This window comes from Citrobacter sp. UYEF32, assembly GCF_040546205.1.
Classification (GTDB): Bacteria; Pseudomonadota; Gammaproteobacteria; order Enterobacterales; family Enterobacteriaceae; genus Phytobacter; species Phytobacter diazotrophicus.
The window spans coordinates 343,888-569,146 of sequence record NZ_JBEPNI010000002.1 but is presented as its reverse complement, the minus strand read 5'-3'; the positions used below and the strand labels follow the sequence as shown (position 1 = coordinate 569,146).

The 225,259-nt window shown below is 49.8% G+C and carries 241 protein-coding genes, 3 pseudogenes and 1 riboswitch (2 of these 245 running past the window's edge); of the genes and pseudogenes, 62 read left to right on the top strand and 182 right to left on the bottom strand.

Going from position 1 to position 225,259, the window contains the following annotated elements; genetic code table 11:
* Positions 1 to 1,690 carry the 5' portion of a DNA repair helicase YoaA gene (gene yoaA, locus ABIB59_RS07100; RefSeq protein ID WP_039079522.1) on the bottom strand. 221 nt of this gene lie to the left of the window's left edge, so the window shows 1,690 of its 1,911 coding nt (coding positions 1-1,690); the start codon lies at positions 1,688 to 1,690; the stop codon falls past the left edge of the window.
* Between the two features lie 110 nt (positions 1,691 to 1,800).
* On the opposite strand from yoaA, the gene ABIB59_RS07095 reads away from it, so the two are divergent.
* Positions 1,801 to 2,145, top strand: a complete 345-nt coding sequence (locus tag ABIB59_RS07095) for a RidA family protein (protein ID WP_039079523.1) — start codon at positions 1,801 to 1,803, stop codon at positions 2,143 to 2,145.
* A gap of 35 nt (positions 2,146 to 2,180) precedes the next feature.
* On the opposite strand, the gene ABIB59_RS07090 is transcribed toward ABIB59_RS07095, so the two are convergent.
* Complete coding sequence (locus ABIB59_RS07090) at positions 2,181 to 3,221, bottom strand: DUF7716 domain-containing protein (RefSeq protein WP_354034692.1); 1,041 nt, start codon at positions 3,219 to 3,221, stop codon at positions 2,181 to 2,183.
* Between the two features lie 34 nt (positions 3,222 to 3,255).
* On the bottom strand, positions 3,256 to 3,441 hold the full coding sequence (locus ABIB59_RS07085) for a YoaH family protein (protein ID WP_039079524.1): 186 nt from the start codon (positions 3,439 to 3,441) through the stop codon (positions 3,256 to 3,258).
* A gap of 83 nt (positions 3,442 to 3,524) precedes the next feature.
* Here ABIB59_RS07085 and pabB point away from each other — a divergent pair, with 83 nt between their 5' ends.
* The 4 genes from pabB (at position 3,525) to pdeD (ending at position 8,742) form a co-directional block, all read left to right on the top strand.
* Positions 3,525 to 4,886: an aminodeoxychorismate synthase component 1 gene (gene pabB / locus ABIB59_RS07080; RefSeq protein ID WP_354034690.1), complete on the top strand. Its 1,362-nt coding sequence runs from the start codon at positions 3,525 to 3,527 to the stop codon at positions 4,884 to 4,886.
* 3 nt (positions 4,887 to 4,889) lie between these two features.
* Positions 4,890 to 5,468 (top strand): CoA pyrophosphatase, encoded by a 579-nt coding sequence (locus ABIB59_RS07075; RefSeq protein WP_039079526.1) that lies wholly within the window; start codon positions 4,890 to 4,892, stop codon positions 5,466 to 5,468.
* A 183-nt stretch (positions 5,469 to 5,651) separates the two neighbouring features.
* Entirely contained in the window at positions 5,652 to 7,016 is a 1,365-nt protein-coding gene (sdaA, locus tag ABIB59_RS07070; protein WP_354034688.1) for an L-serine ammonia-lyase, read from the top strand.
* Positions 7,017 to 7,149: 133 nt separating this feature from the next.
* Positions 7,150 to 8,742, top strand: coding sequence for a cyclic di-3',5'-guanosine monophosphate phosphodiesterase PdeD (gene pdeD / locus ABIB59_RS07065; RefSeq protein WP_079496710.1), 1,593 nt, complete (start codon positions 7,150 to 7,152; stop codon positions 8,740 to 8,742).
* 5 nt (positions 8,743 to 8,747) lie between these two features.
* Here pdeD and yoaE read toward each other — a convergent pair whose 3' ends face one another.
* The gene (yoaE, locus tag ABIB59_RS07060) at positions 8,748 to 10,307 is read right to left on the bottom strand and encodes a CNNM family cation transport protein YoaE (protein ID WP_354034685.1); all 1,560 of its coding nucleotides are present in this window, start codon (positions 10,305 to 10,307) and stop codon (positions 8,748 to 8,750) included.
* Between the two features lie 442 nt (positions 10,308 to 10,749).
* On the opposite strand from yoaE, the gene manX reads away from it, so the two are divergent.
* The 5 genes from manX to mntP all read left to right on the top strand — a co-directional run bounded on the left by manX (position 10,750) and on the right by mntP (position 14,895).
* Positions 10,750 to 11,709: a PTS mannose transporter subunit IIAB gene (gene manX, locus ABIB59_RS07055; protein ID WP_039079530.1), complete on the top strand. Its 960-nt coding sequence runs from the start codon at positions 10,750 to 10,752 to the stop codon at positions 11,707 to 11,709.
* A gap of 60 nt (positions 11,710 to 11,769) precedes the next feature.
* Positions 11,770 to 12,570: a PTS mannose transporter subunit IIC gene (gene manY, locus ABIB59_RS07050; RefSeq protein WP_039079531.1), complete on the top strand. Its 801-nt coding sequence runs from the start codon at positions 11,770 to 11,772 to the stop codon at positions 12,568 to 12,570.
* Between the two features lie 12 nt (positions 12,571 to 12,582).
* Positions 12,583 to 13,437: a PTS mannose transporter subunit IID gene (locus ABIB59_RS07045; RefSeq protein ID WP_039079532.1), complete on the top strand. Its 855-nt coding sequence runs from the start codon at positions 12,583 to 12,585 to the stop codon at positions 13,435 to 13,437.
* A 54-nt stretch (positions 13,438 to 13,491) separates the two neighbouring features.
* Complete coding sequence (locus ABIB59_RS07040) at positions 13,492 to 13,950, top strand: DUF986 family protein (protein WP_039079533.1); 459 nt, start codon at positions 13,492 to 13,494, stop codon at positions 13,948 to 13,950.
* A 196-nt stretch (positions 13,951 to 14,146) separates the two neighbouring features.
* Positions 14,147 to 14,322, top strand: a riboswitch (yybP-ykoY riboswitch).
* A 6-nt stretch (positions 14,323 to 14,328) separates the two neighbouring features.
* A complete protein-coding gene (mntP, locus tag ABIB59_RS07035; RefSeq protein ID WP_071195209.1) occupies positions 14,329 to 14,895 on the top strand; it encodes a manganese efflux pump MntP in 567 nt (188 codons plus the stop codon).
* Here the strand turns inward: mntP and rlmA are convergent.
* From rlmA to mgrB, 6 genes and pseudogenes are all read right to left on the bottom strand, one after another.
* Positions 14,892 to 15,707: a 23S rRNA (guanine(745)-N(1))-methyltransferase gene (gene rlmA / locus ABIB59_RS07030; protein ID WP_039079535.1), complete on the bottom strand. Its 816-nt coding sequence runs from the start codon at positions 15,705 to 15,707 to the stop codon at positions 14,892 to 14,894. The genes mntP and rlmA overlap by 4 nt on opposite strands.
* 152 nt (positions 15,708 to 15,859) lie before the next feature.
* Positions 15,860 to 16,069, bottom strand: coding sequence for a transcription antiterminator/RNA stability regulator CspE (gene cspE, locus ABIB59_RS07025; protein ID WP_001062678.1), 210 nt, complete (start codon positions 16,067 to 16,069; stop codon positions 15,860 to 15,862).
* Between the two features lie 12 nt (positions 16,070 to 16,081).
* A pseudogene (locus ABIB59_RS07020) lies at positions 16,082 to 16,226 on the bottom strand (DUF2627 domain-containing protein).
* A 506-nt stretch (positions 16,227 to 16,732) separates the two neighbouring features.
* Entirely contained in the window at positions 16,733 to 17,734 is a 1,002-nt protein-coding gene (locus tag ABIB59_RS07015; protein WP_354034666.1) for an MBL fold metallo-hydrolase, read from the bottom strand.
* Between the two features lie 21 nt (positions 17,735 to 17,755).
* A complete protein-coding gene (locus ABIB59_RS07010; protein ID WP_039079537.1) occupies positions 17,756 to 18,046 on the bottom strand; it encodes a YebO family protein in 291 nt (96 codons plus the stop codon).
* A gap of 74 nt (positions 18,047 to 18,120) precedes the next feature.
* Positions 18,121 to 18,264, bottom strand: a complete 144-nt coding sequence (mgrB, locus tag ABIB59_RS07005) for a PhoP/PhoQ regulatory lipoprotein MgrB (protein WP_072039749.1) — start codon at positions 18,262 to 18,264, stop codon at positions 18,121 to 18,123.
* A 158-nt stretch (positions 18,265 to 18,422) separates the two neighbouring features.
* Between mgrB and ABIB59_RS07000 the strand changes: the two genes are divergently transcribed.
* Positions 18,423 to 18,662: a YobH family protein gene (locus ABIB59_RS07000; RefSeq protein ID WP_354034663.1), complete on the top strand. Its 240-nt coding sequence runs from the start codon at positions 18,423 to 18,425 to the stop codon at positions 18,660 to 18,662.
* Between the two features lie 33 nt (positions 18,663 to 18,695).
* Here the strand turns inward: ABIB59_RS07000 and kdgR are convergent, their stop codons facing one another.
* A complete protein-coding gene (gene kdgR / locus ABIB59_RS06995; RefSeq protein ID WP_039079539.1) occupies positions 18,696 to 19,487 on the bottom strand; it encodes a DNA-binding transcriptional regulator KdgR in 792 nt (263 codons plus the stop codon).
* 177 nt (positions 19,488 to 19,664) lie between these two features.
* Here kdgR and ABIB59_RS06990 point away from each other — a divergent pair, with 177 nt between their 5' ends.
* A complete protein-coding gene (locus tag ABIB59_RS06990; protein ID WP_354034661.1) occupies positions 19,665 to 21,035 on the top strand; it encodes an MFS transporter in 1,371 nt (456 codons plus the stop codon).
* Between the two features lie 45 nt (positions 21,036 to 21,080).
* On the opposite strand, the gene htpX is transcribed toward ABIB59_RS06990, so the two are convergent.
* The 4 genes from htpX to msrC form a co-directional block, all read right to left on the bottom strand.
* Positions 21,081 to 21,962, bottom strand: coding sequence for a protease HtpX (gene htpX, locus ABIB59_RS06985; protein ID WP_039079541.1), 882 nt, complete (start codon positions 21,960 to 21,962; stop codon positions 21,081 to 21,083).
* Between the two features lie 193 nt (positions 21,963 to 22,155).
* Entirely contained in the window at positions 22,156 to 24,204 is a 2,049-nt protein-coding gene (gene prc / locus ABIB59_RS06980) for a carboxy terminal-processing peptidase (RefSeq protein ID WP_039078755.1), read from the bottom strand.
* A 19-nt stretch (positions 24,205 to 24,223) separates the two neighbouring features.
* Positions 24,224 to 24,910 carry an RNA chaperone ProQ gene (proQ, locus tag ABIB59_RS06975; RefSeq protein WP_039078754.1) on the bottom strand — a complete coding sequence of 229 codons (687 nt, stop codon included), beginning with the start codon at positions 24,908 to 24,910 and terminating at the stop codon, positions 24,224 to 24,226.
* A gap of 97 nt (positions 24,911 to 25,007) precedes the next feature.
* Entirely contained in the window at positions 25,008 to 25,505 is a 498-nt protein-coding gene (gene msrC, locus ABIB59_RS06970; RefSeq protein WP_039078753.1) for a free L-methionine (R)-S-oxide reductase MsrC, read from the bottom strand.
* A gap of 133 nt (positions 25,506 to 25,638) precedes the next feature.
* Here msrC and yebS point away from each other — a divergent pair, with 133 nt between their 5' ends.
* The 5 genes from yebS (at position 25,639) to ABIB59_RS06945 (ending at position 31,692) form a co-directional block, all read left to right on the top strand.
* Entirely contained in the window at positions 25,639 to 26,922 is a 1,284-nt protein-coding gene (gene yebS / locus ABIB59_RS06965) for a membrane integrity lipid transport subunit YebS (protein WP_039078784.1), read from the top strand.
* On the top strand, positions 26,891 to 29,524 hold the full coding sequence (locus tag ABIB59_RS06960) for a PqiB family protein (protein WP_169039581.1): 2,634 nt from the start codon (positions 26,891 to 26,893) through the stop codon (positions 29,522 to 29,524). Before yebS ends, ABIB59_RS06960 begins: the two co-directional genes overlap by 32 nt.
* 78 nt (positions 29,525 to 29,602) lie before the next feature.
* The gene (gene rsmF, locus ABIB59_RS06955) at positions 29,603 to 31,042 is read left to right on the top strand and encodes a 16S rRNA (cytosine(1407)-C(5))-methyltransferase RsmF (protein WP_354034657.1); all 1,440 of its coding nucleotides are present in this window, start codon (positions 29,603 to 29,605) and stop codon (positions 31,040 to 31,042) included.
* A 114-nt stretch (positions 31,043 to 31,156) separates the two neighbouring features.
* The gene (locus ABIB59_RS06950) at positions 31,157 to 31,396 is read left to right on the top strand and encodes a YebV family protein (RefSeq protein WP_039078750.1); all 240 of its coding nucleotides are present in this window, start codon (positions 31,157 to 31,159) and stop codon (positions 31,394 to 31,396) included.
* A 104-nt stretch (positions 31,397 to 31,500) separates the two neighbouring features.
* Positions 31,501 to 31,692, top strand: coding sequence for a YdfD/YebW family protein (locus ABIB59_RS06945; RefSeq protein ID WP_039078749.1), 192 nt, complete (start codon positions 31,501 to 31,503; stop codon positions 31,690 to 31,692).
* Here the strand turns inward: ABIB59_RS06945 and pphA are convergent, their stop codons facing one another.
* The gene (pphA, locus tag ABIB59_RS06940; protein ID WP_079496720.1) at positions 31,693 to 32,337 is read right to left on the bottom strand and encodes a protein-serine/threonine phosphatase; all 645 of its coding nucleotides are present in this window, start codon (positions 32,335 to 32,337) and stop codon (positions 31,693 to 31,695) included.
* 171 nt (positions 32,338 to 32,508) lie between these two features.
* Between pphA and ABIB59_RS06935 the strand changes: the two genes are divergently transcribed.
* Positions 32,509 to 33,453, top strand: coding sequence for a VirK/YbjX family protein (locus tag ABIB59_RS06935; RefSeq protein ID WP_354034654.1), 945 nt, complete (start codon positions 32,509 to 32,511; stop codon positions 33,451 to 33,453).
* A 605-nt stretch (positions 33,454 to 34,058) separates the two neighbouring features.
* Here the strand turns inward: ABIB59_RS06935 and ABIB59_RS06930 are convergent.
* The gene (locus tag ABIB59_RS06930) at positions 34,059 to 34,277 is read right to left on the bottom strand and encodes a hypothetical protein (protein ID WP_039078747.1); all 219 of its coding nucleotides are present in this window, start codon (positions 34,275 to 34,277) and stop codon (positions 34,059 to 34,061) included.
* Between the two features lie 1,370 nt (positions 34,278 to 35,647).
* On the opposite strand from ABIB59_RS06930, the gene ABIB59_RS06925 reads away from it, so the two are divergent.
* Complete coding sequence (locus ABIB59_RS06925) at positions 35,648 to 36,319, top strand: SOS response-associated peptidase (RefSeq protein ID WP_354034652.1); 672 nt, start codon at positions 35,648 to 35,650, stop codon at positions 36,317 to 36,319.
* A 91-nt stretch (positions 36,320 to 36,410) separates the two neighbouring features.
* On the opposite strand, the gene arsC is transcribed toward ABIB59_RS06925, so the two are convergent.
* From arsC to ABIB59_RS06910, 3 genes are read right to left on the bottom strand one after another with little or no spacing between them, the layout of a single operon-like run.
* Positions 36,411 to 36,836: a glutaredoxin-dependent arsenate reductase gene (gene arsC / locus ABIB59_RS06920; protein ID WP_354034650.1), complete on the bottom strand. Its 426-nt coding sequence runs from the start codon at positions 36,834 to 36,836 to the stop codon at positions 36,411 to 36,413.
* A gap of 12 nt (positions 36,837 to 36,848) precedes the next feature.
* Positions 36,849 to 38,138 (bottom strand): arsenic transporter, encoded by a 1,290-nt coding sequence (locus tag ABIB59_RS06915; protein WP_354034648.1) that lies wholly within the window; start codon positions 38,136 to 38,138, stop codon positions 36,849 to 36,851.
* A gap of 44 nt (positions 38,139 to 38,182) precedes the next feature.
* The gene (locus ABIB59_RS06910; protein ID WP_165158596.1) at positions 38,183 to 38,503 is read right to left on the bottom strand and encodes a transcriptional regulator; all 321 of its coding nucleotides are present in this window, start codon (positions 38,501 to 38,503) and stop codon (positions 38,183 to 38,185) included.
* A gap of 85 nt (positions 38,504 to 38,588) precedes the next feature.
* On the opposite strand from ABIB59_RS06910, the gene arsH reads away from it, so the two are divergent.
* Entirely contained in the window at positions 38,589 to 39,287 is a 699-nt protein-coding gene (arsH, locus tag ABIB59_RS06905) for an arsenical resistance protein ArsH (RefSeq protein WP_165158595.1), read from the top strand.
* Positions 39,288 to 39,413: 126 nt separating this feature from the next.
* Here the strand turns inward: arsH and ABIB59_RS06900 are convergent, their stop codons facing one another.
* From ABIB59_RS06900 to ABIB59_RS06760, 29 genes are all read right to left on the bottom strand, one after another.
* Positions 39,414 to 40,679 (bottom strand): Y-family DNA polymerase, encoded by a 1,266-nt coding sequence (locus tag ABIB59_RS06900; protein ID WP_354034646.1) that lies wholly within the window; start codon positions 40,677 to 40,679, stop codon positions 39,414 to 39,416.
* A gap of 2 nt (positions 40,680 to 40,681) precedes the next feature.
* On the bottom strand, positions 40,682 to 41,104 hold the full coding sequence (locus tag ABIB59_RS06895; protein ID WP_354034644.1) for a translesion error-prone DNA polymerase V autoproteolytic subunit: 423 nt from the start codon (positions 41,102 to 41,104) through the stop codon (positions 40,682 to 40,684).
* A 159-nt stretch (positions 41,105 to 41,263) separates the two neighbouring features.
* Positions 41,264 to 42,439 (bottom strand): tail fiber domain-containing protein, encoded by a 1,176-nt coding sequence (locus ABIB59_RS06890; protein WP_354034642.1) that lies wholly within the window; start codon positions 42,437 to 42,439, stop codon positions 41,264 to 41,266.
* Positions 42,440 to 42,481: 42 nt separating this feature from the next.
* Positions 42,482 to 46,630 carry a TipJ family phage tail tip protein gene (locus tag ABIB59_RS06885; protein WP_502910486.1) on the bottom strand — a complete coding sequence of 1,383 codons (4,149 nt, stop codon included), beginning with the start codon at positions 46,628 to 46,630 and terminating at the stop codon, positions 42,482 to 42,484.
* Between the two features lie 52 nt (positions 46,631 to 46,682).
* Complete coding sequence (locus tag ABIB59_RS06880; protein WP_334634249.1) at positions 46,683 to 47,309, bottom strand: tail assembly protein; 627 nt, start codon at positions 47,307 to 47,309, stop codon at positions 46,683 to 46,685.
* Entirely contained in the window at positions 47,303 to 48,019 is a 717-nt protein-coding gene (locus tag ABIB59_RS06875) for a C40 family peptidase (RefSeq protein ID WP_354034640.1), read from the bottom strand. Before ABIB59_RS06875 ends, ABIB59_RS06880 begins: the two co-directional genes overlap by 7 nt.
* Before the next feature lies 1 nt (position 48,020).
* A complete protein-coding gene (locus tag ABIB59_RS06870; RefSeq protein ID WP_354034638.1) occupies positions 48,021 to 48,758 on the bottom strand; it encodes a phage minor tail protein L in 738 nt (245 codons plus the stop codon).
* Positions 48,759 to 48,799: 41 nt separating this feature from the next.
* A complete protein-coding gene (locus ABIB59_RS06865; RefSeq protein WP_354034636.1) occupies positions 48,800 to 49,141 on the bottom strand; it encodes a phage tail protein in 342 nt (113 codons plus the stop codon).
* Between the two features lie 31 nt (positions 49,142 to 49,172).
* Entirely contained in the window at positions 49,173 to 52,466 is a 3,294-nt protein-coding gene (locus tag ABIB59_RS06860) for a phage tail tape measure protein (RefSeq protein WP_354034634.1), read from the bottom strand.
* A 41-nt stretch (positions 52,467 to 52,507) separates the two neighbouring features.
* Positions 52,508 to 52,849 carry a hypothetical protein gene (locus ABIB59_RS06855; protein WP_354034632.1) on the bottom strand — a complete coding sequence of 114 codons (342 nt, stop codon included), beginning with the start codon at positions 52,847 to 52,849 and terminating at the stop codon, positions 52,508 to 52,510.
* Positions 52,850 to 52,909: 60 nt separating this feature from the next.
* Complete coding sequence (locus ABIB59_RS06850) at positions 52,910 to 53,164, bottom strand: phage tail assembly protein T (RefSeq protein WP_354034630.1); 255 nt, start codon at positions 53,162 to 53,164, stop codon at positions 52,910 to 52,912.
* Between the two features lie 23 nt (positions 53,165 to 53,187).
* A complete protein-coding gene (locus tag ABIB59_RS06845) occupies positions 53,188 to 53,580 on the bottom strand; it encodes a phage tail assembly chaperone (RefSeq protein WP_354034628.1) in 393 nt (130 codons plus the stop codon).
* A 51-nt stretch (positions 53,581 to 53,631) separates the two neighbouring features.
* Positions 53,632 to 54,102, bottom strand: coding sequence for a phage tail tube protein (locus ABIB59_RS06840; protein WP_107224829.1), 471 nt, complete (start codon positions 54,100 to 54,102; stop codon positions 53,632 to 53,634).
* Between the two features lie 59 nt (positions 54,103 to 54,161).
* Positions 54,162 to 54,509: a tail completion protein gp17 gene (gene gp17 / locus ABIB59_RS06835; protein ID WP_354034626.1), complete on the bottom strand. Its 348-nt coding sequence runs from the start codon at positions 54,507 to 54,509 to the stop codon at positions 54,162 to 54,164.
* The gene (locus ABIB59_RS06830; RefSeq protein WP_354034624.1) at positions 54,506 to 54,952 is read right to left on the bottom strand and encodes an HK97-gp10 family putative phage morphogenesis protein; all 447 of its coding nucleotides are present in this window, start codon (positions 54,950 to 54,952) and stop codon (positions 54,506 to 54,508) included. The genes gp17 and ABIB59_RS06830 overlap by 4 nt, the downstream gene beginning before the upstream one ends.
* A complete protein-coding gene (locus ABIB59_RS06825) occupies positions 54,949 to 55,287 on the bottom strand; it encodes a phage head closure protein (protein WP_354034954.1) in 339 nt (112 codons plus the stop codon). Before ABIB59_RS06825 ends, ABIB59_RS06830 begins: the two co-directional genes overlap by 4 nt.
* A 13-nt stretch (positions 55,288 to 55,300) precedes the next feature.
* On the bottom strand, positions 55,301 to 55,627 hold the full coding sequence (locus ABIB59_RS06820; protein ID WP_085005741.1) for a head-tail connector protein: 327 nt from the start codon (positions 55,625 to 55,627) through the stop codon (positions 55,301 to 55,303).
* Positions 55,624 to 56,841, bottom strand: a complete 1,218-nt coding sequence (locus ABIB59_RS06815) for a phage gp6-like head-tail connector protein (RefSeq protein WP_354034622.1) — start codon at positions 56,839 to 56,841, stop codon at positions 55,624 to 55,626. The genes ABIB59_RS06820 and ABIB59_RS06815 overlap by 4 nt, the downstream gene beginning before the upstream one ends.
* Positions 56,838 to 58,187: a phage portal protein gene (locus ABIB59_RS06810; protein ID WP_354034620.1), complete on the bottom strand. Its 1,350-nt coding sequence runs from the start codon at positions 58,185 to 58,187 to the stop codon at positions 56,838 to 56,840. Before ABIB59_RS06810 ends, ABIB59_RS06815 begins: the two co-directional genes overlap by 4 nt.
* Positions 58,187 to 58,354: a hypothetical protein gene (locus ABIB59_RS06805; protein ID WP_354034618.1), complete on the bottom strand. Its 168-nt coding sequence runs from the start codon at positions 58,352 to 58,354 to the stop codon at positions 58,187 to 58,189. The genes ABIB59_RS06810 and ABIB59_RS06805 overlap by 1 nt, the downstream gene beginning before the upstream one ends.
* A gap of 38 nt (positions 58,355 to 58,392) precedes the next feature.
* The gene (locus ABIB59_RS06800) at positions 58,393 to 60,333 is read right to left on the bottom strand and encodes a phage major capsid protein (protein WP_354034616.1); all 1,941 of its coding nucleotides are present in this window, start codon (positions 60,331 to 60,333) and stop codon (positions 58,393 to 58,395) included.
* A 58-nt stretch (positions 60,334 to 60,391) separates the two neighbouring features.
* Positions 60,392 to 62,050 (bottom strand): terminase large subunit, encoded by a 1,659-nt coding sequence (locus ABIB59_RS06795; protein ID WP_354034614.1) that lies wholly within the window; start codon positions 62,048 to 62,050, stop codon positions 60,392 to 60,394.
* A gap of 3 nt (positions 62,051 to 62,053) precedes the next feature.
* Entirely contained in the window at positions 62,054 to 62,566 is a 513-nt protein-coding gene (locus ABIB59_RS06790; protein WP_354034612.1) for a terminase small subunit, read from the bottom strand.
* Between the two features lie 150 nt (positions 62,567 to 62,716).
* Positions 62,717 to 63,085, bottom strand: coding sequence for an HNH endonuclease (locus tag ABIB59_RS06785; RefSeq protein WP_354034610.1), 369 nt, complete (start codon positions 63,083 to 63,085; stop codon positions 62,717 to 62,719).
* On the bottom strand, positions 63,078 to 63,671 hold the full coding sequence (locus ABIB59_RS06780) for a hypothetical protein (protein WP_354034608.1): 594 nt from the start codon (positions 63,669 to 63,671) through the stop codon (positions 63,078 to 63,080). Before ABIB59_RS06780 ends, ABIB59_RS06785 begins: the two co-directional genes overlap by 8 nt.
* Positions 63,653 to 65,110 (bottom strand): glycosyltransferase family 2 protein, encoded by a 1,458-nt coding sequence (locus tag ABIB59_RS06775; protein ID WP_354034606.1) that lies wholly within the window; start codon positions 65,108 to 65,110, stop codon positions 63,653 to 63,655. Before ABIB59_RS06775 ends, ABIB59_RS06780 begins: the two co-directional genes overlap by 19 nt.
* A gap of 2 nt (positions 65,111 to 65,112) precedes the next feature.
* Entirely contained in the window at positions 65,113 to 65,580 is a 468-nt protein-coding gene (locus ABIB59_RS06770) for a hypothetical protein (RefSeq protein WP_354034604.1), read from the bottom strand.
* Positions 65,581 to 65,733: 153 nt separating this feature from the next.
* A complete protein-coding gene (locus ABIB59_RS06765) occupies positions 65,734 to 66,591 on the bottom strand; it encodes a DUF6236 family protein (RefSeq protein WP_354034602.1) in 858 nt (285 codons plus the stop codon).
* A gap of 98 nt (positions 66,592 to 66,689) precedes the next feature.
* On the bottom strand, positions 66,690 to 66,974 hold the full coding sequence (locus ABIB59_RS06760) for an Acb2/Tad1 domain-containing protein (RefSeq protein WP_354034600.1): 285 nt from the start codon (positions 66,972 to 66,974) through the stop codon (positions 66,690 to 66,692).
* Positions 66,975 to 67,103: 129 nt separating this feature from the next.
* Here ABIB59_RS06760 and ABIB59_RS06755 point away from each other — a divergent pair, with 129 nt between their 5' ends.
* Positions 67,104 to 67,352, top strand: coding sequence for a hypothetical protein (locus tag ABIB59_RS06755; RefSeq protein ID WP_354034598.1), 249 nt, complete (start codon positions 67,104 to 67,106; stop codon positions 67,350 to 67,352).
* A 46-nt stretch (positions 67,353 to 67,398) separates the two neighbouring features.
* Here ABIB59_RS06755 and ABIB59_RS06750 read toward each other — a convergent pair whose 3' ends face one another.
* Entirely contained in the window at positions 67,399 to 67,551 is a 153-nt protein-coding gene (locus tag ABIB59_RS06750) for a hypothetical protein (RefSeq protein WP_354034596.1), read from the bottom strand.
* A 309-nt stretch (positions 67,552 to 67,860) separates the two neighbouring features.
* Positions 67,861 to 67,979, bottom strand: a pseudogene (locus ABIB59_RS06745) (lysis system i-spanin subunit Rz); the annotation flags it as partial.
* Between the two features lie 107 nt (positions 67,980 to 68,086).
* Here ABIB59_RS06745 and ABIB59_RS06740 point away from each other — a divergent pair.
* Positions 68,087 to 68,452: a hypothetical protein gene (locus ABIB59_RS06740; RefSeq protein WP_354034594.1), complete on the top strand. Its 366-nt coding sequence runs from the start codon at positions 68,087 to 68,089 to the stop codon at positions 68,450 to 68,452.
* Between the two features lie 119 nt (positions 68,453 to 68,571).
* Here the strand turns inward: ABIB59_RS06740 and ABIB59_RS06735 are convergent.
* From ABIB59_RS06735 to ABIB59_RS06705, 7 genes and pseudogenes are all read right to left on the bottom strand, one after another.
* Positions 68,572 to 68,789 (bottom strand): annotated as a pseudogene (locus ABIB59_RS06735) (hypothetical protein).
* A gap of 62 nt (positions 68,790 to 68,851) precedes the next feature.
* Positions 68,852 to 69,094, bottom strand: a complete 243-nt coding sequence (locus ABIB59_RS06730; RefSeq protein WP_354034592.1) for a hypothetical protein — start codon at positions 69,092 to 69,094, stop codon at positions 68,852 to 68,854.
* 281 nt (positions 69,095 to 69,375) lie between these two features.
* A complete protein-coding gene (locus ABIB59_RS06725) occupies positions 69,376 to 69,549 on the bottom strand; it encodes a GnsA/GnsB family addiction module toxin (protein ID WP_079496527.1) in 174 nt (57 codons plus the stop codon).
* Positions 69,550 to 69,635: 86 nt separating this feature from the next.
* Complete coding sequence (locus ABIB59_RS06720) at positions 69,636 to 69,863, bottom strand: hypothetical protein (protein ID WP_335255110.1); 228 nt, start codon at positions 69,861 to 69,863, stop codon at positions 69,636 to 69,638.
* 700 nt (positions 69,864 to 70,563) lie between these two features.
* Entirely contained in the window at positions 70,564 to 71,094 is a 531-nt protein-coding gene (locus ABIB59_RS06715; protein ID WP_354034590.1) for a hypothetical protein, read from the bottom strand.
* A complete protein-coding gene (locus tag ABIB59_RS06710; protein WP_354034589.1) occupies positions 71,094 to 71,606 on the bottom strand; it encodes a lysozyme in 513 nt (170 codons plus the stop codon). The genes ABIB59_RS06715 and ABIB59_RS06710 overlap by 1 nt, the downstream gene beginning before the upstream one ends.
* On the bottom strand, positions 71,606 to 71,821 hold the full coding sequence (locus ABIB59_RS06705; protein ID WP_047369739.1) for a class II holin family protein: 216 nt from the start codon (positions 71,819 to 71,821) through the stop codon (positions 71,606 to 71,608). Before ABIB59_RS06705 ends, ABIB59_RS06710 begins: the two co-directional genes overlap by 1 nt.
* A gap of 251 nt (positions 71,822 to 72,072) precedes the next feature.
* Here ABIB59_RS06705 and ABIB59_RS06700 point away from each other — a divergent pair, with 251 nt between their 5' ends.
* Positions 72,073 to 74,028, top strand: coding sequence for an AAA family ATPase (locus ABIB59_RS06700; RefSeq protein WP_354034588.1), 1,956 nt, complete (start codon positions 72,073 to 72,075; stop codon positions 74,026 to 74,028).
* 46 nt (positions 74,029 to 74,074) lie between these two features.
* Here the strand turns inward: ABIB59_RS06700 and ABIB59_RS06695 are convergent, their stop codons facing one another.
* Genes ABIB59_RS06695 through ABIB59_RS06680 form a run of 4 tightly spaced genes read right to left on the bottom strand, consistent with a single transcriptional unit; the run spans position 74,075 to position 76,037 of the window.
* On the bottom strand, positions 74,075 to 74,440 hold the full coding sequence (locus ABIB59_RS06695; protein WP_354034586.1) for an antiterminator Q family protein: 366 nt from the start codon (positions 74,438 to 74,440) through the stop codon (positions 74,075 to 74,077).
* Between the two features lie 15 nt (positions 74,441 to 74,455).
* Positions 74,456 to 75,481 (bottom strand): DUF968 domain-containing protein, encoded by a 1,026-nt coding sequence (locus ABIB59_RS06690; RefSeq protein ID WP_354034584.1) that lies wholly within the window; start codon positions 75,479 to 75,481, stop codon positions 74,456 to 74,458.
* Positions 75,466 to 75,834, bottom strand: a complete 369-nt coding sequence (locus ABIB59_RS06685; RefSeq protein ID WP_354034582.1) for a RusA family crossover junction endodeoxyribonuclease — start codon at positions 75,832 to 75,834, stop codon at positions 75,466 to 75,468. The genes ABIB59_RS06690 and ABIB59_RS06685 overlap by 16 nt, the downstream gene beginning before the upstream one ends.
* Positions 75,835 to 75,836: 2 nt before the next feature.
* Positions 75,837 to 76,037: a hypothetical protein gene (locus ABIB59_RS06680; RefSeq protein WP_354034580.1), complete on the bottom strand. Its 201-nt coding sequence runs from the start codon at positions 76,035 to 76,037 to the stop codon at positions 75,837 to 75,839.
* A gap of 87 nt (positions 76,038 to 76,124) precedes the next feature.
* Between ABIB59_RS06680 and ABIB59_RS06675 the strand changes: the two genes are divergently transcribed.
* Positions 76,125 to 76,412 (top strand): hypothetical protein, encoded by a 288-nt coding sequence (locus ABIB59_RS06675; protein ID WP_354034578.1) that lies wholly within the window; start codon positions 76,125 to 76,127, stop codon positions 76,410 to 76,412.
* 362 nt (positions 76,413 to 76,774) lie between these two features.
* Here the strand turns inward: ABIB59_RS06675 and ABIB59_RS06670 are convergent, their stop codons facing one another.
* The 13 genes from ABIB59_RS06670 to ABIB59_RS06610 form a co-directional block, all read right to left on the bottom strand.
* Positions 76,775 to 77,173, bottom strand: a complete 399-nt coding sequence (locus ABIB59_RS06670; protein WP_354034576.1) for a hypothetical protein — start codon at positions 77,171 to 77,173, stop codon at positions 76,775 to 76,777.
* A 253-nt stretch (positions 77,174 to 77,426) separates the two neighbouring features.
* A complete protein-coding gene (locus tag ABIB59_RS06665; protein ID WP_354034574.1) occupies positions 77,427 to 78,296 on the bottom strand; it encodes an LAPAL motif-containing putative phage structural protein in 870 nt (289 codons plus the stop codon).
* Between the two features lie 141 nt (positions 78,297 to 78,437).
* Positions 78,438 to 80,441, bottom strand: coding sequence for a DNA cytosine methyltransferase (locus tag ABIB59_RS06660; RefSeq protein WP_502910493.1), 2,004 nt, complete (start codon positions 80,439 to 80,441; stop codon positions 78,438 to 78,440).
* Between the two features lie 62 nt (positions 80,442 to 80,503).
* A complete protein-coding gene (locus tag ABIB59_RS06655) occupies positions 80,504 to 80,764 on the bottom strand; it encodes a hypothetical protein (protein WP_354034570.1) in 261 nt (86 codons plus the stop codon).
* On the bottom strand, positions 80,761 to 81,495 hold the full coding sequence (locus ABIB59_RS06650) for a DNA-methyltransferase (protein ID WP_354034569.1): 735 nt from the start codon (positions 81,493 to 81,495) through the stop codon (positions 80,761 to 80,763). The genes ABIB59_RS06655 and ABIB59_RS06650 overlap by 4 nt, the downstream gene beginning before the upstream one ends.
* Positions 81,496 to 81,534: 39 nt before the next feature.
* Positions 81,535 to 81,879, bottom strand: a complete 345-nt coding sequence (locus ABIB59_RS06645; RefSeq protein WP_354034567.1) for a hypothetical protein — start codon at positions 81,877 to 81,879, stop codon at positions 81,535 to 81,537.
* Positions 81,876 to 82,376, bottom strand: coding sequence for a hypothetical protein (locus ABIB59_RS06640; protein ID WP_354034565.1), 501 nt, complete (start codon positions 82,374 to 82,376; stop codon positions 81,876 to 81,878). The genes ABIB59_RS06645 and ABIB59_RS06640 overlap by 4 nt, the downstream gene beginning before the upstream one ends.
* A complete protein-coding gene (locus ABIB59_RS06635) occupies positions 82,373 to 82,684 on the bottom strand; it encodes a hypothetical protein (protein ID WP_354034563.1) in 312 nt (103 codons plus the stop codon). Before ABIB59_RS06635 ends, ABIB59_RS06640 begins: the two co-directional genes overlap by 4 nt.
* Complete coding sequence (locus tag ABIB59_RS06630) at positions 82,678 to 83,118, bottom strand: hypothetical protein (RefSeq protein ID WP_354034561.1); 441 nt, start codon at positions 83,116 to 83,118, stop codon at positions 82,678 to 82,680. The genes ABIB59_RS06635 and ABIB59_RS06630 overlap by 7 nt, the downstream gene beginning before the upstream one ends.
* A gap of 19 nt (positions 83,119 to 83,137) precedes the next feature.
* The gene (locus ABIB59_RS06625; protein ID WP_107222984.1) at positions 83,138 to 83,878 is read right to left on the bottom strand and encodes an ATP-binding protein; all 741 of its coding nucleotides are present in this window, start codon (positions 83,876 to 83,878) and stop codon (positions 83,138 to 83,140) included.
* A 2-nt stretch (positions 83,879 to 83,880) separates the two neighbouring features.
* Complete coding sequence (locus ABIB59_RS06620) at positions 83,881 to 84,933, bottom strand: DUF1376 domain-containing protein (RefSeq protein ID WP_354034559.1); 1,053 nt, start codon at positions 84,931 to 84,933, stop codon at positions 83,881 to 83,883.
* Positions 84,934 to 84,987: 54 nt separating this feature from the next.
* Positions 84,988 to 85,542 carry a toxin YdaT family protein gene (locus ABIB59_RS06615; protein WP_354034557.1) on the bottom strand — a complete coding sequence of 185 codons (555 nt, stop codon included), beginning with the start codon at positions 85,540 to 85,542 and terminating at the stop codon, positions 84,988 to 84,990.
* Positions 85,543 to 85,544: 2 nt separating this feature from the next.
* Entirely contained in the window at positions 85,545 to 85,772 is a 228-nt protein-coding gene (locus tag ABIB59_RS06610; protein ID WP_132438921.1) for a transcriptional regulator, read from the bottom strand.
* 97 nt (positions 85,773 to 85,869) lie between these two features.
* Here ABIB59_RS06610 and ABIB59_RS06605 point away from each other — a divergent pair, with 97 nt between their 5' ends.
* From ABIB59_RS06605 to ABIB59_RS06570, 8 genes are all read left to right on the top strand, one after another.
* Complete coding sequence (locus tag ABIB59_RS06605; RefSeq protein ID WP_132438922.1) at positions 85,870 to 86,253, top strand: helix-turn-helix domain-containing protein; 384 nt, start codon at positions 85,870 to 85,872, stop codon at positions 86,251 to 86,253.
* 335 nt (positions 86,254 to 86,588) lie between these two features.
* Entirely contained in the window at positions 86,589 to 86,711 is a 123-nt protein-coding gene (locus ABIB59_RS06600; RefSeq protein WP_283775916.1) for a hypothetical protein, read from the top strand.
* Positions 86,708 to 86,893: a DUF1482 family protein gene (locus ABIB59_RS06595; protein WP_249569368.1), complete on the top strand. Its 186-nt coding sequence runs from the start codon at positions 86,708 to 86,710 to the stop codon at positions 86,891 to 86,893. Before ABIB59_RS06600 ends, ABIB59_RS06595 begins: the two co-directional genes overlap by 4 nt.
* Positions 86,894 to 87,061: 168 nt before the next feature.
* Complete coding sequence (locus tag ABIB59_RS06590; protein WP_237151414.1) at positions 87,062 to 87,397, top strand: hypothetical protein; 336 nt, start codon at positions 87,062 to 87,064, stop codon at positions 87,395 to 87,397.
* A 15-nt stretch (positions 87,398 to 87,412) separates the two neighbouring features.
* Positions 87,413 to 87,751, top strand: a complete 339-nt coding sequence (locus ABIB59_RS06585) for an RrF2 family transcriptional regulator (RefSeq protein ID WP_354034554.1) — start codon at positions 87,413 to 87,415, stop codon at positions 87,749 to 87,751.
* Between the two features lie 138 nt (positions 87,752 to 87,889).
* A complete protein-coding gene (locus ABIB59_RS06580) occupies positions 87,890 to 90,394 on the top strand; it encodes a 3'-5' exonuclease (protein WP_354034552.1) in 2,505 nt (834 codons plus the stop codon).
* A 64-nt stretch (positions 90,395 to 90,458) separates the two neighbouring features.
* Positions 90,459 to 90,731, top strand: coding sequence for an excisionase (locus tag ABIB59_RS06575; protein ID WP_107222989.1), 273 nt, complete (start codon positions 90,459 to 90,461; stop codon positions 90,729 to 90,731).
* Positions 90,706 to 91,812: a tyrosine-type recombinase/integrase gene (locus tag ABIB59_RS06570; RefSeq protein ID WP_354034550.1), complete on the top strand. Its 1,107-nt coding sequence runs from the start codon at positions 90,706 to 90,708 to the stop codon at positions 91,810 to 91,812. Before ABIB59_RS06575 ends, ABIB59_RS06570 begins: the two co-directional genes overlap by 26 nt.
* 345 nt (positions 91,813 to 92,157) lie before the next feature.
* On the opposite strand, the gene ABIB59_RS06565 is transcribed toward ABIB59_RS06570, so the two are convergent.
* From ABIB59_RS06565 to yobA, 3 genes are read right to left on the bottom strand one after another with little or no spacing between them, the layout of a single operon-like run.
* Positions 92,158 to 92,499 (bottom strand): YebY family protein, encoded by a 342-nt coding sequence (locus tag ABIB59_RS06565; RefSeq protein WP_107222991.1) that lies wholly within the window; start codon positions 92,497 to 92,499, stop codon positions 92,158 to 92,160.
* 14 nt (positions 92,500 to 92,513) lie between these two features.
* On the bottom strand, positions 92,514 to 93,383 hold the full coding sequence (gene copD, locus ABIB59_RS06560) for a copper homeostasis membrane protein CopD (protein WP_079496722.1): 870 nt from the start codon (positions 93,381 to 93,383) through the stop codon (positions 92,514 to 92,516).
* 1 nt (position 93,384) lies between these two features.
* A complete protein-coding gene (gene yobA, locus ABIB59_RS06555; protein WP_108701598.1) occupies positions 93,385 to 93,759 on the bottom strand; it encodes a CopC domain-containing protein YobA in 375 nt (124 codons plus the stop codon).
* A gap of 137 nt (positions 93,760 to 93,896) precedes the next feature.
* On the opposite strand from yobA, the gene ABIB59_RS06550 reads away from it, so the two are divergent.
* Together ABIB59_RS06550 and exoX are read left to right on the top strand one after the other, a co-directional pair.
* A complete protein-coding gene (locus ABIB59_RS06550; RefSeq protein WP_039078743.1) occupies positions 93,897 to 94,127 on the top strand; it encodes a DNA polymerase III subunit theta in 231 nt (76 codons plus the stop codon).
* Positions 94,124 to 94,801 (top strand): exodeoxyribonuclease X, encoded by a 678-nt coding sequence (exoX, locus tag ABIB59_RS06545; RefSeq protein ID WP_296439058.1) that lies wholly within the window; start codon positions 94,124 to 94,126, stop codon positions 94,799 to 94,801. The genes ABIB59_RS06550 and exoX overlap by 4 nt, the downstream gene beginning before the upstream one ends.
* Here the strand turns inward: exoX and ptrB are convergent.
* The 4 genes from ptrB to ABIB59_RS06525 form a co-directional block, all read right to left on the bottom strand.
* On the bottom strand, positions 94,798 to 96,858 hold the full coding sequence (gene ptrB / locus ABIB59_RS06540) for an oligopeptidase B (protein ID WP_107222992.1): 2,061 nt from the start codon (positions 96,856 to 96,858) through the stop codon (positions 94,798 to 94,800). The genes exoX and ptrB overlap by 4 nt on opposite strands.
* A gap of 78 nt (positions 96,859 to 96,936) precedes the next feature.
* On the bottom strand, positions 96,937 to 97,596 hold the full coding sequence (locus tag ABIB59_RS06535; RefSeq protein ID WP_079496723.1) for a tellurite resistance TerB family protein: 660 nt from the start codon (positions 97,594 to 97,596) through the stop codon (positions 96,937 to 96,939).
* Between the two features lie 96 nt (positions 97,597 to 97,692).
* Entirely contained in the window at positions 97,693 to 98,040 is a 348-nt protein-coding gene (yebF, locus tag ABIB59_RS06530) for a protein YebF (protein ID WP_079496724.1), read from the bottom strand.
* A 65-nt stretch (positions 98,041 to 98,105) separates the two neighbouring features.
* Positions 98,106 to 98,447, bottom strand: a complete 342-nt coding sequence (locus tag ABIB59_RS06525) for a YebG family protein (RefSeq protein ID WP_039078738.1) — start codon at positions 98,445 to 98,447, stop codon at positions 98,106 to 98,108.
* 133 nt (positions 98,448 to 98,580) lie between these two features.
* Between ABIB59_RS06525 and purT the strand changes: the two genes are divergently transcribed.
* Positions 98,581 to 99,759, top strand: coding sequence for a formate-dependent phosphoribosylglycinamide formyltransferase (gene purT, locus ABIB59_RS06520; RefSeq protein WP_354034546.1), 1,179 nt, complete (start codon positions 98,581 to 98,583; stop codon positions 99,757 to 99,759).
* 48 nt (positions 99,760 to 99,807) lie between these two features.
* Here purT and ABIB59_RS06515 read toward each other — a convergent pair whose 3' ends face one another.
* The 5 genes from ABIB59_RS06515 to zwf all read right to left on the bottom strand — a co-directional run bounded on the left by ABIB59_RS06515 (position 99,808) and on the right by zwf (position 106,079).
* Positions 99,808 to 100,950: a fimbrial protein gene (locus ABIB59_RS06515; protein ID WP_079496725.1), complete on the bottom strand. Its 1,143-nt coding sequence runs from the start codon at positions 100,948 to 100,950 to the stop codon at positions 99,808 to 99,810.
* A 15-nt stretch (positions 100,951 to 100,965) separates the two neighbouring features.
* Positions 100,966 to 101,652, bottom strand: coding sequence for a fimbrial biogenesis chaperone (locus tag ABIB59_RS06510; RefSeq protein WP_052249235.1), 687 nt, complete (start codon positions 101,650 to 101,652; stop codon positions 100,966 to 100,968).
* A 229-nt stretch (positions 101,653 to 101,881) separates the two neighbouring features.
* On the bottom strand, positions 101,882 to 102,520 hold the full coding sequence (gene kdgA, locus ABIB59_RS06505; RefSeq protein WP_039078734.1) for a bifunctional 4-hydroxy-2-oxoglutarate aldolase/2-dehydro-3-deoxy-phosphogluconate aldolase: 639 nt from the start codon (positions 102,518 to 102,520) through the stop codon (positions 101,882 to 101,884).
* A 39-nt stretch (positions 102,521 to 102,559) separates the two neighbouring features.
* Positions 102,560 to 104,371 carry a phosphogluconate dehydratase gene (gene edd, locus ABIB59_RS06500; protein ID WP_039078733.1) on the bottom strand — a complete coding sequence of 604 codons (1,812 nt, stop codon included), beginning with the start codon at positions 104,369 to 104,371 and terminating at the stop codon, positions 102,560 to 102,562.
* Positions 104,372 to 104,603: 232 nt separating this feature from the next.
* Positions 104,604 to 106,079, bottom strand: a complete 1,476-nt coding sequence (zwf, locus tag ABIB59_RS06495; protein ID WP_039078732.1) for a glucose-6-phosphate dehydrogenase — start codon at positions 106,077 to 106,079, stop codon at positions 104,604 to 104,606.
* Positions 106,080 to 106,424: 345 nt separating this feature from the next.
* Between zwf and ABIB59_RS06490 the strand changes: the two genes are divergently transcribed.
* Both ABIB59_RS06490 and pyk read left to right on the top strand, forming a co-directional pair.
* The gene (locus tag ABIB59_RS06490; RefSeq protein ID WP_039078781.1) at positions 106,425 to 107,294 is read left to right on the top strand and encodes a MurR/RpiR family transcriptional regulator; all 870 of its coding nucleotides are present in this window, start codon (positions 106,425 to 106,427) and stop codon (positions 107,292 to 107,294) included.
* A 121-nt stretch (positions 107,295 to 107,415) separates the two neighbouring features.
* Positions 107,416 to 108,858 (top strand): pyruvate kinase, encoded by a 1,443-nt coding sequence (gene pyk / locus ABIB59_RS06485; RefSeq protein WP_039078731.1) that lies wholly within the window; start codon positions 107,416 to 107,418, stop codon positions 108,856 to 108,858.
* A 41-nt stretch (positions 108,859 to 108,899) separates the two neighbouring features.
* On the opposite strand, the gene lpxM is transcribed toward pyk, so the two are convergent.
* The 3 genes from lpxM to znuA form a co-directional block, all read right to left on the bottom strand.
* Positions 108,900 to 109,871, bottom strand: a complete 972-nt coding sequence (gene lpxM, locus ABIB59_RS06480) for a lauroyl-Kdo(2)-lipid IV(A) myristoyltransferase (RefSeq protein WP_354034543.1) — start codon at positions 109,869 to 109,871, stop codon at positions 108,900 to 108,902.
* Between the two features lie 118 nt (positions 109,872 to 109,989).
* Positions 109,990 to 111,318, bottom strand: coding sequence for a murein DD-endopeptidase MepM (gene mepM / locus ABIB59_RS06475; protein WP_039078729.1), 1,329 nt, complete (start codon positions 111,316 to 111,318; stop codon positions 109,990 to 109,992).
* Between the two features lie 15 nt (positions 111,319 to 111,333).
* Positions 111,334 to 112,278: a zinc ABC transporter substrate-binding protein ZnuA gene (gene znuA / locus ABIB59_RS06470; protein ID WP_354034541.1), complete on the bottom strand. Its 945-nt coding sequence runs from the start codon at positions 112,276 to 112,278 to the stop codon at positions 111,334 to 111,336.
* 78 nt (positions 112,279 to 112,356) lie between these two features.
* On the opposite strand from znuA, the gene znuC reads away from it, so the two are divergent.
* On the top strand, positions 112,357 to 113,112 hold the full coding sequence (gene znuC, locus ABIB59_RS06465) for a zinc ABC transporter ATP-binding protein ZnuC (RefSeq protein WP_354034539.1): 756 nt from the start codon (positions 112,357 to 112,359) through the stop codon (positions 113,110 to 113,112).
* Positions 113,109 to 113,894, top strand: coding sequence for a zinc ABC transporter permease subunit ZnuB (gene znuB / locus ABIB59_RS06460; RefSeq protein WP_039078726.1), 786 nt, complete (start codon positions 113,109 to 113,111; stop codon positions 113,892 to 113,894). Before znuC ends, znuB begins: the two co-directional genes overlap by 4 nt.
* Positions 113,895 to 113,972: 78 nt before the next feature.
* On the opposite strand, the gene ruvB is transcribed toward znuB, so the two are convergent.
* The 3 genes from ruvB to ABIB59_RS06445 form a co-directional block, all read right to left on the bottom strand.
* Entirely contained in the window at positions 113,973 to 114,986 is a 1,014-nt protein-coding gene (ruvB, locus tag ABIB59_RS06455) for a Holliday junction branch migration DNA helicase RuvB (RefSeq protein WP_039078725.1), read from the bottom strand.
* An 8-nt stretch (positions 114,987 to 114,994) separates the two neighbouring features.
* A complete protein-coding gene (gene ruvA / locus ABIB59_RS06450; RefSeq protein ID WP_354034537.1) occupies positions 114,995 to 115,606 on the bottom strand; it encodes a Holliday junction branch migration protein RuvA in 612 nt (203 codons plus the stop codon).
* A gap of 109 nt (positions 115,607 to 115,715) precedes the next feature.
* Complete coding sequence (locus ABIB59_RS06445; RefSeq protein WP_354034535.1) at positions 115,716 to 116,585, bottom strand: SDR family oxidoreductase; 870 nt, start codon at positions 116,583 to 116,585, stop codon at positions 115,716 to 115,718.
* A gap of 487 nt (positions 116,586 to 117,072) precedes the next feature.
* On the opposite strand from ABIB59_RS06445, the gene ABIB59_RS06440 reads away from it, so the two are divergent.
* A complete protein-coding gene (locus tag ABIB59_RS06440) occupies positions 117,073 to 117,549 on the top strand; it encodes a hypothetical protein (RefSeq protein ID WP_354034533.1) in 477 nt (158 codons plus the stop codon).
* 8 nt (positions 117,550 to 117,557) lie between these two features.
* Here ABIB59_RS06440 and ABIB59_RS06435 read toward each other — a convergent pair whose 3' ends face one another.
* From ABIB59_RS06435 to ABIB59_RS06420, 4 genes are read right to left on the bottom strand one after another with little or no spacing between them, the layout of a single operon-like run.
* Positions 117,558 to 117,851 carry a hypothetical protein gene (locus ABIB59_RS06435; protein ID WP_354034532.1) on the bottom strand — a complete coding sequence of 98 codons (294 nt, stop codon included), beginning with the start codon at positions 117,849 to 117,851 and terminating at the stop codon, positions 117,558 to 117,560.
* Complete coding sequence (locus ABIB59_RS06430) at positions 117,848 to 118,159, bottom strand: hypothetical protein (RefSeq protein ID WP_354034530.1); 312 nt, start codon at positions 118,157 to 118,159, stop codon at positions 117,848 to 117,850. Before ABIB59_RS06430 ends, ABIB59_RS06435 begins: the two co-directional genes overlap by 4 nt.
* The gene (locus ABIB59_RS06425) at positions 118,156 to 118,725 is read right to left on the bottom strand and encodes a hypothetical protein (protein WP_354034528.1); all 570 of its coding nucleotides are present in this window, start codon (positions 118,723 to 118,725) and stop codon (positions 118,156 to 118,158) included. Before ABIB59_RS06425 ends, ABIB59_RS06430 begins: the two co-directional genes overlap by 4 nt.
* Positions 118,726 to 118,734: 9 nt before the next feature.
* Positions 118,735 to 119,163 carry a GIY-YIG nuclease family protein gene (locus ABIB59_RS06420; protein ID WP_354034526.1) on the bottom strand — a complete coding sequence of 143 codons (429 nt, stop codon included), beginning with the start codon at positions 119,161 to 119,163 and terminating at the stop codon, positions 118,735 to 118,737.
* Positions 119,164 to 119,199: 36 nt separating this feature from the next.
* Between ABIB59_RS06420 and ABIB59_RS06415 the strand changes: the two genes are divergently transcribed.
* Complete coding sequence (locus ABIB59_RS06415) at positions 119,200 to 119,646, top strand: glycoside hydrolase family protein (RefSeq protein ID WP_354034524.1); 447 nt, start codon at positions 119,200 to 119,202, stop codon at positions 119,644 to 119,646.
* A gap of 10 nt (positions 119,647 to 119,656) precedes the next feature.
* On the opposite strand, the gene ABIB59_RS06410 is transcribed toward ABIB59_RS06415, so the two are convergent.
* Genes ABIB59_RS06410 through ABIB59_RS06325 form a run of 19 tightly spaced genes read right to left on the bottom strand, consistent with a single transcriptional unit; the run spans position 119,657 to position 138,719 of the window.
* On the bottom strand, positions 119,657 to 119,929 hold the full coding sequence (locus tag ABIB59_RS06410) for a hypothetical protein (protein WP_354034522.1): 273 nt from the start codon (positions 119,927 to 119,929) through the stop codon (positions 119,657 to 119,659).
* A gap of 38 nt (positions 119,930 to 119,967) precedes the next feature.
* Positions 119,968 to 120,618, bottom strand: coding sequence for a DUF8377 family phage-derived protein (locus tag ABIB59_RS06405; RefSeq protein ID WP_354034520.1), 651 nt, complete (start codon positions 120,616 to 120,618; stop codon positions 119,968 to 119,970).
* 6 nt (positions 120,619 to 120,624) lie between these two features.
* A complete protein-coding gene (locus tag ABIB59_RS06400; protein ID WP_354034518.1) occupies positions 120,625 to 120,921 on the bottom strand; it encodes a hypothetical protein in 297 nt (98 codons plus the stop codon).
* 12 nt (positions 120,922 to 120,933) lie between these two features.
* Entirely contained in the window at positions 120,934 to 124,137 is a 3,204-nt protein-coding gene (locus ABIB59_RS06395; RefSeq protein WP_354034516.1) for a phage tail tip fiber protein, read from the bottom strand.
* Positions 124,130 to 124,525: a DUF6950 family protein gene (locus tag ABIB59_RS06390; RefSeq protein WP_354034514.1), complete on the bottom strand. Its 396-nt coding sequence runs from the start codon at positions 124,523 to 124,525 to the stop codon at positions 124,130 to 124,132. Before ABIB59_RS06390 ends, ABIB59_RS06395 begins: the two co-directional genes overlap by 8 nt.
* Positions 124,525 to 125,148 (bottom strand): DUF2163 domain-containing protein, encoded by a 624-nt coding sequence (locus ABIB59_RS06385; protein ID WP_354034512.1) that lies wholly within the window; start codon positions 125,146 to 125,148, stop codon positions 124,525 to 124,527. Before ABIB59_RS06385 ends, ABIB59_RS06390 begins: the two co-directional genes overlap by 1 nt.
* Positions 125,148 to 125,705, bottom strand: a complete 558-nt coding sequence (locus ABIB59_RS06380; protein ID WP_354034510.1) for a hypothetical protein — start codon at positions 125,703 to 125,705, stop codon at positions 125,148 to 125,150. The genes ABIB59_RS06385 and ABIB59_RS06380 overlap by 1 nt, the downstream gene beginning before the upstream one ends.
* 32 nt (positions 125,706 to 125,737) lie before the next feature.
* The gene (locus ABIB59_RS06375) at positions 125,738 to 128,170 is read right to left on the bottom strand and encodes a hypothetical protein (RefSeq protein WP_354034508.1); all 2,433 of its coding nucleotides are present in this window, start codon (positions 128,168 to 128,170) and stop codon (positions 125,738 to 125,740) included.
* Positions 128,160 to 128,519: a hypothetical protein gene (locus tag ABIB59_RS06370; RefSeq protein WP_354034506.1), complete on the bottom strand. Its 360-nt coding sequence runs from the start codon at positions 128,517 to 128,519 to the stop codon at positions 128,160 to 128,162. The genes ABIB59_RS06375 and ABIB59_RS06370 overlap by 11 nt, the downstream gene beginning before the upstream one ends.
* Before the next feature lie 32 nt (positions 128,520 to 128,551).
* On the bottom strand, positions 128,552 to 128,851 hold the full coding sequence (locus tag ABIB59_RS06365) for a hypothetical protein (RefSeq protein ID WP_354034504.1): 300 nt from the start codon (positions 128,849 to 128,851) through the stop codon (positions 128,552 to 128,554).
* A gap of 59 nt (positions 128,852 to 128,910) precedes the next feature.
* Positions 128,911 to 129,366, bottom strand: coding sequence for a phage tail tube protein (locus tag ABIB59_RS06360; RefSeq protein ID WP_354034502.1), 456 nt, complete (start codon positions 129,364 to 129,366; stop codon positions 128,911 to 128,913).
* Positions 129,367 to 129,405: 39 nt separating this feature from the next.
* Positions 129,406 to 131,964 carry a tail fiber domain-containing protein gene (locus tag ABIB59_RS06355; protein ID WP_354034500.1) on the bottom strand — a complete coding sequence of 853 codons (2,559 nt, stop codon included), beginning with the start codon at positions 131,962 to 131,964 and terminating at the stop codon, positions 129,406 to 129,408.
* A gap of 12 nt (positions 131,965 to 131,976) precedes the next feature.
* Positions 131,977 to 132,372 (bottom strand): hypothetical protein, encoded by a 396-nt coding sequence (locus ABIB59_RS06350; RefSeq protein WP_354034498.1) that lies wholly within the window; start codon positions 132,370 to 132,372, stop codon positions 131,977 to 131,979.
* Entirely contained in the window at positions 132,372 to 132,692 is a 321-nt protein-coding gene (locus ABIB59_RS26340; protein WP_502910484.1) for a head-tail joining protein, read from the bottom strand. The genes ABIB59_RS06350 and ABIB59_RS26340 overlap by 1 nt, the downstream gene beginning before the upstream one ends.
* Positions 132,693 to 132,695: 3 nt before the next feature.
* Positions 132,696 to 134,462, bottom strand: coding sequence for a phage major capsid protein (locus ABIB59_RS06345; RefSeq protein WP_354034496.1), 1,767 nt, complete (start codon positions 134,460 to 134,462; stop codon positions 132,696 to 132,698).
* Positions 134,416 to 135,978 (bottom strand): phage portal protein, encoded by a 1,563-nt coding sequence (locus tag ABIB59_RS06340; protein WP_354034494.1) that lies wholly within the window; start codon positions 135,976 to 135,978, stop codon positions 134,416 to 134,418. The genes ABIB59_RS06345 and ABIB59_RS06340 overlap by 47 nt, the downstream gene beginning before the upstream one ends.
* A complete protein-coding gene (locus ABIB59_RS06335) occupies positions 135,935 to 136,402 on the bottom strand; it encodes a hypothetical protein (RefSeq protein WP_354034492.1) in 468 nt (155 codons plus the stop codon). Before ABIB59_RS06335 ends, ABIB59_RS06340 begins: the two co-directional genes overlap by 44 nt.
* The gene (locus ABIB59_RS06330; protein WP_354034490.1) at positions 136,403 to 138,265 is read right to left on the bottom strand and encodes a terminase gpA endonuclease subunit; all 1,863 of its coding nucleotides are present in this window, start codon (positions 138,263 to 138,265) and stop codon (positions 136,403 to 136,405) included.
* Positions 138,204 to 138,719, bottom strand: a complete 516-nt coding sequence (locus tag ABIB59_RS06325; protein WP_354034488.1) for a DUF1441 family protein — start codon at positions 138,717 to 138,719, stop codon at positions 138,204 to 138,206. The genes ABIB59_RS06330 and ABIB59_RS06325 overlap by 62 nt, the downstream gene beginning before the upstream one ends.
* 74 nt (positions 138,720 to 138,793) lie before the next feature.
* Here ABIB59_RS06325 and ABIB59_RS06320 point away from each other — a divergent pair, with 74 nt between their 5' ends.
* Positions 138,794 to 139,354 carry a hypothetical protein gene (locus ABIB59_RS06320; protein WP_354034486.1) on the top strand — a complete coding sequence of 187 codons (561 nt, stop codon included), beginning with the start codon at positions 138,794 to 138,796 and terminating at the stop codon, positions 139,352 to 139,354.
* Between the two features lie 224 nt (positions 139,355 to 139,578).
* Positions 139,579 to 139,938 (top strand): hypothetical protein, encoded by a 360-nt coding sequence (locus ABIB59_RS06315; protein WP_354034484.1) that lies wholly within the window; start codon positions 139,579 to 139,581, stop codon positions 139,936 to 139,938.
* 451 nt (positions 139,939 to 140,389) lie between these two features.
* On the opposite strand, the gene ABIB59_RS06310 is transcribed toward ABIB59_RS06315, so the two are convergent.
* Together ABIB59_RS06310 and ABIB59_RS06305 are read right to left on the bottom strand one after the other, a co-directional pair.
* Positions 140,390 to 140,716: a DUF1493 family protein gene (locus tag ABIB59_RS06310; RefSeq protein ID WP_354034482.1), complete on the bottom strand. Its 327-nt coding sequence runs from the start codon at positions 140,714 to 140,716 to the stop codon at positions 140,390 to 140,392.
* Complete coding sequence (locus ABIB59_RS06305) at positions 140,710 to 141,174, bottom strand: STM2901 family protein (protein ID WP_354034480.1); 465 nt, start codon at positions 141,172 to 141,174, stop codon at positions 140,710 to 140,712. Before ABIB59_RS06305 ends, ABIB59_RS06310 begins: the two co-directional genes overlap by 7 nt.
* 145 nt (positions 141,175 to 141,319) lie before the next feature.
* On the opposite strand from ABIB59_RS06305, the gene ABIB59_RS06300 reads away from it, so the two are divergent.
* The 3 genes from ABIB59_RS06300 to ABIB59_RS06290 all read left to right on the top strand — a co-directional run bounded on the left by ABIB59_RS06300 (position 141,320) and on the right by ABIB59_RS06290 (position 143,943).
* Positions 141,320 to 141,934 (top strand): hypothetical protein, encoded by a 615-nt coding sequence (locus ABIB59_RS06300; RefSeq protein WP_354034478.1) that lies wholly within the window; start codon positions 141,320 to 141,322, stop codon positions 141,932 to 141,934.
* A gap of 40 nt (positions 141,935 to 141,974) precedes the next feature.
* On the top strand, positions 141,975 to 142,601 hold the full coding sequence (locus ABIB59_RS06295; protein ID WP_354034476.1) for a hypothetical protein: 627 nt from the start codon (positions 141,975 to 141,977) through the stop codon (positions 142,599 to 142,601).
* A gap of 361 nt (positions 142,602 to 142,962) precedes the next feature.
* Complete coding sequence (locus ABIB59_RS06290) at positions 142,963 to 143,943, top strand: GTPase family protein (protein ID WP_132438959.1); 981 nt, start codon at positions 142,963 to 142,965, stop codon at positions 143,941 to 143,943.
* Between the two features lie 418 nt (positions 143,944 to 144,361).
* On the opposite strand, the gene ABIB59_RS06285 is transcribed toward ABIB59_RS06290, so the two are convergent.
* From ABIB59_RS06285 to ABIB59_RS06250, 8 genes are all read right to left on the bottom strand, one after another.
* Positions 144,362 to 144,778 (bottom strand): hypothetical protein, encoded by a 417-nt coding sequence (locus ABIB59_RS06285; protein WP_132438960.1) that lies wholly within the window; start codon positions 144,776 to 144,778, stop codon positions 144,362 to 144,364.
* The gene (locus ABIB59_RS06280) at positions 144,762 to 145,496 is read right to left on the bottom strand and encodes an HNH endonuclease (protein WP_354034473.1); all 735 of its coding nucleotides are present in this window, start codon (positions 145,494 to 145,496) and stop codon (positions 144,762 to 144,764) included. Before ABIB59_RS06280 ends, ABIB59_RS06285 begins: the two co-directional genes overlap by 17 nt.
* 569 nt (positions 145,497 to 146,065) lie before the next feature.
* Positions 146,066 to 147,454 (bottom strand): hypothetical protein, encoded by a 1,389-nt coding sequence (locus ABIB59_RS06275; protein ID WP_354034471.1) that lies wholly within the window; start codon positions 147,452 to 147,454, stop codon positions 146,066 to 146,068.
* Positions 147,455 to 147,505: 51 nt separating this feature from the next.
* Positions 147,506 to 148,006 carry a hypothetical protein gene (locus ABIB59_RS06270; RefSeq protein WP_354034469.1) on the bottom strand — a complete coding sequence of 167 codons (501 nt, stop codon included), beginning with the start codon at positions 148,004 to 148,006 and terminating at the stop codon, positions 147,506 to 147,508.
* Positions 148,007 to 148,053: 47 nt separating this feature from the next.
* The gene (locus ABIB59_RS06265; RefSeq protein ID WP_354034467.1) at positions 148,054 to 148,206 is read right to left on the bottom strand and encodes a hypothetical protein; all 153 of its coding nucleotides are present in this window, start codon (positions 148,204 to 148,206) and stop codon (positions 148,054 to 148,056) included.
* 454 nt (positions 148,207 to 148,660) lie between these two features.
* Positions 148,661 to 148,870, bottom strand: coding sequence for a hypothetical protein (locus tag ABIB59_RS06260; protein WP_354034465.1), 210 nt, complete (start codon positions 148,868 to 148,870; stop codon positions 148,661 to 148,663).
* A 73-nt stretch (positions 148,871 to 148,943) separates the two neighbouring features.
* Complete coding sequence (locus ABIB59_RS06255) at positions 148,944 to 149,462, bottom strand: hypothetical protein (protein ID WP_354034463.1); 519 nt, start codon at positions 149,460 to 149,462, stop codon at positions 148,944 to 148,946.
* A 616-nt stretch (positions 149,463 to 150,078) separates the two neighbouring features.
* Entirely contained in the window at positions 150,079 to 151,740 is a 1,662-nt protein-coding gene (locus tag ABIB59_RS06250) for a recombinase family protein (RefSeq protein WP_354034461.1), read from the bottom strand.
* A gap of 67 nt (positions 151,741 to 151,807) precedes the next feature.
* On the opposite strand from ABIB59_RS06250, the gene ABIB59_RS06245 reads away from it, so the two are divergent.
* Entirely contained in the window at positions 151,808 to 152,650 is an 843-nt protein-coding gene (locus ABIB59_RS06245) for a helix-turn-helix transcriptional regulator (RefSeq protein ID WP_354034459.1), read from the top strand.
* Here ABIB59_RS06245 and ruvC read toward each other — a convergent pair.
* From ruvC to aspS, 4 genes are read right to left on the bottom strand one after another with little or no spacing between them, the layout of a single operon-like run.
* Positions 152,622 to 153,143, bottom strand: a complete 522-nt coding sequence (ruvC, locus tag ABIB59_RS06240; RefSeq protein ID WP_039078721.1) for a crossover junction endodeoxyribonuclease RuvC — start codon at positions 153,141 to 153,143, stop codon at positions 152,622 to 152,624. The genes ABIB59_RS06245 and ruvC overlap by 29 nt on opposite strands.
* A gap of 34 nt (positions 153,144 to 153,177) precedes the next feature.
* Entirely contained in the window at positions 153,178 to 153,918 is a 741-nt protein-coding gene (locus ABIB59_RS06235) for a YebC/PmpR family DNA-binding transcriptional regulator (protein WP_047370910.1), read from the bottom strand.
* Positions 153,919 to 153,944: 26 nt separating this feature from the next.
* Positions 153,945 to 154,388 (bottom strand): dihydroneopterin triphosphate diphosphatase, encoded by a 444-nt coding sequence (gene nudB / locus ABIB59_RS06230; protein ID WP_039078719.1) that lies wholly within the window; start codon positions 154,386 to 154,388, stop codon positions 153,945 to 153,947.
* Position 154,389: 1 nt separating this feature from the next.
* Positions 154,390 to 156,174, bottom strand: a complete 1,785-nt coding sequence (aspS, locus tag ABIB59_RS06225) for an aspartate--tRNA ligase (RefSeq protein ID WP_125124968.1) — start codon at positions 156,172 to 156,174, stop codon at positions 154,390 to 154,392.
* A gap of 268 nt (positions 156,175 to 156,442) precedes the next feature.
* On the opposite strand from aspS, the gene ABIB59_RS06220 reads away from it, so the two are divergent.
* The 5 genes from ABIB59_RS06220 to cmoB are packed head-to-tail and all read left to right on the top strand — an operon-like array spanning position 156,443 to position 160,019.
* Positions 156,443 to 157,009 carry a hydrolase gene (locus ABIB59_RS06220; protein ID WP_039078717.1) on the top strand — a complete coding sequence of 189 codons (567 nt, stop codon included), beginning with the start codon at positions 156,443 to 156,445 and terminating at the stop codon, positions 157,007 to 157,009.
* Positions 157,006 to 157,824: a DUF72 domain-containing protein gene (locus ABIB59_RS06215; protein ID WP_039078716.1), complete on the top strand. Its 819-nt coding sequence runs from the start codon at positions 157,006 to 157,008 to the stop codon at positions 157,822 to 157,824. Before ABIB59_RS06220 ends, ABIB59_RS06215 begins: the two co-directional genes overlap by 4 nt.
* A 48-nt stretch (positions 157,825 to 157,872) precedes the next feature.
* Positions 157,873 to 158,268 carry an MAPEG family protein gene (locus tag ABIB59_RS06210; RefSeq protein ID WP_039078715.1) on the top strand — a complete coding sequence of 132 codons (396 nt, stop codon included), beginning with the start codon at positions 157,873 to 157,875 and terminating at the stop codon, positions 158,266 to 158,268.
* Between the two features lie 39 nt (positions 158,269 to 158,307).
* Complete coding sequence (gene cmoA / locus ABIB59_RS06205; protein WP_165158860.1) at positions 158,308 to 159,051, top strand: carboxy-S-adenosyl-L-methionine synthase CmoA; 744 nt, start codon at positions 158,308 to 158,310, stop codon at positions 159,049 to 159,051.
* Entirely contained in the window at positions 159,048 to 160,019 is a 972-nt protein-coding gene (cmoB, locus tag ABIB59_RS06200; RefSeq protein ID WP_071194611.1) for a tRNA 5-methoxyuridine(34)/uridine 5-oxyacetic acid(34) synthase CmoB, read from the top strand. Before cmoA ends, cmoB begins: the two co-directional genes overlap by 4 nt.
* Positions 160,020 to 160,244: 225 nt before the next feature.
* On the opposite strand, the gene cutC is transcribed toward cmoB, so the two are convergent.
* The 12 genes from cutC to ABIB59_RS06140 all read right to left on the bottom strand — a co-directional run bounded on the left by cutC (position 160,245) and on the right by ABIB59_RS06140 (position 169,535).
* Entirely contained in the window at positions 160,245 to 160,988 is a 744-nt protein-coding gene (gene cutC, locus ABIB59_RS06195) for a copper homeostasis protein CutC (RefSeq protein WP_039078712.1), read from the bottom strand.
* Positions 160,989 to 161,070: 82 nt separating this feature from the next.
* The gene (locus ABIB59_RS06190) at positions 161,071 to 161,631 is read right to left on the bottom strand and encodes a VOC family protein (protein ID WP_039078711.1); all 561 of its coding nucleotides are present in this window, start codon (positions 161,629 to 161,631) and stop codon (positions 161,071 to 161,073) included.
* A gap of 109 nt (positions 161,632 to 161,740) precedes the next feature.
* On the bottom strand, positions 161,741 to 162,700 hold the full coding sequence (locus ABIB59_RS06185; protein ID WP_039078710.1) for a YbgA family protein: 960 nt from the start codon (positions 162,698 to 162,700) through the stop codon (positions 161,741 to 161,743).
* Positions 162,701 to 162,712: 12 nt separating this feature from the next.
* Entirely contained in the window at positions 162,713 to 163,243 is a 531-nt protein-coding gene (locus tag ABIB59_RS06180; RefSeq protein ID WP_071194613.1) for a DUF3833 domain-containing protein, read from the bottom strand.
* On the bottom strand, positions 163,240 to 163,758 hold the full coding sequence (locus ABIB59_RS06175; RefSeq protein ID WP_110294997.1) for a hypothetical protein: 519 nt from the start codon (positions 163,756 to 163,758) through the stop codon (positions 163,240 to 163,242). Before ABIB59_RS06175 ends, ABIB59_RS06180 begins: the two co-directional genes overlap by 4 nt.
* Before the next feature lie 5 nt (positions 163,759 to 163,763).
* Complete coding sequence (locus tag ABIB59_RS06170) at positions 163,764 to 164,249, bottom strand: DUF2878 domain-containing protein (protein WP_354034454.1); 486 nt, start codon at positions 164,247 to 164,249, stop codon at positions 163,764 to 163,766.
* Positions 164,246 to 165,466 carry an SAM-dependent methyltransferase gene (locus ABIB59_RS06165; RefSeq protein WP_071194615.1) on the bottom strand — a complete coding sequence of 407 codons (1,221 nt, stop codon included), beginning with the start codon at positions 165,464 to 165,466 and terminating at the stop codon, positions 164,246 to 164,248. The genes ABIB59_RS06170 and ABIB59_RS06165 overlap by 4 nt, the downstream gene beginning before the upstream one ends.
* Positions 165,463 to 166,185 carry a DUF1365 domain-containing protein gene (locus ABIB59_RS06160; protein WP_354034452.1) on the bottom strand — a complete coding sequence of 241 codons (723 nt, stop codon included), beginning with the start codon at positions 166,183 to 166,185 and terminating at the stop codon, positions 165,463 to 165,465. Before ABIB59_RS06160 ends, ABIB59_RS06165 begins: the two co-directional genes overlap by 4 nt.
* Position 166,186: 1 nt before the next feature.
* Positions 166,187 to 167,446, bottom strand: coding sequence for an NAD(P)/FAD-dependent oxidoreductase (locus ABIB59_RS06155; RefSeq protein WP_222555801.1), 1,260 nt, complete (start codon positions 167,444 to 167,446; stop codon positions 166,187 to 166,189).
* Positions 167,443 to 168,162 (bottom strand): SDR family NAD(P)-dependent oxidoreductase, encoded by a 720-nt coding sequence (locus tag ABIB59_RS06150; RefSeq protein ID WP_354034450.1) that lies wholly within the window; start codon positions 168,160 to 168,162, stop codon positions 167,443 to 167,445. The genes ABIB59_RS06155 and ABIB59_RS06150 overlap by 4 nt, the downstream gene beginning before the upstream one ends.
* A complete protein-coding gene (locus ABIB59_RS06145) occupies positions 168,159 to 168,593 on the bottom strand; it encodes a nuclear transport factor 2 family protein (protein ID WP_354034448.1) in 435 nt (144 codons plus the stop codon). The genes ABIB59_RS06150 and ABIB59_RS06145 overlap by 4 nt, the downstream gene beginning before the upstream one ends.
* A gap of 213 nt (positions 168,594 to 168,806) precedes the next feature.
* The gene (locus tag ABIB59_RS06140) at positions 168,807 to 169,535 is read right to left on the bottom strand and encodes a MerR family transcriptional regulator (protein ID WP_039078702.1); all 729 of its coding nucleotides are present in this window, start codon (positions 169,533 to 169,535) and stop codon (positions 168,807 to 168,809) included.
* A 289-nt stretch (positions 169,536 to 169,824) separates the two neighbouring features.
* Between ABIB59_RS06140 and argS the strand changes: the two genes are divergently transcribed.
* On the top strand, positions 169,825 to 171,558 hold the full coding sequence (gene argS, locus ABIB59_RS06135) for an arginine--tRNA ligase (protein ID WP_039078701.1): 1,734 nt from the start codon (positions 169,825 to 169,827) through the stop codon (positions 171,556 to 171,558).
* 433 nt (positions 171,559 to 171,991) lie between these two features.
* On the opposite strand, the gene bglB is transcribed toward argS, so the two are convergent.
* From bglB to flhB, 5 genes are all read right to left on the bottom strand, one after another.
* On the bottom strand, positions 171,992 to 173,131 hold the full coding sequence (bglB, locus tag ABIB59_RS06130; protein WP_079496736.1) for a beta-galactosidase BglB: 1,140 nt from the start codon (positions 173,129 to 173,131) through the stop codon (positions 171,992 to 171,994).
* A 10-nt stretch (positions 173,132 to 173,141) separates the two neighbouring features.
* Positions 173,142 to 174,719: an MFS transporter gene (locus tag ABIB59_RS06125; protein WP_071194621.1), complete on the bottom strand. Its 1,578-nt coding sequence runs from the start codon at positions 174,717 to 174,719 to the stop codon at positions 173,142 to 173,144.
* Positions 174,720 to 174,993: 274 nt separating this feature from the next.
* Positions 174,994 to 175,389, bottom strand: coding sequence for a flagellar protein FlhE (gene flhE / locus ABIB59_RS06120; protein WP_039078698.1), 396 nt, complete (start codon positions 175,387 to 175,389; stop codon positions 174,994 to 174,996).
* The gene (gene flhA, locus ABIB59_RS06115) at positions 175,389 to 177,467 is read right to left on the bottom strand and encodes a flagellar biosynthesis protein FlhA (protein WP_039078697.1); all 2,079 of its coding nucleotides are present in this window, start codon (positions 177,465 to 177,467) and stop codon (positions 175,389 to 175,391) included. Before flhA ends, flhE begins: the two co-directional genes overlap by 1 nt.
* Complete coding sequence (flhB, locus tag ABIB59_RS06110) at positions 177,460 to 178,608, bottom strand: flagellar biosynthesis protein FlhB (RefSeq protein ID WP_039078696.1); 1,149 nt, start codon at positions 178,606 to 178,608, stop codon at positions 177,460 to 177,462. Before flhB ends, flhA begins: the two co-directional genes overlap by 8 nt.
* Positions 178,609 to 178,831: 223 nt before the next feature.
* Here flhB and ABIB59_RS06105 point away from each other — a divergent pair, with 223 nt between their 5' ends.
* A complete protein-coding gene (locus ABIB59_RS06105) occupies positions 178,832 to 179,482 on the top strand; it encodes a type II CAAX endopeptidase family protein (RefSeq protein ID WP_039078695.1) in 651 nt (216 codons plus the stop codon).
* Between the two features lie 56 nt (positions 179,483 to 179,538).
* Here ABIB59_RS06105 and cheZ read toward each other — a convergent pair whose 3' ends face one another.
* The 18 genes from cheZ to flhD all read right to left on the bottom strand — a co-directional run bounded on the left by cheZ (position 179,539) and on the right by flhD (position 198,308).
* Positions 179,539 to 180,183, bottom strand: a complete 645-nt coding sequence (gene cheZ / locus ABIB59_RS06100) for a protein phosphatase CheZ (RefSeq protein WP_039078694.1) — start codon at positions 180,181 to 180,183, stop codon at positions 179,539 to 179,541.
* A gap of 10 nt (positions 180,184 to 180,193) precedes the next feature.
* A complete protein-coding gene (cheY, locus tag ABIB59_RS06095) occupies positions 180,194 to 180,583 on the bottom strand; it encodes a chemotaxis response regulator CheY (protein WP_039078693.1) in 390 nt (129 codons plus the stop codon).
* A 16-nt stretch (positions 180,584 to 180,599) separates the two neighbouring features.
* Entirely contained in the window at positions 180,600 to 181,652 is a 1,053-nt protein-coding gene (locus ABIB59_RS06090; protein ID WP_039078692.1) for a protein-glutamate methylesterase/protein-glutamine glutaminase, read from the bottom strand.
* Positions 181,649 to 182,518: a protein-glutamate O-methyltransferase CheR gene (gene cheR, locus ABIB59_RS06085; protein ID WP_039078691.1), complete on the bottom strand. Its 870-nt coding sequence runs from the start codon at positions 182,516 to 182,518 to the stop codon at positions 181,649 to 181,651. The genes ABIB59_RS06090 and cheR overlap by 4 nt, the downstream gene beginning before the upstream one ends.
* 19 nt (positions 182,519 to 182,537) lie before the next feature.
* The gene (tap, locus tag ABIB59_RS06080) at positions 182,538 to 184,136 is read right to left on the bottom strand and encodes a methyl-accepting chemotaxis protein IV (RefSeq protein ID WP_039078690.1); all 1,599 of its coding nucleotides are present in this window, start codon (positions 184,134 to 184,136) and stop codon (positions 182,538 to 182,540) included.
* A gap of 42 nt (positions 184,137 to 184,178) precedes the next feature.
* Positions 184,179 to 185,843: a methyl-accepting chemotaxis protein II gene (gene tar, locus ABIB59_RS06075; RefSeq protein ID WP_354034443.1), complete on the bottom strand. Its 1,665-nt coding sequence runs from the start codon at positions 185,841 to 185,843 to the stop codon at positions 184,179 to 184,181.
* Between the two features lie 140 nt (positions 185,844 to 185,983).
* Positions 185,984 to 186,961, bottom strand: coding sequence for a Csu type fimbrial protein (locus ABIB59_RS06070; protein ID WP_079496739.1), 978 nt, complete (start codon positions 186,959 to 186,961; stop codon positions 185,984 to 185,986).
* Positions 186,961 to 189,357 carry a fimbria/pilus outer membrane usher protein gene (locus ABIB59_RS06065; RefSeq protein WP_354034441.1) on the bottom strand — a complete coding sequence of 799 codons (2,397 nt, stop codon included), beginning with the start codon at positions 189,355 to 189,357 and terminating at the stop codon, positions 186,961 to 186,963. The genes ABIB59_RS06070 and ABIB59_RS06065 overlap by 1 nt, the downstream gene beginning before the upstream one ends.
* Positions 189,336 to 190,091, bottom strand: a complete 756-nt coding sequence (locus tag ABIB59_RS06060) for a fimbrial biogenesis chaperone (RefSeq protein WP_335257307.1) — start codon at positions 190,089 to 190,091, stop codon at positions 189,336 to 189,338. Before ABIB59_RS06060 ends, ABIB59_RS06065 begins: the two co-directional genes overlap by 22 nt.
* Positions 190,092 to 190,104: 13 nt before the next feature.
* Entirely contained in the window at positions 190,105 to 190,587 is a 483-nt protein-coding gene (locus ABIB59_RS06055) for a Csu type fimbrial protein (RefSeq protein ID WP_354034952.1), read from the bottom strand.
* Positions 190,588 to 190,675: 88 nt separating this feature from the next.
* The gene (locus tag ABIB59_RS06050; RefSeq protein WP_039078684.1) at positions 190,676 to 191,248 is read right to left on the bottom strand and encodes a spore coat protein U domain-containing protein; all 573 of its coding nucleotides are present in this window, start codon (positions 191,246 to 191,248) and stop codon (positions 190,676 to 190,678) included.
* A 456-nt stretch (positions 191,249 to 191,704) separates the two neighbouring features.
* A complete protein-coding gene (locus ABIB59_RS06045) occupies positions 191,705 to 192,271 on the bottom strand; it encodes a Csu type fimbrial protein (RefSeq protein ID WP_354034438.1) in 567 nt (188 codons plus the stop codon).
* 534 nt (positions 192,272 to 192,805) lie between these two features.
* Entirely contained in the window at positions 192,806 to 193,309 is a 504-nt protein-coding gene (gene cheW / locus ABIB59_RS06040) for a chemotaxis protein CheW (protein WP_039078682.1), read from the bottom strand.
* 23 nt (positions 193,310 to 193,332) lie between these two features.
* Complete coding sequence (gene cheA / locus ABIB59_RS06035; RefSeq protein WP_071194628.1) at positions 193,333 to 195,408, bottom strand: chemotaxis protein CheA; 2,076 nt, start codon at positions 195,406 to 195,408, stop codon at positions 193,333 to 193,335.
* 4 nt (positions 195,409 to 195,412) lie between these two features.
* A complete protein-coding gene (gene motB, locus ABIB59_RS06030; protein WP_039078680.1) occupies positions 195,413 to 196,366 on the bottom strand; it encodes a flagellar motor protein MotB in 954 nt (317 codons plus the stop codon).
* Entirely contained in the window at positions 196,363 to 197,250 is an 888-nt protein-coding gene (motA, locus tag ABIB59_RS06025; protein ID WP_039078679.1) for a flagellar motor stator protein MotA, read from the bottom strand. Before motA ends, motB begins: the two co-directional genes overlap by 4 nt.
* Positions 197,251 to 197,376: 126 nt before the next feature.
* Entirely contained in the window at positions 197,377 to 197,955 is a 579-nt protein-coding gene (flhC, locus tag ABIB59_RS06020; RefSeq protein ID WP_039078678.1) for a flagellar transcriptional regulator FlhC, read from the bottom strand.
* 2 nt (positions 197,956 to 197,957) lie between these two features.
* A complete protein-coding gene (gene flhD / locus ABIB59_RS06015) occupies positions 197,958 to 198,308 on the bottom strand; it encodes a flagellar transcriptional regulator FlhD (protein ID WP_039078677.1) in 351 nt (116 codons plus the stop codon).
* 779 nt (positions 198,309 to 199,087) lie between these two features.
* Here flhD and uspC point away from each other — a divergent pair.
* On the top strand, positions 199,088 to 199,513 hold the full coding sequence (gene uspC, locus ABIB59_RS06010) for a universal stress protein UspC (protein WP_169039603.1): 426 nt from the start codon (positions 199,088 to 199,090) through the stop codon (positions 199,511 to 199,513).
* A gap of 29 nt (positions 199,514 to 199,542) precedes the next feature.
* On the opposite strand, the gene otsA is transcribed toward uspC, so the two are convergent.
* The 6 genes from otsA to ABIB59_RS05980 all read right to left on the bottom strand — a co-directional run bounded on the left by otsA (position 199,543) and on the right by ABIB59_RS05980 (position 206,387).
* Positions 199,543 to 200,967 carry an alpha,alpha-trehalose-phosphate synthase gene (otsA, locus tag ABIB59_RS06005; protein ID WP_071194629.1) on the bottom strand — a complete coding sequence of 475 codons (1,425 nt, stop codon included), beginning with the start codon at positions 200,965 to 200,967 and terminating at the stop codon, positions 199,543 to 199,545.
* Positions 200,942 to 201,748 (bottom strand): trehalose-phosphatase, encoded by an 807-nt coding sequence (otsB, locus tag ABIB59_RS06000; RefSeq protein WP_107223009.1) that lies wholly within the window; start codon positions 201,746 to 201,748, stop codon positions 200,942 to 200,944. The genes otsA and otsB overlap by 26 nt, the downstream gene beginning before the upstream one ends.
* Positions 201,749 to 201,936: 188 nt before the next feature.
* Positions 201,937 to 202,923, bottom strand: a complete 987-nt coding sequence (araH, locus tag ABIB59_RS05995) for an L-arabinose ABC transporter permease AraH (protein WP_039078673.1) — start codon at positions 202,921 to 202,923, stop codon at positions 201,937 to 201,939.
* Between the two features lie 14 nt (positions 202,924 to 202,937).
* Complete coding sequence (araG, locus tag ABIB59_RS05990; protein WP_039078672.1) at positions 202,938 to 204,452, bottom strand: L-arabinose ABC transporter ATP-binding protein AraG; 1,515 nt, start codon at positions 204,450 to 204,452, stop codon at positions 202,938 to 202,940.
* Between the two features lie 70 nt (positions 204,453 to 204,522).
* On the bottom strand, positions 204,523 to 205,512 hold the full coding sequence (locus ABIB59_RS05985) for an arabinose ABC transporter substrate-binding protein (RefSeq protein ID WP_039078671.1): 990 nt from the start codon (positions 205,510 to 205,512) through the stop codon (positions 204,523 to 204,525).
* A 317-nt stretch (positions 205,513 to 205,829) separates the two neighbouring features.
* Entirely contained in the window at positions 205,830 to 206,387 is a 558-nt protein-coding gene (locus tag ABIB59_RS05980; protein ID WP_354034433.1) for a DJ-1/PfpI family protein, read from the bottom strand.
* A 392-nt stretch (positions 206,388 to 206,779) separates the two neighbouring features.
* Between ABIB59_RS05980 and ABIB59_RS05975 the strand changes: the two genes are divergently transcribed.
* The gene (locus tag ABIB59_RS05975) at positions 206,780 to 207,226 is read left to right on the top strand and encodes a ferritin-like domain-containing protein (protein WP_125124983.1); all 447 of its coding nucleotides are present in this window, start codon (positions 206,780 to 206,782) and stop codon (positions 207,224 to 207,226) included.
* Positions 207,227 to 207,439: 213 nt separating this feature from the next.
* Positions 207,440 to 208,783 carry an anaerobic C4-dicarboxylate transporter gene (locus tag ABIB59_RS05970; RefSeq protein ID WP_039078669.1) on the top strand — a complete coding sequence of 448 codons (1,344 nt, stop codon included), beginning with the start codon at positions 207,440 to 207,442 and terminating at the stop codon, positions 208,781 to 208,783.
* Positions 208,784 to 208,874: 91 nt separating this feature from the next.
* Here the strand turns inward: ABIB59_RS05970 and azuC are convergent, their stop codons facing one another.
* On the bottom strand, positions 208,875 to 208,958 hold the full coding sequence (gene azuC / locus ABIB59_RS05965; RefSeq protein WP_088218881.1) for a stress response protein AzuC: 84 nt from the start codon (positions 208,956 to 208,958) through the stop codon (positions 208,875 to 208,877).
* Positions 208,959 to 209,224: 266 nt separating this feature from the next.
* Complete coding sequence (locus ABIB59_RS05960) at positions 209,225 to 209,863, bottom strand: RpiB/LacA/LacB family sugar-phosphate isomerase (protein ID WP_039078668.1); 639 nt, start codon at positions 209,861 to 209,863, stop codon at positions 209,225 to 209,227.
* A gap of 244 nt (positions 209,864 to 210,107) precedes the next feature.
* Between ABIB59_RS05960 and yecR the strand changes: the two genes are divergently transcribed.
* Both yecR and ftnA read left to right on the top strand, forming a co-directional pair.
* Positions 210,108 to 210,446, top strand: coding sequence for a YecR family lipoprotein (yecR, locus tag ABIB59_RS05955; protein WP_039078778.1), 339 nt, complete (start codon positions 210,108 to 210,110; stop codon positions 210,444 to 210,446).
* A 208-nt stretch (positions 210,447 to 210,654) separates the two neighbouring features.
* Positions 210,655 to 211,152 (top strand): non-heme ferritin, encoded by a 498-nt coding sequence (gene ftnA / locus ABIB59_RS05950; RefSeq protein ID WP_039078667.1) that lies wholly within the window; start codon positions 210,655 to 210,657, stop codon positions 211,150 to 211,152.
* Positions 211,153 to 211,191: 39 nt separating this feature from the next.
* Here the strand turns inward: ftnA and ABIB59_RS05945 are convergent, their stop codons facing one another.
* A complete protein-coding gene (locus ABIB59_RS05945) occupies positions 211,192 to 211,431 on the bottom strand; it encodes a YecH family metal-binding protein (protein ID WP_071194635.1) in 240 nt (79 codons plus the stop codon).
* Between the two features lie 240 nt (positions 211,432 to 211,671).
* Here ABIB59_RS05945 and tyrP point away from each other — a divergent pair, with 240 nt between their 5' ends.
* Entirely contained in the window at positions 211,672 to 212,883 is a 1,212-nt protein-coding gene (gene tyrP / locus ABIB59_RS05940; protein ID WP_071194636.1) for a tyrosine transporter TyrP, read from the top strand.
* Between the two features lie 30 nt (positions 212,884 to 212,913).
* Here the strand turns inward: tyrP and ABIB59_RS05935 are convergent, their stop codons facing one another.
* The 6 genes from ABIB59_RS05935 to efeU form a co-directional block, all read right to left on the bottom strand.
* Complete coding sequence (locus ABIB59_RS05935; protein ID WP_039078664.1) at positions 212,914 to 213,582, bottom strand: YecA/YgfB family protein; 669 nt, start codon at positions 213,580 to 213,582, stop codon at positions 212,914 to 212,916.
* 135 nt (positions 213,583 to 213,717) lie between these two features.
* Positions 213,718 to 214,998, bottom strand: coding sequence for a hypothetical protein (locus tag ABIB59_RS05930; protein WP_071194638.1), 1,281 nt, complete (start codon positions 214,996 to 214,998; stop codon positions 213,718 to 213,720).
* 279 nt (positions 214,999 to 215,277) lie between these two features.
* Complete coding sequence (phoH, locus tag ABIB59_RS05925) at positions 215,278 to 216,066, bottom strand: phosphate starvation-inducible protein PhoH (RefSeq protein ID WP_039078777.1); 789 nt, start codon at positions 216,064 to 216,066, stop codon at positions 215,278 to 215,280.
* Positions 216,067 to 216,608: 542 nt separating this feature from the next.
* Positions 216,609 to 217,892, bottom strand: a complete 1,284-nt coding sequence (gene efeB / locus ABIB59_RS05920) for an iron uptake transporter deferrochelatase/peroxidase subunit (RefSeq protein WP_354034429.1) — start codon at positions 217,890 to 217,892, stop codon at positions 216,609 to 216,611.
* Positions 217,893 to 217,897: 5 nt separating this feature from the next.
* Positions 217,898 to 219,025, bottom strand: a complete 1,128-nt coding sequence (gene efeO, locus ABIB59_RS05915) for an iron uptake system protein EfeO (RefSeq protein ID WP_039078661.1) — start codon at positions 219,023 to 219,025, stop codon at positions 217,898 to 217,900.
* A gap of 53 nt (positions 219,026 to 219,078) precedes the next feature.
* On the bottom strand, positions 219,079 to 219,912 hold the full coding sequence (gene efeU, locus ABIB59_RS05910) for an iron uptake transporter permease EfeU (RefSeq protein WP_354034427.1): 834 nt from the start codon (positions 219,910 to 219,912) through the stop codon (positions 219,079 to 219,081).
* Positions 219,913 to 220,189: 277 nt separating this feature from the next.
* On the opposite strand from efeU, the gene ABIB59_RS05905 reads away from it, so the two are divergent.
* Positions 220,190 to 221,374 carry a NupC/NupG family nucleoside CNT transporter gene (locus tag ABIB59_RS05905; protein ID WP_354034949.1) on the top strand — a complete coding sequence of 395 codons (1,185 nt, stop codon included), beginning with the start codon at positions 220,190 to 220,192 and terminating at the stop codon, positions 221,372 to 221,374.
* A 36-nt stretch (positions 221,375 to 221,410) separates the two neighbouring features.
* On the opposite strand, the gene ABIB59_RS05900 is transcribed toward ABIB59_RS05905, so the two are convergent.
* Entirely contained in the window at positions 221,411 to 221,842 is a 432-nt protein-coding gene (locus ABIB59_RS05900) for a DUF3574 domain-containing protein (protein WP_079496751.1), read from the bottom strand.
* A 94-nt stretch (positions 221,843 to 221,936) separates the two neighbouring features.
* Entirely contained in the window at positions 221,937 to 223,445 is a 1,509-nt protein-coding gene (gene putP, locus ABIB59_RS05895) for a sodium/proline symporter PutP (RefSeq protein WP_039078658.1), read from the bottom strand.
* A gap of 388 nt (positions 223,446 to 223,833) precedes the next feature.
* Here putP and putA point away from each other — a divergent pair, with 388 nt between their 5' ends.
* On the top strand, positions 223,834 to 225,259 hold the beginning of the coding sequence (putA, locus tag ABIB59_RS05890) for a trifunctional transcriptional regulator/proline dehydrogenase/L-glutamate gamma-semialdehyde dehydrogenase (RefSeq protein WP_039078657.1). 2,537 nt of this gene lie beyond the right edge of the window; only the first 1,426 of its 3,963 coding nucleotides appear in the window; it begins with the start codon at positions 223,834 to 223,836; its stop codon lies off the right edge, out of view.

Genomic DNA, 225,259 nt, shown 5'->3' with positions numbered 1-225,259 from the left:
GATCGCCACCGCGCAGGCGGCAATCTTCCATCCGGGCTTTGAGCAGCGGATCGTCCGGCGAGGTAAACGGCAGTTTGTCGATAATGACCAGCGACAGCGTGTCGCCACGCACATCCACCCCTTCCCAGAAACTGCTGGTCGCCACCAGCAAGGCATTTCCCGCGGTGATGAATTGCTGCAACAACTGCCCTTTGCTGGTCTCTCCCTGCAGCAAAACGGGCAACGTCATGGTGGCGCGGAACTGCTCAGCGAGATCACGCATCATGGCGTGGGAAGTACAGAGCATAAAGCAGCGACCATTGTTCGCTTCAATGATCGGTTTGAGCATTGCCGCCAGTTGGCGGGCCGCTCCTGGCTGATTCGCCTGCGGCAGGTTTCGTGGCACACAAAGCAGTGTCTGGCGGGCGTAATCGAACGGGCTTGGCAACAGCAGCGTTTGCGCTTCTTCGATGCCGAGCCGCGCAGTAAAGTGGTGCAGATCATCGTTCACCGAGAGCGTTGCCGAGGTAAAAATCCAGCTACCGCTTTTCTGCGCCATCACCTCTTTGAATTTGTCCGCCACGGTGAGCGGCGTCAGCGCCAGGGTAAAATGGCGCGAGGTGCACTCATACCAGTAACTAAAACCGGGCTGATTGATCTCTTTCAGCCGTTTGAGCCGTGCGCGGTACAACGTTGCGCGCTCAAACGCCGCGTCGAGGAGGGCCGAACGTCCAAGCGACAGTTTTGCCACGTCATAACAGAGTTCCAGCGCGTCATCGAGTAGCAGCAACGCCCGCTGGATATGGGCATCGGCCAGCAGTTCTCGCAGGTTGCCGCGATACCCCGGTTCACCCAATTGCAGGCGAAAATCCTGTGCGCTCTGCGCCAGCCTGTCGGCGCATTTTTGCAACTGCTGGGTATCACGTAACTCGGTGCGGTAGGCAATGGTGAAATCTTTGGCTAAATCCAGTAACTGGCGGCTGGAGATAGACTGGCCGAAATACTGGCTGGCGATATCCGGAAGCTGATGCGCTTCATCGAAGATCATCACTTCGGCTTGCGGGATAAGCTCGCCAAAACCGCTCTCTTTCACCACCATGTCTGCCAGGAACAGGTGATGGTTGACCACCACCACATCGGCATCCATCGCTTTTTTGCGCGCTTTTACCACGAAGCAGTCTTTGTACATCGGACAGTCGCTGCCCAGACAGTTGTCATTGGTGCTGGTCACCAGCGGCCAGACGGCAGAATCTTCCGCCACGCTGACACAGGTGCTGATGTCGCCATCTTTGGTCTGATTTGACCAGGAGCGTAATAAAATGACGTCACTGAGGGTTTGCACCGGCAGATCGCCCCCCGCCAGCGCCTGCTGTTCCAGTCGCTCAATGCAGAGGTAGTTTGAACGTCCTTTAAGCAACGCGGTATGGCCGGTGAATTTGAGCGCGTTTGCCACCGTCGGTAAATCACGGCTGTAAAGCTGATCCTGTAGGGCTTTCGATCCCGTTGAGATGATCACTTTTTTGCCGGCGCGCAACGCCGGAGCCAGATAGGCATAAGTTTTCCCGGTCCCGGTGCCCGCCTCTACCACCAGCGGCTGTGTGCGGGCAATTGCGTCACTGACGGCATGGGCCATCTGACGTTGTGGTTCACGGGGTTTAAAACCCGGTATCGCTTTGGCCAACTGACCGTCTGTTGCAAAATCGTCCGTCACACTGCCCCCACACTGGATAAATCGCCAGCGATTATGTCAGGGCATTGGGTTTTGCGCCAGTCTGTGGCAGTCTTGCCCGCAATCATAAGGAAAACCATGAGGAATAAAATATGACCATTACCCGCATTGATGCCGACGCCCGCTGGTCAGACGCGGTTATCCATAACCAGACGCTCTACTACACGGGTGTGCCGGAAAACCTTGATGCCGACGCCTTTGAACAAACCGCCAACACCCTGGCGCAGATTGACGCCGTGCTGGCCAGGCAGGGCAGCGATAAGACGCGCATTCTGGATGCGACAATCTTTCTGGTGGATAAAAGTGATTTCGCGGCGATGAACAAAGCCTGGGACGCGTGGGTTGTCGCCGGTCATGCGCCTGTACGCTGCACCGTTCAGGCCGGGTTGATGAACCCGAAGTACAAAGTCGAAATTAAAATTGTTGCCGCCGTCTGACAGGACGCAATCCGGCGCGCATCCCGCGCCGGAATTTATTCCATATCCAAAAAGTCGTCGTACTCCAGGTAATAGTTGAGTGCGCGGATAATTTCACTGTCGCGGGCGTCAGGCTTTTGCTGGATCGCCAGTTCCACAACGGACTGAAAATGTTCGCCCATACAGGCAAAGTGGTGGTATCGCCCCGTTGCTGCCGCGGCTTCGGCGTCATCGCTGGCAACCACATAAAGCGCATCGCCCGCCTGAAAAGCCCCGTCGTGTGTTGAATACACATCATAGTAGAGCGATTTACCCTGCCCGGCCTTCACGCAGGCAATCAGCGCGTCGATGCCAAGCGCCATATTTAACCGCAGAGTTTCCAGCACCGGGCCCGCAGGCGCAAAGGTAACGCGTGCGCCAGTGGCCTGTAACTCGCGCTCCAGTGGGCGCAAGCGCAGGCGAAAATCCTCACCCACACAAATCGGCGGGCTGGCGACAAAACTCAGCGCATCAGCCAGCGGTAAATTCAGCGCTTTTCTGAGGACCTGAACCACTTTGAGTTTCTGCGGGCCAATATCGGTAATGAGCAGACGCCCCGCCTGCCAGTCCTGCGGATCTACGTCAGGGACGTTATCGTCGTCGCCATCGCCTGCCTGGCGCGCTTCCCGAAGCTCAAGCCAGAATGGACTGTCCGCTTCGGTATGCGCGTCAAGTAACGCCAGCGTGGTCGCCTCATCGGCATGGCATAGTTGACGTAAAAGGAACTGAAAGGCGTGCAAACCGGGTGCGATGCGTTCTGCCTGCCAGCGACCCGCGCCGTGTGCGGCATAATAGACCGGGTAGCCGTCTGCCGCTTCGTTCAAATCGATAAAGAACGGATCGTCCAGGCCATTAAGGGCTATCAAATACCAGCCGGGTTGCCACATCCCGGCGGTGTCAGCCACCAGGCTTTCCCCGGTGACGCCGTGCCAGCGAAAACCGCAATGCCACGCGTGCCATTGCTCTGGCTGTGGGTAGTGAAAAGGAAGCGTGAGATCGCCGGGGATAACGGCCTCGGTGATAAACGCAAGGATCGCATCCGGTACTGTCTCAGGCATCACGTTTTCCATTCACCGCCTCCGCACTCAGGGTTTACTCGTCTTCATCTTCGTCTTCAAAGCGCGCCACAATACGTTCGCCTTTATGGGTGGCGCGTAATTCATCCGCCACCTGCGAGATGGCCTGACCGCTGCTCATGCCCTGTGACATTAATTCCTGAATACGCTCGACGGCTTTTTGCTGCTGTTCGTGGCTGAGGGAAGGTAAACCTGCAAACATCGTGAACTCCTGCTAAATTATTCGCGCTAATTATTTCATGCGCCGTGGCTATGCGCCAGCGATCGCGTAAAGAGCCAGGACTGATGAAGACGTTTTCCCCCGCTGTTATACCGTTACCGTGGCATCCCGATGCCGCAGAGCACTATTTTTCTCTGATACATCATCTGCCGTGGGCGATGATGCTGCACTCTGGTCACGCGGACCATGCCTGCAACCGTTTTGATATTCTGGTCGCCGATCCTCTCTCAACACTTGTCACCCGGGGTGAACAGACTACCATCGCCGATGCGGATGGCGCGCGCGAGTCCACAGAGGATCCGTTTAGTTTGGTGAAGCAGGCCATGGACAAGGCCGGGATCCGCCCACAGGCTAACGACGATCTACCGTTTCAGGGCGGGGCGCTCGGACTGTTCGGTTACGATTTAGGGCGTCGCTTTGAAAAACTGCCCGCATTCGCGCAAAAAGACATTTTGCTGCCGGATATGGCGACAGGAATTTATGACTGGGCCGTGGTGGTGGATCACCATAAACAGCACGTCACGCTGCTGAGCTACCGGGAGCCGCAGACACGTCTGGCCTGGCTTAACGCCCAAACGCCGCCGTCCGTCGTCCCGTTTAGCCTGACCTCCCCCTGGCAGGCAAACATGACGCGCTCTGAATATGGTGAGAAATTTCGTCAGGTACAGGCCTGGCTGCACAGCGGCGATTGTTATCAGGTTAATCTTGCACAGCGTTTTCAGGCGCATTATGTCGGTGATGAATGGCAGGCTTTTTGCCGCCTGAACCGCTCGAATCGCGCTCCGTTCAGTGCTTTTTTACGCCTGGAAGAAGGCGCGATTTTAAGCCTGTCGCCGGAGCGGTTTATTCAGCTTCAGGATGATGTTATCGAGACGCGTCCCATTAAAGGCACGCTCCCGCGCCTGCCTGACCCCCGGGACGATGCGCAACAGGCGCAAAAACTGGCCGCATCAACGAAAGACCGGGCCGAGAATCTGATGATTGTCGACCTGATGCGCAATGATATTGGTCGGGTGGCCGTGCCCGGCTCCGTGCGCGTGCCGACGCTGTTTGCCGTAGAGCCCTTTCCGGCGGTTCACCATCTGGTCAGTACCGTGACAGCAAAGCTGCCTGCCACATTGCATGCCAGTGATGTGCTACGCGCCGCGTTTCCAGGTGGGTCGATTACCGGTGCGCCCAAAATTCGCGCCATGGCGATTATCGATGAACTGGAACCGCAACGGCGTAATGCCTGGTGCGGCAGCATTGGGTACATCAGTTTTTGCGGCGCCATGGATACCAGCATCACCATTCGTACCCTGACGGCGTGGGCGGGGCAAATCTTCTGCTCAGCGGGGGGCGGCATCGTGGCGGACAGCAACGAGGAGGCTGAATATCAGGAAACATTTGATAAAGTTAACCGTATCTTGCAGCAACTGGAGAGCTAAACCGTGGCGCAGCCAAACTTAACCCTCGATGATTTTCTCTCGCGTTTTCAGCTTTTACGCCCCCAGCTACACCCCACCGCCGCAAATGCGCGGCAGGCGGCAGTGCTGGTGCCGGTAGTGCGGCGCGAGCAGCCAGGGTTACTGTTGACACAGCGCTCGCCGCGATTACGAAAACACGCCGGGCAGGTCGCCTTTCCCGGCGGGGCCGTTGATGATACCGATACCTCGCTGATTGCCGCGGCACTGCGCGAAGCGCAAGAAGAGGTCGCCATCCCGCCCGACTCCGTCGAGGTTATCGGTGTGCTACCGCCGGTTGACAGCGTCACCGGGTTTCGCGTGACGCCCGTTGTGGGGATCATTCCCCCTGACCTGCACTACCATGCCAGCGAAGATGAGGTGGCTTCGGTGTTTGAAATGCCGCTTGCCGAGGCGTTACGCCTGGGGCGCTATCACCCGCTGGACATTCATCGTCAGGGCAACGCGCACCGGGTTTGGCTCTCCTGGTATCAGCATTATTTTGTCTGGGGCATGACCGCAGGCATAATTCGTGAGCTGGCGCTGCAGGTGGGGCTTCGCCCTTGACTATACTTAGCACGAAGCATTTTTAAGACAGCGGAATGTGGCCGCGCGCTATTAGTAAAATCGAGGTCAGGCATTAGTTTAATTCATGTGAATAATTAAGCTGCCTGCACGCTTCCCTCTTACACTATGCGCAGTTATTACATCGTTACTGGAACCCCCGGTAACCCTGTCAGGAGTGTTAATGTGATTAGTATATTCGACATGTTTAAGGTGGGTATTGGTCCCTCTTCCTCCCACACTGTTGGCCCGATGAAAGCCGGGAAACAGTTCGTCGATGACCTGGTCGAAAAAGGATTACTGGAAAGCGTTACCCGCGTCGCGGTGGACGTTTATGGCTCACTGTCGCTGACAGGTAAAGGCCACCATACCGATATCGCCATTATTATGGGTCTGGCTGGCAATGAGCCGGCCACGGTAGACATTGATTCCATCCCTGCGTTTATTCGCGATGTGGAAAACCGGGGCCGCCTGTTGCTGGCGCAGGGCCGCCGGGAAGTCGATTTCCCGCAGGATAACGGCATGCGTTTTCACAGCGACAACCTGCCGCTGCACGAAAATGCCATGAGCATCCACGCGTGGAATGGTGAGCGCGAAGTCTACAGCAAGACCTATTACTCCATCGGTGGCGGTTTTATTGTCGATGAAGAGCATTTTGGTAAAGAAGTGCTCAACGAAGTGACCGTTCCCTACCCGTTCAAATCCGCCAGCGATATGCTGAATTATTGCAAAGAGACCGGCCTGTCACTCTCTGGCATGGTGATGCAAAACGAACTCGCGCTGCATAGCAAGCAGGAGATCGAAGCGTACTTTGGTCATGTCTGGGCGACCATGCGTGCCTGTATCGATCGCGGGATGAATACAGAAGGCGTGCTGCCTGGCCCACTGCGCGTCCCGCGTCGCGCCTCGGCGCTGCGCCGTATGCTGGTCGCCAGCGATAAATTATCCAGTGATCCAATGAATGTTATCGATTGGGTCAATATGTTCGCGCTGGCAGTGAATGAAGAGAACGCTGCCGGTGGGCGTGTGGTGACAGCGCCGACAAACGGTGCCTGTGGTATTGTCCCGGCAGTGCTGGCTTACTATGACCACTTTATCGAATCCGTCAGCCCGGACATTTATATCCGCTATTTCCTTGCCGCTGGCGCGATTGGCGCACTGTACAAAATGAACGCATCGATTTCCGGTGCCGAAGTGGGTTGCCAGGGTGAAGTGGGTGTCGCCTGCTCAATGGCGGCGGCGGGCCTTGCGGAGTTACTGGGCGCCAGCCCGGAACAGGTGTGCGTGGCGGCGGAAATCGGCATGGAGCATAACCTTGGCCTCACCTGCGATCCGGTAGCCGGTCAGGTACAGGTGCCCTGCATTGAGCGTAATGCTATCGCCTCCGTCAAAGCCATTAATGCCTCCCGTATGGCCATGCGCCGTACCAGCGCCCCCCGAGTCTCACTGGATAAGGTTATCGAAACCATGTACGAGACCGGCAAAGATATGAACGCTAAGTATCGTGAAACCTCTCGTGGCGGCCTCGCCATTAAGGTTCAGTGCGACTAATACTCTTTTCCAGCCCTTCTACGACGGAAGGGCTAAATTCCGTGCCTTTTCTCATCGCATTCCCGCTTTCCCAACTACACTTTCTTTGTTCTGGCGGAAATTCCAGGCCAGTGGCTTTTAAGGCGGTCACGGCATGCAAACAGCACAGAGAATTATTAAAAGCTATCTGCGCAAGCGCTTAGCAATTTGCGTAGCCCTGGCAATGGTGACGCTCATTTCCACTCTCGCCATTCTCTTTATTTCGGAGCGCAATATTAATCAGCAGAAAATTGTCGCTTTCACCGCACATGCTGTTGAATCATTCGATAAATTACTCTTACCTCTTGAACACAAACGTGACGTGATTCTGCCCCTCGTCGGGACATCTTGCGCCAATGCTCACCTGCAATTGCGCACTCAGGCCGCCAGTTTGCAGACCGTGCGTGACATCGGGCTTATAAAAGACGGGATTCTGTACTGCTCGAGCATTTTTGGTTATCGGGATGTGCCCATTAAGCAACTGCAACCCGCGTTACCGTCGACGAAACCAGTCATGATGCTTTCCACCGATCAGTCGCTTTTAAAAAACAGCCCGGTGATGATCATGTGGTATCCCGCCGCCACCGACGGTCAGAGCGGCATTATCGAGGTTGTTAATATCGATTTGCTGACCAATTTAATGCTGGAACCTGATGAGCCCTTGATTACGTCCGCCAGCCTGAGCATGAATGACCGTCATCTGACCTATGGTAGCGGCGTCAGTAATCGTCTGCCGGAGCTGAATAATGAAGAGCGTTATCAACAGGAATCAGAACATTTTCCCTTTATCGTCAGCGTGACCGGGCCGGGAGCAGGCGCACTGGCATGGCGTCATTTGCCGTCGCAATTACCGCTGGGGCTGCTGCTGAGTTTACTGATTGGTTATATTGCCTGGTTGGCCACGGCCAGCCGTATGAGCTTTTCCGGCGAGATCAATCTGGGCCTTGCCGCACGGGAATTTGAGCTATTTTGCCAGCCGCTTCTGGAGGCGAACAATAACACCTGTATTGGCGTCGAAATACTGCTGCGCTGGAACAACCCTCGTCAGGGCTGGATCCCTCCCGATGTTTTTATTCCCATCGCTGAACAGCACAATTTAATCGCCCCACTGACACGCTATGTGATGGCGGAAACCCAGCGCCAGCTTGGGCTTTTTCCGGCGGACAGTACATTTCAGATTGGTATCAATGTCGCGCCGAGCCACTTGCGCCATGGCATGTTGCTCCAGGATCTTAATCGCCTCTGGTATCACGCGAACCCGGTGCAACAATTAACCATAGAGCTTACCGAGCGCGATGCGCTGCATGACGTGGATTACCGTATGGTGCGCGAGCTTCATCGCAGGGGAGCTAAAATCGCTATTGACGATTTCGGTACGGGCAACAGTTCACTGTCATGGCTGGAGAGACTGCGCCCGGATGTCTTAAAAATTGATAAGTCCTTCACCATGGCTATTGGTACGGATGCGGTGAACTCGACGGTGACAGATATGATTATCGCCCTGGGGCAACGTCTGAATATTGAACTGGTGGCGGAAGGGGTAGAAAACCCCCGTCAGGCGCAGCATCTGCGGCAACGGGGGGTGCATATATTGCAAGGATTTCTGTACGCGAAGCCTATGCCAATTAAAGAGTTTCCGCGTTGGCTGGCAGGGTGGACTTCCCCGCCAGCACGGCGTAAAGGGCTAATGATGCCGCTTATGCCATAGGGAAATTACTCTTCTTCGTCGTGAAGCGGTCGCTCTTTAACAACACGTACCAGGTCGACGCGATAGTCATTGGCTTCGATAACGCTGATATGCAGAGGCGCAAGCTCCAGCGTGTCACCCGGACGGGGGATCTGACCATTAATGGCGATCACCAGGCCCGCAACGGTGGCGATATCCTCGTTTTCGTTAACCAAAGTGTCCAGGCCCAGAGTATGCTGCAGAGCATGCAAATCGGTGGCGCCTTTAACCAGCCAGCCATCGCCGTCAGCGACGATTTCCGGCGTTTCGTCAGCATCCGGGAACTCACCAGCAATCGCCTCCAGCACATCCAGCGGTGTTACCAGCCCCTGTACCACGCCAAATTCGTTGGTGACGATAACGAAGCTGCCACGGGCACGGCGCAATACGGCCAGCAGTTTTATCGGGTCCAGCGTTTCCGGCACGACGATCGCGGGCGAGGCCGACGCCATTGCTGCAACGTCCGTTCCCTCTTCCAGCGCCACCAGCATCTCTTTCGCGCGAACAATACCCAGCACCTCATCCAGTTCCCCACGACAGACCGGGAACAGGCTGTGCGGTGAGGAAAGAAGCTGCTGGCGGATCTCTTCCACACTCAGGTTAGCGTCGACCCAACTGATTTCACCGCGCGGCGTCATGATGCTACGCAACGAGCGGGAAGCCAGCGTTAATACGCCATTGATCATGTAACGTTCTTCTTCGGCAAACGCGCCTTCCGGCACCGATACCGGCGACTGACTGTCTGTATCCTGCGTCTGACTGGCCTGACGTTTGCCGCCCATCAGCCGCAAAATCGCATCGGCGGTACGCGCACGCAGCGGCAGCGTTGACTGATGACGAAGAAAGTTGCGACGGGCAATCTGGTTGAACAGCTCGATAATGATTGAAAAACCAATCGCCGCGTACAGGTAGCCTTTCGGAATATGGAAACCAAAACCTTCCGCGACCAGGCTCAGACCAATCATCAGCAGGAAGCTCAGACAGAGCACCACCACCGTGGGATGCTGGTTGACGAAGCGGGTCAGCGGTTTGGATGCCAGCAGCATCACCGCCATGGCAATGATCACGGCTGCCATCATGACCGGCAGATGGTTCACCATCCCGACCGCTGTGATCACCGCATCAAGCGAGAAGACAGCATCAAGAATAACAATCTGTACTACTACCACCCAGAAACTGGCATATCCTTTACCCTGTCCTTCGTCGTGTTGACGATTCTCCAGCCTTTCATGTAGCTCGGTCGTCGCTTTAAAGAGCAGGAATATCCCCCCGAGCAGCATGATCAAATCACGGCCAGAGAAGGTGAAATCCATGACGGAGAAGAGCGGTTTTGTCAGCGTGACCATCCAGGAGATCAGAGACAACAGGCCTAAACGCATCACCAGCGCCAGAGAGAGGCCAATCAGGCGCGCTTTATCTCGTTGCTTTGGCGGCAATTTATCGGCGAGGATGGCGATAAATACCAGGTTATCAATACCAAGAACAATTTCCAGAACAACAAGTGTCAACAACCCCGCCCATATTGAGGGGTCCATTAAGAATTCCATGGCAAGCTCCTGCTAAAGGCATGATGAGTCCGCGCGTAGGGGGGCGCAGGCATGATGACAACAAGGGGGTTCAAGGTTAAAGAATGGCTGGCGCAAACAGGCCAAAGGGGGAACTGGCGTCGGTGACGGTCCATACGGCGGGCTGATGCCCTGTACTCCTGATAATGTAAACGGATGTTAAACATATCAGAGAGACTTTGGGTTTTGCAAAGATTTACCTGAATTTGCATTTTGAGAGATATTTTTCGCTCCGAAATTTCCCGTACGCTAAAGCTAAATTACGGATGTTCATCACATAAATTATTTTTTCACTATCTAAAATAATTCCCGGAAGTCTTAGTTTTTTCTTTCTAAGCCCTGTCTGAATCGATTCGGGCTGTCAGAGAGATTCAGAACGCATCAGTTAATGATGTGTTAACGACAAAAACGAAGGAGGTAGCAAGTGACCATTGCTATTGTGATAGGCACACATGGTTGGGCTGCGGAACAGTTACTCAAAACCGCCGAAATGCTATTGGGCGAGCAAGAGAACGTCGGCTGGATCGATTTCGTTCCCGGTGAAAACGCCGAGACGTTAATCGAGAAATACAACGCGCAGTTGGAAAAGCTCGATACACATCAGGGCGTGCTATTTCTCGTTGATACATGGGGTGGTAGCCCGTTCAATGCTGCCAGCCGCATTGTCGTCGATAAAGAGCATTATGAAGTGGTGGCTGGCGTCAATATTCCTATGCTCGTGGAAACACTGATGGCGCGAGACGACAACCCAACCTTTGATGAACTGGTAGCTGTCGCGGTGGAAACAGGACGCGAAGGCGTGAAAGCGCTGAAAGCCAAACCTGTGGAAAAACCGACGCCCGTTGCGCCCCCTAAACCTGCGGCTCCAGTAAAACCGATGGGACCGAATGACTATATGGTCATTGGTCTTGCCCGTATTGATGACCGCTTGATCCATGGTCAGGTCGCAACACGCTGGACCAAAGAAACAAACGTGACGCGCATTATCGTCGTCAGTGATGAAGTTGCAGCCGATAACGTACGTAAGACGCTGCTCACACAGGTTGCGCCTCCCGGGGTGACGGCGCACGTGGTGGACGTTGCCAAGATGATCCGTGTTTACAACAACCCGAAATACGCGGGTGAGCGGGTGATGCTGTTGTTTACCAACCCAACTGACGTACTGCGCATTGTTGAAGAGGGTGTGAAAATCACCACCGTCAATATCGGCGGTATGGCCTATCGGCAGGGGAAAACTCAGGTGAACAACGCGGTTTCGGTGGATGAAAAAGACATTGCGGCCTTCAAAAAGCTCAACGAACGCAATATCGAGCTGGAAGTTCGCAAAGTTTCTAACGACCCGAAACTGAAAATGATGGATTTGATCAATAAGGTCGCGAAGTAACCGCGCCGGGTTGGTTGACTCAGTTTCACACTTACGTTTGTTTAGCATAGGAGAAGTACAATGGAGATTACCACTCTTCAGATTGTGCTGGTGTTCGTCGTCGCGTGTATTGCCGGTATGGAATCGGTACTCGATGAATTTCAGTTTCACCGTCCGTTAGTGGCCTGTACGCTGGTGGGTATCGTCCTGGGGGATATGAAAACCGGTATTATCATCGGCGGTACCCTGGAGATGATTGCGCTGGGCTGGATGAACATCGGTGCGGCGGTCGCGCCCGATGCCGCGCTCGCCTCTATTATCTCAACCGTCCTGGTTATCGCGGGTCATCAAAGTATCGGCGCCGGTATCGCGCTGGCTATCCCACTGGCAGCAGCAGGCCAGGTACTGACCATTATTGTGCGTACCATCACCGTGGCCTTCCAGCACGCGGCGGATAAGGCGGCAAACAACGGCAACCTCACGGCGTTGTCCTGGATCCATGTCTCGTCCCTGTTCCTTCAGGCCATGCGTATCGCTATCCCGGCCGTTATCGTTGCTATCTCCGTCGGGACCAGTGAAGTTCAGGGTATGCTGAACGCCATTCCGGAAGTCGTAACCAGTGGTCTGAACATCGCTGGCGGCATGATCGTGGTGGTTGGTTATGCGATGGTTATCAATATGATGCGCGCAGGCTACCTGATGCCGTTCTTCTACCTTGGTTTCGTGACGGCGGCGTTTACTAACTTCAACCTCGTTGCGCTGGGTGTGATTGGTGCCGTGATGGCCATCCTTTATATCCAACTGAGCCCGAAATATAACCGCTCTGCTGGCGGGCCTGCACAGGCTGCTGGTAATAACGATCTCGATAACGAACTGGACTAACAGGTGAGCGAAATGGTTGATATGACGACTAAAACTACCACTGAGAAAAAACTCACTCCGGGTGATATTCGTGGCGTGTTCATCCGTTCTAACCTGTTTCAGGGTTCATGGAACTTCGAACGTATGCAGGCGCTGGGTTTCTGCTTCTCGATGGTACCGGCTATCAGACGCCTGTATCCGGAGAACAACGACGCGCGTAAACAAGCTATCAAGCGTCACCTGGAATTCTTTAACACCCATCCTTATGTTGCAGCGCCGGTACTGGGTGTAACGCTGGCGATGGAAGAACAGCGTGCGAACGGGGCTGAGATTGACGATGGTGCCATCAACGGTATCAAAGTGGGTCTGATGGGGCCGCTGGCGGGCGTGGGTGACCCCATTTTCTGGGGTACCGTACGTCCGGTATTCGCAGCGCTTGGCGCGGGTATTGCCATGAGCGGCAGCCTGCTTGGGCCACTGTTGTTCTTCTTCCTGTTTAACCTGGTGCGCCTGGCAACCCGCTATTACGGTGTAGCCTATGGTTATCGTAAGGGTATTGATATTGTTCAGGATATGGGCGGCGGCTTCCTGCAGAAACTGACAGAAGGGGCATCCATTCTCGGCCTCTTTGTTATGGGGGCACTGGTTAATAAATGGACACACGTTAACATTCCGCTGGTGGTCTCGCGTATTACCGACCAGACAGGTAAACAAAACGTCACGACAGTGCAAACCATCCTTGATCAGTTGATGCCAGGTCTGGTTCCGCTACTGCTGACTTTCGCCTGTATGTGGCTGTTACGTAAGAAAGTGAACCCGCTGTGGATCATCGTTGGCTTCTTCGTCATCGGGATCGTTGGGTATGCGGTTGGCCTGTTAGGTCTGTAATCCGTTGTGTTATAACCGGGGCCTTGCCCCGGTTTTTTATTATCAGGAGGAACCATGACGCTCACGGACAGCATACTGATGTTGTTTATCGCCGCCCTGCTGGCATTTGCCATTTACGATGAACTTATCCTGCCCCGCCGTCACGGCGATACCCTGCTTGCCCTCCCCTTGCTGCGTCGCAGCCGTGTTGATGCGGCTATTTTTGTTGGCCTGTTGGTTATCCTTATTTACAACAATGTCACAAATAACGGTACGCCATTAACCACATGGTTATTATCCGCGCTGGCATTATTAGCCATTTATCTTTTTTGGATTCGTACACCGAAGATCATCTTCAAATCGCGGGGGTTTTTCTTTTCCAGCGTATGGATAGAATATAACCGAATTAAGGAGATGAACTTATCCGAGGATGGCGTGCTGGTGATGCAATTAGAACAAAGGCGCTTGCTTATTCGGGTAAAAAATATTGATGACCTGGAAAGGATATATAACTTAATGATTAAAATTCAATAAGTTAAATGTAATCACCTACATCCACAATGTATATTAAATAAGCACACTTATAGCCTTTGCTATATTTCCCACGGGAAAGTGCTTAATCTTTTTAACGTTATATTCACCTATAAATCTAAATGTTAATCGTTATCAATTGGTAAATGGATTAATAATTCTCTGTTGTTGTTTTATATTCTCAAAATATGTTAATGTTGCGCCCGTCGTTGGGGAGTAGCCGATTTCCATTTGCTGGAAATGTACGTGTCAACATACTCGTTGCAAAACGTGGCACGTACGGACTGAGAGTTATCCAGTCAGGCGAGACCATTGACACATCAACTGCTGTTTACTGGGGGCAGTGGTGTGTTATATGGAACTCCCGGTCAGGACGCTTGCATGAATTTATCCGCCACAATTCTTCTCGCCTTTGGCATGTCGATGGATGCCTTCGCTGCATCAATCGGTAAAGGGGCGACCCTGCATAAACCCAAATTCTCCGAAGCCCTCCGCACTGGCCTGATTTTTGGCGTTATTGAAACGCTGACGCCGCTTATTGGCTGGGGTCTGGGGATGCTTGCCAGCCAGTTTGTTCTGGAGTGGAATCACTGGATTGCCTTCATCTTACTGATGTTCCTTGGCGGCAGAATGGTGCTGGAAGGTTTTCGCGCAGAGACGGATGACGCAGGGGAAGCGCCGCATCGCCACGGTTTCTGGTTGTTGGTCACTACCGCGATTGCGACCAGTCTTGATGCGATGGCCGTAGGGGTGGGTCTGGCATTCTTGCAGGTGAATATTCTGACGACCGCGCTGGCGATTGGTTGCGCCACACTGGTGATGTCCACACTCGGCATGATGATTGGTCGGTATATTGGCCCGCTGCTGGGCAAGCGGGCAGAAATTCTTGGCGGTATCGTTCTTATCGGGATCGGTATTGAGATCCTCTGGTCACACTTCGCGCCTTAATCGACGCGCTGCAGACAATGCAGGGTAAAATCGGTCTGACAGTTAAAGCGCGCTTTCGCTGCCAGTGTCTCCCGGACATCCGGTTTTGCCCGCCACGCAAAGGGAGTCATTTGCAGTAACGCGACGGCCTCGGCACCGGTTAATTCCATCTGATAGCTCAGTGATTGCTGCTCTACGACGCGAAACCCTTCTATCTCGCCATTATCAGGCGCATGTAACTGCACTTCGCGGTAAATTAACTCTTTCAGCTCCATCAAGTGGCGTGGCCCAGGCGCTGCGGTAATGACCCATCCCCCCGGTTTTACCACACGTACCAGTTCTTCTGCTTTGCAGGGTGCGTAAATGCGTACGACAGCGTCAATGCTGTCATTCTGGAAAGGCAGGCGATGGCTGGAGGCAACGCAAAACATCACCTCAGGGTAACGTTTCGCGGCTGCCCGAATGGCGGCTTTTGAAACATCGAGGCCAAACGTCCGGGCCTCTTTACGCTGCGCGACCTCAGCAAAGGACTGAGTGTAGTACCCTTCCCCACAGCCAATATCCAGTATCGCCTCTGCCTGCGCAGGGAGGCGCGTCTGTAACTGTAAAGCGATCGCATCGCGCAGCGGCTGGTAGTGTCCGGCATCAAGAAACGCACGGCGCGCCTGCATCATTTCCGCACTGTCACCCGGATCCCGCGAACGCTTATGCTGCACGGGCAGTAAGTTGACGTACCCTTCTTTCGCGATGTCGAACTGATGACGTTGTGGACAGGAAAAGCTATGTTCGGAACGCGTCAAGGGGGCGTGACAAAGTGGGCAACTGAAGGGCATGGCAACTCCGGGACTCTTTAAAGGACGCAAGTTTACCGCCATTCGGCGCATCGGGGAATGCGAAGCCAGAAATTAAAAAGCCCCGCACGGTGGCGAGGCTTTTCGCTGACATTGATACGCCAGTGGCGTCTCAAGTACCAGTGGTTTTGAAATTAGATAGCAGTTACGTTAACAGCTGCCGGGCCTTTCTGGCCGTCCTGAATTTCAAACTCAACGTTCTGGCCTTCGGCCAGAGTTTTGAAGCCGTTACCCTGGATTGCAGAGAAGTGTACGAACACATCTTTGCTGCCATCAGCAGGAGTAATGAAACCAAAACCTTTGGACTCGTTGAACCACTTAACTTGACCTTTAATCTTTGCCATTTGCAATATTCCTTAATGTATATACTTCGCCCGTAGGCATTAACTGAGATAAAACTGAGACATTACTGCTTGAGGCACTAATATAAGGTTCGGCAGAGAAGCGGTATTCAACGATAACGTGTTTACTCAGGACTTCTTTACTGAAAATGCCACACATAAACAGAACTGTACCTCGTTTGACCCAAAACGTGTTATCACACACAACGTAAATTATGGCAAGCCATTTTTAAAAAGGCCTGGATCCGTCGCACAAATTCTAAGGTTATCAATACAACCGATGCACATTTATGCATACAAGATAACCTCGTAACGACAGGCAGCCCGCCTTCTGGCTCCGTTTGATAACCCATCTTTTTTACCATAGCTCAATGAGTTCCATTCGTCCACGTGGGGGGATAAAAATATTCCGGCATACCTTATATCAGTAACAGCATTAACGCATACCTATGCCAATTTTCGCTAATCAGGAAGGTCTGAAATGCGCCCCTCTTGTAACTAATCAAATGTGTTGGTTTACCATCGAATATTTGTTGTGCAATTAAGCAGGAGTGTGCACCAAAATAATGAAAGTCTGATGACAGTGCCTCATTAAAAGGCAATAAAAACGTTTCGATAAAAATAAAAAATATTTAACTTCTTCTAAATAATAAATTAGTACCAGTGCTACTCGTCCGTATTTTGCAAAGAAAAAGACTGACCAATTTTCAGCGTCATGAAGTTCGTAATGTCATCTGCCGTTTCGCTTAATGCGTTATGCAACTCGCGCAGCGGCTCATCCAGTGATTCATCCGCCAGTTCAAAAACACCCCAGTGAATTGGAAACGTTAGCGGTTTGCCCAACTGCTGCCATAACGTTACCGCCTGTTGCGGATCCATATGGTTGTAGGCCATGAACCAACGAGGAGCGTATGCACCAATAGGGAGCGCTGCCAGGCTGAGCGGTCCTAACCGTTGAGGAATAGTCAATAACGCCTCGCAGTAACCCGTGTCTCCCGGAAACCAGAAACGATGTGCACTATTTTCCACAACCCAACCACACCATAAGGCGTTATTGCGATCCCAGGGGGTGCGCATGCTCCAGTGCTGAGCTGGCACAGCCGTATACACAAGCCCCTGGAATACCACGCTTTGCCACCAGTCCAGTTCCGTCACATTGCTCGCCCCCAAACGACGGCACCAGTTTCCCAGCCCGAGGGGGACAAAAACCGTCACATGTGGAAAACGTTGGATAAGCGCGCGCATCGTTCTGGCATCAAGGTGATCATAGTGATTGTGCGAGATAACGATAGTGTCGAGCGAAGGGAGTTCGGAAATGGTCAGTGCAGGCGGTGTTCGTCGCTGCGGTCCGGCAAAACGTAGTGGCGATGCCCGATCTGAGAATACCGGATCGGTCAAAATATACTGTCCCATCAGGCGCAACAGAATTGACGAGTGACCTAACCACCAGACCCTGTCATCGTCGCCCTGAATTTCTGCATGCTGCCACCACTGAGCAGTAAAACTGGCATAGCCCTCTGCGGGTGGACGGGGTAATCCTTCGGCTTTGCGCTCCTGCCGCCAACGCTTTACATCGCCAGGCGCATGACCACCTGGCGTGAGATTAGTAAATCCGTCGGGACGATGGTGAGGAAGTGCGGCATTAAACCAGAGATTTTTACGCGCCATACAGCCCCTCACCCTACGAAATTAACGCTCGGCAACCAGACGAATAAATTCGTCGTCTTTGCCTTCTTCCTCAACAACCGGTGCCGGAGCAGCGACTTCTTTTTCCGGTTCGTTCGATTCGCACAAACGACGCAACAGTGCGGTCTGACGCTTTTGCTGATCTAACACTGCTTCGAGCAATTCGATTTGCTCATTCGTCCGCGAGCTTGCACGATTGATAAAGAACCACAGCACCAGCCCGACCAGCAACACCACCACCGAAACGACAAAAGACGCGATATTAAGCGCGCCTGAATTCATTAATTCGTTCATTTTACCACCTCAACCAAAGAGGTACATTTTACCACTGGCAAGACGGAAGGACATCATTAACGACAAAAAAGCCCCTACCAGGGGATATATTTATTGATGACGCAAATGCCGCTGAAAAACTGAACATCCTGGTCGCACATCACATTTAGCATTTGAGTCCAGAGCAACAGGCAGACCACCAGTACGGCGATCAGTATTAGCCATCTAAACTTTTTCACTCCACTCTCCGATACTCCACTCTATGTTACCAGGTTAGCATTAGTTCCTTAAACCGCGACTAACTGTATCTCTAATCGGAGTTTTTAGGAATGCTCGGGTGTGCGGTATACCGCCAAAACGGTAGCCTGAAAACAGTATCCAAACGCAAGGAATGAAAATGCGCACTCTTATTAGGACAATTATTGTCGTGGCACTGGTCTGGGTTGGTATTTTGCTAAGTGGATATGGCGTGCTGATTGGCAGCCATGAAAATGCCGCAGGTCTGGGATTACAGTGTAAATACCTGACGGCCCGGGGCGTCAGCACAGCACAATATGTTCACTCAAGCAGCGGTATTATCGGGCTCACGCAATGTCCGGTACTGCGCAAAAGCGAAACCGTCGTCGATAATGGATAAACAAACGCCGCCATCAAGGCGGCGTTTTCACACTCAGAACGGGTAATCGTTATAACCCATCTGTTCAGAAATCTTACGCGCAGCATGGTGGAGCATACTGACATACTCATGCAGGCGTTCCTCGGAGAAACGCAGCGTCGGGAAGGAGATACTCAGCCCGGCAATGACGACGCCGAAACGGTCAAAGACTGGCACACCAATGCAACGTAACCCTTCTTCCTGCTCTTCATTATCTTCGCCATAACCCTGCTGGCGGACGATATCGAGCATCGGTAATAAATCCTCGGTACTGGTAATGGTGCGCTCAGTGCTGCGTTTGTACTCTACGCCTTCAAGGATCTGCACAACCTCTTCCTTGTCACGCCACGCCAGCAATACTTTACCAATCGCGGTGCTATACAGCGGGTTGCGGCGACCAATGCGTGAATACATGCGCAGGTTATACATAGAGTCGATTTTATGGATGTAGACAATGCTGTCTTCATCCAGCGCACCCAAGTGGATAGTCTCTTTGGTCAGGCGAGAGAGTTCACGCATCTGAATATCAGCACTGCGGATCAGGTCTACGTTTTGCAGCGCCCGTGCACCGAGTTCGAACAGTTTGAGGGTGAGAGAGTATTTCTCTGACTCCCCTTCCTGAGCAACATAGCCCAGTGATTTCATCGTCTGCAAAAAGCGATATACGGTGCTTTTTGACATCATGACGCGCTGCGAAAGTTCGGTGATCCCGATCTCACGTTCTTCGCCAAGCGCCTGCAGAATGCCAAATACCTTCAGTACAGAAGACACAGAGTCTGGCTGTTTATCCAAATCTGCAATAGCCATTAGTCACCTCATCGCCCGTGTTTTATAAAAATCAGAATAGTTTTTTATTATAAATTTCTCGCCTGCCCGTCGCAATCCGAGTTTGGTCACTTCGTTACAAATCTGCGATATAAAACCGAAATGCGGGTGATAGAATCATTATACAAATCATTGAACAAGCAAAACCCAGCTTTTCCCATGAATAAATCCACACCAGACGGCTTACCGGTCCCACAACGCTACGGGGCAATTTTAACGATTGTTATTGGCATTACCATGGCCGTACTCGACGGCGCTATTGCGAATGTTGCACTGCCTACAATTGCGCGGGATCTGCACGCCTCACCAGCCAGCTCAATATGGGTCGTTAACGCCTATCAGATAGCGATTGTCATCTCCCTGCTGACGTTGTCCTTCCTCGGCGACATGTTCGGCTACCGTCGCGTCTACCAGTGCGGGCTGGTGCTTTTTACGCTGACGTCCCTGTTATGCGCGCTGTCAGATTCATTACTCACGCTGACGCTTGCTCGTGTCGCGCAAGGTTTCGGTGGCGCGGCGCTAATGAGTGTGAATACTGCATTAATTCGCCTGATTTACCCCCAGCGTCAACTGGGACGCGGGATGGGAATCAACTCATTCGTGGTTGCTGTCTCCTCGGCGGCAGGCCCGACGATTGCCGCGGCTATTCTCTCTGTCGCCTCCTGGCAGTGGCTGTTTTTGATTAATGTGCCACTGGGTATACTCTCGCTGGTCCTGGCGCTGCGCTATTTGCCCGCCAATGGCTCACGTAGTGCAATGCCGAAATTCGATCTCCCAAGCGCAGTGATGAACGCGCTAACGTTTGGTTTACTGATAACCGCGATGAGTGGCTTCGCCCAGGGGCAATCCACCACACTGGTGCTCGCTGAAATCGCTGCCATGCTGGTGATCGGCACCTTCTTTGTACGTCGGCAACTGCGTTTGCCGGTGCCTCTGTTACCCGTCGACCTGTTGCGTATCCCGCTGTTCTCATTATCGATCTGTACATCAATCTGCTCTTTTTGCGCACAAATGCTGGCTCTCGTTTCCCTCCCCTTCTTTATGCAATCGGTGCTTGGGCGCAGCGAAGTGGAAACCGGTCTGTTGTTAACCCCGTGGCCGTTAGCGACCATGGTGATGGCACCGTTAGCGGGTTATCTGATTGAACGTGTCCATGCCGGATTATTGGGCGCGTTTGGGCTGGCCATGATGGCGTGCGGCTTGTTTGCGCTTGCGATGCTGCCCACAGCCCCTACGGATGCGGATATTATCTGGCGAATGGCCCTTTGTGGGGCGGGATTTGGTCTGTTCCAGTCGCCCAATAACCATACGATTATCAGTTCCGCGCCGCGTCAACGTAGCGGTGGCGCCAGCGGTATGCTCGGTACCGCGCGCCTCTTAGGGCAGAGTTCGGGGGCGGCACTGGTGGCGTTACTCTTCAACATGTTTGATAAGAGCGGGACGCATACATCACTCCTGCTGGCAGGCATACTGGCGACCGTCGCCGCTATTGTCAGCGGTTTGCGGATCACACAGCCGCGTACGGTATAAAAAAAGCGCGTCATATGACGCGCTTTTTCATTTCAGGCGTACGCCTTATTTGAGATAAGCCCCGCTACGCAGCGCTTCGATACGTTTGTCCAGCGGCGGGTGAGTCATAAACAGCTCGCTTAACGACTTGCCTTTACCGTTGATGCAAAATGCCATCATGCTGCTGGCTTCCTGCGGCTCGTAGCTGGTTTTCAGACGCTGGAGAGCGGCAATCATTTTTTCACGACCAACGAGTTTTGCAGAACCCGCATCGGCATGGAATTCACGGTGACGCGAGAACCACATCGTGATGATGCTGGCCAGAATACCAAAGACCAGCTCCAGCACGGTCGCTACCGCAAAGTAAATCAACGGGTTACCGTTGCTCTCTTCGCCATCATCACGGTTGCCGCTAAGAAAGCCTGATGCAATCTGCGCGAGAATACGCGAGATGAAGATAACGAAGGTGTTCACCACCCCCTGAATCAGGGTCATCGTGACCATGTCGCCGTTTGCAATATGGCTAATTTCGTGGGCAATAACCGCTTCGGCTTCATCACGGCTCATATTCTGCAAAAGCCCGGTACTGACAGCAACCAGCGATGCATCACGGCGGGCACCTGTCGCAAATGCGTTGATATCCGGCGCATGGTAGATAGCCACCTGCGGCATAGCGATACCCGCCTGGCGAGCCTGAGTAGCAACGGTATTCATCAGCCAGCGTTCCATGTCGTTACGCGGCTGTTCAATAACCTCACCGCCTACGGACTTCAGTGCCATCCATTTCGACATCAGCAGTGAAACAAAAGAGCCGCCAAAACCAAACAGCAGCGCCATAATCAATAATCCCTGCACGCTGCTCGACTGAATGCCCGTCAGGCTAAGCACCAGGCCGAAGACAAGCATGACGGCAAGGTTAGTCAACAGGAAGAGCGCGATACGCATCATAATTTTCTTTTAACCTCTAATTAACAAAACGCACTATGCGATTACCCACATCGTATGGTTAATCCGGCTATTTTCAAGCATCACAGAGCCGTAAGTGACCAGAAAGACACAACTTTACATTTTGTAGCACAATGCTTACGCCATGTGGAGCTTGTTAAAAAAACAGGCACAATTTCTTGTGCCTGTTGGAGGGTTATTTTGCGGGAGCGGGGTCAGCCGCCGGGGAATCTTTTTCAAGATGGGCAAGGTCCAGCGCGATATGGACGGTCTCATCCAGATAGGGATCCGGCTCCTGGTAATCTTTCGGCAGATCTTCCAGTTTCTTCAGCTGCGGTTTGCCTTCACGTTTGAAGCGATCGTTGAGGCGACTGAGACGAATAGCATCGTCTTCGGTGTTCTCTTTTTCACGCTGCGCATAGTTTAGCGACACGATATTCTTTTTATCTTTCAGGGCATTGAAGCGAGCAATGTCCTTCATGATGTACTGGAATTCCGGGTCTTTCGCAATACGCTCATCATGTTCCTGCAGCAACTGCGGACCAAACGGTTTCATGTCGCCATACTTCGTAAAGTTAGCCGCATTGATGCTATCCCACGGCAGGGCGTTATCTTCAAACTTCTCGCCCGTTTCCGTCACCTGCGTACCCGTCGGCATGATGATGTCCGGTGTAACGCCTTTACGCTGTGTACTGCCGCCATTGACACGGTAGAACTTCTGGATCGTGTACTGCACTGAACCCAGCGCAGGCCATTCCGGACGCAACATCTGGTCGTAAATACGGTTCAGCGAACGATACTGCTGAACGGTACCTTTACCGAAGGTGGGCTCACCCACGATCAACGCACGGCCATAATCCTGCATCGCCGCAGCAAATATTTCAGATGCCGAGGCACTGAAGCGGTCAACCAGCACCACCAGCGGGCCTTTATAATAGACTACGCCATCGGTATCGCTGTCTTCACGGACTTTGCCATTATTGTCGCGAACCTGAACCACAGGACCTGACGGAATAAACAGACCGGAAAGGGAAACCGCTTCCGTTAATGCTCCGCCACCGTTGGTGCGCAGATCAATCACGACGCTGCTAACGTTCTGTTTTTCGAGCTTCTGCAACTGAACCTTGACGTCATCCGTCAGACCCACATAGAAACCAGGAATATCCAGTACGCCAACTTTTTCTTTGCCGACCGTTTTCACCGACATTTTCACTGCACGGTCTTCAAGACGAATACGTTCACGCGTCAGCGTTACAATCCGCGTCTTCGTTCCCTTACCCGCAGGCAGAATTTCGAGGCGAACTTTGCTGCCTTTAGGACCTTTGATCAGCGCAACTACGTCATCGAGACGCCAGCCAATGACATCGACCATATTCTGGCCCGTCTGACCAACGCCAACGATACGATCGCCCACGCTGATGGCTTTGCTCTTCGACGCCGGACCGCCCGCTACCATCGAATTGATAACTGTGTAGTCGTCATCCATTTGCAGAACGGCACCGATACCTTCCAGCGAAAGGCTCATCTCAGTGTTGAACTGTTCCGTATTGCGTGGCGACAGATAGTTAGTATGCGGATCAATTTCGCGGGCAAACGAGGTCATCGCCAGCGAGAACACATCTTCACTATTGGTTTGCACCAGGCGGCGAATGGCAAACTTATAACGACGCGTCAGAGTATCGCGGATCTCTTTATCATCTTTACCAGTGAGTTTGAGACTCAACTCGTCATATTTGACCTTGCCGTCCCACAGAGCATTAAGCTCAGACTCATCCTTCGGCCATGGCGCTTTACTGCGGTCAAGGTTGAAAGTGTCGTTGCCAGAGAAATCCATCGGGCGCTCCAGCACTTTCAGTGCGTACTGGTAGCGTTCGAAACGGCGTTTTTGCGCGAGATTGTAGAGATCGTAGAAAACATCGAGTTTGCCGGTGCGGAGTTCATCACCTAACTGCGTTTTTTTCTGCGCGAATTGTGCAACATCGCTGGCCAGAAGCACGTTATGGCTGTAGTCCAGCAAATTGAGGTAACGATCGAAGATCTTTGCCGAAAAGGCTTGATCCAAATCGAATTGACGGTAGTGAGAACGGGTAAACCGCGAGGTCACGCGTTCACTCACCGTCGCGTGCTGAGCCTCTTCCTTTAACACCGGAATTTGATCGGCACGGGTAATATCTTCCACTGCGAAAACCTGGCCTGTTACTAATAACAGACCAGCCAACGCTGTGCGCTTAAACAAAGTGTTCATGCCAGGCCAGGCCTCCGTTTCAGAACATCAAATGTTCTGCGCGTACAATCATCGACATACCCGAAGTAAGCTGTACGCGAACGCCATCTTTGGTGATTTCCAGGACGGTGGCGTCCATCGCATTATTACCCGCTTTAACCTTGAGGTTTTGACCTACGGTCAGTGCAGATAAATCTGAAACTGGCGTATGACGTTCTTCTCGTGGCGCACGCTGGGGTTTTGCGGCAGGTTTGTCAGTACGAGGTTTACGCTCGCTATTTTCCTTACGGCGCGGTGCCGGACGAGGTTTACGCTCACGACGCGGAGCCTCTTCCGTCTCACCTGCTGCAATGGCGGCTTCGCGTTTTTTCGCTTGTTGTTCAGCGCGTTGTGCCTGAACGCGAGCTTTGGCTTCTTCAAGCTGTTTACGGGCGTGCTCAACGTGTTGCTCATCCAGAACGCCACACGGGTTACCGTCGAGATCGACACGGGTCGCACCAGCTTTAATACCGTACAGGTAACGCCAGCTTGAAGTGTAAAGACGTAAAGCGGAACGAAGCTGAGTTTTGCTGAGATTCATCTCGCCCTCAACTCGTGCTACTAAATCCTGAAAAATACCGATTTTCAGGGGACGCGCTTCGCCTTCTGCACTGAAACAGTGAGGAAAACGTTCGGACAAAAAGGCGATAACTTCTTTACTGCTATTCAACTTAGGTTGATTTTCCATGAAATTTCCTGATTACAACGGACGTTGCCAACAAGCCGCAGGCATGAACAGGCGTCATTATAATGACGCTATCCGTAAATGCTACGTTATCCGTTGATTATCCTGCGACGCTCGCAAAGAATTTTTTATAATCGGTCTGTACAAGCGTGTTTTCCAGGTGCGAAACCAGCTCACGCAACCCTTGTTCATCCTCTGCAGTAAAGCGCGAGAACGCGACGCTATCGATATCAAGTACGCCAATAATCTGATTATTCAGTGTAATGGGCAGTACGATTTCGGCATTACTGGCAGCATCACAGGCAATATGCCCGGAGAACTGATGAACATCTTCCACGCGTTGCACGCTATTTTGTGCCACAGCAGTACCGCAAACGCCGCGTCCAACCGGAATACGCACGCAGGCAATCTTGCCCTGGAACGGCCCCAATACCAGCGTATCCCCTTCAAGGAGATAGAAACCGGCCCAGTTCACGTCGCTCAGTCGCTCAAAAAGCAGCGCGCTGGTGTTAGCGAGTGTCGCTAAGAAACTGGTTTCACCTGCCATTAACGCCTGAAAATCACGGTTTAAATCCGCGTAAAATTCTATTTTGTTCATTATCCAATCACTTTATGTCTTACTTCGGTCATGCAGTTTAGCCTATTAAAATAAGCATTAAATGCATTGATGCTCAAGAAGTTCCCATCATGAGTTAAGATAGATTTATTCCTGATTTATTCATATGCATGCAATGGCCCTGAAAAACCGACAGATAACGCCTGCTAAAAAAATGGCCGTCCACGCCATCGGCGACGCCTTGCCCCGCGCACATTATCAGCGATGTCCGCAATGCGATACGCTTTTCGCCCTTCCGGTCATGAAATCGCACCAAAGTGCATTCTGCCCCTGTTGTGATGCGAAAATTCGCGACGGTCGAGACTGGTCATTAACCCGCCTGGCCGCAATGGCCGTGACGATGATACTGCTCATGCCATTCGCATGGAGCGAGCCGTTGCTGCACTTCTACCTGCTGGGAACACGCATCGACGCTAACCTGCTCCAGGGGATCTGGCAGATGACCGCACAGGGCGATCCGCTCACGGCCGCGATGGTACTGTTTTGTACCGTGGGAGCCCCGCTGGTGCTGGTCGCCGCGATCGCCTACTTATGGTTCGGTAACATACTGGGAATGAATCTCCGCCCGGTTCTGCTGATGCTGGAAAAGCTAAAAGAATGGGTCATGCTGGATATTTATCTGGTGGGCATCGGTGTTGCCTCGATCAAAGTGCAGGACTATGCTTTTCTGCAACCAGGTGTTGGCCTTATCGCTTTTGTTGCTCTGGTGATTTTAAGCATTCTGACGCTGATTCACTTGAACGTGGAGCAGCTCTGGGAGCGTTTCTACCCGCAACGACCGGCAAATCGTCCTGATGAAAAGTTGCGCATCTGCCTGGGATGTCACTTCACCGGCTTCCCGGATCCGCGAGGTCGCTGCCCGCGTTGCCATATCCCTTTGCGCTATCGCCGCCGTCAGAGCGTACAAAAATGCTGGGCTGCGCTTATCGCGTCGTTAATTTTTCTGTTTCCGGCTAATCTTCTTCCCATCTCGGTGGTTTACGTCAATGGGGCACGGCAGGAAGACACGATTTTGTCCGGCATTATGTCACTGGCAAACAGTAATGTTGCCGTTGCAGGCGTCGTGTTTATCGCCAGTATTCTGGTGCCGTTTACCAAAGTTATCGTGCTGTTTACACTGCTTCTTAGCATCCACTTCAAATTTGAACAGGGGTTACGTACACGCATCCTGCTTCTGCGCTTTGTGACCTGGATTGGGCGTTGGTCCATGCTCGATCTGTTTGTCATCTCACTGACAATGTCACTGATTAACCGCGACCAGTTACTTGCTTTTACCATGGGACCGGCTGCGTTTTATTTCGGCGCAGCCGTAATATTGACTATTCTTGCTGTGGAATGGCTGGACAGCCGCTTACTTTGGGATGCACATGAGTCAGGAAACCCCCGCTTCGCCGACTGAAGCGCGTATAAAAACAAAACGCCGCATTTCACCTTTCTGGCTGCTGCCGGTCATTGCGCTGCTGATTGCAGGCTGGCTGGTTTGGGGAAGCTATAAAGATCGCGGTAATACCATCACCATCGATTTTATGTCTGCCGACGGTATCGTCGCAGGCAGAACGCCGATTCGTTATCAGGGTGTTGAAGTGGGCACCGTTCAGGATATTCGCCTGAGCGATGACCTGAAAAAAATCGAAGTGCGCGCCAGCATCAAAGCCAATATGAAAGATGCCTTACGCAGTGAGACGCAATTCTGGCTGGTCACGCCAAAAGCCTCGCTGGCGGGCGTTTCCGGGCTGGATGCATTGGTCGGGGGTAACTATATCGGTATGATGCCCGGTAAAGGGGAGCCGCAAGAGCATTTCACCGCCCTCGACACGCAGCCTAAATATCGCCTGAATAATGGCGAACTGATGATTCATCTTCATGCCCCGGATCTGGGCTCGCTTAACAGCGGGTCACTGGTCTATTTCCGAAAAATTCCGGTCGGGCGCGTTTACGATTACTCCATCAATAACAACAAACAAGGCGTCACTATTGATGTGCTGATAGAGCGACGGTTTACCAATCTGGTGAAAAAAGGCAGCCGCTTCTGGAATATTTCCGGTGTCAAAGCGGATGTGAGCCTGAGTGGCGCAAAAGTCGAGCTTGAAAGCCTCGCCGCGCTGGTTAATGGCGCGATTGCATTCGACTCTCCGGACTCATCACAGCCAGCGGCCCAGGATGATGAGTACGGTCTTTACGAAGATCTCGCCCATAGCCAACGCGGCGTGTTGATCAAGCTTGATCTCCCAGGCGGAGATGGGCTGAAAGCGGGCTCGACTGCCCTGATGTATCAGGGGTTGCAGGTGGGGCAGTTAACCAAACTCAATCTCAACCCTGGTGGCGCAGTGACCGGTGAGATGACGGTGGATCCGGGCGTCGTTAATTTACTGCGCGACAATACGCGTATCGAAATGCGCAGCCCCAAAATTTCACTTGATAACCCCAATGTCAGTTCGCTGTTGACAGGCACTACGCTGGAGCTGGTTCCTGGCGAAGGTGAACCTCGCAATCACTTTGTGGTGCTTCCAGCGACAAAAAATCTGTTGCAGCAACCCGGGGTCATCACCCTGACGCTCACCGCACCGGAAAGCTATGGCATTGACGCGGGACAACCGCTGATTTTACATGGCGTGCAAGTCGGCCAGGTGCTGGAGCGAAATTTAACCAATAAAGGCGTTTCGTTTGCGCTGGCTATCGATCCGCAGTACCGCGAACTGGTGCACGGTGATAGCAAGTTTGTGGTTAACAGCCGTATTGACGTCAAGATGGGACTGGATGGCGTGGAGTTTCTCGCCGCCAGCGCCAACGAATGGCTCAGCGGCGGTATTCGTATTCTGCCCGGCAGCAAAGGCGAGATGAAGTCCAGCTATCCCTTGTTCGCTAATCTCGATAAAGCCCTGGAAAACAGCCTGAGCGACCTGCCGACAACCACCCTGACGCTCACCGCAGATACTCTGCCGGATGTGCAGGCAGGCTCGGTGGTGCTCTACCGTAAATTTGAAGTCGGTGAGATCATTACCGTGCGCCCCCGCGCCGATGCGTTTGATATCGAAGTACATATCAAGCCGGAATATCGTTCGCTGCTGACCAGCAATAGCGTTTTTTGGGCCGAAGGCGGGGCGAAAGTACAGTTGAACGGTAGCGGCCTGACGGTGCAGGCGTCGCCCTTGTCCCGTGCTCTGAAAGGAGCTATCAGTTTCGATAATCTCAGCGGCGCCAGTGCCAGCGCCCGTAAAGGCGACAAACGTATTCTGTACGCCTCAGAGACCGCCGCACGCGCCGTGGGAAGTCAGATAACCCTGCACGCCTATGATGCCGGGAAACTGGCTACGGGTATGCCGATTCGCTATCTGGGCATTGATATCGGACAGATTTCGAATCTCCAGCTCATTGCCGACAGAAGCGAAGTCCAGGCAACCGGGGTGCTTTACCCTGAATATGTACAGACTTTTGCCCGTGGCGGCACCCGTTTTTCTGTTGTCACACCGCAAATCTCTGCGGCGGGTGTTGAGCATCTTGATACGATCCTGCAACCCTATATCAATGTTGAACCTGGTCACGGCGAGGCGCGTCGCGATTTTGAAATTCAGGAAACCACGATCACCGACTCCCGCTATCTGGACGGTTTAAACGTGGTGGTTGAAGCACCGGAGGCCGGTTCGCTGAATATTGGCACGCCTGTGCTGTTCCGTGGGATCGAAGTGGGTACTGTCACAGGCCTGATGCTCGGTTCCCTGTCAGATCGTGTAATGGTTGGGTTGCGGATCAGTAAACGTTATCAGCACCTTGTGCGAAATAATTCCGTCTTCTGGCTGGCTTCCGGCTATTCGCTGGACTTTGGCCTGACCGGCGGCGTGGTGAAAACCGGTACCTTTAACCAGTTTATTCGTGGTGGGGTGGCCTTTGCCACGCCGCCGGGGATCCCGCTGGCACCACAAGCGCAACCAGGCAAACATTTCCTGTTGCAGGAAAGCGAGCCTAAAGAGTGGCGTCAATGGGGTACCGCCCTGCCACGCTAATGCCCTACCGCTCCGGCGTGCTCGCGCCGGAGCGAGTATGTTACACTGCGCACCTCTCTGCTTTCCTTGGTATAACCTGTGGCTCAAAACGCTGTTTATCTTCCTGACGAATTTCTGGCACAAATGCGTGATTTGCTGCCAGCCCATCTCTCCTTCGACGCATTTATCGCGGCCTGCCAGCGGCCTTTACGACGCAGTATAAGAATTAATACGCTCAAGATTGCCGTTGAGGATTTTCTGACGCTGATTGCGCCTTATGGCTGGCAACTGACGCCAATTCCGTGGTGTGCCGAAGGGTTCTGGATTGAGCGGGATGATGAAGAGGCGTTGCCGCTCGGTAGCACCGCAGAACATTTAAGCGGCCTGTTTTATATCCAGGAAGCCAGTTCCATGCTACCGGTTAGCGCCCTGTTTGCCGATGGCGAAATGCCGGAACGAGTCATGGATGTTGCGGCGGCCCCGGGTTCAAAAACCACCCAAATTGCCGCGCGTATGGGCAATCGCGGCGCCATCCTCGCCAATGAGTATTCAGCCAGCCGCGTAAAAGTACTGCACGCCAATATCAGCCGCTGCGGTGTATCTAATGTCGCGTTAACCCATTTCGATGGCCGCGTCTTCGGCCCCGCGTTGCCAGAGATGTTTGATGCCATTTTGCTTGATGCCCCCTGTTCTGGCGAAGGTGTGGTGCGCAAGGATCCGGATGCATTAAAGAACTGGTCGCATGACAGCAATCTTGAGATTGCCGCAACCCAACGCGAATTGATCGATAGCGCTTTTCATGCTCTGCGTCCGGGCGGATCGCTGGTCTATTCAACCTGCACGCTAAATCGCGACGAGAACGAAGCCATATGTCACTGGCTAAAAGCGCAATATCCTGACGCAGTGGAGTTTTTGCCTCTTGATACGCTGTTTACGGGCGCGCAACAAGCGCTAACGGAGGAAGGTTTTTTACATGTCTTCCCACAAATTTATGACTGCGAAGGGTTCTTTGTCGCACGGTTGCGTAAAACCGCGGCTATCGCACCGCTCCCCTCCCCTGGCTACAAAGTGGGTAACTTCCCGTTTGCTCGTATGAAGCCTAAGGAAGAGGCTCAGTTAGTTAATGCAGCGGCCGCTGTTGGCCTGCACTGGCACGAAGAACTGGTACTGTGGCAACGGGATAAAGAGATTTGGCTATTCCCGGCATACATAGAGCCGCTTATTGGCAAAGTGCGCTTCTCACGGCCTGGTATAAAGCTTGCTGAAAGCCATAATAAAGGTTATCGCTGGCAGCATGAGGCCGTCATCGCCCTGGCGGGGGTGGATAACCCCCTCGCCTTTGAACTCACGCATCAGGAGGCGGAAGAGTGGTATCGCGGGCGCGATGTTTATCCGGAAACCCCTCCGGCAAAAGACGATGTTATCGTGACTTATCAGCGCCAACCGCTGGGTCTGGCGAAAAAAGTGGGCAGCAGACTTAAAAATAGCTATCCACGCGAACTGGTAAGGGATGGCCGTTTGTTCGCCAGCAATACGTGACGGCGAGCAAAAAAACAGCATTTTCTGACTGGCATCTTGCTCTGTGTTGTACCAGGCTGAATGTTGGGCGGCTGCACTGGTCGTACCACATGACTACCATCAACGGAGAGCATTATGACGAAAGCCAACGTGCGCATTGGCGCATTCGAAATCGATGATGCCGAGCTGCAAGGAGAAAAACAGGGTGAGCGAACGTTGCGTATCCCTTGTAAATCCGATCCGGATTTATGTATGCAGCTTGACGCCTGGGACGCGGAAACCAGCATTCCGGCGATCCTTGACGGCGAACATTCAGTTTTATACCGCGAGCATTACGATCAGAAATCTGATACCTGGGTCATGCGTCTTGCCTGATTCAATGGGAACCCGTCCATGAGACGGGTTATTTACCTGCCTGATTTCCCCTGCCTCCAATCATCCCCTACAATTACATCATGCTGTAATGAACCGAGGATGGAATGTTCGCTCTGGTCTTGTTTGTTTGCTACCTGGACGGTGGGTGTGAGGACATCGTTGTGGATGTCTTTAATACCGAACAACAGTGTCTTGTCGCTATGGAAGTACAACGTCTGCGCTATGGCGGATGCTATCCGGTGGAAGATTTTATTGACGGCTTCTGGCGCCCTGCCCAGGAGTACAGTGATTTTTAACTACTGTACCTGCACTAACGTCATTTCGCCGCCGAAGACGGCGCCGGTATCAATGTAATGCTGATTGCTGGCATCTACGCGATGTTTAAGCGGAGTATGGCCAAACCAAAAGTGGTCTGCACCGGCAATGGCTACCCCCTTCCCCGCCAGATGTTCACTCAAACGCTCACGACGCCAGAGTACCGATTCTTTGTCTACGGGTTTTTGCCATGCGTAATGATCGGACGGGTAATCGGCATGGGCGATAATATTGACCCCGCTGGCGCAGTGGAGCTCAATAATGTAAGGCAATTGCTCGCATTCCCGTAGCGCATCGTAAGCCCTGTGCTGTTCCTTTTCGCTGAGGTTACTGAACCAGGCGCCGCCATTGAATGACCAGAGAGTCATCTCCCCCGCGTTAAGCGCGTCGATAGCCATCTGCTCATGGTTTCCCCTGACCGTTTTAAACCACGGTCGTTTAAGCAATTGCAGGCACTGCAGACTGTCAGGGCCACGATCAATTAAGTCGCCAACGCATATGAGTAAATCCTTATAGGGATCAAAGTGGCGCTCGCGCAGTTCATTCAACAGACGCTGATGGCAGCCGTGCAGATCACCTACGATCCAGATATGCCGCCAGGTATTCCCATCGATACGTTGATACATAACTCCCCCTTATTTTTAGTATAGAAAGGAGACTTGACTCTGTGTAATCATGTTCAAATTCGGTGCAACTTAAATCCTCGTTAAACGAACCCGAAATAAACCACAGTGTTCAGGTTAATTTGCCACGGCGTAATCCCTAGAATAGCTATTGAACATTCAGAGGGTCCTACCGTGTCTAATATCAGTCTGCAAGAAAAACACCTGCAAAATCACCATCAGCATATTATTCGCGAGCTGGTCTCCGGACGTCTGGTTCCTGGCCCTATCTGGACTAAACGAAATTATCGCCTTAAATTCCTGCTCCGTTCGCTGTTGTTCTGGTCTTCAACGGTAAAAATGCTGAGCGCATTATCGCAACGTCCGGGATTTGAGCGTTTACTGAATGCCCAGGTGACACTGCCGAGTAAATCGCATCGTCAATATCTGACGCTGGGGCTCAATGCGGCAAAGCGTGCCGATGCGATTGTTAGCCACTATCAGTGGGTTGACAGTTGCCTGTCAGCCAGGGCTGCCGATGCAATGACCGCCGTCAACCATCAGCACATCTTGCAGTGCAAAGGTAAAGATGATACCGAATTTAACGTTTTTGCCTCCTGCGCCCATAAAGCAGAGCGTGAAGGCGAAAGCACCCTGTGGCTGTATGACGGCAACAATGTCCTGCTGGCGAGCGCCACATTCAGCGTGATCGAGGAAAAAGGCCGGCGTGCCTTAGTGATTGGCGGTCTGCAGGGTCCCCGCAGAAACATCTCCCATGAAGTCATCAAAGTGGCAACACGTGCCTGCTACGGTATTTTCCCTAAACGTTTGCTGATAGAAGTGCTGTGGCAGATGTGCGCGCGCACCGGCATTAGCGCGGTTTATGGCGTTAGCGATGATGGTCATGTCTTTCGCGCGTTGCGTTACCGCTTTAGCAAAGGCCGCCATTTCCATGCCAGCTATGATGAGTTCTGGGCCTCTATTGATGGTGAGAAAGATAATGCCTGGCGCTGGCGTTTACCATTAATGCTGGAACGGAAACCGCTTGAGAGTATCCCAAGTAAGAAACGTGCCGAATATCGCCGCCGCTTCCAGTTACTCGACGATATGAATAGCAGTCTGGCCGATTTTTTCCGCTAAATATTGAGAGCAGTGGCATCACCACTGCTCTTTGTTATTACTGTTGGTATCAATACCTTATTTATTCTCATTTTCATTGCCAGTAATTATTATTTTATTCCTATTATTTACTAAATATCCCCACACCAACATTCAACCAATAACGTGATCTTGTCTGGCGCGCATCGTGGTTCTGCTGGCCAGCACACAAATTGATGCAGCGCATTCATATAGTAAAAAACGAGATGATACGGCTAAAACGTAACGATATATCTTTCAAGGCTTTTTTTTCATGCTACTGTGGTTTTTCCATTTAACGGCCCGGAGGGGCTATTCCAACCTTAAAATTCGTTTGTCCTGTCTGCAAAGGAAATTCGTTTTTTTTCACGCAATTTTGCCCGGATAAAAATTACCCTCACGGTGCAATTTGTTCAGGGTGTGGTTCACGTCTTACGGCAAAAGCCTGTATTCCAGTCAGACGGAGATGGCCTAAAAAAGCCTCCTGATGTGAGGCCTCGACGTGAGGCCTTTCTAACACGTGCAAAATATTTTATGCGCCATCTGCAGAACACGGGAAAATCATTTTCCCGTACAGACCACGGTTTAATCCAGTTGTTGGTGGCAGGTTAATAAAACTGACGAATGGCCTGTTCAGTTTCACGCGTAGTGACTAATTCAGAAAACTTGGCTATCAGGAACTCTTTGCCATCCAGCACATACGTTTCGATCGGCATATCAAGGAAGGAGCGCTGATCATTTCTGTAGCTGACCTTCTTTAGGTCGTCCGCCACCGAGATGTGATCGACCTTTCCACCGGGGAGTATTACCACAACATCTTTGCTCATGTCGTTATCCTCAGTTGTTTAAATTGCATACGACATTAGCACAGCCTTTCGGTCATCGTCTCTTGTTATGTTCAGGCATCATGACAAGGTTGAAGGAGAAAGCGGCGGCACCATTATGGAAACCCACTCACCGCTCACCCATTTCTCTTCGAGACTTTGCCAGCCAGGTCTGCTGTCTAACGCGTGATCAGGCAAAAAAAAACCGCTCGGACAGAGCGGTGAATGAAGCTTACCAGGGAATAATAATGAAGCATGGATGCAATGACTATAGCTGGCTAATAGTTGCTTAATGAAAACCAGGACGATTCTCAAAGCATATATTCTTTATAATTAGCAAACTAAGGGTCGTAACGAAGAATTTATTAGCTTTCAAGCAATTGCTTCCCTCAGGAGAAGAGCGGATTTCCCTCTCCTGAGGGATTTTTATTTACAAATTTCGCTGTTGAGCTTATTGAAGGTCTCGATCTGTCGATGATATTCATCAATCGTGAACTGGTCGTTACCGCTATATGCAATGGGCCGGCGTGAGTATTTAAAGCCAATAACCAGATGATAGGGTTCTGCAGTAATGAATCGTACGCCTATTTTTCGTCCAGGGTTCGTCTCCCCAGAGATAACACCACAGACATAAGGTTGCCCCTCAGATACATGTTTCGACATCTCAGACGCCGCGCAAATGAATTTTCTGATGCACTGCCTTTCCACAGCAGCACGACTTACCAGATTTCGAATCATCATCACAACATCGAGGCCGCGCTTATCATGCCAGACGGCCGGGGCGAGCCCCATAGCAGAACGTCTCAACCTACAGGAATGGCGCTGTTGACCTATCGTTAAGGAGCGAGACGAGAATTTCGCGCAACGTCTTCTGGCTATAAGAACTTAAAATGCCCAAAAATACCTGGACGCCCGCGGTGCAGAGTATGTTATGGTTTAGCTCGTATGCAGGAAATTTTGACTGTTTTCTGTATGTCCTGATTTGGCTCTTTTGGGAAACTAAGAGCCAAAAAAAGACCGAATACGATTCCTTTTCTCGCCCAGACATATCACAACCCTTTATTTTCAATAAGTTAATAGGCAATCTGCGCATTAATTAACCAATCAAGCATGTGTTTGTGCCCTTTTAAAATCAGCAAGTTGCTAAGTAATTCGGACATATTCGGACAAAAATCGGACAAACTAAGTGTGGTTTTTGCGATGAAATAGTCGATTTTCAACCCGTGGTCATTTCCTAAAGCTTGACACGACTGCTTATTGATTAAAGCCAAAAAATTACATTCCGAACTACTTTCAAATCTTAATCCGCTTACGGGTGCGCGCCGCTTTTTTCTCTTTCTCTATACTTTTAGTCTGACTGGTAGGAGGTGCTTATGTGCGGACGATTTGCCCAGGCGCAAACGCGTGAAGAATATCTGGTATACCTAGCGGAAGAAGCCGAACGCGACATAGCTTATGACCCCGAGCCGATTGGACGGTATAACGTCGCTCCCGGGACGAAAGTTCTCTTACTCAGTGAACGTGATGAGCAACTGCATCTTGATCCTGTAATCTGGGGTTACGCACCCGGGTGGTGGGATAAAACACCATTGATTAATGCTCGCGTCGAGACAGCAGCCACCAGCAGAATGTTTAAACCACTATGGTTGCATGGCAGGGCTATCTGTTTCGCTGACGGCTGGTTCGAATGGAAAAAGGAAGGTGACAAGAAACAGCCCTACTTCATTCACCGCGCCGACGGTCAACCGATTTTCATGGCAGCGATCGGCAGCACCCCGTTCGAACGTGGCGACGAGGCTGAGGGGTTTCTCATTGTGACTTCCGCTGCAGATAAAGGCATGGTCGATATTCACGACAGGAGACCGTTGGTATTGACGCCGGAAGCAGCCCGGGAATGGATGCGACAGGGCATTGGAGGGAAGGAAGCGGGAGAAATTGCAGCCGACGGTGCAGTACCGGCTGATAACTTTATCTGGCACGCTGTTACGCGTGCCGTAGGTAATGTTAAAAATCAAGGATGGGAGTTAATCGAACCGGTTCGTTAATACTTACAAGACATACTACGTAGTCTGCTATGAGCGAAAAGCGGACGCCTGCATAGCGTATACAGGCGTCAGATATTTTGAAGTGGGCAAATTACTTAACCCGCTTCCCCGTTTCGTCAATGACCTTCTCGCCATCCTCTTTAGTAAACGCTCCTTTCTGACCTTCCGGTAGAATATCCAGCACTATTTCTGAAGGGCGGCAAATACGAGTACCAAGCGGCGTAACGACTATCGGCCGATTAATCAGGATCGGATGTTGAAGCATGAAATCAATCAACTGCTCATCACTAAATTTCTCTTCATCAAGACCCAGGCGTTCATAAGGCTCAACATTCTTACGCAGTATTGCACGCACCGTAATTCCCATATCTGAAATAAGATTAATCAGATCATCACGTGTCGGTGGCGTATCGAGATAATAAATTATCGTCGGTTCGTTGCCGCTGTTACGTATCATCTCCAGCGTGTTGCGTGAAGTGCCGCAGGCAGGGTTGTGATAGATGGTAATGTTGCTCATATCTGTATCTCATTACAAAGTGATGGAGAGCCGCAACGCCAGCGCGGCCAGAGTGACAAACAGCACGGGCAGAGTCATGATAATGCCGGTGCGGAAGTAATAACCCCAGGTAATCGTTATATTTTTCCGGGCAAGAACATGCAGCCAAAGCAGGGTTGCCAGACTGCCAATCGGGGTGATTTTCGGGCCTAAATCGCAGCCAATCACGTTGGCATAAATCATTGCCTCTTTGACGACGCCAGTCGCCGTACTCCCGTCAATCGACAGCGCGCCAATCAGCACCGTCGGCATATTATTCATTACCGACGACAGGAACGCGGTCAGGAAGCCGGTGCCAAACGTTGCAGCCCATAACCCCTTTTCTGCCAGCAGGTTCAGCACGCCAGACAGATACTCCGTGAGCCCTGCATTGCGCAGGCCATAGACCACCAGGTACATGCCCAGTGAAAAAATAACTATCTGCCATGGCGCACCGCGCAGGACTTTTCCGGTGTTGATGGCGTGACCTCTTTTCGCCACTATAAACAGTACTGCTGCGCCAGTAGCGGCTATCGCACTGACCGGGATCCCCAGAGGCTCCAGAATAAAGAAGCCGACAAGCAGCAATAACAGGACAATCCAACCCGCCCTGAACGTTGCTGGATCCTTTATCACACTGGCAGGCGTCTTCAGCAGCGAAACGTCATACGTGGCAGGAATGTCCCTGTGGAAGAAGAGATGCAGCATGACCAGCGTGGCCGCAATCGCTGCAACATCTACGGGGATCATAACGGAGGCATACTGCGTAAACCCCAGACTGAAAAAGTCCGCCGAGACGATATTCACCAGGTTAGAAACAATGAGAGGCAGGCTGGCCGTATCTGCTATAAACCCTGCGGCCATCACAAAAGCCAGCGTTGTGCCCTTGCTGAATCCCATTGCAAGCAGCATCGCAATTACAATTGGCGTCAGGATCAGCGCGGCGCCGTCATTGGCGAACAAAGCAGCAACAGTGGCACCGAGCAATACTATCCAGGTAAACAGCAGGCGGCCACGTCCGTTACCCCAGTGGGAGACGTGCAGTGCAGCCCACTCAAAGAAACCGGACTCATCGAGCAGCAGGCTGATGATAATGACCGCAATAAAAGCCGCTGTCGCGTTCCAGACGATATTCCAGACGACGGGAATATCAGCGATATGGATGACACCGGTTACCAGCGCCAGCACAGCCCCAATACTCGCGCTCCAGCCAATACTCAGGCCTCTGGGTTGCCAAATCACCAGTACCAGCGTCAGTAAAAAAATACTCCCTGCCAAAAGCATCTCAGACTCCATTATATATGATTATTCGAATGTGTTTTTCTTTCTTAGCAGGAGGTGCAGGCTGATTTATCCAGCCATCCACGCACATCCTCCCACATACACTGCCAGGACGTCGTGATTGTTTCAGCGGCCCATGCTGGTATGTGGGGTGACAGACGATAGTGGATCCATTTGCCTTCACGACGGTCCAGAACCAGCCCGGCCTCGCGAAGGACAGCCATATGTCGCGAGATTTTGGGCTGAGATTCGGAAATGGCCGCGCAGATATCGCAGACACAAAGTTCTCCTGACTCCCGGAGAAGCATGACGATGGCGAACCGTGTTTCATCCGACAGGATTTTGAAAAGCTGAACAGGTTGTAGCATTTTTCACTCCGTTCCCTTTAGAACATACATATGATAAATCATATATGTTAACTTTGAAATCACCTGCTCTCTCCGGAGAAGAATAATGGAACAATTTCCTGCCCTGAATACTGAATGCTTTGATCAACACATCGCTGAACGCCTGCACCTGGAGGAGCCGCCACGGATTCTTATCCTGTATGGCTCAGTAAGAGAGCGCTCCTACAGCCGCTTTGCCGCGGAAGAAGCTGGTCGCCTGCTGACGGCGATGGGCGCGGAGGTAAAACTGTTTAACCCCTCCGGTTTACCCCTGCCGGATGATGCGCCGGACACGCATCCTAAAGTCACCGAACTGCGCGGTCTGGTCAGATGGTGTGACGGGATGGTGTGGAGTTCTCCTGAACGGCACGGGGCTATGAGCGCAGTTATGAAGGCGCAGATTGACTGGATACCATTAAGTGAAGGCGCGGTTCGTCCTTCGCAGGGCAAAACACTTGCGGTAATGCAGGTCTGCGGCGGTTCACAGTCCTTCAATGCAGTGAACCAGATGCGTATTCTGGGCCGCTGGATGCGGATGTTTACGATCCCCAACCAGTCCTCAGTAGCCAGGGCATGGCAAGAGTTCGACGAAAACGGACGAATGAAACCTTCGTCATGGTATGACCGCATCGTCGATGTAGCCGAGGAGCTGTTTAAAATCACACTGCTGCTTAAGGGACAAACCGGTTATCTTGCTGATCGTTACAGCGAGCGAAAAGAGAGCCATCAGGAGCTTTCATCCCGTGTCAATCAGGACAAAATATAACGTCTGCTCTTCGTTAATCCATACTGCATGAGCTTAACAACGTCCGCTCCTGGCACAAAGCGGACGTGTTTCCTTTTTTGTTTTGGCTTGAAATATTCAACCAACAGAAGCATATCGCCTATTGTTTCACCTGACGACAGGCAAATCAGAAAATCTCGTCGTATAACGCGGCGAGAGCATCTCCCTCTTCATCTGCCATTGCTGCTGTATTCCTTGTCCTGCGAAATACAGCGTGCCTTTTCCTTCTTTGGTATTTAGCTGATCTAACAGTGTCATCAGTTGTTCGCTGTCACGACGCGGCGCGTTGTCGTCGAACAGATTCAACTGTGCTACGCCCTGACTGAAAAAATCTCCGAGCATTACGCCCGCCTTTTGATAGCGGTGACCATCACGCCAAATTTTGTCCAGACAGCGCGTTGCCGCGCCGATTATGTCCCTGCTGTCCTGTGTTGGCGTCAGCAGCTTCACTGAGGCGCTGTTACCGTAATAGGGTTCGTTAAGCGCGAACGGGCTCGTTTTCACGAAGGCGGAAATAAACCGGCAGTACTGGTGCTCACTGCGTAACTTCTCAGAAGCGCGCGCCGCGTAGCTGCATATTGCCTGCCTCATTTCGTCATAGTCGGTGATACGACCGCCAAAAGAGCGTGAGCAAACGATCTCCTGTTTGGCCGGGGCAAACTCCTCCAGTTCGAGACATGGCTCGCCGCGCAATTCTCTTACTGTACGTTCGAGGACAACATTAAAATGTTTGCGGATAATCCAGGTGCTTTGCTCTGAGAGTTCAAGGGCGGTCTTTATCCCCATACTATTGAGCTTTTTACTGATGCGTCGGCCAACTCCCCATACATCCTCAACCGGAACCAGGGCCATCAGCCGCCGCTGGCGATCGATGTTCGACAGGTCCACAACCCCGCCAGTCTGCTTTTGCCATTTTTTGGCGGCGTGATTCGCTAGTTTCGCCAGTGTTTTTGTGGGTGCGATTCCAACACCAACGGTCAGGTGAGTGCGCTGCAGAACGGTGGCGCGAATCTCCCGCCCGAATTCCTCCAGCACCCGGCAGTTACGGACACCAGTCAGGTCGCAAAAGGCCTCGTCGATGCTATAAATTTCCACGCGAGGACTCATTTCTTCCAGCGTCGTCATCACCCGGTTGCTCATATCAGCGTAGAGCTCGTAATTGCTGGAGAACGCCACAATGCCGTGACGCCGGAATGCGTCCTTTTGTTTGAAGTATGGCTCTCCCATTGTGACAAAAGGTTTTGCCTCAGCACTCCTGGCGATCACGCAGCCGTCGTTATTCGAAAGAACGACAACCGGACGCCCCTTCAAATCGGGACGGAATACGGTTTCGCACGAAGCGTAAAAGCTATTCACATCGCAGAGCGCAAACATGGTTAACTCACCGCTTTCACGATGAACGTCACCACTCCAAAAATGTCGAGCGTGTCCTCGCTTGTCACTCGAATCGGTTGATATGAGCTGTTCATTGGATTGAGTTGAATCGTTGGCCGGAGTTGCAGTCGTTTCACTGTAAATTCACCGTCTACCGCAGCGATGACGATATCGCCATGCTGAGCAGTACGAGAGCTATCCACCACCAGCAAATCTCCTTCGCTGATTCCAGCTTCGATCATCGAGTCACCACTGGCTTTGACGAAATACGTCGCGCTGGGGTGATGAATGAGGAGTTCGTTCAGATCAATTCGCTGCTCAACGTAATCCGCTGCGGGACTCGGAAATCCGCACGGAACAAGGTCACTGAACATCGGTAGCGCGACAACTGCGCGCGGAAAATCGGCTGGTTTGATGAATTGCATACGACACACCCACTTATACTGTTTTTATATACAGTAGTTTTTTAAGCGCAAATGATCAAGATAGCGCTTCGTTTGTGGGTGAATGAAGATTGAGCAGTTTGCGATAAAGCACCCTTTGAATGAAGTACTTAGATGGAGTGTAAATTTTCAGGCCTCTGGTTACTCTGCCGCTGGTTCCTCAGATTTTTTCGGTTCCAGTGCAGCAATACGAGCAGTCAAATCGTTGATTAGTTTCTGCTGGGCCTGTAATGCCTGAGTCAGCTTGGCTATCATCGGCACTTCTTTCAGGTAATACGCATCTGCGGGATTCTCTTCGTCGTACCCCTCAACCAGACCAGAACCACCGACGCACTCAGGGGAGATCGTCACCAGGTCGTTTGCGATAAAACCGAGCATATCCTCACTTTCAGGAATAACCCCGCGTGCTTTCATTCTGAAATATGCTGGCATCCACCCCATAACCTCAGCAAGAGATTCTGCTGCATTATTAGCGTATCTAATGTTCTTTTTCAGTTCCCTATCTGACGACGTTGTGAACGTAATGCGCCCCAGATTTGTCACACCGGCAAACCCGCTCAGTCCGATGTTTCCACCGTAGTTCCAGTAAAAATTCCACGGGACGTTAATATCTGTTGTACCATTTATCCCACTACGTGACGTGAATCCTGCCGTAGCGTCCATCTGCCCCATAAGCTGTAACACACCGCTTGAGCTGTTTATCAGCCTGACGTTGTAGTCAGCAGCGCTTTTATCAAAATGAAAATCGATAAATGGCGTTGCATCCGTCAACTCTATTCCTGCAAAGTACGGGTAATTAGAGGAACCCAGACCAAGCGCAGCACGCGCATCTGCTGCCGTTTTTGCCCCGGTACCGCCCTGACTAATTGACAGCGCAGTGGTTAACCCTGACAGACTGGTGATATCGGAGTTAGCCCCTTTTTTAGCCAGAGCTTTCTGGCCGGGAACCGTGACGGCCACACCGTTAATCGTGATAGTGACGTCACCCGCCCCGTTCATCACGTCGGCGAAGCCGCTCATATTCCGCTGATACAGCGTCAGCGTCTCAGCGATATTCTGCGCCAGTCCGTCCACGCTCAGCGAATCACTCAGGAGGATGGCGTAAGCGCTACCGGCTGCAATTGCCGGGTTTGCCGCTGGCGTTACGGTGAGCTGGGTTGCGCTGTTGATTGCCGTTATCTGGAATACCTGTGGCGGTGTAGTCAGGGAAATCAACGAGCACCCAACGCGGATAAGTGAGCCTGCTGCTGTAAAGTTCGTGCCAGTACCCGTCAGGGTATTACCGTTGACCGCAATAGAGCCAGTTGTGTAAATCATGTTTTCTCCAGGCATAAAAAAACCCGCCGGAGCGGGTTGAAATCAGGATTGAGTGAACGAACCGGAACCCCTGGATACGTGTATTGTCGGGGAATAAATACCAACGTTCGCGTGATATGTCGCATTATCACTGCGCATCTGAATCGAACAATTCACCACCTGTCCGGTAACGCGGGCGCTGTGCATAACCGTGACGTACGTAGGACGCGATCTGTCAGTATTGGGTGGGGTATAAACGTCAATGGTTCTGCTCGACCCACCAATGGTGAGAATCGCGGTCCCTTTTGTCTGAGTAATCCCTGCACCGGCCTCTGTCGCAGAAATCTGGACCTTAACCAGCGCCATTATCACTACATGCTTTTCACCAGGCAGGTTACCGGAATCGGTGTATACAAAATTTCGGGTGACATTATCCCCCTCAATATCACTAAACGTCTGCCCCACAGCCACATCACCGATAAATGATTCAGCCTGGACTGTGCCTTTAAACGTCCCACTCGTCGCTATTATTTTCCCGGTGAATTCTCCGTTACCACGCACCGTTACGTTGTTGAGTTCAGCATTGCCACTTTTTGGCAGATTCCACCCGGCGCCACCAGGACCAGAAACGAAATTATCAGACTTCAATGAATCGGTGATTTTCCCGAACTGAATGCTGGCATCACGGAAAAACGCATCGTTAATGAAAGTCTGGCCGTTCTGAATAACAAACGGCAGTGTGACGGCGGCTCCTGCCTGAGACATAACAGCGAAGCGGTCAGCAAGGAAAATAACCTGTGACTGCATGCCACCAGGCGTGTTTTGTACACCCAGCCCCATCCCTGCCGCGTACTGCACGCCGTTGACATCCACACCGACTTTAATCGAGTACATCGCGTTCAGGTTGCCGTTGATATCCGCAACTGCCTGGGCGTTAGTGGTAATTGCCGCAGTCTGGCCGTTTACCGTGACGCTCAGTGAGTTGATCCGCGTTGCAGATGTCTGCGTAAAATCAGACAGCGTTTTCGCAAAATCAGTGATATTGGCATTACCGCCAGCGGTCGCATCCAGGGTTTTCAGCGACTCAGCGACAGCTTTGCTCGCGTCCACCATCACGTTATCAACGCGCTGGATACCGGCACTGTTTGCGCCATACTGAGCACTGAGCGTCATCCGGGTGTTAACCTGTGCCAGCGTCTCCTGAATCAGCGCCACCGCCGTGTTTTGCACCCCGCCAGCCGCGTTAGCCGTTTTCCCTGACAGTTCGTCGAAACGGGATGCAGTAGAACTGTCGAGGGTGGACACCGCCTGTGTGAGCTGGGTTACGTTAGCGGCATTGTCCTCCGTTTGCGCCGTCAGTGTATCAACCGCCGTGGCGCGGGCCTGCGTCTCATCGGCGAGCGCCTGCGTGAGCTGCGTTACCTGTGCCGCGTTCTGGTCGGTTTTCGCCTCCAGGCGCGTCACGTCCGTAACGCGGGCCTCGGTTTCAGTGGCGATCACCTCCCGTAGCTGGGTGAACGTTGCTGAGTTTGCACCGTTCTGCGCCGACTGCCTCACCACCACATCAGCGATGGCCAGGGCATTACCAATGATGGCCTCTGCCGTCTGCCGGTTCGCGCCCACTGCCGCCGCCAGTTGGTCGGCGTTTTGGGTAATTGCCGTGGCGAGGTCAGCAACAGTTTTGCTGGTTTCAACTGCGTTTTCGATGATTTCTTTAAATACCGCGGTGTCCTTCATCTGCTCAAGAATCTCAGCAGAAATGGCACTGACATCAACCGATGACTGCCCCATTACCCAGGCGGTCCACTCGCCGACATTGCCAATTCTGTCCACCAGCCGTGCACGGTACCATTGCCGCACACCCGCCAGCATTGGCCCGTGCTGATAGCTGGCCGCCGGATAAGGCACCAGTGTCAGCAGTTCGGGATTTGCCTTATCGTCCGTGGTGGCGCGCTGTAGTTCGGTATAAGCAGTATCACCGGATCCGTCAGGAAACGCCCAGGTAATATCGATAGCCCAGACCACATCATTAGAAGCAAGGAGTGACTGCGGCGTGCCCGGTGTACCATTTTTTCCCGTCAGGTGGGTCGTATCGGCATACCCCCAGGGCGACGACGAATCCTGCGCATTCAGGGCACGCACACGCACATCATAATTGCCGGAATAAATGCCCTGAACGGAAAAACCCTGGGCACTGGCAACCGGAACGTTAATCCAGTCGCCATTGTCCTTGCGCCATTGCGCCTGGTACCGGACAGCACCATCAACCTTGTCCCAGGTACTGTTCAGGCTGGCGACCGTCAGCCCCTGATCGATAAAATCAGTCTGGCTGATAAGTATATTTTTCGGCGAAGGCAGGACAGATATCGGCGTTACCGTAATCGGTGCAGGCGTGATCCGCACACCATCATCAATAAACCGGTATTTATTGGGGTCGTGCTGAATGCCGGAAACGTTAAATGTCCCGTCGTCATTTGCAGCAACGGACGTCACACGAAATTGCTGAATAGCCAGCCTGTCACTGTCAATGGCCCACACTGCGCCAGCTACGGGAACCATCCGGTAATCGGTGCTGACCGTGACGGTCTTTTTATCGCTGCTGATCGTGCTGATGGTGCGTGTCTGCGTTGTTCCGTCGGGAAGATTCAGCGCCAGCCTGTCACCGGGCGCATATTCAACAGCGCGATCCAGCGTAATGTTCCGACCGTTTACCGCACTGATTCGCCCTCCATTCTGCATTCCGGCGCGGAACGGGTCCGCAACACCAATAACGGATGCAGGCAGCGGAATATGTCCGTCGAGCCCGACGTTAAACGAGATTGTGCCGTCTTTTGCGTTTGACAGTAATACCCAGCGCCCCCTGCGGTGCGCCTCACTTTGCGAGGTGCAGCCAATAGCAGTCAGTTGCGTCTGATTAATGTCGTAACGTGCCACCAGATCGCTGTCATAAACGCCCTCGATAGTGTCGCTGTAATGGTTCTGCGGATCAGACCATGACACCAGGCAGGAACTGTAGCGGTTTTTATAGGAGCCACCCGCGTAGTTAAACAGCCCGTCCACCACGTTTGAGGCGGTATAAACAAAATCCAGATCTGCCACCGGAACATCAGCGTTTACGTAAATCTGTTCATTACCCCAGAACGTAATGCCCCGGAATATTGCAGCCAGATCTTTCAGAACCGCGTATGCATCCTGCTGGCTCTGGATGTAAACGTTGCAGGTAAAACGCGGTTCAGTACCGCCCGCACCGTCAGATACCCTTTCATCGCAATACTGGGCAATGGCGTAAACTTCCCATTTATCAATCATGGAAGCATCCACACGGTTGCCCATGCCGAAAATTTTATCCAGCACCAGATCGTAAAAAATCCATGCCGGATTGTTGCTGTATGCCCATTTGAAGTCGCCTGCCCACGCGCCGGGACTTTCGCGGGTAACAGGATCATAGTTTGACGGCACACGGATCCGGCGGCCCAAAGGGACGCAGGTCACTTTAGGGGCGCTCCCATTAAAGTGGCTCGCATCAACTTCGATATAGAGCAATGCGGTATTCGGATAACGGAGTTTACTGTCGATAACTTCTGCGAACGAGAATACTTTAAACGCGTTGGCTAACTTTGAGTTGCCAGTCGAATCCGCTGTGATCCGTCGGACACGAACAGTCCATCCGGTGGTGGCTTCTGGCAGATTAATACGGTGATCGCGCTGGTATTCGGAGGTGGTTTTACCGTCAAACGTCGCATCAACCACGGTCTGATAGGCGCCACCGTCAGTGGACAAATCAATTGCGTAAGCCGTCACGGTTCCGACCATGTCGCCATTGTCTTTGTACTGGTACTGGACGGGGAGAGACAATTTGATGCGAACTGCGTCCAGTGTCAGGTTTGTAAACTGGCGAGTCCAGGGTACTGACTGCGTGACCGTAACACCTACGGCCAGTTCATTATCTATTTCCGGCATCCCCGGAATGTACGTCTGATCCTGTGTGCCGCGTCGCCAGTCCCAGACAACGCCAGTGAAATTGTAACTGCCGTCAGCGTTAGCCAGCGCCGTATCATTGAGAAAAATTTGTTGTGCCGTCAGTTCGCCCTGAATTTCGCCTTCGGCAATAGCCAGCAGCATTTTTAATTTTGCGGTAGACAGTAAATCGTCAGGCGCTTCAACTGGCGTATGCGCGCTACCGCCCCCACCTTTCCTGCCCTGAATATGCATAATTCACCCATAAAAAAACCGCCCGGAGGCGGCTGTACCTGAATAAACGTGCCTATTGCTGATCGCTGGAGAACAACCCGGCACTGATGACGGCCCCGCCAATTTCACGTTGCCCATAGAGCAGTGGAACCGGGTAACCCATAGCCACCGTATTAACGGGTGCACCGAAGGCGTAATTGGGTTTATTGTCTGCGCTACTGCTGGCACCGATATTAATTTTGGGTTGAGGCGTCAGCATCTGCACAACACCGCCCAGCATCATAGATATTCCAAGTCCGGTTAATGCTGTTGTCGTTCCTGCGATAGCGGCTGCACTCATTCCAGCCGCGCCAGCCCATGCAGCAAAGGAAGCACCTGCAGTGAAAAAAGCCGCGACCAGCGCCACCGCACCAATAACAATCTGGAGAACACCGCCCTGCTTGGCACCTTCAATAACAGGCATCATGGTAAATTCGCTGGCCGTGGACGTGAGTTCAAACTCTTCCACCCCAATATTTTCACCATCCCGAAAAAAGGCGAAGCGCACGCCGCTGTGATGCGCATTGGACATGTATTTTTTGAATCCCGGCACCTGTGAACACATGGCCCGAAGCATTTCGCGAATATCAGCAACGTGAAAGCGATGAATCCTGCCAAATTTCTTTGCGGCCACACCTTTCAGCGTCAGCGTTTTCAGCATTTCATGAGTTCCTTATGCCTGACAATTCTGACTGTACGCTCACGATAATACTGACCGTAGGGAACGCGGGCAGAAAGATTGCCGGAAGAATGATGAAGAATAATATTGTTACCTAACCAGATGGCGGCATGGTTGGTTACGGGTGCGCTGAGCTGCATCATAATAATGTCGCCGGGTTGCATCTGATTTAATTCAACCTGAATAAATCCCTCTGACTGCCAGTTATCATCGTACAGGTTTTCGCCGTTATTCCACCACTCACGAGGGACAGAGTAATCACCGAGAGAAAGATCAAACTCGCGACGATAGTATTCACGGATTAGCGCCCAGCAATCCGCGTGACCGAGTACCCAGGATCGTCCGGTGTAGTCACGATTTTCGCGCGGTGAAAATGTACACCAGTCACCGTCCGGCCATGAAATAATGCCCCATTCCAGCCCCGAGTGATCACACTGAATACGGTCAGTCTCTGAGGGGATTAACTGAGCCACATCCGGGTGCGAATGAACAACCATAATAATCTCACCCTCCTTTTCGGCATTTAAATAATCGGCTGGCGAGAGGGTGAAATGTTCTTCTGGTTTATCAGAGATATTTTCACAACGAAGATAAAGTTGTTTTCGTCCTGCCTGAACGACGACGCCGCAGCATTCACGGGGATATTCCGCAGCGGCATGTTCGCGAATAGCCGCCATCAGTTTTTCGCGCATATTATTTACCCTGCAGGTTTGCCGCCGGAAACCCGCCAAACGGCAGAGGATTTCCGGGGCCAAAACGCGCCTCACAGTCAGGGAGTCGTCCTCCACAGACATCCAGCGCGGGATTGGTTGTCGGGGTGCCATCTTTCAGAAAATACAGCGTTCCGGCGTAATCACACCCCGTACCACTCCGGTACAGCCCACGGAGGCACCAGGTACAGACAGGGGTTATCTGTCTGGACGGTAATTGCAGGCTCTGAATATCGAAAGGTGAGCAGAGTTCAAAATCAACCTGCGCTCTGTTCTCGGCTTTTTTGGCATTAACATAAAACACCTGCACCCGCTCTTCGTTCGGGTTAGCGGCGGGGTTCCCGGAAATCCAGTTAGCCGCATCGAGGTATTTAACCAGCGTGGTGTGGATCTTTACCTTTGCCTTGACCAGATCGTCATATTCAAGGCATAGCGCGGTTACGTAGTTACCAATATTACCGACAGAGAGCGTCGGCGTAGGCTGAGAACCGGTACTTGAAAGCTCCACCCCTTTCAGCGCATAAGGATAAGGATCGTACTGATTCCCCTGCCAGATTATTGCTGGCAGATTTTCACCAGCAAAGGCATTCCAGTTATTATCTGAAATATTAAAGGCATGAAATCGTAACACAGTTTCCATACCAAATGCCGTACCGTCGATTTCAATTAACTGAACTATATTTCCGGGTTCCAGTTGTTGAATATCCTGAGTAAAACTCATTAATAACTCCAGTTACGTTATCTGTTGGCAGAAAAATACCGTTAAGGTGCATAAGCCTGTTCAAATACAAAACTTATTTCCGCAAAATCTCCATTCGTAAAAACAGGTTTTATTGAATCCCGTTTTACTCTGTAAAGTTTTTTCTCTCCCCACGGATTAGACCACCAGAATGATTTAGCGACATGGAATTTTAGAAATGCGCGAATAACTGCCATATCAGATAATTTTCCGTTACAGCTAAGTTCCCATGTCGCGTTATCCTCGTTTATTCCAACACCAGCAATCTGCTTATAACCATCCCCGAACTGAATTTCCTGCGTTGCAATATTTATGCTTTCAGTGGCCCCCGTACGCACAGGCCAGATAAATGTTTCAATTGCCATAGAGATACCCTACCCGTCGTTCGCGAGGGCTTTAGCTTCGGTACAGAATCCCGCCAGGCGTAATTTCTTTTCTTAACCTGTCGGTAATGGTGAGTTGAATAATAGACTGTAACTGACTGGAAATAGCGCTTGTATCAGAGGCGTTACCCCGACCTCCTGCTGAATCCTGATAAATACTCACTGGAGCCTCGACATGAATATTCGTAGCGTTGCCACTGGTACTGTTCACACCAGAGCTGACAGCACGCACCCCCAGTGAACCATCAGACGCGCGCGTCAGTGGCATAATGGCTTCCGGTCCCGCTTCGGCGAAGATGCCAGCTCCCTGCGCAAATGCAAACATTTGAGGCGTATTGTAAACGCCGTTACTGTATGCGCTCAGGGACGGCGAATCCTGGACACCGCCCTGGGCGAAAAACTGGACTTTGTCAGCATAACCCTGCAGCGCCGCTACATTGACCGAGCCACCACTTGAAGCCGCCGAACCTCCGAAATAGCTACTGACGCCACTGACAACGGTCCCAAGCAAGCCACCAAATGATGACGATGAGCCACCGCTCAGCGCACTTACGGCCGCCATTTGCAGGGAGACTTTGGCGATCATTTCCAGCGCCGACAGCCCCCATGACCTCCAGTCCGCTTTACCACGAACCAGCATAGATGCCACATTATCCATGGCGCTATCCATTGTGGTGGTAACTCCCTGTGAAACGGTCCCGGCGATGTCCATCGTGTTCTGTAGCCAGTTTTCATAACCACGTGACACACCATTACGCCAGTCGGCTTCTGATGCTGCGATAGCTCTGTACTTGTTATCAAGCTCAGTCAGCGCAGCATTATAAGCCTTAACCGCTTCGGTAGAATTTCTACCCCCTGCTTTGTCGAATGTTCGTTCTATCTGCTGGCGTTCTTCAAATCGTTGCCGCTCTCTGTCGCTCAGCCCTGTGGTATCCGTCGCCGACGTGGCCTCGTCACGGAATTTACGTGTAGCTTCGGTAAGCTGTTTCAGTGCCTCCGCCTGATCACGCTGTTTTTTAACGTTATCATCAGCCCGTGAAGTCCAGCGGGCCAGTTCTGAGGCCTGCTTACGAATTTCCTCAGTTTGTTCGGCTGTCCATTTAATGCCGCTCTGGTGCGCTGCAGCGTAAAGGTCAGCCGCTTTCTCACCCTCACTGGCGCGGACCTGCTGCACCTGAATGGCTATCGACAGGTCTTCGATTTTGCTGGCGTATCGCTGTGCCTGAGCCTCTGCCTCCCGCTCTGCTTTGTTTTGCGCATTCGTTGCTGCAGTCGCATCCTTTTTAGCCTGCGCTGCAGCAGCGTCTTTCTTCGCGGCCTCGTCTTTCCGGTAAATGTAAGTGGTATACAAATCCCCGGTCAGTTTCAGATCTTGCGCTTCGTAAACAAACTGCTGATGCTGCTTTGCCAGCCCGTCCAGTCCGGAAAGAACAACGTCGCGGGATGCTTTATCAAGTGCTGTCTGTTGTGCCGGGGTTGCTTTAGCCAGAGACACAACAGGGCCGGCATACTGTGGAGGTGTTGCGCCTGCCGTAGCCGTCATGGAACGGTTAAGGAGATCGTAAGCCCCCTTAAGAATGGAAACTGCACCAGCCTGTTCAACCGCTTTTTGTGTCGCCAGATCACTGGCGGTGTTGACCAGTTTTTGTGTCGCTTCGACTTTTGAGGCAGCCTGCTCACGCTGATATTCCAGCCGGTTCAGTTGCCCGGTTAACTCAATGTTTTTGGCAGTGATATCGGCCTGGTCCATGAACGTATTCAGGTAAGTCAGGCGCGGCGACTGGTTGTAATCCTGCTGAATTTTAGCCAGTGCAGACTGGCTGTCTTTAACCTTTCTGATCTGCTCATCAAGATCGGCCAGATCTTTTTTCTGTGCCGCCAGTGATGTGCTGGCGTCAACGGCAGTGGAACGCAGGCCAGCAGGCGACATCTTATTGAGTTTTTTATTGATATCGTCGAGGTTGTCAGCGAAAGCAACGGCTTCTTTATGCACCTGCTGCGTGTGTTCATACAGCCCATACATAGCAGCACCAGCACCGATAATCAGCCCCGGCCAGCCACCCAGCACACTCAGTACACCTGAACCCAGACGGCTGGTTAAAGAGGCTGTGCTGTTGAGATTATTCAGCGCTGAGCTACGCCCGACAAGGGCATTATTCAGTCCTGCCTGCGCGGCGATCAGTTGCCGTTCCGCTGCAATCTGGGTCTCAATGGACGTCGCTGCGGCCACTGCTTTTTGTGCGCGATAAACGGTTTCCCGCGATATGGCAACACTGACCTGAGAGCCGCGAACCTGAGCCTGAGCAAGCGCAATCTCGGCTGCTGTATTACGGATAACAGCAGTGGTCGCGCCCCCAATATTGCCGACCATATTGCCAAAATAACGGGCAAGGCCAATTCCTACCAGAATCCCGGCTGTATTTGCCACCGTGTTGATATTGTTAGCAACGCTGTCCAGTACCCCGGCGAGTGATGCAGAAGCACCGACGGCATCATTGGCGCCACCAACCCAGGCCATAAAGCTGTTCTGGACTTTCTGCGCTGAGCCACTGATGGAGGCCGGGAGCGTCTCAAATTCTTTGCGCAGCAACCCGACATTGGTCAGGAGGGGAACAATTTTATCTGTGGTGAGTTCACCGTTCTGCGCCATATTGCGCAGCCCGCCCACCGTTGTTTTCATGCCATCGGCCAGCAGTTTGGCCAGGCGGCCGCCGTTCTCCATAATTGCATTGAATTCTTCGCCGCGCAGAACACCGGAGCCAAGCGCCTGGCTCAGTTGCGTGATAACGGAACTGGCTTCTTCGGTGCTTGCGCCGGACAATTTCAGTGACGTGGCGACAGTTTCAGTGACTTTTGCCACATCGGCTGACGCGTAGCCAGCATCACGCAGGGAAGACGCAATACGGGAGTAAAGGGTTGCGTTAGCCTCAAACGAGGTGCCTGTGCGCTGGCTGATGTCCATTAATGACCGCTGCGCGGCTGTAAAATCTTCCGCGCCCGTGGATGCCAGGCGCAGGCGTCCGCTTAACTGGTTCCACGTATCGGCATACTGGATAAGCTGATGCGTGGCAAACGCACCTGCAAACGCGCCTGCCAGGCCCGTGGCAGTAGATTTAACGCTGACCAGCTCGGCATTCAGCGCAGCAATAGAGCGTTGTGTTTCACGGGTGACGGCTGCCGCCTGCTTACCGCCCTGCTCCATTGTTTTGTAATAGTCCTGCCCCAGCCGCGAGGCGCGGGCAATTTCCCGCTGGAACGAGCCGGAGTCAGCGGAGACTTTAATGATCAGTTCGCGCAAAGTAGCCATACTTACCCCAAAAAAAAGCCTCGCTAGGAGGCTTTAGTTATTTATTGGCATATGCTTTTGAAATTACCAGAACCTTTAACATCATCTTCATTTATTATTTTAACGGGACTATTTTCAACAATCTTATTATTTTCAACAGTCAGATGAACATAGTAATTCCTATCACCAACATATCCGCCATAAGAATTTTTAGCATTAACGGTTCCACATATATACCCCACTCCATCACCGAATGAGCGGTAGTAAGAATTAAACTTAGCGCTATCTGGATCCTTTAGTGATTGCTTAACTAAAGATTCGCCAAGCTTAATCATCTCACTATCGCTGGGCTTGCAAGCTGATAAAAAAATGGTAGATAAAATAATCAATGAATATTTTAGCATTTCTCTTCCCTATGATTTGTAACTATCTCATAGAGTACAACATGAAAATGGTACCGTTTGCTATAAGTTTGACATCCACTCTTCTATATCACTGATTTCATCTTGTTGTCCGAATTTAAGGAGAAGATCACTGATTTCATATTTACCACCCTGAGCATTGAATACCGCCGCCGATATCTGTGCCGCCTGGACATCACCACGCCAGTCGCCAATGGGGCTCATCCGGTCATAGGCAATCCACATTTTCAACTCACTGGCCGTCAGGGTGCTGCGAAGTTCGTGAAGTGTGCGCCCCAGCCGGAGCGCCAGAGACATAAGAAAGAAAGTCAGCGGTTCTTTTACTTTTTTTCGGCCTGGTCCTGATCAACGCCAAGAGCAAGTGCGGCACTCAGCAGGCGCTTGTGTACCGGCCCATAAATTTCGCGAACAATCTGTGAATCGTCGTCAGAAAAAACGCGGTTACCATCTTCATCCAGCAGAACATCAATAAAGAGGATCACATCCGCATCTTTGTTACGCATAAATTCCTGCGCTGAGGTTAATTTAACGGGTTCTTCTCCTTCCGGTAGTTCAGGAGGCGTCAGGAATTCGCGGAATTTAACCCATGCATTGCCGGAAGGTTCACGCACGGTGACTTTTGTTTTCCATTCGGGAACCGTGATGGTTCTGGTACGAAATGCCAGCGACGGGGCCAGCGCCATATCGCGTAATGAAGGTTTCGGGTTTGCCATTAAACGTGTCTCTGTGAATTAAATGGAGGGGGAAAAAGCGCCCGCAGGCGCTTAAGAACCGGAGGCTACAATGCGTTTCGGCTTACCTTTCACGCGAAGCGAATAGGTGGCGCCAACGACCTGGGATGTCGCTGCAGACCAGCTACTCTGACGGACCTCAACGAGCACATAAAAACCGTTACCGGAGGGGAAAACGACTTTCAGCGCCCGCAGCTCGTCATTTTCATAGGCCGTCTGCAGCGCCAGTTGCGCGGCTTCATCACCCACCCAGTTACGGGAAATGGACATTTCTGCCGGAGCCGCGAGGCCGTTGGTCTGCTCCTGCTCGGTAGAGCAAAGCGTGGTGACATCGATGTCACTTTTCTGGCCGCCTGTGTAGCTGATCTCCTTCGTGGCACATTCAGCTTCAAGGAACGTCACGCCTGCCGTAGGGAAACCTGCAGCCTTAAAATCGTCTTCTGTGACGGGGGCGTTCGAGATACCGATCTGCGTGCCCTTTGTTTTTTCATACTTACTGGTCATGTTTGCTCCAGATGTAAAAAAACCGCCAGGTGGCGGTTATGTTTATGACGGATTTTTACTTACTGCTGAACCGAAATTTCCAGCGTTGCCCGCCGCAATTTTGTATCAGGTTCGTAGCCGCCCGTTTTAGACATGCGGGTAAACTGCAACGGTGTAAGAGCGATGACAACCTGCTCCCGGAGTTCCCATGACTCTTCAACACTCCTTGAGTACACATCAACCTGTACAAAGGTTGTTTCCTCTGCCGGTGAACAAAAGGTGTCGCCGTAACTCTGAGACACAAATGTGAAAGTGATCCACGGAGGCGCAACTGCAGGTTTCCCGGCATCATTCAACGGAACGATATCCATATATACCTGACCGTTCGCCAGTGAACCGATAAGGTGAAATACATCAGATTCCTTCATTTTGACAGCACCTCATCAATCGCTGTATTCATCCTGGCGATCACAGCGCGGGTCGCCTCTTCCTGCCGGGTATCAAAGGCAGGACGCACAAAGGGGTGAGCGGGCATGTTCGATGTGCCTAACTCTACAAAACGCCAGTAAAACGCGTTCCGTCGGTTGCTGGCCTTCATGGTGTTGTCACTGTTACCCGTTGCCGGATTAACACCGCGGATATGCACACCCGAAGCGATTACATTACGCTTACCGCGCATTGTCACAACAACGACATTCTTTTTCAGTTTCCCGGTACGTTCTGGCGCGCGCTGGATGACCTCCTGCTTCAGTACTTCCGCCCCTGCGCGCGTACCATCCCGCAGAACCTTTTTATTTTCCGCTTTGCTGAGCCGCTCAAGATCGTGAGAAATATCCAACAGCCCGGAAAAATCCAGTGTATGGTCAATCACGACACCACCCCCTGCTTACACAAAATTTCGAGTCTGGTACCGCGACTGTCAGGAATCGGCGGCCCTGACACTTCAAGGATCTGACCGCGAAAAGGGCCAGAAAGCACTTTTAATCGGGAAGCTGCTGTAATACCTGCCCTGAACCGCACCCAGACACGAACCGTTGCCTCAGCTTTTTCAGCACCGGAAGTAATGAGTTCCCTCCCGCTTATCGCCCTGATATCTGCCCTGATCTGTTCACCATCGACCCATTCCTGAGTAAGTTCGCCAAAGGGAGATCTGCTTGTGACAGCATTCTGAATGGTGACAACATGAATAAGACGTCCTGCCGCAATTGACATGCTCACCTCACATAATGGTTGGCCGGCGAAGGCTATAAATGAAAGCCGTCACAGAGAAAGGCAACTCACCGGGCTGCAGATCTTCCTTTTCCGCAAGGTCCGGGTTGCGGTACAGCATGCCAACCAGTCGCATAGTGGATGCCTTCATGCGCGAAAGTGATTCGCCTTCAATCAGGTTTCCGCTGCTGTCCACCACCTTATCCCTGCTCCCCTGGATATAATCCAGAAGTACGGCGCTGGCCTCCTGGATTTTTTCTTTCAGTTCAGTGTCATCAATATCATGGTCAATTTTGAGGTGCGCCTTAATTTCCGCCAGAGTGATCAATTCAATCATGGCCTGTCCCTCGCATCGCGCCCGCGTTTGGCCGCCAGTGTCCAGCCAGTCGAGCCGGGTTCACCAGGCTTGCCCTGAGTTTTCTCATCGCAGTGCCAGAGCGAACCACCCCATGTGACCGTATCACCAGGCAGATATTCATCACCGGATTTGAAAACGCCACGGTAAAGCATGACCGGCACGTCAAAGGATTTGGTTTCACTGCCACCGCTCGAACGGTTTACCGTTAAGGTGAAATGCCGCTGGTCAGTGCGATCAATCTCGACGCCTGCAACACCATCAACCACACATTCCCAGCCGCGCATGTTATGTGTTTTCTCGTATGCGCGCCACAGACCGCCTTTATGGGTTGCATAAGACCCACGCGGATAGCTCTTACCTTCATCAATAAATGGGAGTATCTCGAGCGCCAGCGCATCGCGACCATCTTCTCCATCCCTTGCGGGTTCAGCGGGTGGCATGGCGGCCACAGCATCAGCGATCAGCGATTTGATATCGGGAAGCACCGGCATAGATGCTGTAACCAGTTCCTCCAGCATAGGCTTAACATCGTCCGGCGTAATACTTTTCCCGTCCTGTGGTACCGGGATGGCGTCCACCACCTCGCCTACTGCGTCGGCCACGGCCTGTTTCAGCACCACCGGATCATAATCTTTTCCGTTTTCCGGAACCGGTAGCTCGCGAAAGGCTTTATCCACCATCTCCTGCAGCATTGGTTGCATATCTTGCGGTGTGACGCTTTTACCGTCCTGCGGAACCGGGATAGCAGCCACCGCCTCATCCACCGCGTCTGACACTGCCTGTTTCAGCACCACCGGATCATAATCTTTTCCATTTTCCGGAACCGGTAGCTCGCTAAAGGCTTTATCCACCATCGCCTGCAGCATTGGCTTAATATCTTCCGGCGTGACACTTTTACAGTCCTGTGGCAGGGGCAACGCGGCGACCGCTTCACTTATCATCAGGGCAATGTCGGGTAGCTGAGGTTCTGGCGGTGATGGCAGGGCAGCCACCGCATCCGCAAGCATGGCAGCAAGATCAGGAGATGGTGTGCCTTTAATTTCATCAATGGACGTTGAAATGCGGGACAATTTTTCTTCAAATTCCAGGCGCTGTGCTTCGAGGTTTTTACTGAATACCTCGCGCATTTCAGAAAGAACGAGGCCAAACTCTTCGCCTAACGCCTTTATCAGAGATAATTCGCGTTCATTCATTTGGTAAGTAACCCCCGGAGCATCGCTTTTACCGCTGATTGCTGTGCATCAGATAACGACTTTCCTTCACTTTTATCTGGTTGCTGTTGCGGTGCCTGGCTGCCTTTACCGAATGGATCCTCTGATGCATCGCGGCGGGCCAGTGCGCCAAGACTGTAATTCTGCTGCTGCAGGTACAATTCATCGCCTCCTGTTACAGGTGGCAGATTTTCACTTCGCCGCGCTTCGTTCGGTGTCATGATGGTGTTTTTTACCCCCTCACCCAGCGTTTTTATGCGGCGTTCGCTGTCCATCCTCAGAAGTGCATTTACGTCAAACTCGGTCCCGGAATCGTTTTCCAGTTCAAACGCCTCATCCAGTAATAACTCGATAGACTCAATGAGCGTCTGCAGGCACTGGGAATAGTACTGTTGCTCAAGAGCCTCAATATTGTCGTACGAAGGGAGTTCGCCGACTCCGGCCTTATAGGTGGGGACATGGAACGCTGAACAGACGATTTTCGCGGACATCTGGAGCTGCTCAACCACCTTTGCATCATCCGCTGAAATTGAGACAGGGTTATATTTGGCACCATTGCTGAGAAGCCCTGTTTTCCCGGCGTTTTCTCCCGTATACCCGGTTTCCCAGTTGGATTTAAGGATTCTGGCGTTTTCCTCCGTTATATTGCCTGGCACCTCTATCACGCCGCTTGGCTTACTACCATTGCGGAAAAAGAACGCTGAATTTTCCTGGATATGGTGCCCCTGCATCGCGGCAAGGCCCGCTGCGTAAATCGGGGAGAGACCGATAAGCGGATGGAACAGGCAGTTAAAACGGTCGTGAATAACCTCACGTGCCGGAACAGTGACTGACTTTTCGATACCCGTCATGTTGTCAGGGTTTATCTGGTAAAAGACTGATCCATCATCTGCAACCAGCGGGGTAACTTTGTTCCAGTCAATAATACGGAGTTCTGTAATTTGTCCCCGGGTGTTGCGGATTTTTAACACCACGGTATTCCCGTGGCATAACTTCGAGTTAAGCCAGCATTCGAAAAACTGGATCCTGTTCTGAAAGGCATTAGGCCGACGATAAAGCGCGGCAACAGGCCCGGCACTGTTTTCTTTCCAGATGCCGTCAGAATCACGGCGCATCATACGTAGTGGCATCTTTGAAATATCACTGGCTATCAGCGATATACATGAAAAAACAGCATGAAAGGAAAGAACAGTTTGCTGATTTATTTCAAGGTTACGCTGCCATGCACCCGCAAAGGGTTCACGAACATAACTGAGGAGTGAGGTCCAGATCCCGCGAATGGCAGGCTGTTGCAAGGCCTTCTCTTTTTTCCTGAAAGGGTTCCACATCAGCCATTCCCCGCGTTATTTTTCTTTTTGCTACCACCAGCACGTTTGTTGCTGATGTATTCCGCTTTACCCAACAGAACCAGCACCCTGGCGCACCGGGCGTTCACGTTCTTTTCATCGCCCGGAACCGAATCGTGAGTGCGTTGCAGATACCTGATTTTTGCCATGTATTACGGCGGGGTCTCCCCCGCCCTCCGTTAGCACATTAGCTGCCCTGGGTGGTGCCGTAGTTAACGCCGGAAATAACAGCAACGGCAGCAGTACGGCGGCGTTTCCAGTTGATCCAGCGCTCAGCACGGATGGCCACACTGTTCGTCTGGAACATGGAAACCAGCTCGGTACCTGTCGGCGTGATGCTGTCGCCAGTCGGATCGCTCTCCATTTCCAGAGACGCCTCGCGGGACATATCGACAGCAACACCGCCATCGTCAGCAAGGTACACATCCGGTGCATTAACCAGCACAAGCAGATTGCCAACGTACTGGGAGACAATCACCGGAAGGCCCTGGAAGGTCCCCCCAAGCAATGTCATTTCCGGGTACTCTTTCTGACCCAGCGCGTTTTTACGCATCGACAGAGCAAGTGCGGTAGTACTGGACATCAGCCACACCGCACCATTTGGTTGCAGGCTGGCGGCAACGAACACCCCAAATGCAGCCGCCGCATCATCATCAGGGTTACCTGTTGACGGAATGGCGGCGATGCCGTTGGTGATGGATGCCGGGGAAATACCGGCAACCTCTGCTTTCGACGGGCTGATAAAGTCCGTGTCCAGGCGCGCGATAACCGCCTCAGCCAGGGCGTTGCGCACCAGCGCGTCTGCAGCCGGGTTGGAAAAGCGGATCAGTTCATCAGTGAGCACAGCAATTGCGGCTACTTTCGCAAAGCTGAACGTAATCGACGCAAAGTCAAACTTCGTCAGTGGTTTGGCCTTACCCTGGCCAACCCAGTTTGCGGAACCCCCGGAGGTCTGCGCCGGGATGCGGATGTTGAACGGTACCTGACGCAGTGCCGGGATATTACCCTGACCAAAACGGCCGATGATCGTCTGTGGTCGCAGGAATTCCACAAAATCCTGTGCATAGTCCTGATACTCCACCAGCGCCCCGGCCCATGTCGGGTCAGTCGTGGTCCCGGCTCCTACAGCAGCCTTGAGAACATGATGGAGCTTCGCATCATCCGGATACTGCTTGCGGGCGATCTCCAGCGCTTCCGAACGGCTGCCATTCGCGGCGGCCAGAGCTTTGGCGAAACGGGCAAACGCAATGCCTTTTTCCAGCTTCTGTTCAACGCGGATGATACCTGGTGCGCTGGTTGTGACGGTGGTTACATCGCCGTTTGCGGCTTTGCTGACCGGCTTCGCTGTGATCGCAAGATTTGCCTCCATATCACGCAGGCGCTTAAGGTGCGCATCCACGGCCTTGATTTCAGCGGACGTGTTGTCGTAGCTCTCTTCTTCCTCAGCATCCAGGGTACGGCCATCATCCGCCGCCTTCGCCATGATGTCAGAGAGGGAAGCTGCCAGCGCTGCACGTTTAGCTTCAAAGCTTTTGATTTGTTCTGCGATATTCATCGACGTGTTTCCTTTATAAATATTGATTTTCGGTGCTGTGGCGCCAGCGGGCTTATGTGCTTTAACCACGGGTTTCTCATTGCCTGACGCGGCGAGTAACTGGCGGTCAAAAGATTTAACGGTCTGGATAGAGCATTCGGCGTTCGCCGGAATGGTCACTGCGGAGACTTCAAGCAGATCCCAGGACAGAAAGCGGATGCCACCTTCATCGAGGAACGAATATTCGATGGGGCGAAATCCGATAGACAGCCCGCGAACCAGCCCTGCCTTAATAGAAGCCCAGGCCTCATCAAGACGGGCTGCAAGCTGCGATGGCATGTCAGGCGTTGGTTTCACCAGCTTTGCGGTAATTTCCAGCCCCTCTTTCACCATCTTTGGCGTGCAAGTGCCGACAGGCTGGGAGCGGTCATGCTGCCAGAGGAATGGGGTATCGCTGCGGAACTTCGCGCCCCCCGGCTCCATGATGTCACCATCACGGTCAGGTGAAGGCGTGGAGGCGATGCCGGTGATTATCCGTTCGTCCTCATTTACCGCCTTTACCGTCATGATGGTACATGCGCGGTTAAGGGTCATTTGATGCCTCCTGAAACGAAAAAACCCGCCGGAGCGGGTCGTTTACTGACGTTAAAAGTCATATGAAAATTACCTGATAATCCTGTTTCTTCGCCTCAGGATTCAGCGCCATAAGCGAAACCGCGTTGAACAGCGCCATAAGCGGGTCGATTTTCCCCTTACCGCTGGCCTGTTTGGTAATGAGGATGGCATTACCTTTAGGCTCAACCCTGGCATTGCCGACACACCAGGACATCATCGGCTGTCCGGCATGAATCAGCACCCCCTCGGCAAGCTTGCGTTCCGTGGTTTTTATCGCCCCGCCAAGACGCCAGCCCTGACTGACACCCACGACGGAATCAGCCGGGATTTCCGCTTCGATCAGGGCATCAAGAATTTGCCCCACGCCCGACGGGTCAATGCCAATTTTGTCGAGTAACTCAGCAGTGTGGATACGGCTGACATACTCAGCCACTTCCTCCGTGTCCTGTCCGACGCGTTTAACGATGGTCAAATCACCGGCTTTCACGAAATCACTGAACCGGGACTCTTCGCTTTTACGTCGTCTGATGGCTATCTCATGCGCCCAGGCGTGGCACCAGCAAAGCCATTCACGGGTTTCACCATCACGGCCAACGGCGGAAAAGCCCAGCAAATCGTCAAGACCGCCGCCATCGATCCCGACAGTGACCACCTCGGCGCGCCGGAGCAATTCATCAAACGTCACCCTTCTGGCCTGCTGCTCCCAGAAATCCACTCCCGCCCAGCGGTCAGTACGCAGATTCAGGCCGATCTCAATGTTGAGGTGTTTGGCAAGAAACTGCTGCAGGGTTCCGTCAGTCTTCGCCTGATTTTTGCGAAGGTTGTCGGCTATCCATTCAGAACTGACGGACAACCCGATGTTAGGATTGGTGATGTAAAAATTTTCTGGCTCGAGATATGCCTTGCTTTCAACCATGCTTTCCGGGAATTCGTAAAGAATCCCCAGTGTCTTAGGATCATGTAGTTTGCCATCACGCACATCACGCCAGTAATCCAGCCGTTCCTTAAACACCCCTGTAGGGGGCTCATCGCTTTGCGTGGTCAGGTAAATCACCCAACCTTCATTTCGCGATACCTGCCCGCCCAGTGCCTCCATAAACATCGCTTCTGCGTTAGCACGCTTGCCAAACAACCAGAGCTCATCCACCAGGACGCGGCCCGATTTTTTGCCGGAAACGGTGTCGGTATCAGCAGCGACAACTTTCAACGTGTTACGCGTGACCCGGTGTGTGATGGTGCGAATGTGATCCTGAATCTGGAACATATCCGACAACTCCTCGTCTGCACGTATCATCCCGGCGGCAGGCTTGAAACTGTTGTCGGCTACCTCTTTCGTCGGTGCCAGAATCAAATGCTCTTCGTCCTCACGCCAGCAAAGGATCAGCGCCGTCAGCATGATCCCGGCCGCGATGGTCGATTTTGTGTTTTTCTTCGATATCAACAGCCCGTATTCACGAATCAACTGATTGCCGGTATCAGCCTCATAACCACCAAAGATGGCTTTAACAAAATCAAACACCCACTCCTCGGAGCATTCACCGAACGTTGGCTTGCCAGGCAGGTCAGAAACACGCAGTTCACGAAAGATACCCAGCGCCTGCATCGCCTGGTCAGGAAAAATCGGGGGTGGAATGATTGACTGCCTGCTAACCAGAAGACTTTCCCAGTCAGGGCAGGCCGTGGACCATTGCGCCATGAATTACCCTCCCTTGTTATTGACGACCAGTTTTGGCGGAGCCATAGAGCCAAACTTTCCCGCACCAGCGGCCACTTTCGCCGCCGCGTTTTTGGCATCTTTTTTCCCGGTCTCCCCTTTTTTGGGGTGAATATAGGGAAGCATTGCCTTTGCAGCATCTTTCCGTACGTCAATGTCTTCGCCTGTATTGTTCATCACCGCCATAAGGAACTGGAGCGGATCGTCATAAGTCACCGCCACCGACGGTGAGGTCGGCGGTGATTCCGGTGGGGATGTTTTTTCGGGGTTGTTTACCGCTGGGGTATAAACATTTTTTCGGTAGGCCGGAACCTCATCAACCTCGACAGTTTCCTTGTTTTTACGCCCAATAAACGCGATGACTTCCGGGTCTTTAGCCAGTTGCGAACCCTTAGACCGTGCGGATTTCTCAGAATACCCCGCCTTTATTGCCGCATCTTTTTTAGACATACCGGACATCAGCGCGACCGCGAATTTTCGCTTTTGCGCTGTTAACATGTTTACACCCTCCAGAGGGGAATTTTTTCTGTGCGTGAGGGAGGCGGCGGTGTCCGGCGCGATCGACGTTTACACCCAAACCTACCCCCCCCGGTGTTGATAATGGGTATCATTCCAAGTGGAATGGTTGCAATTGAAACTATCCCTGTATCAAATCACCACGATATGCTGAAACTCCTCAGCCGCGGGCACCGCATGCTTTAATGCTTCCTCATCAGGCTGCCTGGTTGCCGCTTCCCGCGCCGATTTCCCGGCATGGCATCCTTTGCACAGAGTCCAGAGATTACGCTCTGAGTTGTCGCCGCCGAACTGCAGCGCGATGCGGTGGTCAAGCTCGCTCTCGTGCAGCTCAATAACGCGGGCGCACATGCAGCAATGACCGCCGTCGCGTACCCAGATGCGACGTTTAAGACTGACGCGGGCGCTGCCGCTGATGCGGCGCTGCTCTCCGTATACAGGCTTGATGCGACGGGTATCGATAACCTTAAGTCGGGGCTTTAATGTCGGCAGCTTAGTCATACAACCTCCATGCCCGGCGGCGCTCAGTTCGCGCTATGCCGTCAGGGTGACGCTCTACCGGTTCCCCGTCGGCATGATCAACCAGTGACCAGCATGGATAAACCACCGGGCCACCATATGCATTGCCCACGGCATAATCAGCGGCGGCGCTGTGATCCCATCGGGCCAGTACATCCGCAACCTTTGCAACCGGCACGCTGTAGCAAACGCCATGAATCAACTGAGGCAGGGTAATGAAGTCAGCCCGCGTCTTATCAGCAGCAATCAGGCGCTCAGCAATAGCCGCCTGATACTGAGGCGGGCGGCCAGTGCCGAGGTAGAAGCTGATGAGATCGTCAGGCTTATCATTGAGCCAGGCACTAACCTTCCCGACGAAGCCATGTACAGGCAGTGCGTCATCCTCCACGACTACGACCCGACAGTTCTGTCCTGCGGCCCATTCAAGCGCACGACGATGATTCCAGTTTGCCCCGTGGTCCCCGGCATCAATCAACAGTATGGCGCCAAGAGTTTCAGCCAGACTATGAGCCTGCTTGTGTCGGGAATGGTGACCGACAACAACAAACTTCACTTGTGTTGCCACCATGCAAACTCCTTACCGATACCGTTTGTTTTGAATACCGTATGTACTCGGGGGCCAGTGACCAGCCGATCGCTAAACCGATAAGCCACAATACCGAATGCCAGCATGTCGCCTACTGCTGCGGCAGGCTGCTCCTTCTTCCAGAACCGGTTGCTTTCCGTCAGGTAGTAAAGGCGCACGATACCGTGAGCAATCGCCATGACATCCTCACGAGTGCCACCCAGCAGGCCAGCATTCAGCATCACATCATTGCGGTGCTGCTCAATGAATTGCTGGTAGATGCTTTCGGGATGGTTGCTGGCTGCCCACGGGTCAGAATAGGTTTTCGGTTCAGAGCCAACGTAAATCTGGCCAGGTACCATTTCATCCCACGGGGCATGCAGCATTTCGACATCGGTCCCATCCGTGCACCAGACGAACCGGTATTCAGGATGATCCCGAAGGTGCTGCCAGATGTGCAGCCAGCGGCGGAAGTAGACATTCATCTTCACATCAGGCACGCGCCACAGTTCAACGTCTGACGGTGCGGTGGTCAGCTCATCCACCAGCGCGATACGCCCACACTGTCTAAGCGATGCCGCCCATGTAGTCAGCATGTCTGGCGAGGCCGCCATTTTCGATCCGCGCTGCGTATCAGGCTGACTGGTGAGCAGCGTTGTGATAACCACGTCGCGCTGATTCCGGTATTCAACGTATCCTGTGAATCCTGTATCCCGCCGTTCGTTGTGGACCTTCACGTTACGTCCCACCAGCGCCTGTCGGTCCGGTTTCGGTACCGAACGTTCCACTGCTTCATGTTCATCAAGGGAATGGATCAGCTTTTCGGAGCCAGTCACATCGGCATAAGCCCACGATGTCATACCTGCGTTATGGATGCGCAATGCGAGATCGCTGTGTTCGTACATCCCGCGCCCGTAAACCGGATCAAATCCGCCCACCTTCTCTATCGCGCTGCGGTGGTAATACAGCATCACGCCACGCTGCCCGGTATAAGCAATGTGCTTATCGTCACGATAAAGAACAGCTATATCATTGAGCTTGTTAGGCCCAGCCAGATCAAGGAACTGATAAGCCAGATGCGGCTCTGGTGATTCGATATAGGGAAGATGCCAGGCGGGGGAAATAGGCCATGCATCATCGTCAAACAAAAACAGGTGTTCGCACCCGGCATCCATCAAGGCTGTCAGGCTGGCGTTCTTAGCCGCCACAATGCCCTGTGACGTTTCCAGACGAACAAGTTCAATGCCTTCCGGCACAGTGGCGGCAGGCTGTGAGCCATCATCAATAACCACCAGCAAAGAACCTGCCGGGAGATAGTTAAGATGTTGCTCAATAGCCCTGGCTAAAACTGCTGGTCTGTTGTGTGTAGTTATCGCTATGCCGATCCGTACTGATACGCTACTGGCGGGAACATACGGGACACCATCTATAGTGACCTGCATAGTCACTTCCTCGCATACAGTAAGCCACCCGGTTTGATCGCATTAGCAATAGCATCATTCACAGCCTGGTTAATGATTTCTGTAATAGCAGCCTGAGCAGAGGCCAGATCCGCCATCATCGCTTCTTGTCTGGCGTGTGTTGCTTTCATCGCTTCAACAATAGCGTCAACATTCGCCTCTATTTTGAAACGGTCAGCCTTGAATACCAACTCGCTTACAGAACGTGGTGGCCGCTTGCCAAATTTGCTATCCACCAGATAGCTGATGGCGAACTCTTGCCCGGTAGGTGTGAGGAAGTTGTAATGATTTTCCCCGGCGAACGGCGTCACCGTATCTTTCGTCACCACATAACCCAGTTCACGCAGTTCAGCAGCGCCAGCCTTTGATGGCAAATCGCCATCCACCAGCGCGCCACGGAAGAAAAGCGCATGCAGGACATCGCCAGCAGCGCCGGAAAGTTCTTTGCTCATGGTTGTTTCCTTTTAGATGTGAGCCTGTCGCACGGGAAGACCGCCCGATAACGCGGAATGCCCCAGGCTCACTACTGAAAGATATCATTAGGCTGTGAGTGCGAGGCGCATAAAAAAGCCCCGCGTTCGCGAGGCTTTTTTATTATTGGATGATTATTTGATTAAATTTTCACGTTTCGCCATTGTCAGATAAGATATTTTTTTGTCGCCACCTTTTTTAACGCTTTGTAATTTCACTTGTATTTTTAGTAAACCCATAAGCATTGGAATGGCAGCGCCTCTAATAACTTCAACAGGGTGAGTACTTTGTAAAGCATTAAGTAAGGTTAGACCTCCCGCAAATAATTGACCCGCGTCAAACTCAATGGTACGTCCAATACTCATTTTTATGGGGCTTTGCCATGTTTCTTGATTTAATTTTTCTAACCCATCAATGGCTTTCTTTAATTTTGCTATAGACTTAGCCTTTTGAAGATGTATATCCCCAGAATTCATGATTTCCAGATAAAGCTCATCCAAATACTCATGGAACTCCAAGAGCGCATCAGACCTTCTTTCTTTGAATTCAAGCACATCATGCAATGGCACATCAATCTGTGGAACAGGGAGCTCATCAAGGAGATCAAATCGTATGGTTTCTTTTAATTCTGCTCGCCCTGGCGCAACATTTATATCCTCGTTAAGGAAATGTAAACACCAGTCTGTATCGCCGTTTTTAGCTCTTAACTCTTCCAGTGCCTGGAGTTGGATGTCGGCATAAAACTGAGGGATGTCCCCTGCTGATATTGCGCCCGCTTTTAAAAAAGATGGTCTATCAAGAACACCACAGTTGATTAACTCATCTTCATTCTGAAAACCAATATGAATCATGCTTGTTGGAGCAACAAGTCGGTCCCAGTATAAAACTAAATAGTTCAAGTCCTGAGGGGAAACATGTCTACCCGATGCAAAACCGGTGCCTTCCTGATTTCGAATAAACTCTACTGGTGAAAAAACCACTCCACGTTTCATAATCAGCTCTCCTGTGATGAGGACAAGCTATATTAACGCTCCGTAAAGTTTAAATGTAGCATTATCACAGGCACTCAGTGAATGCCTGCTGTAATGCCTTAGCAATCAGCATCGGGGCGCGCAACAGCGCGGCAAGCCCACATGCAAGCTTCCTGCATTTTGGTTCGGGCAATCGCCAGACAACGCAGCGCTTCTGCACGCTCTGTTTCAGCATGGCTGCCACTCTCTACAACCTCCAGAGATAGGTGCGTGCGTTCAAGGTCGAGAGTTTCGCAAAAATTACGGCTAATCTCTTTCAGCTCATTCATTTGCGCGATATCGTCGGCGTCCAGGGTTCTATACCCCTTAACAGTACTGCCGTCCTGCGGTTTTGCTTCGCTCATTGCGTTACCTTTCTCGGGATGGGTTATGCCATGTCATAAGGAATGGCGAACTTTTATCATTTATAATGGGCGATGATGTTCCATAAACACACGGTATTAATACTTAATAGCTTTCAATGAGAGGTATTCATGGGGTTTATTACTTGGGAAGAAGCAAAGGAAATCACTGAAAGTTACTTTTCTCCATACAAATGCGTAGTGGATGCTAAAGAGAGTGATTACAAAAACCAAATCCCCTTCGTCATCTATTACAATCATGAAGAAAATGCCGATCGCTATGGGCCACATATGATTGTTGGATTCAATAAAAAAGATCGGCTTGAGCTTGAGTTAGCTGCGCATAAGGAGTCTTTTATGGAAACTCTTAAAGGCAGGTAAATTCATTACTTTAAACACTACTCACGCACATACGCCTGCAGGCCAGTTAATTGGCTGGGCTGATGTCGATGTAATACTCTTTACCCTGCTCAAACTGGCTGAACGCAACAGGGTTAGAGATGTGCATTTGCAGCAAACCGCCGGGTGTGTACTTCGACCAGGTTTTATTTTCTGGCGTATCGTCGGTTACAGGACTCATGTGAACAGTACAATTAGAATTGTCGTCAGCTTTCTGGATAAAGTGGCAGCGGAATTTTGCTCGTACAGTCATAATCAACTCTCTTTGTTGGTTTTTAATTAAGGATATTACGATGAAGTGGATGCCAAGAGGTAGTCGGGGTCAACGGGCCGTTCAGACGGTGGCGAGAAACTCACGCCGTCGCTCAGGCAGAAGCACCGAGACCTCAAGTTCAGACTCAAACCCGCCGGCTCACTCATTTAACTGGGTTATGTGGGGCATAGTTGCGTTCATAATGTACAAGATGTTTTTTGGATAACTATAAAGCCATTATCTTAAACACTGCTCACGCACATACGCCTGCAGGCCCGTCAGTTGTTTGGTGACTGTTTCGATTCGCTCTCTGGGAGGGGATAACCCCGTTCAGCGGATTCTGACGGTCGAGGCGAAACCATAATCCATGCTCAACACATTCATTCAGTGTTTGCTGAGTCTGGTTTTGTCATGGACATCCCTTGTTTTATAGTTGTCATAATAAGCACTAAGGAAAACTGTTATGAACGTTAAAGTATTCAGAAGTGACTGCCAATCAGATAGTGAATCTGCCTATCGGGATTGGCTGCGAGAAAATCCAGATGGTTTTGTGGTTAACGCACTAAAGTGCACCAACGGAAAGGGCAACAGGAGTGATCAACGTTTTACTCGCGTTCACCGGACCAACTGCAAAACAATTAACCCACTGCTTAGCCAGATAGAGAAGGCTGGCTTCACGACGGGACGTTATCAAAAGCTATGCGCGAATATCCTTTCCGTGGCAGAGATCGAAGCCCGAAGGATTACTGGCCTCGAAACCGTTAAACCGTGCCCCTGCATCGGACGCAGTCACGCCCTCACGACGGATCTCTCAGTGGTCATGACATAACAAATCGCCCGATAAGGAGGAAAACCCCAGGCTCACGACTGAAAGTTATCGTTAGGCTGCGCGTGCGAGGCGCATAAAAAAGCCCCGCTATTGCGAGGCTGACTTACTTCGTGTATTGCTTATTTCGGGCTATCTTCGAAAATAAAATCGTCAGAGCCAAGACGATGAGATCCATATGCCGATTCATAGTCTCTGCCCAACATACCGGCTTTTGTATCAGCCATGTCCTTTGAGGTATACACGCCGACCAAATGCCAGGGCTACGACAAACAACAGCCCATCCCATAACCCATCCCTGATTATCAGGGTTTCTTTTCAATCCTTCTGCTACAAACATAGTCTTCTCCTTTGGGTACCCGGAGAACATGCTATGAAATTGAGCAGCAGAAAGAAACGATCCTAAACAAAAGCGGCAGTGATAGACAGGTGAGCTAAGTCAGGTCGGTTATGCTCGACAACCACATCCGTATCTGACCCGACCACTTCATACTTTTTCAAGTAAGGGCTGGTTACTTTGCCAGATAGCGTCTCTTCAATTAATACCTTTCCGGCCTGGATTACTTTAAACGTTACGTTTGCACCCTGGACAATACCATCAGCAAACTCCATCAGGTTGTTAATGGTAACTTTGAGATTTTTCATTTCTAACTCGTTAGTGTTTGCGCGAAAGCGCAATAAAAAAGCCACCAGCGGATGCCAGTGGCTTGGATGTGGTAATCAGGAAGGGATTCGAACCCTTGAGCCAATGGGTACAGGTCGTCAGCACCACCCACGCAGCTTGTAGCTGCGTCGCGCTTAGTCCGGAACGGTTTTACCCGCTATCTCGCGCACCTGATTGATATGCTCAAACATTATCACTGGCACTCAGTGAATGCCTGCTGTAATGCCAACAAAAAAAGCCCGCCTAAGCAGCCCTTTGTACTTTACATAAGCTTTATTTTTACTTGATAACCCTCAAGGCCAGACATGGTCTCATTCGGTATAAACTCGATCTCAGAAACCTCTTTGCCTGTTTTCTTGCGCAGCTCAGCAATTTTTTTAGTAATAAGAGCAGAAATCTCTTCCTCAGCTTTACGCTCCAGTTCTTCGTGTTTCATGCACGATCTCCTTTTTCACATAACCTTTTATAAATCATAGGTTATCTTCCCAGAACGCGCTCAGGAATCATCATCCTGGATATTTCCTAAAGAAGCCTGTTAGCTGCACTAACTATCTCTTCTGACGAGAGTTCTCTGTCAGAAGCAACATAAATTTCAGTTTGATCGCCTGTAATCGAGTAACTCCCTACACGCATAATCTTGAGATGGATTTCTTCACCATTTGGATAATTTCGCAGGATAGTTGTCACAGCTTTAATGGTTTCTACCACAATAACTGGCTGAGCATTGAAGAACACCAATACCTTTCTCATTTTATACCTTGCTACAGGTCTGCTGCATGTAATTGAGCATCTGATAAATATCATCAGAAAAGGCCGCACAAACTCAGTGCGGCCTTGCTTAGTGTTAACCGGGCAAGATGCATCCTGTATCCCTGGAGCCACCCAAAAGGAGACAGGAAATCTGGCCGGGGTAACAGGCTCTGTCATTTGGTGTTGGCTTTGCTGACAGAACCATCATTGAGACTATGGCATTAATAGGAATTAGCAAATTTTATTTATCAAACCAATCGGCAAAATTTATCAATGCCTTGATTTTATTTGTGTTTGTCAAGAAAAATAATAAAATCAATAAGTTATTGACTTTCAGTTTATCCTGGTAAAGGAACTGCTCACATACATACGCTTGCAGGCCTTACGATAATTGGTCATAGTTTTGATTCGCTCTCTGAGGGTGAAGTAATCCCGTTCAGCGAATGCCTTTTGCGCGGGAGATGAGATGCAAAACTTAAGAAAAATCCGAATAAAGCGGATATCTAGAACGTATCCCGCGCTTACGCTTGTTAAATATGGGTTTCTAACAAAACTTAAGTCGACTCATAAGGCAAGAGCGCCTCGCCAGGGCTCATCTCAAGGATGAGGTTTAACTCCTCTTATCAGTTCTGGCTGGCCCGCTTAAAGCCCATAAAAACTGATCTGCATTATTGAGCCCTACCACGATGGGGCTTCTTTTTTATTTCTGGCGCTGTTGCTCTATTTCACGAATTCCCGCGAAATTGTTATTTCCCTGCTCAATAGTGGCTAGTAGAGGCTGAATCCACAAAACTGCCTGGCAGTATGTCAGCCCGCCGGAGGGAGAGGAACCACCATCGGCTGAGTCAGGCCCGGTGGAATCGGAGTGCATTGCCCCGGCACGTAAACGGTTCGTGTATTCGAGCAGCCCACCAGCAATATCATCAGGAACAGGCAGATCGCAGGTTTTATCACGGCGTAATATCTCCCGGTATTTGATTACCGTTGTTTCGCTGTTCCCGACCACAATTGCGTTTGCCCGCGCGGCGGTCTCAGCGGTTTTATTGAAGCGGTTTATGTTGAATGCCTGAGTGGCTATTACCTGACCCTGCAGAGCATTGTCTGACTTGAGTACGCGGTTTTCACTCTCAGCAGTTGCGGCTTTGTCGCTGTAGTGAAATGCTGACCATGCCAGACCGCCGAAGATGCTCAGGATAAAAACGCCGATCACAGCGAAATAACGAATCTTCATCAGGCACCATCCAGGCAGAGAGCCTTTTCTTTTCCGGCACGATCCACCAATCCCGGCAATATCTGGCCGCCTCCCCATACCCAACGGGTAAACTGGTTACAGGCTGCGGTGATGTTGCCACTACGGAATAGGGCAAACATCTGAGAGGTTCGCAGATTTCCGCACCCGGCACGGAACGTAACTGAAACAGCAGCACTGAATGCGTTATTGGACAGGTTGCGTCCGTTGCCGTAGCGATTTACGCATGACTCAGCATCAAGAATGTTTGCCTGCCAGTCAGCAGCAATTTGCGTATTAGTTTTACGCGTTCCGGCTTTTACGCCGTGAGTGTTGCCTATACCGTCCGTCAGAACACCAGCGGGACAAACGTAAGGATCACGGCGGCAGGATTCAGCATTACCGATAAGCTCAAGTCCGCGCTGATTGGTTCGCACCTGCCCGTTGCTTACGACGATAGCGATGATTGCCATCACTGAGCAGACAACACCACCAGCGACTTTAGCTTTACCCATCACTCACCCCTGGCGGCTTTGCGCCGATCCTCTTTGATTTTGAAATAAAGATTGGTCAGATACGTCAGCAGACCAAAAAGAATACTTGCGAGAACACCTAACGCTGCCCACTGCGAGGGCGAGACTTTATCCAGTAGCTGGAGCACCCAGAACCCTCCGTTTGCTCCGGCAAAACCGTAGCTCACACCAGTTGTGATTTTGTCCATTCGATACATACTCCACCTCCACGTTTGGGAAGTGCTGTGCGTGATTGATGAAAGGAGGGATCCAGCCTTCGGGCGATTTCGTAAAAGTGAAGGTTATGTGTGATTCCCGAGGCCAGAAATGAAAAAACCCCGCAGGAGCGAGGTTTTAAATTTGGTTTAAGTCCGTGTACAAGTGACAACTCTTAACACCTTATAGTAAAAAATGCGGACCGCGCTAATGATTTTATGATAATTTTTTACTTTCTTATAAGGAGGTAACTATGCATACGAAATTGGTACCTGTTGCATCACATAATGGTTTTAAATTAAGTGAACCCATCGAATTTGAAGATTACCTTTGCCTAATAACAGGAGTAAATGGCATTGGGAAAAGTCGATTGCTAAATAGCATAGCAAATGGGAAAACAAAACTATACCTAGACAATAACGAAATCCCAACCAATGAAATACGACTCATTGATATTAATGAATTAAATCATACCATCCTTTACCCCTCCGGTGGGATTGATAAAACAACACTACTCGCTCGAAATATTATGACATTAATTGAACAAAGCGAGGGAATTGAAACGTTACCAGACACGTTCCCCATGCAACTAGAGCAAATGCAAAGAGCGTACTCCGGAGTGGAAATAAAAGTAAAAGATATCGTTAAACGTGCTTGTCATTTATTTGATACTGAACCTCAACACTTACAAAAAAGACAACTTGAATTATCTATTTACGCCAACAATGAATTATCAAATGGTTCATTAAATGAAATTTTTAGTGATACTCACTTATCATTAAGTCAATTAACCGTAAACTATTACCAAGCAAAAGAATGTAATGACCTTCTGGAGTACTTCAATAAGAAAGATCCACACATCAAATTCATTGATGAACATGTTCTTCTAGAAAAAATAGGAAAAAAAAGTCCTTCCGTTATTTTCAATGAAATAATCCATGATTTATTTAAAGGTAAATTCAAAATATCAGAGCCGAACTTAAAGAAAACACCATTAGAATCGTATGAGCCGAAGTTATTAGATTTATACGACAATGAACTTAATCCAAAAGACTTATCTTCTGGGGAAGTAACAATATTCTGGCTTGTAACAAAAATTTTTCAAACATTCTACTCAGCCATTGGCATAAATTTTACCAAAGCCAAAGTAATACTTATGGATGAACCTGATGTTCATCTTCATCCAATGATGATTGTTGATTTCTACAGATGTCTAAAAAAACTTCATGATGAACTACATATAATATTCATATTTAATAGCCACTCGCCGACAACTGTTGCACTTGCAGATTTTGACAATATTTTTAAATTAACATCTGTAAACAACATTGATTTTTCATTAGAAAAGATAACTAAAGATGGGGGTATCTCTATTTTATTGGAAGGGGTAACACAGATAACAATTAACCCTGAGAACCGAAGAGAGGTATACGTTGAAAACGTTAACGATGCTAATATTTACGAATTAATTTATAGAAAAATAAAAAACAAGACTAAGCTAACCCCTGATATTACTTTATCATTTACAACACCAGCATCTAAAATCGTCGATAGCCAATTACATCAGCATATAACCTCAATATATGAAAATGACGAAAGAGTAAAGCGTTTAATTGAAAAGATTAATGGCCAGGGCAATTGCGAGCAGGTCATAGGTACAATTGAGAATCTAAAAAAAATAGGAAATAGGACAGCGGTTGGTCTAATTGATTGGGATGGAAAAGATAGGAAAACTGATAGCGCAGTAGTAGCCCTTGGCAAAGGGTATTGTTATGCCATTGAAAATGCAGTATATGACCCAATAAGCATCTTTGTATTTGTTTCTAAATTTAAAGATCCATCCTACTTTTGCAGTTGCAATGCAGGCTCAAATAAAAATGAAATATTACCTAACAACCAGCTCCTGCAAGAAATATTTGATAGAATCATGAGTGATATATTAGGTCACGAAAATCGACGCGATCACCAAGTAACTTACATGAATAAAATCACTCTATTAGCGGACAAAGAATATTATAGCACCAAAGGAAAAGATATTGAGAAAAGGGTTTTGACTACCTATCCAGAGTTAAAAAAAATACAATCTTTCAATAACCATATGACTGAAATGTACAACCTTCTCAAGTATATAACGATTGACGAATTAGACTGTCAGTTTATAAATATTGTGTTTGAAGAAGCATTTATCAAACTTCAAGCCGCAAAATAGTTGTATTTATGTGCAGCATGGCAAACATAAGTTTGCCATGCATTTTTTAACACTCTAGTTCAAGTCTTACATTTAGCATCGACAAACACCCCTCAATGAATCCTTCTGCTAACATGATTTCAATGCGGATCTGTTTTTCGCTTTTCTTCCTGCTCTTTGCCATTTGCCTTTTAGAAACCATATAGACGTAATGGGTAACCAGTAAGTTGTAATCGTACGGACGCTTTTGTTTCAGACGTGCCATGCATCCCTCAAGCGTTAAGCCGTCATCATCGGAACACATGGGTCGGGTTTTGCTCGTTTGTGGCAGTAGCCCCTTAAATCCTGCTGCTATCGGGGAATAGTCGACACCGCAAGAATCACTGGCCGCCCAAGCCCCCCATAACTCCAGAACTTTTTGAATGTCGCGCATAGTTTTCTCCAGATGTCAGGCCAGAACGCCGAGCGCAAAGGCACGGTCCAGCAATTTGATAATGAGTTCAGGTTGCGTGCCGTACTGGCGCTCGAACGCCGCCGGGCTGTTGTGAAGCTCGGTATGGTGTTTTCTACAGAGCGGAATGGTGAACGCGTCGTGAGCTTTGGTCGCGATGCCACCCTGCCCCCAGCCAATCAGATGATGGGCATCATCGGCGGGGTTGCCGCAGCACGTACACGGTTGAGTCTTAACCCAAGACAAGAACTTTGGATTTTCCCAGCGGGTGCGTTTTGGTCGCGCATAAAGTGTCTGCGGCGCCACGGGATCAACCGTGACTGAAACCACGGGCTTTACGGCTGGTGGCTGAGGTAATGTCACCTTTTTCACTTTCTCCGCCAGTATGCTGGTGGCTGGCAGAGACGGGACAATATCGGATTCGCGCATAACAGACGGCATTGTTTCAACGGGCAAACCAAGCACCCGGCGGGAAACTTCTTCCGGTATGGCATCAGTAACACCCCGGAGAATGGCCCACCAGCACAGCTCCGGGAGGGTTACTTCGTGGTCGTCGGTAAATCGCAGCTCACCGCGAATGGCGCGCAAAATCCAGGTGGCGGCATTTTTGGCTACGATTTGATCCAGTTCCTGGCTGGGGGCTTCACGCAACTGGTTATCGCAGTGCCAGCAAAGCAGTGCGGCGCCACCGGCATGGCGATGCGTAACCAGCTCTTTGTGGTGATAAGTTGAGTGCGGCCACTGGCACTGTTTACCGCGGTGCCGTAACCAGGCCTCAAGCCCATTAATACCACCAGCCGCATTAATAACCTTTTGATGAGTGAAGAACGGGCATAATGCCGGATCATCAATAAGCATCTGCCGGGCAGGCGGTACGGCGCCCGAAGGAAGGTCAGCCATATTTTCTGGCTGACGCTCTACCAGTACGCGACCAGAAGTGAAAATATGCATTAACTCGCGACCGGGACGCAGAAGCACAATCCCCATATCCCGGGCGATATCCGGTTTCAGCAAGGCGCGCATGCCGCCTCCCGAATTATGATTTGCCCGATCTCGCCCCACACTTTAGTTATGCGGCAATCCCAGATGTGTGCATCATCAGCAAAAATGGCGTCCATTAACGCTTTCAGCATATTGTCGCAGTCAGGCTTAGCCTGGTGTGGCTGGCCGTTATGTTGCTGGCGTTTCTTTTTGCTCCAACTGGCGGGCATAGGAAGAACAAACGTGACATGAGCACCAGACTCAGGCAGGGCTACACCACGCAGCCGCACCTCATCGCAGAACGCCCGGTAACGCATAACCTCAGGGCGCTTTTTCCATTTGTCGGCGCGAGTCATACGGGGCTTGCCCATCGGCACGATTGGATAAATTTGCATACTCACTCCCAGTGCCTCCACTGGTAAGTTTTATCTGGACGCGGGGGGGTTTCTGACTCAGGTAATCTGGCACTGACAATCCAGCTCTTATAGTCAGGAGCAAGGCTTTTTTCGGTTTCGACGTGCTTTGCCGTGTAGCGGGCCACCAACTCGGTGGCTTGTTCGGCGGTGAGGTCGGTATGGGTGAACCAGCCTTTTTTCATGCAGCACCTCGCCCGGCGGCAAGATGTGCGAAAACGCTGGCGTCAATAAGCGTCAGATAAATGAGGTAATTCGGTGTTTTTAGCGCCATGGTATTCCTCCGTGGCGCAGCAGATGCCAGTTGTTCAGGCTGGCTAAGTGACTATATCAGAATGTGGGGCAACCTGGTAACCGGCGCGCTGGAGCATTTGCATAAACAAGTTAGGAGTACCGACAATCTCCCCCGGCAGCATGGGCCGAAAGCTGAATTTATCTCCCTGCCTGTACAGCAACGCCTTGCAGCGGGCGGGCATGTCGAACGTCAGTACCACTACGCCATCTTCATGGCGAACCAGATCATACCTGGTCAAATCATCACTATCCACACTATCCACTAACCCCCCTTTGCGCCCCAGACGACGCGTCCACTCTTATTTTTTTCTGGCTAAAGCCAACAGATCAAACACTGTTGATATATACAGTATTTTAAAGGATGGCATTAATCAACACAAAATAAATGAATGATATTTATGATTATTTTATTTTTGCTTTGGCTGACAATTTCGTTTGAAAGAAAGCGTTTTTGAGATTAAATGGTTGATTTTGCGTAATTCAGAGGGGGTAAAGCGGAAGGGTGCGATCAGTAATTAATCACTTATGCAGATCAATTTTATCATATCGATCGAAATTATCGATCATGATAGGAAGTAAAAAGCCGCTGGAGCAGCGGCTTGAATAATCAATCACACATAGTGTTGATTTACGGTTTTGCAATATCGTCTTGCAGTGCTTGATCATGCACAGACATTGAGTGATCAACATCACGCAGATATTTTGCAATTTCCTTACTGCGCAAAGCCGCAAGCGCATCTTCAATTTCTTTTATTTCTGAACTGCTAAGCCCCGGCTGCTTTTTTAGAGCCTCAAGATTTTTACGCGCTTTACGTAAATCAACCCGAAACCGCAAATCTTCTCCACTAGGGACATTTATAAGGGTAAGAAGCAAAAGAAAGAAGTGCGCAACAACAACCGCGACTCCAGGAATGAAAGAGTTGAAATCGGATGACAGGCCAACAAAAGCAGCAGTTTTGATTAGAATCATGTTGGCCCATGGAGTACACCAGGCCTGACAGGCAAGATATTTCTTGTGCTGAATCATCCCTGAGCATCCTTTTGGTGCTTAGACTCTCTCTTAATTTCATTCAAGATGGAGGCTAAATCCCGGGCATTTTTTGCATCTAGCGACGCCTCACGGAAATGCTTAACACCATTGCTATCAATGTAAGTGAGCCTGAGTGTCTTGCTAGGCTTCCACCATACAAGAAAACGATAAACTGCATATCGGGCAGCCAAGCAAGTGACCACCCCTACAGTAATTATCGACATGACACTTAGAATGGACATTAAGTTACCTATAAGATGATTCTGCGCTCATCTGCCGCACGATGCCTTACAACGCGTGTGATAGTGTACGTGGGATTACCAAAATTACCATTGGTCTCTTTAACACTTTTCGTCACACTCACTACAAAAAGGTCATCTTTGCTGAAGCTCAGAGTATTTTGATTGACCCGTTCCAAAAAAGCTTCATCGCTCATTTTAACGCTAACATCCTCTCCATTAGGTAGGATCATTCTCCATCCTGCATTTGAAGTAAAACTCAGTTTGGAGAACTTAACGTTAATCTCGAGTTCTTCAACATGAGTGATTTGCTCTAAAGTAAATTTTACAGGTTTAAAAGCTTCTGAATCATCCTTCGGGATTAACACGACCTCACGATCCGCATTCTTTATCTTGAAGCTCGACGAACCGTCTGTTTGAAGCGGGTCATAAACCAATCTTGAAATCTCATTACGGATCACAGGGCTAGTTACAAGTTTTTGTACGTTGATGGGGCATTCGATGCTTTCATCGTCTACAACCAATCTAGCGGTATTGTTCGATTCATCAATCAATACTTCTTGTGGTTTTCGACCGCGCAACCATTCGATAACACCAAGAGCTGTACCTACGCCAGCACCAGTAGCCCCTGCAAAACCGATAAGCTGTAAAGTTGATAAACTTCCTAAAACTGAAACAAGCAGGACAAATGAACCTTCCTGTGTTGCCTTAATATTTACCTTAGGGGCAGATGCCTCACCATGGATTATCTTTTCAGCATTCTCAATCAATCCACCCAGCGCTGTTAATGCCGCACCAAGTGTTTGGGCATCAATTTCGTTATCAGCGTAGGCATCTCCGCCATAAGATATTTCAAAATCAGTAAGTTGCTGCGCAGTCATTAATAATCCTTTGTTTATGATTTTTCTTAAACTGTACGATACCCGAAATAAGGATAAAAACATCATGGTTTTTCTTTAATGTTAATATATAAGCAAGCTATTTCTAATTAAAAAAAACCTCTCAAAACTGAGGGGTGGTGTTTATGCAGCCTGATGTCCAACCGAGCACAATTCAGGCAAATTAGCCCTTACAAGCGCTTCGGCGAACGGTGGCGGTACCGCGTTGCCGCACCGGGCCACCTGCTTGTCTTTTGCGTACTTCACGCCGCGATAGTCGCGGTCAATGATGTACCACTCCGGGAACCCCTGGGCCCGGTAAAGCTCACGAGGTTGCAGCATGCGCATGCCAATATCAACGATGCGGTACACCACCCCCTCAATCGTTACAAACTCGCTGATGCCGTACTCATGCAGGAACGCAGTCACCTGGTCCGCCCGGTGTTCGTCATAGTTGTTCTCAGCCAGCATCGTGCGCACTTCGCCAAAGTGCAGGCCACCAGCCGTTACGGTTTGCAGCGGAGTGTCGGTTGGTTGCCCAATGTTGGTACCGCGCATTTTTATCACGCTTGAAGTGATCAGGGCGTGATGATTTCCAGTCGTAACAGTGTGCGCTGGCGCGTCAACCAATCCACCTGAATGCCCGGTATTGTTCACCATGAGGTTAGCAGTAACCAAAGCATGGTGGTCTGTAGTGGTGACCGTGTGCGTAGGTTCGTCCAACCCGATGCCAGCACCTGAGTAGTTGCCCCCAAAGTGTTTGACCAGATTCGCCGCCACCAGCGCAAATTTATTGCCCCCGGCGGTGACAGTACCCAGTGGTTTCTCAATCTGGAGAATACGCGGTGCCTGTCCCACTCGCTCCCCGTATCCCATCTGAATCATGGTCGCTGATACCAGTTGCGATTTTCCGCCACCACCAGCGGTTACGGTAGCGCTCGGCTCGTCAGCGCGGTGACCGACGCTGTTACCGAACTGTCTGGCAATTACAGGGGCGATAACGCAGGAGTGGTTAGTGTTGCACAGTGTATGCATCGGGTTTTCAACGCTGCGCGGCTTAGCTGAATATTTCGGGCCGCCAGCGCCAGCGATAAACGGTGAAATAGCCGCTTCGACAATACCGAGCGCGTGACCGTTCCCGCCAGGGCGTTTTGATGTGCCGGCTGTCACCGTCGGTACCGGTTCAGTTACCTCATGCCCTGTTGCTCCGGTGCGGAATTTCGTCAGGTGCGGAACGGCCAGCGCGAAACCGTGTTTCTTGGTAATGGTCTGGGTGGGTTCGTCCAGCGACTGCCCACGGAAACAGTCATAATTCGTTTTTGTACTGGTGTGATTGCATTTCACGATAAACGGCGTGGCGCTGTTCACCACAAAACGCTCAATGCCTCTCGCGATACGGCGCATTGTATTGGCTGCAAGTGGCTTTTTACGGTCAAAAATTGACGGACACGGAATTGACCAGTCGATACACTCCGCCGCCGTTCTCCAGGGTTTAAGCTCACCTGATTTAACCGCGGCTGTTTTCGGATCCCCGTGGGTTTGCTCCGGCCAGCAGATTGCGGCTCCGTCGCAGCGCATCACCATGAAGAATCTTTTTCTAATCGTCGGCGCGCCGTAATCACATGCGCGCAGTTCACGATGTTCGACCGCATAACCCAGCCCGGCAACCAGCTTTTTCGCCTGTTTGCTGTTTGGCTCGATATTCAGGAACTCACAGCACTCGGCCAGCGCCGGATGATCGGCGATGATGCCATCGGAGAGCATGCAGACAAACGCGTTAAACGTCTCGCCTATGCGCTCCGGGTCTGGCCGCATTTCCGCCGCCAGCAGCGGTCCCCAGGTGCGAAATTCCTCGACGTTCTCCAGCATCATCACGCGGGGGCGCACCGTCAGCGCCCATCGAACCACAATCCAGGCTAAGCCCCGAATGGCTTTTTCCACCGGGGTACCACCTTTCGCTTTGGAAAAATGGCGGCAATCCGGGCTAAACCATGCCAGCCCCACTGGCATACCTGCGGTGACAACCGGCGGATTTACGTCAAAAACACTCTCGCAATAGTGCAGCGTGCCGGGGTGGTTTGTGGTGTGCATCGCCACAGCATTCTCGTCGTGATTGATAGCGATATCCACGCTGCGGCCAAGTGCCATTTCAATCCCGGTAGATGCTCCACCGCCACCAGCAAAATTATCAACGATGATTTCAGATTGTCTCACGAGTATTTCTCCATAACGATGGCCAGCGATTTGGCGGCGTCCACGATTGACGGTACGGGCATTTTTTCCAACCACATGCGGTTTATGTGATGTTTGAGGCGGCGCTGGTGGTGCGCCGGGAGATCCCCGGCGCGTTCAACTTGTGAGTAAACCAGCGCTACCTCTGCAGGCCAGACAGTCTCGGGAACATCCAGCAGCAACAAGGATTCCAGTTCGCTGATGCGACTGCAGGCATAGGAGATAAGCGAATCTGTCATGCGACATGCCTCCCTTCGTCAACGCCATTTCTCCCGCATGCCGTGCTGTAGCTGCGCGGGTCACTATCTATGCCAATGAAATTTCGCCCGGTCAGTTGGCATGCAACACCCGCCGTGCCACTTCCCATGGTGAAATCCAGCACCAAATCGCCAGGGTTGCTGTATGTCTCAATCAGGTACCGAACCAAATCCAGCGGCTTTTGCGTGTCGTGGTATTTTCTTTTCTGCTTATCGCTTGAGAAAAACTGAACATCGCGCGGGTACCGACTGGTTGAGTCGTACTCAGTCAGGGATAATGCCTTGCCGTATACGTTGGAATTCACCGTTTTTCGCTTCGATTTTTTCCGCGTATGACCGTGAGTGATCTGCGGGTTGTAAGTCGGTTGGCGACGGTAAAACACCTGGACGTTTTCATGCGCCCTCAATGGCTGAATTGCGACATTGAAAAAACCAGTCGCGTTACCCTTCTCCCAGATCCATTCGGTTCGCCAGTCGCGCAAATTGCTGTTGACCAATACACTGGTGAACGGCTGCGCCGAAAACAGCACGATAGCCGCCGAAGGCTTAGCCACACGATATAGCTCGAGCCACATCCGGGGCAAATCCAACGGGGTATCCCAACTGCACTGAGTCGTGCCGTAGGGAATGTCAGCGCAAACCATATCGATACTGCCGCTGGCTAATGTCGGGAAAACATCGAAACAGTCACCGAAAAATAATTCAATGCTCACTCAATACCTCCCTTCGCAAAATGACCCCATTGGGTTAGCTCAGTCATTCCAGGCATCAAGTTCGTCCTCAATCTCTTCGTCGATTTGATTCGTGGTTGCTTCTTTGTCCAGTTGGGCACATGCCGCTTCCTGGTACTGCTCCCGACGTTCGTCGTACCAGTTCGAAAACTCTGGCGTCCAGCCCCGCCCGTCATCCCCCGCCCAATCTTTCCATGCCATTTCGTCTGCAACGCGCTCGATCATGCAATCAGCGGTTGTCAGCGCTGTTTCGCGGAAATACTTTTTGTGTCGTTTTCTCCAGTAAAAACTCCATTTAGAATCGCACCAATTGCGGACTCGAACTTCCCAGCGGCGAATGCACCGTGCTTTAAGTGATTTGCTCATCCCTGCGCTCCTTTGCTCTCGCGAAGCTGGCGGGCCATCGAGTCGAACTCATTTGCCAGGCACGCCATTTCTTTCAACGTCGGTGAGCGCTCTTTGAGGCAGATTATTTCGTGGCGCACCGAATCTGCTGCATAGCTGAATGCATCAGCTCGTGCTTCTTCTCGCAGGGCTGCGATTGCTGCGGATGTGGCGAGGGATTGCATGCAAGCTATGATTGACTTCATTCCAGCCAACAACGCCTCGTCCTCCGAAGCTCCATTACCTTCTGCAATTGCGGACGCTGCTGCACCTTCCTCGCTATGTTTTAACCAGTTTTCGGGAGTAAGAAGAATGGTGTTCTCCATCGCCAACTGCTCGGTCAGTTCGCTTTGTTTATCGAGGGCGCTAGCCAGACGAGACACCATTTTGGCGATCTCGATAATCGGTGTGTCAGCCGTCATTGCGGCTGCAAATTCGTGCCCCACGCGGGCTACATGTTTGTTTGCAACGATGGTCATTTTTGTGCACTCCCGAAAATTCTGTGAATCTGGTAGCCCTGCCATTTTTCGCGGCAAATCTGCGCTACAGTTTGCGGCGCTGGTGGACAGGCAACGGGTGCCACTCGCGAGCGCCACCGATGTGTAAGCCGGTATTCAGGGTGATGAGGTTTACCAACGTTTTTCACGATGCCTGCCAGCGTCAGACGTTTCAGGCGATCGTAGGCCTCTTTGATATCGCAGCCCAGCAGACTGCGAACCTGCCGGGTAGAAATGGATTTTTCCCGTAACAGAAATTCAACGATGGCGCGTTGCTCAGGTTTCAGCATGCTTCTGCCCTCCTCGCACGGGCATTGCGAATGCAGCGGTTACGCAATCGGGAAATGTCCTGAATCTCCTGACTGCTTTTTGCCAGTCGCATAATCTCGCTGTATTTCGTAGCAGCGCGCAGCCAGTGCCCCCGTGATTCAATCAGGGCTGCTTCTTCAAGCGCCATGCGGAGAACTTCCGGATCGGCTTTTTGACCGAGTTCCGGTAACTCGATATCGGGGATATCGCTGCCGGGCACAACGGTATACTCCCAGTGGGTACCGTTGTGGCTGCGGGTCATGACACCGCGCTGTACTAACGCAGCAAGTTGCTGTCCCGTCGAACCGGAGTCAGAGTTAAACGCGTCGCACACTTCCGGGGTGGTAATGCCCGGGTGATGGCTGACATACACAACCAGTCGGTCAGCCTGGGTAATTCGTTTTTGTTTGGTCATTGGTCAATACTCGTTTTGGTTATTTAACAATCCGCAAATGGGTTACATTTTTGCGGTAACTCCCCCAGGTAAAATTCACCCAGATGCCGTTATCCATGGTCAGACGGTCCATAGCCCGTTCACCCAGGATTTTTGATAACTCGTCAAAATTCAGGTTGGTCAGTACCCCCACAGGTTTCATTGCCGCCAGGCGGCGATCGATAATTTGATTCAGCAATACCCATTCATTTCGGGTGTCGCGCTGCACGCCGACCTCATCCAGCACCAACAGGTCAACCCTGCACAGGTCATCGAGCAATACTGATTCGGACTGCCCTTCGTCATAGCATTTGCGGGCTCGCAGCATCAGGTCAGGAACAGTCACAACCAGCACTGTGTGGTTATGCTGCAGCAGGTAGTTACCGATGGCGGCAGCCAGATGATTTTTCCCGGTACCGCAGCCACCACTGAAAACGAAGCTGGCAAAACCGCTGCCGAAGTTATGGGCATAACTTTTTGCCAGCGTCAGCGCGTGTTTTTGTCCATCGTTACTCACCTGGTAATTTGCGAAGGTACAATTCCGGTGCAAATCGCAGATACCAGACCGGCCAAAAATTTTCTCAGAACGAGCGCGCTGGTTTTCTTTTTCCAGTTCCGCAGCTCGTTTACGTCCCTCCTCCTGTTGCCAGGCCATTAACTCGGCAGCGCTGGTAAATTTCGGCTGAACACCTGCCGGGATCAGTCGCTGCAGACGACCAAGAATGTCACTCGTCGATTTCATGGTTACCCCCTGAATCCCGGCGGGATCACTGTGTCGGGTGTCGAAACGCCAAAGGCAGGCTGACGACGCGAGACTTGCGCCGGGGCTGCAGTTTTGGCTCGTGATGTTTTCAGGCTGGTTGCGAAAGTCTGTTCCCACTGAATGTGGTGCTTAACCTTCCCTTCGCATTTCCAGTAGTCGCGGAATTGCTGCAATTCAACGTCGGTGTAACCCGGCTCTTCACCGAGATTAATACCCCAGAGCGCCGCCTGGCCGACAAAATCAACGCCTGGCGCCCAGTCCTCGGTGATCGGGAATTTACCTATGGGTGGGAAAAAATTGTCTTGCGCGCGTATATCTCTCTCTGGGTTTTCTTTTAGATCTGTATCTTTATCTGGATCTGTATTTGTAGTTCCCGTAGCTACTACAGTAGCTTGGCTACCGTAGCTGTCGTAGTTGCTAACGTAGTTGGCTACGAACTGAGAAATAGCTTCTACAGTAGTGATTTCTCCAGATTTGACGCCAGAAATTAACAATTCAATGCATTTAGTTTTAACAAACCAGTCACCTTCCGATTTGAACTCGGAAAGCACCGTAGCTACGGAAATTTTCGGCTTGGCTACGACGCGAATCGTAGCTACTACGGTTAGTGAGCTACCGTAGCTACTACGTAGCTCACTAAGTCGTGACCATGGATTTTTTGAATACCCGATTTTCACAACATCCAGATCAGGGCCAGTGATGAAGTACAGATGACCCTTGTAGGAGGTTCCCCCCTCAATAGCCGGTCTGCTTTTTGAAGATGACGTGACCGTTTCGATGTCACGCTCAATGCGCAAATGAACCCAGTTTTCTCCGTCGTCTTCAAAGAACTCTTTCAGGGCAGTTTGAAGCTCAGCCCAGCGCGAATCTGAAACGCGAGCGATCTTAGCGAGACGGTTTTTGGGTATAGCCCTCCCCGTTTGCCAGTAATTGAACATGAGAAGCAAATACGCTCCATGCTCCTCCGTGGACAGATGCATGGTGTCCGCCAGGTAATCAGCAATGTAAAGTTGCATGTAAGGCAGCGCGGCCATGGTTACTCCTGATGCCCGGTTGCCCGGACGTTATGGTCATTGGTCAAAGCTCGTTTAAAAACACTGCGGCGCCAGAGTGCTGAGCAGCGCCAGCGCTGGCTCTGATACCTCCTTCGGGAGCATCGCGTATAGCGACGTGGCCGCTTCCCAAATTTCCTTTTCCAGGCGCTGCAGTGGTGCGCCCAACAGCTTTGCCTGGTGTGCTTCTGCGCATTCCTTGATGGCGCTCGCCACCAGCTCTGCTTCGGTCTTGCCGGAACGGAGACCGTAAGTGCGTGCTATCTCGATTGGCATCACTGCTGAAATCGCCGGGGCCAGTTGCATGACATAGCGGTTGTATTTTTCGGATCCGTTTTCGTTGCGCAGGTAGCGGAATAAGTTCAGCTTGTTGACTGTGATCCCCTTGCCGCCAGTGCGTTTCCATTCTTCCGCCACCAGCCTCGCTATTTGTTCCTGAGCCTGACCCGGCAACGTTTTTTCCCATTCGCTGACGGCGGTATTGATCGCCATGCGTTTCATGTTGTCGCGGCGGCGAGGTTCAATCTGATTTTTAGATTTCAGCAAAGCAGTTAACCGCTTCGTATCATCAGTAACCAATGAGGCATGCATGACTAATTCTCCTCTTGGGGTAGGCCATCGGTAGGGTTTGGATAAATGTCTGGGCGCAATTCATGCGGTGTAACGCCAGTTACTCGGAAGATTTGAATAACCCGCGCAGCGGGGACAACTCCCGAGTAGTTATTTTTCCAACGACTAATGGCCATGCTCGTTACACCAATTGCATCACCTAACTTTCTGGCAGAGCCTGCGGCTCGGATTGCAGTTTCTAAAGCAGTCATAGGACCTCCTGTTTGAATTAAAAGTAAACCATAGATTTATACAACAAGCAAATTCTGGACTTATTGTGACAGTAAACCATTTGTTTACAATGTGGATATGAACAGAGAAAACACACCTGAAAGCAGCCTGAAGAGTCGACTCGAAGAAATCACATCTCGCGGGATTTCAAAGGCAGACATGGCAAGAATTGCTGGCGTCACACCGCAGGCGGTAAACGGCTGGTTTAAAAAAGGTGTCATTAGTAAGAAATCAGCAGTGCAAATAGCAACAGCGGCTGGAGTTTCTGTTGCATGGCTGCTTGGTGAAGATGTTGATGAACACTCTGGACTTGAACCGGAAGAAAGGCAGATGCTTAAACTTTTCCGACAGCTACCCGAGTCCGAGCGCCGAAAGATGGTGGATCTCTTTGAAGTGCGTTTAAAAGAAATTGATGATTACGTAGAAAAGTATCTTAAAGGTCGCTTCAAACCTGATAATTAACGTCCCTCCCCTTCCTTAAAAAACCGGCTAATAGCCGGTTTTTTTTCTGCTTTTTTTCAACCTCCAATAAACCAAAATGCAAACATAAACCCATGGTTTACATTTTTTGTAATCCATTAATTGACACAAAAATAAACCAGTGATTTAATTAAAACCGTTATCAGCACACCCATTCAGGCAGGACGCCCACGAAGTAGCTGCCGGCGGCATACGAAACACCGGATGAGATGGCGACGTTGATTTTACGATTTCAGTTTTAACGCGCAGCAGACCAACGTTCCGCCAGCCGGGCGCAAACGGCAAAGCAAAACAGACATCATCGTGAGGATTTTTCTATGACAGATTTCGCACGTGTGGCAACAGGGCAACAAGCTGTCCGCCTTAACTGGTTCACCGCCTTAACACGTAAGTTCTGCTATTTCCTGGCGCAGAAAGGCAACCCGGAGATTAAGGCGTGAGCACGTTTTTTTATTTAGTCATCACCGTTTGTGCGCTGACTGGCGAGTGTTCTGATACCCCGCTGGGTGTGTATCAAACCGAAGATGACTGTAATGCCGCCGCAGCGGAGCAAAGCGTTAAAGGCGAATGCTACCCGGTAAGTATTCTGGCTGCCGACCAACAGCCTGCAGTTCATTTTTAAACGAGTTTTGACCAATGACTTACGGCTGTAGCCAGCCTGATGCCCAGTGCACGGGGCATCGTGATGGCAATACCGCCATCATAACCAAACAGGAGGCGATGACCTGTTCTGGTTAAATTGGATAAATCTTCTTTGCCCGCCTCGCGGCGGGCCTTTTTAGGAGGAGATATGTCAGCAAACGAATTAGCGCTGCGTTTCAGCACCGCACCCGCTGAGCAGCTCATCGGCAAACTACCGGTGCTGGAAGTGAAGGAAGCTCTTTGGCAGGAAGTTGAGGATGAAGTTCTCACTGAGGTTTATCAGGAGCATGAGTTTGAAATGGAAGCGGTATCGGAACAGACAGATGCAGCGAACCGCCTGGCCAGCAAATTCGAACTCGTCGCCGAGACCTTCGGCACCGCCATCAGGCTGGCATTGACGCTACCACCAGCAGAAGCGAAGCAAATTTTGCAAGATGCTATCGACGATAACCCCGGTTACGGCCGGGAGCCGGATAAGGGATAAGTTATGGAATTTGGAATGAAACGTATCATTGCCTCAGTGCGCGTCGTCGCTGTAATGAAAAAGCTTTATACCGGCGCACCTGTCACTGTTGTGACCATCAGCAGCGAACTGAAGCTTTCCCAATCGTACGTTGAACAGATCGTATCAAAGCTGGGAAAGGCCAAAATCGTGCGCGGTCAAAAAGGACCGGGAGGCGGTTACCACCTCTGCAAGCCTGAGTCAGAAACCAGCGTCGCCGAAGTGATCCGCGCTGTAACCATAATTCCGCATAGCAGCATTTTCGACTCGGTACTGGTTGCGCTCGACAGTGTTCTCGTCTCGCAACTGTCCGACGCAAAGATCAGTTCCCCATAAAGCACAAAACCCGCCGAAGCGGGTTAGTGCCCGGTTAGCCGACCAAAGCTTTCCGGAACGAGTTTTGACCAATGACCAACCGCAGGCGGCTAACCATTAGCTGCCGGGAATCTTACAACCTTTAGGAGCCCGAACGCAATGCAGACATACGCGTTTTTGATTAAAGCGAAAGCCAAAGCGACTGACGCTAAACACCTTTTTTGCTGGCTATCTGCAAAATCCGATTCCCGCGCTGAACGCGAAATTGCCAATATTCTTGAAGATGCAGAAATCGAAACCGGGCGCGGCGCGCCTTATTTGCAGCCGGTTCGGACAGACTGGCCTGTTGTTGATGACCTGCCGGAAGAAGGCAAGCTGGACAATACCTGGTGCGACCGCTACGAACTCAACGAAGATGGACGTTCGTGGAAGCTGATTTCCCGGCCAGCGCCGGAACCGGAAATAACCACCAGCGAGGTTACGACCTCATTAGTACCAGTTGCGAAAGAAGAACTCTCGACCACCTCTGATGACGCAAATATTCCTCTGGAAAATCGCGGGCTGGCTGTTCGCATTGCCATTCACCTGCTGAATGATAAATACCAGACCCATATCACGAAGGCGCAGCAGATTACCGCCACCGAGCTGTCACTGGATGAAAGCAACTCCTACGTGCAGAACCTGATGCAGGCCATCAGTGACGTTGCTGAATTTTCCGACCTGTCCTTGCACGTCGAGTGGAAACTGGTGCAGGCAGTTAAAGCTGTATTCCCTCAGAATGGCGAGCACGCCCCGACGCTGCTGGCCGAATTTGTGACGAACTGGATCGCTACTGAACCGGATTCCCGCAATCAGTTGGTGGAAGACTGGCAAAGCGGCAAATTCCCGAACAAAGAACCGGCAACCCGGAATGAGGATGTTACCGATACAATGGAGCATCCGGCGGCACAATTGGGATTCCGCCAGCAGTTCCTTGCCGCTTACATTTGCGATGAGTTTGCCCATCACGTCACCGCTGACCAGCGGATCATGATCTCCGATCTCATGCTTGACGTAGATAACCATTATGTTCAAAACCTGATGCTGGCCGCCGAGAATGTGGCGGAGGCAAAAAAATATTCCTGGCAAGAGATCTGGAAGCTCACTGACGCTGTAAAAAAAGTATTTGCCCCTTCGGCACGTCATGAACTCGGCGTGGTTTTGCGGTTCATGCAGGCATGGGCAGCAACTCATCATATTGACCGCGGCTTACTGGTTAAGGAGTGGCAGGCTGGCAAACGCGTGGCCGCTATTCAGCGAACTGATTCAGGAACAACTGCTGGCGGTGGAATTCCAACAGACCGCAATCCAGACTACATCCACACGCTGGATACGCTGGATGAAGAAATTGCCGCGGCAACCCTGCCTATGGATTTCGACATCTACAACATCCCTGGGGGGATCAATCGCAGGGCGAAAGAAATTATTTCCGGCAAAGAGAGCCCCTGGAAAGAGTGGTCAGATGTACTCCGCAAAACGCCTGGTATTTTAGATTATTCCCGGGCAGCAATTTTTGCAGTCATCAGAAGCGCTCATCCCGAGTTTTATAAATCCCCAGGTCGTCTGAGCGGTTACATAAATGCCTACCTGACCGAAACCGATCATGCCAACCCAACGCAGGAAACATTAGTTGCCGCTCGCCAGTTGAATAGTGCAGCAGTAGTTGCCGGGGTCATTCAGGGAACAGAACCGGTAGAAAGTCTGGATAAGCTCTCTACCGAATTCGTTGTCGTAGGCAAGCAGGTAGCAGAGGCAGCAGGAAAACCTGCCGCGGATTCAAAAACAACAACGGAAGTTGCCAATCTCGGTAATGGCGTTTTCTCGATCGACAATCTGATGAGTGAACACCCCACCAGCACAACCACACAACAGAACGAGGCTGCCAACAATGTGCCGATGGAAGAAGTTGTCAGTGATGAAACCCAGACTTGTAATGCGGTACCGTCGGGCGAAGCAACAACTGTGTCAACTGAAAGCGGTGCTGCAGCTGGTCCACAAACAACTGCCGTAGATAATAATATTGATACCGGACATCAAATTAACGATGACGAATCATTCCCCCTGATGACGCATGTGATGGTTGACCTGGAAACGATGGGGAACAATCCGGAAGCCCCCATTATCGCCATCTGCGCGGTGTTTTTCGACCCGAGAACAGGCAAAACAGGTCCTGAGTTCTATCAGATAGTCAGCCTCGAGTCTGCTATGGAGTTTGGGGCAAAACCCGACGCCGCAACAATAATCTGGTGGATGAAACAGTCGGCAGAAGCGCGCGCAGCGATAACCGGTGGCGATGCTATTTCGCTGATGGACGCCATCGACAACCTCGACGAATTTATTCACACGAATTCAGCCAACGGCATCAAGTATGTGCAGCTCTGGGGCAATGGCAGCTCATTCGACAATGTGATTTTGCGCCGCGCATATGAGCAGGTTGGCGCTGAATTGTCCGTGCCGTTCTGGAATGACCGTGACGTGCGCACCATTGTCGAGTTGGGGAAAGTTGTCGGTATCAACCCGCGCTATCAGATCCCTTTTGAAGGCGACATGCATAACGCACTGGCCGATGCCCGGCACCAGGTCAAATACGTTTCAGCTATCTGGCAAAAACTGACCCAGAACTGATTTTCAAAAATCACCTTTTACCTGGCTGGGGGATTACTCTTCTGGCCAGGGCTAAGGAGACGTTATGTCAAAACTTATGCCTCTCGAAGAATGGGCCAAAGAGACGTATGTAAAACCCCCAACGCTGAACACATTAAGGCGGTGGGCTCGGATGGGGAACATCTACCCTGCTCCGGAAAAACACGGGACGAGTTACCAGGTTTGCCCCAACGCCATCTATATACGCCCAAACAAATTATGTTCAGTCGCCCCGGTTAACGGAATGGATACAAGACACCCCAGAAAAGGGTCATTACTGGAGAAGTTGCAACATGACAAAAAGGCGGGAAAATTATGATCAGAATCTCCCCAGAAACCTGACATACCGCCAGTCACGCAAAACGTACGCCTGGCGCAACCCGCTCACTGGCAAAGAAATCTCTCTCGGTAAGATTTCCAAACGTGAAGCGGTTGCCCAGGCTATCGAGGCTAATCACTATCTTGAGCAAAATTACACCCCGGTCACGCTGCTCGAGCAGTTGAAAGGCGAGCATGAATACACTGTTGCTGAATGGCTTAAAGAATACTGGGAAATTTTGGGCAAAAGAGAGCTTTCGGCGATCACGCTCAAATCCCGTAAAGGACATCTTGAGGTAATCCGCCAATCGCTGGGGGAAATGATCCTCGCAAAAGTTTCTACTCTGCATATTGCAGACTTTCTTAAGCGATGGACAGATGAGGACAAAATGACGATGGCTACCACTTACCGTTCGGTCCTGTCAGATGTGTTCCGTGAGGCCATCGTGAATGGCCGGGTGGTAGCCAATCCGGTTGAGCCCACAAGAACGCCAACAATCAAAGTTAAGCGGGAACGCCTGGAACTAGAAACCTTTATCTCGATAAGGCATGAAGCGGAAGTTCTTCCCGTCTGGTTTCGCAACGGAATGGACCTTGCACTGGTCACCGGCCAACGCCGCGAAGACATAGTGGAAATGCGTTTTTCAGAGATCAGAGATAATCGGCTTCACGTAGTCCACATAAAAACGGGAATGATGATCGCCATCTCTCTGGATCTGGAATTGCGTTGCGCCGGTCTGGTCCTGGGGGATGTCATTGAGCGCTGCCGGAAAGGTAATTCTACGGATTTTTTGATTTCTGCTGGTGTCAGAAAAAACAGTCTGGCCGGGTCGATTCACCCGGACGGGTTAACCAAATATTTCGTGAAGGCAAGAAAACTATCTCAGATCGCTTTCAGCGAATCCCCTCCTACGTTTCATGAAATCAGGAGTCTGGCCGGGCGCCTGCATGAGGCTGAATATTCAGAAATTCACGGCAAAAAAGAAGGCAAAGCATTCGCACAACGGCTGCTGGGGCACTCCTCAGAAGCGACTACGAAAAAGTATTTAGATCCGCGCAAAAAGGAATTTATTCTGGTATAAGGGTTAGGTCGCCGAATATGGGAATTCGGACGATTTTCGGACATTTTCGGACGAAGCCACATAAGTGCTTGTCTGGAAAGGGTTCCAAAAAAAGACCGAATACGATTCCTGTATTCGGTCCAGGGAAATGGCTCTTGGGAGAGAGCCGTGCGCTAAAAGTTGGCATTAATGCAGGCTAAGTCGCCATGCACTTTAAGAATAGATGACGACGCCAGGTTTTCCAGTTTGCGGCAAATCCGGTCTGAAAAATTCGGTTATCGTCACGCTTAAAAATGTTAAAACCGCAAGTTCTGAGGAATCAGGCTTGCGGTTTTTTATGGAAAATCAGTCAGATACTTTCGTTTATTAACAGAGCTTTTCCGCTCGGGCAATAAAGGGCTCAAGACTCATCTTTTCACCGGGTCTGGCCGGGTCGTCAATTTGGATAACGCTGACAGGCTGCGCAGTTGTTTTACCGCTTGCCACCTGCTTTTGCGCCTCTTCATTCAGTGGGTATTGCACCAGTGTGCTGGGATTGATGGCATAAAGCGCATGGTCAGGTCGGCAGGTGAGCATCACCTCTTCGCGATTAAATGCCCATTTGTCCTTACCCACTTCAAAGCGGCTTACGGTAATCACCGACGGCGCGGCAAAGGCGCCAGCGGAACATGCCAGTAAAAGCATCGTCAGAATGGTTTTTTTCATCATTTTCGCCCGGTTAATCAGAAGGGTTCCCAGGTTGCGAACAGGCTGACCGCCGCCAGCACTAGCGCGCCCAGGACAACTTCGGTCCATGTCATCCAAATCAGGAAATGTCGTGCCTGCGAGTTTTTCAGGCCTAAGCGTGGCACCAGAACATACCTGTTCGCTAACGCTATTGCCACCATTAGCGCCACCAGCGCACATTTGATCAAGAGCATGCGACCATAGTTTGTCTGTGTGGACCACATGCTGCCCTGAATCAACAGGGTATTGATAATACCTGTGGCAAGCACACCTGCGACAGCGACATGGCCATAGCGTGAAAAACGCATCATCGCCATAACGGCATGATCTCGCCTGCGGGCCTGGCTCAATCGCATACAAAATATCACTGGCAATAATCCGCCAAACCAGGCCGCGGCACACAGCAAATGAAAAGCGTGGTTTGTACGTTGTAATATGCCCGCCATGCCATCGTGCATGGCGGCATGACCAACGCCCGCCATCAGGATCAGTTGCGCGCCCGCCAGCAACATCAACCGTCCCTGCTGTTGTGGTTGCAGGTAACCGACAAGCATCGTCATAACGGCAATGATAATCTGCCATAGCCAGATACTGCCAAACTGTGTGCCGGTAAGCAGCAGCCAGATTTGCGGACTGAAAACATCTGTCCAGCCATCACCCATGATCCCGCCCTGTAGGGCAAACATGAAGACAGCACTCAACATGCTCATGCCAAGGCAGATACGCGTTAATAGTGTAAAACGCGTTACCATAACAGGTTGCAGATGGCGAGGCGCCAGCCGACTAATAAAGAGCGCGCAGCCGAAAAGCAGCATCACGGCGGCAAAATGGATGCCGCGCAACCCAATATAGCCAGCCGTTAGCATCTTATTTCACTGAAAAAGTATAGGTACCGTGGGTTTTGTGGCCATCGACCGAGACGACGTGCCAGTCAACGGTATAATTGCCCGGTTGCAGCGCCTGCGCCAGCGGAACGATCATTTGGGTTTTGTCCTGTTCGTTACGTTTGACCGCACCTGTCTTGATGCTCTGTTGCTGCGCCCCCGTCAGGGTGACACCGCTAAATTTGGGTTCAATGCCCTCTGAGAAATTGAGGGTTAATGCCTGCGGGGCGGCCGTTACCTCGGCATTTGCTGCCGGGTACTGGTTTTTCAGATGAGCATGTGCGAAAACGGCAGGCGTAGTGGCGAGAGCCGCAGCAAAAACCAACGCGCGTGTCAGGTGGGATGCGGTGAATAACATGTCTGGCATTCCTTTTTGTTATGTTTAAAGCGACGAGAATAACTCTGTATAATGGTCTCGTCGAGTATCATCATCGGCAGACTTGTCTTTCTGCAACAGGCTTAGTAACTTTTGCGGCATAAACCCAGGAGAAACGCATGAATACCAATCTGGCCCGTCTTTCACAGGAAGAGATGGACAAAGTCAACGTCGATTTGGCGGCGGCCGGTGTAGCTTTTAAAGAGCGCTATAACATGCCAGTTGTCGCTGAGGTGGTGGAACGCGAACAGCCAGAACACCTGCGCAACTGGTTTCGTGAACGGCTTATTGCTCACCGCCTGGCGTCCGTCAATCTGTCTCGTCTGCCTTACGAGCCGAAAAGCAAATGACCGCCGAAACCGTACTGCGCGTCATCGATACCGAAACCTGCGATTTGCAGGGTGGGATTGTCGAGATTGCGTCCGTGGATGTGGTGAACGGGCAGATTATTAATCCAATGAGCCATCTCGTGCGCCCGGATCGCCCTATCAGTCCGCAGGCGATGGCTATCCATCGGATAACCGAATCCATGGTGGCGAATCAACCGTGGATTGAAGAGATTATTCCCCACTACTACGGCAGTCACTGGTATGTCGCCCATAATGCGAGCTTCGACAGGCGCGTCTTACCCGAAATGCCCGGTGAATGGATTTGTACCATGAAGCTGGCGCGTCGACTCTGGCCCGGCATTAAATACAGCAATATGGCTTTGTATAAATCACGCAAACTTAGCGTGCAGACACCTGCCGGATTGCATCATCACCGTGCGCTTTATGATTGCTATATCACCGCGGCCTTGCTGATTGACATTATCAACACATCAGGCTGGACCCCGGACCAAATGGCAACGGTTACCGGCAGACCCGCTCTGCTGACAACCTTCACCTTCGGTAAATATCGGGGTAAAGCCGTTGCCGAAGTCGCAGAGCGCGACCCTGGTTACCTGCGCTGGTTGTTCAACAATCTGGACCGAATGAGTCCGGAACTACGGCTGACGTTAAAGCATTATCTCGACGATAATTAATCCGCTTTTTTGCCCGGGAGCGTGCCTTGCGCCAGCGCGACCAGGAAAGCGAACTCCAGCGCCACGCCCTCGTAGGATTTGAAACGGCCTGATTTGCCGCCGTGACCGGAATCCATATCGGTACAAAGCAGCAGCAGATTATTGTCCGTTTTAAATTCTCGCAGTTTCGCGACCCATTTGGCAGGTTCCCAGTATTGCACCTGAGAGTCATGCAGCCCCGTGGTAACCAGCATATGGGGATAGTCATGGGCGCCGACATTATCGTACGGACTATAGCGTTTGATGTAGTGATAGTAGGTTTCATCCTGCGGATTCCCCCACTCTTCAAACTCACCGGTGGTCAGAGGGATGGATTCATCCAGCATCGTAGTGAGCGTATCCACAAACGGTACCTGAGCGATGACGCCGTGAAACAGTGACGGACGCTCATTGATGACGGCCCCCATCAACAACCCCCCTGCACTGCCGCCCATGGCGTAGCAGAAAAGCGGAGAGCCGTACTCCAGTGCTAACAGCCCATCCGTGACATCGATAAAATCGTTGAAAGTATTTCTTTTGTTCAGGAATTTACCGTCCTCATACCACTGCTGCCCCAGTTCCCCGCCGCCACGAATGTGGGCAATGGCATAGACAAAACCACGATCGAGCAAACTTAACCGGCTACTGCTGAAATCGGCATCCATGCTGGCGCCGTAGGATCCGTAGCCATAGACCAATAACGGATTTTCTCCTTTGCGGAAGTGTTTGTGGTTGTAGACCAGCGATACCGGCACTTCCACGCCATCCCGCGCGCGGATCCACAAATGCTCGCTACGATAGTCACTGGCATCAAACCCGGCCACTTCCGTCTGTTTGATCACCCGGCGCTCGCCGGTATCCATGTCGAGTTCAAACAAGGTATCGGGCGTCGTCATGGAGGAATAGCCATAGCGCAGCCGCGAGGTCTCCGGCTCCGGATTATAAGCAAGCCAGGTAACATATGCCGGATCGTCAAACGCGATTCCGGTGACTTCTCGCGTCTTGCGGTTGATCTGCCGCAGACTGGTGAGACCACGCTGTCTTTCCTCAACCACCAGCCAGTCGGTAAACAGGGTAAACCCCTCCAGCATGACATTATCCCTGGCAGGAATCAGTACCTCCCAGCGTCTTTCATCGCGCACTTTGGTGCGATACAAGCCGAAATTTTTGCCATCGCGGTTTGAACGCAAATAGAACGAGTGCTGAAAATGATCGAGGCTGTAATCGTGATCCTTACGACGCGGTAAAAAACAGAGCGGCTGTGCATCCGGCAATTCAGCATCCAGCAGCAATACCTCACTGGTCGTCGCACTCGCAAGATGAATAATGATGTAGTGTTGGGAGCTGGTTTTGCTCAGGCTGACGTAAAAAGTGTCGTCCGCCTCTTCGTAAATCAGTTCATCTTGCGTTGAGGGCGTTCCGACGGTGTGACGCCAGACCTGGTAAGGCAACAGGGTCGTGGCATGCTTACGCACATAATAAAGGGTCTCTGAATCGTTAACCCAGACACACCCCGGTGAGACATTGTCGAGCATCTCCGGATACCAGTTGCCGGTTTCCAGATTACGAAAGCGTACTCCGTACTGGCGGCGCGACAGGTAATCCTCGGAAATGGCCATAAGCGTATTATCCGGCGAGATGGCAATCCCACCGAGGGTATAAAATTCGCTATGCGAAGCGCGCTGATTCGCGTCCAGCAGCACTTGCCACTCATCCCATTCAGCAGACAGCGCAGACTGGCGTTGGTATATGGGATACTCACACCCCGGCTCAAAGATGTGGCGATAGCGATAGCCATTCTTAACATAGGGCGCTGAAACCTCGCGCTGCGGAATACGCGAAATGATCTCTTCCAGCAGACTATCCTGTAGCGCCTGCTGGGAAGCCATAATGCAGCGGCCGTACTCATTTTCAGCTTGCAGGTACTCGAGTACATCTGGCTGCGAACGGGTGTCGTCGCGCAGCCAGTAATAGTTGTCCAGACGTGTATCGCCATGAACTGTCATGGCGTGGGGGATTTGTTTAGCTTTCGGCGGCATAGCTCTGTTCTTATTTGTTTAACACACTATAAGGTTGGCAAAAGCCGCGCGTGATGCAAGCGAAACGAGAAAGTAGCGTTAGTCGATGAGCCCCTTTTTTTGTTGTCGAAGGTCTTCTTCGATACCGTCCCGAACCTCCTGCGGGATCTTAAGCGCATCACCTAAAGCGGCCAGATAGCTGCGCTCCATAAAGTGGTCGATATCTATCGCAGCACAGCTCAGGAAGTACACTTCCAGCGCCTCTTCCTCATTTTTGATGCCGGATGCAAGACGGTGCGGATCCAATGGTAGTTCGATCGCTTTCGCAATCAGCGCTCTCCCCTGTTCTTCAATACCGACCTCGTTCAGTTGTTGTTCGATAGCGGCACGTTCTCTGTCATCAATATGTCCGTCGCTCTTCGCGGCAAACACCAGGGCCAGAATAAGGCGTTCCGTGCGCGCATCAATAGACGAACTCTGTTGACCAAACTGCGCTTCCCCCTGATGGGCAGCACGCACTTTGTCTTTGTATTTATTCCACAGCACGCTGCCCGCCACGGCCCCACCACCAACAAGCAGCGCACTGGTACCGTATTTGGTCAGTAATTTGCGAGAGGATTTGCTGGCGACCAGCAAACCAGCAAGCCCGCCTAAGGCACCGGGCACGAGTAATTTGCCGAGATCCTGCCCGCCGGAGGATGACGATGACTGGCCTTGTTGGCCAAGAAGAGACTGTAATTGGTTTAACCAGTTTGCCATGATTCCCCTCACTTAATCGTTTTGTAAACGAGAAGCCTAAGCGAGGGGGTGTCAGGAAATGTCTAAAACAGCAAAAGATGAGAAAAGGTCGCAGCCTTAACGAGGCTGATACTCCGCTTTTCCTGCTTTACAATCGACTTTGACGAGATAGTGAATGTCAGTACTCTTGCCGCGAACCGTCAAGGGAACATCCCATTGATCGTTCTTACCCCGTATGTCTTTCGGAGTAACCCAGGCAACGGGATCCGCCTGTCCAAGTTTTTTTTGGTCATCAGCCCAGCGTACGATGCGGTTTTGCAAATAATCGCGTTTGACGCTCGCAGCAATCCCCTCGGCGTTCATGCCTTCGCAAGAGGGAAATTTCACCGATTTGGCAGTAGCAGCCGACGCGACTACGCTGCCCGCCAGTAATATTGTACCCAGCAACACTCCTGCTATTTTCATGCTTTTCTCCTGTGCATAGAGCCCAATCAAAGCATGGTACAAATTACTGGCAGTGCAAGCCGGGATCAGGCGGCAGAACGTTTCGCTTTTGACTTAATATCAACCGCGTCTGATGACTCAATTTCTGCGTCATCCTGAGCCACTGCTGGTGCACTCTCCTGGGTATCCGCACCCGGTAACTTACCGGACTTGAGGATATGGCTGAGCACATCTTTTTGTTCAGCCAGCCAGAGCGCCATTTGATCGCGCTGGCCTTCTTCAAGCGTCACTGGCGCTTCGCCCAGCCAGCCTTCAAGTACCTCGGCCAGGTCGAGCATTTTATCGTAAGCGTCAGCTTCCTTTTTGCTGGCAAAAGACATTTTTTCCTCACCTTCACGAATCACAACATACTTGACTTCAACCGCCATGATGCAGCCCCTTTTAACTGTATTTATATACAGTATATTACTGCGTCATTTATCAGAGCGCAAGTCGTAAAAGACAGACGCAAACGTTTTCGTATATACTGCCGCCAGATTTTTTTAAGAAGGTCGACTTGCTATGACTCTATTAGGTACTGCGCTGCGTCCGGCGGCGACTCGCGTAATGTTATTGGGTTCAGGGGAATTAGGCAAAGAAGTGGCGATTGAATGCCAGCGTCTGGGCATTGAAGTCATTGCCGTAGATCGTTATGCCGACGCGCCCGCAATGCATGTGGCCCACCGCTCGCATGTTATTAATATGCTTGATGGTGAGGCGTTAAAAGCGCTGGTCGCGCAGGAAAAACCGCATTTTATCGTGCCGGAAATCGAAGCGATTGCCACCGACACACTGCTGGAGCTGGAAGCTCAGGGGCAGCATGTCGTGCCCTGTGCACGGGCAACCAAATTGACCATGAACCGTGAAGGTATCCGTCGTCTGGCAGCCGAAGAACTTGCCCTTCCTACATCAAGCTACCGCTTTGCCGACAGTGAAGAGGCGTTCCGTCAGGCCGTTGATGAGATCGGCCTGCCCTGTATCGTCAAACCCGTCATGAGTTCTTCCGGTAAGGGCCAGAGTTTCATTCGCAGCGCCGGGCAACTGGCGAAAGCCTGGGCATATGCGCAACAAGGCGGGCGCGCGGGTGCCGGTCGCGTTATCGTTGAAGGTGTGGTGAATTTTGATTTTGAAATCACCCTGTTGACCATTAGCGCCTCAGATGGCGTGCATTTCTGTGCGCCAGTCGGTCATCGTCAGGAAGATGGCGACTATCGTGAATCCTGGCAGCCACAATCAATGACCGACCTTGCGCTGGAACGTGCAAAAGAGATCGCCAGTAAAGTAGTGCTGGCGCTCGGGGGCTATGGGCTGTTTGGTGTCGAATTGTTCGTCTGCGGCGATGAGGTGGTCTTTAGCGAAGTCTCTCCACGCCCGCACGATACAGGCATGGTCACGCTGATTTCTCAGGATGTTTCAGAATTCGCCCTGCATGTTCGCGCCTTCCTTGGTCTGCCCATTGGGCAAATCCGCCAGTACGGGCCATCGGCATCGGCGGTGATCTTACCGGAACTGAAAAGCCAGAACGTCACGTTTAATAACGTGCAAAATGCCGTTGGTGCCGGCCTGCAGGTCCGTCTGTTTGGCAAGCCCGAAATCGACGGCACGCGTCGTTTAGGCGTTGCGCTGGCAACGGCTGATAGCGTTGAAGAAGCGGTTGAACGCGCAAAAGCCGCGGCAGCAGCGGTGAAAGTTACGGGTTAAACCCGACGGCAGTCCCCGGTATTGCTTCGCTTACCGGGGCTATGGTGTTCATTTATATTCGATCAGATAGGTCAGTTTCCCATCGGCCCGGCCTGGCGTCACGGCTGCTCCGGTTTTGATATAGCGGGCATACAGTGGAATGGTCATGGTGGCATCGGTGCCTGATACCAGGGTTCCGGTTGTCGGCTGCGAGAACGTCATTGGCTGCAGCGTCGTGTTTGAACTCGAAAGCTGAATCCCTATACCCGTGGCACTGTTTGAGTCACTGCTGATTGCCATAATCCCGTTTGCGTCATCAATGACGCTGGTGGCGGGGGTAAGGCTCAGGCTCCAGATGGCGTTAGCTGTGATGGGGCCCCTGATTGTTTTACTGCCACTGCTACTGTTATTCTCTATGAAATGACCGTAAGACTGTGCCCCACCGTAATTGCAGTTGAGCAGATCAATAGATGCTTTCACCCACGGGGTTGCCGTATTCGCAGCAGTAAATTCTGACGCTTTATATTTGCCGAGATCCACCGTTTTACTGGCTTCTGCAAGTGTGCATGTCGCTTGGGTAAAGGTAAGCCTGCCGGTTAGGCTGGGGCGGAAAACCGGAACGTCGCTGCCAGGTGAATTATTCCCTCCCACCACGGCTTCCACTTTAGGCAAGGTGGACAGGTCAATAAAACTGTCCGTGATGTCGCCCGTTTTGATGAGTATAAATCTGAGATTACCGTTTGATGTATAGGTATTGCAGGAATAGTCGGACTTGGTATAGCAAGTCCCAAAACTATATCTTTTATCTCCCATTGCCCGACTATTGTTCAGAACTACCATACCAATACCCGCAATACCGGTCTGATAGACTGTTCCCAGACTACTCCCCTGCCATGATGACAGCGCAGGCGTGATGCCGCCGACAAATCGTCCCATCACATAATAATTAGCGTCTGTAGAATTATTATTACAATTGGCTCTGTAATAGATATAGGTGTCATTCCGCGCGTGGACTCTGTAAAGCTCGGTCCCCACTGCAATATCTTTCGGCATCCGCAGTGTTGAGCTTAATTTTATATTGCTGGTGATAACCTTGCCGGCTGGCTGATCGCCCGGTGAATAAGAGACTAATGTACACCATGCCTGCGCAGAGAATGAAAATAACAGCGCGCTTAATATAACTATTATTGAAAGCAGACGTTCCCTGATCATTATATACTCCTTCAATTATTTAATAACGACGTCATATATCTTCGTCATGCCATTATCATCTATCCATGTCACCTGTGCTGGCGTACCGCTCTTCACCGGCAATGGAAAATTACGCGATTCACCGGGCGCAACCATATCAACCGGCCAGTTTCCGCTTTTGGTTGCCACTGACACCAGCGACACATACCGGGCGCCGGAGTTGCTAACCGTCACACCCTGCTTCGAGCTGTGCCAGCTCAACGCCTGCACCGCCGTTTCCGGGTTGCCGCGCAATCCCTCCGGGCGATAGAACAATTTCACCCGCGTGTGTAACGCCACCTGCAGGCGGTTTACCCCCTCACCTGCCGGGAGTTTCATGGGTACATCCAGCACGTTGAGCCAGAAAAGAGATTCACGATCGCGCGGTAGCGCCGAGCTGTTAACCACATGAAGGCGCAAAGTCTGGTGACTTTCAGCATCGACACGAGTAATAGGAGGAATGATGATGAAGGGCGTGTCATTAGATGCGGGAGAGCTGGCCTTATTACCCGTATCAAGCCAGCTTTGTACCAGGACCGGTTTATTACTGCGGTTGGTAATGGGGATGGTGACTTCACGCATCCCTGCGTTATAAATCACTCGCGTAATATCCATGACAATACTTGCAGATACGTTGGTCGACAGCATCATCAATATGCTGATACAAAAAATATTCCGAAACATTCCTTTGCTCCTGATAAAATGCAAACGTCTTTGATCACGTAAAACCCGTAAAACGGCTGACGATGCACAGAAGCGGAGTTTAAAGCTGCAATTTTGATAATTAAATATCTTATTGAAGAGACGCTTTTACACTGGTGAAAAAAGAATATAAAAAAGCCCGGTCGCAGTAACGCTTACCGGGCTTTTCAATTTTATGAGCAGTCAATAATACGCCGCCCACTGAAACAGATTACTTCGCGCCTTCTACCGCTTCGCGAGCCAGTTTCGTAATGCGATCATAATCGCCTGCTTCCAGCGCGTCGGCCGGAACCAACCAGGAGCCACCGATACACAGCACGCTTTTCAGCGCCAGGTAGTCGCGGTAGTTCGCCGGAGAGATACCGCCAGTCGGGCAGAAACGCACCTGAGAGAACGGACCTGCAATGGCCTGCAGCGCTTTGGTGCCGCCGTTTGCTTCCGCCGGGAAGAATTTGAACTCTTTCAGACCGTAGTCCATGCCCAGCATCAGTTCTGAAACTGTGCTGATGCCCGGAATCAACGGGATGGTGCCTTCGGTGGCGGCTTTCAGCAACGGCTCAGTCAGACCCGGGCTAATCGCGAACTGCGCACCCGCTTCTGTCACTTCTTTCAGTTGCTGCGGGTTAAGGACGGTACCAGCACCGATGATGGCGTCCGGCACTTCTTTTGCAATCGCGCGAATCGCATCGATGGCACAGGCAGTACGCAGTGTCACTTCAAGAACGCGCACGCCGCCTGCAACCAGAGCTTTCGCCATTGGGACAGCGTGCTCCAGTTTGTTGACAACGATAACCGGCACTACCGGGCCAGTTTTCAGGATTGCTTCTGCACTCGTTTTCCAATTTTTCATCAGAATTATTCTCTCGCCTGAACTAAAAATCTTGTCGTTTTAAAAAGTAATGCAGGTCGCGCCCTGCTCGGCACCGGAAAGTTTTTCTCGCAGTGCGCCAAACAGCTCGCGTCCCGTGCCAACGCGCGCAGCGCTCAGGTCAGGAATATGCGGCTGACGTGCAGCAAGCTCGTTATCATCGACCAGCAACGTCAATTCGCCGGTCTGTCCGTTTACACGGATGATGTCGCCATCACGTACTTTCGCCAGCAATCCACCGTCATACGCTTCGGGTGTCACATGAATCGCTGACGGCACTTTACCTGATGCGCCGGAGAGTCGTCCATCTGTAACCAACGCAATTTTGAAACAGCGGTCCAATAATACACCAAGTGGCGGCATAAGTTTATGTAATTCTGGCATGCCGTTCGCTTTTGGCCCCTGGTGACGCACCACCACGACGCAGTCTTTGTTCAATAGCCCCGCATCAAAGGCCGGTAACACATCATGCTGACTCTCAAATACCACCGCCGGCGCTTCAATGACCTGATATTCAACCGGTACGGCAGAGGTTTTCATCACCGCGCGGCCAAGGTTGCCACTCAGCACTTTGGTACCGCCATGACGAGAGAAGGGTTTCTCAATTGTGGCGATAACGTCCGCATCCAGCGACGCTGCCGCCCCTTCGCGCCAGTCCAGTTCACCGTTATTGAGCCACGGTTCCATGGTGTAACGGGAGAGGCCAAAACCGGCCACCGTGTTGACATCCTCATGCAGCAAACCGCCCTTAAGCAGTTCCCGCATTAACACAGGTACGCCACCCGCCGCCTGGAAGTGGTTAATATCCGCCGGACCGTTCGGATAGAGTCGCGCCAGCAGCGGCACCACGTCCGACAATTCAGAGAAGTCATCCCAGTTAATAATGATGCCCGCAGCGCGCGCCATCGCCACCAGATGCATCGTGTGGTTGGTGGAGCCACCGGTTGCCAGCAGTGAAACGATACCGTTTACCACCACTTTTTCATCAACCATTTTGCCTATCGGCATCCATTCGCTGCCGTTGCCGGTTAAGCGTGTCACCTGGCGTGCGGCAGCCGAAGTTAGCGCTTCACGCAGTGGTGCATCCGGATGCACGAAGGAAGAACCTGGCAGTTGCATGCCCATGAATTCAACGACCATCTGGTTGGTATTGGCCGTACCGTAGAAAGTGCACGTACCCGGCGCGTGGTAAGAGGCCGCTTCGGATTCCAGCAGCGCCATACGATCGACTTTGCCTTCTGCATAAAGCTGACGAATGCGTACCTTTTCTTTATTTGCCAGACCGCTGGCCATGGGACCTGACGGGATAAACACGGCGGGCAGATGACCAAACGAAAACGCGGCCATCGCGAGGCCGGGGACGATTTTGTCGCAGACGCCAAGGAACAACGCCCCGTCAAACATATTATGCGACAGACCAACTGCCGCCGACATGGCGATCACTTCACGGCTGAGCAGTGAAAGTTCCATCCCGTCCTGACCCTGCGTAACCCCGTCACACATGGCCGGAACACCGCCTGCTACCTGGCCGACCGCGTTAACTGAGTGCAGCGCTTTGCGGATGATATTGGGATAGGTTTCGTAAGGTTGATGTGCTGAAAGCATATCGTTATAGGAGGTGATGATGCCGATATTGTTACGCAGCATACTTTTGAGCGAAGCTTTGTCATCAGGCTGGCAGGCGGCAAAGCCGTGGGCCAGGTTTCCACACGCCAGCGAGGAGCGGTGTACGGTTTCACTCTTCGCCTGATTGATGCGTTTTAAGTAGGCAGTTCGGCTTTCGCGCGAGCGTTCAGCAATGCGATTTGTTACGCGTAACAATACTGGATTCATAAAGGCTCCTGAAATTTATCTGTCCGGGACAACGGTATGCAGGAGGTTTTCAGCATTTTAATTCCAGCAGAAACGCCGCCACACCGCGCCCAAAGGCAAAATTACTGTAGCCAGTGTAATAAAAAAAGCTCCGCTGGTGAATCCAGTCGGAGCCTGAAAGTTGAAATATTGGCCTGATTTCTGAGTTAGATCATGTTACCGGTAAAACTCCGTAACATTGGCAACAACCTGATTACTCAAATTCGTTCCACGAACGGCCATCACGGGTGATCATCGCCACAGAGGCAACCGGTCCCCAGGTCCCGGCCTGATACGGTTTCGGCGAGTCGTTATCCATCGCCCAGGCTTCGGTGATGGAGTCAACCCACTTCCACGCTTCTTCAACTTCATCACGGCGCACGAACAGCGCCTGAATGCCACGCATGGTTTCCAGCAACAGGCGCTCGTAAGCGTCCGCCAGATGCGTTTCGTTGAAAGTTTCGGAATAGCTCAGGTCCAGCTTCGTGGTCTGCAGATTGTGCTTGTGATCCAGCCCTGGCACTTTATTCAGTACCTGGATATCCACACCTTCATCTGGTTGCAGACGGATGGTGAGTTTGTTCTGGGGCAGATCCTGCCACGACTCTTTAAACAGGTTCAGCTCCGGCGTTTTGAAATAGACCACGACTTCAGAGCATTTCGTCGGCAGGCGTTTACCCGTGCGCAGGTAGAACGGCACGCCCGCCCAGCGCCAGTTGTCGATATCTACGCGAATAGAGACGAAGGTTTCGGTGTTACTGGATTTGTTCGCGCCCTCTTCTTCCAGATAGCCCGGGACTTTTTTGCCCTGCGCAAAGCCGGTGGTGTACTGACCACGAACGGTTTTCTCGCGCACGTTCGAGCGATCGATGCGACGCAAGGATTTCAGCACTTTCACTTTTTCGTCACGAATGCTGTCTGCGGTGAGATCGGACGGCGGAGACATAGCGATCATGCAAAGGATTTGCAGCAGGTGGTTCTGGATCATGTCGCGCATTTGACCTGCCTGGTCAAAGTAACCCCAGCGACCTTCAATACCCACCTCTTCCGCCACCGTGATTTCCACGTGATCAATCGTACGGTTATCCCAGTTGTTCACAAACAGGGAGTTGGCAAAGCGCAGCGCCAGCAGGTTCAGTACCGTCTCTTTACCCAGATAGTGGTCGATACGGTAGACCTGGCACTCTTCGAAATATTCGCCAACCTGATCGTTAATTTCGCGGGAGGTGGCAAGCGAGGTACCCAACGGTTTTTCCATAACCACACGGGCAGGTTTCGCATTCAGCTTCGCCTCGCCCAGGCCTTTGCAAATTGCGCCAAAGGTGCTTGGCGGCATCGCAAAGTAGTTAATAGTGGTGCGATTCTTCTGGTCAAGCATGGCGCCAAGGCGTTTAAACGCTTTGGTGTCATTAACGTCCAGGTTGCAGAAATCCAGGCGGCCGCTCAGCGTGTCCCATAAGCTTTCATCGATTTTTTCCTTCATGAAAGTTTCGAGCGCTTCACGCACCACTTTTATATAGGCTTCTTTATCCCAGTCGGCGCGTCCGACACCCAGGATACGCGTATCCGGATGGATCTGACCCGCTTTTTCCAGTTGATACAGGGAAGGCAGCAATTTCCGGCGTGCGAGGTCGCCTTTCGCGCCGAAAATGACCAGGTCACATGCCTGGGCTGTTTGCGTTACCGCCATGTCATTCTCCTCAGTTGGCTATCCTGGTGCTTATGCCAGGTTTTAGTTGTAATTTTATTACACTGCACTGTACTGCTTTTACGTAATTCCCGAAACTGCTAACGCTTGGCTACGTGTGCGTTCTTCTTCTCTTCGGCGAAAATCTGGGTTTTCGCCTTGAAAATGCTGGATGTTTGCCCGATACGCGGCGAATAAAATCCGACTGCGATCATGTAATGAAAAAAAACAACAACATTTAACGTTGTCGCTTACCTTTCTTTGCGGCAGAAAGGTATATTCTTGCTAAAACGCATCACGATTTCACCTTTCTGTGGAATCGTTTCACTGATGAGCGATTCGTTAAAAATGAATATGCTGGAAAAAATCCAGTCTCAACTGGAACACCTTAGCAAATCCGAGCGCAAAGTGGCGGAAGTGATCCTCGCCTTCCCCGATCAAGCCATTCATTCCAGTATCGCCGCCCTTGCCCAGCAAGCGGGTGTCAGCGAACCAACGGTGAACCGATTTTGCCGCAGTCTGGATACCCGCGGGTTTCCGGATTTTAAATTGCATCTGGCGCAAAGTCTGGCAAACGGCACTCCCTATGTTAATCGCAACGTCGATGAAGATGACAGTGTCGAAGCCTATACTGGCAAAATTTTCGAGTCAGCGATGGCAAGCCTGGACCATGTACGCCAGTCGCTCGATATGACGGCGGTCAACCGCGCCGTAGATCTGCTAACGCAGGCAAAGAAAATCGCCTTTTTCGGTCTTGGCTCGTCCGCGGCCGTCGCGCACGATGCGATGAACAAATTTTTCCGCTTCAACGTACCGGTTATTTATACCGACGACATTGTGCTGCAACGCATGAGTTGTATGAATTGTAGTGATGATGACGTGGTTGTGCTGATTTCTCATACCGGACGCACAAAGAGTCTGGTTGAACTGGCACAGTTGGCGCGGGAAAACGACGCCATGGTCATTGCGCTGACATCAGCCGATACACCGCTTGCGCGGGAAGCGACACTGGCCATTACCCTCGACGTTCCGGAAGATACTGACATTTACATGCCCATGGTGTCGCGTCTGGCACAGCTCACGGTTATTGACGTTCTCGCCACCGGTTTCACATTGCGACGTGGCGCAAAATTCCGGGATAACTTGAAGCGTGTCAAAGAAGCACTGAAAGAATCGCGCTTTGATAAGGAGTTGCTCATCCGGAGCGACAAACATTAATAGACCGATAGTAATAACAAAGTTGTAACATCTTACGCTGTTCGGTTAAATTCTCATTTTGATAACTTAACTGAATCCATGTTCACGCAACACCTGGTTGTTTTAGACAACGGAGTATTACATGTCCAGAAGGCTTCGCAGAACCAAAATTGTTACCACTTTAGGCCCGGCCACCGACCGCGATAATAATCTTGAGAAGATTATCGCCGCAGGCGCCAACGTGGTACGCATGAACTTCTCACACGGCACACCGGAAGATCATAAATTACGTGCGGATAAAGTGCGTGAAATTGCGGCAAAACTGGGACGTCATGTTGCTATTCTTGGCGATTTACAAGGACCGAAAATTCGCGTGTCCACGTTCAAGGAAGGCAAAGTATTCCTTAACATTGGCGATAAATTCCTGCTTGATGCCAACCTCGGCAAAGGCGAAGGCGATAAAGAAAAAGTCGGCATCGACTATAAAGGCCTGCCCGCTGACGTGGTGCCTGGCGATATCCTGTTGCTCGATGATGGCCGCGTTCAGTTAAAAGTACTGGAAGTCCAGGGCATGAAAGTGTTCACCGAAGTCACGGTGGGCGGCCCGCTGTCTAACAATAAAGGCATTAACAAACTGGGCGGTGGCCTCTCTGCAGAAGCACTGACCGATAAAGACAAAGCAGATATTGTAACTGCGGCGCTGATTGGCGTGGATTACCTCGCCGTCTCCTTCCCGCGCTGTGGCGAAGACCTGAACTATGCACGCCGCCTGGCGCGCGACGCTGGTTGTGACGCCAAAATTGTCGCCAAGGTTGAGCGCGCAGAAGCGGTCTGCAGCCAGGAAGCGATGGATGATGTGATCCTCGCCTCCGACGTGGTGATGGTTGCCCGTGGCGACCTCGGCGTAGAAATTGGCGACCCGGAACTGGTGGGTATCCAGAAAGCGCTGATCCGTCGTGCGCGTCAGCTTAACCGTGCGGTCATCACCGCCACGCAGATGATGGAATCGATGATCACCAACCCAATGCCCACTCGCGCAGAAGTGATGGACGTGGCAAACGCCGTGCTGGATGGTACCGATGCGGTTATGCTCTCTGCGGAAACAGCCGCAGGCCAGTACCCGGCAGAAACCGTTGCCGCGATGGCGCGCGTGTGCCTGGGTGCGGAAAAGATCCCCAGCATCAACGTGTCGAAACACCGCCTGGATATTCAGTTTGATAACGTGGAAGAAGCCATCGCCATGTCGGCAATGTATGCCGCTAACCACCTGAAAGGGGTAACGGCGATTATCTCCATGACGGAGTCCGGGCGTACGGCGTTAATGACGTCACGTATCAGTTCCGGCCTGCCGATTTTCGCGCTCTCCCGCCATGAGCGTACGCTGAACCTGACCGCGCTGTACCGTGGCGTAACGCCGGTCCATTTTGACAGCGCGAGCGAAGGTGTTGCCGCTGCCAACGATGCGGTCAATCTGCTGCGTGACAAAGGTTACCTGATTTCTGGCGATCTGGTGATCGTCACCCAGGGCGACGTGATGAGCACCGTGGGCACCACTAACACCACGCGCATTCTGACCGTGGAATAAGCAGTATCCAAAAAGCAAAAACCCCGCCTGGCGGGGTTTTTTTATTTCTTCGGGAATAACTCTTTGCGTCTGTACGGTTCAGTCTCGCCCGGCTTGCGTGTTTTCAGCAGTTTTAAAATCCAGGTGTACTGCTCAGGGTGCGGGCCGACGAACACTTCAACCTCTTCGTTCATTCGGCGCGCAATGGTGACGTCATCCGCCGTTAACAGATCGTCCATCGGTGGGCGAACCTGAATGATCAGCCTGTGCGTCGTCGCATCATACACCGGAAAAAGCGGCACAATGCGTGCACGGCACACCTTCATTAAACGGCCAATCGCCGGTAGCGTGGCTTTATAGGTGGCAAAGAAATCAACAAATTCGCTGTGCTCAGCACCGTGATCCTGATCGGGCAGATAGTAGCCCCAGTACCCCTGGCGTACGGACTGAATAAACGGTTTGATACCGTCGTTACGTGCATGCAGACGTCCGCCAAAGCGGCGGCGTACCGTATTCCAGACATAATCGAACACTTTATTGCCCTGATTATGGAACATCGCCGCCATTTTCTGCCCCTGGGATGCCATCAACATTGCCGGGATATCAACGCCCCAGCCGTGCGGGACCAGAAAAATGACGTTTTCGTTGTTGTCGCGCAGCCCATCAATAATCTCACGACCCTGCCACTCAACGCGCGGCAGGATCTTCTCTGGCCCACGCAGCGCCAGTTCCGCCATCAGTACCATTGCCTGCGGTGCAGTGGCAAACATCTCATCAATGATCGCTTCGCGTTCCGCTTCTGATTTTTCCGGAAAGCAGTACAGCAGGTTGATCTGCGCACGCCGACGCGCACTCTTACCGAATTTACCGGCAAGTCGCCCCAGCGTCCCCAACAACGGATCGCGTAACGACGCAGGGAGCAGCGCTACACCGGCAAACGCAAAAACACCCATCCACGCGCCCCAGTAGCGCCGGTGGCGAAAGCCTTCTTCAAATTCGGGAATGTATTCAGAATTATTTTTCTTCGTTTCCATGCATGTTCCGCAGGCAAGTATTCAAGTAAGCAAAGTAAGAATAGTGTAACGAGGTGCGTTAATTCCTACAAAAGAAAAAGCCGGCGTATGTCGACGCCGGCTTGTATGCTGTAAGGCGTTAATCGAATTTCAATTGCGGAACGATGTCCTTCACCTGCGCCAGATAATCACGACGATCGGTACCGCTCAGACCTTCGGTCCTTGGCAGTTTCGCCGTTAAGGGGTTCACCGCCTGCTGGTTGATCCACACTTCATAATGCAAATGCGGGCCTGTTGAACGACCAGTGTTACCGGAGAGCGCGATGCGATCGCCACGTTTCACTTTCTGCCCTTCTTTCACCAGCAATTTGCGCAAGTGCATATAGCGCGTGGTGTAGGTGCGGCCATGACGCACCGCGACATAATACCCCGCCGCACCACTGCGTTTGGCAACCACCACTTCGCCGTCACCCACAGAGAGAACCGGCGTCCCCTGCGGCATGGCGAAATCGACGCCCTTATGCGGCGCAACGCGACCCGTGACCGGGTTCAGGCGACGCGGATTAAAGTTGGAGGAGACGCGGAACTGTTTCGACGTGGGGAAACGCATAAAGCCTTTCGCCAGCCCGGTACCGTTGCGGTCGTAAAATTTACCGTCGTCGGCGCGAATCGCAAAATAATCTTTACCATCAGAGCGCAGACGAACACCCAGCAGTTGGCTCTGTTCCTGTTTCCCTTCCAGCATTTCGCGGGACATCAGCACAGAGAACTCATCGCCTTTTTTGAGTTTACGGAAATCCATTTGCCACTGCATCGCTTTGATGACGGCGCTGATTTCGACATTGGTTAAGCCGGCTTCTTTCGCACTGCTGACAAAACTGCCGCCAACCGTGCCTTTCAGCACGGAGTTGACCCAATCGCCTTCCTGAATCGCACTGGTCATTTTAAAGCCGCCATCAACGCGGTCATAAGTGCGGGTTTCACGGCGGGAAACTTCCCAGGTCATGCGCTGCAGATCGCCGTCTGCGGTCAACGTCCAGGAGATCTGCTGACCAATTTTCATGTTACGCAGGTCTTTATCTGCCGCGGCGAGCTGGCTGATATCACCCATATCAATGCCGTACTGATTCAGGATACTGCTCAGCGTATCGCCGGTCGACACGACATATTCGTGCACGCCCTCTTCACCGGCAGTTTTATCGTCAAGTTCATCCTGGGGAATGTCTTCAACTTCGTCGGGCATAGACTGATCGATAGGCTCACTGGCCTCAGGCAGCAGCGAACGAATCTCTTTCTTTTCCAGCTCGATGGTTTTGACAATGGGTGTCGGCGTGGATTCGGGGTGGTAGACATACGGTCGCCAGACGGCAACCGTTAAAGTGAGAACTGTAAGTGACCCCAGCATAACGCGGTGGGGTCGGGGCAGATTATTAAATGCCAGGGCGACAGAGCGGGCTATCTGTTGCACGTATCCACTTCCTCGTTAATCTCCTTTCAGGCAGCTCGCATACTGGTTAGACAACTGGGCAAGGAACTGCGAATAGCTCTCTTTGCCAAGCTTGATACTGGTACCAAGGGGATCCAACGTTCCCATTCGAACGGATGTCCCTCTGGCAACAGCTTCAACGACCGCTGGCCTGAACTGTGGCTCAGCAAAAACGCAGGCTGCTTTTTGCTCAACCAACTGTGTTCTGATTTGATGTAAACGCTGCGCACCAGGTTGAATTTCAGGGTTGACGGTAAAGTGACCTAACGGAGTCAGCCCGTAATGCCTCTCAAAATAGCCATAGGCATCATGAAAAACGAAATAACCTTTACCCTTCACTGGCGCCAGCTCGCTGCCAACCTCTTTGTCGGTTTGTGCCAGAGTGGCCTCAAACGCTTGCAGGTTGGCGTCCAGCCGTGCTCGGCTTTGGGGCATAACTTCTACTAATTTATCGTGGATTGCAACCGCCGACAGCCGTGCAATCTCTGGTGAAAGCCACAGATGCATGTTGTAATCACCATGATGGTGATGTTCATCACTATTTTCGTCGCCGTGATGGCCTGCGTCATGGTCGTGGTCGTCATCATCGCTGCCCTTGATGAGTAACGGTTTCACGCCAGGCAGTTCCTGCATGAGCACCTGCTTTGCCGTCGGAATCTGCTGGGCGGACTTATCCATGAACGCTTCCATGTCCGGGCCTACCCAGAAGACTAAGTCCGCGTTCTGCAAGCGTTTTACATCAGACGGGCGCAGGGCATAATCGTGCTCAGAAGCCCCATCGGGGAGTAGTACTTCTGTTGTCGTTACCCCATCCGCAATCGCGGAAGCGATGAAGCCCAGAGGCTTGAGCGACGCGACAACAGCGGCGTTTGCGGTGCTCATTACTCCACCGGATAAGGCGGTGAAAAGCGCTGCGCAAAGAAGCGTATTTTTATGTAACATAATGCGACTAATTATCGTAATGAATATGTGGAATGTGATATTATAACATTCGACAACTTGTGCAACCCTTTAAATGCTATGACTAATCTGGTAACGCTGGAAAATGTCTCCGTCAGTTTCGGCCAAAGACGCGTACTGTCTGACATTTCGCTCACTCTACAACCCGGTAAAATTCTTACCCTGCTCGGTCCCAATGGCGCGGGGAAATCGACGCTGGTGCGCGTGGTACTGGGGCTTGTAGCACCCGATACCGGGACGATCAAGCGTGGCAATGCCCTGCGTATTGGTTATGTGCCGCAAAAACTGCATCTCGATACCACGCTGCCGTTGACCGTGGGTCGCTTTATGCGTCTGCGGCCCGGCACCCGTAAAGATGATATTGTTCCGGCGCTAAAACGTGTGAATGCCGCGCACCTTGTCGATGCCCCGATGCAAAAACTATCCGGCGGTGAAACGCAACGCGTGCTGCTGGCCCGTGCCCTACTCAATCAGCCACAGTTGCTGGTACTGGATGAGCCAACGCAAGGGGTCGATGTTAACGGTCAGGTGGCACTCTACGATCTTATTGATCAATTACGTCGCGAGCTTGATTGCGCCGTACTGATGGTCTCCCATGACCTGCATCTGGTGATGGCAAAAACGGATGAAGTCCTCTGCCTGAATCACCATATTTGCTGCTCCGGCGCACCGGAAGTGGTCTCCATGCACCCTGAGTTTATCTCAATGTTCGGCCCACGCGGCGCAGAGCAGTTGGGTATTTATCGCCACCGCCATAATCATCGTCATGATTTGCAGGGGCGCATTATATTACGTCAGGGAAATGGACACGGATGATTGAATTACTGTTGCCCGGCTGGTTAGCCGGGATGATGCTCGCCTGCGCCGCTGGCCCGTTGGGTTCATTTGTGGTCTGGCGTCGCATGTCTTATTTTGGCGATACCCTCGCCCACGCTTCATTGCTCGGTGTCGCTTTCGGTTTGCTGCTCGACGTTAACCCCTTTTATGCGGTGATTGCCGTCACGCTGCTGCTTGCCGCCGGGCTGGTCTGGCTGGAAAAACGCCCTCACCTTGCTATCGATACATTGCTGGGGATTATGGCTCACAGTGCGTTATCCCTCGGCATGGTGGTTGTCAGCCTGATGTCGAATATTCGCGTCGATCTGATGGCCTACCTATTTGGCGACCTGCTGGCAGTCACGCCCACGGATTTAATCTCCATTGCTGTTGGTGTTGTACTGGTTATCGGGATCCTGTTCTGGCAGTGGCGTAACCTGCTGTCGATGACCATCAGTCCGGAGCTGGCGTTTGTCGATGGCGTGAAGTTGCAGCGTGTGAAGTTGCTGTTAATGCTGGTTACCGCGCTGACCATTGGGGTGGCGATGAAGTTTGTCGGGGCGCTGATTATCACGTCCTTGCTGATAATTCCCGCGGCCACCGCGCGCCGCTTTGCCCGGACGCCAGAGCAAATGGCGGGAGTGGCAGTAGGTGTCGGCATGATTGCCGTCACCGGTGGGCTAACCTTCTCTGCCTTTTACGACACGCCAGCAGGACCGTCTGTCGTGCTGTGCGCCGCGCTGTTGTTCATTTTCAGTATGATGAAAAAAAGCGCTACCTGACCTTCTTATCTGGCCGAAACCCGTTGTTTCGGCCTTTCTGCCATTCAGAATAGCGACAATGGCTGATGCGGGAAAATCTCAGGGCATCTCCGGCGGCGTAATCCCGAAATGGTTCCATGCCCTGACCGTCGCCATGCGGCCACGTGGGGTACGCTGCAGGAAGCCTTGCTGAATTAAAAAGGGCTCCAGCACATCTTCAATGGTTTCGCGCTCTTCCCCGATTGCGGCGGCAAGGTTATCCAACCCTACCGGCCCACCAAAGAATTTATCGATGACCGCCAGCAGCAGCTTGCGGTCCATGTAATCAAACCCTTCCGCGTCAACGTTCAGCATATCAAGCGCCTGAGAGGCGATATCAAGCGTAATCGCGCCATCATGCTTCACTTCGGCAAAATCACGCACCCGGCGCAGCAGACGGTTAGCGATACGCGGCGTGCCGCGCGAACGCCTTGCGACTTCCAGCGCGCCCTCTTCGCTCATCTCAAGCCCCATGTAGCGGGCGCTGCGCCCCACAATGTGCTGTAAATCCGCCACCTGATAAAACTCCAGCCGCTGCACAATACCGAAACGGTCACGCAGCGGTGAGGTCAATGAACCTGCACGCGTCGTTGCGCCAATCAGCGTAAAGGGAGGCAAATCAATTTTGATTGAGCGTGCCGCCGGGCCTTCGCCGATCATAATATCGAGCTGATAATCTTCCATTGCCGGGTAGAGGACCTCCTCTACCACCGGCGAGAGACGGTGAATTTCATCGATAAACAATACGTCATGCGGCTCAAGGTTGGTGAGCATTGCCGCCAGGTCGCCCGCTTTTTCCAGTACTGGACCCGAGGTGGTACGCAGGTTGACGCCCATCTCGTTAGCGACGATATTCGCCAGGGTAGTTTTCCCAAGTCCTGGAGGGCCGAATATCAGCAAGTGATCCAGCGCGTCACCACGCAGCTTCGCCGCCTGGATAAAAATTTCCATTTGCGAGCGCACCTGCGGCTGACCCACATACTCCGCCAGCAATTTAGGGCGGATCGCGCGATCCGCGACCTCTTCCGCATTAATAACGCTGTCGGGGGAGACCAGACGGTCTGCTTCAATCATCCTTTACCTCACAACGCGGCGCGTAATGCTTCGCGGATCAGAGTTTCACTGTTGGCGCCCGGTTTGGCGATTTTGCTAACCATCCGGCTGGCTTCCTGAGGTTTATAGCCCAACGCCACCAGTGCGGCAACCGCTTCCTGCTCTGCATCATCCGCAGCCGGGCTGGCGGGTGATGTCAGCACCAGATCGGCGGCTGGCGTGAACAGGTCGCCATGTAACCCTTTAAAGCGATCTTTCATTTCGACAATCAGTCGCTCTGCCGTTTTCTTGCCGATACCCGGCAGTTTAATCAGTGCCGCAGGGTCTTCGCGTTCGACGGCATTCACAAATTGTTGCGCGTTCATGCCGGAAAGAATGGCTAGCGCCAGTTTTGGCCCCACGCCATTGGTTTTTATCAGTTCGCGAAACAGCCTGCGCTCTTGCTTGTTGTTAAAACCAAACAGCAGATGCGCATCTTCACGCACCACAAAATGGGTGAAGACCACGGCCTCTTTCCCCGCCTCCGGCAGTTCATAGAAACAGGTCATCGGCATATGCACTTCGTAGCCCACGCCTCCGACTTCCATCAGGACTAAAGGGGGCTGTTTTTCCAGAATAATGCCTCTGAGTCTGCCTATCACATGACGCTCCTGCGTTAATGGCCGAAGTAAGAATGCTGTATCATAAAAAAAGGCTGGATAGATATCCAGCCGCTTATTGATGAAAAGCGAAGTGTATTAATTTACTGGCCTAATATTGCGCCTGCGCGAGGTCAGCAAGTAGCGTTGGATGCGTCGGGTTCCAGCCCAGTACCGCGCGCGTCTGTTCACTGCTTGCGGCCATATTGAGAGATGCAAAATCAGCAAACCAGCCAAAATGCTCCCTCGCCCGCGGCTCGGCGGGTACCCCAAGATGTTTACCGATGGCCTGCGCGATATCGCGAAACAGGATGCCCTCTTCCGCCACCGCGTGATAAACCGCCTGAGTCATCCCCGTCTCCAGTGCTAACCGATAAAGCGTGGCAGCATCCCGACGATGCACCGCCGCCCAGCGGTTTTCTGCGTCCTCAGGCCAGGCAGACACACCCGTTTGCTTCGCAAGGTCCATCAGGATGGGAATAAATCCATGATCGCCCACGCCGTGGACTGTCGGCGACAGGCGTATCGTTGCGGCCCGCACGCCCTTGTCTGCCAACTCACGTGCCGCAGCCTCAGAACGGCGTGGATACGCTGGCGCGACAAACGGCAGGTCGTTCTCTGTCGCCAGACGTCCTGGGGCAATCATCGCCACCCCGGAGGTCACCAACAGAGGGTGGTCGCTACCATGTAGCACCTCCCCCAGAATCTGGATGGCGCGCTCATCCTGCGCGCAATTCTCACTAAAACGTGAAAAATCGTGATTGAAGGCAGTATGGATAACCGCATCGGCACGGCTTGCGCCATCATGCAGCAATTGATGATCGTCCAGCGTTCCCGTGACCACCTGCATTCCCAGGGCCACCAGCGCCTGTGCTTTTTGCGCATTGCGCACCAGCCCGGTAACCTGATGCCCGGCCGCCAGTAGATCTTCAGCAACGGCTGAACCAACCCAGCCAGACGCCCCCGTCAGAAAAACATGCATAGCTCACTCCCCTTGTGTTGACTCATCATGTGATAGTGATGAATATCCTCAGAGGTGAAAAGTAGTGACATTATCGTGGTAAGCACAGCTAATCTACAGTTTTATTTTTATATTAATTAACAATAACTTAGAGAAGCATATTTACAACATACAGTATTATCCATGATCCTTATGAATCAACATCATAAAATCGGTTTAGTGAGTACTGTAATGCACTTTCTCTAATCTATACTGACTATTGTTGTACCCTCTTTCCAATCATCATGTACTCAATTAAGTTTAACATAGGTATTATATATTGGTTTGTTCCTTAATTACTTGTCGTAGCAATATTATTCCTCCTGTAGTTGTTGGACATGAACTCTTTGTAATTATGTGTTAATTGCTTATCTGAATGAATAAAACTATCAATTTACTGTGCTTAATGGATTCCCTTTTAATGATTCTTGGCATAAAATATCCATTTTAAAAATAAGGCGGGGGATTTATGAAAAGAAGCAAATTTAAAAATATTCCATTTGTTTCCACTGTAATATTGTCATTTATTTTTTTTGTACTTTATCTTTTTGCTGCAAATCAATTCAATGTAAACATAGCATTAACAGTAATAGCTTTCATACTAACCGGTCTTTCCGGATTTGATTTTTTTAAAAACCTCACATCAATTGATCGTGAAAATAAGCCACCTGTGGATCTATTAGTAGTATTCAGTGTTGCCGTGGCAATAACATCTATTATATCAATAGCATGTAAAATAGATGAAAGCAGTTTAAAACCACGAGAACAAGTAACCATCATTTCGACGTTAGTTTTACTAATCATAGGAATGGTTGCATCTGCTTACTTAAAGCACAAGCATATAATAAAACCAAAAATTAGGGTTTTGGAGAAAGAAAGCTTTTCAATATTAAGAGAAAATGATGACGCCATTACTATTATTACAACCATAAAAAAAGCCCCTTAAGGGGCTTTTTAACTACCACCAACCATAATCAATAGTACTTGCAACAACTGCCCTAATGGTACTTGTATCACTACAATCCCAAATGCATCCAGTACTGGAACTATGATCCAGTTATAGAGGATTATCAAACTCAATACGAAACCTAAAAAGTTTCGCCAGTGAAATGAACTTTTCTCAATTTCTTCTTTGTTTACTTCTATCTGCCCTTCTGCATTAGTTTTTGTAACTTCCTGTTCAACCGTTTTCTTCTTGATGAAGAAATCAATTCCAGCTTTAATCATATCAATTAATACATTTATCATTCTATAATCCCCACGCAATACACCCAAAAGTGTTTACCTTTTACAAATAACTTTTTCTCTTCTATCAAGTACACTGATGTTTCATCAGTTCTTAATTTCCATTTCAGTACTGAACCTTCCTGAAATTGTTGTGGTTTCTCATATGCCACATTCATGTAACTACCACATTTGATATCGTTAGCAGTTAGTACCTTCTTAAACTTCTTTCCAAGAAAACAAATATCAATTGGAGTACTGTTAGCGAAGGGTTCAATACCATTCATTGTTATATATGCAGTTTGTTCACCATAATGTTTATCAAATATCATGTACTTTTTACCCTTAATGTCCCTTTAATACCACTAATTACTAAACGTGCCCCCTTATTGGCTTCTTTATAGAAGTCATAAATTATTTTACGTCTCTTATCTTCACGTAGACCAATTACACGTTTTTTATTATTCTTTTTGTTCTTAACGTTCGTATCTATGAGACGTTCTTTATTACCCTGCCTGACGATTTTATAACGGCCTTTCTTGAGGTTTGTATACAGACCAGAAATGTTACCCTGTTTGGTTAATCGTGCTGAACTGGTCGGTACAAACTTACGTACAGCTTCCTCTTTTACGAGAACGTTATATAAATACTTCGCCTGTACTTTCTTAACGAAAATTTCACAGGTGACACCAGTACTGGTTTTTTGATATGTAAACATAACAGCACGATTAGTAAATGGAACAGCACCACGATCAACCGAGTTGGTAATACCAGTCTGTAAATTCTTTGACAATATCCGAGTACGGTTAATGATTTCCTTCTGAAAATTACGGCCTAAATCCTGTCCCGTACTGTTTATGTATCGCTGTACATTACGTATGCCACTTATACTACTCATCTCTTTTCCTTAATTTAAACAGGATAATAATTCCTGCAATATCCCATGAAGTCGTTTTTTATCTTTGCCTACGGGCAAACGAGCCTTATGCATCAGTGATAAATTCAGACACTGTGGTTTCAATCCCTCATAAATAATCAATGCGGCCTCAATCAATAGAGTCTCCCGCATTGTTGGAAAAGCCCACAGGATAGTTTTTCTGTACTGTTCACCATCAGCAATTTTTTGATTAACTATTTTTGAACTTGATGTGTACTCACGCCATCCATTTTCTATTGAATCGATCTTTAATTTTTTAACATCTTTCACTCTTTTGTACATCTGTTTACTACCGATATACGTAGAGCCGTCTGCGAATTGAAAAAGATAAACAAATCCACAATAGCTACCATTTGTTAATTCTTCTTCACTCCAGTCGGTTGTGTAGTTCCATTCCATAAATATTCCATTATAACAATTACTATAGGAATATTTATGGATTTAAAAGCCAGATTATGGATATACGAAGGTACAAAGCAAAATCAAACTAAAATGAACTATTTCAGGAATGGGAAGTTTTACCCGTATAAGGATTCACTTGGAAAACTAACGATTGGCTGCGGTCATTTAGTACTGAAAAATGAAAATTTTAGTGAGGGCATAACAGAAAAAGAAACGGAGATTCTGTTATCACGTGATCTCGCGAATGTTATTTTGGAGGTACAGTCATTGGGATTGAGTGTGCCCGATGACTGGAATGATTTTTTGATCATTATGACATTTCAGTTAGGCATTAATGGTGTGAAGAAATTCAAAAAAATGATTAATGCATTACATGTAAAGAATTTTAGGGAAGCAGTAGTACAGGCGAAAGACAGTCTCTGGTACAGGCAAACACCCAATCGTGTAGATGATATGATTCGACAATTAACCAACAAATAACAAAGGGGCATTATGCCCCTTTACCATTTTCCAGAATCGTTAAGATACGTTCAATTTTCAAATCGAGTTGATGAATTTGATCTTCCAGATTCTTCAAGGATATCTTCATCTCATCCTGTTCATTCGAGAGACGAATAATACTACTCTCCTGTAGAGCAATCTTAGTTTCAACACTTCCCATTCGATCCAGCAAATCATTTGTATCAGTACTGTTATCCCGATAGATCGTCCACAAAAGCGTACAAACAGCAACTATACAGGCTGCAATTGTTCCAAAGTCCATTTTTTAACACCTTATTATTGTAATATTATTATTTATATTTAATATCCAGTAAAACTGGCTAAGGCAATACGGATTCCATTACCACCCATCGCCTGTTGATATGTTTTTTGTAACCTGTTGATGTACTGAATCGAGAATGATGTACTGCTGTTGCGTCTAATCACAATACCTGAATATCCAGACGTAGTACCATCAGTACTGTAATTACCAGGGCATTGACTGATGCAAATCCACGGATTAGCAATTACTGTATTCACAGTTAGAGCGTTTTTCAAATCATGTGATGGTGGCACAGTAATGAAATCAGATATACGGGGCATGGTTCCGGCACTTGCCGCAGACCATATGAGATTACCCGCAGCATCAAATACATCAAGATACCCAGACTGAATAGGCGTGGTATTACTGCATATCATAAAGCGTCCTGTCCCCTGTTCATACATACTCGCTCCAGGAAAACAATAACTCCCGTCCGTTAATAGCTGAAACCACTTTAACCCACTTTCGGGGAAAAACGGATATGGTAAATTACCCAACGTACTACCATTACCAAAATCACTAACAATTCTTGAAAAACCAATATCAGACAATGTACCCATCGCTTTTACAGTACTCATCACAACGGATTTATTCTCAGAGTCAATAGTTAACGCCCCCGCTGAATTATAAAGTTGAAAACCTGCCATCATTCCACCTTAAACATCGAATTTATATACATCAAAATAGAGCGTAGCTGGATAAGCACCACTGGTTGGTAAGTACTGAACTGTAAAAGTATCATTACCGGGAATGCAGTAATAATCATTCCACGGCATATTAGTTCGTAGTACTGCCAACCATCCATTGGGACGCATTGATGGAAATGGTATGCTCCATGTTGTAATTCCTGCTGATACTGCCAGACTGACAGTACCCATAAAACGCATATTGTAATCATTGAGATCGACGGTTAAAGTTCCCGTTGCATCCCAACATTGTAAACCCTGTGCCATTTTTATTCCTTATTACCATAATCCCATTCGAACACGTAACGTTCCATTGTTATCAAATATCTGAATGAGGTTATTACTGATTGTCATTCGTCCAGTACCGCCAGCACCATTAATATATAAATTACCAGCTTTATCCATTAACCATCCGGTACTGTTAGGTACATAATTATTGCTCTGAATGTACTGACCTATTTTTGCGTTAGTAATTTCACCATCAATAATTTTCGCCGAATTAATACTCGCATTGGCAATCTTACCATTGGTAATAGCACCATCAGCAATGTATGCAGTGCCTATCGAACCAGACTGTATAATGGCATTATTGAGGTATGTTGTATTTCCAACAATAGCAAACGGAGCTACCGCACCAACTGTTGCACCCGCTGATGGAGCAACTAATAATTTATCAGCAACAAAATAGATAGCACTATTATTTACAGTACCCTGGCTTGCGACAAGTCGAATACCCGATACAACGCCATTAGCATTTGCAGAAAGTGTGTAAGACGCATCAACCGTACTCTTATCTGCTTTTGCAGTCATTTGTTGGTTAACACCCGCAATCTGATTATCAGTACTTGCCTTGAGTTGTGTAATTGCCTGTGTTTGTGCGGAATTATTATCTACAACTGTCTGGTTCAATGTAGTGATTTTGGCAGTATTACCATCAACTGTATTTTTCAGTGTATCCACGCGAGTATTGGTATATGCCGTACTCTGATTTACTGCACTGGATAATGTAGCATCAAGTTTATTCTGTAAATTTATAACGTTTTCAATCTGTACCGCATCATCCGCAGTGAATTGATAACGTGAATTAATTTGAATCGTCTGTTCAGTACTGTACTGAATACCATCCGTACCGAACATATCAAAAAGACCCATTTTAACTTTATATGTACCATCAACGATATTGGGTACAGAATCAAATGCGGGCTTATTTGAAATGAATGTACGAACCGTATTGCCTGATGTGATCACAAACTCAGCACCTGCATAATCCGGTAGTTCATTTGGAGTCCATGATACAAACAGATTACCAAATCCACCTGATATAGTAACACCCTGCACCAATGGCATTTGTTTATTCTCAACCGTTATTTTCACTTCCTGGCTATATGTAGAGGCAAGATATCCCTGTGCAATAATGCCAATTATAGGTTTGCGAATTTTCCGACTATTGAGAACAAATGTATAATTAAAACTACTGTCCTGAGTATAGAATGTATCAACGAGGGTATTACCATTATAGATATTAACGATATAGTACTTAAAATATTCAGTAAATGAACGACCGTTTACCAATAATGCTTTCTGATTATCCCAACGCAGATTGAAATCTGTCTGATCAGTGATATATGCAGATTCAGTACTGTTAATAAGTTTAAGACCTGTGATTGCAGGCAGAAGAAAATTATAACCTGGTATAATACCATTAAGGGTTAATCGCTGACTGATTAATCCGATATTGTTGAATGCGACAACTGAGAAATCATAAGTTTCAGTATCGCTTAGACCGAATATCTCATAATCTGTTTTTAATTTATTTGTACTCCCTGCATAACTCCAGATATTAGATGTGCTCAATTTATAATACACATAGTAACCTCGAAGGTTTGGATCAACACTTCCAGTCCATGACATAGTGACTACTGAACCAGTACTGATATTTCCCTTGCGTGAAACCTGTAAATTCGTTGGAGGTAACACAGTTAATGCCGGAAACTGCATTGAACCCGATGGCGACCATACACCGGGATCAATTCCATCAAATATCGCATCTGGATATTCAACAGCAGTGATTGTTACATAGCCGACGCTGTCTTGTTTAGTAGCAACATCCTTTGAGAGTACCTTAAATTTTCCGTTAATTGCCAGTTCTTCATTGCTGACATTTATTGCATCCCATACCTTCAAGTCCCATCCTTCGCTTGTTGTAAAAGTAATAGTACGCAGACTGTATTTCGCCTTGAGTACTTCATTGTTGACCATGCGTGATAATGTATCGGCATCATAGACCCATGTATAATCCCGACTGAGTGTGATAACCTGTCCATCTGTCCTTATAGCTTCGTCAGTACTGATATCTGATGGAATACGCAATACATCAGTAGTGTACATTGATAATGGATTGGTATATTTCGCATCGATGGTATTAAAATAGTCAGTACTCCCTGATGTACTAATCTGTACCTGACCAAACATGTTTGATTCATCAAATGATGCAACTGACAGTGTTTTACGGTCTGTAGTCATGCAAATCTGACCCGCATGTACATACATAATCCCACCGAAGGATTGCAGTACATCCTCAATGTTTTGTTTATATGTATTGGAATAACTCATTGAACCATTTGCATAATATTCCATCTGATTACAATATGCGGCTGTTTCATAAAATGTATCAGTATTAATTAATGCAGGTTCAATCCCCATCCCATATTCTGTATTTGTTAGGTAATCATAAATGATTGATGGGGGATTACTGGTAGCGAATTTAGTACCCGTACTGAAATCATAGATTTCCATGCCTTTCATTTCAGTTGTTAATGTGAACTGATCATTAACGAGAAGATTATTTTCCAGAGAATCCTGGGTTTTCTTGATAACTACTGAAATACTGACAACACCCTTGCCAAGAAATTTATCTGTCCATTTCGGCCCGGCATACTGTTTTGCCAGTGTTTTTGTCGTAGTGTAATCACCACCAAAACGTACTTCGAGCTGTAGTATGTCCCGATACTTACTGGCAATGCTCGCCTTTGGTACTACTCCATCTGATGTGATCGGTACTGCAATGACAGGTTCATTATCAATATAGATTTGTTCAATATGTCTCTGAACACCTGCCATACACACAGCCTGTTCACTGAACAGGTACTGTGAACTGCCATCCGGGATGTTGTACCAGGCAACAATAGAACCGACCAGTATGAATGCTCCCCCACTGATACCGTTCTTATGTGGTAACTGACCACCGTACAGTACTGGTAGTCCGGTCGTGGGAGACGTCGATCTACTCAGACTGTCTGCCACATCCCCATAGTTCTGTACTCCTAACTGGCTCAACATTGATGTCGCAACCAGACTTACGGCGGCACTGGCAGCCCCCCATCCAATAGCCGCTAATGCTGTGCCACCAGAGAAGTACACCGCCGCTGCTACTATTACGCCCGTTATTACTGCGGAGAAAAAACCGCCTATACTCTTACCCATTGTGTTTCCTTACTCTGTAATATTTCCCATCCGTGGGTTTTTGTATTAACTGAAAGTGTTCATGTTTATCATCGATACCTAACAGGCGACCCGATACAACCACACCCATAATCAGGGGATTATCTGGATCTAACCAGATATCGCCATCAATGGTATGCATAACCTCATCACAATAGGTCTGTACTATTTGACCAGTATGTTCCCAACCCTCATCATTTAAACCCTTAATACCCGCTTTGATAGTTTTGTATTTTCTGTCTGAGAATGTAGTACCAGCGAATAGGTCAATTACTTTCAGTACTGTCATATTACAGTCGTTATCACAAAGTTTATAGGGGTTATCTATTGCATACTGAATAATATCTATTAATTGATTATGTAAATTCATTATTTGTATTTCCATGTCTGATTTTGATTCACTTGTCCTAACAGACTAAAGTACGCATCTGATGGATAATATGACTGATATACTGAATTTGCGGCAATCATTGGAGGCTGTCTGTCCAGTTTTTTATAGACTGAGTTTATATAGACAGTCATTTCATTTTTCATATCATTAGGATCTGCCGCTGCCTGAATGTAATCGATGAAACCACTAAACATGAGCATTGAATACAGTACGGTACTGTCAAACGGATTCAGAATAGCTAACGTAATATTCATCTGTGCATCCTTGAGAAAACCACCAAGTGCGAGTTGTCGTACTGATGTATTAACATTACTGATTTTCATATTGATAGCGTCATTGCTGATGCCTTTCTGTTCACTGAATGATGGTAATGAATCAGTCACAACATCTGGAAAACTAATATAATTATTTCCATTCAATACAATATCTATGAGTCCATCTGTCCAGTGAAATGCACTATATCCTTTTGGAAGTACATCAAAGCAGATCACATGAACACCCAGTGACATAAGTTCCGTTATCGTCAATTTTGTCTTATTACCACCGCGAACGAGATTCCAGTACTTTAATAGTTGTGCATTCGTCAGTATATTTTCATTCATTATGTAATATTCTCCGTCGCCTTAAATTGAAGATTCATGACATTAGTGATACCCATCGTGTAATCATTATCAGGATCGAGTACTGCCTCAATCATTAAATTGTTATACGTAATGGGTTCATTAATCTGTACGGTATTTTGTAATGCGGGGAACAGCGTTAATGAGGTATCAGTACGTTCAATGATTCGATAAATTTTATTATGATTCTGAAACTGAATCAGTTCACCCACAGCCATCGAATTGGCGTTTGTACTGACAATCCGAGTACCTTTTGTTGCTATTGACTGGCTTTCTAATGCACCTGTCTGTGTTCCCTGATAGACTCCCATATGACCTAAAGAGAGTGTGAAGGGTTTCCCCTGTGAATGCTCTGCAATAAATCTCATGACTTCATTTCGATCTTTAACATTAAACGTTAATTGAAATAAAACTTGATAATATTGAATACCAGTACTGCGAATAATCCGTTGACCTGTCCATGATTTGTTGGAGTACATCGGTTCAGTACTCTTTAACTGGACATTATTGATTTTTATTTTATTTGAAAACGTTGTCATAAAAAATACCCTTTGTTTTAGGGTATTTATCATTATGTATTACGTCTCTGTGCTGTACGTACTGCCTGATTAACGCTATTGGCGTGTTTCTTTAGCATTTCATTAAATTTGGCATCACTACCAGATATATCACCCTGTACGATAAGGGGAGCATTGATTGTGATATCACCACCAGTACTGTTACTCTTCTCCTGATTATCAAGGAAAGACGTCAGCCTCTTGTTCGCATCGGGCTGGACAATTCGCTCCCCTGCTTTCAGTACAAATGACTTGTTATCATAGCTTGCGGGGAGTTCATCAACACCGCCATGAAACTGACCTGATGAAGCACCCTTTGCAGTACTGATGATACTCATACCGAGTGAAAGTACTTTCGCGTAACTCGCTAATGATGCCGGAAACGGCTGGGCCAGTGCCTGTGCCAGTGCTGACTGAATTGACAGTACTGTCTGTGCGATTGTGATCCCGCGACTGACCATGAATGCGGCTTTGGCTGCACCTGAACTCTCACCAAATGCGGCAACCATCGCACCAGAAAGACTTTTTGCGGCATCACTAAAAATACTCAGTTCAGCCTGTGAATGCTGGTAACTGATATCGATCGCCTTAGCATTGTATTTTGCAGTAATTTCCGCTTTGCGTTTCTCATAGTCTTCATGACCTTTCAGTAACATATCATTCTGAGCAAGTTCGAGATTCATCGCATCAGTGTTTTCTTTCTGTAATTGTGCCGTGTTGTCATAGGCAAAGGGATTATCACCATTAGTACGTTCATTCTGTTGATCAGCGAGAAACGTTTTTTGCTGGTCATTGAGATTGCCGCTCTCAATAAGATTATTTGTATCTCTCAATGATTTATTAGGATCTTGATAACCAATCATCTGATTAACCATTTCAGTACGTTTTGCGGCTGCACTGACCTTTTGATTATTCAGGTACTGTTCCAGTTCATTCTTGGACAGTCCAAGCGTTTTAGCACTGGCATTAATTGATTTAACTAATTCATCCTGTTGCCTGTCGAATTCTGCTAACTGGCGTGCATTACTATCAATGGTCATATCTGAAATGGCCTTGTTTAGAACCTTACGTGCCGCAATCTCTTTATCCGCACGTGCCTTAGCTTCTGCCGCTGCTTTTTTCGCTGCTTCTTCCGCTTTCTTCCTGGCATCCTCAGCATCTTTGTTGAGTTGTTTGTTCAGATTTTCACGTTTTTCCTTTACACCTGCATTCCATTGCTCTAATGCAGTATTCATTTCAGAAGTACTGCCATGATAAGCTGAGTATAAAGATTTCTTAATTGCATCCTTCATTTGTGCATCTTGTGTTTTTAAATCACTAAGCTGATCCAGGATCTTCTGTCGTGAAGTTTGCAGCGGCTTCATTGCATTTTTTAATGTATTCGCATCACTACCATCAGTTGCTGGCTTAAATGCCTTTGACATATTGTCATTAACATCACTGGTATATTGTTTTAGTTCTTCGCTCTTCTTTTTGGCTGCATCAATTGCCTGTTGTTGATCTGCTGCTAACTGAGCACCATAAATTGATGAATTTCTCAGTAGTTCGTTCTGAAAACCCTTTTGGTACTCTTCTACCTGCTTAATACCTTCCTGACTGGTCACATAGGCAGAATTGGAAACCGGAGCACTATTAATAATACTGGTCATCAGGTCAAGGATATCAGCTAATCTGTCTGCTATTGGGGCCAGTACTGCATAATTCCATTTTTCCCATGCATTTGATAAGTTATTAGTAGAATTGCGATACTTTTCAAATGATGCACTTTGTTCATCCGTTAATTGTACGGTCTGTTTGCTTAATGCAATCTGGTATTCCTGTTCTGAATTGTACTGGCTCAGTACTGGTAATCTTTTTGTCATGTCATTACCGATTGTCTCAGACATGTTCACCATTTGTTGAGCACTGTAACCCTGTGCCTTTGCAGCAAAGTAAATTTTTGCGAATACATCATCACCTGCTGCCGCCATTTTTAGTAATTCTACAATATTCAGACTCAACGGTTTAATGACATCGGTATACATACTACCGCCAGCATTGAATAATCCATCCTGCAATTTATCTTTCAGATCTTTTTGCTGGCCTGCTACGTTCTCCATAGTAAGACCTACTTTGGCATACATATTAGCCATTTGCTGAATCTGGCTCAGACTTGTAAGACTCAGACTCGCTGCCTGGAAAACTTCAAAAGACTTTTCAGCACTGTCCATTACACGTGAGAATGTTAATGCAATACCCGCTCCCGCTACAGCTACTGTACCAGCGAGACCAGTAAACGCTAATCCGGCTTTACCCATGCCACCGCTTAGTGTACTGGTAAATTCCTCTACAATACCGCCACTCTGAGAACCAAATTCATCAAGTGACTGAGTACCTTTTCTCAATGCTCTTTGTAATGGAGTAATATCACCATCAAGTGTAACTCTAATATCATTATTATTTGCCATTATTTTTCCCTAAAGCAATTTTCCTTATTTGCTCTCCAAGTGATGTAATATCATTGGCTTGTTTCTCTTTTATCTTCTCTAAATGACGTTCATGACGTTCTTTAGTCGTGAGGTTTTCACCATCTATAATCTGTAGAAAATCGAAATCAGTAATTTTCAAACCTTTTCGAAATGACTCTGTGAGATTTGGATTTGATACTGCCTCTGAATAACATCGGTGAGCATGAAATAACATATCAATTTTAGTACCGGAAGGTTCAATATATGCGTCATATACCATTAATGCTTCAAGCACATCAGGATCTAAACTATTAAATTCATCAGGACTCAGACCCCGTTTATTCACCATCTTACAAAAGTAGTTCAGGTACTGATCACTTCTTACTTTTTTTCAATTTCATCAACTTTATCAGCAGAAACAAGATCCATAATTCCCATATAGATTTTATTTGCCATTTTAAAATCAATACCATTAACGTTAATACGCCCCTCCACATCTTCTGTACTGAAAACAGGATCACCATTTTCATCTTTAACGCATAATACCAATGTACTTTCAAGAGATTTACATTCCGGTAGATCGCGTTGTGTCGGACGATGAATCTGTACGGTAATACCCTTTTCAATTTCAAAAGTATGTAGGGTTGGTTTTAATTTTTGTTTTAACTGTTCAATATTCATATTATTATTTCCATAAAAAAAGGTAAGGACTATTCCTTACCTTATTTATTAATTCACTATTATGCAGTTGGTAGAATACCTGCCTGAATCGCCGCACCATCAACCGCGAGGTTGAATGCTTTGGTCACGACTGCATCTTTATCACCTGCGAGGGTAGTACTTGACACAAAGCATGTATAAATTACATAGAAACCATCGGTATGTGTTGAGTCATTAAAGTACTCTATCTTTACCTGACAGCGTTTCTGCTCATCTGCAAGCGTTTCAAGCAATTTATGTACTGTATTGTCAGGTAAGTAGTTGACCGTCAATTCAATATCGGGAATTGATTTAGTACCTAACAGTTTACGATTATATGCACTATTAAAAGTGACCACATCGATTACAGTACTTTCAAAGCCTGATGTAGTGAATACACCAACTTCCGGTACAACCTGAAAATCAGTTGCAACTGTAGGCCCAGCCGTACCAATACTAACAGCGAGGTTAGCACCAGAAAAAATATCCATTGCCATTTTATATCCTTATATAATTTTATTGGGAATTCCTTTCCCTTATTTATTAATTTTTAGTTCTGAAATTTCACTTTCAAGATTGTCTATCTTATCTAACAGGTATTGCAGTACTGGAGGAACATTAGCCATTAACATTCCAAGTTGATCAACCTGCAATACATTATCAATATCGTCAATTGTGAGTTTTGTTTCAGTAACGTATTTTGGGTTTACCTCATCAGCAATAATACCGCGTCCATCTTTACCATATGAAAATTTATAATCATACGTTTTCCATGATTTCACTTCGCTGATTGCATCTTCAACTGTAATAGGTACGATATCTGTTTTAATACGGCGATCTGAAATTGGGGCATAGGATTTTGCAAGGAAAGTTACTAAATCGGATGTGCCTGAATGATTCCATGTTGGCCCTGCAATATTTGCTGTGGTATAGAACGTTGACGTACCTGATACTAAATTTCCATTAGCAACAATATCACCATTTTTTGTGATTGTAACACGTCCGGTTTCAGCACCATTTTGTGCAACATTAGCAAAAATAAATCCACCAGGATTACCTAACCCCTGATTGTTAATTAAATATGACGTACCACTACCAGCCACACTATTCCAGTTAAGATGCAAACCCTGTGGAGTTACACTATTATCACTAAGAAAAACACTCCCGGCTGTAACTGAACCATTAAGTGTTGATCGCCCATAAACAGTTAATGTATCAGAAGATTCAAGTTTTGGAGACATGAATCTACCATCACTAAGAAATCTAAAGAATTGTGCTGTAGTACCAGGAACAAGAGCAAGATATGCATATGAACCAAAATTGCTATCATAACGGTGAGTTAGATAGGTATAGTGTGGAGTTAAAAAACCACTATAAGCAGATATAAGCTTTCCAGCATCAATGTTAGTTGCAGATGTACCAGAATCAATTGTTGCTTTGATATCACCGATAACAGTACCGCCAGTTTTACCATTAATTGTATTCAACCGTTCGTCATTACCTGATGCAACTGTATTAGCAACTGTACCAATATTCAATACTGCTGAGTTACCAAGTCCTAAGTGTATTCGTGCTCCTGCTGATGTATTTGCACCAGTACCACCACTGATGATTGAAAGCGGAGTTGTTAAATTTAATACTGGAATATTAACTTCACTCGCAGAAAACCCAATAACGCCATTACCTACGGATGTATTCCCACCAAAGGAATATATTCGTGAATCGTAATCAATATTATTGCCAGAGGTATGAAAATCGATAATTTGCGTAGTTGACTTATCCAAAAATCCAACTTCAAATCCTGAATTTGCATATAGTACGCTTTCAAAAACCTGAGTTGATTTCCATGTATTGCTATTACCCAATACGGGTACAGTATTACCACTGTTACCAACGTTAAATTGAGCGGCTGTACCAAGACCTAAATTAGCTCTTGCAGTACTGACATTTGCCACATCCGCAAGATTACTTGCAATTTTTAACTGAGCATCATTGGTTACATTACCCAGGCCTAAGTTACTTCTGGCAGTACTGGCGTTTGCCACATCTGAGAGATTCGCAGCGATCTTCAACTGTGGATCATTGGTTACAGTACTCAAGCCAACATCGGCCTTAGTGATTACGACATTACCCGATAATGGATGATCATTAACTGTAGTAGTTTTATCGACATACTTAGCAGTTGTTTCAGCCTTACTGTATACGTCAAGATTAGTTCTGGCAGTACTGGCATTAGCCACATCTGCGAGATTCGCTGAGATCTTTAACTGTGGATCATTGGTCACAGTACCCAATCCTACATCGGCCTTAGATAACGACACGTCAGTACTGAGCGAATAGCCATTGATAGTTCTGCTCATCGGCACATACTGCCCTGCGATCTGTGTTGCTGTCAGTATGCGTGACCAGGCAGTAGAGGCATTCTTCGCATAAATCGCGAGTGCTCCACTTTTACTGACTGCCAGTGAACATACTGAGTTTACATCCACCAGACCAATACCGAGCATATCAGCTCCTACTGGATTACCATCCTGATTAGCCGTAACCTTGATAAAACTGTTACCTGCGGGTACGTCTGCTATGTACTGTGGTACATCTACACCATTTGATCCTATACCGTAGTCACCCTGGAAAACGGCGACTAAGGCATTAATCGTTGTTGAACGTGCAATGACATCTTCTGGTGTAAATGTATAGGTTTTCGTCAGTACTGAATCCTTATCACCATTCACCATTGACGCCGTAATGGAACCATTCACGATTGCATAATCAATAGTACCCTCACTCTGTCGGTAATTGAGTACTACCTGAAATTCCTGTCCAGATCCGGACATTTGATCAAGGTACTGGTGTGATTCATCATCCGGTATGTAATTCACAACAATGCTAAAGGGATCTATTCCCTGCTCTGCCATGAGTTTTGTTGAATATTCACTATCATATGTTTCAATAGACTGTGTACTGGAATTGATTTTCAGTACTGGAAATGCGGCAATTTCATTAATAAGAAGATTACCCGCCCCCTGTGGGGATGTATTACCCGTGTCACCATTGACATATAATTTAAAATTTAAACCTGCATATATGTCTGTCATAGTAGATCCTTGTTATTGTTTTTCGATTACTATGATATTTATTGTAAAAGCCAGACTGACTGAACCCGTTGTAGGATCGGTAACTATGTCACCCTGCTCATATGAATAACCTATCAAAACTAAATTATTATCCCGAAAAGCCTGCCCTTTCTGTTCATCAAATACTGTAATAATTTCATCATATGTGAGTGAAGGGGCAGTACTGCCATTTGTCGGATTCGGTGAAACCAGATACTGAACAGTAATGTTTGCCTGATAGCGTTGATTAGTACCAAAACTGATACTCTGTTTACTAAAGTTAAATGCAATTTCTTCGAAAATATCACTGTCACGTGACGTTTTGAGATTTTTTGTACTGTTAATTAGTGACTTCATTGTTTTACGTACATTGACGATTAGCTTTGACATCAATAGTCCTCCGCGAAGTGTTGCCCTTCCTCAGTGCGGTAATAGATATCCACTAAACCGGATAAGTCATCGACAATGTTATAGACTGTGTAATTTACGCCCCGAATAATCAGTACTGAACCTATGGTGACGGTACTGATATCAGTTTTTTTTGCCGTGCAATATGTTTCATTTGATTCGATGAAAGCACCACTACCGCTGGATATAGTTACGGGAACCATTTCAAGAATGGCCCTGAAAGTGGTTCCCTTTTCTGTTTGTACTGTTTCACCGAAAGCATTTATGAACACATCACACTGTGATGGTTTAAATGCTCGCATATGTTATGCACTAACTTTAATTACACGGAATGCTTCTGGATTGGTGAGTGCAAAATCGATATCAGCCCACACACGAGCAATAACAGAACCACGATTACGATTGGTAGTATCATCCATATCGAGTTCCAAACTGTCACCCCATTGAGCAATCGCCAGTTTTGAGAAGTCACCGAGAATTACGAAATCCCCAGCACCAGCCAGTACTTTACTGTCATAGGCTGGTACACCACAGAGATCACCGTCATCAAACAAATAGACTGCGGCGGTATTCGTACCACGTAATGTAGTACGTAGTGTTGCTTTAGTAGATGGGGACATAACAGCACTGATATTACCGAAGTTTACTCCCTCATCACCTAGTTCACCCTGAGCCTCTACGATACTGTCATAATCATAGGCAGTGACGGTTTTAACATGACCTGCTGCAATTGCTGCATCCACGACTGCTTTCATAATGATTGTTTCAAGGCGTTCAGCGGAACCCGCAACAATCGCCTGAGAAACAATTTGTTCAATCTGAGGACAGGATTTCACGACTGTGCGTGATAACGGTACTGAACCCGTGAAGGTACGTGGTTTCATCAGTACTGATTCGAAATTCGCGTCAACTTCTGGTGATACGCCATTCTCCGCAATGAAATCGAAGGTTTTGGTGAAATCACCGGATAGTTTTGGCAATGCGATTTCTGAGGTTAAACCAGTGTACATCTGTACCGGAAAGTTTTTTAAGACACTGTTTGCACGTAGTACATCAATAAATGAACCGTACAGTACATCAGTATGAATAACATCTTTCGCTGTCGCAGTTGTCACACCAGCACGAATGAAATCAGCATTACTGATGATGACACCATTTTTACCGTACTGTGCATCAGTATTTTTTCCATCGAGCATATTACGCATCAATGCGTTTAGAGAAAATTCCATTTTTTTATCTTCCTTGATAGTTGTATTTTTATTCATGACCTGGCGTTTAAATCCATCTATGGATAAACCAGATTTAATTGCCTCATCACGAATGGAATCGGCTGTATTAAACGCACGTGAAATGGCGTTTATTTCATTTATACGTTCGTCTTCCTGAACATCCTGTTCTGGTTCAGACTCTGTATTTATTGTTTCTTCTGTTTCAGTACTGGATTCCTGCTCAGTATTTGTTTCTGCTAGTTCAGTACTGGATTCCTGCTCAGCATTTGCTTCTGTTATTTCAGTACTGGATTCCTGTTCAGCATTTGTTTCTTCTAGTTCAGCACTTGATTCTTGTTCATCATCCGTATTAGTTTCTAATGCACGACCGATACCGACTTCATTATCTGCGGGTACTGTAACCATGCTGATTTCATAAGGTTCCCATTGAGTAATAAGTAAATCATTACCTTCAATTTTATAATCCAGAATTGAGTACCCTACTGAAACTTTCTGTAATGTACGCTCCTGCACCATCGCATATTTTTCTGCACCCAAACCCACAGCACTGAAACGAACTAATGCACGTCCCACACGGTCTGAATCAATCGTTGCTGATTCAATGGTTCCGATATGAGCATCCATATTATGATTGAATAATAAGGCCGCACCGGAATTTAAACGGTCCAGTAAAACATTCTCAGTACCGTGAAGAAGAATTTCATTGTATTCCTGACCACCAATATTACGAGTCACTGGCGTTTCAGAACTGAATGCTAACAGGACAGTAGTACTGTCATTATCTGAGAGACTATTTTCACTCGTTAGTGTCATCTCCCGTTTCTGTGTTTTGTTTATTTCCATCTGAACTTCCCTGTTCATTATTTGTTGTATTTATTCCCTTTTCCATTCCCAGTTCTTCAAATACGTGTTGTGGCTCCATGCCTAAATCACGGATTATCTGAGAACGAGATTTAACACCCATGTTTAATAGTATCTGCTCGTACTGAGCATCTTTTACTGGATCAAGACTGACGGGTTTAACTGTGATAAAGGTACAATTCACAATGTTTTCAAAATCCACAAATGACAGATTATTCAGTTCTGTCACCATCAGTCGTTTAATAAACTCGCGGTAGATCGGTCTCAGTACTTTACTGATGAGTAAATTACTGCGGGTTTTAAAACCTTCCCGTGATATCCGATCTGCCATTTTTGCAGCACTGAATGATGCATTTTGGGTGTCACCAGTAAGCATAGATTTGGGTACACCCAGACCTGTACTGATAGTGGTGAGTACTGCATCACTGAATTCTGTGATCTTGTCTGTGCCTGCTGTGGGATTCAGTGTCTGAATGTTCTGACCAGGCTGTAGCTCTTTTATGGTTCCAGGTTCAAAGTACTCAATGTGTTCACGTGGTTCAGATTCAGTATCGAGTAGTTCATCCTGCGTGGTATCACTGTTAGTGACAAAACCCATAGCCGAACTGGCTATTTTCTTCTGAATGACTGCCGCTTCGTTATAACTGTTGAAGTCCTCAAGCGTTTTAAACACGCTTATACAGTCAGGGAATCCGCGTTCCTGTCCTGCGTACTCTGGTACGAAGTAATGAAGGATTTCATCTGCCGGAACACGTTCAGTACTGGAAGCGTTAACCGTGTAATTCAGTGGATTGATATCTGCTACATGGTAAGCCAGTACTTTTCCGTTACGATCCCGTTCAATACCGTTACTGATATAGGAACCGTTATTGAGTAGTTCATTTTTGGTACTTGGAATACGGGCTGCATCTATGACTGATATCTGTAGTTCCCGTCCCGGATGGATACGAATAAAACATTCACCATCGGTTGCTCGTGTACGTTCTGCCAGTGCCTGGAAGATATCGAATGAAAGAGTACCGTCCAGTGAAAAACGTGAAGCATCAGAAGCCCACTCATAGAACATTTTCTCCAGACGATCCGACAGTTCCTGATTTGTCTGTTCACCCATTATCGGGGCTGGCCTGACAGTGATCCCATCAGCACCGGCTACAGCATTTGAACTCATCTGTACGTAACGGCGGGCATATGGATTCTGTAGCGTCAGAGAACGGGATGCATCACGTAATGCTGTCAGTGACTGTCGCAGCACTGCATTGATATTAACGTTCTGAACACCTGTACCGTATGTACCAAGAATGCGTGTAGGCAATCCTGTTAAAGAACGGGTTTCACTTTTGAATTCCGAAGTACTGTTATGCGTTCTTTTCTTTCTGGCTGGTTTTGATTGTGGCAGTTCCGGTTGTGGATGAGTCTGCCGTGTATTAAAAGGCCACATTCCATGTGCTCCTGTTTTATCGGCAATGTATTGTTGATTTAAAAAATCCAGTACTGCCATTTTTCATTTTACGTTTTAATTCATTTACCTGACTGGTGATTGAATTTTTCAGATTCATGAGTGTATTTAAATCCTCATGAATTAATGTTTTGTTATTAATTGTCAGTTGTGAATTATCATTATTTATACGTGCACTGATGATGACATTGATATCATCAAGTTGTTTTTGTAGTTCTGACAATCTGTTGGTTTGTGCCATCGGATCAATAACTGTTATATTACTGATACGCATGTTCCCGTCTGTATTTATTACTACGGTATAGTACCCTGCTGTAAAATTTTTCGTATCGATTAATGCCGTTACATCATCGGCATTTTCATTTTTATATTCATATAGCGTTTGGGTACTGTTCCCGATTTTAATAACTGTATTGGCCGGAAGTACTTCATATAGCACCTCGCCAATATAAATCGTTTCTTTCATTTATCCTCCGAACCATAATTTTCCGAGAGTTGTATTAGTTCTGGAGTATTTATTCGTTTTAATCTCTGATGGTGGCTGTACTGGCAGTTCAGTTTCTTCACGTGTTGTTTGTTTATATTCACGTAATGTTTTGAACGGTTGAGTACCCAATTTTGAAAGTGCAAGTTTCATCATCGCCAGTGAGTACACAAGCGTGTCCAGGGCTTCATTACGTCTGCCTGGAGTACACTTCCAGCGAAAACCCGTACCGGAACGTTCCAGGGTTTCCGATGTTAACTGATCGAAATAGTCGTCAGGGAGATCATGAGCGAATCGTATTTTGAGCGGTGCGTCGTTTTTTTCTGACAAGGCATTATTCAGTAATGAACGTACCCAGTTCTTACCCTCATGTACATTGAGCATGTAGAACTGACGTCCCTCAGATGTACTTGATTTGAAGAGTGGGCCATTGGTACTACTACTCCCCTTGATTGCCTCGAATCGTTTATACGCCTGACAGAATGAATGTACTGTCTGTGTCGCTCTGCCGTTTCCACTGTCAACCGCAACTTTGAGTACAGGCACTGTACGACCGGATACCGTTCTGAACTTCTGCTGACAGAATACAGCGAGATCGCTGTATGCCTTCGCCCCTTTAATCTCACAGTTGGGTGAGTAGAAGTACCGATAACCGAGGACAAATAGCTCTGATTCATTGAATCCCATTACCTGAGCTTCTAACCTGTCTAGTTGTTGGTCGCAACCAATGACAATTCCTAGTACTGAATCAGGTATATGGGTTAAATCAAATGATTCATCCCTTAATGCTTCGAGCTGGAGATCATCAAGTTCATCCTGGAATTCTGAATAATGCAGGCCGAGTACTGTGTTATAGAATGACTGGTAATTATATTCATACCATGCCATTTCAAATTCTTTTGCGATGGCCTGAATGGTACTGTTCGGTGAGTACAGACGGTTGATATAGAATCCGGCGGTATCAGTAACCTGGGGATTGGTGGCAACCCAACGACCACATGCAACCATGCGTACACGCTGTGCCTCTGTGATTTCAGTATGACATTCAGGGCAATGCAATCTGGCAGTACTGCTATCAGGGAGATCACGCCGTCCGACCTTTCGCCAATCAAACTTTACGTTTTCCCACTTTAAGGTATGTTCATGCTCGCAGTGCGGGCATCTACAGAAATACTCCCGTTGATCACTGTTCTGGTACTCAACATCGATTGCATCCCCGGAGAAAGTAGGAGTACTTGAAATGAGTATCTTTGCTTCCTGTCCGAAATCGGTAGCACGTTGTTCCGCTAATCGAATTGGATTCCCCTCATCGGTATTCTGATCAATGGCTGATATTTCATCCAGAATAATTCGTTTTAATGTTTTCCCCCTGAGTGCTTTTGCACTACCGAGCGTCATGAAGTACAGAAAATTTCCATCACGCAATTCAATCTGGTTCTGATTATTTGCTTTTGTTTTATCATTCTTATCTGTTACAAGATCTTTTAGTACTGGAACAGCATCAATGGTTTTATCTATTTTCCCAGATTTCCATTGTTTCAGTTCTGCGAGAGATGATTGAGCAATACCGATATTAGAACTGTCAGTACTCATCCAGTAGAATAATGCCGAATTCAATATTGTCGTTTTTGCGATTTGAGCACTCGTTTTATAAACGATTTTCTTGTATCGGTTATCTTCAATGATATCCAGCATCTCACGCTGAAATGAGTGCAGTTTGATTTTCTGTCCGGCGGCTGCACCATCGGGAAGTACTAAATTCTTTTCTGCCCATTCAGAGGGTTTATATTTTATCGGTGGGATCAGGTTTCGTACTGTTCGTTTCAGTACTGTCGATATGTTCATCCGTGAACGTTCCTTCCATTGTCATTGTTCCTATTTCATTAAGAATTTCATCAATGCGTTGCAGTAAAATCCGTTTTACTGCCAGTGCATCAGCTTGCTCGTGTATCTCGTGGTGTACTCTGTTTGGTAAAGTACGTAGATAATCACGCATCGTTTTGAAGTACTGCGAGAGTTCACGCTCTACAGTACTGGATTCCAGTAGTTCACCCTTTTTGACCCGTACCTCTGCCTCTGCGAGGTCTGCCTCAGCCTGGAGCTTTCTCAGGCGTTCACGCTGTATCTGTTCATTTAGATCGGTTTCACGCAGAGGCATAAGAATATTTTGTACTATCCATTCACGTGTCTCATTTTCAATTACATCAGCACCAAAAGGCATACCTTTATCACGCCACTGGCGAACCGTTGATTCATCGTATCCGTACTGTTTCGCTAAAGACCTCAGACTAATCATCATTTATACACTCCATTTTTCATTAAAGTATTTATGTTTTTTGCCGATAAAATATTTCTAAAATAGAGGGAGTTATTATGACTGAAAGAGCTGATGCAAATACTGTTAAAACCATCATGGATGAATTTTTAAAAGATGAGGGAGTAAGATCTAGACTACGAATGATTCTCAAACGAGAACGAAATGATTGGGAGAAATGGCTACAAGTAGAACTTGAGTACTTTATGACCCAATTACCTGGTGTGTTCGTCGAGAGAGAAATACTGGCACTTCCTGATAACAGGAAATTACGTGACAAATATAATATGTTCATCGATATTGCATTCAGGAAAAAACGGACACGTATCAATTCCTATATATTCATTGAATTGAAGTGTTCGAAAAAACCACAAACTTTAATTAATGGATTTAAAAAAGACGTTAAAAAACTACTTGCCATTAAAAAATGCTTATTAGGAACCAGATCGTTTTGGTGTGTAGGTTTCCACCTCAACTGTGAACCTAAAAACATCGATACAATGAATAAGTTCGTAAAAGAATGGTACTACGGATACAGTAAAGTAATTAAACTTTGTGATTGTGGCGATGAAATAGAATGTCAGTGTACTGATAATAAAATTGGGTTTGCAGTAATCTAATTTGCGGTGCGGGAGTGTTATTAAATTTTATATATATAAAAAATAACGGGCTGCCGAAACCTCGCTTGCTTTAGGATGTATGGTAGAACCTATAGGAGTTAATTAGATAATGAAATTATAAACCTATGTTTTCATTTTAAAAAATTTTTCGATAAAACCCTGTCTCGGCATAAATTCTGCCTGAACTATGCCGATAATACTACTTCAAACTGCGAGATACTCTTATGGTAAAGGTATTAAAAAAAATTTTACATGTTGATCCTGATAAGTTACTAGACATTTTACACCCAAACATTCAACTTATCGGCAATATATTTGACGTTGAATGCTCTACACTTTCCGATAATTACATTAACGTTGTTCACCAAGCATTTTCTTTTACTATAACGCGTAATGATGTTAATGATATAATTAATATCACGGGAATTAAACCTGTTGCAGGGCGGATGTTAATTGGTAGCATTAGTAACCCAAACAACAATACGCTTCGTGACTTATGCTCATCACAATTAGATATTACAATATACCATTCCTACTGTGATAAGATCTCAACTCCTGAAAACGGTAGGATCTTATTGAGCTAATTATGATTGCTTAACCAGAAGTGGTTAAGCAATCGCAATATAATGCTACTATTCACTTTTCATGTCCAATTAAAATTGGCTTTGTACTGTTACCATCATATGTAACTTTTATATTCAAACAGTGTTTTGTGGTTCAGTACTGAGCGATGTATGGATCACTGAAAACATTCTTTCAAAACTACCGAATATGTACATATTCGGTACGATAGAACGTGACTGTTTCGTACTGATCTCTGATGTGCCGTTACAGAGAGTACAGGATGGAATTGATTTGATTAGGTCAGAGGAAGAGGTGATGCGTGAACATGCATCAGGTTGGTTCGTTGATCAGGGAGAACTACCGTTTTGAAATCTAATTCACGCCACACCCACACCATTAACAAACCTACCCATTGTGAGTGGGCGTGATATGCGAAGTTTACCGAATAACGTTGAATCGAATCAATATTCTTTAGTCGTATAACCAACGTCCGGCTTTTGCCGATTCAATTAACATCCCGATAGTATAATCCGGTACTGGTACTGGCTCTCTTTTTTTAAATGGATTCCATGAAACTTGAGTATCAGGGAAATATGTTTTTATATTAAAATTCCCTCTTTCTACATGTAGTTCATTGAAGTACTGCTCCATGAGATCCTCAGCCTCTAATTCATCGATCGACAGATCACTATCAAGGTCTGTATCTGGAGTTAATGGAACTGGTGTACCAGACAATACATATGCCCCTGCATATGGGCGAATGAGTTCATATACTCGTTCCTCTATGTTGTTTACCATATTTTATCATTCCCCCTAGCAATGGCGTTGTAATCGCTGATGGTATTGTAAACAATAAGAGAAACATCAACCGAGAGGATTACTACACCGATTAACGGTATAGTACGTCCAACAAATGGAGCGATGTTGCGTACCATTTGCTTTCGTGCGGTCCAAGGTGTATAGCCGCCCAGCCATGTTGGAAGTGATAAACCATATGGAAACTTCGCCTTTTTGAACACAGCTCTGGCTGCTTTTGAGGCATATGATGTACCTCGAACTGCTCCGTTAGGTTTTGCTCGTGTCGCCAAATCATTTCGACCTGAAACTATTGCGATTACTGCACTGAAATCCACAATCCCTAAACCAAACTGATCAATTGTTTTCTCACAAAACACCATGAAGAATAGTTCAGCAGCAGTTAAATTTGATTTACCAGCATAGTAGTATGTACCATTCAATTCCTCAACTGTATCCATAATCGCCTCTGAAAAGTCGGATTTCGTATAATCATATGACTGAACACAGAGTACGCAAACAGAAATGACATTAAGAACTTTCCTAAACTCCATTTAATATTATATAGTGTGTACAACGAGACAAGAGACAACACAGGTTATAGAAATGGATAATAAAAATATTACAGACTGGATTTCTGCTGCTAGTAATTTTGCGATGGCCCTTGCAGCGATATATGCAGCATTTAACGCGAATCGTTGGTTTTCTCAGAGATCACATACTAAAGGTTTTGATAAAGCAGAAGAAATTTTATCTCAAATCGATTCTAATTTCCGTATAACTGCCGAAGGGATCAAAGAATTACATGCAACCCTTGAGTTATTAACTGCTGTTGCAAATGGAATGACAAGAGTGGATAGTACTCATATGGATAAGTATGATGAATTAATTAACTATCACAATGGTATCATTAAATCCATTGATAGATTATCGGAGGAAGTTCAATTAATAGAACGTTGGTCTATTGAAATTAAAAACGACCATCTTATACAAACAACAATTAAGCATTTGCGTAATTGCCATGTTTCTGCATCTCATGCATATAACTCAGCAAGAAGTGCGGTTTATAATGTGAATTATATTGGCATCGATGAATTTCGGACTATGTACGGTCATTTCAAAACAATTTATGCTGAATTATTAAGTGAAATTGCTGAATCTGAATCTCACTATGATGATTTTAAAAGACAAAAATTTACAAATTTCTTTAAAGTGAAATGAAAGTGTTTTATTTTCATGCATATCGATAAGGTAAATTATCTTGGAATATAGAAAAATCAATCTCACACTTATAATAACAGTTTTGGCACTTATATTTCTCATAGCTTGTGTATTATTAAAAATATTATTCTTTGGTGATGAAAAAATCGAATGGGGGTCTATAACTGATTGGATCAGTTCTCTGTCTACATTTCTTACTTTTGTTGTTGCCTGGAAAGCATACAAAGCAGCTCCTCAGTGGATAAAGTCAAAACAAAATGAAGAGGGCTTTAACCATGTTAAAAAATTAATGTCAGAATATGATGAAATTGTTTTTGGTATCGAACAACTTCATTTCGACATTTTGACTGTAAAACGTAATGATAAAAGGTATGATTTCATAGCGAATAAAATTACTCACGAAATATTACGAGCATATGATTTAAACGCAAAACTAGAGTCATGTTCCCGTTGGAATATAAAATATCCTAGCGACGTTAAAAGAGCATATTTACGACTTACAGAATATTATAGAACTTCAATGACCGTTATAACTCTAAGTAACATAATGACACCTGATCAGCCGGATGTTCTCTTGGAAAATCTTGAAAACATCAAGAACAATTTAGCGAATGATATTGAATATTTTAATGCTAATATTGAGGATATTTTTATTTTTCCTAAATAGCCTAGTGTATGCATGTGAGTCTGTAATAAATAATCAATTTGATTCTAACATCAACAGGTAGTATGTGCCTCCCCTATTACATTGTAAGGTTTACCATCACTGTGAAGTTGTGGAATGTGTAAAAGACTAGCCGCAGTACTACCATTTTTTGTAGTATGGTGATTCATTATCTATTCACTTCAAGCCAGCCAAACCGATCACCCAAACCCATAGTTAGTCATTATTACAGTTCACGTTCTTTTTCTTTGAAGCCAGATTTCATAACTTAAGTTAAACTCAAAGTATATTGAAAAAGTAGGTTGAAAATTCCTACATAAAATTTAATATATTAATACACATAGCACATTCTAAAGGATTGAAAATGGGATTTTTTTCTCAAGCAGGTAAATTTGTATCCACAATAGCTGATGAAACTCATAAAAACATAGACAATACAAATTCGAAGTCTGAAAGCACCAGCGAGCAAAGTACTAAGAACACTAAAATACTCGACGATATCCTTTCCTCACTGCCGCCAGATATATCAAGATATACAAAGAAAAAATTGACAGAAGTCATTGACTATGAACCACGCATTGGCGTTATGGGAAAGACTGGTGTCGGGAAATCATCACTCTGCAATGCAATCTTTCAACAGGATGTGTGTAAAGTTAGCCACGTAGAAGCTTGCACCAGAACTCTTGAGGAATTGAAAATTGATGTTGGTGGTCGAAAACTGACCATTATAGATCTTCCAGGTGTCGGTGAGAGTAGTGAGCGTGATGCTGAATACAAAACACTCTATGAAGAACAAATCCCTAATCTCGATTTGATATTATGGGTTATCAAGGCAGATGATAGAGCACTAGCCCCAGATGAATATTTTTATAAAAATGTAATAAAACCTCTAAATGCAGAAGAGAAAATTCTTTTCGTAATAAATCAGGCCGACAAAATAGAGCCTTCTTATGAATGGAATCAATCAGATAAAAAACCATCAAGCAATCAAATTAATAACCTTGAAGCAAAGGAAATAGATATTTATAGCCGCTTGTTTGAAACTAGTAATGGTTGTATCGCTGTTTCCGCTCCATTGAAATATAACATTGACAAGCTAGTGAAAAAAATGATTCTCAGGCTACCCAAAAAATCTAAAGCGGCAGTCTACAGTACTCTTAGAGAAGAGAATAAAACCAAAGAGGCAAAAGATGAGTCAAAAAAGGGTTTCACCGAAACCGTAAAAAACGTTTTAGACGACGTAATTGATTATGCACCTTTACCCAAAGTGGTTAAAGAACCATTAAAAAAGGTGAAAGATTATATTTGCGATAAAATATCAAGTTTCTTTGATTCATGGTTTTGAATTCCTAGATAGCATTAAAAAAGCTCAGTTAAATAAAAATGACTGAGCTTTGTATTATTTTTATAAATTACTATCCATTCATTATAGTATCCAGTACTGTAACTACCCTGCATATATCAGCCACATAATCAGTTACAGTACTTAACTGAAATCGCATCTCGTCTGATGGATTCAAATAGTGCCACATATTACGTATTTTTTTAATATCGTAATCGCGATTTTCAATAGTCATCTCAGTACCATCAGTACAGATGCGTATATCATTGGTTATATAGTGGTAGTAGTAACTGCCATCATCATATTGTTTAAATTCAATTATCATTTTGTAAACCCATAGCAATGTTTTATGGTATTTACTATAATACATCTGAGTTGTGCATTGCCTTTGGCTCATACTATTCAAAGGCAATAATATAACTTAATCTTTTGTTATGTTTTTCTCATCAACATCTTCGGTTTTTATTACATGAAAATCAGAATCAAAAAATATTATATTAGCCCCCCCAACTTTATCACCATACATTTTAATACCCAGTGATCGCTCCCCACATCTTTTAACTTTCTGACATTTTGAATTATAGTAACCAACAGATGTATATGGGCGACCATAATTATCAACCTGGTCAGTAGAGGTCATATCCCTAACAAACCTCTCCGCTCCAGTTTTAGGATTAATGTATACAGCAATCGATAAGTCATTGCTGACAGTCACTTTATTCCCTTCATTAGTTATTAAATAAAACGCAGCATTTGCGTTAGTACTCGCTATTAATAATACCGCGACTGTTAATAACTTCTTCATCTTATCCCCCAACATTTCAAGTAATCTTTTCATTTTTCTTAATGATTTCTTTTAAAGTGTCTAAAGTTAGTACCTTACTGTCCCTATGTATCATTGCATGACAATTTGGGCATAAGGGAATCAAATCACTTATAGGATCGACATTATAGTTATCACCTAGTGTATGTATTGGTTTGATATGGTGTACATGAATGAATCCTTTACCATGTTCACCATAGAACTTCTCAAAATTAAAACCACAACATTTACAGGATGTTCCATGATGGTCAATACATTCTTGCCTTGCTTGAGGATCACGCTCATATGAGTTTACTATTACTTGCGTTTTAGCTCCCTCAATGTATGTTTCCGCTGATGGGATTTCATTTGGAAAATAGCTTTCAGTGAAATCCGCATACCATATACCATTTTCTTTACGCAAATATCTTTTATTCAACTTCCGTTCGAAGTCTTCAATCACTGCAACATCCGGGTTATCTTCTCTCTCTGAAAAAACCATATAAAAGGTAAAAAGTTCATAGCCCCTTTCGATATATGATATATGTTCCAAGGCTTGGGTGTATCCTGGTTGCTTTTTGTTCTTGGCACTAAGTTCCCAATCTTCCTTTAAGATTACGTCCCGCTCTTTATCACTCTCAACATCCCATGCACCGAAAATCACCATCTTCTTTTCGTGATTTACAAATGACCAACTCCAAGTCCAGTTATTGCAAGTCGCACCGTGACTGAGGATGAATTGTTTCCTGTTCATTTTAGTATCCTTTTAAGTACTTCAATCTGAACATCGCCCTACACATTTTCACATAGTCTAATGCTCATTACATAGACAAACAATATGCCGGATCAATGGATTCGTTTCATGTCTTGATTGAAAATTTCACCATCATGCCGGGAAATGATCAGATGGGATATCGCTTCGCTCTTGGATGTACTGACTGAGTACATATTAGGAGGCTTAAACAGCCGACGACACGCCTTTGTACAGCGAAATACTTTAGGCCGTAAGGCCGACCCCGTATTACTATTTGTACTTATTAGTACATAAAGAGAAAATATTATGATGTACTGAATCTGGCGAGGTACGAGCGAGTTCAGTACATCATAATATAGCCGCGAATGAGCGGAGCGAATTCGTGTGCTATCTTAATTATATAAAGGGATATAATCTCGATAAGGCGGTACATACCGCCTTATGTCGTAACACTGCGTACATCAAACGGGCTTGCCCGTTTTCCTGTACTTGTTTTACGCCCTTCGGTCTTAATTTGTCTCCTTTTATTACCTAACAATATTAGATAGTTTTTAGAGACATATTTATGATCAACGTAGTGAATTATACTTAGATACAAAATGCAATCGTTGCTGTTCATTCAGTTGTAATTGTGCTTTTTTATTCATCCACTTATTGAATGACTCAATTGTTGGAAATTGCTCTTTAGTAATTCGTTGATATGCTTTTTTCTGTGAAGTACTTAAGTTCAATGGCAAGAATGTACTAACTGGCTTAGCACTATTCGTTACCTCAATAGCTAAATCAATAAAGATTGGTGTATCAGCCAATGATAGTGCCTGTTGCTTATCGAACACATAGATATCTACTACTACATCGCTCTCGTAGTCACGTAGTTTTGTACGTTGTATAAATTGATATAGTTCTTCATTCTCTCTTGCTTGTACTATCTGCTTGTATGTTAGGCCAAACATTAATTCACATTGTTTTACTTCTACATTAGAAGGTTTGAGTGAACTTAACCAAACGGCTTTTGTGTAGTTCTTGTAATCATTAATACCCCGGCTTTTAGGTGGTACATACTTACCGTTAAGTACTTTTTCGTTTTGGTCACTATTCACGGTAAATATGTAATCAGTTAAATTACTTCTTATCCACTCTAAAACCTTCTCAAACTGCTCAGGTGAGTTTGAACGTAGTGAGGCAGTTAATGGTACATCACTAAAGTAATGTACTCTCATACGCTGCTGTAGGGGTACTGAACGCTCTCTCAGTTTTATGGTAGTACGTTCAAAACTTTCAGGTGATGATAAGTACACAAGTGTGTTCTCAAAATCGTTAGCCATAAACGTAATATCAAGCCCAATGAAACGTTTCAAGTTCACCCAAGACATTACTTGAAGCTGATCTTTCTCTTGTTTGTACTGATTAGTACCGCCTACTTTCTCAAAGAAACGTGCATTGAAAAGAAAGTGATCGTACTGCTTAACGAAAGAAAATGCTTTGGCCGCATTTTCAAGTACTACATCATTGAATTCCGTAACTGGTTTAGCCGTAACATGATTATCACCAATTGCTTCAAAGCTATGAAACAATTCATTCTCAATTAGTGATTTCTGGTTGGTGTTTGGTGTTGCGAAGTCATGGAATGATACAACATCATCTAGATATATCTTCCACTGTCGAAGTAATGATAAATCAGTTATACGCAAAAATGATTTATCAGTGATAAGTAACACTCTACAAGTTGGATTTAATAAAAATTCATATAATTCTTTTTCCACACTTTCGGTACAGCTTTTGGACGTAATGATCTTTGATACAGTACCTAAGTCGTTATGTGTCTGTTCGACTAATTGTAATGTACCTTGTACGATGATATACCGATCATAAGTACGCAATATCTGTTGTATTAGTGTATGTGTCTTACCACTGCCGCAATCTGAACTAATGTACTTTAATTTTTTATAAATAGTCATGTAATATCTCCATTTGTATTAAAATAGCCAGCCTTCCCGCTGGCTTTTTTATTATTTTGAATAGTTGTAAAGTACTGAACTTAACTTTGTGTAATTTGAGTATTGGTTAGATAAAGCTAAACACCTTTCTTTTCGTGCAAGTACATATTCGTCATGTGCTTCTTGTACTGTAGGATATGTACCTAATTTTATTATTACCCCATTGATAGAAATTTGGGCCTGATACCCTTTATGATTTTGTACAACTCCCTTCATTAATGATGTGCTGAATGTTCGAAACAACTGATTTACTTCATTAGGTACGAACAAGCAGGTGTCTGGACTGTATATAGTACCTGATAGAAGGTCTTTATCTAATTGCCATCCGTTTTCATAGTTCGGTTCGAACCAAGCATAAAAATTACTAAATGCATACCAGTCGTCACGAATATTCACATTAGTGTAATTTTTGCTATGTTCAACTCTGTAATGCATATTCTGCCAATACCTGTATGCCTCTTTATATAGTTGGTATTGATTACGTGTTTCTTTCAAATCATTTATCTTTGTCATTGTATATATTCCTTTATATTAAAGCACTTCAATCCTTGAAGTACTGATTACTTACTATCTAATATTATATGTTGGTTAATTAAGTACTGAATGGCTCCTGAAATGCTGTTTGCTTTCCCATCATTAATTATTTTTTGTAGTGCTTCATGTTGAGTATTGTTAAGGCGTACTCCTACGCCTAGAGTTTTTTGCTCTTTCATATATTTTCCTTGTTCACATTTTTTTGTATTTTTCCGACAAAAAACACCCTAACATTGCGTTAGGGTTATAAGCGGAGATTTATCTTGCGATATGAGTATAAGACATAAATCAGTTTTGTTTCAGGAATGATTTACTTCTTATTATCTTTATTAATTATTTTTGTCACGCATGGGCTTATAATTCGAAATATTAATACTAAGATAAAAAAACTATTATTAATGGATACAGTATTAAAATATATAACAAACCAGCAATAAACTCTTTTAATAAACACAACATATATTAATCTCCAATTGAATTACATTGTATTTATCATCAAGTATAAAAAAGCCCCCTTAATGGAGGCTAATTGACTGCTACAATTAGGACATAGATTAAGCTTCAAGTACTTTGAATATGAATGAATAGGTTCTAATGATTTTTGAGTGATGCTTGAAGCTAATACTAGATTCTTTAATCTAAAGATTCCCCACGTTCGAATGCCTCATCAGTCATTCTTTTAATTTCCTCTTCGGTATATTCATCATTTTTGGTTGGATCAACAGTATCCCCACTTTCTACATCATAAAATGCTACTGCCTCTTTGAATATTGTGACTCCCTTTTCATCTTTATACATAACAGGTATTTTTCGTGCTTTCATTTCATGTACTTTCGGTTTCATATTTTATTCCTCATCATTTGTTAACTTAGATTTTAATGCATTTAACCGTTAAAACTTTTACCCATACTTATCCTCACTTAATTAAAACAGCTTCTTTAAATTGCTTAATCAAGTCATCCGATTTCTTCAATCCGTTCTCATTGCAATACTTCTCAAACACAACCTGAGAAATAGAATTAAGAGTGCCATTTGCATTCAAGTAAAATTCTGAATCTTTATATTTAGCATTCAATGGGTAGGCTTCACAATATTGTGTACTGTAAGCTCGCATGAAAGTATCAAGTACATTCATTTCTGGTTTCTCGAGAATCAGTTGTTGGTAAGCATCACTATCCGTTAGCTTCTTAATTAACTTCTTATGGGAAGTACTGTATTCAATACCATCAAAATGAACCACAAACTTATCTTTATTAGTAGATGGTACACCACCGAGATAACGAATAAACTCTTCAACATTGATACCTTTATTAATAAGTTCATTCTTGCATTCATTATATAAACTATCTTGTTCTTTAATTTTATTAATCTGCTCTTGAATAGCTTCTTGTTTTTTCAAGAGATCATTAATAGTTACCTTTTTATTTTTACTCATGACTGCCTCGCTTAATTATAAAATGACAATGAGCGGCCCGTCGATTAATTAATAATCTAATTGACGTTCAATTTAATTTTATCGCGTGTCGGGCTGATGGAAATATATTACCTCCCTGAACGGCTGGCAGCAACAAATAAATGAGAAAATCATAAAATAATTGTTGACAAAACTCAAAATTAAAATGTACTTTAAATTCCTTCTTAATAACTCTTTCCGTACGTTCTAATAGTTATTTTATTAGTACATTTAATTACTAGTATTTTTCCATTCAAATAATATTCCAGTACTTGATTTTAATATTATTGCTCTATTCTTGACGCTGGCGTTATCGCGGTAAATCGGCCCAAGAATCATCAAATAGACATAGAAAGTTCATTTATTGTACAGACAGGTTAATACTCATGCACATTAATTCAATATTCATGCATCTAATGTGCATCAAAATGCAATAATGGGGTGTAATTATTCATGGATCGTCTAAAACGCTCTGTATCGCATTTTAAGGCCACCAGGCTAAAGACGAAGAATTACATTGGCAGGCGTAAAAAAACCTCACACAACGCTTCCTGTGAGGTTGAATTTTTAAGAAGTACCGCGTTTTTATATATCAAAATTACAAAGTATCTTTGGGTAAAAGGTTAAGTACTTCATCTTTACTGATAATGTTTTCGCCTTGTATATATGTGTTGTTTTTTTGGTTATAAATTACAGTACCTTGTTTTGTTAAAAAGGTTACTTCATCTTCGCTGATATATACATTACCTATTACCTGACCATCTTTGGCATCAACGTTGAGCCATTGCAATTCCTTCCCAGAATAGTATTCAATTGATATTAGAATAGTATCAGAGTTAGTTCTAAAAGCTGCTATTCTCTTGATAACCTTTCGAAGATGAACATTGAACTCTTGCCTCATTGCAACATTCTTTCGGTCTAATAAACCATCAGTAATGTTCTGAGCAATAGCATTAACTTCATCTTTTATATTACTATTCTTCTTCAAATCATCAAGTCTATTTTCAAGTTCTCTAATCTTAATTTGCAGATTTTTTAATATGCGTCTATCGCTTGGATCGGGTATATCCTCTTGATCAATATCACTCCTAACTTCATCTCGGTACTTTATAGTGTAAATTAGTTCATCATTGATCTTGTCAAATTCTTCATTTTGCACTGGTGCTATGATTACATCATTTAATTTTCGCAAATGATTTAGAAGTGCCACTTCGAGAAATTCATATTTAAAACCTCTTGCACTACATCTTTTATTTCCTGCTACAACATGTGAGCAACGGCAGTACCTATTTTTGTAATCTATCATAACGAATAGATGTGCCTCATTGCATATGCCACACATTAGCATGCCAGAAAAAAGATTATTAGCACTTCTCAATATAGTTTTACTGCGTCCTTTACTTTTTAATTTTTGCTCGGCAGTTTTGAATTCACTTTGTGAAATGATTTCAGGGTATATAATCATTCCATCATATTCTTGTCGTATTTTCGACTGAGATCTATATTTCCCCGTTACTCGTACATCCGTAAGAACGCGATGAATATTCCACCCTCCCCAAGTCTTACCATTGTATAGCCAACCCCTGGTATTCAGTTCATCACGTATAAACGCTTGTCCATAACCTTTATTGTACAATTCAAAGATTAATCGTATTGCTCTAGCATGTTCTTCAATAATATTGTACTCACCATTTGTAACTTTCAGCCAGCCAGGGCAACGAGCAGTATGAGCTTCTTTATTCTTTATGAGACTATCAAATCTCTTATCCCAATTTTTCGTAGATAGCTTTTGTTTACGTAATGATTCTTTATGGCTACGTGTTAATCCTGCACTTATTAAATTCGTATCAGATAACTGATGATGTACTGTTTCCTGTTCTGCTTCGTGTATATCGCAACCGTTATTAATTAATTTCAAAAACAATTCAGTTGCAGTGTTTGGATTTACACGCGAAAATCTATCAATATTTTCAAGAACCAATACCGCATTTTTTATTCTTCCTTTTACGATATCATCTATGAATCCGTACAGTACTGAACCTGGTGCAATGTTCTTTCCTGAGAAACCAGAAACCCCCTCGGCGTTAAGAAAAACAACATCACTGGTATCAAGTGTATATCCAAGTTTTGGTTCATCGTCATAGTTATTAATGTACTGCATTAGTAAGTTTTGTTGGCGGCTCATACCAAAACCACCCATTTCTGATTTCTGGCGACCTGAACTTACGCGACAGTAGCAATACACTTTTTTCGTTTTCATGTACCGGATCCTAAGTAAACTCATACTGTATAGTAGCATGATACATGGTGGTATAAGGACTAACAGGATGCAGCGCGATACCCGTCCCACAGAGTTAGGCGATTACCTCAAACACCGCCGTGCGCGGCTCGACCCGGATGCGCTTGGTTTTCATACCGGGCGTCGTCGTACACCCGGATTACGCCGTGAAGAGGTGGCGCATCTGGCCTGTATTAGCGCTACCTGGTATACCTGGCTGGAGCAAGGGCGCGGCGGCACCCCGTCAGCAGAAGTGCTGGAGCGCTTATGCCACGCTTTACAACTTAGCCCACCCGAACGTGAGCATGTCTTCCATCTGGCGCTCGGACGCGCCCCTGAGGTGCGTTATACCCCGTCTCTGGCCGTCACGGCGCGGCTGCAAAAGGTGCTGGATTGTATGACGCTCAGCCCGGCAATGATCCGCACCGCGACCTGGTGTGTACTGGCATGGAATCAGCCCGCTGCCGTCGTGCTGACCGATTATGCAAAGCTGCCCCATACCGAGCGCAATATTCTGCGGCGTATCTTTCTCGACCCACGGGTGCGTGAGGTCCAGGCAGACTGGGAAGGCCTGGCGCAGTCGCTGGTCGCCGCTTTTCGCGCGGATGCTACCCGCTCAGGCGCAACAGCAGAAGTGAAACCGCTTATTGATGAATTGATGGCCGCTTCGCCGCTGTTTGCCGAACTGTGGCGCAGCAATACCATCGACACGATGGGCGAAGGCACGAAAGTGCTGATTCATCGCGAAGCGGGGAGATTATCGCTGGAGTATTCGAGTTTTGCCGTTGAAGGGCAGCCAGATCTGACGATGATTGTCTATAACCCGTCAACGCCTGAGGATGCCCAAAAAATCAGCGCGTTACTTAGCGCAGCCGCCCACGCGCCAGATTAAGCCGGGTATCGCTCATTTGCATTGCATTCTGGCTGACATGGCAATGGGTGATAGCAATCGCCAGCGCATCGGCGGCGTCCGCTTGCGGGTTCGCCGGAAGTTTCAGCAAGGTGCGTACCATATGCTGAACCTGGCTTTTCTCGGCGCTGCCAATACCGACGACGGTCTGTTTGACCTGACGGGCCGCATATTCAAACACGGGCAGATCCTGGTTTACAGCAGCCACAATGGCCACACCGCGCGCCTGCCCAAGCTTGAGCGCAGAATCGGCGTTTTTTGCCATAAAGACTTGTTCAATCGCGAAGTAATCAGGCTGGAACTGGGTGATGATTTCCGTCACACCGGCATAAATTAATTTCAGGCGCGACGGTAAATCATCAACTTTGGTACGGATGCATCCGCTGCCCAGGTAGGTCAGTTGCCTGCCTACCTGGCGAATCACACCGTAACCGGTTACGCGTGAACCCGGGTCGATACCGAGAATGACAGACATCACGCGTCTCCGGTTATTGCGATAAGTTGCCTCATCACAGAGTAGCCGCAACCTCGTCAGAAATTTCACCGTTATGGTAAACTTCCTGCACATCGTCGCAATCTTCGAGCATGTCGATCAAACGCAGCAGTTTCGGTGCGGTTTCCGCATCCATATCCGCTTTGGTTGACGGGATCATGGAGACTTCGGCGTTGTCGGCTTTCAGGCCTGCCGCTTCCAGTGCATCGCGCACTGCGCCCATCTCTTCCCATGCGGTGTAGACGTCAATGGCACCGTCGTCGAAGGTCACAACATCTTCCGCGCCCGCTTCCAGCGCCGCTTCCATGATGGTGTCTTCGTCGCCTTTCTCGAAAGAGATCACGCCTTTCTTGCTGAACAGGTAAGAAACGGAACCGTCAGTGCCCAGGTTACCACCGGTTTTGGTGAAGGCATGGCGCACTTCGGCAACGGTACGGTTGCGGTTGTCAGACAGACATTCCACCATCACCGCTGTGCCGCCAGGACCGTAACCTTCATAAATGATGGTTTCCATGTTCGCGTCTTCATCACCGCCCACGCCACGTGCGATAGCACGGTTCAGGGTGTCACGGGTCATGTTGTTCGACAGCGCTTTATCCACTGCCGCACGCAGACGCGGGTTGGAACCGATATCGCCGCCGCCAAGGCGCGCTGCGGTAACCAGCTCACGAATAATTTTGGTAAAGATTTTACCGCGCTTGGCATCCTGTGCCGCTTTGCGGTGTTTGGTGTTGGCCCATTTACTGTGACCTGCCATAAGAAACTCTCCACTTAACCGTTGATTTATACGGCATGAATTACAAATTCTTCAATCGCCTGCCGGTTGCTCCATGACTTGGTTAACGCGGCCGCTTGCGGCGCATCAACCCAGCGGTAAGCCAGATGTTCAGTGAACACGACCGACCGTTCATGGGGTAGCGCAAGACAGAACCAGGATTCGGTATTGCGCACCACGCCAGGGGCGTAGCGATGACGTAAATGTTCAAAAATTTCAAACTCCACCGTGCGCTGACAGTCAATTAAGGCCAGTTGCTCAGTCGCAATGTCAATGGCGACCTCTTCCTTTACTTCGCGCGCGGCGGCTTGCGATGCGGACTCTCCCTCTTCCAGGCTGCCGGTAACCGACTGCCAGAAATCGGGATCGTCGCGTCGCTGCAACATCAGCACCCGCTTCGTGTCCTGGGCATAAATAACAACTAAGACAGAAACGGGATACTTAAATTGCATATTATTCGTTCTCCGAAATCTCTTTTGACGCTTTCGGAAGCACCTGAATACCCAGTTCCGCCAGGGAAGCCGGGTTAGCAAAGCTCGGTGCTTCGGTCATCAGACAAGCAGCCGCAGTGGTTTTCGGGAAAGCGATAACGTCACGAATGTTGTCGGTGCCGGTCAGCAGCATGGTCAGACGATCCAGACCAAATGCCAGGCCTGCGTGCGGCGGGGTACCGAATTTCAGCGCATCCAGCAGGAAGCCGAACTTCTCGCGCTGTTCCTGTTCAGTAATGCCCAGAATGCCGAACACGGTCTGCTGCATGTCACCACGGTGAATACGCACAGAACCACCGCCCACTTCGTAGCCATTGATAACCATATCGTAAGCGTTCGCAACCGCCTCTTCCGGCGCGGCTTTCAGTTCATCCGCCGTCATGTCTTTCGGTGAGGTGAACGGATGGTGCATTGCGGTCAGGCCGCCTTCACCGTCGTCTTCAAACATCGGGAAGTCGATAACCCACAGCGGCGCCCATTTGTTTTCGTCGGTCAGGCTCAGGTCTTTACCGAGTTTCAGACGCAGCGCGCCCAGCGCATCAGCTACCACTTTCTTGTTGTCAGCGCCGAAGAAAATCATGTCGCCGTCTTGTGCGCCAGTACGATCCAGGAGAGCTTCAACGATGTCCGCGGTCAGGAATTTCGCCACCGGGCTGTTGATGCCTTCCATGCCTTTCGCACGTTCGGTCACTTTAATGTAAGCCAGGCCTTTCGCGCCGTAGATCTTCACAAAGTTGCCGTATTCATCAATCAGCTTGCGGGTCAGAGAGGCGCCGCCAGGAACGCGCAGCGCGGCAACGCGGCCTTTCGGATCGTTGGCCGGGCCAGAGAAGACCGCAAACTCAACGTCTTTCAGCAGATCCGCTACATCCACCAGCTCCATCGGGTTACGCAGGTCCGGTTTATCGGAACCGTAACGGCGCTCCGCTTCGGCGAAAGTCATGATCGGGAACTGGCCCAGATCGACGCCTTTAATGTCCAGCCACAGGTTGCGGATCAGCTCTTCCATCACTTCACGCACCTGCGGTGCGGTCATGAAGGAGGTTTCCACGTCGATCTGGGTGAATTCTGGCTGACGGTCAGCGCGCAGGTCCTCGTCACGGAAGCATTTCACAATCTGGTAGTAACGATCGAAGCCGGACATCATCAGAAGCTGTTTGAATAGCTGTGGAGACTGCGGCAGCGCGTAGAATTTGCCTTTATGTACGCGTGAAGGCACCAGATAGTCGCGCGCGCCTTCCGGCGTCGCTTTGGTCAGCATCGGGGTTTCGATATCGAGGAAACCGTGGTCATCCATAAAACGACGCACGAAGCTGGTAATTTTGGCGCGGGTTTTCAGGCGCTGGGCCATTTCCGGACGACGCAGGTCCAGATAGCGGTATTTCAGACGCGCTTCTTCGGTATTAACCTGATTGGAATCCAGCGGCAGCGGCTCAGAGCGGTTGATAATGGTCAGTTCGCTGGCAAACACTTCCACTTCGCCGGTCGCCATATCGCTGTTGACGTTTCTTTCGTCACGAGCACGCACGGTGCCGGTCACCACGATGCAGAACTCATTACGCAGTTCGGAAGCCAGTTTGAAGGCTTCGGCGTCCGGGTCGAAGAACACCTGAACGATGCCTTCACGATCACGCATATCAATAAAAATGAGGCTGCCGAGATCACGACGACGATTGACCCAACCACACAGAGTCACCTGCTGCCCCACGTGGGACTTACGCAACTGTCCGCAATATTCTGTACGCATGAGATATCCCTTAACTTTGCCGCAGGCTGATTGTTGCCTGCCGTGCAGGCGACGATGTCGCAGCTTTAGCTGAATGTCACAACTGGATGAAAAAAGGCGGCTATTATACTGGAAATAATGGCACACGATAAGCCCGATACCGCCTGTACGCGCGTTTGCTGCGCACGCTTAGTGCGTATTCTCACAAAAATTAACAAAATTTGTAAACCGGGTGCAGCAGGATACCGCGTAAGGTAAGTGCGACCTCATTCTTTTTTCAGGAGTTATCATGCTTGAACTTAATGCTGCCAACACCGCCCTGGTGGTTATCGATTTACAGGAAGGTATTCTGCCGTTTGCCGGTGGTCCGCACAGCGCTGAGGATGTGGTGAAACGGGCCGCGACGCTGGCTGAGGCGTTTCGCGCTAACAGTGCGCCGGTCATTCTGGTCCGCGTTGGCTGGTCTGCCGATTTTGCCGAAGCGTTAAAACAGCCGGTCGATGCGCAAACTGGCGGTCACGCGTTGCCGGAAAACTGGTGGACGTATCCGCTGAAGCTTGGCAAGAAAGAGAGCGACATTGAGGTCACTAAACGCCAGTGGGGCGCATTCTACGGTACCGACCTGGAGTTGCAGTTGCGCCGCCGCGGTATCGACACCATCGTGTTGTGCGGTATTTCCACCAACATCGGCGTCGAATCCACCGCCCGCAACGCCTGGGAGCTGGGCTTTAACCTGGTGGTTGCGGAAGATGCCTGCTCCGCCGCCAGCAGCGAACAGCATCAGGGCAGCATGAAAAATATCTTTCCGCGAATTGGTCGCGTGCGCAGCACCGGGGAGATTCTGGCCGCGTTATGATTTACCTTGGCCTGCCGCAATGGTCGCACCCGAAATGGGTGCGCCTTGGCATCACCAGTCTTGAAGAGTATGCCCGCCACTTTAACTGCGTGGAGGGCAACACCACGCTCTATGCCCTACCGAAAGCCGAAATTGTCCAGCGCTGGTACGATCAAACCCACGATGATTTTCGCTTTTGCTTTAAGTTTCCGGCGACCATTTCCCATCAGGCCTCGCTGCGCCAGTGCAGCGATTTGACGCAGGAATTTTTCACCCGTCTTGCGCCGCTGGAAACGCGTATCGGCCAGTACTGGCTACAACTGCCCGCCACGTTTGGTCCGCGCGATCTTCCGGCACTGTGGGCTTTCCTGGATGCGCTTCCGGCGGATTTCACCTACGGTGTTGAAGTGCGCCACCCGGAATTTTTTGCCAAAGGCGAGACGGAGTTGTCACTTAACCGCGGTCTGCATCAGCGCGGCGTCAACCGGGTGATTCTGGATAGCCGCCCTATTCACAGCGCCATCCCCCACAGCGAAGCGGTGAGGGATGCGCAGCGCAAGAAGCCTAAGCTGCCGGTTCATGCCCTGGTGACCGCACAAAACCCATTGATCCGCTTTATCGGTAGTGACGATATGGAACAGAACCGTCAATTATTCAGCGTCTGGCTGGAGAAGCTGCCGCAATGGGAGAAGCAGAGCACGCCATATCTGTTTTTGCACACCCCTGATAACGGCCAGTCGCCGGAACTCGTGGATGTATTATGGAAAGATCTTCAGCAGGCGCTGCCCTCTATTGGTACTCCTCCGTCCATTCCTCAGCAATCTTCTCTTTTCTGAATGGATTACCTATCATTGTAAAGCCATCCGCGTATAAAGGGAGTTTGTATGGTAAGCGCGCTGTATGCCGTGCTGGGTGCGTTACTGCTCATTAAGTTTTCATTTGATGTTGTGCGTCTGCGCATGCAATACCGCGTCAGCTATGGCGACGGTGGGTTCAGCGAGTTGCAAAGCGCCATCCGTATTCACGGCAACGCGGTGGAATACATTCCGCTGGCGTTGGTGCTGTTGTTATTTATGGAGATGAACGGCGCTGAAACCTGGATGGTTCACGTGTGCGGCATCCTGCTTATTGCCGGACGTTTAATGCATTACTACGGGCTTCATCACCGACAGCTAAGCTGGCGTCGTTCCGGAATGAGCGCGACCTGGAGTTCGCTACTACTGATGGTGGTCGCAAACCTGTGGTATATGCCGTGGGAGTTGGTTTTCTCCCTGCGTTAGCGCACAATACGCCACTTTGTTTTCCCGGATGTTTACATTATGTCTAACCGCGACATGCTTTTTTCCGCGCCTATCGCCAGCCTGGGCGACTGGACCTTTGATGAACGGGTTGCCGAAGTCTTCCCGGATATGATCCAGCGCTCCGTCCCGGGTTACTCCAATATTATCTCGATGATCGGCATGCTGGCGGAGCGTTTCGTTCAGCCACAGACGCAGATTTACGACCTGGGCTGCTCTTTAGGCGCCGCGACGCTTTCCGTGCGCCGTAATATTCATCACGACGGCTGCAAAATCATTGCCGTTGATAACTCGCCGGCAATGGTTGAACGCTGCCGCCGTCATATTGATGCGTATAAAGCGCCTACGCCGGTCGAGGTTATTGAAGGCGATATTCGCGATATCGCCATTGAAAACGCCTCAATGGTGGTGCTGAATTTTACCCTGCAGTTCCTTGTGCCAGAAGAACGTCAGGCGCTGCTGGATAAGATTTATCAGGGGTTGAATCCCGGCGGCGCGCTGGTGCTGTCCGAGAAATTCAGTTTTGAAGATGCCAACGTCGGCGAGTTGTTATTCAACATGCATCACGACTTTAAACGTGCCAATGGCTACAGCGAGCTGGAAATCAGCCAGAAACGCAGCATGCTGGAAAATGTGATGCTGACGGATTCGGTCGAAAAGCATAAATCCCGCCTGCAACAGGCCGGGTTTGAACATAGCGAAGTCTGGTTCCAGTGTTTTAACTTTGGTTCGCTGATTGCCCTGAAAGAGGGTGACCAGGCATGATCACCTTCGAGCGTTTTTATCAGCAAATCGCCGTCAGCCCCCTGTCTCACTGGTTAGAAACCCTGCCGGCGCAGATTGCCGCCTGGCAACGTGACCAGCTTCATGGTCAGTTCAAACAGTGGACCAATGCGGTGAATTTCTTACCCGAACTGACGCCTTCGCATCTCGACTTGCTTAATAGCGTCACCGCCGAAAGCGAAACACCATTAAGCGCAGGGCAACTGACGCGCATGGAGACCCTGCTGCGCAATCTGATGCCGTGGCGTAAAGGGCCTTACTCTCTGTATGGCATCAATATCGACACGGAATGGCGTTCCGACTGGAAATGGGATCGCGTGCTGCCGCACCTGTCTGACTTGCAGGGCCGGACTATTCTCGATGTAGGTTGTGGCAGTGGTTATCATATGTGGCGCATGATTGGCGCGGGGGCAAAGCTGGCCGTGGGCATCGACCCGACGCAACTGTTCCTGTGTCAGTTTGAAGCAGTGCGTAAGCTGTTGGGGGATGATCGTCGCGCCCATTTATTGCCGCTGGGTATTGAGCAGCTTCCGGCGCTGAATGCCTTCGATACCGTCTTTTCAATGGGCGTGCTGTATCACCGTCGCTCACCGCTGGAGCACCTGTGGCAGTTGAAAGATCAACTGGTAAAAGACGGTGAACTGGTACTGGAAACGCTGGTTGTCGACGGTGATGAGCATACCGTTCTGGTGCCGGGTGATCGCTACGCCCAGATGCGTAACGTCTATTTTATTCCCTCGGCGGCGGCGCTGAAAAACTGGCTTGAGAAGTGCGGCTTTGTTGATGTCCGTATCGCCGATGTCTGTGCGACCACCACCGGGGAGCAGCGCGGTACGTCATGGATGGTGACGGAATCACTGGCTGACTTCCTTGATCCGAATGACCATACCAGGACCATTGAAGGCTACCCGGCCCCGGTGCGCGCCGTGTTAATTGCACGTAAACCGTGATGAGTGACGAAGCCCTTTCGCCAGAATAGTTCGGTTTGCAACAAGGCGGCGACGCGGCGCATCCCCGGGAGCGTAGATAACCAGGTGACCGGAGTGAGCGAGGAAAGCCAACGCCGTTGCAGGCCGGAATAGGCAGGCGAAAGATAAAAAAAGGCCCCTGTTAAATGCAGGGGCCTGGTACGAGCAAGCATCATATTGGGCGACATGATGCGCGGTAAAAACCGGTTATGGGCGATGCTGAACAATCATTGTCTTCATCACCGCCACTGCCTCGCCGTCCACACCATAGCGCGAATACTCATCCGCGGCGGCGTCCGACGACATGGACAATCCTGTATTGCGATAACGCATGGGCGATGGTGTCCAGATACCCGCTGAGCTGTGAACTTCTTTCACGCCTGCGTCAAGAAAACGCATCAGGTTCGCTGCACGGACACCCGCGCCAGCCATAATGATTGGAACACCTGAATGGGTATTTAGTTCCATAATTAATGAAAGACCTTTTTCTGCGCTCGCCTGTTGGCCTGACGTCAGGATGCGGGCAACCCCTAAATCTCTCAATTTTTCAGCGGCTTCACGCGGTTTTGCACACATATCAAAAGCGCGATGAAAAGTGACCGCCATCCCCCCTGCGGCCTCAATAATTTGTTGCATACGCGGCATATCGACATTGCCGTCCTCATCCAGCACGCCGGTTACCATTCCCGGAAAACCCAGTTCGCGAATGGCCTGGATATCCTCCAGCATGGCGGCGAATTCATCGTCGCTGTAGCAAAAATCGCCCCCGCGCGGGCGCACTATCGGGTGCACAGGGATGGTGACCCGCTGACGGGCGGCTTTAAGCGTCCCGAGTGAGGGGGTCAGCCCGCCTTCTTTCGGCGCGGCGCACAGCTCAATGCGGTCCGCCCCGTTTTGCTGCGCGATCTCCGCACAGGTTGCGCTATAGCAACATATTTCCAGTAACGTCATCTCTTCTTCCTTTAAGATGCAGCGTGCTCAGCATGGCATTATTTGACAACCTGCGTGCTGAGCGCCCTCACACAGTGAGATTCTATTGCTCGCTGGCGACTATCTCTTCTATCGACCAGGGGTGAAATTTGATGGTGACTTTACCATCGGTCACGGCAAGCGTGGGGTTCGGCAGACGCTCTCGTTCACCTTTTGGCGAACTGGTCTTCACAAAAATGCCTGGCTGGCTCAACCCCTCATCCGAAAGCAGCGCCAGCGCGCGGGCATTGAGGGTTTCCGGCTCACCCGGCAGTACAATTTCGATATGCTCCCACCCCTCGTGCGGGTAACGTTTTTCCCCCGGCCACGGCAGTTCGACCACGCTAAATGCCCAGTGCGCGACCTGCACCGGTTGCGATAACCTGAACAGACAGATAGGTCGGCCATTAATAAGGTTTTCTGAGAGCAGCTCACCGCACTGTTCAAAGCCGCGACGCCAGCGTTCGGCCGTCGCGTTCTGGTGACAGCGCAAGGAGATATGGTCAGCATTGAGGTCACGGATATCCAGCCCCAGGCGGGTGACAAGGTGTGTCAGATCCTCAATGAAACGCGGGAGATCTGCAGCGATATCCTGCAGTTCGTCAATATGTTGCCAACCAGCCATTGTTTATTCCCATGCGATGAATTCGGGCGATACTTTACCCTGTTCTGCGCACGTCACCAACTCAGGTTATGCAGTGATGTCGCCCGCGTCTGACATCACTGCCACCCGGTTATTTGAGGTTCAGGCGAAGCCCCAGATCGTTGGGATAGGGATTGAAATAGTTTTGTGCCAGCAGATAGTGGTCAGGGTATTCGCCAAGGTAATGTTTGAGCAACGTTAAGGGGGCAAGTATCGGCAGCAGCCCGGCGCGATAGTGAAGAATCACCTCCCGAAGCTCACCGCGCTGACGAGGCGTAAGTTTGCCGTGAAAATACCCCTGAATGTGCATCAATACGTTAGTGTGATTCTTGCGGGAGGCCGGGTGTTTGAGGATCGCCATCAGCTTTTCCCGGTAAGCCTCGAAAAACGCCTCCAGGTTGTCCCACTGGGAAAGTGACGCGACAAACGGCCCGATCTCCCGGTATCCCGCCTGATGATGTGCCAGCAACTGGAGTTTGTAGCGGCTGTGAAAATCGAGCAGGCTATGACGGGTCAGACCGCGTGCCCGCAGGGTATTGAGCTCATATAACGCGAATACGCGCTCCACAAAGTTCTCGCGCAATACCGGGTCGTGCAGGCGACCATCTTCTTCCACCGGCAGCCACGGGTACGCCGAGAGTAACGCGCCGGTGAAACGCCCCACCCCCTCTTTCCGCCCTCTCCCGCCTTTTTCATCATACAGTCGCACGCGTTCCATTCCGCAACTCGGTGATTTCGCACAGACGATAAAACCGGCCAGTTCGGCAACGCGGGGCAGATACGCCGTGGTGAAGTCATCTATTTTCTGAGTGACATCCTCATTCGGCGCCTGGCTAAAGCGCATCCGGGTCTCGCCACTGGCGGTCTGAACCAGACGCAACGCCGGGCGGGGAACGGGCAGCCCCATAGCCATCTCCGGGCAGACAGGGCTAAAGGTCACCCACTGGGCAAGTTCGTCCATCACAAAACCCATGCGCTTATGTCCGCCATCGAAACGCACGGCCGAGCCGGTCAAACAGCCGCTGATACCAATCGTCGGTTGAGTTTTCATACCCCTCTCCTTTTATTGTGTTTTTCGGGTGAAAAAGAGCGTGACCGTTGCAACGGTAATGCCGAATTTCTTCATGGCGGTTTTGTTGAAAAGGTGTGTATCGTCCTGCAGATACAGCCAGTCATCAAAGTGTAGCAGCCAGGTTTTTCCGTCAGCCGTCACGTTCATGCTGTAACGCCAGTTAAAGGCATTGCCTGCCGCCTGACCCCGTGCGACACCTTCGATATCGCCAGCAGTCCCTTCATAGCGGCCGTTACCGGTACGCCGGATATGCCACACTCGCTGCTGTTTTTCGCCATCGTCGTACACAAAATGTTCGTTGAGTGTCAGCGTGTCGCCCACCACATCGCCCTCTATCTCAACGTGGAAGCGGCGCAATTGTTTACCACTATAGTCCTGCACCATGCCCCAGGCTTCGGTCTTGCCCTGAAAATAGTGAAATATATCGAGTGGCGGCTGTTGGCGTTGATAGTCATTTATCTCGCTACTGCAGCCCGTCAGCATTAAGAGAAGTGTCAGTCCAAGTGCCAGAATGCGTTTCATTGTTCACCTCCAATGAGCTGCTGACGCAGCCTGGGGTATTGCGTATGGGGATCGAGCCAGATGGCCAGAAAGCTGATGCTGAACGCCAGGGATTGCGGTGGCCCCAGCGGGGTAAAGGCTTTTTGCGCCGCCGAAGCGCGATACCAGAACTGCCCTTGTTTATCGTGCAGAACAAACGCCAGTTGCGTGCCCGAACGGACATCCGGCCAGAGCGTTGCCAGGGTGCGTAGCCAGGCCTGACTCTGCGCTTCCCGCGTCAGAATGCCCAGCGCCTGCCACTGTTCGCGAGTCGCATCGACCAGTTCATCACGCGTGATGTCCCGCGCGTAGGTAATGATTAACGCCTGGTCCTGATCCGCTGCGATATAACGCCCCTGCGGCGTGCGCAGTTGCGAGGTATAAACGGTAAAGGGCCCCCAGGTTAATGTTGCGTCACCGGCTTTGCGCCAGTTTAGCCAGTCAGAGGCGCTCACTAAGGGAGCGGCGGCTATCAGTAATAGCAGCGCAAAGCGCAGAGCTTTCATTGCCGCCTCCCCATCAATAAATGGAAAAAAAGCGCCAGTACCAGCCATCCGAGTCCGAGCCAGCTCAGCACAATAAAGTTCGGTTGCAGGAATGTAATCGCCCCCAGCCGTTCACCGACATAGTAAGCAACTGGCCCGCCCAGCGTCGCCAGCAACGCCAGCGTCCAGCCCGGCAAGGCACTGGTGTGGGTGAGTCGGGTCCAGACGACGGCAAACATCAGCCACAGCGCCACCATCCACAATGGCAGCACGCCATCTCCGCTGAAACGGATCAATCCGGTAAGCGCCCAAAGGGCATCCAGCAAGCCGCCAGCCACGGCCAGCACCAGGGCATATATGCGCAGCGCTGGCGCAAGCATAACGCAGGCGAGCATCGCCAGTGCGAGCCAGACGATAATGCCGCGCTCACGAAACAGCACCACCAGCGTCCAGTAAAGATCGAACGCCACGGCCATGAAGAAAACCTGCAGATGGCGGTTCATACACGTTCCGCAGTCAGTTGCACCACGCTGATGGTGCGTGCATTGAAACCCGCTTCGCAGTAGCCAAAATAGTAAAGCCACATGCGGCGAAAACGCTCATCAAACCCCAGCTTTTCAATCTCTTGCCAGGCCTGAACGAAACGCTGACGCCAGTGCGCGAGGGTACGGGCATAATCGGGCCCCATATCGAACACATTGCGCACCACAAAATCGGTGTGGCGGGTCATCAGGTTGTTCATTGCCGTTATGCTCGGCAAGAAACCGCCGGGAAAGATGTAACGCTGGATAAAATCGACGCTTTTGCTGTAATCGCTGTAGCGCTGATCCTGAATGGTGATGGCCTGAATTGCCATTTTCCCACCCGCGCGCAGGCGCGCCTGACAGGTTCGAAAGAAGGTCGGGAGATAGCGTTTTCCTACCGCTTCAATCATCTCAATCGAAACCAGTTTGTCGAACTGTCCGGTCAGGTCGCGATAGTCGCACAGCAATACCTGAACCTTATCCTGCAAGCCTGCCTGGTGAATGCGTGCCTGAGCCCACGTGTACTGCTCGCGTGATAGCGTGGTGGTGGTCACCCGACAGCCATAATGACGTGCGGCATATTCCGCCATGGCCCCCCATCCGGTGCCGATCTCCAGCAGGTGATCGTCCGGCGTTAGCGCCAGTTGTTCGCACAATCGCGCCATTTTTGCCTGCTGCGCACTGGCGAGATCCTGATCGGGCGCGGTGAACAGCGCGCTGGAGTAGAGCAACTGTTCATCCAGGAATTGGGCGTAAAAAAGATTCCCCAGGTCATAGTGCGCGGCAATGTTTTCCCGCGCCTGCAGACGGTCGTTACGCCGTGTCCAGTGGCGTAGCCGCTCAATCGGACGCCCGAGCAGGCGAAAGCCGCTTTCCAGTTTTCCTAAAACCTGGCTGTTGAGCGCTAAAATCTGCAACAGCGGGGTAAGCTGATGCGTCTCCCACTCGCCATCCATCCAGGCTTCCGCCGCCGCAAGGCTACCGCCAGTCAGTAAACGCCAGTAAACGACCGGGGAAAGGATCTGCACCTCTGCGCGCAACGCGGCGGCAGTATCGCCAAAATGGTAAGTTTGCCCCCCCTCACGAAGCGTGAGAGACCCCACGCGTAAACCGTTCAGAAGGCGAAAGAGCAACCAGCGCGCGACGCGAGCATTACGCGGCATATCGGGTTCAAGCGCAAAGACGGGATCGGTCATGAGCGTTCACTCCTGCTGACGGGATGGTTATAAAGGGGTACGCGCTTAAGCCACAGACGCAGCGCCTGCCAATAAATGGCCATCACGGTCTTGAGCGTCATGAGCGGAATACGCAACAGCAAGGACGTGAGTGCAGCGCGCGTTAATGGACGCCGGGTCAGACGCAACGTGGCGTCGAAGACCTTCGCCTCCTGATGGTTTTCGATATGCATATGCAGCGTTTTTCCAGGACGGTTAAAGCGCCAGTGATAGACCATATTCATCGGATTAAACGGGGAAACGTGGAACGCTTTTTCCAGCGGGCGGGCATTCTGTCCGTCAACGGCATAGTAATGTCGTTCATTCCAGGGCGTATTGCGCACCTCGGCCAGCACCCAACACAGAACGTCTTGCTGGTCGTAGCAGTAATAGAAGTTGACCGGGTTAAAATGAAAGCCGAAATAGCGCAGTTGAGTGAGCAACATCACCCGCCCCTGCGGACGTTCGCCGGTCAGATTTTCCAGCCGTTCGAGAACTTTCGCCTTAAGCGGCGATCCCAGCGGATAATCCTCGTCATAAAAGGCAGCGGCAGCAAAACGGTTACGACGAATGCCTGACATCGGGAGTGCGTCCAGCTCATCCAGATCGAGCCAGGCCATAAATACGCGATAGTTGAAATGGTGCTCACGGGGCAGAAGACGCCGATGGCGTAAAACACCTTCATAAAGACAACTGTTCATGTTACTGGCCCTCCCCATGGGCGATGCCCTGCACCACATCGAGCGCGCTGCGAACACCATCCTCATGAAAGCCGTTGTACCAGTAAGCGCCGCAGAACCAGCTACGCTGACGGCCATTAATCTCACCGCGCCGCGCCTGTGCCTGCCAGCTTTGCGGGTTAAACAGCGGGTGCTCATAAACAAAGCGTTTCCAGACGTAGAGTTCATCAACGGGCGTGTCCGGGTTCAACGTTACGCAGAATAAAGGCGCTTCCTTTGGCAGCCCTTGCAGGATATTCATGTTGTAGGTCACGCACGCGCTGGCCTGATCCTGCTCACTCAGGCGGTAGTTCCAGCTTGCCCAGGCACGCTCACGTTGCGGGAGCCAGCGTCGGTCACTGTGCAAGACCACCTCGTTACGCTGCCAGCCGATACCGCCGAGAATCTCTGTTTCCGCAACCGTGGGATCGGCAAGCATCGCCAGCGCCTGTGCGGAGTGGCAGGCAAAAATAACGTGGTCAAACGTAGAGGTTGCATCGGCAAGTTGGATTTCCACCCCCTTATCGTGGCGGGTAACGCTCTGCACCGGCGTATTGAGATGCAGCGTCAGACGGTCGCCGAGTTTGGCGAGCATGGCGCGGATATACTCACGCGAACCGCCGGGTACCACATACCACTGCGGGCGATGGGTCACATCCAGCAGTCCATGATTCTCAAAGAAGCGCAAAAACAGCGGCAACGGGAAACGCCGCATCTCTTGCAGGGACGATGACCAGATGGCCGCCCCCATCGGCAGAATGTAATGGCGGGCAAAAAAGGCGCTGAACCGGTGCTCATCGAGAAAGCTTTGCAGTGTGGCTTTCTCATCTACCTTGCCCGCGAGAGCCTGTTTTGCCTGGCGGTTAAAACGCACGATGTCACTGAGCAGATGCCAGAAAGATGGGTTAACGAGATTTCGGCGCTGGGCAAACAGCGAAGCAAGGGTGTGACCGTTATACTCCAGCCCACTTTGCGGATTGTGGACGGAAAAACTCATTTGCGTCTTCTGCCCGGCGATACCCAGTTCGCTGAGCAGCCCCATAAAACGCGGGTAGGTGCGATCGTTGTAGACGATAAAACCGGTATCAATGGCCCATCTCCCCTGTGGGGTGGCGACATCCACTGTAGCCGTATGCCCGCCGGGCGTGGCTTGTGCTTCAAATAGTGTCACCTTGTGATGACCGGCCAGCCGCCATGCACAGGTCAGCCCGGCAATGCCGCTACCAATAATTGCAATGTTCATGGCCGTACCATCCTGCGTAAGAATACCCGCTGCACAACGGCGGGAAGAGAGGAGAGCGAGCGCAACAGCCACCCAAAAGCGCCCGGAAATACGATATGTTTTTTGCCCTTTGCGAGACCGCGACGAATCGCCGTTACCGCCTGCCCGACGCTCACCTGACCAGGCATAGAAAAGTCGTTTTTACGGGTCAGCGGGGTGTCGACAAAGCCCGGCGAAACCACGGTGACAGCGATCCCTTTCGGCTCCCAGTCCAGACGCAAACTGTCAGCAAACCAACTGAGCGCAGCTTTTGACGCGCCATAGGCTTCGGCACGGGGAAATGGCAGCCAGTGCGCCATCGAACTGACCAGCACAACGCGACTTCCGGGTTTAAGCTGTGTCTGGAGCGCGGCAAGACAGTTCACCGGGCCAAGAAAATTGGTGCTCATCACCCGTTCGACAAGAGCGGCATCCACCACCCCGTGATCCAGATATTCGCAGGTGCCCGCACAAAGAATAACCAGATCGGCAGAACACCCTTCCAGCGCCTGGCGACAGGCGTCCCTGTCTGTCATATCGAACAGGCGCAGACGAATGTTAGAGCTATGCTGCTGTAGCGCCTCCAGACGCGATGGATCGCGCCCGCAGGCAATGACGAGGTAGCCATCGGCGGCGAAGGATTTAGCAAGCCCCTCGCCAATACCCGAACTGGCACCCGTGATAAGCACCGTTTTCATGCGCGGACCCTCTTTTTCACACCGCGGACCGCCCAGCCCAGTACGGGAAGATGCTCATACAGCATCTCCCCGGCGTCGTAATAATCACGCTGATGTAAGACATGCTCCCCCTGCACTTCCACGACCGAGCAGCCTGGCAGCGTGAGGGGTTCGTTGCCACGGATATGCGGATGCGACCAGTGCATGGTCCAGGTCACCGCAAAACGCTGACCATCACAAAGCGGGGGATCAATAGCGAAACGGCACTGTTCAACGTTCGCCAGCAGATGGGTGAAGTAACGATGGATAGCAACGAATCCGTGATGCTCGCCAAACGGATCCAGCAACACAGCATCGGGATGATAGAGCGCGCTCAGCGCCGAAGGCGGCTGGCTGTCCAGTTCAGCGTAGTAATGAACAAACCGATCAATGACGGACTGCATGGTGCTCATGGGTCTTACCCTTTCCGTTGACAAAACGCGGCTATCGCCTGATCTAAAACTTACACAATTAATTATATTTGTCCAAGTTTTGTTGCGTAAATATTTTATAAACCTTAAATATCAATAGATTAAATGTGATTAATTTTTATGCTTAATTTGAGAAAAAGGCGTAAGCGTCCAGGTCGCTATGCAGCGACCATGAACACAAGCAGAAGAGAGGATCTAGAGGGTAATAACGTCGAGGGAATTGACCTGCGATTGCCACAGTTCAATCTGTTTTTTACGCGCGGCCGATAACTTACCGCTGGTGACCAGCAACCATTTTCTTGTCGGCAAAATCTCCGGCGCCAGCATGGCTGGCGGAACCGGAAGGATATCGATGCGATGCCCCTGCCCGGTCAGCCGAAGCGCTTCAAGCCAGATTTCACAAGGGTCGGTCAGATGCCAGCCGGTGATAAGATAATTATCGCCTGGCGCGCGCTTATCCCCTTCAAGGCAAAACGAGGTGTAGGAGATAATAATGCCGTCGAGGATTTCACGTAGCGTCATCATTGCCGCAATATTGGCGGACATTTTACTGCGCAACGGGCGCAACACTTCCGTGACCAGTTCCGGGCGAGGATATTCGCGTCCGGAGTCGTAAATAAGCTGCCGCAGAGAGTCAATCTTCCCCTCTTTCAGCCGTGAAAGCATGTTCTCTTGCAGGGTGACCCAGTTGTTCGTTCGCCGCATCTCTGGCCTTGCCAGCAGCGGTTTAACCTGGCTAACAGGCACCCCTTTTTTCACCCAGTCGAGAATTTTAAGCGCCTGTTGCACGTCGTCATCATTGTAAAGCCGGTGCCCACCTTCCGTGCGCATCGGTTTGAGCAGACCGTAGCGGCGCTGCCAGGCGCGTAGTGTGGTCGCCGTTATCCCGCAAAGCCGGGCAAATTCGCCAATGGAATAAGTCATAGTACGCTCAAAGAAATAAACTCTTCTTACTATACTACGGATAAATCCCCCTCGCAGGATAGCGAGTAAGATCAGGCGCCTGGCGTTTCGGATGAGGGGGATGAAAACACGTCCATGATCGAATGTGTTAAGCGTTCATCCGGGCGCTAACAGGCCACGCTTTTTGACGTGAACCACCGGGTTACGGTGCTGACGCCTGCGGGCATTTGCAGTATACTCCCGCCTTTCATAATCAACACCCGGACGCGGCCTGCCCTTATGTGCCGCGTCATCAATGTAAGGTATCCCGGTGAATATTCAGGCTCTACTCTCAGAAAAAGTCGGTCAGGCGCTCATTGCCGCAGGTGCGGATGCGGATTGCGAACCGCAGGTCCGCCAGTCTGCAAAAGTCCAGTTCGGCGATTATCAGGCTAATGGCGTGATGGCAATTGCCAAAAAATTGGGCATGGCACCGCGACAACTGGCCGAGAAGGTACTGACTCATCTCGATCTCAGCGGGATCGCCAGCAAAGTGGAAATCGCCGGGCCTGGTTTTATCAATATCTTCCTGGCCCCGGAGTTTCTGGCAGACCAGGTAAGCCTGGCGTTGCAGTCCGACCGTCTGGGCATCACGAAGCCGCAGGCACAAACCATCGTTGTCGATTATTCAGCGCCGAACGTGGCGAAAGAGATGCACGTTGGACACCTGCGTTCAACCATCATCGGGGATGCATCCGTGCGAACCCTGGAGTTCCTCGGTCATAACGTGATCCGCGCGAACCACGTGGGTGACTGGGGTACCCAGTTCGGTATGCTGATTGCCTGGCTGGAGCTGCAACAGCAGCAAAACGCGGGTGAAATGGCGCTGGCGGATCTTGAAGGTTTCTACCGCGAAGCCAAAAAGCATTACGACGAAGATGAAGCTTTCGCCGAGCGCGCCCGTAGCTACGTCGTGAAACTGCAAGGTGGCGATGAATATTTCCTGCAGATGTGGCGCAAACTGGTCGACATTACCATGACCCAGAACCAGATGACCTATGACCGCCTGAACGTTACCCTGACGCGTAAAGACGTGATGGGCGAAAGCCTCTATAACTCAATGCTGCCGGGGATCGTGGCCGATCTGAAAGCCAAAGGGCTGGCAGTGGAGAGCGAAGGCGCAACCGTGGTGTTCCTGGACGAGTTCAAGAACAAAGAAGGCGAGCCGATGGGTGTGATCATCCAGAAGAAAGATGGCGGCTACCTCTATACCACCACCGACATTGCCTGTGCCAAATACCGTTATGAAACGCTGCATGCAGACCGTGTGCTGTACTACATCGACTCCCGCCAGCATCAGCACCTGATGCAGGCCTGGACTATCGTGCGTAAGGCCGGTTATATACCGGAGTCTGTGTCTCTCGAACACCATATGTTCGGCATGATGCTGGGTAAAGACGGCAAGCCGTTCAAAACCCGTGCGGGCGGCACGGTGAAACTGGCTGATCTGCTTGATGAGGCGCTGGAGCGTGCCCGTCGTCTGGTGGCTGAGAAGAACCCGGATATGCCAGCAGACGAGCTGGAAAAACTGGCTAATGCCGTAGGTATCGGCGCGGTGAAATACGCGGATCTTTCCAAAAGCCGTACCACCGATTATGTCTTCGACTGGGACAATATGCTGGCGTTTGAAGGTAACACCGCACCGTATATGCAATACGCCTATACCCGCGTGCTGTCGGTGTTCCGTAAAGCAGAGGTCGACGAAAGCGCCCTTCTCGCCGCGAAGGTGGTGATCAGCGAAGATCGCGAAGCCCAGTTGGCCGCACGCCTGATGCAGTTTGAAGAGACGTTGAATGTGGTTGCCCGTGAAGGGACACCGCACGTGATGTGTGCCTATCTGTACGATCTGGCGGGCCTGTTCTCTGGCTTCTATGAACATTGTCCGATTCTGAGCGCCGGGAATGAAGAAGTCCGCAACAGCCGTCTGAAACTGGCGCTGCTGACCGCGAAGACCCTGAAACTGGGTCTGGATACGCTCGGGATCGAAACCATCGAACGTATGTAAATCGACGGTCTGTAAAAAAACCCGGCAAATGCCGGGTTTTGTTTTTATATCGCCATGCATGATAAAGATTCCCTAAGCCCCCAGGGCTGAGGAATCGCCACAAAAATTCGAGCACGAACGGTCCCCTCTCCTCTTTGGGGAGAGGGCCAGGGTGAGGGGAAAATGCGGCTCTGATGGTCATTCCGTTCACCTTATGTTCCTTGCTTTTCCGTCGCGACAGAACCCGTGAACGGATAAAGGGGAACACCGCGTTCCCCTTTACAATCCCCGCGGCCCCGCGAAGAAATCGGTGCTTCGCACTGCGTTCGCCTCCCTCCCCGCTGCCTGCGGTCGGGAAAAAGGGTCAGCCCTGGCTAAAAAGGTCGAAAACGTTCACAGCATCTACCGCCCGCACCAAAGGTAGCCCCGGCAAGCTTCGCGCCGCCGGGGAAGCTTAGAAATATTTACGCAGATACTCGGTCAGACACAGCATCGCCATGGCCTGACCATACGGCATAGAAGTCAGCGGGATCTGGCGGTAGAAATCGAGATTGCTGCCCATACCGGTACCGAATGAGACCTGCAGCAATTCGCCTTCAGGTGAGATATTCTTCACCACCGCTTTGATCGCTTTCTCAGCAACCTGCGCATATTCCTGGCCAACATAACGCTTACGTACCGCTTTCAGAATACCGTAGGCAAAACCGGCGGTTGCCGACGCCTCAAGATAGGATGTCGGATCGTCGAGCAGCGTATGCCACAGCCCGCTGTCGTCCTGGCATTTCGCCAGCGCAGCGATTTGTGCGTTCAACACCTGAACCAGATAACGGCGTACCGCATTGTTTGCCGGTAAATCCACCAGCTCCAGGAAATCCGGGATCACGATGGTCAGCCAGCTATTGCCGCGCGCCCAACGGGCATGCGCGAAGTTATGGCAACCTTCGTAGTTCCAGCCGTGGAACCACAGGCCGGTCTCCCTGTCCATCAGGTTCTGCACATGCAGCAGGAACTGATAGGTCGCCTCTTCCACATACTCAGGACGGTTAAGCAGTTTACCGATTTTCGCCAGCGGCAGAACAGTCATCATCAGGGTGTCATCCCACATCTGCTGATGGTTCTCTTCTGCCAGAGTGATGTGTTGCATACCGCCGTGATCCGTACGCGGCATCTCATTCATCGCCCACTCAGCCCAGGTCTCCAGCCATGGCAGGAAAGCTGGATTCCGGGTCTCTTCATAGCGATACGCCAGCGTCAGAAACGGTGCCATGGTGTTTACGTTCTTGGTCGTCGCGCCTTCGGCAAAACGGTCAGCGAACCAGCTATCAATCACGTCACGCACCGTCTGGTCACCCGTCTGCTGGTAATACTGATACATACCGTACAGACCGACGCCGTGGGTCCATTCCCAGCCCGCCCAACCTTTGGTGTCAATCACACGCCCGTCGTCAAGCCGCAGTAAAAACTCGCCGGTGGTGTCGTGAATATTGACCAGATTATGCGTGATCTTCTGAATCAATGATTTCAGCTCGTCGCGGGCGATAAAACGCTCTGGCTGACAAAGTAACGGGCTATGTTTGACAGGCCAAACCTTCATATTCTTAACCTCAGTTGTAAGTCGATTTCAGTGACGCGTTTTCTTTCAGGGAAGGCGCGGCAGGTTTATTACGATTCAGATAGCCGATATTGTTGTTGCCCCACAGGGACTCAAACGGCATGCCGGCCAGCATCTCAACGGTGGCGCGCGCTTGCGGCGTTGCGCTTTCCGGAATTACACGACCGGACTCACGCATTTTGGCCGTCTCTTCACGCAGAACGCTGTGGGTTTTCAGGTTCAGTTTGAAACGCAGAGAGACCAGGAAACCGCAGGCCAGCACCAGCAACGTACCGAAGCACATGATCATCAGGATGGTATGGCTCACTTCCGGCACCTGCGTTTTCTGGCCGGAAACAAACCCGGATGCCTGCATCACAATCCCCACCAGCATGACCGCACCGGCCTGAGAGGCTTTACGGGTCAGGGTCATGATGCCCGCGAAGATCCCTTCACGACGCTGGCCGGTAACCACTTCATCGATATCCGCGATATAGGTATAGGTGTTCCACGGTACGTAGTTGATACCCCCACGGCCCAGACCGGCAACGGCAGACACCAACAGCAACAAGGCATAGATGTCGCTCAGGCCCGCCCAGTAGAGGATGGCGAAAGATGCCGCGCTCAGACCAAACAGCACCACCACCATGCGATAAGACGGCGCCGGTCCAAAACGGATGCACAGCGGGATCATGGCAATAACGGCGATAAACTGGAAGATAGCCATGGTGCCCAGCAAGTTAGACGCGACAGACGCTTCCTGCATCAGAACGAAAACAACATAGTAGGTAAAGACGGCGTTAAAGACGTCCTGTGCGATATAGCCGCCCAGGTACATCCCCAGGTGCTGGCGGAAAATCTTGATGCGCAGCGTTGAGCTCAGTTCAACAAACAGGCGACGCAGGCTCTGCCCCAGCGTCAGGTGTTTTTTCTCAGCTTCGGCGCGCAGCGCGGCTTCGGTCCACGCTTCACGCGGACGCTCCCAGGTAAAGCACCAGACAAAAGTCAGCATCAGCGCGCACAGTACAGAGAACACCAGGCTTGCGTAGAAGAAAGAGATTGGGTTGTCTTTACCGAAGTGGGCCAGCAGCAGACCCGGCAGGAACGAGGCGAGGATAGCGGACATCTGCGCCATCGAGATACGCGCGCCGGAGAATTTGGTTTTCTGTTTGAAATCATCGGTCATTTCCGGCACCAGCGTTTCGTACGGCACCAGGATCATGGTATAGACCACATCAAACAGCAGGTATGTCAGCAGGTAATACCAGAAGCTCATGTCCCCTACCCACATAATGGAGTAGCTGAACACACAGGGGATACCTAACAGGATAAAGAACTTACGGCGACCAAAGCGTTTACCCAGCCAGGTCGAGCCGAAGTTATCGGTTAAAAAGCCCATCAATGGACTTACCACCGCATCCAGTACCCTGGCAGCCGCAAAAATAAACGTCGCTTCGATAGGCGTCAGGCCACAGAACGTGGTGTAGAAATAGAGTAGCCATGCGGCGGTAAGTGCTGTCGTGCCCGCCCCCAGGAAGTCGCCCGAACCATAGGCGAGGTAGTTAACCAATCCAATTTTACGTGTTTTCATTGCCGTTAACCCTGTTTATTAGTGAGGGACCTCTGGCAATCCGGCTTCGCCAAAGGTAATGCTTACACGGCTAAAGTAAGAGTATGTGCTTTGGGATACCTTTCTGTTTCTGCCACGACCGGGAGGCAAATGGCAAAAATACAAAGAGTGCCGCAACGCGCTTCACTGATTTATAAAACAGTGTTTCTTTTGGTTCAAAAGGCAGGGTCATAATTTGCGAGCCAGCCATCAGATTCCTGAGAGGAATGGCGATGGCTGGTGAAAAGACGAGCGGCTAGCGGTAGTTAACGATAACCTGGATACTGCTAACATTGAGGGCGGGAATCAATCTTCCGCCGCCGGGGACTTCCCAGATAAAGCGTAACGGCTCAATCGCGGGCACATCGGCGAAGGCGACAGTGGTTCCGCTCTGAGCGTCCAGTTGCACACAGCGTGTCTGGCTACACAAGCGTGTATTTAACCCCGCAGGCGTCGGGCCGATTAGCTCATAACGCCACGAAACTACTGTCATCAGGCCATTGACCGGCTGCGACGGGGCAAGAACACGCGATGACATGGCCTGGCCACGATTGCTGAGAATGACCCCGATATTGCTTGCCTGCCACGCGCCGTTTCCGGCGGCATGGACAAACAAAGGCAACGCGAGAAGTAACCCGGCAAGCTTACGCATTATTTGCCTCCGATGGTCGCCGTCATCCGAATCGGACGGTTATCTGACATTTCCATGTTCGACAACACCACCAGTTGCGGCAGGCTGCGACGCAAGAAGCGAGACAGCAACGGACGCAACGCATGGTTGACCAGCAGTACCGGCGGCGCGCCAAGCATCTCCTGACGCTGCAATGCTTCCTGGGTTTGCTCAAGTAAACGATCGGCAAGGCCCGGCTCCAGCCCACCGCCACCTTGCAATGCTTGCAACAGCAGGCGTTCGAGCGGCGTATCAAGGCCAATAACCTGCACTTCGCCACTGCCAGGGAACCATTGCTGGGTAATCGCACGGCCCAGCGCCACGCGAACAACTGTGGTCAGTTCGTAGGGATCGGTTTGCAGCGGAGCGTGTTCTGCCAGCGTCTCCAGAATGGTGCGCATATCGCGGATCGGCACTTTTTCTGCCAGCAGGTTTTGCAGCACTTTATGCAGCGTTGTCAGCGTAACAACTCCCGGCACCAGATCTTCGGTGAGTTTCGGCATTTCCTGAGTCACGCGGTCAAGCAGTTGTTGCGCTTCCTGACGCCCAAACAGCTCCGGCGCAAACTGGCCGATCACGTGGTTCAGGTGCGTTGCGACAACCGTACTGGCCTCCACCACGGTGAAGCCCTGGATCTGCGCCTGCTCTTTGAGGGCGCTCTCAATCCAGATAGCCGCCAGGCCAAAGGCCGGATCGACAGTCTGTTCCCCTGGTAACGAACCCGCTGCGGTCCCCGGGTTAATCGCCAGCCAGCGCCCCGGATAAGCATCACCGCTCCCCACTTCCACCCCTTTCATCAGGATGCGGTAACGGGCTGGGGGCAAGTCCATGTTGTCACGAATATGCACCACCGGCGGCAGGAACCCCATGTCCTGGGCGAATTTTTTACGAATACTGCGGATACGTCCCAACAGTTCGCCATCCTGCTGGAAATCCACCATCGGAATCAGGCGATAGCCCACTTCCATGCCCAGTGAATCTTCCAGTTGCACATCATTCCAGGTGGCTTCCACCGCCTGGTTATTTTCCGGCATCTTGATTGGCGTCGCTTCCGCCGGCGCCTTCTCTTCTTTACCGCGCAGCCACCAGGCCAGCGCCAGCAGACCCACGGTGAAAAGCAGGAAGACAAAGTTCGGCATACCTGGGACCAGGCCAAACAGACCCAGTACCGCGGCACTGAGCACCATTACGCGTGGGTTAGTAAACAACTGGCTAACCATCTGCTGGCCAACGTCTTCATCGTTTGCCACGCGGGTCACGATAACACCCGCTGCGGTAGAGATAACCAGCGCCGGGATCTGTGCCACCAGACCATCACCGATGGTCAACAGGGTGTAACTCTGCGCCGCATCGCCCATCGACAGGCCATGCTGCAACACGCCCACCAGCAGACCGCCGATGACGTTGATAACCATGATCAGGATGCCCGCGACGGCGTCACCGCGCACGAACTTACTCGCACCGTCCATAGAGCCGTAGAAGTCAGCTTCCTGGGTCACATCGGAACGACGACGTTTCGCCTCATCTTCACCGATAAGCCCGGCGTTAAGGTCGGCGTCGATCGCCATCTGTTTACCCGGCATCCCGTCCAGTACGAAACGTGCGCCCACTTCCGCGATACGCCCCGCACCTTTGGTGATAACCATAAAGTTGATGATAACGAGGATGATGAACACCACGATACCGATGGCAAAGTTACCGCCAACAAGGAAGTGACCAAAGGCTTCAACCACCCTACCCGCCGCCGCCGTGCCGGTATGGCCTTCCAACAGAATGATACGGGTAGAGGCAACGTTCAGCGCCAGGCGCAGCAACGTGGTAAACAGCAATACGGTGGGAAATGCCGCGAACTCGAGGGTTTTCTGGGTGAACATCGCCACCAGAAGCACCATAATCGAGAGCGCAATGTTGAAGGTAAAAAGCAGGTCGAGCACGAATGCCGGCAACGGCAAAACCATCATCGACAGAATCAACAAAATCAGCAGGGGCCCCGCCAGAATTTGCCATTGTGTTGATTTCAGGTTGCCAGGCAGACGCAACATTGCCACCAGATTAGCCATCAGTGTCCTTCTCGTTCATAAAATCCAGCGACTCTGGCACTGGGAGATTTTCAGGTCTGGCCGGGCGTTTGCCCCCGGCCAAATTCCAGCGTTTCAATTGCCATACCCAGGCTAAAACCTCAGCCACGGCCGAGTAAAGCTGGCCTGGGATCTGCTGACCGATTTCAGCATGGCGGTATAGGGCGCGCGCCAGCGGCGGCGCCTCAAGGATCGGAATACGGTTTTCGCTGCCAATTTCACGAATACGCAGCGCAATCAAACCAGAACCCTTCGCAATCACTTTTGGCGCACTCATTTTATTCTCGTCATATTGCAGTGCGACGGAGTAGTGCGTCGGGTTCGTTACAATCACATCGGCTTTCGGCACATCTGCCATCATACGACGGCGCGCCGCGGCACGTTGTAGCTGGCGGATACGCCCCTTAACATGCGGGTCACCCTCCTGCTGTTTAAATTCATCACGGATATCCTGTTTGGACATGCGCAATTTTTTCAGGTGGCTGTAGATCTGCCAGAAGACGTCGAATCCCACCATCGGGATTATCGACAACACGACCAACAGGCAACACATCCCGGCCAGATTCAGCGCGCTGGCCATCGCAGTGACCGGCGCTTCCATCATCAGGCGCATGATTTCCGGCCATTTATGCCACAGATAAAAGGCGGCCACGCTGCCCATCAGGGCCGTTTTCATGATGGCCTTGACCAGCTCTGCCACGACCTGCGCTGAAAACAGGCGCTTAATACCACTCAACGGGTTAATTTTGGAAAAATTAAACTGTACCGATTTTCCGCTTAATACCAGTCCACCCAGCACCGGGGGAGCAGCAAGCGCCACCAGCACCACACCAGTCACCAGCGGCAATAGCGCCAGCACGGCATTTTTGAGCAACTCGATGAGATGCCCAAGGATCATTTTTTGGTCATTGATAATGCCATGATCAAAACGTAATCCCGACGACATGATGCCCGACAGTTTGCGGGCAAACGCGTCCCCACCCATCCAGAGCACGCCCACCCCAACAAAGAGCATCAATATTGATGTCAGCTCTTTCGATCGGGGAACTTGCCCTTCCTCACGGGCCTTCTCTTTTCGGTGGGGTGTGGGGGCTTCTGTTTTGTCGTCGCTATCGTCTGCCACGGCTCAAATCCACGGGTAGATGTTTGATGACATAATGCCAGAGTCAAGTCGGTCTAATGGGCAGAGTAAGGCATAAAAACACGGGGTTTTCGCGATTTGAGAAAAGGAAAAGTGCATGTACTTATCCGCCAACGATATACTACCGCGTGGGTCAGAAAAGCTGCTTTTGCAGCGTATGCCTATAAAAAAGATATAAAACGTAATTAACACAGGGATGATAACCATGCTGTTCAATCAGGAGCAGAGACGTCATCACACAATGATGTGTCTCGCAGCAGTACTGATTTATCATTGTTTTTTCTTTATTGTGGCACTGCTGCCCAATTATGCCGCGCTCTATCATTCAGGTTTTGCTGCGCTATTTGTCGGCCTGGCCGTGAGCTTGCCGTGCACACTCCTGCTCTGGCGATACTACAACCATCACTACCCTTTTATGCCGTTGGGGCAATTTAACCCCGGTTATTTCGCATTGGGCTTACTGGCTATTATCGCACTCAATATTGTCTGGCAGTTTTTGGGGATCGAAGAAGAGTGGGTGGCATCGCTAAAGAGCTACTCGGTTTCTGCGCGTTGGGGTCTGGCGTTCGCCATTTGTTTTATTGCCCCGTTTTGTGAAGAGGTGATTTTTCGCGGCTTCTTACTCAACGCCTTTCTGCGCTGGGGACGCTTTGCCAGGCAGCAGAGCATCGTGGTGACTTCGGTAGCCTTTGCGCTTATGCATACGCAATACCACGCGCCAGCCACCTTTATCTGGCTGTTTACTTTTTCGGCTCTGCTTTGCGTGGTAAGAATGTCATCCGGTGGGCTACTGCTGCCAATGCTGCTACATATGCTCAATAACACCGCCTCATTTTCCTTGTCCACGATGAGCTAAAAAAACGGGAAGCATTGCTGCTTCCCGTTTTATCAGTATGGCTCAGTGCAAGAGCATCAGAAACCGAGACTGTCGAGCAGATCGTCAACCTGATCCTGGCTTGCCACCACGCCCGCTTTCGTCGCATCAAGCTGCGGCCCATTGAGCAGACTTTCGTTTTCACGTTTCGGACGCGCAGACTGATCGGGAATGTTTTCGATCAGCACCATCAGAAGCTGTCGTTCAATTTCCTGAATCACATCCATCATACGCTTGATAACCTGACCGGTAAGGTCCTGGAAATCCTGCGCCATCATGATGTCTAACAGTTGCGCGTTGGTGAAGCTGGTGTGGCCCGGCACATCCCCGAGGAATTTACGGGTGTCGGTCACCAGTTCACGGGCATCTTTCAGCTCGATAGGATTTTCAAACCACTCATCCCAACGCTTGGACAGGGATTTGGCCCCTTTTTCCATCGCATCCTGATGCGGTTGCGACGCCTCGACGCTATTGAGTGCGCGTTCAGCCGCCTGCGCGGTCATCTGCACCACGTAATCAAGACGATCACGGGCATCAGGAATGGCTTCCGCCGCTTCAGCAATCGCCTGATCCAATCCCAATTCACGTAAACTGTCACGCAGCATACGTGTCAGGCTACCGATACGGGCAATGATATCGCTGGCTGAATGTTCTTCCGTAGGTTTAATTGAAGGTTGAATCATCGTCCAGTCCTCACATGCCGAGTTTCTCGAAAATCTTACCGAGTTTCTCTTCCAGGGTTGCAGCAGTGAAAGGTTTCACTACATAGCCGCTCGCGCCAGCCTGAGCCGCCGCGATAATGTTTTCTTTTTTCGCTTCTGCCGTGACCATCAGTACCGGCAGCGAAGACATGTTGCCGTCAGCACGAATCGTCTTAAGCAGTTCCAGTCCGTCCATGTTCGGCATGTTCCAGTCGGAAATGACGAAACCAAAACCACCGGTCTGGAGTTTGTTCAGCGCGTCAACGCCGTCTTCGGCTTCCTCGACGTTGTTGAACCCCAGCTCTTTTAACAGGTTGCGCACGATACGACGCATCGTGGAAAAGTCGTCGACAACCAGAAATTTGAGCTCTTTATCCGCCATAAAACATCACTCCTCGTTAAATACGTATTGCCTGTCCGGCACTAATTTTTGCCAACATCTGCTGGCTTACCTGGCTAAGATCGACCACTTCGCTGACGCCACCCATATTGATAGCTTCGCGCGGCATGCCGAACACCACACAACTTGCCTCATTTTGTGCAATGGTCCAGGCTCCAGCCTGGTGCATCGCTAACATTCCGGCCGCACCGTCATTGCCCATACCGGTGAGGATAACCCCCACGGCATTGCGCCCGGCGTATTTCGCGACCGAATGAAACAGTACGTCCACAGCGGGACGGTGACGGTTCACCGGCGGCCCATCGTGGATCTTAATCTGATAGTTTGCCCCGCTACGCGCCAGCTCCATATGCTTGTCGCCCGGCGCAATATACGCATGTCCTGGCAGGACACGCTCACCATCTTCCGCCTCTTTCACGGTAATCTGGCACAGCTTATTCAGGCGTTCGGCAAACGAACGTGTGAACCCTGGCGGCATGTGCTGCGTAATAAGAATACCCGGACTTGACAGCGGCAATGGCTGGAGTACATGACGAATTGCCTCTGTTCCTCCGGTTGAAGCGCCAATGGCCAGTAATTTTTCCGAACTTAACAACGGACCAGACTTCAACGCTGCCGGGGCTGCCGACATGGGTTTATGTGCCGCAAGGCGCGCGCGCGAGGCGGTACGCACTTTTTCGGCGATCATTTCGCTGTAGGCCAGCATCCCTTCGCGAATACCGAGCTGGGGTTTAGTGACGAAATCAATCGCCCCTAACTCCAGCGCACGCAGCGTCACTTCTGAGCCTTTTCCCGTCAGGGAAGAAACCATCACGACTGGCATCGGACGCAGGCGCATCAGTTTTTCCAGGAAATCCAGACCGTCCATCCGCGGCATTTCCACATCAAGCGTCAGCACATCAGGGTTAAATTTTTTAATTAAATCCCGTGCAACCAACGGATCCGGCGCCGTCGCCACCATTTCCATATCGCTGTGGCTATTGATAATTTCGGTCATGATTTGGCGCATCAATGCAGAATCATCGACGGACATTACCCTGATTTTACTCATGCTTTATCCTTACTCAGCGCGTAAACGGTTTGACCACGCAGGCTAAACTCACGCACAAGGTTGCTGAAATTCTCCGAATGCCCGGCAAAAAGTAGTCCGTCAGGCTTAAGCAATGGTGCAAAACGATGCAAGATATCCTGCTGCGTCGTTTTATCAAAATAAATCATTACGTTACGGCAAAAAATCGCGTCAAACGGTCCAGGGACGTTATATTGTTTATCGAGCAAATTCACCGAAGTGAAATCAACATAATTCGACAGTTCCTGACGCACGCGCACCAGACCGGCATGGGGCCCGGTTCCGCGCATGAAGTAACGCTGTAGCTGTTGCGGCGACAGCGTTTTCAATTCATCCTGGCGATAGACACCGTTACGGGCTTTTTCCAGCACTTCGGTATCAATATCGCTGGCAATTACCTTGAAACGACCCGGCGCCATACCGAGTGCATCTGCCAACGTAATCGCAATGGAATATGGCTCTTCACCAGTCGACGCCGCGGCACTCCAGACGCGATACTCGCCGGTACGCTTACGGGCATGCTCCGCAAGGACCGGGAAGTGGTGAGCTTCCCGGAAAAATGCCGTGAGGTTAGTGGTCAGCGAGTTTATAAAAGCCTGCCACTCGGCGCTATTTTGGTTCGCTTCCAGCATGCTCAGGTAACGACCAAAATCATCCAGCCCAAGGGTGCGTAAACGACGAACAAGGCGGTTATAGACCATGTCCCGCTTGTGGTCGGCGAGCACGATCCCTGCGCGCTGATAAATCAACTGACATATTCGACGAAAATGCGCGTCAGACAGCGCAAGACGCTGAGTCATCTGTTGCATGAGTGATGACGTTTGCCCAGTAGGCATTGATGATGTCATAGCGCCTTCTCATTCTGATTTAGGATACAACCGGCACTCCTTTGGGGAGTACCGCGTCTGATGTAACGACATGTTCTTCTAACTTAAACACAGCCACCAGGGAGGTCAGATGATCTGCCTGATGCGCTAACTGATCGGTTCCCGCGGCGGCTTCTTCAACGAGCGCAGCATTCTGTTGGGTCACCTGATCCATCTGGCTTACTGCCAGTGCGACCTGCTCAATACCCCGGCGCTGTTCATCCGAAGCAGAGGCAATTTCGCCCATAATATCGTTCACCTGGGTGACAGAGTGGACGATCTCCATCATGGTTTTCGCAGAGGTATCCACCAGCACAGATCCCTGCTCAACACGTGAAACCGACTCTTCGATAAGGCCTTTGATCTCTTTGGCAGCCTGCGCGCTTCGGCTGGCGAGGTTACGCACCTCCCCGGCCACCACAGCGAAACCACGTCCCTGCTCACCTGCCCGCGCCGCTTCTACCGCCGCGTTCAAGGCCAGAATATTGGTCTGGAAAGCGATACCGTCAATCACGCTGATAATATCGCCAATCTTTTGCGAACTGGCGGCGATCTCATGCATAGTGCTTGCCACATTCGACGCCTGCTGCCCGCCTTTACGCGCCGTTTCCGCCGCGCTCTGTGCCAGACCAGATGCCTGACGGGCGTTATCGGCGTTTTGTCCCACGGTCGCTGTTAACTGTTCCATGCTGGCCGCCGTTTGCGCCAGCGACGCCGCCTGTTGTTCGGTGCGCGCCGACAGGTCGTTGTTGCCTTCGGCAATCTCCGAGATACCGGTATGCATCGCGTAGCTGCCGTGACGCACCTCGGTCACGGTAGAACGCAGCGCGGTCTGCATTTTTTTGAGGCTGGCAAAAATGGCCGAAATTTCATTTTTACCCACTACCGCAATCGGTCGGGCCAGATTGCCCTCGGAAATACTGTCAAAGTGACTACTGACAATGGCCAGCGGCTGAACAATCATCTTGCGCGACCACCACAGCGCCGCCGACGTCAGCAACGCCGCCAGAACGACCACCACGGCAAAAATGACCGCTGAGCGCTGGTAATTGCTTTGCCCCTCTGCCTTAGCGGTCTCCACAAAGTGGTTAATATGCTGTTGCCAGGCCGTAAAGTTTTTATCAAACACATCCTGCGACTGCTGAATCGGCGCCGACATAAAGTCGGATAGCTGGTTGCTTTCAAGCCACGCGGCCTGGTGTTCCAGATCGCCATGCCATGCCGTATAAGCCACTTTCGTTCCGTCCTGCAGACGCTTACCTTCATCGGTCAGCGCCGGGATACTCAGAAACTCATTAATACTGTTATCGGCATCTTTCAGATTATCTTTCGCCTGTTTCATTAGCGCTTTGATATCGTCCGGCGGATAACTCAGCGCCGTTAACGTACCGGCTTTATTCAATGATGTACTGGCTTGTAATAACCAGGCGCGGGTTTGCATCAATGCGTTGCGCTGGATGTTACTTTTTTCAACTTCTGATAAATGGGCGGTGCTTTGACGAAACGCCCAAAACGACAATCCGTTGCTCCCTACCTGCAAAATGCCACAAACGATCAAGATCAAAAAAAGTGTCGTAGAAATTCGAATACGGTTTAACATCAACGCTCCCATCAGGCGGCAAAGTGCCGCGGGTTAAAGCAGTTAAAAAGTTTCCCAGTTATCGTTTTGTCCGGTCGTTAGCTGACGGGCTCTGGAAGGAGCCGAAATAATGGCTGCCGCCGGATTAAGCGCTCCTTGCGCGGTTTTTGTAGGGACAGAAGAGAGACGGAAAGTAGAAACCGCTTGCGTCAACCTGCTGGCTTGTTCTTCTAATGCAGCCGCAGCGGCGGCAGATTGTTGTACCAGCGAGGCGTTTTGCTGCGTGACGCGATCCATTTCGGATACCGCCAGCGCAACCTGGTCGATGCCACGGCTCTGTTCATCAGAGGCCGAAGCAATCTCACCCATAATGTCGTTTACACGGGTTACTGCACTGACGATATCACCCATCGTCTCACCGGCGCTTTCAACCAGTACCGAACCGGTATCCACGCGAGAGACAGAGTCTTCAATCAGCGCTTTGATTTCTTTTGCCGCCTGGGCGCTGCGGCTGGCAAGGTTACGCACTTCGCCAGCAACCACCGCAAAGCCACGGCCCTGCTCACCGGCGCGGGCGGCTTCAACCGCCGCGTTGAGGGCAAGGATATTGGTCTGGAAGGCAATACCGTCGATGACGCCGGTAATATCGGCAATTTTTTGCGAACTGGCGGCAATGTCATGCATGGTTTTCACCACGCCATCCACCACTTTACCGCCGCGTTCAGCGGTTTCGGAGGCGCTTTTCGCCAGTAGCGATGCCTGACGGGCGTTTTCGGCGTTCTGTTTCACCGTTGCGGTCAGCTCTTCCATACTGGCCGCCGTCTCTTCCAGCGCCGAGGCTTGTTCTTCGGTACGGGATGACAGGTCATTGTTACCCGCGGCGATTTCGCTGGTGCCAGAATGAATAGCATCAGAACCGGCACGCACATTGGTTACCGTATCAATCAACGAGCGCTGCATATGGTCAACGCTTTGGGCCAGATCGGTAATCTCACTGCGCCCTTCAACCACCAGCGTATCGGTCAAATTGCCGCTGGCGATTTCACGAATGTGTTTAATGACCGCGGTCAACGGCGCCAGCAGAATGCGGCGAATGCCGTACCAGACCAACGCCAGCACAACGACCAGGGCCAGCGCGAGGGCCGCCATCTGCCATTTTGCAAAGTTATAATCACTCACGCTTTCGTCATAGGCTTTGCGATACAGCGATTCGCTTAACTGGGCATATTTGCCCATCGCATCACCGAGACCGTTTTGCATACCCTGCGTTGGCTGCGCAAAGTAGCCATCCATGTTGCCGCCTTCCAGAAACTGCACCAGCTCCGTCAGTCCGGCCGCATAGGTTTTATACTTTTCATCCAGCACCTGACGCGCCTCTTCCATCGCGGGTACCGATGGCATGGCACGGAAGGCATCGTAGTGTTTTGCCGCATCAGCCAGGCTGGATTTCGCGCTTTTTAATAAATCAGTTTTAGCGCTACTTTGTTGGTTGTTCGGGTCCATCATCATTCGGGCAGATGAACGGCTCAGGTTGATACGTGTTTGCAGCATCAGTTCCCAGGTTTTCGTCAGTTCGGTCTGTTGCATGCGCAGATCGTTGGAAACCGCAAAGCTTTGCTGATTTTGATTAAGAGAAGAGAATAAAAGCCCGCCCGAGAGCAACTGCAGCAGCGCAAACACTACCAGTACACTCATCAGCATTGTGACAACGCGAATACGGTTCAACATGCTACACCTTCCTGAAAACTTGTTAACGGTGTTATCGGCAAGGGGCTATAGAACTTTACATTTGCGAAAGGGAATTAAACCGTCTCAATATTAACCGTAGAAATCTCCTTCGTCTGGAATGTTAAAAAGCGATAACTCAACTAAAAAGCGAGATCGATAAGTAATGTGTCACTGTATGTTCCTCCCGGTGGGGTCGTCTGATTCGGCATGACCTGCGCCGTATAGTTATAGGTGCGTAACGTGCCATCGGTGCTGATCGATGAAGACGTCCCACTGGACCAGCGCTCCGCCCCCGCAGCCCCCCAACGGGATGATGTGCTGCCTTTATAGATTTCATAACTCAGCCGATTTGAACCGTTTGCCATCTGCCGTACCGTCCCATTGGCATTGTTGCCATTATTGATACCAATGGTATAGGCATACCCTTTAGTGCAGGTCACGCTAATCGATTGTGAAATGGCGGGGAACGCCTTCGCGATTGGCGCACTGCCGAAATTGACATTAGGTGCTGAAATCGCAGTGCAATCGTTGGTCACTGTCATGCTTACCGTAAGATTCAGCGCCAGGTTACCGCTTTGCAACTGCGTACAACCGGTTAAAATGGTCCCCACCGCGCATATGTTGTAGTAGAGACTCAGGTTTAACGTCCCCGCATAGGGGCCAGCCGAAACGCTTTGACCGGTCACAGTGCGTAAAAAGAGTGGCAGCGTATAGCGCTTCGATCCCAGTACCGTCAAAAGAAAAGTGCCATTCCAGGTATAGCCAGCCCCACCGTTCGTGACTTCGCCCGACGAACAGCCAGACACACCGCATAATTTCACCGGGATGGAATCCGTCACTGTTAAATCATCGGTACGCTTCATCGCCCCACGACTGGCAACCAGCGTTGAGGCACCTGTCATAGTGAGTGTTGCGTAGTCATTTGTCAGAAGCGACAGCGCGGAGTCGCAATCAAGATAGATATTGGTAGACACCGGTTGCTCGGCGCTATTGAGGGTAAAAGATGTCACTGACGTGCCAAATGACGGGCTGTTATTGGATAAACTGGCGGTACAGGCAGCCCAAACCTGTGCGCTCGTTCCCGACAGTAATAACAGCATTAACAGGATACGACGCATCAGTTGCTCCTCTTACACATAAGCGGGCCGTACGTTTCCAGCTTATGCTCTGGGTTGGCATTCAGGGTCAGGTTAGCGGTGCAGCGTGTGTCATCGGGTAACCGGACATTAAGCACACTGACTTCATCCAGATTTTCCAGCCAGGCAATACCGTCATAGCCCACAATCGCCGTCGGTTTGCCCTGGCGACTCACTTCACTGGTGAGCGGTAACGGATTGTTTTGCTCATCATGCAGGATCACACTCGCCACCCGCTCGCGCACCATCGGAAATTCCACCAGATAGCCTGAGTAACGACGCAGAGCAAGCCGCCGCTCGGTCTCAATGATCTGCGTGTCGGCGGGTAAATTCAGGGTGTCAATGCTGTAATTGGCCGGATAATACGAGGACACGCCGCTTATGAGCAGGTAGCCATTTTTATTCGTTTTTCCAATGAGTTGATTTTCATAATTTACCGGAATTTCCGGCTCTCCCCCCGTACTCACGACCACGAAGGCATCATTGATTCTTTTGGCGAAGAAGAATTCGTTATCCATCAGTACCAGCGATCCCATCGCCTCCCCCCACCATGTCCGCATGTCGCTGTAGCCGTACATGCCCCCCTGCAATTCAACGTTGTTATTGCGCCAGCCGAGCGTTCCTTGTTGATAACTGTCGCCTTTGGTCTGTCGCGCCAGCGCCATATTCCAGCTCAAACCACCGTAAGAGGGCATCGAATGACCGTAGTTAATCCGCTGCGCCGTGCCCGCATCTGCAGTGTTATCCACGCTCAGAGACACGCTGTCCCGATCGCCGAGCGGAATTTGTACCGAGACTGCGGCGTTCCAGTCACCGCGCCCATTGTCACGGCTTGCCGAAACATAAATATTGCTGTCTCCCCACAGATTGCGGCTCCATGAGAGGTTAAGCAATTCAGTCTTGCTGTTGTCAAAATTGCGAACGCCAATCCATGCCGCGCCAATATTGCCAAAATCGCCGAGATTAAAAGAGAGTGAGTATTGGTCCGTTTTACGACTCAAACTGGCTATTGGCGGCGTGTTATTGTCATTGGGATGGTCGTAATAGTAGTTTTGTTCATACAGCGCCAGGTTGCCGAAACCGCGATCGCGACGGATATGCTGCGTGGCAATGCTGAACATACCGGTACTGTACTGATATCCCCAGTTCAATTGACTACCACTGTCGCCCCGCATCTGACTTTGCGTCCATGACGTATTCACCACCCCAAGACGCCACAATTTCGCGACAGCGCCCACGCCGCCCAGCGCCAGTTTCTGCGCCCCTTCCCCATGAGCCTCCAGCGTCAAATAATCTGTCAGGCCGTAGCGATAAGACGCACTTCCCACCATGGAGCCATAGTCGAAACTGTCGATACCGTAATTACGCCGCAGCCCCCCCAACGTTGTCGCACCATCACTGAGCCCCTCTTTAAGCAACTCGCTGGCTACATAAAACGGCATGGTGGTACTGACCTTGCGCCCTAACGCATCGGTGGTGACCAGTACTGCATTCCCTGCACCGTTTATATAAGGCAAATTGGTCAGGGTAAAAGGGCCTGGCTCAATTTGTTTCGACCCGGCGCGGTAGCCATTAATGAATACATCAACCGAGGTCGGAACCGCCGCCTCGCCGGAAAATGACGGAATGGGCCAGGTCACCAGATCAGGACGCAGTGAAAAGTCACGCCCATAGCTGATCCCCCCTACGCGTACGCTGTTACTCCAACTTAACGAGTCGGAAATCACATCCCCCACACTCCACTGGATAGCATTGTCTTCATCAGTCAAATGAAGGGTGGTGTCATAACGGGTATAACCATCCTGTTGCGCAGGTTGACCCGAAAGGCGGGAGATGGCTGTCCCGGTCGAGGAAAACGTCATATTTCCGGAGAAATAGCGAAACTCATGCCAAAGAGAAGCACGCGTACCGATATTTTCCGTGTTATTGGTGTAGACATCATAATTTAGCAGCGCGCCACGTCCATTGGGTAAGGGGCTACGTTGCTGTCCGCCATTGAACGCGGTAAACCGCTCCGGCAACCACCCATCAGGAACAAACAGCAATAGCCGCTGACGTTCGCTATCGTAGTCAGTGCGCACGTTGGGTAACGCTGACACGTTTACCTCTCCCTGAGGAATATAATCTGCGGATATTCCGCAACGCTGCAGATCGGCGCTGGCGACAAAATAAGCACTGCCACGTCGCGTCACCGGTACAACCTGTTGCGTATCATAATGATTTATGACCAGGTTTAGATGAAACACCACCTGTTCATTCACTACTTGTGCATCCGGCGGCGGCGGAAGTGTGTCATCGCCCTGCTGTGCTCTGACATTAGCCGAATTGCCTAGCAGCATGATCATCGCCGGGAAAATTACCTGGCGGGAGACTGCCATTCACTTTCTCTGGCATTGATTGTCGCTTTAAGCTCTACAGGGGCAGGCACCCCGGCAGGGAGCGGCCAGGAACGCGTTTCCCCAGGCAGGACATACCCCAGCAGTCCGTCAGCAATGACCCGTGTTTGCCCACCTTGTCGGGCGGAGACAGCCGTCAATCGAACATGCACATCACCCTGGTTACGTATCTGCAGCGCAGGTTTTCCATTTTCTCGTACGACTTGCCAACTGAGTTCGCGCGGATCCACCAGCGCATGGTTTGCACTCTCAGGATAAGTAGTAATCCCCTTGCCATAAATAAAGAGCGGGATGGAGTAACGCATTTGCAATTTGATACCCATCTGTCCCTGAGATGAGCCGGCTGGAGGAATTTCATCAACAATGATTCGGTATGCCTGTTCTGTGCCTGCGGGTATCTCCGTCTGTTTTATCAGGCGGATAAGCTGCTTAGTCCCTTTTTGTATGGTGACAATAGGCGGGCTGGCGACCACATCCGTCTGCGGTTGATAGCGCTCATCGCCACGCTCCTGGCGCCAACGGACGATACGCACCTGCATGGTTGCTGGCGTGTTGCCCTGGTTCTGGATCCACAACTCGGTGGCTTTATTCTCTGATCCTAACCAGGGATCGATCGGCCAGAGTAAGATTGTGGCTGCCGCATTGGCGTCTCCCACCGCAGTACACAGCATCATCATTAAACCTGCCGCCCTTGCGGCGCCGGAGGTGACGCTCATTTCCCTTCTCCCTTTACCATGTCAATGTCACAGTCAATTGATCAGAATATGTCCCCGCGGTGCCGAACGGGGACAGTTGCGCGGTGCCAAAGATGCTGAGCGCGATATTATTGGCATCGCTATAGGTGACTGACACCGACTGATTAACACCAATTTCTGTGTTTGCCGCCAACGAGCTACTGCGGTAAATGCGATACGGAACCCGCTGTGTTCCACCGTTTAGCTGCATATTGCGTACCGTTGAGTAATACATCCCACCATTGATGCTCATGGTTAAGGCAACACCCGGCGTGCAGGCGAGTGACATTCCGGCATTCGGTACAAAGCTGGTGGAGATCTGGCCGCTCTCCACCCCCGTATGAGTACCAAAATCAAGTGTACCCAAAACCCCACCGACGCCTCTCGTTACAGAACATCCGGGTGTAATGGTCGCGCCAACGGTAAAAGTTTGTTGCGTCACCGTGACGGCAACCGCAGGCCCTGGCAGTACACTCATGCTCAGCGATAGCCCAAAAATGGCGCGCAACACCCCGTGACTTCTCGCGAGAGAAGCGCACTTTCCTTCTGGTTGCATCATATTGACGCTAGTAGGTCACGCTCACGTTTAGGGTGTCCGTATAGGTCCCGGGCAATACCGTTACGCTGTTACCCCCGCCAGTAATGCGCCCATACAACGTGTAAGAATCCACTCCACCGCTGGTGGTGGTTCGCGGGATGGCGGCACCGTTAACGATCTCATTACTGAACGCGCTGTCGCTAAAAACGCTGTACGCCACCCCTTGCGTGTTCGTTGGCGTTGCGGAACGCAAATACCGTGCCACTGTACCCGGCGTTCCCACTGTGGTGCCTGGTGTTGCAGTATTGGTGTTGCCGGTTATCTGGACGGTATAGCTGGCGGTCGTGCATTGGATAGTGAACGAACTGCCGCCAGCGCCCGTGTTAGAAAGTTGAGTGGTCAATTGAGAAAATGTGGCGGGATTTGTACCGAAGTCCAGTGTACCGAAGTTGATACCGCTTTGAGAGGGAGAACCATTAATTAAACATCCGTTTGATAATGTCAACGTCGCCCCAATAATACCGTTACTGGTAACCGCATCGGCATTATTTACCGACAGCGTCACCAATCCAGTTAACAGGATAAGGCGTATTTTCTTCATATTATATCTCCGGGAAAGGCGAGCGTTCATCCAATATAAAAGAGCAACGTCATTAAAAACGGATGTGCGTAACTCAATATGAGTAATAAGAAAAATTTAGTTGATGTCCAACGCTTCGACCACTGAATATGACCAACGCCCCTAAAGGGTGCGTTAGTATATATTTTGATTGTTTTTCAACAGGTTAATTATAATGAAGCGTAACAAGAAAGATATATGAAAAGGATATATTAGCAATAATGTGATGAATATCACAATATATGGTATAACGTAAATTCACCATTAGCATATTTAAAATGCTTATTCGCACTGGTGAAACCACTGAAATTAAGCAGCGCTTAAACTTTAAAAAATAAGTTTATTCTTTATTAACTTTATTATGATGATCGACCATTTTTTAAAATAAAAAACCCATAACAAATGCAGGCATTAAAAAATGACTTCAACCAGTTAAAGTTAATAATTCACACTGACATAAATAGTATCGGAATAGTTACCCGGTGTAATCGCAGTATTTTTACCACCGCCGCGAATGCGGCCATACAGCGTATAATAATCCACACCGTCAACTGTCGACAGACGAGGAAGCGCTGTGTTATTGGCAATCTCGTTATTAAAATTACTGTCACTATAGAGACTGTAGGCAACGCCCTGGGTGCTATTACTGGCGCTTCGCAGATAGCGTGCCGTAGTTCCGGGTATACCAACAAGCGACGTGGGCGCCGTGGTGTTGGTATTACCGGTTATCTGTACACTGTAGCTATTGGTGGTGCACTGGATCCCAAATGCATTCCCACCTGGCCCGCTGTTCGACAGTTGCGTGGAGAGTTCGGAAAAGGTGGCGGAATGGTCGCCAAAATTGAGCGTACCGAAGGAAATACCATTCTGGCTGGCGGAACCATTAACCAGGCAGCCGTTCGTCAGCGTCAGGGATACGCCAAGGGTGCCACTGCTGCTTGCCGAAACCTTAACCGGTAACGCCAGCGGCAATATGCAGGCCAACAGAAACAGATATTTTTTCATAGTACAGTTCCGGAAAAAGCGCAGTTTATTCATCACGCAGTAACAATTAAAAAATTGCACTTCCATCGCTGCATAACATCGGGCATTCCTAAAATTGCATGTCACTGACAAATAAAAAATTATAAATATCTATGCTATTCAACAAATTAATGAAAGTTTCTTACAATTTGACGTAAGTTAGAATTCAAATAATTCAGTTGCGTAACAGATTCTATAATATAGGAAGTTAAGCCGAAAGAAAACATTATTTACGCACACTAAAACAAATTCAACGCTATGCTGCCATCTGTCTCTTTTAAAGAAACCCCATATACGTAATGCGTCATTATTCAGTAAATACAATGTGCCGTGTGTATTAACACGTAACATAACGGACATTCACATCATTTATCGTCAGGTATTTCTTTGCGTCGCTATATTTACGGTGATAAATACAGGAATCAGGACAGATGAATAAAAAACAAAAAGCGCGAGTGAATGGCAGGAAAGGAAAGAAACCCCCACGCGATGGCGCAGGGGTTTAAGGACGCGCGATTAGGCGACGTGGGTAGCTGCGATATCCAGCAGTGCCATCTCGTCGCTGTTCAGCAGTTTTTCGATGTTGACCAGAATCAGCATACGCTCACCCAGCGCGCCAAGACCTGTCAGGTACTCGGTGGACAGGGTAACCGCGAATTCCGGTGCCGGGCGGATTTGATCCGCAGCCAGCGACAGCACGTCAGATACGCCATCGACAACAATCCCAACCACGCGCTGACCAAAGTTCAGGACGATGACCACCGTGTTATCGTTGTATTCAACATCAACCTGGCAGAACTTCACGCGCAGGTCGACGATGGGCACGATGACACCACGTAAGTTAGTGACACCCTTGATAAAGTCAGGCGTGTTGGCGATACGGGTGACCTGGTCATAGCCACGAATCTCCTGCACTTTCAGAATGTCGATACCGTATTCTTCATCGCCCAGGGTAAATACCAGGAATTCCTGGCCCGATGGCTCGCCAGCCAGTTTTGTTACATTGCTCATACCGGTCATGTTTTTACCTTCTTTTAACTCAGTCAGGCGGCAGTGTGCGCCACACGTTGTTCACGGTTTAATCCCTGTAGTGCCGAAACATCAACAATCAGCGCAACGCTACCATCACCAAGGATGGTTGCCGCAGAAATTCCCGGCACTTTGCGGTAATTGCTTTCAAGGTTTTTCACTACTACCTGATGCTGACCAATCAATTGATCAACCAGCAATGCATAGCGACGACCGGCACTTTGCAGGATAACGACAATCCCCTGCGTAGCTTCGGTTTTCGCGCCATTAACATCAAATACTTTCCACAACTCTACCAACGGCAGGTACTCGCCACGCACTTCGAGTACGCGCTCGCCACCGGCCAGTGGGTGCAAATCTTCTTCGCGCGGCTGCAGTGATTCCATCACCGCGTTCAGCGGCAGAATGAACACTTCATCGCTCACTTTAACGGACATGCCGTCAAGGATTGCCAGCGTCAACGGCAGCAGAATGCGGATTGTGGTACCTGCGCCCTGACGTGATTTGATCTCAACGTGGCCGCCCATCTCCTGGATATTACGTTTCACCACGTCCATGCCCACACCACGCCCGGAGACATCGGTCACCTGCTCAGCGGTAGAGAAGCCCGGTGCGAAGATCAGCATGCCGACTTCTTCGTCGCTCATGTTTTCGTGCACTGGCATACCCTGCGATATGGCTTTTGCCAGGATACGTTCACGGTTCAGGCCTGCACCATCGTCGGTGACTTCGATGCAGATATTGCCGCCCTGATGTTCTGCGGAAAGGGTCAGGTTGCCAATCGGTGATTTACCCGCTGCAACGCGTTTTTCCGGAACTTCAATCCCGTGGTCAAGGCTGTTACGCACCAGGTGCGTTAACGGGTCAATGATTCGCTCAATCAGGCTCTTATCCAGTTCTGTCGAGCTACCTTGCAGGGTCAGTTCAACCTGTTTATCCAACTTGCTCGCGAGGTCACGCACCAGACGCGGGAAGCGGCTGAATACATATTCCATCGGCATCATACGGATAGACATGACCGATTCTTGCAGATCGCGTGCGTTACGCTGCAACTGCGTCATGCTGGTAATCAGGTCGCCGTGGGTGACCGGGTCAAGTTCGTTCGAGCGCTGAGCCAGCATCGACTGCGTAATAACAAGCTCGCCGACGAGGTTAATCAACTGGTCAACTTTCTCTACCGCAACACGGATACTGGTTGACTCACTGGCGCGGGCCGGTTTTTCACGACCTGCGGGTTGCTCTTTGGCGACCGCTTTCAGCGCCGCGACAGGTGCAGCCTGGACAACCGGGGCCGGGGCTGAAACCGGGGCCGCTGCTGCTTCTGGTGCGGCCTCTTCAACGGCTTCAACCGTTGCAGCTTCCGCAGACGCGGTTTCCGCAGGTACGCTGGCGTTTTCAAAGGCGATCTGGTCTGCTTCTATAACGAAGCACAGCACCGCAATGATATCATCCTGGCTTACACCGCCATCCAGCGTGACGCGTAAGGTATCCGTCCCTTTTACAACGTCGGTGAGCGTACCGAGGTTACCCAACTCTTCTTCCAGAAGGCTGACTTCGTTTTCTTTTAGACGCGACAGCACAATACGCAGCTTTCCGTCATCGGCTGGGCTCGCCGGAGCGGCAGCCTCAGCGTCCTGTGCGGCGCTTTCAACAACGGACAATTTGGCGCTATTGGCTGCAGCCGGAACAGCTTGCCCTTTGGCTTCCAACGCTAATTGACGCAACGCATTGCAGATATATTCAAAGCTGGCGGCATCTGGCTCCGTAGAGCTTTTATAGGCATCGAGCTGTTCCTGCATAATATCTTTGGTTTCCAAAAACAGGTTAATGATGTCAGTGTTGAGCTGCATTTCCCCACGGCGGGCTTCATCAAGCAGGTTTTCCATCAGGTGCGTGGTTTCCTGCAAAATGGTGAAGCCAAACGTGCCCGCACCGCCTTTAATAGAGTGGGCGGCACGAAAGATGGCATTGAGTTGTTCAGAGTCCGGCGCTTCTGGCACCAGATCTAACAAATGCTGCTCCATGTCGGCCAACAACTCGTCAGCTTCATCAAAGAACGTCTGATAAAAATCGCTAATATCCATGCTCACGCAATCACCTCGACTCGGGTTGTGGCGATGTTGTAACTGCCGCCGCAGGCGCGGATGCTGGCGCTGGCGCCGCTTCTGCCTCCGGCTGTGTAATGACGCTTATTGGCACATTCTGGCTTTCGGCGTTCTCATGCAGAATGGCTTCTTCTGCTTGTTTGTTTAGCACCAACAGGCTGATACGGCGGTTGATCGCCTCATTCGGTCCGCGCTCTGCCAGCCTCATTGTGGCTGCCATGCCAATGACTCGAAGCATTTTTCCATCGTCGAGACCCCCAACAACCAGTTCTCGTCGCGAGGCGTTTGCACGATCCGCTGAAAGCTCCCAGTTGCTGTATCCTTTCTCACCGTTGGCGTAGGGATAGTCATCGGTGTGTCCGGAAATGCTAATTTTGTTCGGAATACCATTCAGTACCGGTGCTATAGCCCGCAAAATGTCACGCATATAGGGCTCCACTTCTGCCCGGCCGGTTTTAAACATCGGGCGGTTCTGGCTATCGATAATCTGAATACGCAAACCTTCCTGAACAAGATCGATCTTGAGGTGCGGGCGTAAAGCACGCAATTTCGGATCGGCTTCGATCAGTTGGTCCAGATCGCCGCGCAATTTTTTCAGCCTTGCTTGCTCCATGCGTTGCTTGAGATCATCAATGTTCGGCTGTTTTTTAACTTCACCCTGCTGCTGTGTGTAGTCATCGCCACCGCCCGGAATCGGACTGTCGCTATTCGAAATTCTTGGTCCACCCGTTACCGCTGTTGCAAGGGGTGTACGAAAGTATTCGGCAATCTGAATCAGTTCTTTAGGGCTAGAAATTGAGATAAGCCACATAACCAGGAAAAAAGCCATCATCGCCGTCATAAAGTCGGCATAGGCTATCTTCCAGGAGCCGTGCGCTCCCCCGCCATGTCCTTTATGTTTCTTGCGTCTTACGACGACGATAGGATGGGACTGATTTTTCATGCGTCCTCAGTCGTTGTCTGTTGGTTAGGGTTTCTTACCGCGCGCACGTGTTCATCGAGTTCGACAAACGACGGACGTTCAGTTGAGTACAGCGTTTTACGCCCAAACTCGACGGCAATTGGCGGCGCGTAGCCGTTCAGATTCGACAACAGTGTGATCTTGACGCACTGCATCATTTTGGTGGTTTCGGCGCTTTTCTGACGCAACACGCTGGCCAGCGGAGAAATAAAGCCGTACGCCAACAAAATACCAAGGAAGGTTCCCACCATCGCGTGAGCAATGAGCGCACCAAGCTCCGCCGCCGGACGGTCCGCCGAGGCCAGTGCGTGAACCACGCCCATAACCGCCGCAACGATACCAAATGCGGGCAACGAATCCCCTACCGCCGCCAGGGCGTTGGCCGGGACTTCCGCTTCACTTTCGTGGGTTTCGATCTCTTCGTCCATCAGCGCTTCAATTTCGAAGGTGTTCATATTGCCGCTGATGATAAGACGCAGATAATCAACAATAAATTCGAGCATGGTGGCATCGGCAAGGATGCGCGGATAGCTGGCAAAAATCTCGCTCTCTTTCGGGTTTTCGATATCCCGTTCAAGGGAGAACATCCCCTGCTGGCGAGACTTCGCCATCAGCCGATAGAGCAGCGCCAGCAAATCCATGTACATACTTTTTGTGTATTTGGAGCGGCGAAACAGCAAAGGTAACGCCTTGATGGTGCCCTTGATGGCTTTACCATTGTTGCCGACGATAAACGCACCGATGCCAGCGCCGCCAATGATGATAAGCTCGGACGGTTGATAAAGTGCGCCAAGGTGCCCGCCGGTCATCATATACCCGCCAAGGACAGCACCCACAACCACTATGTAACCTAATACGATAAGCACGACATCATCCTTCCGCTAATGACTATGGCAAGGAAGACAAATCGCAGGGTTTTCACGAAAGGCAGGGAAAAAAAAAGCAGCGGTATAACTTCACCGCTGCTGGAGTTTGTCCCACACCTTGTTCGGTCAAACAGCCTGATCGATCTGTTCTTCCAGCAGTTGTGGAATAATATCGGCAGCATCCCGGGAAAGTTTACGTCTTTTTACCGCACGAGAAGGCGGCTGGCATAAACTACAGGCGAAACTGCCAACAGGCTGATGCGCGTGGGTGATAAAGTTACCACCACAGCAGTTACAGCGAGACAACTCCAGCATTCCGCTTTCCACGAAACGTACCAAAGTCCAGGCACGGGTCAGAGCCAGCAGTGGCCCTTCCTCAGGCTGAGGGCATTGTTCGAGATAGAGTCGATAGGCTTTAATTACCGCATCAACGCCGCTGCATAACCCGGTTTTTAGTAAGAATTGCCAGGCATTACAGAACATTGAAGCATGAATATTTTGCTCCCACGTCATAAACCAGTCGGTGGAGAATGGCAGCATACCTTTCGGCGGCGGGCTACCACGCAGCTCTTTATAAAGCTTGATGAGACGACCACGGCTCAGTTGCGTCTCACTCTCCAACATTTGCAAACGTGCGCCCAGCGTGATCAGTTCCATTGCTAACTGAATGTCGCGGGCTTCTTGAACAATACTTTTCTCGCTCATGATTACGCCCTTTTCTTCCGGGCTGGTTCACCTGCTTGGGTAGATTCATTCAGCAGACGAGTAGAGAGCAGAATGCCGGTATGGATTTGCTGTAAATCATCCACACGGGATTCCTGAGTCAGACGCGTAATGGTCTGATGGTTGTCAAAGCGGAACTGACAAATAACTTGATTTGTTTCAGCGAGCTTAACCATCTGTGGAAGAGTTAACTCTCCCAGCGTATTCGCCATTTCTTCGTTAACACCTAAGCGGAACATGGCGGACGCTTTGTCCTGACTAATTAAACGCTGAGCAAGGAGCAGATATGACAGATTGATGTCATAAATGTGTTTCAGCAACTCGGATGTATGCATTTTTCCCATCCCGAATAACCAACTTGTATCTTATGCGGACAAACCGCACCCCGTGATGTCGCCGGGAAAAAACCCGGTATAAAAAGAAAGGCTAAATGCATAACAGACTTAGGATCTCGTGCGGCAGGTCTCTCGCTCAAATGTTTTTACCTTGCCACACTCTTAATCATTTCTTACAAAGAACTAAGATTTTTCCTAATTCGACGCAACTGTACTCGTAGGTGCTGAGACATACAATGTGACCAGAGTGAAATTTTGGAAAAAATGTGATCCATGTCACATAATTTACGCGTTTCCTGGTAAGAAATCTATCAGTCCTGCTTCTGAATTGATTATTTTTTGTTCTAACAATCCATTTTTCTATTCTTTTAATGCGAATACTCATTCATATGACATATCGAAATACGGCGCAGTGGTCAGATGTGTACTATCTTTAGGCGTTTAAAACACGCAATTCGTCTCTAATAAAGAAACAATAATAAATAGCTTTATAAAACAAGAAATTAGAAATACAGCCACGCTTATTAATTGCCGCGCGGGATCATTTTAAATTTGTTAATCAGGACGATTAATAATTTAGGGATTTAACTTTAAATTCTTAAAATTTCGCTTAAGCACCTAATTCTAATTAAGATGATTAAACTTCAAACTGTCCATTTCATAAGATTAATTAATGAATATTTATGAGTTTCTTCACAAGTTTGTCATATTGGTCTATTGCTACGTTGGCGCAAACGGAGTAATGGTGATATGTGAACCTCATAGATAAGGAGCCAGTCATGGGCTACACGCATCTGTTGGTTGCGGTATCGGCCTCTCCGGAAAGCCACGCCCTGGTGGCAAAAGCGGTGTCAATAGCACGTCCGTTTCACTCCCGCTTAACCCTCATCACACTAACGTCCGATCCCGAAATGTATAACCAGCTTGCGGCACCGATGATGGAGAATGTGCGCGAGATTCTGCAGGAAGAGACGCAACAGTTTATGAATGACCTGGTCAGCCGCGCTGATTACCCCATTGAACAGGTGATTATTACCTCTGGTGAGCTCAGTGAGCACGTGCTGCATATCTGTCGTACACAGGGCGTCGACCTGGTTATCTGTGGGAATCACAATCAGAGTTTTTTTGCGCGAGCAGCCTGCTCCGCTAAAGCGATAGTCGGTTCGTGTAAAGTGGATGTCTTGCTGGTGCCATTAAGCGAATAACCCCTCCCGCGTAACGGAAGGGGCTCTTGTCAGGCCATTTTCGGGAAGGTCGCCACTTTGTTTTGCAGGCTACTGTGAGCACTACGTGGCGTGATGCGCTTTAAATCGCTTATAAACCGTTCTTGCCAGTGGTTGATATCATTTTGCTCAATCACCTTAAGCATTTCAGCATGGCGCGCGATACGCTCAGCCAGCGGCATCGTCAGTGCCCTGTCCATCGCGGCAGCTACATCATCCCGGTCGTAAGGGTTAACAATCAGCGCCGAGGTTAGCTCGTTTGCCGCACCGGCAAATTGCGACAGCACCAGTACGCCCGGGTTCGCAGGATCCTGCGCGGCAACATACTCTTTCGCGACCAGGTTCATCCCGTCTCGCAGTGGTGTGACCAGCCCGACTTCCGCGTATCTAAAGACTTTCATTAGCACTTTGCGATCAAAGTGCTGGTTCAGATAATAGAGCGGCGTCCAGCCAAGCTGACCATATTTCCCGTTAATGCGCCCCGCTTCCGTTTCCAGTTGATGACGAATGTCCTGATAGGCCTGTACTTCGCCACGCGAGGTCGGTGCGATTTGCGTATAGCGAATCTTGCCGTGATGCTGCGGATACTTCTCCAGCAGCGTTTCATAGGCGAGAAAACGCTCCGGCAACCCCTTGGAGTAATCCAGACGCTCAACGGAGAAGATATTCTTGACGTTTTTCAGCTCGTTTTTCAGTTGCGCCAGTTTGGGTGGCAACGGCCCCGAAGCCTGCTGGGCAATCTCTTTCGGTTCGATACCGATAGGGTAAACCTCGGTCTGGAACGTTTTGCCCCATGCGGTATGGTGCGTACCGCCACGTGTTGTCAGACGTGTTTGGGTAGACAGACAGTCAAGGAACGCCAGACGATCGCTCTCGGTCTGGAAACCCAGCAGGTCATAGTCACACAACTGCTCAAGCAGTTCGGCATTCGGCGGCAGCGCGTTGAAGATTTCCGGGGTCGGGAAAGGAATATGCAGGAAGAAACCAATACGGTTATTCACCCCACGCTTGCGCAATTCACTGGCAAAAGGCAGCAGATGGTAATCGTGGATCCACAGATTGTCGTCATCTTCTACCAGCGGTAATAACTTATCCGCCAACAGGGAATTTACCCGCTGATAGCCCTCCCATGCCTCACGCTGGAACTTCACCAGGTCCAGGCGATAATGGAAAGCTGGCCATAACACGGCGTTGGAAAATTGAGAATAATATTGCTCGTAATTCTCTTCGCTGAGGTTAAAGGAAGCCCATGTGATATTTCCACGCGAGACCTTTTTCAGCGGTGCATCTTCATCACCAATTTCACCACTCCAGCCGAACCATAATCCGCCCGTGGCTTTTAAAGCTCCCAGAATCCCTACGGCCAGCCCACCTGCGCTGGACTTTTTATCGTCAGGCGGAGCAATGCGATTAGATACTACGACTAAGCGACTCATAGCCATCTCTCCTGTTTGTTAGCGCCTTTTTTTCTTGTTCTTGATGGTCAGTTATACGTTTAAGCCACTGATGGACGTCATTCACACAACCCAAACGCCATTGCGCGTGAGTTGCACCAGCCCCTACTTTCACCGAAATACCTGATTTCGCGTTCACGACCTCAAAGCCGTGCTCATCCGTCAGATCATCGCCGATAAATACCGGTTTTCTGCCCTTAAACGGCGACTCCTGTAAAAACGCGTCTATAGCGGCACCCTTGTTGATGCCAGACGGTTTAAGTTCGATCACACATTTGCCTGGCTGCATCGCCAGTTGGCCCCAGGTCTCAACCATTTTACGTGCCAGAGCGAAGATTGCCTCTTCATGCTCCGGTGCCTGCCGATAATGCAGAGCGAACGCCATCCCCTTGCTTTCAAGCTCGGCACCCTTAAGTGCGGCCATTCCCGTAGTCAGTGCCTGTTCCAGCGGCTGGATGATCTCATCTGGCAACGTGACCCGGTGAGTTTGACCGTTGATATCGCGGCGCTCTGCCCCATGAACCCCGGCAAGGGGAAAACGGTAAGGCCTGGCAAGCTTGTCCAACTCTGCCATTGAGCGCCCTGAGATCAATGCCACCGCGCCATCATTCATTTCAGCAAGGCGTGCGAGCCGCTTGAGAACATCCGGCGGAACAAAAACCTGGTCAGGGTGAGGTTTGATTTCAGCGAGGGTTCCGTCAAGATCGAAGAAAAAAGCAAAATTTCCGGAAAAGACAGGCGGTTCAGATAACAGGTCAGCCACCCTGGTTTCCTCCTTAATGGTCAACGGTGAAAGGTCTCATACGATAACCTTTCATTATCATTAGCCATGTAAGTATAGACAGTGTGACGCTGCTCGCCATTTTATGCATAACCCATCAACCATTCTGGCGGTTGATGGGTTACTGGAGGTATGCTTAAAGATCAATCATCATAGCGATGACAGGAGGATTACACAGTTCTTTTAGCCTTCTGTTTGTAGCGGTCAAAAATCACCGCAGCCAGCAAGATCAAACCACGCACCACATACTGGGCAAACGGCGAGATGTTCAGCAGGTTCATCGCATTCTCTACCGTCCCCAGAATCAGGATCCCGGCGACCACGTAAGAGATTTTACCGATACCGCCTTTCAGCGAAACCCCACCCAGCACGCAGGCCGAAATCACAATCAGCTCATAACCGATAGAGGTCATCGGCTGACCGCTTGTCATACGCGAGGCCAGGATAATCCCTGCCGCCGCGGATACCAGCCCGGACAGAACAAAGATAATGATTTTCGTGCGCACCACGGGTACGCCCGCCAGACGCGCCGCTTCTTCATTGCCGCCAATGGCCAGCGTGTTTCGACCGAACGTCGTTTTGTTTAGCAGGAAGCCAAACACGATAAGGCAGGCGACAGTCAGCCAGATTGGCGCAGGCAGCCCCAGCCAGTTGGCATAACCAAGCGTAAAGAAGCTCTCGTCTTCAATACCGACCGCTTTACCATCAGAAATGATATAAGCCAGCCCGCGCACAATTTGCATCGTGGCAAGGGTCGTGATCAGGGCGTTAATTTTCAGCCGGGCAATCACAAAACCGTTAATAAACCCGCTCACCACGCCCAGCATCAGGCCAGCAAATACGCCCAGCCACAGGCTACCTGACATGTTGATCACCACAGCGGTGGTAACACCAGCACAGGCGATGACGGATGCAACCGAAAGGTCGAAGTCACCGGAGGCCAGACAGAACAACATCCCGCAGGCCACCATACCGGACATGGAGATTGCAAGCCCCAGCCCTTTCATGTTCACAAACGAGGCGAAGTTCGGCACAAAAACGGCGCAGCCGATAAACAGTGCGGCAAACACCACCAGCATACCGAACTGATCCCAGATGCGGCCCAGGCTAAAGGCCGATGGCGACTTCGGTGCGCCAGAAGAAGTTACAGATGACATCATATTCTCCTTGCTCAGGCGACAGCCTGGCTAACTTTAGGCATCGCGAGGCTGAGCGCTCGCTGTTCATCGGCCTGACCATGAAGCAATTCACCGGCAATTTCGCCTTCGCGCATCACCACGATGCGGTCGGCGACGCCAAGGACTTCCGGCAGGTCGCTTGAGGCAAACAACACCGCTACACCACGGGCTGCCAGCGCATAGATAACGTTATAGATTTCATGCTTGGCCCCCACATCAATCCCGCGAGTGGGTTCATCGAGCAAAATGACCTTCATCTCTTCCGATAACCAACGTCCCAGAATGGCCTTCTGCTGATTACCACCGGAAAGATTCATAATTAACTGGTCGGCACTGGGCGTTTTGATATTCAGGCTACGAATATGATGCTCGGCGTTCTGCGCCTCCCAGCCGTTATTGATCAAACACCCTGCATGGATAAACTTACGCCGGGCGCTGATATTGATATTCTCCTGTACGGAGTGGACGGGAATAATCCCTTCTGCTTTACGGTCTTCCGGGCAGAGCATCATACCGGCGCGAATGGCATGGGATGGTTTCTGGATATTAACCTCAGCACCGTCAATAAAGACTTTCCCTTCGGTAATTCGCGTACCGCCGAACAAACCTTTCATTAACTCGCTGCGCCCTGCCCCTACCAGACCGAACAGACCAACAATCTCGCCGCTGCGTACCGTCAGGCTAATCGGTGTGCGAACACCGGGCGCTTTAACCTGATCGAGGCGTAGCCGTTCATCGCCATAGTCGCGCGGCTGCCAGCCGTAGATGTCGCCCAGGTCACGGCCAACCATCGCCTGTACTAGCTGGTCATGGTTAACCTGCTGCATGTCCGTGAACGTACGGACATAACGTCCATCTTTAAACACGGTAATGGCATCGCTGAGGGCGAAGATCTCTTCCATGCGGTGCGAAACATACAAAATGACGCGCCCTTCTTTGCGCAGCTCACGAATAACCCTGAACAGGTTTTCGATTTCGCGCGCCGACAGTGAGCTTGTCGGTTCATCAAAGGCAATAACTTTGGCGTTACGTGCCAGCGCCTTCGCGATTTCGACCATCTGCCACTGGCCGATGGAGAGATATTTGAGCGGCGTCTGTGGATCAATATCCAGCCCCAGATGCTTGAGTTGCAGACCCGCTTCATAATTAAGGAGTGAGCGGTTAACGATCCCGCTTTTATGGGGTAACTGGCCGAGATAGATATTCTCCGCCACCGTCATTTCCGGTACCAGATGCAGTTCCTGGTAGATGATAGCCACACCGGCATTGAGCGCCGCCGTGGTATCCGCGAAGCTAACTTCCTGTCCTTTAATTGCCAGCGTACCGGTCGTCGGTGCGTAATTACCGCTGAGAATTTTCAACAGGGTCGACTTACCCGCGCCATTCTCCCCCATCAACGCGTGGACCTGACCGGCATGACAGTCAAAGCTGATATCGCTCAGGGCCTTGACGCCGGGGAACGTCTTGCCGATGCCGCGGAAGGAAAGATAAGGAGTAGAGTCTTGCATAACGTCTCCGTGAATCAGTTCAGTGTACTTCTGGCCCTCCCTGATAAGGGAGGGCACAACCATCAGAGATTTACTTCACGCCTAACCCTTTTTTCGCCAGCTCTTCTTTGAAGTTATCGCGAGTGATCAGCACCACATCGGTAACCGCAGTGAATTTCGGCGGCTCAACACCTTTGGTCACCCAGTTGTAGAGCAGCTCGCTGGTTTTATAGCCATGCACATCCGGGCTTGGCAGCAGAGAACCGTAGAAGCCGGTCGCCTGCGCTTTCGACAGCTCGCTCACCGCGTCCACACCGTTAATACCAATGCCAATCACATCCGCAGCTTTAAAGCCCTGGCCTTCGGTTGCACGCACGCCGCCCAGGACGGTGTTATCGTTCATACCCAGCACCAGCCAGTGTTTCACTTCCGGATGTTGCACCAGCAGAGAGTTACCGGCATCAAACGCACCGGGGATATCGTTTGATTTTGTCGGTACCTGGTAAATTTGTTTTTCCGGGAAGCCCGCGGCTTTCAGCGCATCCATTGAACCGGTGGTACGGCGACGTGCGGTATCCAGTTCATTGGCCGTGATCGCCATAACGCCGGTCGTTTTCACATCCCAGCCGCGTTTTTGCATCTCTTTGTACAATTCCTGACCCTGACGCGCGCCGATTTCGCTGGCGGCCATCATGACCAGAGGAACGGAGGTCATCGGTTCGCCTTTGGCGTTAACGAACTGATCATCCACGGTAATGACTTTCATGTCATAACCGCGCGCTTTAGCAACAATCGCGGAACCCAATTTCGGGTCCGGCGTACAGATAACGAAGCCTTTTGCGCCGCTCGCTGCCAGACTGTCGATGGCGTTCAGTGTTTTTTCGCCATCCGGAACGGCGATTTTAATCACCTCAAACCCTAAATCCTTGCCCGCCTTATCGGCGAATTTCCATTCAGTCTGGAACCAGGGTTCTTCAGGTTGTTTTACCAAAAAACCCAGTTTCATTGTTTCAGCAATAGCGGATTGTGACATAACGGCGGCAAGGCCAATGGCTGCTAACGCTTTAGTGAATTTGTGCATGGTTAACTCCAGCTTTGACTTTCTTTTACGTAGGGAAAAATAACTACCGGTTAACTTAAAAGGTCATAAAACAAGGCATTAGGATCCGTGCTTCCCTGGATACCTGTGCTGGCAGTAGTTTTAGCGGGAAATTGATTCTCCATAGGAGAGCAATATCACACCGCAGAATTACAGTAATTCCGTACATAAATTCAGCGGATTAAGACATAAAAATGGGCGTATTTGTCGTACAAATCAGAAGGGTATTAGCAGGATAATCCATAGCTCCAGCTCGGTTATCCTTGTCCCCCGATACAAGGTGTATCGGGGTGTACAAGTTACCAATGGTAATAAATATGATCTGCGTGATCGCGCACGGGGGTTTCATCGCCCAGCAAGCGTGTCGACAGGGCAAACGCAAAATCAAACGCGTGGCCAAGACCTTTGCCGCTTAACAGATTGCGGTCTTCCACCACCGGGGCATCAACGTACTCGCCGTTTCGAACCCCTTGCCACAAATCGCCGGAGCAGACGTAGCGGCGGCCATCCAGCAGGTCATTGCCGCCGAGCACTCTTGCGGCCGCGGAGCAAATCGGGCAAATCAGCCTGTTCTGCGCATCGTGATGCTTAACAAATGCGATAACTTCTGTGTTCGCGGCAAGGTTAACACTGCCCTGTGGGCCACCCGGAAGCACCACGGCGTCGTAAAGTGTGTCAGCACGCTCGCTCAGCGTGCTGTCTGCCACCATCGGAATATTGTGATAGCTCACTACCGCACGTGATTGTGCGCAGGCCAGCGTTTCAACCTCGATATTCAGGCGACGCAGAATGTCGATGGTAATAATCGCCTCTGCCTCTTCAAACCCTGGCGCTAACAACACCGCCACTTTTTTCATTGCCTACTCCTTACCCTGTTGTTGTCATCAATTGTCCATACATTAAATCAAAACAGTGTTTCAAAATCATTCTTAAGTCACATTCTTGCCGCCAGGTGGGCGCAAGCCGTCACTTTTCAGGTAACCAGAGAAACTGCAGGCTTTTGAAAGATAGGTTTATTTGCCTGTCGGAATAAGTGCACCCTCTGTAAGAGAAAACGAATATTTATGACTGAATAAAACTATCATCCACATGTCATATGGGCGAAATGAACAATAACGTAATATAACTTAGGATACGCTTCTTCCTCTGTAATCCTTATGCAACTCACGTTGAGGCAGATGGATACCTGAATGGTTTGCCGTATTAATTTAACACGTGCAAAAACTTACTCTGTAATAAGGATATTATTATGATGACCTCTGTAATGACGCAGAAATTGAATACTCAGATGAATCTTGAGTTTCATGCGTCACATCTTTATATCTCTCTTGGCAACGGGTGTATGACGCGTAACCTTCCTGCTATGGGGGTGTTTCTGCGCATTCAGGCGCAAAAAAGTGTGACGCGAATGATGCAACTGTTCGAATATATTAAGGCATCAGGGACCTGGCCGGTTATTAAGGCGGTTGATATGGTGGACAATAATTTTGTCTCTGTTGAGGATGTTCTAAAGCAACTCATGGAAAACCAGGCTCTGCGTATCTGTGCACTGGAATGTCTGGCCGAAGAGATCGCCTTGGACAGTAATATGGCCACTCTCGAACTCATAAACAACATTCGCGCAGAATATCAAAACAATAACGAAGAATTAAAAAACATTCTCACTATTCAGTATTCCGCTTCCATTGCCTGTTAATTTTTCCGCGCTCCCCCTTCCTGTCGTCAGTCGATGTTTAATCCCCCCACCGACTGACCCATTACTTTGCCAGGGTATGAATTATTTGTTAATAAAAAGTATATAAGTTATTGCTTTTATTAATTTTGCTCAAATTGGATCTGGCTCTCATTGAGAGACGTTACAAAATGTAATGATCTATTCAATGTATTAATGTCCAGGACAAGGTGAGTCATGATTACCATTGAATTTATCATTATAATTCTCTGTTTATTAATAGGGACACGTTTTGGCGGGATGGGGCTGGGTTTAATCAGCGGTATTGGTCTTTTTCTCCTGAGTTTTGTATTTGGTCTGGAGCCGGGCAAGCCGCCGGTTGATGTTATGCTCACGATTCTTGCCGTTATTGGTTGCGCGGCTACGCTGCAAACCGCAGGCGGTCTGAACGTGATGATGCAATTTGCGGAGCGGTTATTACGTCGCCATCCCCAACATATTACGTTGCTGGCACCGTTCACCACATGGACATTGACGTTTCTCTGCGGTACCGGGCATGTGGTCTACACCATGTTTCCTATCATCGCCGACATTGCGCTTAAGAAAAATATCCGCCCGGAACGTCCGATGGCCGTGGCTTCTATTGCCTCGCAGATGGCGATTACCGCATCGCCGGTCTCCGTTGCCGTCGTGTCGCTGGTCTCCATTCTTGCCGCGCAGCACGGCATTGGTCACGCCTGGAGTATCCTTGAAATACTGGCCGTCTCTGTTCCGGCCTCGCTGTTCGGGGTCGCTATCGCCGCGCTGTGGAGCCTGCGCCGTGGTAAAGATCTGGCAGACGACAAAGAATTCCAGGAAAAATTAAAAGATCCGAAACAGCGTGAATTCATTTATGGCAGTAGCGAAACACTGATGAATCAGCGCTTCCCCAAAGAGGCCTACTGGTCAACGTGGATCTTTTTTGCCGGTATCCTGGTCGTGGTATTACTCGGCGCACTCCCGCAATTGCGCCCGGCTTTCGACGTAAAAGGTAAACTTTCCCCCCTCTCCATGAACCTGGTCATTCAGATGATGATGCTGATTGCCGGTGCCGTGATGCTGATGGTCTGTAAGGTCAACGCTTCTGCTATATCAGGCGGTGCGGTATTCAAAGCGGGAATGGTGGCTATTTTCTCGGTGTTTGGTGTTGCATGGATGAGTGATACTTTTTTCCAGGCACATCTGAACGAACTGAAAATGGCGCTGGAAGGGGTCGTGAAAAGCCATCCGTGGACCTACGCTATCGTGCTGTTCCTCGTCTCGAAACTGGTAAACAGCCAGGCCGCCGCACTGACCGCCGTTGCGCCAATGGGTCTGATGCTGGGCGTTGAACCCAAAATGTTGATCGCCTTCTTCCCGGCCTCGTACGGCTATTTTGTTCTGCCGACCTACCCGAGTGACCTGGCCTGTATCGGCTTTGACCGCTCAGGCACCACGCGTATCGGCAAATTTATCATTAACCACAGCTTTATCATTCCGGGTCTGATTGGCGTGAGTTGCGCCTGTGCTGCCAGCTACATGTTGGTCTCGGCTTTCTTCTGATAGCAAAAAGCGGCGAAGATCGCCGCTTTTATCACCCTTCCGCCTTTTGTTGCGGACATAAAAAAACCTGCCTCGGCAGGTTTTTTTATCATCAGAACATGGCACCCGGGGGGACATCTTTGAAGGTTTTGCAGTAGGTTTCAAAAATGCTTTTCAGGATTTTGCGCAGTTTCATGTTTTGCTCCGGCGATTTGTTATGCAGGTGTTATCGGTTGATGTGCATATAATATGACCTCCGTCACAAAAAGCAATATTTACGTGATAGAAATCACGTTTTATTTTTAAAGAAAAACAGTTTTTGTTAAAAATTCGTGTAAAATCTGCGACTTACAATCTAAAATTTTTTTGTATTTTTAAAAAATAATTGGATAAGTTAAGGAAACAGTGGCGGGTGAACACGGAAGGGAAAGCAGAGGCCAGCGTGTGCTGACCTCAGGGGTATCAGGCGAGGATCTCACGCACGAAAGCTTCGATGGCTTTATCCTGGCAGTTTTCAAAGAAGCACTGCTGGAAACGCGGGCCGGAAACGGCGGTTTTCACCAGTTCCGGATCGATGGCGCGTAAGGTATCAAGGTAGTTCTCTTTGACTACCGCCGCTTTTACCTGGTTGAGGATACCGGCATTACGCACCTGCGGCTCTTTACGTTCCGGCGGGTAGCCTTCACCTTTACGGCCCGTGAACGCTTTTTCAAAGATAAAGCGCACATTCAGCTCCGCGCCCCAGCCAAACCCTTTGGCGAACGGCAATGAGAGCGCGTTGCCGTTGTTAATCTGGGCAAACAGGAAAGCGTCGGCCGGATCAATACAGTAACCACAAATAACGCCAGGATGAATATTCAGGGACATCAGCGCCCCCTGCCCTGTACCGCAACCCGTCACTACAAAGTCGACCGCTTTAGCATTCAGCAGAATACTGGCCATAATACCAAGGTGGATATAGGTCAGGTGATGATCGTTCTCGTCACTCATACCCACATTGAAGACCGGAAAATCTTTTTCATCCGCAACCGCTTTCAGTTCTTTAAGGATGACGGCGTTTTTCCCTGCCTGGCTGTTTTCCATCATCAGTGCAATCTTCATCTTCATCTCCTGGTTAATGCATTAAGTTGCCAAATTGGATTAACCTTACTACCTGATAAACAGACTTTCAAATTTAATGAAAAATAGTTTTAAAAAAGCAAATTGCGTTCACAGTTTTGCCTGAAATCGACCTGATTGCCCCGTCGTTGCACGTAAAAAGGTCAGTTAAGCAGGCTATTCTGCCGATTGCCCGCGTAATAAGTCGGTAAGATGCAACAATGCCCATATGAATCAGAGCGCTTTCATGAACAAAATCCTTGTTGCCGCCTCGCTGCTACTGCTCGCCGGGTGCTCAATAACCAAAGAACCCAAAGTCAGCAATGTTGATACGACCAATGGTCTGATCCGTCTTAGCTTTAATCAGGCGATGATGCAAAACGCACACTATGACGAATACACCACGCAGGGAACCGCCAACAAGCAGTGTCAACAAATGGGCTATGCGACCGCAGTGGCCTATGGTCAGCCCATTTCGACCTGTAGCCTGATCAGTGGTTCCGTCTGTATGAACACGACCATCACCATTCAGTACCAGTGCCGTGGTATGGCGCTCAACAACGTGCCGGCCGCCAGAGCCTGGTAACAATTAATGCCAGTGCTCCACCGCTGGCATTACTCTTTATTTAAATAAAAGAATAATTATCATTTCCCCGCTTATTTTCCTGCAATGCGTGTTATTCCCATTCTCATTTTTAATAAAAATTATTTTTTATTTTACCTTTTGCAAATAATTAAATAACAAATTATAGTGGCCGCTCTTTACCTCTTTTATTATTTTTCGGAGTGGCGCCATGCTTAAAGCTGAAATGATTGAAAAACTCAATGAGCAGATGAACCTCGAACTTTTTTCGTCTCTGCTTTATCAACAAATGAGCGCCTGGTGCAGCTATAACAGCTTTGAAGGTGCCGCCGCATTTCTGCGCCGCCATGCGCAGGAAGAGATGACGCACATGCAGCGTCTGTTTGATTATCTGGCAGATACCGGCAGCTTACCGCGCATTAACACTATTCAGTCGCCGTTTGCCGAATACGCTTCGCTGGATGAATTGTTCCGTGCGACTTACGAACACGAGCAGTTGATCACCCAGAAAATTAACGAACTGGCGCACGTCGCAATGACCTCGCAGGATTATCCGACGTTTAATTTCCTGCAGTGGTATGTAGCGGAACAACATGAAGAAGAAAAACTGTTTAAATCCGTTATTGATAAACTGACGCTGGCGGGTAAAAGCGGCGAAGGTCTTTATTTTATCGATAAAGAACTGTCTACTCTCGACACCGCAAATTAAGCAAAATGCGGTAATGACTCTACATTACCGCATTATTTTTTAGTGCTGGCAGATTTTACTTTCGTGGGTAGAAAACCCGTCTTCAGCAGGAATAAATTTCCCACGCGATGCCAGAAACGCCACCAGCTCCGCCGCCGTCATATCCTCTGCTGAACAGGTATGAAAACGGGCATTCTTACCAAAGCGCATACAGATTGCCGCTTCCAGACTTTGCTCTGAATAACGCTCCCCTGACTCCAGCATCATATTAAGTACTTCATGACCATGAATTGACGCCATACACCCTCCGCTTAAAAGATGCATCATAGACACATCTTTATAAGGGTTTATTGCGCTGAGACAGGTTTACCTGCATTGCGCACCGCCTGTAGACCGCCAGCCAAACGACAAAGGCAAGCGCCTCTTTTCATGTAATTATTTATTTACACTGTTTGTAAGCCCGGTTTGACGCAGATCGGTTTTTCACATACTCTGCGCCGCATATTTGATAAAGAATGCGGTTTGAATCCAGAGGAAAGTGTGAAGAATCGAGCACTTGGCAGTGTTTTTATTGTGGCTGGTACCACTATTGGCGCAGGGATGCTGGCGATGCCGCTGGCCGCCGCCGGGGTCGGATTTAGTGTAACGCTGGTTTTACTCTTCGCCCTGTGGGGACTGATGTGTTATACCGCGCTGTTATTGCTCGAAGTCTATCAGCACGTGCCCGCCGACACAGGGCTCGGTAGCCTGGCGCGACGTTACCTGGGGCGTTACGGGCAGTGGATCACCGGTTTTAGCATGATGTTTTTGATGTATGCCCTGACGGCGGCTTATATCAGCGGCGCCGGTGAGCTGCTGGCGTCCAGCCTCAGCGTATGGACTGGCATCAATGTATCGTCATCAGGCGGGGTATTTTTGTTTACCTTTGTCGCCGGTGGCGTGGTCTGTATTGGCACATCATTGGTCGATTTATTCAACCGTTTCCTGTTTAGCGCCAAGATTATTTTCCTGGTGGTAATGCTCGCGCTGCTCCTGCCACATGTTCATCAGGTGAATTTACTCACCCTGCCGCTGGAAAAAGGGCTGGCCCTCTCCGCCATGCCGGTGATTTTTACCTCTTTTGGCTTTCATGGCAGCGTGCCGAGCATTGTCAGTTATATGGGCGGTAACGTTCGCAAGCTGCGCGGGATATTTATCACCGGCAGCGCGATCCCGCTGGTCGCCTATATTTTCTGGCAACTGGCGACCCTTGGCAGTATTGAGTCTTCAACCTTTATGGGGATGCTGGCTAACCATGCCGGGCTGAATGGACTTCTTGAGGCGCTGCGCGAAGTGGTTGCCTCCGCGCATGTGGAACTGGCTGTTCATCTGTTTGCCGACCTGGCGCTGGCGACCTCATTTTTAGGTGTGTCGCTTGGTCTATTTGATTACCTGGCCGACCTGTTCCAGCGCCGCAACACGGCTGTCGGGCGTCTGCAAACCGGCGCGATAACCTTTTTACCCCCGCTGGCCTTCGCCCTCTTCTATCCGCGCGGTTTTGTGATGGCGCTCGGTTATGCTGGCGTGGCGCTTGCGGTGCTGGCCCTGCTGATCCCCGCCCTGCTCGCATGGCAAAGCCGTAAGGCGCATGGACAAGCGCAATATCGTGTTCTGGGCGGGAGACCTATGCTCTGCCTGGTGATGGCCTGCGGCGTAACTATTATTGCCGTACAGTTTGCGATTTCAGCAGGCTTGCTGCCGGAAGTGGGATAATAAATCGGGCTCATCAGGAGCCCGGTTTTTTTAGTGCAGGCAGCAGCTTTTGAATTTCTTACCGCTGCCACACGGGCAAGGATCGTTACGCCCGACTTTTACACCATTCACCTGCGGTTTCTGAGCAACAGGCTCTTGTGGATTCGCCGACCAGTACTCATACAGACGCAGAGCGGCAGGCCTGATAGCCTCTACGCTTTCATTGAATTCCTCTTCGGTGAATTCATCCAGACGCTCAAAGTTTTCTTCCAGCCCGTGCAAGGCAATAATATCCAGATCGGCCTTACGCTCCTCCGGCAAGCCTGACCAGTCGGTTAGCGCCACGCCGCGCATATAGCCAAAACACCACTCTTCAACCACCGTGTAGCTCTTACCGTCCACTTCGTTGTAACCAAAGACGGGTTCAAACTGATCCGGGTAATCACTCAGGCGCTCGGCAATATCGTTCAAATGCTTAAAGCAGAGATCGATAAAACGATTCATTTCACGATCGTTTTTCCAGCGCGGAATGTTCTTTTCGCCGCCCCATACGGCCACCAGCCAGCGATCCGGCTCGACAACCACCGGGCCGGACAATACGGCGGTCAACATACCATCCAGCTCCGCCACATCGAGTACGGACTCATCGCTGTGGCCATAAGCGACCAATGTCTCTTCCAGCCACTGCAATTCATTTTCATTTAACGGGCCTTCGGTCATTTACGACTCTCCTGATGGCATAAGGGATAAAAAAGAAGGGTATCACAGAAACGATAAGCGTAAAAAAGCCGGGACAAGCCCGGCTATTTATAATCAGAATTCTGGCGTCAATTTTTCGTTGCGCTGAACAGTCTTTTAATTGATGACCGTATGCAAAATCACCGCTTTAGTGTCAGGGTCGATAAGCTGTACATCATCTTTTACCAGCGTTGCCTCAATGGTATTACGATCGCCATTAATGCTGTCGATATGGATGAAATATTTCGCTGAGGTGCTGACATTTTTGCCTTTGCCTTTGAAATCGGCGAACTTCGCAGAGATCTCACGGGCCTGATCGTCAGGAACCAGCACTGTGCAGCCACGGACGGTCTTATCGACAGATAACGATACACCCCGTTCGTTGACGGTGATGCCCCCGTTCATGTTGCAAAGGAAGTTATGATATTCATAGCCTTTCTTTGCAAAGTCATAGCTGCTATCGGTAAGGGTAAAGATCCCCATATCGTTAATTTTGATAGCGTTTTCACCCGACGCTGTTTTCAGCTTCAGGAAGTCCTCATCATGATAAGAACCATCGGTGGTGGAATAAATGACGATATTTTTGATGTCTTTATATTGCGCAATTTTTGCTTTAATTTGCGGCAGTTCTTCTTTTTTGATGTCTTCTTTCGCAAATGAATCACTGGTGTTGTTCCATTTGTTGCTAAAGAGTCCCATCAGCTCATCATCGTTAAACTGGCGCGGAGTCTGGGCAAAATAGATATAAAAGAGATCTTTTGTAGAAATCGGCTGGTATTCGCTGTCGGCAACGTTTTTCAGCGCCTGATCTTTTGCATTTAATTCTGCTTCATATTTATCACGCCACGCCTTTTGGCCCGCCGTCGGCTCGACTTTGCTTTGCTTCATGTCGGCCAGCGCGAATTTCCCTTCGGTGATAATTTTCTTGTCAGCCTTAGTGATGGTATAGGAGACCGGCGTTGAGAAGGCTTTACCGTAAATCTCATCACTGCTGAAATCAGCCTGGGCACTACAGGTCAGGCTGTCCTGGCCTGTTGCAGAAAGCGTCGGGTTACTTATTTTCAGAACGTCAGTCTGGCCAAAGCCTTTGTTAAAGGTATCAGCGGAATAGAGAAAACTGTCATCAATACGACTTTTTCTTCTCAGCTCCGAATCAGTAATGCTTTTGGTCGAGTCAACGTTACGATCGCTAAAAGGATAATAGTTAAAGGGATGTTGGGTTAAAAACTCACTGGTGCCCGCTTTGAAGTTGTTTGTTAATTGCTCAATTGCCTGCGGCGACTTACATAAAGTCTGAGCTTCTTCGCTTGTCAGTTCAGAAATCTTTTTATCTTCAACCGCTTTATCGCAGCCAACCAATACGACTGACAACCCTAAAATACATACAATCCCGCGCATAATTCCCTCTTAAATAATGACACTTTTACTTTATGTTCCGCATTTACCAGCATCACCTAAAAACAATCAGTGGCAGCGCCCGATCCGTAGAAGTTGTCACATACAGCTAAGGCGAAATAGCCAACGGCAATGTTGATAATTAAAAAGCGGCGCATAACACTAACAGGATTATCAGACGACATGTACCCACCTGTTTTAGTACATGAAAAACCTGTGAGTGATTTTATTTAAAGCAAAAAAAAGCCCGGTTTCCCGGGCTCTTATCATGCGCTAAAAAGCTTAGTAGTAGGCTTTCAGCGTTCTCTGGCAGAGTGCGGAGCGGACGCAATCGTCTGTGGTGAAACGCACCACCCCTACCATCTCATCTTCCTCAAAACGCGACAGCGCATCGCTCAGACCAGACTGCACCCCGCGGGGCAAATCACACTGAGTCACATCACCGTTGACGATTACCGTCACATTTTCCCCGAGGCGCGTTAAGAACATTTTCATTTGCGCAGCGGTCACATTCTGAGCCTCGTCAAGAATGACAACCGCATTTTCAAAGGTACGTCCGCGCATATAGGCGAACGGCGCGATCTCTACCTTACCAATCTCTGGTCGCAGGCAGTATTGCATGAAGGACGCACCCAGCCTTTTCACCAGCACATCATAGACGGGCCGGAAATAAGGGGCGAACTTCTCCGAAATATCACCAGGTAAGAAGCCGAGATCTTCGTCGGCCTGCAGAACCGGTCGGGTTACAATAATCCTGTCCACATCCTTATGAATCAGGGCTTCCGCCGCTTTCGCCGCGCTGATCCATGTTTTACCGCAGCCGGCTTCCCCGGTCGCGAATATCAGTTGTTTACTCTCGATAGCATTCAGGTACTGCGCCTGAGCTTCATTACGCGCAACAATCGGTGAATTATCACGGCTATCCCTTGCCATTCCAATTGCTTCAACGCCACTCATCTGCACAAGCGAGGTGACCGACTCTTCTTCACGCTGTTTGTGACTGCGCGAATCGCGTCTCAGCACACGTTTAGCTTCACGACGAGCTTTGATCACTGCTTTCTGTCTTCCCATGGATAGCACCTTGAGTTGTTGGTTTACATCACACGCACCAAAATCGGCACGATTATGCGCACGAACGTCTGAGGTTTGGCTTCCTTTTAAGCCATGTCTTGCCTTTGAAATTGACATAACAAAGCAGCCGTCATCAGCGCTTGCCATGTCGGTTAAATCAGAAACAGGAATGAAGGAGAGAAATTCAGAGGTGAAGCGTTTACTGCCGGAGTGTGCATCCCCGAGCCGGGTGTTGCGCTGTTTGTTGGTGTTACGTCCAGTTGTGGACTTTACCATCCGCGATCTCCAGGTGACGACATCACCGCAGGGCAGTAATTCTATGTAATAAGTACATCAGGAATTAGCATAAACGCAACATTATTTTCACCGAAAGGTAACGAGCGTTTACCCTGCGCTATGGAAAAGAGTGTCTACGAAGAATATTACAGAAAAATAACAGATACTTTCTCATACGAAAAATCGATAGTTTGATGGCAGAAAAAGTGTGAACGGATGCTACAGATAAGAGATTATCCTGCCTGGCTTCAGGCAGGATTCTTTTTTCAGGCTTCGAGCAGTGCTTGCCCGAGATACTGGTTTTGGTCTTTAACCCCTGGCAACACGAAGAAGTAGCCGCCGCCGATGGGCTTAATATACTCCTCCAGCGCTTCGCCATTGAGACGTTTTTGCACGGTCAGAAACCCCTTCTCCAGGTCGTGCTGATAGCAGACAAACAGGAGTCCCATATCAAGCTGCCCGGCATTGGTGACACCCAGGGAATAGCTATAACCCCGGCGCATCATCAGGCTCGACTGCGTCTCTGGCGTACGTGGATTTGCCAGACGAATATGGCTGTCCAGGGCAATCACATCGCCACCGGGGTCGCTGGCGTAATCGGGGACATCATGCTCGTTGTGCATCCCCAGCGGCGCGCCGGTTTGCTTATCGCGACCAAAAATAGTCTGCTGCTCTTTGAGTGGCGTACGATCCCAGAACTCCACGTGAAACTGAATGATACGCACGGCCTGATAGCTACCGCCCACGGCCCACGCAGGCTCCGCCTGATCGTTTGTTACCCACACAACCTTGTCCATCAGCGCGTTATCACTGCTGTCCGGGTTTGCCGTACCATCCTTAAAGCCCAGCAGGTTTACCGGCGTCTCCTTTCCTTTACTGCGCGCGGCGTGGTCGGAGATAAACCCTTCTCGCTTCCAGCGAACGCTCAGTAAATCAGGCGTGTGTTTAATCAAATCGCGCAGGGCATGAATCACCGTGTCCTGGGTATTGGCGCAGATTTGCACCAGCAGGTCACCATGGCTTAATGAAGAGACCAGCGCATCGTTGGGAAAGCGCTCCATCTTTTGCAATTTTTTCGGCTTTTGCGCACGCAGGCCAAAGCGGTCATCGAACAGAGAATCACCCAACGAAACCGTGATGGTCAGATTATCCGGTGCGATAAACGGCCCGAGAATACCGGAATCCATCGGCGGCAGGCGCGGATTAGGGGTTTCCGGTGCCGGCCCCCCTTCGGTCAGAAAAGCGATACGTTGCGTTAACAGACGAAACAGACGCTGCAAATCGGCTTTGTCGGACGCCAGCACATCAAACGCCACCAGCATCATCGACGCCTGTTGCGGCGTCAAAATCCCGGCCTGATGCTCACCATAAAAGGGCTGCTTTTCCATGCGCGCATTCGGGGAGAGTGTGCCTGGCGCACTTTGCGGTTTGGCCGCATGCGCCACCGGACATCCTCCGGCCAGGGCAAGGGCGCCTCCCAGCGCGCCCATACCTTTTAATAAACGGCGACGCGAAGGCTCGCTAACGCCGTACTCTTCTTTGTCATTCATGATAGTTAGTCCAGACCGAGCACACCGCGCAGTTGAGCGAGATCTTCCGCCAGCGTCGTGATCGGCCCTTTAAGCGCGTTACGGTCGGCATCCGTCAGCTTGTCATAGGTCTCATAGCCGTCTTTGGTACGGTATTTCGCCAGAATAGCGTCGACTTTCTTAAAGTTCGCATCCACTTTACCGAGCAGTTCGGCGTTGTTTTTCTGCAACTGCGGACGCAGCAGGTTGACAATTTTCTGCGCGCCATCGACGTTAGCCTGGAAATCCCAGAGATCGGTATGGCTGTAGCGGTCTTCTTCACCGCTGATTTTGGTCGCCGCGACCTCTTCAATCAGACCCGCAGCGCCCCCCACCACTTTTGACGGCGGGAACGCCAGCTCGCTGATGCGTTTTTGCAGCTCCTGCACGTCGGTGTAAAGCTGGTCAGCATAAGTGTCCATGCCTTTCACCGAGTTGTCGCCAAACAGGGCTTTTTCCAGACGGTGGAAACCGGTGAATTTCGGATCGTCTGCCTTCTTCTCGTAGTCATCTTCGCGGGCATCAATACTGCCGTCCAGGTCGGAGAACAGCTCAGCGATCGGTTCAATACGCTCATAGTGCTGGCGCGTCGGCGCATACAGCGATTTCGCTTTTTCGATATCGCCCGCTTTCACCGCATCGGTAAAGGCTTTTGTCCCTTTTACCAGTTCGGCTGTCTCGGCCGTCACGTAGGCTTTATAGTCGGTGATAGCAGTGCCAAGGCTCAGCAACGCTTCGCTTTTTGCCGCATCCGCCGTCGCCTGGCCTTTAACGATGAGTTTGCCTTTCGGGTTGGTAAGCAGGCCGCAGGTCATGTCATATTCACCCGGCTGCAGGTTAGCGGTCAGCTTCTGGCTAAAGCCCGGCGCAATGTTTTCGCGCTCTTCAACCACCAGCACCCCTTTGAGGATTTCCCACTCCAGCGCCTTCTGACTCTGGTTGACGATGAGGAACTGCGTTTTACCCGCGTTTACCGTCAGATTCATCGGCTCACACTGCTTGTCCGTGACGGTCACTTTTACCTGAGGGACATCCGCTGCATGGGCAGCAAACGCGCAAGAAAGCAGCGTTGCGATCCCTGCCTGTAACGCACTACGACGAAAATGAATTGCCATGACCCCTTCCCTTCTTAAAGTATGTTGTAACTATAATTCACCCGGTACAGCGATTATTGTGCAGCTCTGGAAGGCTGCGAGCCTGAGCGCGATGGCATGACATACAGCACCAGCGCAGGAATTAAGTAGAGGAACCAGACGCCAACTTCGCTGACGCTCGGTGTCTCCTGATAGCCGAAAATGCCTTCCAGCAGCGTGCCCGTCAGAGAGTGCGTAGTCAGCACGTTGCTCAGATCGAACGCCACATCCTGGAAGTGGTTCCACAGTCCGGCCTCATGAAAGGCGCGAATCGCCCCTGCCGCCAGACCTGCCGCAACCAGCAAAATAAACAGGCTGGTCCATTTGAAGAACGCACCGAGGTTCAGACGAATGCCGCCCCAGTAGAGCAGGAAGCCGAGTACCACGGCCGCAACCAGCCCAAGCACCGCGCCCACAGGCGGCCAGATCCCCACATCTTGCTGGAATGCCGCCAGCAGAAAGAAGACCGATTCCAGCCCTTCGCGCGCCACCGCGAAGAAGACCATCATGATCAGCGCCCAGCCATGGTTGTTTCGGCTGGCGAGGGCGTTATCTACCGCCTGCTCCAGTTGCACTTTGACGTTGCGGGAGACTTTGCGCATCCAGAAGACCATCCATGTCAGGATCACCACGGCAATCACCGCGACAATGCCTTCAAACAGCTCCTGCTCTTTCTGCGGGAACTCACCAGTGGTTTCGTTAATGATGATGCCGAGCGCCAGACATAGCGCCGCGGCGAGGAAGACACCAATCCACATCACGCCAATCCAGCGTCCGCGCTGAGTGCGCTTGAAGTAACTGGCAATCAAACTTACGATCAGTGCCGCTTCGAGGCCTTCACGTAACATAATGAGAAATGGAACAAACATGCGGACGCCTCTGCTGTCATCAATGGTCAATTGCTGAAAAGAAAAGTAAATTTCTTTGATAGTGATTATCATTACGGAAAAAAGAAACTCAAGCGAAAATTAATCTGAATAATGAAAGGATGTAACCGGGCGGCAAACTAAGACTGATCGAAACGGCTGTTATGCAGAATCAGAAGGTATATGGCAAAAAGTTAGCTTACAAATCATTAACTTTTTGTTTACTGAGTATACAGGCTGTGGCTAAATGAGCGCCCCAATTACCTGCACAATTTTCGACATGATCAACTTCCTACATTTTCTGCTGGCGCTGGTTGTCATTCTGGCTCTGGCATGGCTCACCAGCTTTGACCGCCGCAAAGTTCGCGTGCGCTTTATTCTGCAATTAGTGGTTATTGAACTGGCGCTGGCATGGTTCTTTTTGCATGCGCAAAGCGGACTGACGCTAATTAAATATGTCTCTGGCTTTTTTGAAACACTGCTCAAATTTGCAGGTGAAGGCACCAACTTTGTCTTTGGCGGGATGAATGAAAAAGGGCTGGCGTTTATTTTCCTCGGCGTTCTGTGCCCTATCGTCTTTATTTCCGCGCTGATCGGTATTTTGCAGCACTGGCGTATTCTGCCGATTTTTATTCGTCTTATCGGCACGCTGCTGTCAAAACTCAACGGCATGGGCAAGCTGGAGTCGTTTAACGCGGTCAGCTCGCTGATCCTTGGCCAGTCGGAAAACTTCATTGCTTACAAAGGGATTCTGGCCGACCTGTCCTCACGTCGTCTGTTCACCATGGCCGCAACCGCGATGTCGACGGTATCGCTGTCGATTGTCGGCGCCTATATGACGATGCTGGATGCCAAATATGTGGTGGCGGCGTTAATCCTTAATATGTTCAGCACCTTTATTATTCTGTCAGTCATTAACCCGACGCGCCCGGAAGCCGAACCGGAAATTAAGCTGGAAAAACTCCACGAATCACAAAGTTTCTTTGAGATGCTGGGGGAATATATTCTGGCCGGTTTCAAAGTGGCGATGATTATCCTGGCCATGCTGATTGGCTTTATTGCCCTGATTAGCGCGGTCAATGCCCTCTTCTCTGCCCTGTTTGGCATCAGCTTCCAGCAAATTCTTGGCTATGTGTTCTACCCGCTGGCGTGGCTGGTCGGCATTCCGCTTTCCGATGCCCTGCATGCGGGCAGCATTATGGCGACCAAACTGGTGGCTAACGAGTTTGTGGCGATGATCGAACTGCAGAAAGTTGCCGCTGAAATGACGCCGCGCGGGCTTGGGATCCTCTCCGTCTTCCTGGTGTCGTTCGCCAACTTCGCCTCTATCGGCATCGTGGCGGGCGCCATTAAAGGGCTTAACGAGCAGCAGGGGAATGTCGTCTCACGCTTTGGTTTGCGCCTGGTCTATGGTGCAACGCTGGTGAGTCTGCTTTCCGCCGCTTTTGCAGGCGTTGTGCTTTAATTCTCACGGCGGGCTTCACACCCGCCGTTTTTTTTATCAGAACTGTACGCAAACCGGCTGATCAACCCGCATCACAGACTCCTGCCCGAAACGGGTTTTGTAGAGCGTGCGCAGCGTTTCGATATTGTTTTCACTTCCGGCATCTTTCCCGTGGATCAGCATTAACGCTTTGCTCGCTTCCTTCGCCACTTTGCCGTCGTTACCCAGCCATTGTCCGCGCGCGTCAAACACCGTCAGGCCATCACGAAAGCGCGGCGTCACGTCCGTATCGACAAACTGCTGCCACTCCTGTGCGGTGACATCTTTCCCTGCCGGGCGGCTTAAGCCGAAATAGAGCGTGGTTTGTTGCATCTGATTGTCGGCTTTGCAGCTCTGGGCGGGCTGCTGCGCCTGTTTTGCCGGCTGTGCGACGCAGCCTGCCAGTAAACCCGCGAACGCCAGTGCAGTAACCCCTGTCTTTATCTTCATCTTGCTATCCTCATTGTTATAAGCAATGTGATAAGAGCGTAAATGCACTGTTATATCAAGAAAAAACCCGCCGAAGCGGGTTTAGCAAGAGGGATCAGTCGGCCTGCAAGCGTGTCGGTGGCGCAGAGTGATAATGTGCGTCTGCTTCGGCGAAGCGGTCTTGCATCGCGCGAGACGGTGCTTTACCCAGCAGGCTGAACACCACAATGCCAAGACTACCGAACACAAAGCCCGGAATGATTTCATACAGCCCCAGCCAGGCGAACTGCTTCCAGACGATAACGGTGACCGCACCGATAACCATCCCGGCCAGCGCGCCGTTGCGCGTCATTTTTGACCACATGACCGAGAACAGCACCACCGGGCCAAACGCCGCGCCAAAGCCTGCCCATGCGTAGCTGACCAGGCCCAGCACGCGGTTTTCCGGGTTCGCCGCCAGCGCAATGGATACCAGCGCCACCAGCAGCACCATCACGCGGCCAACCCAGACCAGTTCGGTCTGCCCGGCATTTTTACGCAGGAACGCTTTGTAGAAATCTTCTGTCAGTGCGCTGGAGCACACCAGCAACTGGCAGCTCAGGGTGGACATTACCGCCGCCAGAATCGCTGACAGCAGCACCCCGGCAATCCACGGATTAAACAGAATCTGTGCCAGTTCAATGAACACGCGTTCTGCGTTCTGATTGACCGCGCCAGCCTGTTCAGGGTGGTTATTAAAATAGGCAATCCCGAAGAAGCCCACGGCAACGGCCCCGGCAAGGCACAGGACCATCCAGGTCATGCTGATACGGCGGGCGTGGACGATGCTGTGGTGGGAATCCGCCGCCATAAAGCGCGCCAGGATATGCGGCTGACCGAAATATCCCAGTCCCCAGCCCATCAACGAAATAATGGCAACGAAGTTCAGCCCTTTCAGCATGTCGATATTTTCGATGCTTTTCTGCTTGATAACTTCCAGCGAGTCCGCAAGGCCACCTACGGAGAGGATCACAATCACCGGGGTCAGGATCAGGGCGAAAATCATCAGGCTCGCCTGTACGGTATCGGTCCAGCTTACCGCCAGGAAACCGCCGATAAAGGTATAGATGATGGTTGCCGCCGCACCCGCCCATAGCGCGTGCTCGTATGTCATGCCGAAGGTACTTTCAAACAGACGCGCGCCCGCCACGATGCCGGAGGCACAGTAAATAGTGAAGAACACCAGAATGACGACCGCCGAGATAATACGCAGCAGGCGGCTTTTATCTTCAAAACGGCCGGTAAAATAGTCCGGCAGCGTCAGGGCATTATTGTTGACCTCGGTATGCACGCGCAGACGGCCTGCGACCAGCTTCCAGTTGACCCACGCGCCAAGCGTCAGGCCAATGGCGATCCAGCTTTCTGAAATACCCGAGATAAAAATGGCGCCGGGCAGCCCCATCAGCAACCAGCCGCTCATATCCGATGCCCCTGCGGATAACGCAGTCACTAACGGGCCCAGACTACGACCACCTAAGATATAGTCATCAAAGTTTTTCGTTGAACGCCAGGCAAAGAACCCGATGAGAATCATGCCAAAGATATAAATGAAAAAGGTCACCAGCAGCGGTGTGCTAATTGCCATCAATAAAAGTCTCCAGGATTTACCCGTTATCTTCACCACCGGAACGGGGTAGCGATGTGATTGTTGTTATGAAGCGACCGTATCCTGCCGGAAGCCCCGGTTATTCACAAATGATTTAACACAGCATTTACATTAATTTCATCCCGAAACCGTCATTATTTTCCACCAGGTTGCACCATGTCACACTTTCAAAGGTTGCACCTTAAAAAAGTGTTATCTACCGCAAATTCACTCGCCTTTAACCGTAATTCAGTATGCCAATTCCAGTTACATACAATTAACTTATCGTTCAATATTGACCTTGTTAACCCAGTCACATTTAACAAGGTTGCACAAAGTTGCAACATGACGGATAGTCTGCACACAACAAAAATTGCAGGAGAAAAACATGGGTACCACCACCATGGGCGTTAAACTTGATGATGCGACGCGTGAGCGACTGAAAGCCGCTGCTGCATCGATTGACCGCACACCACACTGGCTGATTAAGCAGGCCATCTTTAGCTACCTGGAAAAGCTCGAAAATAACGAAATAATTCCAGAATTGCCTGCGACCCATGCGGGTCAGTACACCGAAAGCGATGAAGCCGATAGCAGCGCTGATGAAAGTGCCCAGCCTTTCCTCGAATTCGCCGAAAACATTTTGCCGCAGTCGGTTTCACGTGCCGCTATCACCGCCGCCTGGCGTCGCCCGGAAACGGATGCGGTTCCCATGCTGCTTGAGCAGGCGCGTCTTGCGCCGCCGATTGCCGAAAATACCCAGCAGTTAGCCAGCCAACTGGCGGCGAAACTGCGTAACCAAAAGACCGCGTCCGGCCGGGCGGGTATGGTACAGAGTTTGTTGCAAGAATTTTCACTTTCTTCGCAAGAAGGGGTGGCCCTGATGTGCCTGGCAGAGGCGCTGTTGCGCATTCCTGATAAGGCCACCCGCGATGCGCTGATCCGCGACAAAATCAGCAATGGTAACTGGCAATCGCATATTGGCCGCAGCGCCTCGCTGTTCGTCAATGCCGCCACCTGGGGCCTGCTCTTTACCGGCAAATTGGTCTCTACCCACAATGAAGCCAGCCTGTCGCACTCGCTTAACCGCATTATCGGCAAGAGCGGCGAACCGCTGATCCGCAAAGGGGTGGACATGGCGATGCGCCTGATGGGCGAGCAGTTCGTCACCGGGGAAACCATTGCCGAAGCGCTGGCTAACGCCCGCAAACTGGAAGAAAAAGGGTTCCGCTACTCCTACGATATGCTGGGTGAGGCCGCGCTGACCGCTGCCGATGCAGAGGCCTACATGGTCTCTTACCAGCAGGCGATCCACGCGATTGGGAAAGCCTCTAATGGCCGCGGCATTTATGAAGGGCCGGGGATCTCCATTAAGCTCTCTGCGCTGCACCCGCGTTACAACCGCGCCCAGTACGACAGAATGATGGACGAGCTCTACCCGCGCCTGAAATCACTGGCGCTGCTGGCCTGCCAGTATGACATCGGCATCAATATCGACGCCGAAGAGGCCGACCGGCTGGAAATCTCCCTCGATCTGCTGGAAAAGCTCTGTTTCGAACCAGAACTGGCGGGCTGGAACGGCATCGGTTTTGTCATTCAGGCCTACCAGAAACGCTGTCCGTTCGTCATTGATTACCTGACGGATCTGGCCTCACGTAGTCGCCGTCGTCTGATGATCCGTCTGGTGAAAGGCGCATACTGGGATAGCGAGATCAAACGCGCGCAGATGGAAGGGCTGGAGGGGTATCCGGTCTATACGCGCAAAGTCTATACCGACGTCTCCTACCTGGCCTGCGCGAAAAAATTGCTCGCCG

What these genes read in the sequence shown, in the direction of transcription:
- ABIB59_RS07095 (WP_039079523.1), top strand. Translation starts at nt 1,801, where the DNA reads ATGACCATTACCCGCATTGATGCCGACGCCCGCTGGTCAGACGCGGTT.
- ABIB59_RS07090 (WP_354034692.1), bottom strand. Translation starts at nt 3,221, where the DNA reads ATGCCTGAGACAGTACCGGATGCGATCCTTGCGTTTATCACCGAGGCC.
- ABIB59_RS07085 (WP_039079524.1), bottom strand. Translation starts at nt 3,441, where the DNA reads ATGTTTGCAGGTTTACCTTCCCTCAGCCACGAACAGCAGCAAAAAGCC.
- pabB (WP_354034690.1), top strand. Translation starts at nt 3,525, where the DNA reads ATGAAGACGTTTTCCCCCGCTGTTATACCGTTACCGTGGCATCCCGAT.
- pdeD (WP_079496710.1), top strand. Translation starts at nt 7,150, where the DNA reads ATGCAAACAGCACAGAGAATTATTAAAAGCTATCTGCGCAAGCGCTTA.
- yoaE (WP_354034685.1), bottom strand. Translation starts at nt 10,307, where the DNA reads ATGGAATTCTTAATGGACCCCTCAATATGGGCGGGGTTGTTGACACTT.
- manY (WP_039079531.1), top strand. Translation starts at nt 11,770, where the DNA reads ATGGAGATTACCACTCTTCAGATTGTGCTGGTGTTCGTCGTCGCGTGT.
- ABIB59_RS07045 (WP_039079532.1), top strand. Translation starts at nt 12,583, where the DNA reads ATGGTTGATATGACGACTAAAACTACCACTGAGAAAAAACTCACTCCG.
- ABIB59_RS07040 (WP_039079533.1), top strand. Translation starts at nt 13,492, where the DNA reads ATGACGCTCACGGACAGCATACTGATGTTGTTTATCGCCGCCCTGCTG.
- mntP (WP_071195209.1), top strand. Translation starts at nt 14,329, where the DNA reads ATGAATTTATCCGCCACAATTCTTCTCGCCTTTGGCATGTCGATGGAT.
- rlmA (WP_039079535.1), bottom strand. Translation starts at nt 15,707, where the DNA reads ATGCCCTTCAGTTGCCCACTTTGTCACGCCCCCTTGACGCGTTCCGAA.
- cspE (WP_001062678.1), bottom strand. Translation starts at nt 16,069, where the DNA reads ATGGCAAAGATTAAAGGTCAAGTTAAGTGGTTCAACGAGTCCAAAGGT.
- ABIB59_RS07015 (WP_354034666.1), bottom strand. Translation starts at nt 17,734, where the DNA reads ATGGCGCGTAAAAATCTCTGGTTTAATGCCGCACTTCCTCACCATCGT.
- ABIB59_RS07010 (WP_039079537.1), bottom strand. Translation starts at nt 18,046, where the DNA reads ATGAACGAATTAATGAATTCAGGCGCGCTTAATATCGCGTCTTTTGTC.
- ABIB59_RS07000 (WP_354034663.1), top strand. Translation starts at nt 18,423, where the DNA reads ATGCGCACTCTTATTAGGACAATTATTGTCGTGGCACTGGTCTGGGTT.
- kdgR (WP_039079539.1), bottom strand. Translation starts at nt 19,487, where the DNA reads ATGGCTATTGCAGATTTGGATAAACAGCCAGACTCTGTGTCTTCTGTA.
- ABIB59_RS06990 (WP_354034661.1), top strand. Translation starts at nt 19,665, where the DNA reads ATGAATAAATCCACACCAGACGGCTTACCGGTCCCACAACGCTACGGG.
- htpX (WP_039079541.1), bottom strand. Translation starts at nt 21,962, where the DNA reads ATGATGCGTATCGCGCTCTTCCTGTTGACTAACCTTGCCGTCATGCTT.
- prc (WP_039078755.1), bottom strand. Translation starts at nt 24,204, where the DNA reads ATGAACACTTTGTTTAAGCGCACAGCGTTGGCTGGTCTGTTATTAGTA.
- proQ (WP_039078754.1), bottom strand. Translation starts at nt 24,910, where the DNA reads ATGGAAAATCAACCTAAGTTGAATAGCAGTAAAGAAGTTATCGCCTTT.
- msrC (WP_039078753.1), bottom strand. Translation starts at nt 25,505, where the DNA reads ATGAACAAAATAGAATTTTACGCGGATTTAAACCGTGATTTTCAGGCG.
- yebS (WP_039078784.1), top strand. Translation starts at nt 25,639, where the DNA reads ATGGCCCTGAAAAACCGACAGATAACGCCTGCTAAAAAAATGGCCGTC.
- ABIB59_RS06960 (WP_169039581.1), top strand. Translation starts at nt 26,891, where the DNA reads ATGAGTCAGGAAACCCCCGCTTCGCCGACTGAAGCGCGTATAAAAACA.
- ABIB59_RS06950 (WP_039078750.1), top strand. Translation starts at nt 31,157, where the DNA reads ATGACGAAAGCCAACGTGCGCATTGGCGCATTCGAAATCGATGATGCC.
- ABIB59_RS06945 (WP_039078749.1), top strand. Translation starts at nt 31,501, where the DNA reads ATGTTCGCTCTGGTCTTGTTTGTTTGCTACCTGGACGGTGGGTGTGAG.
- pphA (WP_079496720.1), bottom strand. Translation starts at nt 32,337, where the DNA reads ATGTATCAACGTATCGATGGGAATACCTGGCGGCATATCTGGATCGTA.
- ABIB59_RS06930 (WP_039078747.1), bottom strand. Translation starts at nt 34,277, where the DNA reads ATGAGCAAAGATGTTGTGGTAATACTCCCCGGTGGAAAGGTCGATCAC.
- ABIB59_RS06925 (WP_354034652.1), top strand. Translation starts at nt 35,648, where the DNA reads ATGTGCGGACGATTTGCCCAGGCGCAAACGCGTGAAGAATATCTGGTA.
- arsC (WP_354034650.1), bottom strand. Translation starts at nt 36,836, where the DNA reads ATGAGCAACATTACCATCTATCACAACCCTGCCTGCGGCACTTCACGC.
- ABIB59_RS06915 (WP_354034648.1), bottom strand. Translation starts at nt 38,138, where the DNA reads ATGCTTTTGGCAGGGAGTATTTTTTTACTGACGCTGGTACTGGTGATT.
- ABIB59_RS06910 (WP_165158596.1), bottom strand. Translation starts at nt 38,503, where the DNA reads ATGCTACAACCTGTTCAGCTTTTCAAAATCCTGTCGGATGAAACACGG.
- arsH (WP_165158595.1), top strand. Translation starts at nt 38,589, where the DNA reads ATGGAACAATTTCCTGCCCTGAATACTGAATGCTTTGATCAACACATC.
- ABIB59_RS06900 (WP_354034646.1), bottom strand. Translation starts at nt 40,679, where the DNA reads ATGTTTGCGCTCTGCGATGTGAATAGCTTTTACGCTTCGTGCGAAACC.
- ABIB59_RS06895 (WP_354034644.1), bottom strand. Translation starts at nt 41,104, where the DNA reads ATGCAATTCATCAAACCAGCCGATTTTCCGCGCGCAGTTGTCGCGCTA.
- ABIB59_RS06890 (WP_354034642.1), bottom strand. Translation starts at nt 42,439, where the DNA reads ATGATTTACACAACTGGCTCTATTGCGGTCAACGGTAATACCCTGACG.
- ABIB59_RS06885 (WP_502910486.1), bottom strand. Translation starts at nt 46,630, where the DNA reads ATGCATATTCAGGGCAGGAAAGGTGGGGGCGGTAGCGCGCATACGCCA.
- ABIB59_RS06880 (WP_334634249.1), bottom strand. Translation starts at nt 47,309, where the DNA reads ATGCTGAAAACGCTGACGCTGAAAGGTGTGGCCGCAAAGAAATTTGGC.
- ABIB59_RS06875 (WP_354034640.1), bottom strand. Translation starts at nt 48,019, where the DNA reads ATGCGCGAAAAACTGATGGCGGCTATTCGCGAACATGCCGCTGCGGAA.
- ABIB59_RS06870 (WP_354034638.1), bottom strand. Translation starts at nt 48,758, where the DNA reads ATGAGTTTTACTCAGGATATTCAACAACTGGAACCCGGAAATATAGTT.
- ABIB59_RS06865 (WP_354034636.1), bottom strand. Translation starts at nt 49,141, where the DNA reads ATGGCAATTGAAACATTTATCTGGCCTGTGCGTACGGGGGCCACTGAA.
- ABIB59_RS06860 (WP_354034634.1), bottom strand. Translation starts at nt 52,466, where the DNA reads ATGGCTACTTTGCGCGAACTGATCATTAAAGTCTCCGCTGACTCCGGC.
- ABIB59_RS06855 (WP_354034632.1), bottom strand. Translation starts at nt 52,849, where the DNA reads ATGCTAAAATATTCATTGATTATTTTATCTACCATTTTTTTATCAGCT.
- ABIB59_RS06850 (WP_354034630.1), bottom strand. Translation starts at nt 53,164, where the DNA reads ATGTCTCTGGCGCTCCGGCTGGGGCGCACACTTCACGAACTTCGCAGC.
- ABIB59_RS06845 (WP_354034628.1), bottom strand. Translation starts at nt 53,580, where the DNA reads ATGGCAAACCCGAAACCTTCATTACGCGATATGGCGCTGGCCCCGTCG.
- ABIB59_RS06840 (WP_107224829.1), bottom strand. Translation starts at nt 54,102, where the DNA reads ATGACCAGTAAGTATGAAAAAACAAAGGGCACGCAGATCGGTATCTCG.
- gp17 (WP_354034626.1), bottom strand. Translation starts at nt 54,509, where the DNA reads ATGAAGGAATCTGATGTATTTCACCTTATCGGTTCACTGGCGAACGGT.
- ABIB59_RS06820 (WP_085005741.1), bottom strand. Translation starts at nt 55,627, where the DNA reads ATGATTGAATTGATCACTCTGGCGGAAATTAAGGCGCACCTCAAAATT.
- ABIB59_RS06815 (WP_354034622.1), bottom strand. Translation starts at nt 56,841, where the DNA reads ATGAATGAACGCGAATTATCTCTGATAAAGGCGTTAGGCGAAGAGTTT.
- ABIB59_RS06810 (WP_354034620.1), bottom strand. Translation starts at nt 58,187, where the DNA reads ATGTGGAACCCTTTCAGGAAAAAAGAGAAGGCCTTGCAACAGCCTGCC.
- ABIB59_RS06805 (WP_354034618.1), bottom strand. Translation starts at nt 58,354, where the DNA reads ATGGCAAAAATCAGGTATCTGCAACGCACTCACGATTCGGTTCCGGGC.
- ABIB59_RS06800 (WP_354034616.1), bottom strand. Translation starts at nt 60,333, where the DNA reads ATGACCCTTAACCGCGCATGTACCATCATGACGGTAAAGGCGGTAAAT.
- ABIB59_RS06795 (WP_354034614.1), bottom strand. Translation starts at nt 62,050, where the DNA reads ATGGCGCAATGGTCCACGGCCTGCCCTGACTGGGAAAGTCTTCTGGTT.
- ABIB59_RS06790 (WP_354034612.1), bottom strand. Translation starts at nt 62,566, where the DNA reads ATGTTAACAGCGCAAAAGCGAAAATTCGCGGTCGCGCTGATGTCCGGT.
- ABIB59_RS06785 (WP_354034610.1), bottom strand. Translation starts at nt 63,085, where the DNA reads ATGACTAAGCTGCCGACATTAAAGCCCCGACTTAAGGTTATCGATACC.
- ABIB59_RS06780 (WP_354034608.1), bottom strand. Translation starts at nt 63,671, where the DNA reads ATGGTGGCAACACAAGTGAAGTTTGTTGTTGTCGGTCACCATTCCCGA.
- ABIB59_RS06775 (WP_354034606.1), bottom strand. Translation starts at nt 65,110, where the DNA reads ATGCAGGTCACTATAGATGGTGTCCCGTATGTTCCCGCCAGTAGCGTA.
- ABIB59_RS06770 (WP_354034604.1), bottom strand. Translation starts at nt 65,580, where the DNA reads ATGAGCAAAGAACTTTCCGGCGCTGCTGGCGATGTCCTGCATGCGCTT.
- ABIB59_RS06765 (WP_354034602.1), bottom strand. Translation starts at nt 66,591, where the DNA reads ATGAAACGTGGAGTGGTTTTTTCACCAGTAGAGTTTATTCGAAATCAG.
- ABIB59_RS06760 (WP_354034600.1), bottom strand. Translation starts at nt 66,974, where the DNA reads ATGAGCGAAGCAAAACCGCAGGACGGCAGTACTGTTAAGGGGTATAGA.
- ABIB59_RS06755 (WP_354034598.1), top strand. Translation starts at nt 67,104, where the DNA reads ATGGGGTTTATTACTTGGGAAGAAGCAAAGGAAATCACTGAAAGTTAC.
- ABIB59_RS06750 (WP_354034596.1), bottom strand. Translation starts at nt 67,551, where the DNA reads ATGAGTCCTGTAACCGACGATACGCCAGAAAATAAAACCTGGTCGAAG.
- ABIB59_RS06740 (WP_354034594.1), top strand. Translation starts at nt 68,087, where the DNA reads ATGAACGTTAAAGTATTCAGAAGTGACTGCCAATCAGATAGTGAATCT.
- ABIB59_RS06730 (WP_354034592.1), bottom strand. Translation starts at nt 69,094, where the DNA reads ATGAAAAATCTCAAAGTTACCATTAACAACCTGATGGAGTTTGCTGAT.
- ABIB59_RS06725 (WP_079496527.1), bottom strand. Translation starts at nt 69,549, where the DNA reads ATGAAACACGAAGAACTGGAGCGTAAAGCTGAGGAAGAGATTTCTGCT.
- ABIB59_RS06720 (WP_335255110.1), bottom strand. Translation starts at nt 69,863, where the DNA reads ATGAGAAAGGTATTGGTGTTCTTCAATGCTCAGCCAGTTATTGTGGTA.
- ABIB59_RS06715 (WP_354034590.1), bottom strand. Translation starts at nt 71,094, where the DNA reads ATGAAGATTCGTTATTTCGCTGTGATCGGCGTTTTTATCCTGAGCATC.
- ABIB59_RS06710 (WP_354034589.1), bottom strand. Translation starts at nt 71,606, where the DNA reads ATGGGTAAAGCTAAAGTCGCTGGTGGTGTTGTCTGCTCAGTGATGGCA.
- ABIB59_RS06705 (WP_047369739.1), bottom strand. Translation starts at nt 71,821, where the DNA reads ATGTATCGAATGGACAAAATCACAACTGGTGTGAGCTACGGTTTTGCC.
- ABIB59_RS06700 (WP_354034588.1), top strand. Translation starts at nt 72,073, where the DNA reads ATGCATACGAAATTGGTACCTGTTGCATCACATAATGGTTTTAAATTA.
- ABIB59_RS06695 (WP_354034586.1), bottom strand. Translation starts at nt 74,440, where the DNA reads ATGCGCGACATTCAAAAAGTTCTGGAGTTATGGGGGGCTTGGGCGGCC.
- ABIB59_RS06690 (WP_354034584.1), bottom strand. Translation starts at nt 75,481, where the DNA reads ATGCGCGCCTTGCTGAAACCGGATATCGCCCGGGATATGGGGATTGTG.
- ABIB59_RS06685 (WP_354034582.1), bottom strand. Translation starts at nt 75,834, where the DNA reads ATGCAAATTTATCCAATCGTGCCGATGGGCAAGCCCCGTATGACTCGC.
- ABIB59_RS06680 (WP_354034580.1), bottom strand. Translation starts at nt 76,037, where the DNA reads ATGAAAAAAGGCTGGTTCACCCATACCGACCTCACCGCCGAACAAGCC.
- ABIB59_RS06675 (WP_354034578.1), top strand. Translation starts at nt 76,125, where the DNA reads ATGGTATTCCTCCGTGGCGCAGCAGATGCCAGTTGTTCAGGCTGGCTA.
- ABIB59_RS06670 (WP_354034576.1), bottom strand. Translation starts at nt 77,173, where the DNA reads ATGATTCAGCACAAGAAATATCTTGCCTGTCAGGCCTGGTGTACTCCA.
- ABIB59_RS06665 (WP_354034574.1), bottom strand. Translation starts at nt 78,296, where the DNA reads ATGACTGCGCAGCAACTTACTGATTTTGAAATATCTTATGGCGGAGAT.
- ABIB59_RS06660 (WP_502910493.1), bottom strand. Translation starts at nt 80,441, where the DNA reads ATGGCACTTGGCCGCAGCGTGGATATCGCTATCAATCACGACGAGAAT.
- ABIB59_RS06655 (WP_354034570.1), bottom strand. Translation starts at nt 80,764, where the DNA reads ATGACAGATTCGCTTATCTCCTATGCCTGCAGTCGCATCAGCGAACTG.
- ABIB59_RS06645 (WP_354034567.1), bottom strand. Translation starts at nt 81,879, where the DNA reads ATGAGCAAATCACTTAAAGCACGGTGCATTCGCCGCTGGGAAGTTCGA.
- ABIB59_RS06640 (WP_354034565.1), bottom strand. Translation starts at nt 82,376, where the DNA reads ATGACCATCGTTGCAAACAAACATGTAGCCCGCGTGGGGCACGAATTT.
- ABIB59_RS06635 (WP_354034563.1), bottom strand. Translation starts at nt 82,684, where the DNA reads ATGCTGAAACCTGAGCAACGCGCCATCGTTGAATTTCTGTTACGGGAA.
- ABIB59_RS06630 (WP_354034561.1), bottom strand. Translation starts at nt 83,118, where the DNA reads ATGACCAAACAAAAACGAATTACCCAGGCTGACCGACTGGTTGTGTAT.
- ABIB59_RS06625 (WP_107222984.1), bottom strand. Translation starts at nt 83,878, where the DNA reads ATGAAATCGACGAGTGACATTCTTGGTCGTCTGCAGCGACTGATCCCG.
- ABIB59_RS06620 (WP_354034559.1), bottom strand. Translation starts at nt 84,933, where the DNA reads ATGGCCGCGCTGCCTTACATGCAACTTTACATTGCTGATTACCTGGCG.
- ABIB59_RS06615 (WP_354034557.1), bottom strand. Translation starts at nt 85,542, where the DNA reads ATGCATGCCTCATTGGTTACTGATGATACGAAGCGGTTAACTGCTTTG.
- ABIB59_RS06610 (WP_132438921.1), bottom strand. Translation starts at nt 85,772, where the DNA reads ATGACTGCTTTAGAAACTGCAATCCGAGCCGCAGGCTCTGCCAGAAAG.
- ABIB59_RS06605 (WP_132438922.1), top strand. Translation starts at nt 85,870, where the DNA reads ATGAACAGAGAAAACACACCTGAAAGCAGCCTGAAGAGTCGACTCGAA.
- ABIB59_RS06600 (WP_283775916.1), top strand. Translation starts at nt 86,589, where the DNA reads ATGACAGATTTCGCACGTGTGGCAACAGGGCAACAAGCTGTCCGCCTT.
- ABIB59_RS06590 (WP_237151414.1), top strand. Translation starts at nt 87,062, where the DNA reads ATGTCAGCAAACGAATTAGCGCTGCGTTTCAGCACCGCACCCGCTGAG.
- ABIB59_RS06585 (WP_354034554.1), top strand. Translation starts at nt 87,413, where the DNA reads ATGAAACGTATCATTGCCTCAGTGCGCGTCGTCGCTGTAATGAAAAAG.
- ABIB59_RS06580 (WP_354034552.1), top strand. Translation starts at nt 87,890, where the DNA reads ATGCAGACATACGCGTTTTTGATTAAAGCGAAAGCCAAAGCGACTGAC.
- ABIB59_RS06575 (WP_107222989.1), top strand. Translation starts at nt 90,459, where the DNA reads ATGTCAAAACTTATGCCTCTCGAAGAATGGGCCAAAGAGACGTATGTA.
- ABIB59_RS06570 (WP_354034550.1), top strand. Translation starts at nt 90,706, where the DNA reads ATGACAAAAAGGCGGGAAAATTATGATCAGAATCTCCCCAGAAACCTG.
- ABIB59_RS06565 (WP_107222991.1), bottom strand. Translation starts at nt 92,499, where the DNA reads ATGATGAAAAAAACCATTCTGACGATGCTTTTACTGGCATGTTCCGCT.
- copD (WP_079496722.1), bottom strand. Translation starts at nt 93,383, where the DNA reads ATGCTAACGGCTGGCTATATTGGGTTGCGCGGCATCCATTTTGCCGCC.
- yobA (WP_108701598.1), bottom strand. Translation starts at nt 93,759, where the DNA reads ATGTTATTCACCGCATCCCACCTGACACGCGCGTTGGTTTTTGCTGCG.
- ABIB59_RS06550 (WP_039078743.1), top strand. Translation starts at nt 93,897, where the DNA reads ATGAATACCAATCTGGCCCGTCTTTCACAGGAAGAGATGGACAAAGTC.
- exoX (WP_296439058.1), top strand. Translation starts at nt 94,124, where the DNA reads ATGACCGCCGAAACCGTACTGCGCGTCATCGATACCGAAACCTGCGAT.
- ptrB (WP_107222992.1), bottom strand. Translation starts at nt 96,858, where the DNA reads ATGCCGCCGAAAGCTAAACAAATCCCCCACGCCATGACAGTTCATGGC.
- ABIB59_RS06535 (WP_079496723.1), bottom strand. Translation starts at nt 97,596, where the DNA reads ATGGCAAACTGGTTAAACCAATTACAGTCTCTTCTTGGCCAACAAGGC.
- yebF (WP_079496724.1), bottom strand. Translation starts at nt 98,040, where the DNA reads ATGAAAATAGCAGGAGTGTTGCTGGGTACAATATTACTGGCGGGCAGC.
- ABIB59_RS06525 (WP_039078738.1), bottom strand. Translation starts at nt 98,447, where the DNA reads ATGGCGGTTGAAGTCAAGTATGTTGTGATTCGTGAAGGTGAGGAAAAA.
- purT (WP_354034546.1), top strand. Translation starts at nt 98,581, where the DNA reads ATGACTCTATTAGGTACTGCGCTGCGTCCGGCGGCGACTCGCGTAATG.
- ABIB59_RS06515 (WP_079496725.1), bottom strand. Translation starts at nt 100,950, where the DNA reads ATGATCAGGGAACGTCTGCTTTCAATAATAGTTATATTAAGCGCGCTG.
- ABIB59_RS06510 (WP_052249235.1), bottom strand. Translation starts at nt 101,652, where the DNA reads ATGTTTCGGAATATTTTTTGTATCAGCATATTGATGATGCTGTCGACC.
- kdgA (WP_039078734.1), bottom strand. Translation starts at nt 102,520, where the DNA reads ATGAAAAATTGGAAAACGAGTGCAGAAGCAATCCTGAAAACTGGCCCG.
- edd (WP_039078733.1), bottom strand. Translation starts at nt 104,371, where the DNA reads ATGAATCCAGTATTGTTACGCGTAACAAATCGCATTGCTGAACGCTCG.
- zwf (WP_039078732.1), bottom strand. Translation starts at nt 106,079, where the DNA reads ATGGCGGTAACGCAAACAGCCCAGGCATGTGACCTGGTCATTTTCGGC.
- ABIB59_RS06490 (WP_039078781.1), top strand. Translation starts at nt 106,425, where the DNA reads ATGAATATGCTGGAAAAAATCCAGTCTCAACTGGAACACCTTAGCAAA.
- pyk (WP_039078731.1), top strand. Translation starts at nt 107,416, where the DNA reads ATGTCCAGAAGGCTTCGCAGAACCAAAATTGTTACCACTTTAGGCCCG.
- lpxM (WP_354034543.1), bottom strand. Translation starts at nt 109,871, where the DNA reads ATGGAAACGAAGAAAAATAATTCTGAATACATTCCCGAATTTGAAGAA.
- znuA (WP_354034541.1), bottom strand. Translation starts at nt 112,278, where the DNA reads ATGTTACATAAAAATACGCTTCTTTGCGCAGCGCTTTTCACCGCCTTA.
- znuC (WP_354034539.1), top strand. Translation starts at nt 112,357, where the DNA reads ATGACTAATCTGGTAACGCTGGAAAATGTCTCCGTCAGTTTCGGCCAA.
- znuB (WP_039078726.1), top strand. Translation starts at nt 113,109, where the DNA reads ATGATTGAATTACTGTTGCCCGGCTGGTTAGCCGGGATGATGCTCGCC.
- ruvB (WP_039078725.1), bottom strand. Translation starts at nt 114,986, where the DNA reads ATGATTGAAGCAGACCGTCTGGTCTCCCCCGACAGCGTTATTAATGCG.
- ABIB59_RS06445 (WP_354034535.1), bottom strand. Translation starts at nt 116,585, where the DNA reads ATGCATGTTTTTCTGACGGGGGCGTCTGGCTGGGTTGGTTCAGCCGTT.
- ABIB59_RS06440 (WP_354034533.1), top strand. Translation starts at nt 117,073, where the DNA reads ATGAAAAGAAGCAAATTTAAAAATATTCCATTTGTTTCCACTGTAATA.
- ABIB59_RS06435 (WP_354034532.1), bottom strand. Translation starts at nt 117,851, where the DNA reads ATGATAAATGTATTAATTGATATGATTAAAGCTGGAATTGATTTCTTC.
- ABIB59_RS06430 (WP_354034530.1), bottom strand. Translation starts at nt 118,159, where the DNA reads ATGATATTTGATAAACATTATGGTGAACAAACTGCATATATAACAATG.
- ABIB59_RS06425 (WP_354034528.1), bottom strand. Translation starts at nt 118,725, where the DNA reads ATGAGTAGTATAAGTGGCATACGTAATGTACAGCGATACATAAACAGT.
- ABIB59_RS06420 (WP_354034526.1), bottom strand. Translation starts at nt 119,163, where the DNA reads ATGGAATGGAACTACACAACCGACTGGAGTGAAGAAGAATTAACAAAT.
- ABIB59_RS06415 (WP_354034524.1), top strand. Translation starts at nt 119,200, where the DNA reads ATGGATTTAAAAGCCAGATTATGGATATACGAAGGTACAAAGCAAAAT.
- ABIB59_RS06410 (WP_354034522.1), bottom strand. Translation starts at nt 119,929, where the DNA reads ATGGACTTTGGAACAATTGCAGCCTGTATAGTTGCTGTTTGTACGCTT.
- ABIB59_RS06405 (WP_354034520.1), bottom strand. Translation starts at nt 120,618, where the DNA reads ATGATGGCAGGTTTTCAACTTTATAATTCAGCGGGGGCGTTAACTATT.
- ABIB59_RS06400 (WP_354034518.1), bottom strand. Translation starts at nt 120,921, where the DNA reads ATGGCACAGGGTTTACAATGTTGGGATGCAACGGGAACTTTAACCGTC.
- ABIB59_RS06395 (WP_354034516.1), bottom strand. Translation starts at nt 124,137, where the DNA reads ATGGGTAAGAGTATAGGCGGTTTTTTCTCCGCAGTAATAACGGGCGTA.
- ABIB59_RS06390 (WP_354034514.1), bottom strand. Translation starts at nt 124,525, where the DNA reads ATGAATTTACATAATCAATTAATAGATATTATTCAGTATGCAATAGAT.
- ABIB59_RS06385 (WP_354034512.1), bottom strand. Translation starts at nt 125,148, where the DNA reads ATGAATGAAAATATACTGACGAATGCACAACTATTAAAGTACTGGAAT.
- ABIB59_RS06380 (WP_354034510.1), bottom strand. Translation starts at nt 125,705, where the DNA reads ATGACAACGTTTTCAAATAAAATAAAAATCAATAATGTCCAGTTAAAG.
- ABIB59_RS06375 (WP_354034508.1), bottom strand. Translation starts at nt 128,170, where the DNA reads ATGGCAAATAATAATGATATTAGAGTTACACTTGATGGTGATATTACT.
- ABIB59_RS06370 (WP_354034506.1), bottom strand. Translation starts at nt 128,519, where the DNA reads ATGGTGAATAAACGGGGTCTGAGTCCTGATGAATTTAATAGTTTAGAT.
- ABIB59_RS06365 (WP_354034504.1), bottom strand. Translation starts at nt 128,851, where the DNA reads ATGAATATTGAACAGTTAAAACAAAAATTAAAACCAACCCTACATACT.
- ABIB59_RS06360 (WP_354034502.1), bottom strand. Translation starts at nt 129,366, where the DNA reads ATGGCAATGGATATTTTTTCTGGTGCTAACCTCGCTGTTAGTATTGGT.
- ABIB59_RS06355 (WP_354034500.1), bottom strand. Translation starts at nt 131,964, where the DNA reads ATGACAGACATATATGCAGGTTTAAATTTTAAATTATATGTCAATGGT.
- ABIB59_RS06350 (WP_354034498.1), bottom strand. Translation starts at nt 132,372, where the DNA reads ATGTCAAAGCTAATCGTCAATGTACGTAAAACAATGAAGTCACTAATT.
- ABIB59_RS26340 (WP_502910484.1), bottom strand. Translation starts at nt 132,692, where the DNA reads ATGCGAGCATTTAAACCATCACAGTGTGATGTGTTCATAAATGCTTTC.
- ABIB59_RS06345 (WP_354034496.1), bottom strand. Translation starts at nt 134,462, where the DNA reads ATGGAAATAAACAAAACACAGAAACGGGAGATGACACTAACGAGTGAA.
- ABIB59_RS06340 (WP_354034494.1), bottom strand. Translation starts at nt 135,978, where the DNA reads ATGGCAGTACTGGATTTTTTAAATCAACAATACATTGCCGATAAAACA.
- ABIB59_RS06335 (WP_354034492.1), bottom strand. Translation starts at nt 136,402, where the DNA reads ATGAAAGAAACGATTTATATTGGCGAGGTGCTATATGAAGTACTTCCG.
- ABIB59_RS06330 (WP_354034490.1), bottom strand. Translation starts at nt 138,265, where the DNA reads ATGAACATATCGACAGTACTGAAACGAACAGTACGAAACCTGATCCCA.
- ABIB59_RS06325 (WP_354034488.1), bottom strand. Translation starts at nt 138,719, where the DNA reads ATGATGATTAGTCTGAGGTCTTTAGCGAAACAGTACGGATACGATGAA.
- ABIB59_RS06320 (WP_354034486.1), top strand. Translation starts at nt 138,794, where the DNA reads ATGACTGAAAGAGCTGATGCAAATACTGTTAAAACCATCATGGATGAA.
- ABIB59_RS06315 (WP_354034484.1), top strand. Translation starts at nt 139,579, where the DNA reads ATGGTAAAGGTATTAAAAAAAATTTTACATGTTGATCCTGATAAGTTA.
- ABIB59_RS06310 (WP_354034482.1), bottom strand. Translation starts at nt 140,716, where the DNA reads ATGGTAAACAACATAGAGGAACGAGTATATGAACTCATTCGCCCATAT.
- ABIB59_RS06305 (WP_354034480.1), bottom strand. Translation starts at nt 141,174, where the DNA reads ATGGATACAGTTGAGGAATTGAATGGTACATACTACTATGCTGGTAAA.
- ABIB59_RS06300 (WP_354034478.1), top strand. Translation starts at nt 141,320, where the DNA reads ATGGATAATAAAAATATTACAGACTGGATTTCTGCTGCTAGTAATTTT.
- ABIB59_RS06290 (WP_132438959.1), top strand. Translation starts at nt 142,963, where the DNA reads ATGGGATTTTTTTCTCAAGCAGGTAAATTTGTATCCACAATAGCTGAT.
- ABIB59_RS06285 (WP_132438960.1), bottom strand. Translation starts at nt 144,778, where the DNA reads ATGAAAAGATTACTTGAAATGTTGGGGGATAAGATGAAGAAGTTATTA.
- ABIB59_RS06280 (WP_354034473.1), bottom strand. Translation starts at nt 145,496, where the DNA reads ATGAACAGGAAACAATTCATCCTCAGTCACGGTGCGACTTGCAATAAC.
- ABIB59_RS06275 (WP_354034471.1), bottom strand. Translation starts at nt 147,454, where the DNA reads ATGACTATTTATAAAAAATTAAAGTACATTAGTTCAGATTGCGGCAGT.
- ABIB59_RS06270 (WP_354034469.1), bottom strand. Translation starts at nt 148,006, where the DNA reads ATGACAAAGATAAATGATTTGAAAGAAACACGTAATCAATACCAACTA.
- ABIB59_RS06265 (WP_354034467.1), bottom strand. Translation starts at nt 148,206, where the DNA reads ATGAAAGAGCAAAAAACTCTAGGCGTAGGAGTACGCCTTAACAATACT.
- ABIB59_RS06260 (WP_354034465.1), bottom strand. Translation starts at nt 148,870, where the DNA reads ATGAAACCGAAAGTACATGAAATGAAAGCACGAAAAATACCTGTTATG.
- ABIB59_RS06255 (WP_354034463.1), bottom strand. Translation starts at nt 149,462, where the DNA reads ATGAGTAAAAATAAAAAGGTAACTATTAATGATCTCTTGAAAAAACAA.
- ABIB59_RS06250 (WP_354034461.1), bottom strand. Translation starts at nt 151,740, where the DNA reads ATGAAAACGAAAAAAGTGTATTGCTACTGTCGCGTAAGTTCAGGTCGC.
- ABIB59_RS06245 (WP_354034459.1), top strand. Translation starts at nt 151,808, where the DNA reads ATGCAGCGCGATACCCGTCCCACAGAGTTAGGCGATTACCTCAAACAC.
- ruvC (WP_039078721.1), bottom strand. Translation starts at nt 153,143, where the DNA reads ATGTCTGTCATTCTCGGTATCGACCCGGGTTCACGCGTAACCGGTTAC.
- ABIB59_RS06235 (WP_047370910.1), bottom strand. Translation starts at nt 153,918, where the DNA reads ATGGCAGGTCACAGTAAATGGGCCAACACCAAACACCGCAAAGCGGCA.
- nudB (WP_039078719.1), bottom strand. Translation starts at nt 154,388, where the DNA reads ATGCAATTTAAGTATCCCGTTTCTGTCTTAGTTGTTATTTATGCCCAG.
- aspS (WP_125124968.1), bottom strand. Translation starts at nt 156,174, where the DNA reads ATGCGTACAGAATATTGCGGACAGTTGCGTAAGTCCCACGTGGGGCAG.
- ABIB59_RS06220 (WP_039078717.1), top strand. Translation starts at nt 156,443, where the DNA reads ATGCTTGAACTTAATGCTGCCAACACCGCCCTGGTGGTTATCGATTTA.
- ABIB59_RS06215 (WP_039078716.1), top strand. Translation starts at nt 157,006, where the DNA reads ATGATTTACCTTGGCCTGCCGCAATGGTCGCACCCGAAATGGGTGCGC.
- ABIB59_RS06210 (WP_039078715.1), top strand. Translation starts at nt 157,873, where the DNA reads ATGGTAAGCGCGCTGTATGCCGTGCTGGGTGCGTTACTGCTCATTAAG.
- cmoA (WP_165158860.1), top strand. Translation starts at nt 158,308, where the DNA reads ATGTCTAACCGCGACATGCTTTTTTCCGCGCCTATCGCCAGCCTGGGC.
- cmoB (WP_071194611.1), top strand. Translation starts at nt 159,048, where the DNA reads ATGATCACCTTCGAGCGTTTTTATCAGCAAATCGCCGTCAGCCCCCTG.
- cutC (WP_039078712.1), bottom strand. Translation starts at nt 160,988, where the DNA reads ATGACGTTACTGGAAATATGTTGCTATAGCGCAACCTGTGCGGAGATC.
- ABIB59_RS06190 (WP_039078711.1), bottom strand. Translation starts at nt 161,631, where the DNA reads ATGGCTGGTTGGCAACATATTGACGAACTGCAGGATATCGCTGCAGAT.
- ABIB59_RS06185 (WP_039078710.1), bottom strand. Translation starts at nt 162,700, where the DNA reads ATGAAAACTCAACCGACGATTGGTATCAGCGGCTGTTTGACCGGCTCG.
- ABIB59_RS06180 (WP_071194613.1), bottom strand. Translation starts at nt 163,243, where the DNA reads ATGAAACGCATTCTGGCACTTGGACTGACACTTCTCTTAATGCTGACG.
- ABIB59_RS06170 (WP_354034454.1), bottom strand. Translation starts at nt 164,249, where the DNA reads ATGAACCGCCATCTGCAGGTTTTCTTCATGGCCGTGGCGTTCGATCTT.
- ABIB59_RS06165 (WP_071194615.1), bottom strand. Translation starts at nt 165,466, where the DNA reads ATGACCGATCCCGTCTTTGCGCTTGAACCCGATATGCCGCGTAATGCT.
- ABIB59_RS06160 (WP_354034452.1), bottom strand. Translation starts at nt 166,185, where the DNA reads ATGAACAGTTGTCTTTATGAAGGTGTTTTACGCCATCGGCGTCTTCTG.
- ABIB59_RS06155 (WP_222555801.1), bottom strand. Translation starts at nt 167,446, where the DNA reads ATGAACATTGCAATTATTGGTAGCGGCATTGCCGGGCTGACCTGTGCA.
- ABIB59_RS06150 (WP_354034450.1), bottom strand. Translation starts at nt 168,162, where the DNA reads ATGAAAACGGTGCTTATCACGGGTGCCAGTTCGGGTATTGGCGAGGGG.
- ABIB59_RS06145 (WP_354034448.1), bottom strand. Translation starts at nt 168,593, where the DNA reads ATGAGCACCATGCAGTCCGTCATTGATCGGTTTGTTCATTACTACGCT.
- ABIB59_RS06140 (WP_039078702.1), bottom strand. Translation starts at nt 169,535, where the DNA reads ATGACTTATTCCATTGGCGAATTTGCCCGGCTTTGCGGGATAACGGCG.
- bglB (WP_079496736.1), bottom strand. Translation starts at nt 173,131, where the DNA reads ATGAAGGTTTGGCCTGTCAAACATAGCCCGTTACTTTGTCAGCCAGAG.
- ABIB59_RS06125 (WP_071194621.1), bottom strand. Translation starts at nt 174,719, where the DNA reads ATGAAAACACGTAAAATTGGATTGGTTAACTACCTCGCCTATGGTTCG.
- flhE (WP_039078698.1), bottom strand. Translation starts at nt 175,389, where the DNA reads ATGCGTAAGCTTGCCGGGTTACTTCTCGCGTTGCCTTTGTTTGTCCAT.
- flhA (WP_039078697.1), bottom strand. Translation starts at nt 177,467, where the DNA reads ATGGCTAATCTGGTGGCAATGTTGCGTCTGCCTGGCAACCTGAAATCA.
- ABIB59_RS06105 (WP_039078695.1), top strand. Translation starts at nt 178,832, where the DNA reads ATGCTGTTCAATCAGGAGCAGAGACGTCATCACACAATGATGTGTCTC.
- cheZ (WP_039078694.1), bottom strand. Translation starts at nt 180,183, where the DNA reads ATGATTCAACCTTCAATTAAACCTACGGAAGAACATTCAGCCAGCGAT.
- cheY (WP_039078693.1), bottom strand. Translation starts at nt 180,583, where the DNA reads ATGGCGGATAAAGAGCTCAAATTTCTGGTTGTCGACGACTTTTCCACG.
- ABIB59_RS06090 (WP_039078692.1), bottom strand. Translation starts at nt 181,652, where the DNA reads ATGAGTAAAATCAGGGTAATGTCCGTCGATGATTCTGCATTGATGCGC.
- cheR (WP_039078691.1), bottom strand. Translation starts at nt 182,518, where the DNA reads ATGACATCATCAATGCCTACTGGGCAAACGTCATCACTCATGCAACAG.
- tap (WP_039078690.1), bottom strand. Translation starts at nt 184,136, where the DNA reads ATGTTAAACCGTATTCGAATTTCTACGACACTTTTTTTGATCTTGATC.
- tar (WP_354034443.1), bottom strand. Translation starts at nt 185,843, where the DNA reads ATGTTGAACCGTATTCGCGTTGTCACAATGCTGATGAGTGTACTGGTA.
- ABIB59_RS06070 (WP_079496739.1), bottom strand. Translation starts at nt 186,961, where the DNA reads ATGCGTCGTATCCTGTTAATGCTGTTATTACTGTCGGGAACGAGCGCA.
- ABIB59_RS06065 (WP_354034441.1), bottom strand. Translation starts at nt 189,357, where the DNA reads ATGGCAGTCTCCCGCCAGGTAATTTTCCCGGCGATGATCATGCTGCTA.
- ABIB59_RS06060 (WP_335257307.1), bottom strand. Translation starts at nt 190,091, where the DNA reads ATGAGCGTCACCTCCGGCGCCGCAAGGGCGGCAGGTTTAATGATGATG.
- ABIB59_RS06055 (WP_354034952.1), bottom strand. Translation starts at nt 190,587, where the DNA reads ATGAGTGTACTGCCAGGGCCTGCGGTTGCCGTCACGGTGACGCAACAA.
- ABIB59_RS06050 (WP_039078684.1), bottom strand. Translation starts at nt 191,248, where the DNA reads ATGAAGAAAATACGCCTTATCCTGTTAACTGGATTGGTGACGCTGTCG.
- ABIB59_RS06045 (WP_354034438.1), bottom strand. Translation starts at nt 192,271, where the DNA reads ATGAAAAAATATCTGTTTCTGTTGGCCTGCATATTGCCGCTGGCGTTA.
- cheW (WP_039078682.1), bottom strand. Translation starts at nt 193,309, where the DNA reads ATGACCGGTATGAGCAATGTAACAAAACTGGCTGGCGAGCCATCGGGC.
- motB (WP_039078680.1), bottom strand. Translation starts at nt 196,366, where the DNA reads ATGAAAAATCAGTCCCATCCTATCGTCGTCGTAAGACGCAAGAAACAT.
- flhC (WP_039078678.1), bottom strand. Translation starts at nt 197,955, where the DNA reads ATGAGCGAGAAAAGTATTGTTCAAGAAGCCCGCGACATTCAGTTAGCA.
- flhD (WP_039078677.1), bottom strand. Translation starts at nt 198,308, where the DNA reads ATGCATACATCCGAGTTGCTGAAACACATTTATGACATCAATCTGTCA.
- uspC (WP_169039603.1), top strand. Translation starts at nt 199,088, where the DNA reads ATGGGCTACACGCATCTGTTGGTTGCGGTATCGGCCTCTCCGGAAAGC.
- otsA (WP_071194629.1), bottom strand. Translation starts at nt 200,967, where the DNA reads ATGAGTCGCTTAGTCGTAGTATCTAATCGCATTGCTCCGCCTGACGAT.
- araH (WP_039078673.1), bottom strand. Translation starts at nt 202,923, where the DNA reads ATGTCATCTGTAACTTCTTCTGGCGCACCGAAGTCGCCATCGGCCTTT.
- araG (WP_039078672.1), bottom strand. Translation starts at nt 204,452, where the DNA reads ATGCAAGACTCTACTCCTTATCTTTCCTTCCGCGGCATCGGCAAGACG.
- ABIB59_RS05985 (WP_039078671.1), bottom strand. Translation starts at nt 205,512, where the DNA reads ATGCACAAATTCACTAAAGCGTTAGCAGCCATTGGCCTTGCCGCCGTT.
- ABIB59_RS05980 (WP_354034433.1), bottom strand. Translation starts at nt 206,387, where the DNA reads ATGAAAAAAGTGGCGGTGTTGTTAGCGCCAGGGTTTGAAGAGGCAGAG.
- ABIB59_RS05975 (WP_125124983.1), top strand. Translation starts at nt 206,780, where the DNA reads ATGATGACCTCTGTAATGACGCAGAAATTGAATACTCAGATGAATCTT.
- ABIB59_RS05970 (WP_039078669.1), top strand. Translation starts at nt 207,440, where the DNA reads ATGATTACCATTGAATTTATCATTATAATTCTCTGTTTATTAATAGGG.
- azuC (WP_088218881.1), bottom strand. Translation starts at nt 208,958, where the DNA reads ATGAAACTGCGCAAAATCCTGAAAAGCATTTTTGAAACCTACTGCAAA.
- ABIB59_RS05960 (WP_039078668.1), bottom strand. Translation starts at nt 209,863, where the DNA reads ATGAAGATTGCACTGATGATGGAAAACAGCCAGGCAGGGAAAAACGCC.
- yecR (WP_039078778.1), top strand. Translation starts at nt 210,108, where the DNA reads ATGAACAAAATCCTTGTTGCCGCCTCGCTGCTACTGCTCGCCGGGTGC.
- ftnA (WP_039078667.1), top strand. Translation starts at nt 210,655, where the DNA reads ATGCTTAAAGCTGAAATGATTGAAAAACTCAATGAGCAGATGAACCTC.
- ABIB59_RS05945 (WP_071194635.1), bottom strand. Translation starts at nt 211,431, where the DNA reads ATGGCGTCAATTCATGGTCATGAAGTACTTAATATGATGCTGGAGTCA.
- ABIB59_RS05935 (WP_039078664.1), bottom strand. Translation starts at nt 213,582, where the DNA reads ATGACCGAAGGCCCGTTAAATGAAAATGAATTGCAGTGGCTGGAAGAG.
- ABIB59_RS05930 (WP_071194638.1), bottom strand. Translation starts at nt 214,998, where the DNA reads ATGCGCGGGATTGTATGTATTTTAGGGTTGTCAGTCGTATTGGTTGGC.
- phoH (WP_039078777.1), bottom strand. Translation starts at nt 216,066, where the DNA reads ATGGGAAGACAGAAAGCAGTGATCAAAGCTCGTCGTGAAGCTAAACGT.
- efeB (WP_354034429.1), bottom strand. Translation starts at nt 217,892, where the DNA reads ATGAATGACAAAGAAGAGTACGGCGTTAGCGAGCCTTCGCGTCGCCGT.
- efeO (WP_039078661.1), bottom strand. Translation starts at nt 219,025, where the DNA reads ATGGCAATTCATTTTCGTCGTAGTGCGTTACAGGCAGGGATCGCAACG.
- efeU (WP_354034427.1), bottom strand. Translation starts at nt 219,912, where the DNA reads ATGTTTGTTCCATTTCTCATTATGTTACGTGAAGGCCTCGAAGCGGCA.
- ABIB59_RS05905 (WP_354034949.1), top strand. Translation starts at nt 220,190, where the DNA reads ATGATCAACTTCCTACATTTTCTGCTGGCGCTGGTTGTCATTCTGGCT.
- ABIB59_RS05900 (WP_079496751.1), bottom strand. Translation starts at nt 221,842, where the DNA reads ATGAAGATAAAGACAGGGGTTACTGCACTGGCGTTCGCGGGTTTACTG.
- putP (WP_039078658.1), bottom strand. Translation starts at nt 223,445, where the DNA reads ATGGCAATTAGCACACCGCTGCTGGTGACCTTTTTCATTTATATCTTT.